145 protein-coding genes (1 of these 145 only partly in view) are annotated in these 174,409 nt (G+C 70.9%); 53 read left to right on the top strand and 92 right to left on the bottom strand.

Annotated elements, in window-relative coordinates; translation table 11 throughout:
• From ACIPK3_RS17515 to ACIPK3_RS17525, 3 genes are all read right to left on the bottom strand, one after another.
• Nucleotides 1-1,183, bottom strand: partial view of an ATP-dependent helicase gene (locus ACIPK3_RS17515; RefSeq protein WP_402570537.1) — the 5' portion only. Its footprint begins 2,465 nt before the window's first position; the window shows 1,183 of its 3,648 coding nt (coding positions 1-1,183); it begins with the start codon at nt 1,181-1,183; its stop codon lies beyond the left edge, outside the window.
• Nucleotides 1,184-1,284: 101 nt separating this feature from the next.
• Entirely contained in the window at nt 1,285-4,638 is a 3,354-nt protein-coding gene (locus ACIPK3_RS17520) for an ATP-dependent helicase (RefSeq protein WP_402570539.1), read from the bottom strand.
• A gap of 257 nt (nt 4,639-4,895) precedes the next feature.
• Entirely contained in the window at nt 4,896-5,294 is a 399-nt protein-coding gene (locus tag ACIPK3_RS17525) for an MGMT family protein (protein ID WP_402570541.1), read from the bottom strand.
• Between the two features lie 204 nt (nt 5,295-5,498).
• On the opposite strand from ACIPK3_RS17525, the gene ACIPK3_RS17530 reads away from it, so the two are divergent.
• The 3 genes from ACIPK3_RS17530 to ACIPK3_RS17540 all read left to right on the top strand — a co-directional run bounded on the left by ACIPK3_RS17530 (nt 5,499) and on the right by ACIPK3_RS17540 (nt 11,619).
• Nucleotides 5,499-8,267 carry a lysylphosphatidylglycerol synthase domain-containing protein gene (locus tag ACIPK3_RS17530; protein ID WP_402570542.1) on the top strand — a complete coding sequence of 923 codons (2,769 nt, stop codon included), beginning with the start codon at nt 5,499-5,501 and terminating at the stop codon, nt 8,265-8,267.
• Between the two features lie 102 nt (nt 8,268-8,369).
• Nucleotides 8,370-9,914, top strand: a complete 1,545-nt coding sequence (locus tag ACIPK3_RS17535) for an alpha/beta hydrolase (RefSeq protein ID WP_402570544.1) — start codon at nt 8,370-8,372, stop codon at nt 9,912-9,914.
• Between the two features lie 157 nt (nt 9,915-10,071).
• A complete protein-coding gene (locus ACIPK3_RS17540) occupies nt 10,072-11,619 on the top strand; it encodes an alpha/beta hydrolase (protein WP_402570546.1) in 1,548 nt (515 codons plus the stop codon).
• Nucleotides 11,620-11,723: 104 nt separating this feature from the next.
• Here the strand turns inward: ACIPK3_RS17540 and moeZ are convergent, their stop codons facing one another.
• The 7 genes from moeZ to ACIPK3_RS17575 all read right to left on the bottom strand — a co-directional run bounded on the left by moeZ (nt 11,724) and on the right by ACIPK3_RS17575 (nt 20,357).
• On the bottom strand, nt 11,724-12,902 hold the full coding sequence (gene moeZ, locus ACIPK3_RS17545) for an adenylyltransferase/sulfurtransferase MoeZ (RefSeq protein ID WP_402570548.1): 1,179 nt from the start codon (nt 12,900-12,902) through the stop codon (nt 11,724-11,726).
• 63 nt (nt 12,903-12,965) lie between these two features.
• The gene (locus ACIPK3_RS17550) at nt 12,966-13,718 is read right to left on the bottom strand and encodes a spherulation-specific family 4 protein (protein ID WP_402570550.1); all 753 of its coding nucleotides are present in this window, start codon (nt 13,716-13,718) and stop codon (nt 12,966-12,968) included.
• Nucleotides 13,706-14,665: an NAD-dependent epimerase/dehydratase family protein gene (locus tag ACIPK3_RS17555; RefSeq protein WP_402570552.1), complete on the bottom strand. Its 960-nt coding sequence runs from the start codon at nt 14,663-14,665 to the stop codon at nt 13,706-13,708. Before ACIPK3_RS17555 ends, ACIPK3_RS17550 begins: the two co-directional genes overlap by 13 nt.
• A gap of 187 nt (nt 14,666-14,852) precedes the next feature.
• Nucleotides 14,853-16,037: a hypothetical protein gene (locus tag ACIPK3_RS17560; protein ID WP_402570553.1), complete on the bottom strand. Its 1,185-nt coding sequence runs from the start codon at nt 16,035-16,037 to the stop codon at nt 14,853-14,855.
• The gene (locus tag ACIPK3_RS17565) at nt 16,034-17,725 is read right to left on the bottom strand and encodes a DUF3492 domain-containing protein (RefSeq protein ID WP_402570554.1); all 1,692 of its coding nucleotides are present in this window, start codon (nt 17,723-17,725) and stop codon (nt 16,034-16,036) included. Before ACIPK3_RS17565 ends, ACIPK3_RS17560 begins: the two co-directional genes overlap by 4 nt.
• A gap of 196 nt (nt 17,726-17,921) precedes the next feature.
• Nucleotides 17,922-19,250, bottom strand: coding sequence for a DUF3152 domain-containing protein (locus ACIPK3_RS17570; protein ID WP_402570555.1), 1,329 nt, complete (start codon nt 19,248-19,250; stop codon nt 17,922-17,924).
• A 99-nt stretch (nt 19,251-19,349) separates the two neighbouring features.
• Nucleotides 19,350-20,357 carry an alpha/beta fold hydrolase gene (locus tag ACIPK3_RS17575; protein ID WP_402570557.1) on the bottom strand — a complete coding sequence of 336 codons (1,008 nt, stop codon included), beginning with the start codon at nt 20,355-20,357 and terminating at the stop codon, nt 19,350-19,352.
• Nucleotides 20,358-20,521: 164 nt separating this feature from the next.
• On the opposite strand from ACIPK3_RS17575, the gene ACIPK3_RS17580 reads away from it, so the two are divergent.
• The 4 genes from ACIPK3_RS17580 to ACIPK3_RS17595 all read left to right on the top strand — a co-directional run bounded on the left by ACIPK3_RS17580 (nt 20,522) and on the right by ACIPK3_RS17595 (nt 22,363).
• Nucleotides 20,522-20,746, top strand: coding sequence for a hypothetical protein (locus ACIPK3_RS17580; protein WP_402570558.1), 225 nt, complete (start codon nt 20,522-20,524; stop codon nt 20,744-20,746).
• 167 nt (nt 20,747-20,913) lie between these two features.
• Nucleotides 20,914-21,558 (top strand): TetR/AcrR family transcriptional regulator, encoded by a 645-nt coding sequence (locus ACIPK3_RS17585; RefSeq protein ID WP_402570560.1) that lies wholly within the window; start codon nt 20,914-20,916, stop codon nt 21,556-21,558.
• 134 nt (nt 21,559-21,692) lie between these two features.
• Nucleotides 21,693-21,920, top strand: coding sequence for a DUF3107 domain-containing protein (locus ACIPK3_RS17590; RefSeq protein WP_402570562.1), 228 nt, complete (start codon nt 21,693-21,695; stop codon nt 21,918-21,920).
• A 173-nt stretch (nt 21,921-22,093) separates the two neighbouring features.
• Nucleotides 22,094-22,363: a hypothetical protein gene (locus ACIPK3_RS17595; protein ID WP_402570563.1), complete on the top strand. Its 270-nt coding sequence runs from the start codon at nt 22,094-22,096 to the stop codon at nt 22,361-22,363.
• Nucleotides 22,364-22,387: 24 nt separating this feature from the next.
• Here the strand turns inward: ACIPK3_RS17595 and ACIPK3_RS17600 are convergent, their stop codons facing one another.
• Nucleotides 22,388-23,137, bottom strand: a complete 750-nt coding sequence (locus ACIPK3_RS17600) for a ferritin-like domain-containing protein (protein ID WP_402570565.1) — start codon at nt 23,135-23,137, stop codon at nt 22,388-22,390.
• A gap of 505 nt (nt 23,138-23,642) precedes the next feature.
• On the opposite strand from ACIPK3_RS17600, the gene ACIPK3_RS17605 reads away from it, so the two are divergent.
• Complete coding sequence (locus tag ACIPK3_RS17605; RefSeq protein WP_402570567.1) at nt 23,643-26,105, top strand: DEAD/DEAH box helicase; 2,463 nt, start codon at nt 23,643-23,645, stop codon at nt 26,103-26,105.
• 135 nt (nt 26,106-26,240) lie between these two features.
• Nucleotides 26,241-27,119 carry an alpha/beta fold hydrolase gene (locus ACIPK3_RS17610; protein ID WP_402570568.1) on the top strand — a complete coding sequence of 293 codons (879 nt, stop codon included), beginning with the start codon at nt 26,241-26,243 and terminating at the stop codon, nt 27,117-27,119.
• A gap of 4 nt (nt 27,120-27,123) precedes the next feature.
• On the opposite strand, the gene ACIPK3_RS17615 is transcribed toward ACIPK3_RS17610, so the two are convergent.
• A complete protein-coding gene (locus ACIPK3_RS17615; RefSeq protein ID WP_402570570.1) occupies nt 27,124-28,017 on the bottom strand; it encodes an NYN domain-containing protein in 894 nt (297 codons plus the stop codon).
• Nucleotides 28,018-28,187: 170 nt separating this feature from the next.
• Here ACIPK3_RS17615 and ACIPK3_RS17620 point away from each other — a divergent pair, with 170 nt between their 5' ends.
• Complete coding sequence (locus tag ACIPK3_RS17620) at nt 28,188-28,340, top strand: hypothetical protein (RefSeq protein ID WP_402570572.1); 153 nt, start codon at nt 28,188-28,190, stop codon at nt 28,338-28,340.
• Between the two features lie 112 nt (nt 28,341-28,452).
• On the opposite strand, the gene ACIPK3_RS17625 is transcribed toward ACIPK3_RS17620, so the two are convergent.
• From ACIPK3_RS17625 to ACIPK3_RS17640, 4 genes are all read right to left on the bottom strand, one after another.
• Nucleotides 28,453-29,058, bottom strand: coding sequence for a MarC family protein (locus ACIPK3_RS17625; RefSeq protein WP_402570574.1), 606 nt, complete (start codon nt 29,056-29,058; stop codon nt 28,453-28,455).
• A 97-nt stretch (nt 29,059-29,155) separates the two neighbouring features.
• Nucleotides 29,156-30,013: a PHP domain-containing protein gene (locus ACIPK3_RS17630; protein ID WP_402570576.1), complete on the bottom strand. Its 858-nt coding sequence runs from the start codon at nt 30,011-30,013 to the stop codon at nt 29,156-29,158.
• Between the two features lie 164 nt (nt 30,014-30,177).
• Nucleotides 30,178-30,819 carry a DUF6758 family protein gene (locus tag ACIPK3_RS17635; protein WP_402570578.1) on the bottom strand — a complete coding sequence of 214 codons (642 nt, stop codon included), beginning with the start codon at nt 30,817-30,819 and terminating at the stop codon, nt 30,178-30,180.
• 111 nt (nt 30,820-30,930) lie between these two features.
• Nucleotides 30,931-31,527 carry a suppressor of fused domain protein gene (locus ACIPK3_RS17640; RefSeq protein WP_402570580.1) on the bottom strand — a complete coding sequence of 199 codons (597 nt, stop codon included), beginning with the start codon at nt 31,525-31,527 and terminating at the stop codon, nt 30,931-30,933.
• Between the two features lie 509 nt (nt 31,528-32,036).
• On the opposite strand from ACIPK3_RS17640, the gene ACIPK3_RS17645 reads away from it, so the two are divergent.
• A complete protein-coding gene (locus ACIPK3_RS17645) occupies nt 32,037-33,170 on the top strand; it encodes a magnesium and cobalt transport protein CorA (protein ID WP_402570582.1) in 1,134 nt (377 codons plus the stop codon).
• A gap of 55 nt (nt 33,171-33,225) precedes the next feature.
• Nucleotides 33,226-33,741: a hypothetical protein gene (locus ACIPK3_RS17650; protein ID WP_402570584.1), complete on the top strand. Its 516-nt coding sequence runs from the start codon at nt 33,226-33,228 to the stop codon at nt 33,739-33,741.
• 16 nt (nt 33,742-33,757) lie between these two features.
• On the opposite strand, the gene ACIPK3_RS17655 is transcribed toward ACIPK3_RS17650, so the two are convergent.
• Nucleotides 33,758-34,504 carry a hypothetical protein gene (locus tag ACIPK3_RS17655; protein ID WP_402570586.1) on the bottom strand — a complete coding sequence of 249 codons (747 nt, stop codon included), beginning with the start codon at nt 34,502-34,504 and terminating at the stop codon, nt 33,758-33,760.
• A gap of 190 nt (nt 34,505-34,694) precedes the next feature.
• Between ACIPK3_RS17655 and ACIPK3_RS17660 the strand changes: the two genes are divergently transcribed.
• Genes ACIPK3_RS17660 through ACIPK3_RS17670 form a run of 3 tightly spaced genes read left to right on the top strand, consistent with a single transcriptional unit; the run spans nt 34,695 to nt 37,774 of the window.
• Nucleotides 34,695-35,993: a magnesium transporter MgtE N-terminal domain-containing protein gene (locus tag ACIPK3_RS17660; RefSeq protein WP_402570587.1), complete on the top strand. Its 1,299-nt coding sequence runs from the start codon at nt 34,695-34,697 to the stop codon at nt 35,991-35,993.
• Nucleotides 35,983-36,597 (top strand): DUF1003 domain-containing protein, encoded by a 615-nt coding sequence (locus ACIPK3_RS17665; RefSeq protein WP_402570588.1) that lies wholly within the window; start codon nt 35,983-35,985, stop codon nt 36,595-36,597. Before ACIPK3_RS17660 ends, ACIPK3_RS17665 begins: the two co-directional genes overlap by 11 nt.
• A 43-nt stretch (nt 36,598-36,640) precedes the next feature.
• The gene (locus tag ACIPK3_RS17670) at nt 36,641-37,774 is read left to right on the top strand and encodes an Mrp/NBP35 family ATP-binding protein (RefSeq protein ID WP_402570590.1); all 1,134 of its coding nucleotides are present in this window, start codon (nt 36,641-36,643) and stop codon (nt 37,772-37,774) included.
• A 96-nt stretch (nt 37,775-37,870) separates the two neighbouring features.
• On the opposite strand, the gene ACIPK3_RS17675 is transcribed toward ACIPK3_RS17670, so the two are convergent.
• The 5 genes from ACIPK3_RS17675 to sigE all read right to left on the bottom strand — a co-directional run bounded on the left by ACIPK3_RS17675 (nt 37,871) and on the right by sigE (nt 42,670).
• Nucleotides 37,871-38,542 (bottom strand): hypothetical protein, encoded by a 672-nt coding sequence (locus ACIPK3_RS17675; protein ID WP_402570592.1) that lies wholly within the window; start codon nt 38,540-38,542, stop codon nt 37,871-37,873.
• A 245-nt stretch (nt 38,543-38,787) separates the two neighbouring features.
• Nucleotides 38,788-39,216, bottom strand: a complete 429-nt coding sequence (locus ACIPK3_RS17680) for a sec-independent translocase (RefSeq protein ID WP_402570594.1) — start codon at nt 39,214-39,216, stop codon at nt 38,788-38,790.
• A gap of 99 nt (nt 39,217-39,315) precedes the next feature.
• Nucleotides 39,316-41,022, bottom strand: coding sequence for a trypsin-like peptidase domain-containing protein (locus tag ACIPK3_RS17685; RefSeq protein WP_402570596.1), 1,707 nt, complete (start codon nt 41,020-41,022; stop codon nt 39,316-39,318).
• Nucleotides 41,023-41,126: 104 nt separating this feature from the next.
• Nucleotides 41,127-41,957 (bottom strand): anti-sigma factor family protein, encoded by an 831-nt coding sequence (locus tag ACIPK3_RS17690; RefSeq protein ID WP_402570597.1) that lies wholly within the window; start codon nt 41,955-41,957, stop codon nt 41,127-41,129.
• Nucleotides 41,954-42,670: an RNA polymerase sigma factor SigE gene (sigE, locus tag ACIPK3_RS17695; protein WP_402570598.1), complete on the bottom strand. Its 717-nt coding sequence runs from the start codon at nt 42,668-42,670 to the stop codon at nt 41,954-41,956. Before sigE ends, ACIPK3_RS17690 begins: the two co-directional genes overlap by 4 nt.
• A gap of 240 nt (nt 42,671-42,910) precedes the next feature.
• On the opposite strand from sigE, the gene ACIPK3_RS17700 reads away from it, so the two are divergent.
• Entirely contained in the window at nt 42,911-43,609 is a 699-nt protein-coding gene (locus ACIPK3_RS17700; RefSeq protein ID WP_402570802.1) for an O-methyltransferase, read from the top strand.
• Nucleotides 43,610-43,757: 148 nt separating this feature from the next.
• On the opposite strand, the gene ACIPK3_RS17705 is transcribed toward ACIPK3_RS17700, so the two are convergent.
• On the bottom strand, nt 43,758-43,925 hold the full coding sequence (locus ACIPK3_RS17705; RefSeq protein ID WP_107121748.1) for a DUF3117 domain-containing protein: 168 nt from the start codon (nt 43,923-43,925) through the stop codon (nt 43,758-43,760).
• A gap of 322 nt (nt 43,926-44,247) precedes the next feature.
• Between ACIPK3_RS17705 and ACIPK3_RS17710 the strand changes: the two genes are divergently transcribed.
• A complete protein-coding gene (locus ACIPK3_RS17710) occupies nt 44,248-45,051 on the top strand; it encodes an enoyl-CoA hydratase/isomerase family protein (RefSeq protein WP_402570600.1) in 804 nt (267 codons plus the stop codon).
• Between the two features lie 22 nt (nt 45,052-45,073).
• Here ACIPK3_RS17710 and ACIPK3_RS17715 read toward each other — a convergent pair whose 3' ends face one another.
• Both ACIPK3_RS17715 and ACIPK3_RS17720 read right to left on the bottom strand, forming a co-directional pair.
• Complete coding sequence (locus tag ACIPK3_RS17715; protein ID WP_402570602.1) at nt 45,074-45,673, bottom strand: DNA-3-methyladenine glycosylase I; 600 nt, start codon at nt 45,671-45,673, stop codon at nt 45,074-45,076.
• Entirely contained in the window at nt 45,670-46,026 is a 357-nt protein-coding gene (locus ACIPK3_RS17720) for a DivIVA domain-containing protein (protein ID WP_402570604.1), read from the bottom strand. The genes ACIPK3_RS17715 and ACIPK3_RS17720 overlap by 4 nt, the downstream gene beginning before the upstream one ends.
• 142 nt (nt 46,027-46,168) lie before the next feature.
• On the opposite strand from ACIPK3_RS17720, the gene folP reads away from it, so the two are divergent.
• Nucleotides 46,169-47,029, top strand: a complete 861-nt coding sequence (folP, locus tag ACIPK3_RS17725) for a dihydropteroate synthase (protein ID WP_402570606.1) — start codon at nt 46,169-46,171, stop codon at nt 47,027-47,029.
• Between the two features lie 210 nt (nt 47,030-47,239).
• On the opposite strand, the gene ACIPK3_RS17730 is transcribed toward folP, so the two are convergent.
• Together ACIPK3_RS17730 and dapE are read right to left on the bottom strand one after the other, a co-directional pair.
• Nucleotides 47,240-47,998: a TIGR00730 family Rossman fold protein gene (locus ACIPK3_RS17730; protein WP_402570607.1), complete on the bottom strand. Its 759-nt coding sequence runs from the start codon at nt 47,996-47,998 to the stop codon at nt 47,240-47,242.
• An 82-nt stretch (nt 47,999-48,080) separates the two neighbouring features.
• Nucleotides 48,081-49,184, bottom strand: a complete 1,104-nt coding sequence (dapE, locus tag ACIPK3_RS17735) for a succinyl-diaminopimelate desuccinylase (protein ID WP_402570609.1) — start codon at nt 49,182-49,184, stop codon at nt 48,081-48,083.
• Nucleotides 49,185-49,300: 116 nt separating this feature from the next.
• Here dapE and ACIPK3_RS17740 point away from each other — a divergent pair, with 116 nt between their 5' ends.
• Both ACIPK3_RS17740 and ACIPK3_RS17745 read left to right on the top strand, forming a co-directional pair.
• Nucleotides 49,301-50,305, top strand: coding sequence for a heavy metal transporter (locus tag ACIPK3_RS17740; RefSeq protein ID WP_402570611.1), 1,005 nt, complete (start codon nt 49,301-49,303; stop codon nt 50,303-50,305).
• A 304-nt stretch (nt 50,306-50,609) separates the two neighbouring features.
• Complete coding sequence (locus tag ACIPK3_RS17745) at nt 50,610-51,098, top strand: ATP-binding protein (RefSeq protein ID WP_402570613.1); 489 nt, start codon at nt 50,610-50,612, stop codon at nt 51,096-51,098.
• A 65-nt stretch (nt 51,099-51,163) separates the two neighbouring features.
• On the opposite strand, the gene ACIPK3_RS17750 is transcribed toward ACIPK3_RS17745, so the two are convergent.
• Both ACIPK3_RS17750 and fdxA read right to left on the bottom strand, forming a co-directional pair.
• Nucleotides 51,164-52,267 carry a bifunctional succinyldiaminopimelate transaminase/glutamate-prephenate aminotransferase gene (locus ACIPK3_RS17750; protein ID WP_402570615.1) on the bottom strand — a complete coding sequence of 368 codons (1,104 nt, stop codon included), beginning with the start codon at nt 52,265-52,267 and terminating at the stop codon, nt 51,164-51,166.
• A 166-nt stretch (nt 52,268-52,433) separates the two neighbouring features.
• Complete coding sequence (gene fdxA, locus ACIPK3_RS17755; RefSeq protein ID WP_194041143.1) at nt 52,434-52,754, bottom strand: ferredoxin; 321 nt, start codon at nt 52,752-52,754, stop codon at nt 52,434-52,436.
• Nucleotides 52,755-52,864: 110 nt separating this feature from the next.
• Between fdxA and ACIPK3_RS17760 the strand changes: the two genes are divergently transcribed.
• A complete protein-coding gene (locus ACIPK3_RS17760) occupies nt 52,865-53,917 on the top strand; it encodes a GNAT family N-acetyltransferase (protein WP_402570617.1) in 1,053 nt (350 codons plus the stop codon).
• 30 nt (nt 53,918-53,947) lie between these two features.
• Nucleotides 53,948-54,799 carry a tetratricopeptide repeat protein gene (locus ACIPK3_RS17765; RefSeq protein WP_402570619.1) on the top strand — a complete coding sequence of 284 codons (852 nt, stop codon included), beginning with the start codon at nt 53,948-53,950 and terminating at the stop codon, nt 54,797-54,799.
• A gap of 23 nt (nt 54,800-54,822) precedes the next feature.
• Here the strand turns inward: ACIPK3_RS17765 and ACIPK3_RS17770 are convergent, their stop codons facing one another.
• The 9 genes from ACIPK3_RS17770 to ACIPK3_RS17810 form a co-directional block, all read right to left on the bottom strand.
• A complete protein-coding gene (locus tag ACIPK3_RS17770; protein ID WP_402570621.1) occupies nt 54,823-55,437 on the bottom strand; it encodes a response regulator in 615 nt (204 codons plus the stop codon).
• Nucleotides 55,438-55,446: 9 nt separating this feature from the next.
• On the bottom strand, nt 55,447-56,634 hold the full coding sequence (locus ACIPK3_RS17775; protein ID WP_402570623.1) for a sensor histidine kinase: 1,188 nt from the start codon (nt 56,632-56,634) through the stop codon (nt 55,447-55,449).
• A gap of 5 nt (nt 56,635-56,639) precedes the next feature.
• Entirely contained in the window at nt 56,640-57,380 is a 741-nt protein-coding gene (locus tag ACIPK3_RS17780; protein ID WP_402570625.1) for an ABC transporter permease, read from the bottom strand.
• Entirely contained in the window at nt 57,377-58,315 is a 939-nt protein-coding gene (locus ACIPK3_RS17785; RefSeq protein WP_402570627.1) for an ABC transporter ATP-binding protein, read from the bottom strand. Before ACIPK3_RS17785 ends, ACIPK3_RS17780 begins: the two co-directional genes overlap by 4 nt.
• Nucleotides 58,316-58,426: 111 nt before the next feature.
• Nucleotides 58,427-60,643: a hypothetical protein gene (locus ACIPK3_RS17790; RefSeq protein WP_402570628.1), complete on the bottom strand. Its 2,217-nt coding sequence runs from the start codon at nt 60,641-60,643 to the stop codon at nt 58,427-58,429.
• A gap of 159 nt (nt 60,644-60,802) precedes the next feature.
• Nucleotides 60,803-61,225 carry a DUF6113 family protein gene (locus ACIPK3_RS17795; protein ID WP_402570630.1) on the bottom strand — a complete coding sequence of 141 codons (423 nt, stop codon included), beginning with the start codon at nt 61,223-61,225 and terminating at the stop codon, nt 60,803-60,805.
• Complete coding sequence (mshB, locus tag ACIPK3_RS17800; protein ID WP_402570632.1) at nt 61,222-62,097, bottom strand: N-acetyl-1-D-myo-inositol-2-amino-2-deoxy-alpha-D-glucopyranoside deacetylase; 876 nt, start codon at nt 62,095-62,097, stop codon at nt 61,222-61,224. Before mshB ends, ACIPK3_RS17795 begins: the two co-directional genes overlap by 4 nt.
• The gene (locus tag ACIPK3_RS17805) at nt 62,094-62,939 is read right to left on the bottom strand and encodes a helix-turn-helix domain-containing protein (protein ID WP_402570634.1); all 846 of its coding nucleotides are present in this window, start codon (nt 62,937-62,939) and stop codon (nt 62,094-62,096) included. Before ACIPK3_RS17805 ends, mshB begins: the two co-directional genes overlap by 4 nt.
• Before the next feature lie 196 nt (nt 62,940-63,135).
• Complete coding sequence (locus ACIPK3_RS17810; RefSeq protein WP_402570636.1) at nt 63,136-63,441, bottom strand: ATP-binding protein; 306 nt, start codon at nt 63,439-63,441, stop codon at nt 63,136-63,138.
• Between the two features lie 9 nt (nt 63,442-63,450).
• On the opposite strand from ACIPK3_RS17810, the gene ACIPK3_RS17815 reads away from it, so the two are divergent.
• Complete coding sequence (locus ACIPK3_RS17815) at nt 63,451-63,600, top strand: DUF397 domain-containing protein (protein ID WP_402570804.1); 150 nt, start codon at nt 63,451-63,453, stop codon at nt 63,598-63,600.
• Between the two features lie 38 nt (nt 63,601-63,638).
• On the opposite strand, the gene ACIPK3_RS17820 is transcribed toward ACIPK3_RS17815, so the two are convergent.
• The 3 genes from ACIPK3_RS17820 to ACIPK3_RS17830 form a co-directional block, all read right to left on the bottom strand.
• Nucleotides 63,639-64,067, bottom strand: coding sequence for a cytidine deaminase (locus ACIPK3_RS17820; protein ID WP_402570638.1), 429 nt, complete (start codon nt 64,065-64,067; stop codon nt 63,639-63,641).
• A complete protein-coding gene (locus ACIPK3_RS17825; protein WP_402570640.1) occupies nt 64,064-64,438 on the bottom strand; it encodes a VOC family protein in 375 nt (124 codons plus the stop codon). The genes ACIPK3_RS17820 and ACIPK3_RS17825 overlap by 4 nt, the downstream gene beginning before the upstream one ends.
• Nucleotides 64,439-64,522: 84 nt before the next feature.
• Nucleotides 64,523-64,717 (bottom strand): hypothetical protein, encoded by a 195-nt coding sequence (locus tag ACIPK3_RS17830; protein WP_030346161.1) that lies wholly within the window; start codon nt 64,715-64,717, stop codon nt 64,523-64,525.
• A 191-nt stretch (nt 64,718-64,908) separates the two neighbouring features.
• Here ACIPK3_RS17830 and ACIPK3_RS17835 point away from each other — a divergent pair, with 191 nt between their 5' ends.
• Complete coding sequence (locus ACIPK3_RS17835; RefSeq protein WP_402570642.1) at nt 64,909-67,041, top strand: prolyl oligopeptidase family serine peptidase; 2,133 nt, start codon at nt 64,909-64,911, stop codon at nt 67,039-67,041.
• 163 nt (nt 67,042-67,204) lie between these two features.
• Here the strand turns inward: ACIPK3_RS17835 and ACIPK3_RS17840 are convergent, their stop codons facing one another.
• The 12 genes from ACIPK3_RS17840 to ACIPK3_RS17895 all read right to left on the bottom strand — a co-directional run bounded on the left by ACIPK3_RS17840 (nt 67,205) and on the right by ACIPK3_RS17895 (nt 83,557).
• Nucleotides 67,205-68,248 (bottom strand): ABC transporter ATP-binding protein, encoded by a 1,044-nt coding sequence (locus ACIPK3_RS17840; RefSeq protein WP_402570644.1) that lies wholly within the window; start codon nt 68,246-68,248, stop codon nt 67,205-67,207.
• Nucleotides 68,241-69,215, bottom strand: coding sequence for an ABC transporter ATP-binding protein (locus ACIPK3_RS17845; RefSeq protein ID WP_402570646.1), 975 nt, complete (start codon nt 69,213-69,215; stop codon nt 68,241-68,243). The genes ACIPK3_RS17840 and ACIPK3_RS17845 overlap by 8 nt, the downstream gene beginning before the upstream one ends.
• 6 nt (nt 69,216-69,221) lie before the next feature.
• Nucleotides 69,222-70,232, bottom strand: a complete 1,011-nt coding sequence (locus ACIPK3_RS17850) for an ABC transporter permease (protein WP_402570648.1) — start codon at nt 70,230-70,232, stop codon at nt 69,222-69,224.
• Nucleotides 70,225-71,148, bottom strand: coding sequence for an ABC transporter permease (locus ACIPK3_RS17855; RefSeq protein WP_402570650.1), 924 nt, complete (start codon nt 71,146-71,148; stop codon nt 70,225-70,227). Before ACIPK3_RS17855 ends, ACIPK3_RS17850 begins: the two co-directional genes overlap by 8 nt.
• A gap of 6 nt (nt 71,149-71,154) precedes the next feature.
• Nucleotides 71,155-72,774, bottom strand: coding sequence for an ABC transporter substrate-binding protein (locus ACIPK3_RS17860; protein ID WP_402570651.1), 1,620 nt, complete (start codon nt 72,772-72,774; stop codon nt 71,155-71,157).
• 193 nt (nt 72,775-72,967) lie between these two features.
• On the bottom strand, nt 72,968-74,116 hold the full coding sequence (locus ACIPK3_RS17865; RefSeq protein WP_402570653.1) for a dipeptide ABC transporter ATP-binding protein: 1,149 nt from the start codon (nt 74,114-74,116) through the stop codon (nt 72,968-72,970).
• Nucleotides 74,109-75,161, bottom strand: coding sequence for an ABC transporter ATP-binding protein (locus tag ACIPK3_RS17870; RefSeq protein ID WP_402570655.1), 1,053 nt, complete (start codon nt 75,159-75,161; stop codon nt 74,109-74,111). Before ACIPK3_RS17870 ends, ACIPK3_RS17865 begins: the two co-directional genes overlap by 8 nt.
• Nucleotides 75,162-75,172: 11 nt before the next feature.
• Nucleotides 75,173-76,111 carry an ABC transporter permease gene (locus ACIPK3_RS17875; RefSeq protein ID WP_402570657.1) on the bottom strand — a complete coding sequence of 313 codons (939 nt, stop codon included), beginning with the start codon at nt 76,109-76,111 and terminating at the stop codon, nt 75,173-75,175.
• Entirely contained in the window at nt 76,104-77,033 is a 930-nt protein-coding gene (locus tag ACIPK3_RS17880) for an ABC transporter permease (protein ID WP_402570659.1), read from the bottom strand. Before ACIPK3_RS17880 ends, ACIPK3_RS17875 begins: the two co-directional genes overlap by 8 nt.
• A 134-nt stretch (nt 77,034-77,167) precedes the next feature.
• Nucleotides 77,168-78,796 (bottom strand): ABC transporter substrate-binding protein, encoded by a 1,629-nt coding sequence (locus ACIPK3_RS17885; protein WP_402570661.1) that lies wholly within the window; start codon nt 78,794-78,796, stop codon nt 77,168-77,170.
• A gap of 580 nt (nt 78,797-79,376) precedes the next feature.
• Entirely contained in the window at nt 79,377-81,284 is a 1,908-nt protein-coding gene (typA, locus tag ACIPK3_RS17890) for a translational GTPase TypA (RefSeq protein ID WP_402570663.1), read from the bottom strand.
• A gap of 140 nt (nt 81,285-81,424) precedes the next feature.
• A complete protein-coding gene (locus ACIPK3_RS17895) occupies nt 81,425-83,557 on the bottom strand; it encodes an ABC transporter family substrate-binding protein (RefSeq protein WP_402570664.1) in 2,133 nt (710 codons plus the stop codon).
• 307 nt (nt 83,558-83,864) lie between these two features.
• On the opposite strand from ACIPK3_RS17895, the gene ACIPK3_RS17900 reads away from it, so the two are divergent.
• The 5 genes from ACIPK3_RS17900 (at nt 83,865) to ACIPK3_RS17920 (ending at nt 88,117) form a co-directional block, all read left to right on the top strand.
• Nucleotides 83,865-84,155, top strand: a complete 291-nt coding sequence (locus ACIPK3_RS17900; RefSeq protein WP_402570666.1) for a hypothetical protein — start codon at nt 83,865-83,867, stop codon at nt 84,153-84,155.
• A gap of 50 nt (nt 84,156-84,205) precedes the next feature.
• A complete protein-coding gene (locus ACIPK3_RS17905; RefSeq protein WP_402570668.1) occupies nt 84,206-85,027 on the top strand; it encodes a hypothetical protein in 822 nt (273 codons plus the stop codon).
• Entirely contained in the window at nt 85,027-87,003 is a 1,977-nt protein-coding gene (locus tag ACIPK3_RS17910; protein ID WP_402570670.1) for a fumarate reductase/succinate dehydrogenase flavoprotein subunit, read from the top strand. The genes ACIPK3_RS17905 and ACIPK3_RS17910 overlap by 1 nt, the downstream gene beginning before the upstream one ends.
• Nucleotides 87,000-87,767 (top strand): succinate dehydrogenase/fumarate reductase iron-sulfur subunit, encoded by a 768-nt coding sequence (locus tag ACIPK3_RS17915; protein ID WP_402570672.1) that lies wholly within the window; start codon nt 87,000-87,002, stop codon nt 87,765-87,767. Before ACIPK3_RS17910 ends, ACIPK3_RS17915 begins: the two co-directional genes overlap by 4 nt.
• Nucleotides 87,768-87,871: 104 nt before the next feature.
• Complete coding sequence (locus tag ACIPK3_RS17920) at nt 87,872-88,117, top strand: hypothetical protein (RefSeq protein ID WP_402570673.1); 246 nt, start codon at nt 87,872-87,874, stop codon at nt 88,115-88,117.
• A 42-nt stretch (nt 88,118-88,159) separates the two neighbouring features.
• Here the strand turns inward: ACIPK3_RS17920 and ACIPK3_RS17925 are convergent, their stop codons facing one another.
• Complete coding sequence (locus ACIPK3_RS17925; RefSeq protein WP_402570674.1) at nt 88,160-89,278, bottom strand: hypothetical protein; 1,119 nt, start codon at nt 89,276-89,278, stop codon at nt 88,160-88,162.
• A gap of 79 nt (nt 89,279-89,357) precedes the next feature.
• Between ACIPK3_RS17925 and ACIPK3_RS17930 the strand changes: the two genes are divergently transcribed.
• The gene (locus tag ACIPK3_RS17930; protein WP_402570676.1) at nt 89,358-90,938 is read left to right on the top strand and encodes a hypothetical protein; all 1,581 of its coding nucleotides are present in this window, start codon (nt 89,358-89,360) and stop codon (nt 90,936-90,938) included.
• 19 nt (nt 90,939-90,957) lie between these two features.
• Here the strand turns inward: ACIPK3_RS17930 and ACIPK3_RS17935 are convergent, their stop codons facing one another.
• From ACIPK3_RS17935 to ACIPK3_RS17995, 13 genes are all read right to left on the bottom strand, one after another.
• Nucleotides 90,958-93,558, bottom strand: a complete 2,601-nt coding sequence (locus tag ACIPK3_RS17935; RefSeq protein ID WP_402570677.1) for a SpoIIE family protein phosphatase — start codon at nt 93,556-93,558, stop codon at nt 90,958-90,960.
• Between the two features lie 259 nt (nt 93,559-93,817).
• Nucleotides 93,818-94,216 (bottom strand): ATP-binding protein, encoded by a 399-nt coding sequence (locus ACIPK3_RS17940; RefSeq protein ID WP_402570679.1) that lies wholly within the window; start codon nt 94,214-94,216, stop codon nt 93,818-93,820.
• A 195-nt stretch (nt 94,217-94,411) separates the two neighbouring features.
• Nucleotides 94,412-94,819, bottom strand: a complete 408-nt coding sequence (locus ACIPK3_RS17945) for a (deoxy)nucleoside triphosphate pyrophosphohydrolase (protein ID WP_402570681.1) — start codon at nt 94,817-94,819, stop codon at nt 94,412-94,414.
• Nucleotides 94,820-94,849: 30 nt separating this feature from the next.
• Nucleotides 94,850-95,041: an SPOR domain-containing protein gene (locus ACIPK3_RS17950; RefSeq protein ID WP_402570683.1), complete on the bottom strand. Its 192-nt coding sequence runs from the start codon at nt 95,039-95,041 to the stop codon at nt 94,850-94,852.
• A 266-nt stretch (nt 95,042-95,307) separates the two neighbouring features.
• The gene (locus tag ACIPK3_RS17955; RefSeq protein WP_402570685.1) at nt 95,308-96,060 is read right to left on the bottom strand and encodes a GntR family transcriptional regulator; all 753 of its coding nucleotides are present in this window, start codon (nt 96,058-96,060) and stop codon (nt 95,308-95,310) included.
• Between the two features lie 146 nt (nt 96,061-96,206).
• Nucleotides 96,207-97,430: a DUF4190 domain-containing protein gene (locus ACIPK3_RS17960; RefSeq protein ID WP_402570686.1), complete on the bottom strand. Its 1,224-nt coding sequence runs from the start codon at nt 97,428-97,430 to the stop codon at nt 96,207-96,209.
• 136 nt (nt 97,431-97,566) lie between these two features.
• A complete protein-coding gene (locus tag ACIPK3_RS17965) occupies nt 97,567-98,400 on the bottom strand; it encodes a PIG-L deacetylase family protein (RefSeq protein ID WP_402570688.1) in 834 nt (277 codons plus the stop codon).
• Between the two features lie 76 nt (nt 98,401-98,476).
• Nucleotides 98,477-98,938 carry a VOC family protein gene (locus tag ACIPK3_RS17970; RefSeq protein ID WP_402570690.1) on the bottom strand — a complete coding sequence of 154 codons (462 nt, stop codon included), beginning with the start codon at nt 98,936-98,938 and terminating at the stop codon, nt 98,477-98,479.
• A gap of 50 nt (nt 98,939-98,988) precedes the next feature.
• Nucleotides 98,989-100,236, bottom strand: a complete 1,248-nt coding sequence (locus ACIPK3_RS17975; RefSeq protein WP_402570692.1) for a pyridoxal phosphate-dependent aminotransferase — start codon at nt 100,234-100,236, stop codon at nt 98,989-98,991.
• An 82-nt stretch (nt 100,237-100,318) separates the two neighbouring features.
• Nucleotides 100,319-101,074, bottom strand: a complete 756-nt coding sequence (locus ACIPK3_RS17980; RefSeq protein ID WP_402570693.1) for an SDR family NAD(P)-dependent oxidoreductase — start codon at nt 101,072-101,074, stop codon at nt 100,319-100,321.
• A gap of 109 nt (nt 101,075-101,183) precedes the next feature.
• Entirely contained in the window at nt 101,184-101,930 is a 747-nt protein-coding gene (locus tag ACIPK3_RS17985; protein WP_402570694.1) for a thioesterase II family protein, read from the bottom strand.
• 69 nt (nt 101,931-101,999) lie between these two features.
• Nucleotides 102,000-102,695: a tryptophan 2,3-dioxygenase family protein gene (locus tag ACIPK3_RS17990; protein WP_402570695.1), complete on the bottom strand. Its 696-nt coding sequence runs from the start codon at nt 102,693-102,695 to the stop codon at nt 102,000-102,002.
• A gap of 67 nt (nt 102,696-102,762) precedes the next feature.
• Nucleotides 102,763-104,553, bottom strand: a complete 1,791-nt coding sequence (locus tag ACIPK3_RS17995; protein ID WP_402570697.1) for an amino acid adenylation domain-containing protein — start codon at nt 104,551-104,553, stop codon at nt 102,763-102,765.
• Nucleotides 104,554-104,798: 245 nt separating this feature from the next.
• Between ACIPK3_RS17995 and ACIPK3_RS18000 the strand changes: the two genes are divergently transcribed.
• Nucleotides 104,799-106,385: a (2,3-dihydroxybenzoyl)adenylate synthase gene (locus ACIPK3_RS18000; RefSeq protein ID WP_402570698.1), complete on the top strand. Its 1,587-nt coding sequence runs from the start codon at nt 104,799-104,801 to the stop codon at nt 106,383-106,385.
• An 83-nt stretch (nt 106,386-106,468) separates the two neighbouring features.
• Here the strand turns inward: ACIPK3_RS18000 and ACIPK3_RS18005 are convergent, their stop codons facing one another.
• Nucleotides 106,469-107,683: a cytochrome P450 gene (locus ACIPK3_RS18005; protein ID WP_402570700.1), complete on the bottom strand. Its 1,215-nt coding sequence runs from the start codon at nt 107,681-107,683 to the stop codon at nt 106,469-106,471.
• Between the two features lie 237 nt (nt 107,684-107,920).
• Nucleotides 107,921-108,328: a winged helix-turn-helix domain-containing protein gene (locus ACIPK3_RS18010; protein WP_402570702.1), complete on the bottom strand. Its 408-nt coding sequence runs from the start codon at nt 108,326-108,328 to the stop codon at nt 107,921-107,923.
• Nucleotides 108,329-109,243: 915 nt separating this feature from the next.
• On the opposite strand from ACIPK3_RS18010, the gene ACIPK3_RS18015 reads away from it, so the two are divergent.
• Nucleotides 109,244-110,152 (top strand): NAD(P)/FAD-dependent oxidoreductase, encoded by a 909-nt coding sequence (locus ACIPK3_RS18015; protein WP_402570703.1) that lies wholly within the window; start codon nt 109,244-109,246, stop codon nt 110,150-110,152.
• A 159-nt stretch (nt 110,153-110,311) separates the two neighbouring features.
• Here the strand turns inward: ACIPK3_RS18015 and ACIPK3_RS18020 are convergent, their stop codons facing one another.
• The 3 genes from ACIPK3_RS18020 to ACIPK3_RS18030 all read right to left on the bottom strand — a co-directional run bounded on the left by ACIPK3_RS18020 (nt 110,312) and on the right by ACIPK3_RS18030 (nt 114,598).
• Nucleotides 110,312-112,702: an excinuclease ABC subunit UvrA gene (locus tag ACIPK3_RS18020; protein ID WP_402570705.1), complete on the bottom strand. Its 2,391-nt coding sequence runs from the start codon at nt 112,700-112,702 to the stop codon at nt 110,312-110,314.
• Nucleotides 112,703-112,778: 76 nt separating this feature from the next.
• Nucleotides 112,779-113,600: an ABC transporter permease gene (locus ACIPK3_RS18025; protein ID WP_402570707.1), complete on the bottom strand. Its 822-nt coding sequence runs from the start codon at nt 113,598-113,600 to the stop codon at nt 112,779-112,781.
• Nucleotides 113,600-114,598, bottom strand: coding sequence for an ATP-binding cassette domain-containing protein (locus ACIPK3_RS18030; protein ID WP_402570709.1), 999 nt, complete (start codon nt 114,596-114,598; stop codon nt 113,600-113,602). The genes ACIPK3_RS18025 and ACIPK3_RS18030 overlap by 1 nt, the downstream gene beginning before the upstream one ends.
• Nucleotides 114,599-114,734: 136 nt before the next feature.
• Here ACIPK3_RS18030 and ACIPK3_RS18035 point away from each other — a divergent pair, with 136 nt between their 5' ends.
• Nucleotides 114,735-115,496, top strand: coding sequence for a MerR family transcriptional regulator (locus ACIPK3_RS18035; protein ID WP_402570710.1), 762 nt, complete (start codon nt 114,735-114,737; stop codon nt 115,494-115,496).
• A gap of 35 nt (nt 115,497-115,531) precedes the next feature.
• Here the strand turns inward: ACIPK3_RS18035 and ACIPK3_RS18040 are convergent, their stop codons facing one another.
• From ACIPK3_RS18040 to ACIPK3_RS18065, 6 genes are all read right to left on the bottom strand, one after another.
• Nucleotides 115,532-115,741, bottom strand: a complete 210-nt coding sequence (locus tag ACIPK3_RS18040; protein ID WP_402570712.1) for an MbtH family protein — start codon at nt 115,739-115,741, stop codon at nt 115,532-115,534.
• Between the two features lie 49 nt (nt 115,742-115,790).
• Complete coding sequence (locus tag ACIPK3_RS18045) at nt 115,791-125,216, bottom strand: amino acid adenylation domain-containing protein (protein WP_402570714.1); 9,426 nt, start codon at nt 125,214-125,216, stop codon at nt 115,791-115,793.
• Between the two features lie 7 nt (nt 125,217-125,223).
• Complete coding sequence (locus tag ACIPK3_RS18050; RefSeq protein WP_402570716.1) at nt 125,224-132,999, bottom strand: amino acid adenylation domain-containing protein; 7,776 nt, start codon at nt 132,997-132,999, stop codon at nt 125,224-125,226.
• A 332-nt stretch (nt 133,000-133,331) separates the two neighbouring features.
• A complete protein-coding gene (locus tag ACIPK3_RS18055) occupies nt 133,332-134,534 on the bottom strand; it encodes an erythromycin esterase family protein (protein WP_402570718.1) in 1,203 nt (400 codons plus the stop codon).
• A gap of 136 nt (nt 134,535-134,670) precedes the next feature.
• Nucleotides 134,671-135,828, bottom strand: coding sequence for an FAD-dependent oxidoreductase (locus tag ACIPK3_RS18060; protein WP_402570720.1), 1,158 nt, complete (start codon nt 135,826-135,828; stop codon nt 134,671-134,673).
• A 201-nt stretch (nt 135,829-136,029) separates the two neighbouring features.
• Complete coding sequence (locus ACIPK3_RS18065; RefSeq protein ID WP_402570721.1) at nt 136,030-136,791, bottom strand: thioesterase II family protein; 762 nt, start codon at nt 136,789-136,791, stop codon at nt 136,030-136,032.
• Nucleotides 136,792-137,301: 510 nt separating this feature from the next.
• On the opposite strand from ACIPK3_RS18065, the gene ACIPK3_RS18070 reads away from it, so the two are divergent.
• The 7 genes from ACIPK3_RS18070 (at nt 137,302) to ACIPK3_RS18100 (ending at nt 142,900) form a co-directional block, all read left to right on the top strand.
• Nucleotides 137,302-137,610 (top strand): phosphopantetheine-binding protein, encoded by a 309-nt coding sequence (locus tag ACIPK3_RS18070; RefSeq protein WP_402570723.1) that lies wholly within the window; start codon nt 137,302-137,304, stop codon nt 137,608-137,610.
• 5 nt (nt 137,611-137,615) lie between these two features.
• Nucleotides 137,616-139,943 carry an amino acid adenylation domain-containing protein gene (locus ACIPK3_RS18075; RefSeq protein ID WP_402570725.1) on the top strand — a complete coding sequence of 776 codons (2,328 nt, stop codon included), beginning with the start codon at nt 137,616-137,618 and terminating at the stop codon, nt 139,941-139,943.
• A gap of 63 nt (nt 139,944-140,006) precedes the next feature.
• Nucleotides 140,007-141,269 carry a hypothetical protein gene (locus ACIPK3_RS18080; protein ID WP_402570726.1) on the top strand — a complete coding sequence of 421 codons (1,263 nt, stop codon included), beginning with the start codon at nt 140,007-140,009 and terminating at the stop codon, nt 141,267-141,269.
• Between the two features lie 190 nt (nt 141,270-141,459).
• Nucleotides 141,460-141,735 (top strand): hypothetical protein, encoded by a 276-nt coding sequence (locus ACIPK3_RS18085; RefSeq protein WP_402570727.1) that lies wholly within the window; start codon nt 141,460-141,462, stop codon nt 141,733-141,735.
• A complete protein-coding gene (locus ACIPK3_RS18090) occupies nt 141,732-142,139 on the top strand; it encodes a PIN domain-containing protein (RefSeq protein WP_402570728.1) in 408 nt (135 codons plus the stop codon). The genes ACIPK3_RS18085 and ACIPK3_RS18090 overlap by 4 nt, the downstream gene beginning before the upstream one ends.
• Nucleotides 142,140-142,365: 226 nt before the next feature.
• Entirely contained in the window at nt 142,366-142,635 is a 270-nt protein-coding gene (locus ACIPK3_RS18095) for a type II toxin-antitoxin system Phd/YefM family antitoxin (RefSeq protein WP_402570730.1), read from the top strand.
• On the top strand, nt 142,628-142,900 hold the full coding sequence (locus ACIPK3_RS18100; RefSeq protein WP_402570731.1) for a type II toxin-antitoxin system RelE/ParE family toxin: 273 nt from the start codon (nt 142,628-142,630) through the stop codon (nt 142,898-142,900). The genes ACIPK3_RS18095 and ACIPK3_RS18100 overlap by 8 nt, the downstream gene beginning before the upstream one ends.
• Before the next feature lie 603 nt (nt 142,901-143,503).
• Here ACIPK3_RS18100 and ACIPK3_RS18105 read toward each other — a convergent pair.
• From ACIPK3_RS18105 to ACIPK3_RS18115, 3 genes are all read right to left on the bottom strand, one after another.
• Nucleotides 143,504-143,917, bottom strand: coding sequence for a DNA-binding protein (locus tag ACIPK3_RS18105; protein WP_402570732.1), 414 nt, complete (start codon nt 143,915-143,917; stop codon nt 143,504-143,506).
• Nucleotides 143,899-144,183 carry a hypothetical protein gene (locus tag ACIPK3_RS18110; protein ID WP_006138089.1) on the bottom strand — a complete coding sequence of 95 codons (285 nt, stop codon included), beginning with the start codon at nt 144,181-144,183 and terminating at the stop codon, nt 143,899-143,901. The genes ACIPK3_RS18105 and ACIPK3_RS18110 overlap by 19 nt, the downstream gene beginning before the upstream one ends.
• Nucleotides 144,184-144,597: 414 nt before the next feature.
• Complete coding sequence (locus ACIPK3_RS18115) at nt 144,598-145,596, bottom strand: tyrosine-type recombinase/integrase (protein ID WP_402570734.1); 999 nt, start codon at nt 145,594-145,596, stop codon at nt 144,598-144,600.
• 391 nt (nt 145,597-145,987) lie between these two features.
• On the opposite strand from ACIPK3_RS18115, the gene ACIPK3_RS18120 reads away from it, so the two are divergent.
• Nucleotides 145,988-146,254 (top strand): hypothetical protein, encoded by a 267-nt coding sequence (locus ACIPK3_RS18120; protein ID WP_356785688.1) that lies wholly within the window; start codon nt 145,988-145,990, stop codon nt 146,252-146,254.
• Complete coding sequence (locus ACIPK3_RS18125) at nt 146,251-146,643, top strand: PIN domain-containing protein (protein WP_402570737.1); 393 nt, start codon at nt 146,251-146,253, stop codon at nt 146,641-146,643. The genes ACIPK3_RS18120 and ACIPK3_RS18125 overlap by 4 nt, the downstream gene beginning before the upstream one ends.
• A 167-nt stretch (nt 146,644-146,810) precedes the next feature.
• On the opposite strand, the gene ACIPK3_RS18130 is transcribed toward ACIPK3_RS18125, so the two are convergent.
• The 5 genes from ACIPK3_RS18130 to ychF form a co-directional block, all read right to left on the bottom strand.
• The gene (locus ACIPK3_RS18130; protein WP_402570738.1) at nt 146,811-147,557 is read right to left on the bottom strand and encodes a hypothetical protein; all 747 of its coding nucleotides are present in this window, start codon (nt 147,555-147,557) and stop codon (nt 146,811-146,813) included.
• Between the two features lie 278 nt (nt 147,558-147,835).
• Nucleotides 147,836-149,473, bottom strand: coding sequence for an N-6 DNA methylase (locus ACIPK3_RS18135; protein WP_402570740.1), 1,638 nt, complete (start codon nt 149,471-149,473; stop codon nt 147,836-147,838).
• Nucleotides 149,470-150,699, bottom strand: coding sequence for a restriction endonuclease subunit S (locus tag ACIPK3_RS18140; protein ID WP_402570742.1), 1,230 nt, complete (start codon nt 150,697-150,699; stop codon nt 149,470-149,472). Before ACIPK3_RS18140 ends, ACIPK3_RS18135 begins: the two co-directional genes overlap by 4 nt.
• A 329-nt stretch (nt 150,700-151,028) precedes the next feature.
• Nucleotides 151,029-154,631, bottom strand: coding sequence for a DEAD/DEAH box helicase family protein (locus tag ACIPK3_RS18145; RefSeq protein ID WP_402570743.1), 3,603 nt, complete (start codon nt 154,629-154,631; stop codon nt 151,029-151,031).
• A gap of 247 nt (nt 154,632-154,878) precedes the next feature.
• A complete protein-coding gene (gene ychF / locus ACIPK3_RS18150) occupies nt 154,879-155,967 on the bottom strand; it encodes a redox-regulated ATPase YchF (RefSeq protein ID WP_402570745.1) in 1,089 nt (362 codons plus the stop codon).
• Nucleotides 155,968-156,138: 171 nt separating this feature from the next.
• On the opposite strand from ychF, the gene ACIPK3_RS18155 reads away from it, so the two are divergent.
• On the top strand, nt 156,139-156,663 hold the full coding sequence (locus ACIPK3_RS18155) for a DUF6542 domain-containing protein (protein WP_402570747.1): 525 nt from the start codon (nt 156,139-156,141) through the stop codon (nt 156,661-156,663).
• 8 nt (nt 156,664-156,671) lie between these two features.
• Here ACIPK3_RS18155 and ppgK read toward each other — a convergent pair whose 3' ends face one another.
• Nucleotides 156,672-157,418, bottom strand: coding sequence for a polyphosphate--glucose phosphotransferase (gene ppgK, locus ACIPK3_RS18160; protein ID WP_402570749.1), 747 nt, complete (start codon nt 157,416-157,418; stop codon nt 156,672-156,674).
• Between the two features lie 52 nt (nt 157,419-157,470).
• Nucleotides 157,471-158,487 carry a 4-hydroxy-3-methylbut-2-enyl diphosphate reductase gene (locus ACIPK3_RS18165; protein WP_402570750.1) on the bottom strand — a complete coding sequence of 339 codons (1,017 nt, stop codon included), beginning with the start codon at nt 158,485-158,487 and terminating at the stop codon, nt 157,471-157,473.
• A 105-nt stretch (nt 158,488-158,592) separates the two neighbouring features.
• Here ACIPK3_RS18165 and xseA point away from each other — a divergent pair, with 105 nt between their 5' ends.
• From xseA to ACIPK3_RS18180, 3 genes are all read left to right on the top strand, one after another.
• Nucleotides 158,593-159,840, top strand: a complete 1,248-nt coding sequence (gene xseA / locus ACIPK3_RS18170; protein WP_402570752.1) for an exodeoxyribonuclease VII large subunit — start codon at nt 158,593-158,595, stop codon at nt 159,838-159,840.
• Entirely contained in the window at nt 159,837-160,088 is a 252-nt protein-coding gene (locus ACIPK3_RS18175; protein ID WP_402570754.1) for an exodeoxyribonuclease VII small subunit, read from the top strand. The genes xseA and ACIPK3_RS18175 overlap by 4 nt, the downstream gene beginning before the upstream one ends.
• 116 nt (nt 160,089-160,204) lie before the next feature.
• Nucleotides 160,205-160,795, top strand: a complete 591-nt coding sequence (locus ACIPK3_RS18180) for a malonic semialdehyde reductase (RefSeq protein WP_402570756.1) — start codon at nt 160,205-160,207, stop codon at nt 160,793-160,795.
• 98 nt (nt 160,796-160,893) lie between these two features.
• Here the strand turns inward: ACIPK3_RS18180 and ACIPK3_RS18185 are convergent, their stop codons facing one another.
• Nucleotides 160,894-161,418, bottom strand: coding sequence for a DUF4245 domain-containing protein (locus ACIPK3_RS18185; protein WP_402570758.1), 525 nt, complete (start codon nt 161,416-161,418; stop codon nt 160,894-160,896).
• Between the two features lie 126 nt (nt 161,419-161,544).
• Between ACIPK3_RS18185 and glpX the strand changes: the two genes are divergently transcribed.
• Complete coding sequence (glpX, locus tag ACIPK3_RS18190; RefSeq protein WP_402570760.1) at nt 161,545-162,579, top strand: class II fructose-bisphosphatase; 1,035 nt, start codon at nt 161,545-161,547, stop codon at nt 162,577-162,579.
• 123 nt (nt 162,580-162,702) lie between these two features.
• Here glpX and ACIPK3_RS18195 read toward each other — a convergent pair whose 3' ends face one another.
• Together ACIPK3_RS18195 and ACIPK3_RS18200 are read right to left on the bottom strand one after the other, a co-directional pair.
• Entirely contained in the window at nt 162,703-163,077 is a 375-nt protein-coding gene (locus ACIPK3_RS18195; protein WP_402570762.1) for a WhiB family transcriptional regulator, read from the bottom strand.
• A gap of 196 nt (nt 163,078-163,273) precedes the next feature.
• A complete protein-coding gene (locus ACIPK3_RS18200; protein WP_402570763.1) occupies nt 163,274-163,963 on the bottom strand; it encodes a DUF1707 domain-containing protein in 690 nt (229 codons plus the stop codon).
• 195 nt (nt 163,964-164,158) lie between these two features.
• On the opposite strand from ACIPK3_RS18200, the gene ACIPK3_RS18205 reads away from it, so the two are divergent.
• From ACIPK3_RS18205 to ACIPK3_RS18220, 4 genes are all read left to right on the top strand, one after another.
• Nucleotides 164,159-165,829 carry a fumarate hydratase gene (locus ACIPK3_RS18205; protein ID WP_402570765.1) on the top strand — a complete coding sequence of 557 codons (1,671 nt, stop codon included), beginning with the start codon at nt 164,159-164,161 and terminating at the stop codon, nt 165,827-165,829.
• A 96-nt stretch (nt 165,830-165,925) separates the two neighbouring features.
• A complete protein-coding gene (locus ACIPK3_RS18210) occupies nt 165,926-167,311 on the top strand; it encodes a class II fumarate hydratase (protein WP_402570766.1) in 1,386 nt (461 codons plus the stop codon).
• Between the two features lie 59 nt (nt 167,312-167,370).
• Nucleotides 167,371-168,057 carry a DUF402 domain-containing protein gene (locus ACIPK3_RS18215; RefSeq protein WP_402570768.1) on the top strand — a complete coding sequence of 229 codons (687 nt, stop codon included), beginning with the start codon at nt 167,371-167,373 and terminating at the stop codon, nt 168,055-168,057.
• Nucleotides 168,058-168,306: 249 nt separating this feature from the next.
• Entirely contained in the window at nt 168,307-170,406 is a 2,100-nt protein-coding gene (locus ACIPK3_RS18220) for a SpoIIE family protein phosphatase (RefSeq protein ID WP_402570770.1), read from the top strand.
• 83 nt (nt 170,407-170,489) lie between these two features.
• On the opposite strand, the gene ACIPK3_RS18225 is transcribed toward ACIPK3_RS18220, so the two are convergent.
• Nucleotides 170,490-172,871 (bottom strand): transglycosylase domain-containing protein, encoded by a 2,382-nt coding sequence (locus ACIPK3_RS18225; protein ID WP_402570772.1) that lies wholly within the window; start codon nt 172,869-172,871, stop codon nt 170,490-170,492.
• A 242-nt stretch (nt 172,872-173,113) separates the two neighbouring features.
• Between ACIPK3_RS18225 and ACIPK3_RS18230 the strand changes: the two genes are divergently transcribed.
• The gene (locus ACIPK3_RS18230) at nt 173,114-174,058 is read left to right on the top strand and encodes an SPFH domain-containing protein (RefSeq protein ID WP_402570774.1); all 945 of its coding nucleotides are present in this window, start codon (nt 173,114-173,116) and stop codon (nt 174,056-174,058) included.
• Nucleotides 174,055-174,312 carry a hypothetical protein gene (locus ACIPK3_RS18235; RefSeq protein WP_402570775.1) on the top strand — a complete coding sequence of 86 codons (258 nt, stop codon included), beginning with the start codon at nt 174,055-174,057 and terminating at the stop codon, nt 174,310-174,312. Before ACIPK3_RS18230 ends, ACIPK3_RS18235 begins: the two co-directional genes overlap by 4 nt.
• Nucleotides 174,313-174,409 lie beyond the last annotated feature (97 nt).

Genomic DNA, 174,409 nt, shown 5'->3' on the forward strand with positions numbered 1-174,409 from the left:
CGATCCAGTCGATCTCCTCCGCGTGGGTGCGCAGCAGGGCGCAGCGGACCGTGCCGTCACGTTCGGCGCCGGGGGCCGGGCGGAGGGCCTCCACGCCCGCGTGCATGACGCGCAGGGGCTCGGCGAGGCCGTTGGCGAGGTCCAGGAGGCGGCCGCCGCTTCGGCGGTTCTCGCTGAGCGCCTGGCGGGTGGCGGGTCGGCCGTCGGCGTGGGCGAAGTGCTCGGGGAAGTCGTCGAGGTTGGCCACGGAGGCGCCGCGCCAGCCGTAGATCGCCTGGCAGGGGTCGCCGACGGCGGTCACCGGGTGGCCCGTGCCCCGGCCGAAGAGACCGGCGAGGAGGACGCGCTGGGCGACCGAGGTGTCCTGGTACTCGTCGAGCAGCACCACGCGGAACTCGTCGCGCAGCAGGCGACCCACTTCGGGGATGCCGGCGAGCCTCGCCGAGAGGGCGATCTGATCGCCGAAGTCGAGGAGGTCGCGCTCGCGTTTGGCGGCCCGGTAGCGCAGGACCAGGCCGGTCAGTTCACGGCGGGCGGCGGCGGTCTCGGGGATCTTGCGGAGGTCGGCGTTGGTGAGCTTGACGCTGTCCAGGGTGTGCAGCAGGCCGGTGTCGCTCGTGCGCAGGTCCTCGGGGTCCACGAGGTGTTCGGCGAGTTCGGAGTCGAGGGCGAGCAGATCGCTGACCAGGTCGGCGAAGGAGCGGGTGAGCGCCGGGTAGAGCCCGGGGGCCTCGCGCAGCACCCGCGCGGCGAGCTGGTAGCGGGTGGCGTCGGCGAGCAGCCGGGAGGTCGGTTCCAGGCCGAGGCGCAGCCCGTGGTCGGTCAGGAGGCGGCCGGCGAAGGCGTGGTAGGTGGAGATCACCGGTTCGCCGGGCGGGTTGTCCGGGTCGATCACGTCGGGGTCGGTGACGCCTGCCCTGACCAGCGCCTTTCGGACGCGTTCGGTGAGTTCGCCGGCCGCCTTGTTGGTGAAGGTCAGGCCGAGGACCTGTTCGGGGGTGACCTGTCCGGTGCCGACCAGCCACACCACGCGCGCGGCCATCACCGTGGTCTTGCCGGAGCCGGCCCCGGCCACGATCACCTGCGGGGCGGGCGGCGCGGTGATGCAGGCCGTCTGCTCCGGGGTGAACGGGATGCCAAGGAGCTCCTTGAGCTGCTCGGGGTCGGTGATGCGGGCTGGCATGTCGCTGAGAGTAGCGGCGGGCACTGACAGCCGACGCGGGTTCGGCCGACGGGCAGGGAAGAAGGCCAGGTCGGGGCGGGTGGTGCGATGCGTCACGCGGGCTACTCGACCACGTGCCGGCCCTCCGGCCGGGCGCTGCAGGAGGCCCGGAACGCGCAGTGGGCACAGTGCTGGCCGGTGCTCGGCGTGAACCGTTCGTCGAGGACTTTTCCGGCGGCGGTGGCCAGCAGCTCGCCGACCCATTCCCCTTCCAGCGGCTCCTGGGCCTGCACCTTGGGCAGGGTCTCGCCGCCGTCGCGTCCGGCCGCGCCCTGGCGCAGGTGCACGAGTTCGGCGCCTCCGGCCTCGGGGCGTACTCCGTCGAAGGCGTCGTCCACGGCGCCCGCGCCGACGGCGAGCTGGTAGACGGCGAGCTGGGGATGGCGGGCCACTTCGGCGGCGCTGACCGGCTGTTTTCCGGTCTTGAAGTCGACGACGTAGGCGCGCCCCTGGTTGTCAGTCTCGACGCGGTCCATCTGGCCGCGGATGCGCACCTCGTAGTCGCCCGCCTCGAGGGTGACGTCGAAGTCGTGCTCGCTGGCCACCGGGGTGCGCCCGGTGCGGTCCAGTACGTGCCATTTCAGGAAGCGTTCGAGCGCCACGCGCGCGTGCTCGTACTCCTGCGCGGACTTCCAGGGCGCGTCGAAGGCGAGCGCGTTCCACACCGAGTCCAGCCGCTCCATGAGGACGTCGAGGTCAGCGGGGGTGCGGCCGGAGGCGACCTCGTCGGCGAGGACGTGCACGACGTTGCCGAGGCCCTGGGCAGTGGTGGCGGGCGCGTCGGCCTTGACCTCGCGTCCCAGGAACCACTGGAGGGCACAGGTGCCCGCGAGCTGGCCGAGGGCGCTGCCGGACAGCACTACGGGCTGGTCGCGGTCGCGCAGCGGGACCTTGCTGACGGTCGGTTCGAACATGCCCCACCAGCGATAGGGGTGCGCCGACGGTACGAGGGGGCGGCCGTCCTCGTCGGACAGCGCGGCAAGCCGGGCCAGCCGACGGGCGGCGGCCTCGCGGAGGGCGTCGGACGCGCGCGGGTCCACCGTCGTGGCGCGCAGTTCGGCGACGAGCGCGACGACGGACAGCGGGCGGCGCGGACGTCCGGTGACGTCCTGCGGCTCGACGCCCAGTTCGGTGAGGAACCGGGAGGGCTGGTCGCCGTCGTCGGCGGGCGCCTTCACGGCGGTGACGACGAGGCGTTCACGCGCGCGCGTGGCGGCGACGTAGAAGAGGCGGCGCTCCTCGGCGAGCAGTGCGCCCGGGGTGAGGGGTTCGGCGAGTCCGTCACGGCCGATGCGGTCGGCCTCCAGGAGGGAGCCGCGGCGGCGCAGGTCCGGCCAGAGTCCCTCCTGGACCCCGGCGACGACGACGAGCCGCCACTGAAGGCCTTTGGACCGGTGGGCGGTCATCAGGCGGACCGCGTCGGGCCGTACGGCGCGCCGGGCGAGGGTGTCGGCGGCGATGTCCTGGGCGTCGACCTCCTCCAGGAAGTTCAGGGCGCCTCGGCCACCGGTGCGCTCCTCCGCGCGCGCGGAGGTGGCGAACAGGGCGCATACGGCGTCCAGGTCGCGATCGGCGTTGCGGCCGGCCGCGCCGCCGCGTCGGGCCGCCCATGCCAGCCGGCCGGGCCACGGGGTGCCCGCCCACAGCTCCCAGAGCGCCTCCTCGGCCGTGCCGCCGTCCGCGAGCCGCTGTCGGGCCTTGCTGAGCAGTGCGCCAAGCCGTTGGGCGCCCCGGGCGTAGGCCGGGTCGTGGGCGACGAGACGCTCGGGTTCGGCGAGCGCCTGCGCGAGCAGCACGTCCGAGGGAGGAGGCAGCGGGTTCCCGGCCGCCCGCTCCTCCTCGCGCAGGGCCCGGCCCAGGCGGCGCAGGTCGGCGGTGTCCATACCGGCGAGCGGGGAGGTCAGCAGGGTGAGGGCGGTCTCGGTGTCGAGCCAGGAGGATTCCACGTTCCTGGCCGTGCCCTCGTGCGCCGTGCCCTCGCGCGCCATGTCCTCGTGGTCCTCGTGTCCGGCTCCTCGTGAGGCCTCGGCCGTCGCCGCCGCTCGGAGCGCCGTCAGGAGCGGTGCGACCGCCGGTTCGTGGCGCAGCGGCAGGTCGTCGCCGTCGATGTCCAGGGGGACACCGGCGGCCGTGAGGGCCCGGCGGACGGCTGGGATGGTGCGTGATCCGGCGCGTACCAGGACGGCCATCTCGCTCCAGCGGACGCCGTCCTCCAGATGGGCCCTGCGGAGGATGTCGGCGATGTTGTCCAGCTCCGTGCCGGGCGTGGGGTAGGTGTAGACCTCGACGCGGCCGCCGCCCTGGGCCGGGGTGAGTTCCCGGTGGGCGCGCACCTTGTCGGCCGGGAGGCGGGTCAGCGGCATGCGCTGGGTGAGCAGACGGGTGGCGGTGAGCAGGGCCGCGCCGGCGCGGCGGGAGGTCCGCAGGACCTCGACGGGGGCCGGACCGCCGTCCGTGCGCGGGAACTGCGCGGGGAAATCCAGGATGCCGTTCACATCCGCGCCACGGAACGCGTAGATCGACTGGTCCGGGTCGCCGAACGCGACCAGGGTGCGTCCGCCGCCGGCCAAGGCGTGCAGCAGGCGTACCTGGGCGGGGTCGGTGTCCTGGTACTCGTCGACGTACACGGCGTCGTACTGGGCGGCGAGCCGGCCGGCGACCTCGGGGCGGTGTGCGAGCAGCACCGCGCGGTGGACGAGTTCCGCGTAGTCGAGGACGCCCTGCATGTCGAGCACGTCCAGGTACTCGGCGAGGAACGCGGCGGCGGCACGCCAGTCGGGGCGGCCCGTGCGGCGGGCGAAGGCGTCCAGGGCTTCGGGGCCGAGGCCCAGTTCCCGGCTGCGTGCGAGCACGGCGCGGACCTCGTCCGCGAAGCCGCGGGTGGTAAGGCAGGCACGGAGTTCGTCCGGCCAGCGCACGTGCGTGAGACCGAGCCGTTCCAGGTCCAGCTGGCCGTCGAGCAGTTCGCGGACGGTGACGTCCTGCTCGGGGCCGGAGAGCAGTCGCAGCGGCTCCGCGAACAGGTCGCTGTCCTGGTGGGCGCGGACCAGGGCGTAGCAGTACGAGTGGAAGGTGGTGGCCTGGGGCGCCCGGGCCGTCCCCATGCGCCGTGCCATGCGGTCGCGCAGTTCGACGGCCGCCTTGCGACTGAACGTGAGTACGAGGATCCGCGCGGGGTCGGCTCCGCGGGCGACGCGTGCCGCGACGGACTCGACGAGCATGGTGGTCTTGCCGGTGCCGGGCCCCGCGAGGACGAGCATCGGACCGGCGCGGTGGTCAACCACCGCGCGCTGGGCGGCGTCAGGACGAGGGGGGTCGGGCTCGGCGGGTGGCGTACGCACCAGTCGGTAAGCGCCACGGCTCCCCTGCCGCGTCGGAAGATGCGGCAGGTGCTTGGTGGAGGAAGAGGAGCTCACGTGGTTCGCCGGTCCTGGTGGTCGTACTGGTGGTCGGGGCGCCGCGCGCGGAGCGCGGTGACCGCGGGGTGAGGGGGACGCGTTCCGTCGACGCTACGCCGCCGGGCGGGGCGGAAGCAGGGCTTCCGCTTCTTCCCTCGGGGTGCACACGTCCCGTGGGGCCCGTACCTCACGAACGTACGTCATGCCCCGGACATCCCCGGTGTCCCTCGTACGGGCCACAGGTTCCCCCTGAAGGCGCCCGATGGCGGAAGCTGTCAGGTGTGACCTTCCGCGCCCTCTTCGCCGTCCCATCGCGCGCGTCTCATGTCGAGCCGCGGCAGATGGCCCTCGGCGGCCCTGCTCGCCTCCTTGAGCGGGGTGCCCTCCGCACGGTAGTGGTCGAGGGCCCGGAGTTCGTGGCCCGGGAGCAGTCCGCCGTCCGCGCGCACCACACGCCACCACGGGACGGCTCCGCCGTAGAGCGCCATCACCCGGCCGACCTGCCGCGGGCCGCCCTCCTCCAGCCACTCGGCGACGTCCCCGTACGTCATGACCCGTGCCGGCGGAATGCGTTCCGCGACGTCCAGGACCCGCTCGGCGTACTCCGGCAGCGCGCCCGTGCGGCCGTCGGCGCCGCCCGCGCGGGTGACCTCCGGAAGGTTCTCCTCGCTCATTCCCCCCATCCTGCCCCACCCCGCCGACAGGCTGAGGCGTTGGGCGCCCGGCGCATCCCTCGCCCCGGAGCGGCGCGTCCGGCAGACTGTGCGCCCCCGCATTTGCACCCTGATGCCCCCGTGTGTCGGCGGAGCATGCCACCATCTTGCGGGCGGTGACTGGTGATACGAGATCAAGAAGAGATACGAGATCAAGAAGAGACGATGAAGCAGCAGGGCGTGCACCCCGAAGGCGCGGAGAGCACCTCCGGCGATCCTGCGCACCCGTCCGGCGGCCCTTCGCGGGCCTCCGGCGGTCCTTCGCGTCCGGACACCGCCAAGGAGCACACCGGCGACGGTCACACGGATGACGGTCACCCCGACGACGGTCGCACCGATGAGGTGGAGGGCGACGAACCGCTGCTCCCCGCGCGCGTGCACCGGCCGTCCGACCTCATGCGGCTGCTGGTGGGCGTGCTCGCGATCGCCGTCCTGCTCGCCATCGCCGCGTTCGCGCACGGAACCACTTCCGGGCTCGAACAGGACATCAACAAGGGCACCGGCCAGGCACCCGACCTGCTGATCAAGATCGCGGGGCTGGTGTCCAGCATCGCGATCCTCCTGGTGCCGGTCGCCTTCGCGATCGAGCGCCTGATCAAACGGGACGGGCTGCGCATCGCCGACGGTGTGCTCGCGGCGGTCCTCGCCCATGGTGTGACACTCGCCACCGACCTCTGGGTGGCCAGGGCGGCCCCCGGCTCGATCCAGGAGGCGCTGACCCAGCCCTCCCCCGGCGACATCCACGCGCTGACCGACCCGGTGCACGGCTATCTGGCCCCCGTCATCGCGTACATGACGGCCGTCGGGATGTCCCGAAGGCCCCGCTGGCGGTCCGTGCTGTGGGTCGTGCTGCTGCTGGACGCCTTCTCGATGCTGGTCACCGGCTACACGACACCGTTCTCGATCATCCTCACGGTGCTGATCGGCTGGTCCGTGGCGTACGGCACGCTGTACGCGGTCGGCTCGCCGAATGTCCGCCCCACAGGGCAGACCCTGATGGCCGGACTGCGGCACGTCGGTTTCCACCCCGTCAGCGCGGCGCGCGAGGAAGCCTCGGACACGGAGAACGGCGACCGTGGCCGACGCTACTTCGTCACCCTGGAGGACGGCCCGCCGCTGGACGTCACCGTGGTCGACCGGGAGCAGCAGGCGCAGGGCTTCTTCTACCGCGCGTGGCGCAATCTGACCCTGCGCGGCTTCGCCACCCGCAGCAGCCTCCAGTCGCTGCGCCAGGCGCTGGAGCAGGAGGCCCTGCTCGCGTACGCGGCCATCGCGGCCGGCGCCAACGCCCCGAAGCTGATCGCGACCTCCGAACTGGGGCCGGACGCGGTCATCCTCGTCTACGAGCACACCGGCGGGCGGACGCTGGACGCGCTGGCCGACGAGGAGATCACCGACGAACTGCTGCGCAACACGTGGCACCAGGTGCGTGCGCTGCAGTCCCGGCGCATCGCGCACCGCAGGCTGGCGGGTGACGCGATCCTGGTGGATCGTTCCGGCACGGTGATCCTCACCGATCTGCGCGGTGGCGAGATCGCGGCCGGTGACCTGCTGCTGCGCATGGACGTCGCCCAGATGGTGACCACGCTCGGCCTGCGGGTGGGCGCGGAGCGGGCGGTGGCCTCCGCGGTCCGCGTCCTCGGACCGGACGCCGTGGCCGACTGTCTGCCGATGCTCCAGCCGATCGCCCTGACCCGTTCCACGCGCGCGACGCTGCGAAGACTGGCCCGCGAGCGGGCTCAGCGGGAGCGCGAGGCGGTCCTTGAGGCCTCGCGGCAGGCGAAGCAGGCCCGTCTGGAGGAGACCTCCGAAGGCACCGGGTCCGCGCCCGAAGGTCCCGACAAGAAGACCGAGAAGAAAGCGGTGCGCGCCGAGCAGCGGGCCGAGAAGCGGGCCATCGACGAAGCCCTGGAGGAGGCCCGCGAAGAGGACCTGCTCACCCAGATCCGGCACCAGGTGCTGCGGATCAGGCCGCAGGCCCCCGTGGAACCTGCCCGCCTCGAACGGATCAGGCCACGCACGCTGATCAGTTTCATCGCGGGCGCCATCGGCGCCTACTACCTGCTGACGCAGCTCACCCACATCGAGTTCGGCACGCTCTTCGCCCAGGCCCAGTGGGGTTGGGTGATCGCGGCGGTGCTGTTCTCGGCGCTCAGCTACGTCGCCGCGGCCATGGCACTGCTCGGGTTCGTGCCCGAGCGGGTGCCGTTCGTACGGACCGTGGCGGCACAGGTCGCCGGGTCGTTCGTGAAGATCGTGGCCCCGGCCGCGGTCGGCGGCATCGCCCTCAACACACGCTTCCTCCAGCGCTCGGGGGTCAGGCCGGGCCTGGCGGTGGCCAGCGTGGGCGCCTCGCAGCTGTTCGGGCTCGGCTGTCACATCCTCATGCTGCTGTCCTTCGGCTATCTGACCGGCACCGAGAAGACCCCGTCCCTGTCGCCCTCCCGCACGGTCATCGCCGGCCTGCTCACGGTGGCGGTGCTGGTGCTCGTGGTGACCTCGGTGCCGTTCCTGCGGAAGTTCGTCGCCACGCGCGTACGGTCGCTGTTCGCGGGTGTCGTGCCGCGCATGCTCGACGTGCTGCAGCGGCCGCAGAAGCTGGTGACCGGGATCGGCGGCATGCTCCTGCTCACCGCCTGCTTCGTGATGTGCCTGGACGCGTCGATCCGGGCCTTCGGGGACGGCACGGTCTCACTCAGCATCGCCAGCGTGGCGGTCGTCTTCCTCGCCGGAAACGCCCTCGGCTCGGCGGCGCCGACCCCGGGCGGCGTGGGCGCGGTGGAGGCGACCCTGACGGTCGGTCTGATCGCCTTCGGCCTGCCCAAGGAGGTGGCCGCGCCGGCGGTGCTGCTGTTCCGCCTGCTGACGCTTTGGCTTCCGGTGCTGCCCGGCTGGCTCGCCTTCAACCACCTCTCACGCAAGGGCTCCCTGTAGGCGCGGGACGGCGATGCCCCGTACGGCAGCACGGAGCACGGCGAGTACCTCGTACGGCCCGCGCCCCGAGCGTCCCACGGTGCGCCGCCCCAGGATGGGAACATGCCGAACCCCTCCCGGATCCGCGCCGCCGTGACCGCCGCCGCCCTGCTGTCCTCCCTGGTGGCGGGCTGTGCCACCGACTCCGGGAGTGGGAGCGGCGACCTGACCAAGCAGGAACTGGACTGGAAGGACTGCCCGGCGCCCTCCCCCGCCGAGGGCGGCGGAGGCGCTCCGTCGCCGCTGCCGAACGGCGGCACCTGGCAGTGCGCCACCCTGCGCGCCCCCCGGGACTGGAACGACCCCAAGGGCGACACCATCGGCATCGCGCTGATCCGGGCGAAGGCGAGCGGCGACCCGGGCAAGCGGATCGGCTCACTGATCTTCAACTTCGGCGGCCCCGGCGGTTCCGGCGTCACCACACTGCCCGCCTTCGGCGAGGACTACACGAAACTGCGCACCCGCTACGACCTGGTCAGCTTCGACCCGCGCGGGGTCGGCCGCAGCGACCCGGTGGAGTGCGAGAGCGACGCGCAGCTCGACGATTACTTCCAGCAGGACGCGACGCCCGACGACAAGGCCGAGCGCGCCCAGCTCCTGGAACGCACCAAGAAGTTCAACGGGGCCTGCGAGAAGAACTCCAAGACGATCCTGCCGCACGTGCGCACCACGGACGCCGCCCGCGACATGGACCTGATGCGCCAGGTTCTCGGCGACAAGCAACTCCACTACTTCGGGATCTCGTACGGCACCGAACTCGGCGGCGTCTACGCCCACCTGTTCCCGAAGCACGTCGGCCGGGCGGTCTTCGACGGCGTCGTGGATCCCACGCAGAACCCCGAGGAGAGCTCGCTCGGGCAGGCCCGGGGCTTCCAGCTCGCGCTGGACAACTTCGCCGAGGACTGCACGTCCAAGATCGAGGAGTGCCCGATCGGCGACACACCGCAGGACGTCAAGGACCGCATCGCCAAGCTGCTCGCGAGCCTGGAGAAGAAGCCGATCCCGGGCGTCTTCCCGCGTGAGCTGACCCAGACCGCCGCCACCAACGGCATCGCGCAGTCCCTTTACTCCAAGGACTTCTGGGAGTACCTCACCGAGGGCCTGGAGCAGGCATACGACGGTGACGGCAGGATCCTGATGCTGCTGTCCGACTCCATGAACGGCCGCAGCGAGAACGGCGAGTACAGCAACATCACCGCCGCCAACGTCGCCGTCAACTGCGCCGACGACAAGCCTCGGTACACCGCCGACTACGTGCAGCAGAAGGTGCCGGAGTTCCGCTCGGCCTCCCCCCTGTTCGGGGACTACCTGGCCTGGGGCCTGGTCAGCTGCACCAACTGGGCGGTACCGGGCGCCGCCGACCATCCCGATGTGAGCGCGCCGGGGTCGGCACCGATCCTCGTCGTGGGCAACACCGGCGACCCGGCGACCCCCTACGAGGGCGCGCGCAGGATGGTGGACGCGCTCGGCAAGGGCGTGGGCGTCGAGCTGACGTACAAGGGGCAGGGGCACGGCGCGTACGACAGCAAGAACAAGTGCGTGCAGGACGCGGTGAACGGATACCTGCTCGACGGGAAGGTGCCGTCGGCCGACACGGTCTGCTCCTGACCAGACCGACCCGACCGGACTGCCCTGACCGCCTTCCCTCGACAAAGCAGCAGCTCAAAGGGTTATCCACAGGCCAAAACGGGATCGGTTCGATCGGCCTACGATGTCCTCACTGCTCCTCGCGGCACAGCGCGGAGAGCTCGTGACGGGGGGACGTATGTCGCGTTTCGTACGGTGGACGGCCGTGGCCGCCACCGCGGTGCTGGTCGCGGGATGCAGCAGTGGATCGTCCGGGTCGGGCGGGGACGAGGGGAAGGGCGGGCCGACGTCACCCAAGGCGTCACCGGCCGACCCGAGGACGGCCGCCCTGCCCGCCTCACTGACGACCCAGAAGCCCGGCTGGCACCGCTGCGAGGGGACGGGCAACGCACCGGCGCCGAGCGGAGACTGGCGGTGCGCCACGCTCAAGGTGCCGCTGGACTGGGCGAAGCCGGGCGGTGAGACGATCGGCCTGTCCCTGATCCGGGCCAGGGCGACCGGCGACGACCGCATCGGCTCGCTGCTGTTCAACTTCGGCGGACCGGGAGGCTCGGGAGTGTCCTCGATGCCCTACTACGGGAGCACGGTCGCCAAGCTGCGCGAGCGGTACGACCTGGTGAGCTGGGATCCGCGCGGGGTCGGGGCCAGCGAGGGCATCCGCTGCCGCGGCGACCGGGAGATCCGCACCGCCGAGACGGTGGACGCCACCCCGGACACCCCGGCCGAGGAGCGGGCCTACTTCCAGGACGCCACCGACTTCGGCAAGGGCTGTGTCCGGGCCGCCGGCAAGCTGATGACCCATGTGTCGACGACCGACACGGCACGCGACATGGACCTGATGCGCCAGGTCCTCGGCGACAGCCAAACTCATTACTTCGGCATCTCCTACGGCACCGAACTCGGCGGCGTCTACGCCCACCTGTTTCCGAAGCACGTGGGCCGCATGGTCCTGGACGCGGTGGTCGACCCGAGCGCGGACACCGTGGGCCACGCCGAGAACCAGGCCCGGGGCTTCCAGCGGGCCCTCGACGACTACCTGAGGTCGACGGGCCAGGACCCGAAGCAGGGAACACGGAAGATCGCCGACCTGCTGGCGGAGATCGACGCCGGTCCGCTGCCCGCCTCGTCCGGCCGAAAGCTGACCGAGACGCTCGCGATCACCGGCATCGTCGTGACGCTGTACAGCAAGAGCGCCTGGCCGATGCTCACCAGCGCCCTGAAGGCTGCCGAAGGGGGCGACGGTTCAAAACTGCTGGCCCTCGCCGACGAGTACAACGACCGCGACTCCACGGGACACTACGGCACGGCGACCCACGCCCAACGGGTCATATCGTGCCTGGACGAGCGGCAGCGGCCCACGCTCGCCCGGACGAAGAAGCTGCTGCCGGAGTTCGAGCGGATCTCGCCGGTGTTCGGCGCCCTTCTCGGCTGGGACACGGCCGGGTGGTGCCACGACTGGCCGGTGGCCGGACAGTACGACACCCCGGAGGTCGCCGCGTGGGGTGCGGCGCCGGTCCTGGTGGTCGGCAACACCGGCGACCCGGCGACGCCCTACGAAGGCGCCCGCCGGATGGCGGACGAACTGGGCAAGGGCGTCGGCGTGGAGCTGACCTGGAAGGGCGAGGGCCACGGGGCGTACGGCAACGGGAGCGACTGCGTCGACTCCACGGTCAACGCCTACCTGCTGAACGGCACGGTCCCGCGGGACGGCAAGGTCTGCGCCTAGGGCAGGCCGTCAGGTTTCCCGGGGCAACGGAGAAAGCCCGGAGAGGCCCGGCACTCATGGTGCCGGGCCTCTCCGGGACCTGGATGGCTGTGCCGCCGACCGGTCTAGTAGACCGGCTTGTCCGGTTCGATCTGGTTGACCCAGCCGATCACGCCGCCACCGACATGCACGGCGTCCGCGAAGCCCGCGGACTTCAGCACGGCAAGGACCTCGGCGCTGCGGACACCCGTCTTGCAGTGCAGGACGATCTTCTTGTCCTGCGGAAGGGTCTGCAGCGCGGCGCCCAGGAGGAACTCGTTCTTCGGGATCAGCTTGGCGCCCGGGATGGAGACGATCTCGTACTCGTTCGGCTCACGGACATCGATGATCTCGATGTTCTCTCCGTCGTCGATCCACTCCTTGAGCTGCTTGGGAGTGATCGTCGAACCGGCGGCCGCCTCCTGGGCCTCCTCGGAGACCACGCCGCAGAAGGCCTCGTAGTCGATGAGCTCGGTGACGGTCGGGTTCTCGCCGCAGAGCGCGCAGTTCGGGTCCTTGCGGACCTTGACCTGGCGGTACTGCATCTCCAGGGCGTCGTAGATCATGAGCCGGCCGACCAGCGGTTCACCGGTGCCGGTGAGAACCTTGATCGCCTCGGTGACCTGGATGGAGCCGATGGACGCGCACAGCACGCCGAGGACGCCGCCCTCGGCGCAGGAGGGAACCATGCCGGGCGGCGGGGGCTCCGGGTACAGACAGCGGTAGCAGGGCCCGTGCTCGGACCAGAAGACGGAGGCCTGACCGTCGAAACGGTAGATCGAACCCCACACGTACGGCTTGTTCAGCAGCACACACGCGTCGTTGACCAGGTACCGGGTCGCGAAGTTGTCCGTGCCGTCGACGATCAGGTCGTACTGGCTGAAGATGTCCATCACGTTGTCGGCCTCGAGCCGCTGCTCGTGAAGGATCACGTCCACGTAGGGATTGATGCCTTTGACGGTGTCCCGCGCGGACTCGGCCTTGGAGCGGCCGATGTCGGCCTGGCTGTGGATGATCTGACGCTGGAGGTTCGACTCGTCGACCTCGTCGAACTCCACGATGCCGAGCGTGCCCACGCCCGCCGCGGCCAGGTACATCAGCGCGGGCGAACCGAGGCCGCCGGCGCCCACACACAGCACCTTGGCGTTCTTCAGCCGCTTCTGCCCGTCCATCCCGACGTCGGGGATGATCAGGTGGCGGGAGTACCGGCGGACCTCGTCTACGGTGAGCTCGGCGGCCGGCTCGACCAGGGGTGGCAACGACACGGGGACTCCGTTGGTCGGTCAATCACTACGTCTGTTCTCCCCGTAACACTGCCATGGCCTTTTTCATTCCGAGACACCCGTTCCGATCCGCGAGACGATGTCGTCCCAGTAACCGGGCATGGTCTCCCACGGGTCGACGCTGCCCCCGCGATCGGTGCGGTCGGTGAAGTAGATCGTGGCCGCGCCCTGCCAGCGGGCGATGCGCAGCGCTTCGTCGAGGTGTCCGCGGGGCACGCTGTGCACGAAGTGACAGAAGCGGTCGGGCGGGTAGTCGGCGGTCCACTCGGCCGCCTGGGACCAGCGGTAGTCGGCCCACGAGCCGCGGTAGGTCACCAGTTGGTCCGCGTTCTCGGCGTAACCCGGGTAGGGATGGGTGCCCTGGCCGAGGACGACATGAGCACCGTCACGGATCCCGCGGAGCGCGGTGACGACGCGGCGGACCTCGGGGAGGTCGCCTCGGTCCGCGGGGCAGCGGTCGACAAGGAAGCCGTCGACCCGGTACCAGTCGGCGTAGAGGTGGGCGTCGGCGAAGAGGTCCCCCGGGGCGCGGGTGCCATGGGCGCTGTCCAGATGGCCGAGGACCCGGACGCCGGCGTTGCGCAGCCGTCCGGCCGCTTCCAGGCAGTGCGGATCGGGGCGGCTGCCGGGACCCCTGCCGGAGACGTTGAGCACCACCCAGTGCAGGGGCGTGCCGGGGCGGGTGAGTTCGGCCCACTCGGTCGGGGCGACCAGAGGGTGCGCATAGCCGGGGATGCCGAAGCCGCTGCGCACACCGGTTCCCGCGGTGCCCGCCGTGGTACTGGTCAGATGCGGCATGCCGCCTCCATCCAGATGTCGGCGAGGGACTCCTCGAGGTTGATCCGGGGCCGCCAGCCGAGCCGGTCGCGGGCGGTGCGTACATCCGCCTGCTGCCAGCTGCCGCAGCCGTCCGGGTACGGGTACACGACCGGGGCCGCGTGGTCGGACTCCGCGCGGGGGTGGCCGATGGGCGCCCTGAGCGTGCCCGGCGGCCCGTCGAGTTCGTGCAGGGCCCCGCCGAATCCGGCGACGCGGGCGAGGACGGCGGCTGCGTCGCGGAGGCGGACGGCGCGCCCTGAGCCGATGTTGATGACGCCCTGCGCGGCGGAGAGCGACGCCGCGTGCACGGCGCGCGCCACGTCGCGGACGTCCACGAAGTCACGCTGGACGCCCAGGCCGCCGAGTTTGAGCTCGCCGTCGCCGGACTGCATGGCACGGCGCATCGCTTCGGCGAGCCGGCCGAGGGGGGAGCCCGCGGGAGTGCCGGGTCCGGCCGGGGAGAACACGCGCAGAACCACGGCATCCAGGCCCGAGCCCAGCACCAGTTCGGTGGCGGCGAGCTTGCTGACGCCGTACGGGCCGCCGGGGCGGGGCACGGCGTCCTCGGCCGTGGAGGATCCGGGCTGGCTCGGACCGTACTCGGCGCTGCAGCCGATCTGCACGAGCCGGGCGCCGCAGCCGCTCCGGCGCAGCGCCTCGCAGACGGTGGCGACGGCCACGGTGTTGTGCCGGGCCAGATCGCGGGCGCCGCCCCGGGTGGCTCCGGCGCAGTTGACGACGACTCCGGGATGGACCGCGTCGAGGAAGCGGGTGAGCGCTCCGGGGCTGCCGGTCGCGAGGTCGAAGCGCACGTCGGCGTCGTCCCCGCGGCCGAGTGCGGTGAGTTGCACGGCCGGGTCGGCGAGCAGGCGGTCGGCGACGAAGCGGCCGAGGTAGCCGTTGGCTCCGATCAGCAGGACCCTCATCGTTCGGCTCCCGGGGTGTGCGTTCCGGCTGCTCCGGGGGCTCCGGGCGCTCCGGGTCGGGAGGTGGTCATCTGGCTTTCTCCTTCTGAGGGTTGGTGCGGTGGCCGACGGCGGCAGGGCCGGTCGCCGACGGCGTGGAGAGGACGGGGGTGGGCGTGGCGGTCCGGCCGCGTGAGCGGGGGGCCGGTCACCGGTGCTCCCCCGTCGGCGCATGGGCGGCCGCGCGGGTCAGGGTGCGGGCCGCGTGGAACAGCAGGGCCAGGGCGGCCGCCCCGCAGGCGAGCGCGGGAACGCTGCCGGTTCCCCAGGTGTCGGCGAGGGTCTCGACGGGGGTCGCCAGGAACGCGCACCCGGGGAGACGGCCGCCGAGGACCAGGGCGAGGGCGAGGGCCTCGGTGGCGGCCGCGGTGGCAAGGGCGTGGACCGGGGCGTGCGGGAGCCGGTGCACGGCGAGGAGGCGGGCGAGCAGGAGGAGGACACCGAGGGTGAGGACCTGAGGCTGGGCGGCGGGTTCCCGCAGGGCCGCGCCGGTCAGGGCGGCCAGGGCCGTCAGCGCGCCCAGATACAGGGCGGCGGCGCCGAGCAGCAGTGGCCGCGCGGCGGCGGTGAACTCCTTCAGGCCGCGGCTGGCGGCGAGCCTGCGACGGGCGCGCGCGGCGAAGAGGTGGGCGGTCCAGGCGGCCGGGGCGCAGGCCAGGGCGAGGGCCAGGGCGGGCGCGGTGGTCAGCGGCCAGGCGCTGTCCGGTGCGGCGCCGGGCGGGCCGTCGGGGCCGCCGGTCAGCACGGCCTGCAGCAGTCCGTCGCCGAGGAGGGCGTAGCCGAGCAGCCAGTAGGTGGCGGCGCGGGTGCGGGCCGCCGTGCGCCACCCGTGGGTGTTCGGTGGTGTGCCGAGCGGGCCGCGGCGGAGTGCCAGGCGCGCACCGAGGGCCACGGCGAGCAGGCCTGCCGTGGCCGTGAGGAGACGGGTGCGGCCGTGGGTGAGGTGTGTGGCGGTCACGACCGCCGTGCCGAACGCTCCGGGAAGGAGGGTGAGCAGGATCCAGCCGAGGCGCGCTCGGGGCACGGGCGTGGGCCCGGGAGGGGTGGGCGGGGTGTCCTCGCGGGGCACGCGGGCGTACATCTCCTCGGCGAGCGAGAAGACGTCGCGGTGACGCAGGCGCGCGGCGGTCCGGTCGGTGACGCCGTGCGCCTCCAGCCCGGCCGCGATCTCCAGCGGGTCCACAGCCCGCTCGCACAGCTCGCGATGACGGTGCATCAGCGTCTTCACGGGGTCCCCGGCGCCCCGGCGGACGGTGGTGGCGCGGTCTCGTCCGGCGCTTGTGCCGGGGCCGTCCGGGGTGGCGGGACGGTCGAGTTCACCGAGGCCGCTCATCGGGCTTCCTCCGTGGCGGGGACGGCGGCCGGGGCCGGGACGGGGGTGGCGCGTACGGGTGGGCCTGAGGCCCAGGAGGGGACGCCGCGGGCGACGACCCGGGACAGGGGGCGGGTCCAGCGGCCGGGGAGGTGGGCCTCGGCCGGAACGGCGAACGGGAGAGGCTCTCCGGTGTCGTCCAGGACGACTCTGTGCACCGGGCTGTGCGCCACGATCTCCAGGTAAATGCCGTGAAATGCCGTGATGTTCTGCTCGACGGTGAACAGTTCGAGCGCGCGGGCGCGGGCGGCCGCGCCGAGCCGCTCGCGGCGCTCGGGGTCGCGCAGCAGCGCCACGCACGCCTCCGCGAGCGCCCGCGGGTTGCGTGGCGGTACGACGAGTCCGGTGCCGCCGATGACCTCGACCACCGCGCCGACGTCCGTGGACACCGTCGCGCGGCCGCAGAACATGGCCTCGACGAGGCTGACCGGAAAGCCTTCGACGACGCTGGAGAGGACGGTCACGGCGGCGGAGGCGTACACCTCGGCGAGGGCGGGGGCCTGCGGGCTGCCGATCTCCTCGAAGGACACCGGGTTGTCGCCGACGGCGTGCACGCCGTCGGCCTCGTCGGGGAAGAGCTGCGCGGCCAGCGCCCGGCACTGGGCGAGGTACGCCTCGCCCTCGGCGCCGCCCGGCGCACCGACGATGCGCAGCCGCGCCCCGGGTTCCTCCCTGCGGACCTCGGCGAAGGCGTGCAGCAGGGAGACCAGGTCCCGGGCGGGTTCGACCCGGCCGACCCAGACCAGTGTGCCGGGGTCGGCCTGGTCCGGGGCGTCGCCCACCTCGGCGAACCGGGCGGCCTCCATCCCCGGGTGGACGGTGCGGATCCGGGCACGGTCGGCACCGCAGCGCTCCTGCCAGCGGCGGGCGTGCGCGTTGCCGGGGGTGAGCAGCGCGGCCCTGCGGTAGACCTCGGCGGCGAGCCTGCCGTGGAAGGAGGCCAGCAGCGTGCGCACGGCGGGAGTGGCGTCGGCGGAGGCGAGGTAGTGCGAGCGCAGGCGCACGCCGTACTCGGTCACCAGCAGCGGTACGTCGCAGAAGTGGCTGGCGAGGAGTCCCGGCAGGGCCGCGGGGCCCCCGGCCGTGGCGTGGCACAGGTCGGCCGAGCCGAGGCCGTCGTCGTCGTACCAGTCGAGGGAGAGGGGGCGCAGAGCGCGTTCGAAGTGCGCGGCGACGGCGAGCAGGTCGGGTACGCGGGCCTCGCGGGCCGCGCGCGGTGCGCTGGGCGTGCGGCAGGCGTGCTCCAGCGCGCGTACGGCGGTTTCGGAGCGGAGGGCGCCGGCGAGTCCGCCCTCGTCGCGCGCCAGTTCGGCGAGTCCGTACAGCGCGCTGGTGAAACGGTCCGCCTGATCGTCCGAGACGGCGCCGACCGAGCCGACGAGTTCCGCGTAGCAGTCGGCGAAGCGCCGGCGCGCGCGCCTGCCCCACGGCACCTTGACGTCCTCGGCGGTCCACAACGGGGCCGTCCGAACCCGGCCGACATGCGGTGGGAGCGGGACCCAGCCCTCGTCCTCCTGCTGTCGGCTGCGGCTGAGCGCGTAGACGTCGAACTCGTGCCGCCCGAGCCCACGCACGAGCCGGTCGCACCAGAGCCCGGCCTCACCGTTCAGATACGGATAGCCACCCTCGGTAACCATTCCGATGCGCACGAGTGCACCCCCGATCTCCCGCGTTGGGGAGCCGCCGTCCCTCTGGCGGCTCGCAGCGGGACGAACGTAAGCGCACATGGCGGTGGCGCGACGGACGGTTGTCCGTCGCGCCACCAAAAGGGGTGAACGGTCGTAACTTTCCTGTGCGAACGCCGTTCGGTCGCGCTAAGAGACCGCGTGGACGCGGAGTGTCACGTCAACTCTTGGGGTAGGGCCAAGGGTTGGGCAGACAGTGGATTCCGTCGTGGTTGAGGAATTTGGTCTGCTGCTGCATGACCGGGGCGAGTTGGCCGTCCCTGTCGCAGGTGACGTGGTCGTGACCCAGCCGGTGGCCGACCTCGTGGTTGATGAGCATCTGGCGGTACGCGTAGATCGCGTCACCGTATGTCTCGCTGCCCTGCGCCCACCGATAGGCGTTGATCATCACGCGATTGGTCTTGTACGAGTTGCACGACACGTTCTCCTCCGCCGTGTCGAGGTCGGACCTGGCGCACCAGTCGGCGGTGGTTCCGGGGCTGGCGAGCGTGACCACGAAGTCGGGCTTGCCGGAGTCGACGCGCTCGAAGGCACGGGCGCCCCGGTGGGCCCAGCTGCGGTCGTCGTTGAGCGTGATCTGCACGGCCCGGGCGAAGAGCTCGGCGTCCAGGTCGAGCCCCTGCTCCACGTCGACGCGGTAGGTGAACGTCTCCTTGCCCGCGTGCGGCGCCTTGGCGGTACCGGGCACGACCTCGAACTTCCCCGAGCCCTTGAGCTGGGCGGCGAGCGGGTACTTCTTGCCCATCCTCTGCGCGTACGTCAGCGGCGCCACGCCCGGGACGACCGACGGGGTCGCACGGCCGTTGCCGCGCGAGGCGATGTCACGGTCGGCCCGGTCGGCGGCCGACTGCGACCGCGCGCCGGAGCCGCCGTGATCGTCGGTGACCTGACCGGCAACGATCACCGCGAGCACGGTGGTGACGGCGGCGGCCGCGATACCGGTGAACGCGCGCCCCTTGCCGCCCTTGGACTGCGCGGGCGGGCCCGTGGGCGGCGCGTCGCCGGGCGGGGCGACCGAGGCGGTGGCCTGGGTGGCCTGCTGCGGGCGGCGGTCCCCGGCGCCGGTTCCGGCCCGGGGCGTGAACACGTCGTCGTCGTCCGCGGCGTCCGCGTCGTCCGGGCCGCGCGCGCCGAAGGCGTCGACGTAGTCCTGACGGGGGCCGCTCGGAGCCGCGTGCCGCTGACGCGGCACGAACACCCCGGCCGCTCCCGGCGCCCCGGCCCCGGCGGTCCGACCACCGTCGGTCCGGCCGCCCATCTCACCCCAACCGCCACCGGGTTCGCGCTGCTCCGGATGCCCTCCACGGGCCTGGGGAGCGCCGTGGGCGGGCGTACCGCCCCCGAACCTCGGCACGCCGTGCACGGGGGTTCCCTCGGCCGCGCGCGGTACCCCACGCCCGCGCCGCCCCCCACGTGAGGCGTCGGGGGCGGTGATGTCCGGTGACGGCACCGCGCCCGCGGGTCGCCTCGCCCCCGGCGTCCTGTTCATGTCCGCGCTGTTTATGCCCGCGCTGTTTATGCCTGCGCTCTTTATGTCCGCGATCTCACCCTTGGCGGGCCCGCGGCGACTGTGGCGTCCCATCGGTCCTCAGCTCCCCGCGCTCACGCTGTCGGCCGTCGGCGCGGATTCCGCCACGGTGCTCGCGGAATGTCCCGCGAGGAGTTCCCGGAACGCTTCGGCCACCGTGTCGGGGTATTCCATCATCGCGACGTGCCCGGCGTCGGGCAGGGACAGCAGACGGGAGTCACGGAAGGAGCGTGCCGCCTTCTGGGCCATGCGGTAGCCGACGAGCCGGTCGCGGCCGCCGTAGATCAGCAGGGTCGGGGCCAGCACCCGCTCGGCCTGACGCCAGAGGTTGTGCTGGCCGCCGAGGGTGTAAGCGTTCACCAGCCCGCGCGAGGAGCGCGTCATCGCGTCCCAGAAGTACGGCAACCGCAGCCGCCGCTCCAGTTCCTCCACGGCGTGTCCGAGGGCCTCGGGCGACACGGACGTGGGGTCGCCGTAACACAGCCCCACGACCCCGCGGACCCGTTGCTCCGGCGTCCACTCCCTGGTCACCCGGGTGAACAGCCCGGCCACACCGGGCACCCCCAGCAGTGCCGTGGGGACGGCGGTGCGCTGTACGCGCAGCTCGGGGAGCGCGGGCGAGACAAGGGTGAGTGTCCGAACGAGATCGGGACGTACGGCGGAGACCCGCGTGGCGACCGCGCCGCCCAGCGAATTGCCGAAGAGATGGACCGGGCCGCGCCCCGAGGTCTCGAGGTAGCGGATCACCGCGCGCGCGTGTCCGGTGACGGAGTAGTCGCCGTCGTCCGGGGGCGGCGAGTCGCCGAAGCCCGGCAGGTCGACCGCCTCGCCGTCGACGACACCGTCGAGCCGCTCCATGAGCGCCGACCAGTTCTGCGAGGAGCCCCCGAGCCCGTGGACGTACAGCGCGGGCGACAGCCCCTCGCGCGCGGGCGGCCTCGACCGGACCGACAGCGTGACCCCGGGAAGCCTGACCGAACGCAGCCGCTCGCCCTCCGCGACCCTGACAGGTGCCACCCTGGGGAGCACGCTGGTGGCCGGCACGGCCGGCAGCTCGGTCGAAGACATGCGGCAATGTTACGAGACGATCACGCGGCAGATCGTGTGTTAGCCGTCACAGAAGAGGCGCGGATCGCATAGCGTCCGAATCGGGTGTCTCCTAGGCTCATACAGGGGCACCCGTATGCAGTCCCCAGTCTGTTCCAGGGACGCCCGACGGAAGGGAGCCCGCCATGGCCCTTGATCCCACTGATCCCGATGTCGTCGTGGAACTCGCGTCCGACGAGTTGCCGCAGATCGACGTCGAGGCTCCCGAGAACGACACGGCGGAGCAGCACGCGGAGCTCACCGAGGACCGCGACGACCCCTTGGAGGACGTCGATCCGGCCCGCGCGAACGAGGCCGACCTCGTCGAACAGGCCCGTGTCGTCGGCCTCGACGAGGACGACTACCGCTGACACCCGGCGGGACACGGGGAGTGACCCGCCCCGTTCAACGCCCTACGAGGGGGTTTGTCCGCTGTCCGGTACGTGAAATTCTGCGCTCGCAGCGCGCACATCCCGGTTACCGAAAAGTACGATAGCCGCGCGGCGCACACCGCAAGTGGACAACTTTGGGAGGCGGCGTGACAGCCATCGAGCAGACAGAGGCGGCACGCCCGAAGGGCACTCGCCTGCCGCGCCGTGCCCGTCGGAACCAGCTGCTGGGCGCCGCCCAGGAGGTGTTCGTGGCGCAGGGCTACCACGCTGCGGCCATGGACGACATCGCCGAGCGCGCCGGCGTCAGCAAGCCGGTGCTCTACCAGCACTTCCCGGGCAAGCTCGACCTCTACCTGGCGCTGCTGGACCAGCACTGCGACGCCCTGATCCAGGCCGTCCGCGCCGCCCTGGGGTCGACCAGCGACAACAAGCAGCGCGTGCGGGCGACGATGGACGCCTACTTCGCCTACGTCGAGGACGACGGTGGCGCGTTCCGTCTGGTCTTCGAGTCCGACCTGACGAACGAGCCCGCGGTCCGCGAGCGCGTCGACAAGGTCACCAACGAGTGCGCCGAGGCGATCTGCGAGGTCATCGCGGAGGACACGGGTCTGTCGCGCGCCGAGTCGATGCTGCTGGCCTCCGGGCTCGGCGGTCTCGCCCAGGTGGTCGCCCGATCCTGGCTGCACAGCGACCGCAGCGTTCCGCGGGACCAGGCGGTGCAGTTGCTGGCGTCCCTGGCCTGGCGGGGCATCGCCGGTTTCCCGCTGCACGGGACCGATCAGAACCACTGACCGCCCGACGGTCCGAAGACTGTTCGCTCCTGGCGTTCCCGCCCGAAGCGTGTACGTCCCCTCACCGGGCTAATGTGTGCTGGGTACGGCGCGGAAAGATCGCGCACTTCACTGAGCGTCGGAGGGACATAGCCGTGGAGGTCAAGATCGGCGTGCAGCACTCGCCCCGCGAGATCGTTCTGGAGAGCGGTCTGAGCGCGGAGGAGATCGAGCGCGTGGTGTCCGAGGCGCTGACCGGAAAGTCGCAGCTGCTGAGCCTCGCGGACGAGAAGGGCCGCAAGGTGCTGGTCCCTGCCGACCGCCTGGCGTATGTCGAGCTGGGCGAGCCGACCGCCCGCAAGGTGGGATTCAGCACGCTGTAGTGACGTCTGTGTCGGAAGGGGTCCGGTGGCCGCGGCCATCGGACCCCTTCCGCGTGAACGGCATTCACAGGTGGAGCACAAGACACCCACAGGGGAGGATTGTGTTGCGCAGGTCACGGGTAGGACCGGCTAGGACCGCGAAGCGCAGGCAGGCCGTGTGGGAGGGACCCGTCATGATCCTGGAAGCTTTCGGCTCCGTGCTGCTCGGAGCCGTGCTGGCCTGGGCCGCGGTGCACCGTTTCCCCCGACGCCTGCCCGCCCGCCCGCTGGTGTTCTCCACCGGCGTCGCCGGCGCCGTCTTCGGTGACTTCGTCACCCACAGCTCGCTGGGCGCCGGCACCCTCCTGCCGAGTCTCCTCGGCGGGATGGTGGTCTCCGCGGCCGCGCTGTCACTGCTGCTCCGCCCGGCCGGGAGACTCCGCCGACGCTCCGTCCCCGCGTAGGGGCCGGGGCTGAAGGGGCCGGGGCTAAGCCGCCAGCCCCAGCGCCGCCATCCGCTTCGTGTGCGCCTCGGTGATGCGGGTGAACATCCGGCCGACCTCGGCCAGGTCGAAGCCGTCCGCGAGGCCGCCGACGAGCATCGTGGACAGCGCGTCCCGCTCGGCGACGACACGCTGGGACTGGGAGAGCGCCTCGCCCATCAGCCGCCGCGCCCACAGAGCGAGCCGACCGCCCACGCGTGGGTCCGCGTCGATCGCGGCCCGCACCTTCTCCACGGCGAAACCGGCGTGCCCCGTGTCGTCCAGGACGGCCAGCACGAGTTCGCGGGTGTCGGAGTCGAGGCGGGCCGCTACCTCCCGGTAGAAGTCGCTGGCGATGGAGTCGCCGACGTAGGCCTTGACCAGGCCCTCCAGCCAGTCCGAGGGGGCCGTCTGCCGGTGGAAGCCGTCGAGGGCCGCGACAAAGGGCTGCATGGCCTCGGTCGGCTCCTCGCCGATCCCGGTGAGCCGGTCACGCAGCTGCTCGAAGTGGTGGAACTCGGCCGAGGCCATCTTGGCCAGCTCCGCCTTGTCCGCCAGCGTGGGCGCCAGCTTGGCGTCCTCCGCGAGTCGCTCGAACGCCGCCAGCTCGCCGTACGCGAGCGCGCCGAGCAGATCCACGACGGCGGCGCGGTACTGCGGGTCGGCGGCGGCCTTCGCCCAGTCCTGGGCGGCGACTCCGGTGGCCTCGGGCGAGGCTTCCTCGAGGGCGTTGTCAGGCTTGTCAGAGCTCGTCATGAAGCGCACAATAGCCCGCCCGCCGCCACTGGGAAGCCCCTGGTCAACCAGTGCGACAACGAGTACGTGACCAATTCGGCCATCGCATGTGCGCGAATCCGGGGTATGGTGGTAATGCGCCTGCTGGTACGTGGTCGAAGTCGACGTCGTATCTCGACAGGCCGCACGTATGAGGATGCCCGGTCGGTGGCCCGATCGGCTCCGACCCGACAGCTCTCCTGGCCGTACGGCACTGTGCGTACGACAACCGGAGGGACACCCTCAGCGGTACGAGCGCTAGAGCGTCGTCAGAGGTCCCGTGCCACACGGCTTGCACCGAGTGGTTCGCCCGTAAGGCAGCCGACGTCCCCGGCACGGTCCGTCAAGACCCCCGCGCTCGCCTCGCGCCGCGACTCACAGAAGAGGCAGCACCCTGACTACGACGTTCCGAGACCTCGGAATCCTCCCCGAGACCGCTGAAGCCCTCGAAGCGGTCGGCATCATCAACCCCTTCCCCATCCAGGAGATGACGCTCCCGGTCGCCCTCTCGGGCAGCGACGTCATCGGCCAGGCCAAGACCGGCACCGGCAAGACGCTGGGCTTCGGCCTCCCGATCCTCGAGCGCGTCGTCGTCCCCGCCGACGTCGAAGCCGGCCGCGCGCGCCCCGAAGCGGTCACCGACACCCCGCAGGCGCTCGTCGTCGTCCCCACGCGCGAGCTGTGCACGCAGGTCACCAACGACCTGCTGACCGCGGGCAAGGTGCGCAACGTGCGCGTCACCGCCATCTACGGCGGCCGGGCGTACGAGCCCCAGGTCGAAGCCCTCAAGAAGGGCGTCGACGTGATCGTCGGCACCCCCGGCCGGCTGCTGGACCTCGCGGGCCAGAAGAAGCTCGACCTCCGGCACGTCAAGTGCCTGGTCCTCGACGAGGCCGACGAGATGCTCGACCTGGGCTTCCTGCCCGACGTCGAGAAGATCATCAACATGCTTCCGGCGAAGCGCCAGACGATGCTGTTCTCGGCGACCATGCCGGGCGCGGTCATCGGTCTCGCCCGCCGGTACATGAGCCAGCCCACCCACATCCGCGCGACCGCGCCGGACGACGAGGGTGCGACCGTCGCGAACATCAAGCAGTTCGTCTACCGCGCGCACTCCATGGACAAGCCGGAGATGATCGCCCGCATACTGCAGGCCGACGGCCGCGGACTGGCGATGATCTTCTGCCGTACGAAGCGCACGGCCGCAGACATCGCCGAGCAGCTCCAGCGCCGCGGCTTCGCCTCCGGCGCGGTCCACGGCGACCTGGGCCAGGGCGCCCGCGAGCAGGCGCTGCGCGCCTTCCGCAACGGCAAGGTGGACGTCCTCGTCTGCACCGACGTCGCCGCCCGCGGCATCGACGTCGAGGGCGTGACCCACGTCATCAACTACCAGTCCCCCGAGGACGAGAAGACGTACCTGCACCGTGTCGGCCGTACGGGCCGCGCGGGCGCGAAGGGTACGGCGATCACCTTCGTCGACTGGGACGACATCCCGCGCTGGCAGCTCATCAACAAGGCGCTGGAGCTGGGCTTCAGTGACCCGGTGGAGACGTACTCCACCTCGCCGCACTTCTTCGAGGACCTGAGCATCCCCGCGGGCACCAAGGGTGTCCTGCCGCGCTCCGAGCGCACCCGCGCCGGGCTCGCCGCGGAGGAGCTGGAGGACCTGGGCGAGACCGGTGGCCGTGGCGCGCGTGGCCGTGGTGGCCGTGGCGGCAGCGGTGACTCCAGGCCCGCCGAGAGCGAGCGTGCGGAGCGAACGGCGCGTGCGCCGCGCAATCGCCGTCGTACGCGCGGCGGGACGCCGTTGGAGGACGCCGCCGCCGGGACCGCCGCGACGGAGGAGCCGACGTCTGCGCGCACCCCGCGCCGTCGCCGCCGCACCCGTGGCAGGTCGTCGGACGGCCAGGCGGTGGCCACCGTCGAGGCCGTGGCGACCGAGGCAACGGTGACGGAGGCCGCGCAGGCCGCCGTCACGGCGGTGGAGGGCCCGGCCGTGCTCGACGCCCCCGAGGCCGTCGACACGCCGGAGAAGCCGCGTCGCCGCCGCACCCGCAAGACCGCGGAGCGGGCGGAGACCCCGGCCAAGGGCACCGAGAGCACGCCCGAGGCCGTGGCCCCGGCAGTCGAGGCTCCCCCGGTGGTCGAGGCTGCCCCGGTCGTCGTGGAGACGCCGGACGTCGTCGAGGAGACCAAGCCGCGCCGCCGTACCCGCAAGGCCGCCACCGCCGCGGAGACTGTCGCCGACACCGCCGAGGGCACCGAGGCCAAGCCGGCCGCGCGCCGCACGCGGAAGACCGCCGTCACCGCCCCCGAGGCCGTGGCCGAGGCCGAGGCCGCCCCGGCCAAGCCGCGCCGTACCCGCAAGACGGCCGCGGCCGCCCCCGAGGCGACGGCGGAGGTCAGCGAGGCCGCCGAGGCCGCGCCGCGCCGCCGTACCCGCAAGGCGGCCACCGCGTCGGAAGCGGTCGTCGACACGGCGGAGGCCACGGAGGCCAAGCCCGCCACGCGCCGCACGCGGAAGACCGCCGTCACCGCCCCCGAGGCCGAGGTCGCAGCCGTGGCCGAGGCCGCCCCCGCCAAGCCGCGCCGTACCCGCAAGACGGCCGCCGCCGCAGCGGAAGCGGCCGTCGACACGGCGGAGGCCACGGAGGCCAAGCCCGCCACGCGCCGCACGCGGAAGACCGCCGTCGCCGCCCCCGAGGCCGAGGTCGCAGCCGTGGCCGAGGCCGCCCCCGCCAAGCCGCGTCGCACCCGTAAGACGGCCGCCACGGCAACCGTCGCCGAAATCCCGGCGCAGGCTGCCGAGGAGCCGGAGGCCACACCGCGTCGGCGTACGCGCAAGGCCGCGACCGCGACCGCCGAGGTGGCCGGAGAAACGGCCGAGGCGAAGCCCAAGGCGCGCCGGACCCGCAAGGCGACGGCAGCCGTGGAGGCTCCGGAGGCCTGATCAGCCTGATCCGGTACGACCCCGGGTCATGAGCCCGGTACGGCCCGGTCCCACCTCGTGTGGGACCGGGCCGTCGGCATTGCGGCAGCGGCCCCCGCGCCGCCGCGTCGAGCGGGCGCCCGATAATCTCTGCGCATGAGCAGGCCAGCGACCTTCGTCCCGCCCCCGGGCGCCCGCGCGTACGCACTGCGCACCGCACGCGGTGAGTTCGCCGTAGTCGACGCTCCCGCGGCCGAGGGTGTCGAGCCGAGGGGTGTCGCGCTGCTGCTGCCCGGGTTCACCGGCAGCAAGGAGGACTTCAACCCGCTGCACGTGCCGCTCGCGGAGCGTGGGTACCGGACCGTCGCGGTGGACGGGCGGGGGCAGTACGAGTCCGACGGCCCGTCGGACGACGAGTCCGCCTACGCCCAGGAGGAGTTGGCACGGGACGTGCTGGCTCAGGCGGAGGCGCTCGGCACACCGGTGCAGTTGCTGGGGCACTCCCTCGGCGGCCAGATCGCCCGGGCGGCCGTACTGACCGACCACTCCCCCTTTCTGTCCCTCACCCTGATGGCCTCGGGGCCGGCGCAGATCGCCGACGAGCAGCGGGAGCGGGTGAAACTGCTGCGTGACGCCCTCGCCGTGCTGTCGATGGCCGAGGTGTGGGACGCGATGCGGGCCATGGACGCGCAGGCGACGGTCGAGGGCGGTGCGCTGGACGGCGGACTGGACGACCGGGAGGACCTGCGGCACCGCTGGCTGAGCACCAAGCCCGCCCAGCTCATCGCCACGGGGCGGCAGTTGTGCGTCGAGCCGGACCGGGTCGCCGAACTGGCCACGGTGCCCCTGCCGTTCCACGTGGTGTCGGGTGCACTCGACGACACCTGGCCGGTGACGCTGCTCGACGAGATGGCCGCACGGCTGGGGGCCCGGAGGACGATCATCGAGGGTGCCGAGCACTCGCCGAACACCGACCAGCCGCTCGCGACCGCCCGCGCCGTCGCCGACTTCTGGGACGGCGCCGGCCCTCCCTGAGGACCTAGTACTGCGTCTGAAGGTGCTCCCAGAAGCCGTCCCGCAGCGCGCGCCGGAGGTCGGCCTGGCCCCGCAGGGAGTACTGGAGCAGTCCCTCGGCCTCCACGAGCAGGTCCTGATCGACGGAGCCGGGCAGGTAGGGGTGGCCCGGGAGGAGCTCGACCAGGGCTTCGCGGCCGCGTGCGGACAGCCACTTCGCGGCGATCTGGGCACCGACGAAGCGGACGTCGTCGCGGCTGGGCCGACTGGCCGTGGGCTCGTAGGCGGGGGCGGTGCGCCGGGAGACGTACGGCTTGAAGAAGTCGAGGTCGAAGGTGCGCTGACTGTCGACCTCCCAGAGCAGCGGCTCCGCCTGGTTGCGTCCCTCGGGTGCCTCGATGCCCCAGAGATGGACGCGGGCGCCGTATCCCTGGGCGGCCTCGACCGCCGAGACCAGGTCCTCGTCACCGCCGATCAGGGCCGCGTCACTGATGGCGCGGTGCCGGGCGAGTGACTCCAGGTCCGACCGGATCAGGGAGTCGACGCCCTTCTGCTGGTTGTTCGCGTTGAGGTTGCCGAGCCGCACCTTGACGTCCGGGAGTTCCGCGATGGACTGCTGCTCGGCGGTGTGGATGCGGCGCCGGGCACCGTCGTACCAGTAGACGCGCAGCAGCCTGCTGTCCGCGAAGATCGTGCGGGCGCGGTCGATGAGCGCCTCGATCAGTCCCTCGGCGTCGAGGTCGAAGGCCCGGCGGTCCTCGGTCCCGGTCACCAGGCGGCCCGCGGCCGCGTACAGATAGCCCGCGTCGACGAAGATCGCGTGTGTCGAGGGCGTCTTCGCGACTTCGGCGAGCATGCGTTGCAGCAGCTCGTTGGTGCGGTCGATGCGGGCTTGCAGTGCCGCCAGGTCGTCGTTCATCGGCTCCATTGTCCCGGCGGTCACGCTGCGAACACAACCGGTCCCGGAGAGTCTCCCCGACGGCCCCCCTACCGGTCGGTAATTAGCCGTTCGAAAAATTTCTTTAGCGTAGGGAATGTTTGTAACACGCAACTCGTTGACTCAGGTGTAACAACGACGAAGGGAGAGGCATGCGCTTCGAAATCATGCGACTCGACGAGGTCGACGGCACGACCGTGGACAGCACTGTCGTGGACGCCGCCTCCGTCAACCGGATCGTGCAGCAGGCCGCCGCCATCGGACAGCGGCTGTGGATCCGGCCGGCCGAGACCCCGGCCGCGTAACAGCAGAAGCGGATCAGACGCGGATCACCGCAGATTCTTCAGAGCCCCCGTACGGCACTACGCCGTACGGGGGCTCTGCGTATGACTCGGGGTATCGCTCGGGGCAGGCGGCTCAGGAGCCCTTGATCACCAACATGATCCCGTTGATGATCTGCTGCACGGCGATGGCGGAGAGCATCATGCCCGCCAGACGCGTCACCAGGACCACACCACCGTCCTTGATCACCCGGATGATCAGCAGCGAGTAGCGCATCACCAGCCACAGCACGACATGGATCGCGAGGATCGCCGACCACACCGAGACCTGCGCGGCCACGCTCCCGGCCTTCTGCACCGCCAGGATGACGGACACGATGGCGCCCGGCCCGGCCAGCAGCGGCATGCCGAGCGGCACCAGGGCGACGTTGACGTCCTTGGTCTGCTTCGGTTCGTCGGTCTTGCCGGTGAGCAGGTCGAGCGCGACGAGCAGAAGCAGCAGACCGCCCGAGATCATCAGCGCCGGCACCGAGACATGCAGGTAGTTCAGGATCTGGTGGCCGAGCAGTCCGAAGACGGTGATCACACCGCCGGCCACGCAGACGGCCTGGAACGCCATCCGCTTCTGCACCTTGGCGGGGCGTCCGGCGGTGAGCGCGAGGAAGATCGGGGTGATCCCGGGGGGATCCATGATGACGAACAGGGTGAGGAAGAGGGAGCCGAACACGGCGACGTCGAACATAGGTGCACTGGCCTTGCGGGAAGAAGCGGCGGCTGAGGAAGCCGAGGGAAGCGGACGGAAGCCGAAGGAATCCGAGAGGAAGGGACGGAAGTGAGCCTCAGGCTCCGCCGGCCCCCGGTACCGGGAACGCCCCCGTGGCCCGCCGCGTGATCTCTCCGTACACCTCGGGGTCCGTCGTGTACTCGCCCAGCGCCACGGTCTTGCGGCTGCCGTGGTAGTCCGAGGATCCCGTGACCAGGAGCCCCAGGTCGGCGGCGAGTCCGCGCAGGCGGGCGCGGGTGTCGGCGTCGTGGTCCATGTGGTCGACCTCGATGGCGTCCAGACCGGCCGCGGCCATCTCCGCGATCGCGGACTCGGGGACCGTACGGCCCCGCTTGGCGGCCGCCGGATGCGCGAAGACGGTGACACCGCCCGCGCCCTTGACCAGCCGGATGGCCTCGAACGGGTCGGTCTCGTGCTTCTCCACGAAGGCCCGGCCGCGGTCGGCCAGCCACTCGGAGGTGAACGCGTCGCTCACCGTCGGCACGACACCGAGCTCGACCAGCGCGGACGCGATGTGCGGACGCCCGACCGAACCGTCACCGGCGATGCGCGCGACCTGCTCCCAGGTGACCGGCACGCCCAGCTCGTTCAGCTTGACGATCATGGCCTGGGCTCGCGGCACCCGGTCGTCCCGGACCAGCTCGCGCTCGGCGAGCAGGGCGGGCTCCTCGGGGTCGAAGAGGTAGGCGAGCATGTGCATGGAGATGCCGTCGAAACGGCAGGACAGCTCGGCGCCGGTGACCAGGGTGAGCCCCGCCGGCAGCGCGGCGACGGCCTCGGCGTGCCCTCGGGTGGTGTCGTGGTCGGTCAGTGCCACGACGTCGAGACCGGCCGCGGCGGCGTTCCGCACCAGCTCGGCCGGGGTGTCCGTACCGTCGGAGGCCGTGGAGTGGCAGTGCAGATCGATGCGCACGACGCGGACTCCAGGCATTGACGGGCGGCAGAGCACACCCGGGGGCGGAAGCGGACACCCAAGGATAGCCGGGCCACAGGGTGCCCTGTCACACCCGCAACCCGCACTCGCCCCCTACACACCCGTCCTCGTACCGTCCTCGTACCTGCCATCGGGACCCGCGCTCAGGGCTTCAGCAGTCTGGGGGACAGCGCCCCGCACGGCACCAGGTCCACCTCGGCCCCGGCATCACGCAGATCCGTCAGCACCAGTTCGTCGTACATCAGCAGCCCGGTCTGCTCGGGCCACACCACCGCCCACAGCCACATCCCGCGCGCCTCGCCCGCGAAGACGGCACGGTCGTCCGGCGCGCCGGTGACATGCCACAGCGGGGTCGGCCGTCCGGCGGCCAGCACCTTCGCCTGGGGCGGCTTCTCGACGTTCATGTACGGCCCGGGATCCGGGCCGTCGATGCCGGCATACCGGGCGCCGAGGCCGACCCCCAGCTCCTCGGCGACCAGGATCATCTCGCCCATGCCGCCGAGCGGGCCGGGTCCCGAGCAGGCAACGGCCGTCGCGCGCCCGCCGCTGCGGTCGTCGCCGGCACAGGCCACGCCCGTGAACAACCAGCCCACCGGCAACGGCCACGGCATCCAGACCGGCACCTGAGTGCGATGCACCACGACACCGAGGGCCTCGACGCTGGGCGGGATCACGGGCTGGACCGGGTGTACGGTCCCGTGCACATCGCACTGCCACGCATCGGCGAAGAGTCCGGGAGCCCTGACCCGGCCACCGCACTTCGGGCAACTGGGTTCGCCCCTCATAGGGCCCCACGGTCCTACCCCCGCTCCCCCACGTCAAGGACGATCACCCGTCCGGAGGGAACCGGTCACCACCCGTCGGTGACATCAGTCACCCTCACGGCGGGGCCGCGGTCAGTCGAGCGGAACGGAACCGCGCCCCGGATCCCGCAGGTCCGTCCCGTGCGCGAGCCAGCGCTCCTGGAGGGCCTGGGCGCCGTGGACCCGCTTCCAGGCGGCCTCGTTCGGAGTCATCGGCAGCAGCGGCAGGAACCGTACGGGGTCCATCGGCGCGTCGAGCTCCAGATCCGCCACCAGCCCGCCGGGCTCACCGACCAGGACCGAGGTGAACGGCGCGCCGGGCCACAGCGGATCGCCCACGTCGAGGGAGGCACCCGGCGCCACGACCACACCCTCCACCTGCGGCGACGCGCCGAGCACGGCGAGCGCGCGGAGCACCTTGTCGGTGTCGGCGTGACCCGCGCGTACGGAGAGGACCAGTTCCGCGCGCGGCCCCTCGACCGGGTCGGCGAGCATCACCGTGGGGTCGGCCATGGGCAGCGCGGACATGCCGAGGGTGGCGTAGCGGACCACGGCACCCTCCTGGTCGCTGTCCCGGAAGCGGAGCACCTCGATACGGTCCGTGCCGAGGAAGGTGACCGCGGCACGCGCGTCGGGTTCTCCCAGAGCCGTACTCAACCGGGCCTCGACGAGAGGCAGAACATCAACCATGCGCTGAGCATAGATCTCGTCAGTACCGGGCAAAGCGGCGCCTTGACACTGCGGGCTGCTGATACTCTGAGCCGGTGTTCGGGACAGCACGCAGAAGCGTCGCGATCGAGTCCCGACGCCGATGAGACTCCCTTACGAGGGACCGGCCGGAGGAGGTGGGGCTGCGATGGATCGAAGTCGATCCTGCAGTATCACCCGCTCTTCCCGCCGCTGATCCAGCTGCTTCGACCCGTCTGTCCGGCCTTCGCCTCCCGCGTTCGCGCGCGTCTGTGCGCTTTGGTTCGCCATGGGTTCGCCGCAGGGAAGAGCACTTCGTTTCGTTTTGCCTGATCTGCCTATCCGCATCAGTAGCCGAATCAGCAGCGAAGCCCCACCACCGCAACGGTGCGGTGCTCCCCGCTTTGTGGACGTGCCAAACATCCCACAGCACGGACGTCCCCATTCCGGGCAGTTCCACCCGTCACAGCGGTCTGCGCGTGCCTCGCCGCTCGTCACGAAGGAGCCCTGCCATGTCGATGATCCGCGACCTGCGCGCCGTGGTCCGCCCGTCCCGTCCCTCGCTGGGCAAGAACGTCCTGCGGGTGGACTCGGGGGCCTACGACACCACGCGCGACCCCTCGACGCCGTCCGCCGTGGTCGACTGCGCGGTGTACCGCGACGGCACGAGGGTGGACACCGCGGTACCGCTGACCCCGCACGAGGCCATGCGGCTGGTGCGCCGCGACGGCGGATTCGTGTGGATCGGCCTGCACGAGCCGACCGAGGCGGAATTCTCGGGTATCGCCGGTGAGTTCGGGCTGCACCCGCTGGCCGTGGAGGACGCGGTGCAGGCGCACCAGCGGCCGAAGCTGGAGCGCTACGACGACTCCCTCTTCACCGTCTTCAAGACCATCCACTACGTCGAGCACGACCGGCTCACCGCCACCAGCGAGGTCGTGGAGACCGGTGAGGTCATGTGCTTCACCGGCCGGGACTTCTTCATCACCGTCCGGCACGGCGGGCAGGGCTCGCTGCGGGCGCTGCGCCACCGCCTCCAGGACGAGCCCGAGTTGCTCGCCAAGGGTCCCTCGGCCGTGCTGCACGCGATCGCCGACCATGTGGTGGACGGCTACATCGCGGTCGCGGACGCGGTGCAGGACGACATCGACGTGGTGGAGACCGAGGTCTTCTCGCCGGGTCGCAAGGGCGGGGTGTCGCGTGGTGTGGACTCGGCGAGGATCTATCAGCTCAAGCGTGAGGTACTGGAGTTCAAGCGGGCGGTGTCGCCGCTGCTGCGGCCCATGCAGCTGCTGAGCGAGCGGCCGATGCGACTGATCGACCCGGACATCCAGAAGTACTTCCGGGACGTCGCCGACCACCTGGTCCGCGTCCAGGAGCAGGTGCTGGGCTTCGACGAACTGCTCAACTCCATCCTCCAGGCCAATCTGGCGCAGGCGTCGGTCGCGCAGAACGAGGACATGCGCAAGATCACGGCCTGGGCGGCCATCATCGCCGTGCCGACGATGGTGTGCGGGGTGTACGGCATGAACTTCGAGCACATGCCCGAGCTGCACTGGAAGTACGGCTACCCGGTGATCATGGGCGTCACGGTCGCCCTCTGTCTGGGCATCCACCGCACCCTGAAGCGCAACGGCTGGCTGTGAGCGGGGCCCTGCGGGCCCGGGTCGGGTCCGACGGGCAGGGCCTAGGCTGAGTCGCATGACTAGTGAGCTGCTCGGCCAGGCCCTCGTCGAGGAGGCCACGAAGAAGTCCGGCCTGATCTGGGTCAGGGGCGACGGGGCCCCGGCCGCGCGGGCGGTGTGGCACGTGTGGCACGACGGCGCGGTGTGCCTGCTGGGCGACGGTCCCGGGGAGCAGCCGCTGCCCGGGCTGGCCGACGGAGGCCGGGCCGAGGTGACGGTGCGCGGCAAGGACAAGGGCGGCAGGCTTGTGACCTGGACGGCGGCCGTGACCGAGCTGACGGCCGGCTCCGCCGAGTGGGACGCCACGGTGGCCGAGCTCAAGGGCAAGCGGCTGAACGCGCCGGACGGGGAGGCGATGACCGGACGCTGGGCCCGCGAGTGCCGGGTGCTGCGCCTGACCCCGACGGGCGATACGGCCCCGCTGCCCGACGGCGACCTGGCCGCGTCCCCCCTGCCGTCCCCGGCGACCACCCGCCGGCCGATCCCGGCGGCCCTGCCCCGGCTGCTGTTGCGGCGACGCGGGCGGAAGTAGCCGGCGGTCCCTGCGGCTACGACGCGGGGAGCTGTCTGCCGTAGTCCACGGTGTCGTTCTTCGCGGGCTGCGACACGGTGAAGTCCTTGCCCCAGTCGGAGAAGCTGAGCGTTCCCGCGCCGCCGCCACGGACCAGGCGGAGGGGGTACGGCTTGCCCTCCAGGGAGACGTCCAGGGTGCCGCCGGTGCCGTTGTCGCCGGTGATGCGGATGACCCGGGTGCCGGACTGCTCGTGGTGACCGTCCACGGCCAGCTTCCCGTGCAGGCTGAGCAGGCTGTCGAGGAGCACGGACTTGTCCGTGAAGCCGCTGAACTTCCGGTAGGCGGGGTCGCCCTGCGGCACCTTCACATACTTGCCGTCGAGCTTGTCGGCGGCCGCCCTGTCACCGTCCTTGCCGTCCGCCTGGCTCCAGAACTCGGCGTCGGCCTTCAGATACAGCTGCTCGCCGATCCGCAGCACATGGAAGGTCGCGCCCTGCGAGGTGACCGAGCCGGTGCCGCCGTCCGGCTTCAGCCGCATGTCGAGCCGGTAGCTGTGCCCGCTGGCGACGACGGTCCCGGACAGCCGTACCGCGTCGACGGAACCCGCGGCCGTCTTCGTGCGGCTCTGGATCGTGCCCGCGGCCAGCTTGCCCACTCCGTTGGTACCGGCGTCCGGATCCTCCGCGCACCCCGCGAGTGCCGCCGTTCCCGTCACCACCAGCGCGCATGACGCACCGAGCAGCGCGGCACGGCGGATACGGCTCTGGGGAATCGCTGTCACGGACGCGGCTGCCTTTCTGACGGCTCCTGATCGGCTACGGCAGCGTACCCGGGCCGCGCCCGGCAGACGGAGTCAGTCCGTCCGGACCGCTCACCAGGGCGTACCTGATCGGTACGGGCTAGCCTGAAGCACACCGAGCGAGCAGAACCGTACGGATAAGTACACACCCGTATGCAAAGGAAGCACCGCCATGGCAGCCGGCGTCCCCCGGGTCTTCGTCTCGCACCTCGCCGCTGTCCCCGTCTTCGACCCGAACGGCGACCAGGTGGGCCGCGTACGCGACCTGGTGGTGATACTCCGGGTCGCCCGCCGGCCCCCGCGCCTGCTCGGACTGGTCGTCGAACTGTCCACGCGGCGCCGTATCTTCCTGCCCATGACCCGGGTGACGAGCATCGAATCCGGCCAGGTCATCGCGACCGGGGTGCTCAACGTCCGCCGCTTCGAGCAGCGGCCCACCGAGCGCCTCGTCTTCGGGGAGCTGTTCGACCGGCGCGTGACCCTCGTGGAGACCGGCGAGGAGGTCACCGTCCTGGACGTGTCCGCGCAGCAGCTGCCGGCCCGCCGGGACTGGGAGGTCGACCGGGTCTACGTCCGCAAGGGCCGCAGGGGCGGCGCGTTCCGGCGCGCCAAGGGCGAGGCCCTCACTGTTGAGTGGTCCGCCGTCACCGGGTTCTCGCTGGAGGAGCACGGGCAGGGCGCCGAGAACCTGCTCGCCACCTTCGAGCAGCTCCGGCCCGCCGACCTCGCCAACGTGCTGCACCACCTCTCCCCCAAACGGCGCGCCGAGGTCGCGGCCGCCCTCGACGACGACCGGCTCGCCGACGTGCTGGAACAGCTCCCCGAGGACGACCAGATCGAGATCCTCGGCAAGCTGAAGGAGGAGCGCGCGGCGGACGTCCTGGAGGCCATGGACCCGGACGACGCGGCCGACCTGCTCGGGGAACTGCCCGAGACGGACAAGGAGCGGCTGCTGAGCCTGATGAAGCCCGCCGACGCGGCCGAGATGCGTCGCCTGATGTCGTACGAGGAGCACACCGCGGGCGGTCTCATGACCACCGAGCCCATCGTGCTGCGGCCCGACGCCACCGTCGCCGACGCCCTCGCCAGGGTCCGCAACCCCGACCTGCCGCCGGCCCTCGCCGCCCAGGTCTATGTCTGCCGCCCGCCCGACGAGACCCCGACCGGCAAGTACCTCGGCACGGTCCACTTCCAGCGCCTGTTGCGCGACCCGCCGTACACCCTGGTCAGTTCGCTGGTGGACGACGACCTCCAGCCGCTCGACCCCGACGCCACCCTGCCGCTCATCGCCGGGTTCTTCGCCACGTACGACATGGTGGCGGCGCCCGTCGTCGACGAGTCCGGGTCACTGCTCGGCGCGGTGACCGTGGACGACGTACTGGACCACATGCTCCCCGACGACTGGCGGGAGACGGAGTTCCACCTGGACGAGGAGACGGACGGCGAGGGGGCGGGCACGCATGGCTCCTGAGCGCGAGACCGGCGCACGCGAGCGCACCCCGGCCGGCGCCACCGCCGCCTCCCGGCCGCGCACCCCGCGGCTCGACCAGCCACGGCCGCCCCGGCACCGGTTCCTGCCCGAGTGGGACCCGGAGGCCTTCGGGCGGCTGTCGGAGAAGATCGCGCGGTTCCTCGGCACGGGACGCTTCATCGTCTGGATGACCGTCGTCATCATCCTGTGGGTGGTGTGGAACATCGCCGCGCCGGCCTTCCTGCGCTTCGACAACTACCCGTTCATCTTCCTGACGCTGATGCTCTCGCTCCAGGCCTCCTACGCGGCCCCGCTGATCCTGCTCGCACAGAACCGCCAGGACGACCGCGACCGGGTCAACCTCGAACAGGACCGCAAGCAGAACGAGCGGTCCATCGCGGACACCGAGTACCTCACCCGTGAGATCGCCGCCCTGCGCCTGGGCCTCGGCGAGGTGGCCACGCGCGACTGGATCCGCTCCGAACTCCAGGACTTCATCAGGGAGGCGAAGGAGGTGGAGGAACGGCGGCATCGCGGCGGACACATCGTATTCCCGGCGAAGCGGGCAGACCGGTCCCCGGGTAGTGACGCAGACGACCGCTGAACCGCTACCCGCAGGCCCCTCCGTGCGCCGTACCATCGTCCTTATGGCTACGGAAGACGCGGTGCGCGAGGCACTGGCGACGGTGAACGACCCCGAGATCAACCGACCCATCACCGAACTCGGCATGGTCAAATCGGTGGAGATCGGCGCGGACGGAGCGGTCGCGGTCACCGTGTACCTGACGGTCTCCGGCTGCCCCATGCGCGACACGATCACGCAGCGCGTGACCGACGCGGTCTCCCGGGTCGACGGCGTCACCCGCGTCGACGTCACGCTGGACGTCATGAGCGACGAGCAGCGCAAGGAACTCGCGAACGCGCTGCGCGGCGGCCAGACCGAGCGCGAGGTCCCCTTCGCCAAGCCCGGCAGCCTGACCAGGGTCTACGCGGTCGCCTCCGGCAAGGGCGGCGTCGGCAAGTCCTCCGTGACCGTCAACCTGGCGGCGGCCATGGCGGCCGACGGCCTGAAGGTGGGCGTGGTCGACGCCGACATCTACGGCCACAGCGTGCCGCGCATGCTGGGCGCGGACGGCCGTCCGACCCAGGTCGAGAACATGATCATGCCGCCGTCGGCGCACGGCGTGAAGGTCATCTCCATCGGCATGTTCACCCCGGGCAACGCGCCGGTCGTCTGGCGCGGCCCGATGCTCCACCGCGCGCTCCAGCAGTTCCTCGCGGACGTGTACTGGGGCGACCTGGACGTCCTGCTCCTCGACCTGCCCCCGGGCACCGGTGACATCGCCATCTCGGTCGCCCAGCTGGTCCCGAACGCCGAGATCCTGGTCGTGACCACGCCGCAGCAGGCGGCCGCCGAGGTCGCCGAGCGGGCGGGTGCGATCGCGGTCCAGACCCACCAGAAGATCGTCGGCGTGGTCGAGAACATGTCCGGCCTGCCCTGCCCGCACTGCGGCGAGATGGTCGACGTCTTCGGCACGGGCGGCGGTCAGACCGTCGCGGACGGCCTGACCCGCACGACGGGCGCGACCGTCCCGGTGCTCGGCAGCATCCCGATCGACGTCCGCCTGCGCGAGGGCGGCGACGAGGGCAAGCCCGTCGTCCTCAGCGACCCCGGCTCACCGGCGGGCTCCGCGCTGCTGGCCATCGCGGGCAAGCTCGGCGGCCGCCAGCGGGGCCTTTCCGGGCTGTCGCTGGGGATCACGCCGAAGAACAAGTTCTAGGCCGACAGGGCCCGGGCCCTCAGGCCTCCCGGGCAGGCTCGGGGCGCCGTCCACTGATGGACGGCGCCTCTTTCCGTCGGAGCCGGGTGCGGCCGGTCAGGCGTACGCCGTGATGTCCTTGATCTTGGCGAAGCCGAGCCCGTACGCGCTCATCCCTCTCCCGTACGCCCCCACGTGCACCCCTTCCTGGGTCGAGCCGGCAAGCACCCAGCCGAACTCGGACTCCCGGTAGTGGAAGGGCGTCGGCACGCCGTCGACCGGCAGGGACAGGGTCGACCAGTCGGATCCCGCGAGGTCGTCCGCGAGCACCCAGGCCGTCTCCGTCTGCTGCTCCAGCCAGTCGTCGCGCAGGCTGTGGTCCATCTGGCCGGGCCAGGTGAACATCAGCAGCCCCACACCGGCCAGCCAGGCCGCGGAGGAGACCGAGGTGGCCTCCAGGAAGCCCGTGCCGTCGGCGCTGCGCCGGGACGGGTTGGCGGCGACCGTGACCACGACCGCGAACTTCTCCTTCGGCTCGGTACCCGTGCCGACGGCGAACTCGTTCTTGACGGACGGTTCGTCGCCGTGTCCGATCGAACCGTGTTCGACGGTGCCGTCGGCCGCCGTACCGACCTGCATCAGCCAGCGCGGCCCCGTGAAGGCCTCGTCGAGGCCGTACCAGGGGAAGGGCGCCAGCAGGTAGCCGTCGACCGTGCGCCGGGCGAAGGGGACCTGTCTGCCACCCTCCGCGTCCGGCGCCTGTGCGACTGCCCGACTTGTCGTCTCCATCTGCCCGGACGCCTCCTCGCTCTCGTCGGACCGGGGCGGGGGCCCGCCCCCCTTCGGGCGTACTCGTCCGGTCCGCACAACAACTCGGCAGCATATCGACACCGCTTCGAGCAGCGGCGAATCCTTCCGTTGCGTGGGTCGCACGCGCGGCTGGTTCGCGCCGTGCGAGCCGCCCACACGGTATGAAACACGTCACGTCCCGGCGCGTGGCGCGCCGGGACGTGACATTGACTCGTTTACGCCGGTCAGGTGGCGTCCGCGTCGAAGGGCGGCCGCCCGTCCCCGGCAGGGGGCTCGGGCTTCTTGGCCATGTCGACGCGACGACCGGTGGAGGAGTCACCGGAGTCGCTCTCGCGGCTGTGCACCGCGTCCGTGACCTCGGCCATCTCCTTCTTCAGGTCGAAGCCGTTGCGGATCTCCTTCAGCCCCAGGTCGTCGTTGTCCAGCTGCTTGCGGAGGAACGTCTTGGGGTTGAGGTCCTCGAACTCGAAGTCCTTGAAATCCGGACCCAGCTCGGCGCGGATGTCGTGCTTGGCACTGTCCGAGAATTCCCGGATCTTTCGGATCGTCCGCGTGACGTCCTGAATGAACTTCGGGAGCTTGTCCGGACCGAAGATGAGCACGGCAATCACGATGATCGTGACCAGCTCAAGCGGTCCTATGTCATTGAACACCTGAAGCTCCTTGTGATGTCCCCGGGCCGGGTCTACGGTACCCGGCGTACCGGTCCGACCGGAACTGCCCCAATGGTCGCCGGATCAGATGTCGTCGGATCAGATGTCGTCCGATGAGCCGAGCACCAGGGAGACCGACGTCCGACTGCCGTCGCGCTCCACGGTCAGGCGCAGCCGGTCGCCCGGCCGGTGGGCCCGGGTCCGGACGATCAGTTCCTCCCCGGAGTGCACGCGCTGCCCGTCGACCCCGGTGACGACGTCGCCCGGCTTCAGGCCGGCGCGGGCTCCGGGACCACCCCTGACGACCGCGGGCGTGCCCTTGGGTCCGGTGGTGTCGATACGGGCGCCGTCGCCGGTGTAGTCCATGTCCAGGTTGACGCCGATCACCGGGTGGACCGCCCGGCCGTTGTTGATCAGTTCCTCGGCGACGCGCTTGGCCTGGTTGACCGGGATGGCGAAACCGAGGCCGATGGAGCCGGCCTGACCCTTGTCCGGGTCCTGCTGGTCGGAGCCGCCTGTGGCGGACCGGATGGCGGAGTTGATGCCGACGACCCGGGCCTGGGAGTCGAGGAGCGGGCCGCCGGAGTTGCCGGGGTTGATGGGCGCGTCCGTCTGGAGGGCGTCGACGTAGGACACGTCGCTCCCGCGCTCGCCGCCCGCCGTGATCGGCCGCTCCTTGGCGCTGACGATGCCGGAGGTGACGGTGTTGGAGAGGTCGAAGGGCGCGCCGATGGCGACGACGGGGTCGCCGACCTGGACGTTGTCGGAGTTGCCGAGCGGCAGGGGCTTGAGGCCGTGGACACCGGTGACCTGGACGACGGCGAGGTCGTAGCCGCTGTCCCGGCCGACGATCCTGGCCTTGGCGGTGTCGCCGCTGCTGAACGTCACGGATATCTCGCCGCCGGACGCGGCGAACTCGACGACGTGGTTGTTGGTGAGGATGTGTCCCCGGGTGTCCAGGACGAAGCCGGTGCCGGTGCCCGCCTCGCTGCGGCCGGTCACATGCAGGGTGACCACGCTGGGCAGCGCGCGGGCGGCTATTCCGGCCACGCTGTCCGGGGCGCGCCCGGCCGGTACCGCGCCCGCCTGTGGCAGGTGTACGTCGCCCAGGCCGCCGTTGCGCTCCAGGTACGACCCGATCGCGCCGCCGACGCCTCCGGAGACGAGCGCCAGCGCCACCGCCCCGCCGACGAGCGCCCGCCTGCGCCGCCCACGCCGATGCCGCTCGGAGCCCGCAGCGACAACGGTCTGCTGAAGGGCCCCGTGACCGGCCCAGGGGTCGTAGCGCCGCCAGAGGTCGGGATGCGTGCCGTGGGCGGGGGTGGGGGTGGGGGCGGCTGCGGGGGCAGTGGCCGGAGCAGGCGCAGGAACAGGCGCAGGAACAGGCGCAGGAACAGGCGCGGGGTGCTGCACCGGCGGAGCGGGCGCCCAGGGGCCGGGTTCGCCGTACGGAGGCGTGCCGTACGGGTCGGGATCGTGCAGCGGCCTGACCCGATCGCCCTCGGCCGGGGGCGGCGCCTCGACGGCCTCGGCCACGGCGCTGTCGTCGTCCTCGGCCGCAGACGCATCGCTCCCGGTTTCGGGCCCCCCGGCCGCACCGGAAGACATCGCGGCCTCGTCCGGCACGGACGGCACGGACTCACCGGCCCCCGACGCGGACGCCTCGCCCCCGGAGCCGCCGTCCTGCGGCACGGCACCCCGGGTGGGTGCCGCCAGTTCGAAGTCTCCGTCGGCGGACTGGGCCGGGGGCCGGGGGCGGCTCCACCACTTGGTCCTGGCCGGCTTTGTCGGATTCCCCTCGTTCATGCTCTCCCCACAGCTGGGCCGCCGAACTCGACTCCGCGCCGGGAACTCCACCGCGGGCACGGCCCTCGCAGGATTCAACCAGGTCGGCGAGAGGAGTGGGCGGGTCAGGGGGCCCGGTGCGGGGAGGTGGCGTTGGTGGGGGCGGGGCCGGCCGTGGGCCAGGACAGCGGGCGTATGAGCGGCGGTGTGTCGGCCGTGGCCAGCTCGCGTGCCGGCGCCGGCAGTCCGGGCTGCAGGGGCGCGAACACCGAGGTCGGCGCCACGGATGTCTCGCCGAGCCGGCTGGCCTGGACGAGCAGCGGTCCCGTGGTGCGGCGGCGCTGGGAGTCGGGCGCCGATGTCCCGCCGCCGGTCCCACCGCCACCCTGGGTGCGGGCCGGGGTCACATTGGTGCCGGGGCCGCCCCGCGCGTCGGGGGTCAGGTCGCCCGGGATGCCCGTGCTCACCCCGCCCAGCGCGACTGCGGCCAGCGAGACCGCCCCGGCGGCTGCCGCGGCGAACCGCAGCCCACGCGAGCTGGGGCGCTCGCCGACGGGGTGGATACGAAAGCCACGGTCGGCGACGGAGGCCGCGGCGGGGTGGGGACGGACCGGCACGTAGCCGAACTTGAACCCCTCGGGCCCGCGCACCCCGAAGACGCCTGCGCCCAGCGGCGAGCCGGTGCCCTCGTCCGCGTCACCGCCGCCCGCGGGAAGGCTCTGGAGACGTGCCAGGAAGCTCTCGGACGGCGGGGGCGGGGCCGCCTGGGCGAAGACGTTCTTCAGGCGTCGCTGGGCGTCCGCCTCCGTCTTGCACCTGACGCAGGTGGCCAGGTGGGCCAGGACGCGCTCACGCGACTCATGATCGAGCTCACCGTCAACGAGGGCGGAAAGCCGATCTCCCAGATGCTGCTCTGCGAGGAGTGCCTCGGCAGGTTTCGGCCGTGATCCACTCACGCGGTCGCGCCCCCTCCTCCCAGAGCGGGAACGCGGGCCATGAAGGAGCGGCGCTCGGCGGCCCGCGTCTGCGGGGCGCGATGCGCGAGGGCCTTGCGCAGCTGGGAGCGGCCGCGGTGGATCCGGGAGCGGACCGTGCCGAGCTTGACGCCGAGGGTCGCGGCGATCTCCTCGTAGGACAGTCCCTCGATGTCGCACAGGACGACCGCGGCCCGGAACTCGGGCGCCAGGGTGTCCAGGGCCTGCTGGACGTCGGCGTCGAAGTGCGCGTCGTTGAACGCCTGCTGGGGCGTGGGCTCACGGCTCGGCAGGCGCTCGGCGGCGTCCTCGCCCAGCGCGTCGAAACGGATGCGCTGCTTGCGGCGCACCATGTCGAGGAAGAGGTTCGTGGTGATGCGGTGCAGCCAGCCCTCGAAGGTGCCGGGTGTGTAGGTCGACAGCGATCTGAAGACGCGGACGAAGACCTCCTGCGTGAGGTCCTCCGCGTCGTGCTGGTTGCCCGTGAGTCGGTACGCCAGGCGGTAGACCCGGCCGCTGTGCGTACTGACGATCTCCTCCCACGTGGGCGGAGTCCACGCCTGGGCGTCCGCGTCGGTGGAGAACGTCGCGGTCTGGGCTTCGCCTGCGGCGAATCCGGCGGCGCGGCCGGCGTCAGCAGCGGTGTCGTTCACGGATTTCGGCCTGCCCGCCGATCCGAGAAAGCGCCGCAGCACTCCTCCGCGATCCGCATGCGCGGCCGCACCTCCCCTGTCAGCTCTGGTGGTGTCCAGTGGAGCCCCTACCATAGCCACCTCGCCCGTTAGCTCCGGATAAGCGGTTTTACGAGAATTTGAGCTGGGTCGACGCGCCTCACGGCCCGCCTCCGTCCGTACCCCTGTCCGTACCGCTGTCCGCACCTGTGGCCCCCCGTCGGTCCCCGTGCCGCTCACTCACCCCTGTAAACGCCCGGTCCCATCTGCGGGTTCCCGGGGCCAACGGATACAGTCACGCCCAGGCAACCTTGGGGACAGGAGAGGGTCATTACCGGCAACCGGCAGACGAGCTGGGCGTTCGCCGACGCCTTTGTCGCCGAGGACGACGCGCTGCGCTGGGCCCGCGACCGGGCCCGGGATGCGGGGCTGCGCTCGGTGTCGCCCGGCGCGGGCGCCGCGCTGCGGCTGCTGGCCGCCGCCGTGGACGCCAAGGCGGTCGCGGAGATCGGCACCGGCTGCGGGGTGTCCGGGATCCATCTGCTGCACGGCATGCGGCCGGACGGGGTACTGACCACCGTGGATCCCGAGCCGGAGCACCAGCAGTTCGCCCGGCAGGCCTTCCGCGCCAGCGGTTTCGCCAGCAACCGGGCCCGTTTCATCCCCGGCCGCGCCCTGGACGTGCTGCCCCGGCTCGCGGACGCCGGCTACGACCTGGTCTTCTGCGACGGCGACCGGCTGGAGTACCTGGATTACCTCGCTGAATCGTTGCGCCTGCTGCGGACGGGCGGGGTGGTGGTCTTCGAGGGTGTCTTCGGCAACGGCCGCACGGTGGACTCGGGTCCCCAGCCGACCGAGGTGCTGCGGCTGCGGGAGCTTCTGCGGGCGGTGCGGGAGAGCCAGGAACTGGTGCCTTCGCTGCTGCCGGTGGGCGACGGGCTGCTCTGCGCCGTCAAAAGGTGAACGCCGCCAAACGTCATCGAATCGTGAACGTCGCCGGACACCGAACGCCACCGGGAACCACCCGGAACCGTCTGGAACCACCCGGAACGCAGTTGTCCCGGTATCGCATGCGATACCGGGACAACTGAAAGGGATGGTCGCCGGCGCGTCAGGCAACGACCTTCTTGAGGGCGTCGCCGAGCGCCTCGGCCTCGTCAGGAGTCAGCTCGACGACGAGCCGACCGCCGCCTTCGAGCGGAACGCGCATGACGATGCCCCGCCCCTCCTTGGTCACCTCGAGCGGGCCATCGCCCGTCCGCGGCTTCATGGCCGCCATGCTCGTTCCCCTTCCTGAAACCAGCTCATAGTCTGCCGACGGCCCTGGAGGGCACGCGGAATCCGGGTGGGACACGCGTCACCGGCATCGAACACATTGCTTCCAAGCCATTATCCCGCATCTCAGGACCCGATGACCAACATCAGTAGGCATCGCTTGGGCAACGCGCGCGAGCAAAACCACTCAATTCGGCGATGTGACTGCGATACTGCGCCATCGCGCCGACCGTGGATGCCGTCCCCGCGGTGATCTCCGCCATGCTGTCCTGTGACACGGGCGTACGCGGTACGCCCCGGGCAGACACTGCAAGAGGGGATGCGTCATGGCCGACACCGTGCTCTACGAGGTGACCGACGGACTCGCAACGATCACGCTGAACCGCCCCGAGGCGATGAACGCTCTGAACATCGAGACCAAGGCCGCCTTCCGGGACGCGGCGCGGCAGGCGGCGGAGGACGCGTCCGTACGGGCGATCCTGCTCACCGCCGCCGGGGACCGGGCGTTCTGCGTGGGCCAGGACCTCAAGGAGCACATGGGACTGCTGGCGTCCGACCGCGAGACCGGGGCGGGAGAGACGATGAGGACGGTGCGGGAGCACTACAACCCGATCGTGCGGGCCCTCACCGGGGCTCCGAAGCCGGTGGTCGCGGCGGTCAACGGCGTCGCGGCCGGCGCGGGCCTCGGTTTCGCGCTGGCGGCGGACTTCCGTCTGGTGTCGGACACGGCGTCCTTCAACACCTCGTTCGCCGGGGTGGCGCTGACCGCCGACTCCGGCGTCTCCTGGACGCTGCCCCGGGTCGTCGGCCCCGGCCGCGCCGCCGACCTGCTGCTCTTCCCGCGGACCATCAGCGCGCAGGAATCGTACGAGCTGGGCATCGCGAACCGGCTCGTGCCGTCCGGCGAGCTGCGGGCCGAGGCCGAGAAGGTCGCCCGGAAGCTCGCCGCGGGTCCGACCCTGGCCTACTCGGCGATCAAGGAGGCGGTCGCCTTCGGCATGACGCACTCCCTGGACGAGACGCTGGACAAGGAGGACGAGCTCCAGTCGCGCGCGGGGCGGTCCGAGGACCACACGATCGCGGTGCAGGCGTTCGTGAACAAGGAGAAGCCGAAGTACCTGGGCCGCTGAGCCCCGGACAGGCCCCGGGCACTCATGCGCCGGGCGGTGGGCTGGTGCGGCTCACGCACCCCTCCAGGTGGTCGTCGACCAGCCCGCACGCCTGCATCAGCGCGTATGCCGTCGTGGGGCCGACGAAGCGCAGGCCCTGCTTCTTGAGCGCCTTCGACAGGGCCGTCGACTCCGGGGTGACCGGGAGGACGTCCGCGAGGGTCTTCGGGACGGGGCGGCCGGCCGGGTCCGGGGCGTGGGACCAGATCAGGCTGTCCAGCTCGCCGGGTGACCAGTCGGCGAGCACACGCGCGTTGGCGAGCGTCGCGTCGATCTTGGCGCGGTTGCGGATGATGCCGGCGTCTCCGAGGAGGCGCTCGCGGTCGTCGTCGGTGAAGTCCGCGACGGCGGCGATCTTGAAGTCGGAGAAGGCGGCGCGGAATCCGGTACGGCGGCGCAGGATGGTGATCCACGACAGACCCGACTGGAAGGCTTCCAGACTGAGGCGCTCGAAGAGGGCGTCGTCGCCGTGCACCGGGCGGCCCCACTCCTCGTCGTGGTAGCTCACATAGTCCTCGGTGGACAGGGCCCAGGGGCAGCGCGGCAGGCCGTCCGGGCCGACCAGGGCGGAGCCGTCACTCACCGCTCGTCCTCTCGCGCGGGCTTGTCCAGCCGGACGTGCGCCGCGGCCTGGGCACCGGCCAGCGCGGACTCCAGGTCGGCGATACGGGCGTCGCGCTCGGCGAGTTCGGCGGCGATGCGGCCGAGGGCATCGTCCACGTCGGCCATGCGGTAGCCGCGCGCGGTGAGCGGGAAGCGGAGGTGCTCCACGTCCGCGCGGCCGATCGGGCGGTCCGGGGGCAGCGGGTCGGTGAGGCGCTCGGGTGACGCCTCGGGCAGGGGGCCGGTGGCGCCCTCGCCGCCGCCCACCACGGCGAGTGTCACCGCGGCGACCACGACGGCGAGCGCGACGACCAGGAACATGAACATAACCATCGCTGCGTCCCCACGCTCTGTGTAACTGGCTTGCGCAGTCTCGCGCACTTCCGGGTGCGATCGTGCCATGCCAGTCTGACAGTCGCGGTCGGCGGCGTCCGACACCGCGGCGTACCGCGACGTACTGGGAGAAGGGCACAGAATGCTCAGATTGGGCGGGCGGGTCTTCGAGCCGCACGAGCCGGTGATCATGGCGATCGTGAACCGGACCCCGGACTCCTTCTACGACCGGGGGGCCACCTTCCGTGACGAGCCTGCGCTCGCGCGCGTGGAGCAGGCGGTGGCCGAGGGGGCCGCGATCATCGACATCGGCGGGGTCAAGGCCGGGCCGGGGGACGAGGTGACCGCAGAGGAGGAGGCGCGGCGGACGGTCGGCTTCGTGGCGGAGGTACGACGGCTGTTCCCCGATGTGATCATCAGCGTGGACACCTGGCGGGCGGAGGTCGGGGAGGCCGTCTGCGAGGCCGGGGCCGATGTGCTCAACGACGCCTGGGGCGGGGTGGACCCGGGGCTCGCGGAGGTCGCCGCACGATACGGGGCGGGACTGGTGTGCACGCACGCGGGCGGCGCCGAGCCGCGTACGCGGCCGCACCGGGTGTCGTACGACGACGTGGTGGCCGACATCCTCCGGGTGACCGTGGGTCTTGCCGAGCGGGCCGTGGCGCTGGGGGTGCCCCGGGAGTCGGTGCTGATCGACCCCGGGCACGACTTCGGCAAGAACACACGGCACAGCCTCGAGGCGACGCGGCGGCTGGACGAGCTGGTGGCCACGGGGTGGCCCGTGCTGGTGTCGCTGTCCAACAAGGACTTCGTCGGGGAGACGCTCGACCGGCCGGTCAAGGAGCGGCTGCTCGGGACGCTGGCGACGACGGCGGTCTCCGCGTGGCTGGGGGCGCGGGTGTACCGGGTGCACGAGGTGGCGGAGACCAGGCAGGTCCTGGACATGGTGGCCTCGATCGCCGGCCACCGCCCCCCGGCGGTCGCCCGCCGGGGGCTGGCCTAGGGCGTGTCTGACAATTCCCGTCGTCCGCCCGGAGGGCGGGCCTCGCGGGGGCTGGTGCGTGCGATCGCAAGGCGCCGGAGCGCCCTCGTGGCGGCGCCACGTGGGCGTTTCGGCAACGCTGCGAGCGTGCGTGCCAGCCCCCGCGAGGCAGGCGGGAATTGTCAGACACGCCCTAGGACGAAACACGCCCCTGGGGAAGTCCCCTGGGATCTACCGCCCGGCCTCCTTGGACACCAGGGCGACCGCCTCGTCCACGTCGTCCGTGACGTGGAAGAGGAGGAGGTCCTTCTCGGAGGCCTTGCCCTGGGCGATCACCGCGCTCCGGAGCCAGGAGACCAGGCCGCCCCAGTACGCGCTGCCGAAGAGCACGATCGGGAAGCGGGTGACCTTCTGGGTCTGGACGAGGGTGAGGGCCTCGAAGAGTTCGTCCAGGGTGCCGAGGCCGCCGGGGAGGACCACGAAACCCTGGGCGTACTTGACGAACATCATCTTGCGGACGAAGAAGTACCGGAAGTTGAGGCCGATGTCGACGTAGGGGTTGAGCCCCTGCTCGAAGGGCAGCTCGATGCCGAGGCCGACCGAGGTGCCACCTGCCTCGCAGGCACCCTTGTTGGCGGCCTCCATCGCGCCGGGCCCACCGCCGGTGATCACCGCCCAGCCCGCCTCCACGAGGCCGCGGCCCAGACGCACGCCCGCGTCGTACTCCGCCGAGTCCGTCGGGGTGCGGGCGGATCCGAACACGCTGATCGCGGGCGGGAGTTCGGCCAGGGTGCCGAATCCCTCGATGAACTCCGACTGGATGCGCAGGACACGCCACGGGTCCGTGTGGACCCAGTCCGACGGGCCGCCCGCGTCCAGCAGTCGCTGGTCCGTGGTGCTCGACGTCACCTGCCCCCGGCGGCGGAGGACCGGTCCCAGGCGCTGCTCCTCCGGTGGCTGCTTCTTGCCCTCGGGGTTGCCAGTAGCCATGTGCGCTCCCTCCACGTACAGGTGTTTCCGCCTCAGCGTAGATCGGCGGGGGTTACGCGCGGGGGACGTCAGCGTGTCCGGCTCAACTCGTCAGCCAGGCCCGCAGGCGTTCTTCGGCCGCGAGGATCTTCGCCGTCTCGACCCGTTCGTCCCGCTTGTGTGCGAGATGCGGGTTGCCCGGCCCGTAGTTGACGGCCGGGACGCCCAGGGCGGAGAAACGGGAGACGTCGGTCCAGCCGTACTTCGGCTGCGGGGTGCCGCCGACCGCCTCGGTGAAGGCCGCCGCGGCCGGGTGGGACAGTCCCGGCAGTGCGCCGGGACTGTGGTCGTCCACCACGAACTCCGCCACCCCGCAGTCCGCGAAGACCTCGCGGACGTGCGCGAGCGCCTCCTGCTCGGAGCGGTCGGGCGCGTAGCGGAAGTTCACGGTGACCACGCACTCGTCGGGGATGACGTTGCCCGCCACACCGCCCGAGACACCCACCGCGTTGAGGCCCTCGCGGTACTCCAGGCCGTCGATCAGCGGCCATCGGGGCTGGTAGGCGGCGAGGCGCGCGAGGATCGGCGCGGCGGCGTGGATCGCGTTGGAGCCCATCCACCCGCGTGCCGAGTGGGCCCGCTCCCCCGTCGTCCTCAGCTTGACCCTCAGGGTGCCCTGGCAGCCGCCCTCGACCTGGCCGTCCGACGGCTCCAGGAGCACGGCGAAGTCGCCCTCCAGCCATTCGGGGCGTGCCTCGGCGATGTGCTTGAGGCCGTTGAGGTCGGCGGCGACCTCCTCGTTGTCGTAGAAGACGAAGGTCAGGTCGCGGTTGGGCGCGGGAACGGTGGCCGCGATGCGCAGCTGGACCGCGACGCCGGACTTCATGTCGCAGGTGCCGCAGCCCCACAGGACACCGTCCTCGTCGAGGCGCGAGGGGACGTTGTCCGCGATCGGGACCGTGTCGATGTGCCCGGCCAGGATCACCCGCTCGGACCGGCCCAGGTTCGTGCGGGCGACGACGTTGTTGCCGTACCGGTCGACGGTCAGGTGCGGCAGCGCGCGCAGGGCCGCTTCGACGGCGTCCGCGAGGGGCTTCTCCGTGCCGCTCTCCGACGGGAAGTCGACCAGCCGCGCGGTGAGCGCGGCGGCGTCCAGCGTGAGATCCAGCGCGGTGTCGAACGAAGGGTCGAGCGGGGTGTCGGGCATGGTGACGACCCTAACCCGCCACCCGTTCCGGGGGCCGCGCGCCGATCAGGCGCCGATGCCATTCCGTGCGCCGCTTCCTCCCTTGTCGCCCCGGCGGACTCCAGTACCTTGTACGCGTGCCCGAGCCGTCCCTCGTCCCACCCCAGCGTCCTGCCAAGCGCCGTGGCCGTCTCTTCCGCCTCGGCTCCGCCCTCACGGTCCTCGCGGCCGTCGCGGGTTATCTCGTGGTGCAGTACGTCACGTCGGGCGCCGGGGCCCCGGGCTGCACGGTGGTCTCGGGCCGGGGCGACGGGACGTCCTACAAGTTCACTCCCGAGCAGGCCTCGAACGCGGCGACGATCACCGCCGTCGGCACCGGCCGGGGCATGCCGCAGCGGGCGGTGGCCATCGCGCTGGCCACCGCGCTCCAGGAGTCGGGGCTGCGCAACATCGAGCACGGCGACCGGGACTCCCTCGGCCTGTTCCAGCAGCGTCCCTCGATGGGCTGGGGCACCGAGAAGCAGATCATGGAGCCGACCTACGCGGCGGGCGCCTTCTACAAGCATCTGGCGAAGGTGCCCGGCTACACCGGGCTTCCGCTCACGGTGGCCGCGCAGCGGGTGCAGCGCAGCGGCTACCCGGAGGCGTACGCCAAGCACGAGCCGGACGCCACGCTGCTGGCCGCCGCGCTGACCGGGCAGTCGGCGGCGACGCTGACCTGCCAGGGCAGCCCGGCGTCCGGCACGGCCGAAGCGGCGGTGCGGACGGGCCCGGGCGCGGTGCGGGCGGCGCTCGCACGGGACTTCGGGCGCGACGCGCTCGATCTGGCCGGCACGGAGGTGGGCGCCACGGCGCCGCCGTCCCCGCGCCCGGCCTCCGAGGCGACCGCGCGGATCGTGACCGTGCCGGTGCCGGACGACCCGAAGGCCGACCGGGCGGGCCGCACCGAGCGGCAGCGGGGCTGGCAGCTGGCCCACTGGGCGGTGGCCAACTCCTCGACGCTGCACATCTCGCGGGTGTCGTACGCGGGCCGGGAGTGGACCGCCGGGAGTACGGACAGCCGGTGGCGCACGGTGCGCGGGCTCGGTGCGGCGGGTGCGGAGCGGGCCGCCGGGTCCGTGCGCATCGTCACCGGGCGGTAGCGGCAGGCCGGGCAGGAGTACGGGACTTCACCCGAAGGGGTCATACGGCGCGCTTCGGCCGGGCCGGATGCGCGGGTTTTCGCGCGGTCGCCTTCATAGGCGCCGAAGCCCTGGAAACAGTGCGCCGGAAGGTTTCGGCTGGGCCGCACGCACGGCGCCCTTTGCCCGTTTTTATCCACAACAGATAATGCGACGCGTTATCAATTCTTTACCTTTGGCGTCCGCAACCTTCGTGGGCTTCGAGCGGTAGTCACTGCGTCCGCCACCGGACACCTGAACGTTCTCTACCGTCGAATGGAGCATCATGTCCCTCCCCCTGACCCGCAGGATCGCCCGTGCCGCGCTGCTCGTCGCAGCGGGAGCGGCCGCCGGGGTCGGTGTGGCCGGCTCCGCGAGCGCGGCACCGGAACTGCCGGCCACTCCGAACCTCGGCGGGCTGACCGCACTGGACGGGGCGCACGTCGGCGACACCGTCGACGGTGCCACGCAGCACGTCACCGGGCTGGCGGGCGACGCCGGCGGCAAGGCGGTCAAGCAGGCGGTGCCGGCCGCGGGCAAGACCGGTGGCAAGCTCGTCAAGAAGGCGGCGCCCGCGGCGCAGCGCGCGGCGGGCGACGCGGCCGGCTCCGCCGGGGACGTCCTCGGCGACACGGCCAGGACGGCGACGAAGACCGCGCCGAAGGGCGGCCTGCCCACGGACGCCCTCACCAAGGGCGGACTGCCCGGCGCCTCCCTGCCGGGCGGCGGACTGCCCGGCGGTTCGCTGCCGGTGAGCGGCCTGCCGCTCGGCTAGTCGGCCGGACTCCCCAGCACGACGAAACGGCCCGCCCCGGGGAACCGGGGCGGGCCGTCGCGCTGTCAGGTGGCGTGCCCGAGCCTCTCCACGGCCGCCGCCACCCGCTCGTCCGTCGCCGTCAGGGCCACCCGGACGAACTGCGCGCCCGCCGTGCCGTAGAAGTCGCCGGGCGCCACCAGGATGCCCCGTTCGGCCAGGTGGGCGACGGTGTCCCAGCAGGACTCGCCGCGGGTGGCCCAGAGGTAGAGGCTGGCCTCGCTGTGCTCGATGCGGAAGCCGTGGGACAGCAGGGCCGCGCGCAGCGCGGTGCGCCGGACGGCGTAGCGGTCGCGCTGCTCGCGGACGTGGACGTCGTCGGACAGGGCGGCCACGACCGCGGCCTGGACGGGCGCCGGGGTCATCATGCCGCCGTGCTTGCGGATCTCCAGGAGCGGGCCGAGGACGGCCGGGTCACCGGCGAGGAAGGCCGCGCGGTAGCCCGCCAGGTTGGAGCGCTTGGAGAGGGAGTGGACGGTGACGATCCCGTCGTACGAGCCGCCGTTGACGTCCGGGTGGAGCACGGAGACCGGGTCGGCCTCCCAGCCCAGCTCGACGTAGCACTCGTCGGAGACGAGCAGGACGCCGTGCTCGCGGGCCCAGGCCACGATCCGGGTGAGTTCCTGCCTGCCGAGGACCCGGCCGGTCGGGTTGGAGGGCGAGTTGAGCCAGAGGAGCCTCAGGTTCGCCGGGTCGAGCTCCGTGGGGTCGTCGTAGACCTCGTACTCCGCGCGGGCGAGGCGGGCGCCGACCTCGTAGGTCGGGTAGGCCAGCCGGGGGTACGCGACCCTGTCGCCGGGGCCGAGGCCCAGCTGGGTGGGGAGCCAGGCGACCAGTTCCTTGGAGCCGACGACCGGCAGGACATGGCGGTGGGTGAGCTCCCGGGCGCCCAGCCGGCGCTCCAGCCATCCGGTGATCGCGTCGCGCAGTTCGGGGGTGCCCCAGACGGTCGGGTAGCCCGGCGAGTCGGCCGCGGCGACCAGGGCCTTCTGGATCAGCTCGGGGACCGGGTCGACCGGGGTGCCGACGGACAGGTCGACGATTCCGTCCGGGTGGGCCGCGGCCGTCTTCTTGTACGGCTCCAGCTTGTCCCAGGGGAAGGCGGGCAGGCGATCGGAGACTGCGGACACGATGTACTCGCTCACTTTCTTCGGTACAGCCGGTACAGCCGAAACGGCCGGTACGGCGGCTACGGCCGGTACGGCAAACGCCTCGGTCCCGTACGGCGCCGACCGGGACGGTCGGGTCGTACGGGACCGAGGCGGGACGGATGAACGGCCGCCGGGCCGCCCGCCGTTATCCGGCCTGCGGCGGCAGCGCGGCGATGAAGGGGTGGTCGCGCTCGATCAGTCCCAGCTTGCTGGCACCGCCGGGGGAGCCCAGTTCGTCGAAGAACTCGACGTTCGCCTTGTAGTAGTCCTTCCACTCCTCCGGAGTGTCGTCCTCGTAGAAGATCGCCTCGACCGGGCAGACCGGCTCACAGGCACCACAGTCAACGCATTCGTCCGGGTGGATGTACAAGGACCGGGAGCCCTCGTAGATGCAGTCGACCGGGCACTCCTCGATGCACGCCTTGTCCTTCACGTCGACACAAGGCTGCGCGATGACGTAGGTCACGCTGTCGTTCCTCCTCGATAGGGCGCTGGCGGGCCTCCGTAGGCTCCGCCGCCTGGCGCGCGGGAGCGCGGCGTCGTCGATGCCCGCCCCTAGTATCTCCGTTCTTGGGCATGATCCGAACAGGAGGGGTGAACCGACCTGTGGAAATCTCTGCCGGCGGGCGACTCGAGGTCCGAATCACCGCTGCTGATGTGGGTAAACGAGTCTCCGTACGTCGCTTGAGCGAACCTGGACCCCCGGGGGAGAAGTTCACCGACACGGTGGGTGTTCTCGCATCCTGGGACGACGGTGTGCTGATGATCACGCGCCGGACCGGGGAGACCGTCCGCATTCCGGAGTCCTCGCTGGTCGCGGGAAAGGTCGTGCCGGCCGCTCCGGCGCGTCGGCGGGGTCCCGCCACTTCCTTCGAGGAACTCGCGCGTGTCGCCTCCCGGGCGTGGCGGCCGCTGGAGAGCGAGCGGCTCGGCGAATGGGAGCTGCGGGCCGCGGGCGGATTCACCCGGCGGGCGAACAGCGTGCTGCCGCTCGGCGACCCGGGGCTGCCCCTGGACGCGGCGCTGGAGGCCGTACGGCGCTGGTACGGCGCACGGGGGCTGCCCGCGTACATCCAGACGGCGACGGGCGCCGCAGGCACATCGGAGCCGCTGCCCGCGGAGCTGGAGCGGCGTGGCTGGGTGTGCGAGGTGACCGCCGAGTTGTGGACCGGCGCGCTGGCGCCGCTGGCCGACCGGGCCGAGGGCACCGAAGTGGCGCTCTCCCGGGAGGCGGACGAGGCCTGGCTGGCCCGCTACCGGCGCAGGGGGGTGAGCGAGGTGGCGCTGAAGGTGCTGGGCAGCGGCCCGTCGGTGTGGTTCGCGAGCGTCCCCGACGAGAGCGGGAGCGTCCCTGCGGCGATCGGCCGGCTGGTCGTGGACGGGCGGTGGGCCGGTTTCGCCGCCGTCGAGGTGGCCCCGGAGCGGCGACGGCGGGGGCTGGCCGGCACCGTGATGGCGGCCCTGGCCCGCCAGGCCCTGTCCGAGGGCGCGTCGGCGGCCTGGCTCCAGGTGGAGACGGACAACGAGTCGGCACGCGAGCTGTACACGGGGCTGGGTTTCACGGCGCACCACGCCTACCAGCACTATCGGGAGCCGGTCGTCCCGGCCACCGGACGAACCGAACGGTAGGGAACCGTCCTGAAAGGGCACACACCTCATATGCTTCCGCCTTGTCCCCCTCCCCCGGAGCGCTCCGCCGAGTTGCGGCGGCGGTTCGCCGACGAGGCACGGGGAGAGCGGCCCGATCTGTCGGCGCTGTGTCTGCTGCTGGGGGCCGAGGCCGACGGGTCCCTGGACGAGGCCGGTATCGACGCGGCGCAGATCGAGCTGGACGAGTTGGCGGGGCGGCTGCCCTACCGACCCGGGGGGCCGCGGGCCTGGGCGACCGCGTTGCACGAGTTGCTCGGGGCGCGGCACGGGTTCCACGGCTCGGCCGCCGACTACCGGCGCCTGGAGTCGTCGCTGCTGCACGAGGTGCTGCGACGCCGTCGCGGGCTGCCGATCCTGCTGTCGGTGGTGTGGATGGAGGTGGCCCGCAGAGCGGGCGCCCCGGTGTACGGGGTCGCGCTGCCGGGGCACTTCGTGGTCGGGCTGGGCACGGCCGGGGAGCAGGTGCTGGCCGACCCCTTCGACGGCGGCCGGGTGCTGACCGGGTCGGACGCCGAACTGCTCGTCGCCGGGGCGACCGGGGCTCCACTGGATCCGGACATGCTGGTGCCCGCGGAGCCGCTGGAGGTGGTGATCCGGATCCTGAACAACGTCCGCGCATGGGCCTCGGCCCGGCCCGAGCGCTCGGACGTGGCCCTGTGGGCCGTGGAACTGTCCCTGCTGCTGCCCTCGCACCCGGCGCGGCTGCGCTACGAACGGGCCCAGCTCCTCGTGCAGCGCGGCGAGTACCTCGCCGGGGCGGCGGAGCTGGACGCGTACGCCGACGTGATGGCGGAGGTGGACGAGCCGACCGCGCGCCGGATCCGCGGCCAGGCACACACGGCACGCGCCATGCTCAACTGACGCCTGCCGCTTGGAGCGGGCCCCTACAGCCAGCCCTTCTCCCGAGCCGTCCGTACCGCCTCGGCGCGGTTGCGTACCGCCAGCTTCTGGATGGCAGTGGAGAGGTAGTTGCGTACCGTGCCCTGGGACAGGTGCAGGGCGGCGGCCAGTTCGGCGTTGGTGGAGCCGTCGGCCGCGGCGCGCAGCACCTCGCGTTCTCGGTCGGTGAGCGGGTTGGCGCCGTCGGCGAGGGCGGCCGCGGCGAGGGTGGGGTCGATGACCCGCTCTCCGGCGAGCACCTTGCGTACGGCTTCGGCGAGTTGGGCGGCCGGCGCGTCCTTCACGAGGAAGGCGTCGGCGCCCGCCTCCATGGCGCTGCGCAGATAGCCGGGGCGGCCGAAGGTGGTGAGCACGACCAGTTTCACCGTGGGGAGTTCCTGGTGCAGCCGGGCCGCGGCCTCGATTCCCGTGCAACCCGGCATCTCGATGTCGAGCAGGGCGACGTCCACGTCGTGCTCCCGCGCGGCCGCCAGCACCAGGTCCCCGCGTGAGACCTGGGCGACGACCTCGATGTCGTCCTCCAGGCCGAGCAGGGCGGCGAGCGCCTCGCGGACCATCGACTGGTCCTCGGCGAGAAGGATCTTGATCGGGCTGCTCATGCCCGGATCCTACGTGCCCCCCACAACCACGGGTACGCGGGCCACCAGCCGGAATCCGTGCCTCACGCGGCCCGCCTCCAGGGTGCCCCCGGCCTGTTCCAGACGCTCGGTCAGACCGGTCAGCCCGTTGCCGAATCCGCCGCCCGAGCCGCTCCCGCCGCCGGACCCGTCGTCCTCGACGGAGAGTTCGAGCACGGGCCCGTCGAGGGTCTGCCGCCGCAGCACCTCGATCGTGCACTTCTGGGCGCCGCTGTGCCGTACGACGTTGGTGATCGCCTCGCGCAGCGCCCAGGCGAGGGCGGCCTCGGACTCCTCGGGTACGTCGGTGAGGTCGGGGTCGGCGGGTACCTCGGCGACGACGCCGGCCGCGGTCAGGGCGACCTGGGCGCCCGCGAGTTCGGCGGGCAGGCGGGGGCGCCGGTAGCCGCTGACCGCCTCGCGGACGTCCACCAGGGCCTGTCGGCTGACCTGCTCGATGTCGGCGACCTGCTGGGCCGCCTTGTCGGGGTGGCCGGGCAGCATCCGGCCCGCCAGCTCGCTCTTGAGGGTGATGAGGGAGAGGGAGTGGCCGAGGAGGTCGTGCAGGTCGCGGGCAAGGCGCAGCCGTTCCTCGTTGGCGGCGAGCTGGGCGACGGTGGCGCGGGCCCTGCGCAGTTCGACGGTGGTGCGGACCATCTGGCTCACACCGGTCATGGCGAACCCGATGAGCAGCACCAGGAGGGACAGGTTCTCCGCCGTCTCCAGGTCGACCCGGCTGCCGACCAGCAGCAACAGGCCGGTCGTCGCCGGGATCGCCCCATAGGCGGCCTTCATTGGCAGGACGGATCCACAGGCGACCGAGACGTAGCAGTACAGGCCGAGCCACGCTCCACCGAAGGCGAGGCTCAACACGGAGGCGAGGACGCCGAGGGCCACGACGAGGCCGACGACGAACCCGCCGCTGTAGGTCTTGCCCAGGTTGCGGAAGACCAGTGACAGATAGACCCCGACGAAGCCGATGAGGCCGAGCCAGCCCGCCACGGTGGCGCCGGTGGTGTGGTTCCCGGACAGCAGGTCGTTGACCGGCGAGCTCAGGAACACCAGCCAGACGCCGATCCACAGCACCTTGCGCCGCAGTTCGGGGCGGTTGACGGGCGGCCTGCCGATGCGCAGCAGCCGCTCCGCCCGGCTCTCCCCGGCCCCGGGGTCTTCCGTCATGGCACTCACGCCTTCAGCGTGTCCTTCCGGTACAGCCAAGCCGCGCCGCCCGCGAAGAGGACGAAGTAGACCGCGAGGTTGACGAGGTCGGTGGCGTGCGGCGCCTGGCTCTGTTCGATCGCTCGTCCAAGGGCAGCGTACGCGTGCGTGGGCAGCCATTTGGCAATGTCCTGGAGCCACTGCGGGAAGGTCGTGGTGGGCATCCACAGGCCGCCGAGCATGGACAGGCCGAAGTAGGTGATCATCGTGATGGGCCGGACCGCGTCGCCGGTGGCGAGGTAGCCGATGGCGACGCCGAGCGCGGCGAAGACCAGGCTGCCGGCCCAGATGGAGCCGGTCAGGGCGAGCCACTGCCAGGCGTCCAGGCGTACGTCCTTCACGGCCGCGGCAACGACGAAGACGACGACGATCGAGGGCAGGCTGACCACGGCCGCGCTCGCGGTCTTGGCGAGCACGTATCCGCGCCCCGGCAGCGCGGTCAGCCGCAGCTGCCGTACCCAGCCGCTCTCGCGCTCCTTGGCGATGCGCTCGCTGTTGCCCATCAGTACGGCGGTCAGGGCGCCGAAGGAGGCCATGGAGACCATCATGTAGGTCGGGACGGTCAGCCCGGTGCCGTCGACCTTGGTGTGGGAGTCGGCGCCGCCCGCGATGAGCAGGAACAGGGCCGCGGGGTAGATCACCGAGAAGAACAGGAACTTCTTGTTGCGCAGGGCGCGCGCCAGCTCGAGCTTGATCAGGCTGTTCACGGTGCGGTGACCTCCTTGGCCTCTTCGGCCTCGGTGATGGCGACGAACGCCTGCTCCAGGCCGAGCCCGGCGACTTCGAGATTGCGGGGGTAGACGCCGAGGCCGTACAGCGCGTGGACGGTGGCGTCGGCGTCGGTGGACTGGATGCGGACGGTCTGTCCGGAGACGTCCATCGAGGTCAGGAAGGGCAGGCCGTGCAGGGCGGTCTCGTCGATCGCGCCCTCCAGGTCGAAGGAGACGCGGCGGGCGCCCGCCCTGGCCTTGATCTCGGCGGCGGTGCCGTCGGCGAGCAGCCGGCCGCGGTGCAGCACGAGCACGCGGTCCGCGATGGCGTCGGCCTCTTCGAGGTAGTGGGTGGCGAAGAGGACCGTGCGGCCCTGGTCGGCCTGCTCCCGCATGGTGGCCCAGAACGCCTGGCGGGCGGTGACGTCCATGCCGGTGGTCGGCTCGTCCAGGATGATCAGGTCGCTGTCGCCCGCGGTGGCGAGCGCGAAGCGGACGCGCTGGGCCTGGCCGCCGGAGAGCTTGTTGACCTTGCGGTCGGCGATCTGGGTGATTCCGGCCCGGGCCAGGACATCGGCGGCCTTGTACCGCTTCGGGTGCAGATCGCAGGCGAGCCGGACCAGTTCGGCGACGGTGACATCCTCCATCAGTCCGCCGCTCTGCAGCATGGCGCCGACCCGCCCGGCGGTGATGGCCTCGCGCGGGCCGGTGCCGAACAGGCTGACGGTGCCGGCGTCGGGCTGCTTGAGCCCGAGGAGCAGGTCGAGGGTGGTGGACTTGCCGGCGCCGTTGGGGCCGAGGAGGGCGACGGTCTCCCCCGGGTGGAGCCGCAGCGAGAGGCCGTCGACGGCCCGTACATTGCCGTACGTCTTGGTCACCTGGTCGAACCCGACCACCAGGGTGCTGGTGTCCGGTACCGCTGTCGTTGTCATGGTGTCCATGCTGACGGCGGGGCCGGGGGGCCGGGCAGTGCCGGTGATCCTGACTGCCGCATGACAGATGTCATACCGCAGTCGGCTCGGTGCCGCCGGGCCCCCGCCGGGTCAGTTCGGGTTGGTCTCGATGATCCCGACCCGCTCGGCCTTCGTCCTGCCCCGCAGGGCGGTGCGCAGGGCGTTGACGACGTCCTGCGGGATGACGTCGCGTTTCCCGGTCGCGGACTCGACCTTCACGCCGTCGAAGGTCCTGCCGTACGCCTTCTTGAGCGCTTCGAGGTTGTACGTCTCCACGAGCTTGCCGTCGATCGCCTTGACGCCGAGGATCTTCGGCAGGGAAAGGGGACCGAACTGGATCTTGTGCGCGGCGTCGACGCGCACGGTGGCCAGGCCGGACATCGCCGGTTCGGCGAACTCCTTCATCTTCCGGTCGACCTCGGCCCTGGAGATGGTCGGCTGCTGGCCGGTCGTGGACACGGTGACCGGGGTGGCGGTGCCCGTCTCCACCATCGACCGGTACGCCTGCTCGACCGCCCGGACCGAACCGGCCGCGTCGATGCCCTTGCCCGCCTTGCCGTACACGGCGACGGCCTTGCCCGACTCGAACTTGATCGTGCCCTCGGTGACCGAGCCGGAGCCGCCGCCCGCCGTCTTCAGGGCGGCCTGGAGCTTCTCCTCGTCGACCGGCATGACCGGTTCCACGACCCGCTGCTCCCCGAAGAGGGTGCCGATCACGGAGACGGGGTTGTAGTCGCTGCCGGAGGCCTCGCCGACGGTGGCGGCGATGTCGAACTGGAGACCCGCCCGGCTCGGGACGAGCGAGACGGTCCTGCCGTCGACCGACAGCTTCAGCGGCTGGCTGCCCCGGGCACCGAAGGCGTCGTTCAGCTTCTTGACGGCGTCGTCGCGGGTGCCGCCGCCGATGTCCACGCCGAGCACCGTGGTGCCCTTGGGCACGTCGGAGTGGTTCATCAGCAGTCCGGCGCCGTAGACACCGGCGCCGCCGACGACCAGCAGGACGCCGAGCAGCACCAGTTTGCTGCGGCCCTTCTTCTTCGCGGGCTTCGCGGACTTCTTGCTCTCCGGCACGTTCGGCGAGACCGGCTCGGGGAGCTTCGGCGGGGTGTGCTGCAGCGGCCCGTCGGCACCGGTGCGCGGTCCGAACGGAGAGTTCCCGGCGGGCGGGACGATCGGGATGCCGCTGGTGACGGTCTGCCCGGAGACGTTGTCCGCCGGGGCACGGTAGCCGGGCACGCCCGGCATGCCGGATTCCTGGGCGGGCTTCTGCGGGGTGAGGATGGCGGTGTCGTCGCCGAGGGCACCGGCGGGGCGGGGGCCGCGCGGGCTGCCGGCGGGGGCGTTGCCGGGGGCGGCTCCGGGATCGGTGAAGGACTCGCCGGGCGCCATGCCGGGACCGGGCCGGCCGGTCATGGGCGGGACCAGCGGACTGTCACCGGTGACCGGACCGGCGGTCGGACCGGCGGGGGCCTGCGGGGTGCGCGGCGCGTTCGGCGCGGCGGGGGCGCTGGGGCCGCTCCGGCCGCTTTCCGAGAAGTACGGCAGGTCGTCACGGCGCGGTTCCTCGGCGCCGCCCGTACCGGGGCGGGTGCCGCTCGCCAGTGGACCGGCGGCCAGCGCCTCGGTCACGTCGAAGGAACCGGTGCCGCCACCGTGCCCGGGAGCCACGGGTCCGCCGGTGGCTCCGGTGAGCCCCGCGCCGTTGGTGCCGCCGGGCCGGGTGGCGCCGGGCATGCTCATGGAGCCGACGACACCACCGGGACGGCTGAGACCCGTGCCCTGGCCGGGGGCGGCCGGGGCGGAGGGCGTGGCTGGCGCGGCGGGTCCGGCCTGCGCGGCCGGGGAAGCACCGGGCATCCCGGCCCCGTTGGTACCACCGCCGCCCGGACCGGACTTGCCGGCCGAGCCCTTGCGGGGCGCGAACCAGTCGCTCGTCCGCTCCTCGGCCGGGGCGTCGGCCTCGGCGGGGGCCGGTTCCGTGCGACTGCCCGGCAACGGGGAGGAGGGCAGCTGCTGCTCCGCGGCGGCGCCCTTACCCGTACCGGTGTCGTCGTCGGAGCGCTCGGCGTCCGCGACGGGCGTACGCATGACGACCGGCGGAATCGGCCGCGACCCGGGGATGTTGATCCGGATCCGGGTCGTCAGCGTGGTCTCTGTCTTGCGCTCCTCGGGCTGGGCGGCCGAACGGCCCGCGTCCGTGCCGTTGTCGGAAACCATGGGGGTCCCGTACGGCGGCGTGCCTGAGGGGTATGCGGCTCCGCCGCGCCCGTTGGGCCCGGAGGACGGAGTGTCAGTTTCACGACTCAAAGCAAGTTCTCCCGGTTGGCTCCGCCGCCCGTTACGACCTCTTCCCGCGGGCGGCTCGGCGGCGCGCACCACCATACTGGCCGTCCATGACGTGTATCCCGTGGCCGCTGGGGAATTCCCCACGGGACTCGCACGCGCGTTTCACGGCGAATCGGTACGTCACTTGGCAAGTCGGGCGTCGGCGTCGTCCGGTTGCCTCCGCGGCGCAAGGGTGGCGCAGATCACAGCAAGAGCCATGCCACCCAGCAGGAACAGATAGGGGCCGCCGCCCGCCGCGAACACGAAGTCCCCTTCCGGGCGGCCGAGGGTGAGCGCGATGACGGTGACGAACCATCCCGCCGCCGGGGCCACGGCCCCACCGCGGCTTCGGGTGACGCGCGCACCGCCGAGGAACAGTCCTGCCGCACCCGCCAGCGCGAGCAGCAACCCGCCGGGGAACCAGCCGGCCTGCACCAGCGACCCGGCCACGCCGACCACGGCACCGAGCACGAACAGACCTACGAGGGCGGCGATCCGCGCGGCGGAGGGGAAGCGCAGCGGCTGCGCGAGCATGGACCCGCGCCCGGCCGGTCCGCCGCTCATGACGCCTCCCGCGCGGCGACGGGGCCGAACAGGTCGGTGTACCGGACATCCGGCCGCCCACCGTTGCCGGCCGGGTCCACCAGTTCGTAGTACTCGGTGGCGAAGACCGGCTGGGCCAGCGCGTTGGAGAGCGCGAAGTACGGCTCGGCGACCTCGATCTGGGTGGCATGGGCGCGCATCGCGCCCGCCTTGGCGGCGACGTACGCGCCGCCGTCGATCTCGGCGGTGACGCGCTCGTCGTCGACCACGCCCGGTACGTCGTCCAGGGCCGCGGACTTGGCGAAGGGCAGACCGGGCAGATCCTCCCGGAGGCGGGCGAACGCGGCCTCGGCGACGGAGCGCGGGACGCGGTTCCAGTAGACGGCGGGTACCGTCCAGCCCGCTTCGGCGGCCAGTTCAACGGCCCGCATGGCGACGCGGTGGGCCTGGATGTGGTCCGGGTGTCCGTAACCGCCGTTGTCGTCGTAGGTGATGAGGACCTGGGGGCGGACCTCCAGGATCACCTCCACGAGGTACCCGGCGGCCTTGTCGAGGTCCGCCCGCCAGAAGCACGCGGGGTCGTCGTTGTCGGCCAGTCCCATCATCCCGGAGTCCGCGTACCGCCCGGCCCCGCCGAGCAGCCGGAAGTCCTCGACACCGAGCGCGCCCATCGCCTCCGCGAGCTCCCGCATCCGGTGCTCCCCGAGGGCGGCACCGCTCAGATGCCCCAGCTCGGCCGGAATGACCTCGCCCCGCTCCCCGAGGGTGCAGGTGACCAGCGTCACCCGTGCTCCCTCGGCCGCGTACTTGGCCATGGTCGCGCCGTTGTTGATCGACTCGTCGTCCGGGTGCGCGTGCACGAGCAGCATCCGCCGAGCGGGCAGTTCCGTCATGGGGCCAGCCTACGAGCAGAGCGGCACTCACGGCACAGCCCCGGTTCGGGTGCGCGGAAGGCTCGGTCACAGGACTCGCAGGTCTGGAGTGGGTGCCGGACCTGCGGTGGGAGGGCCGGTGCGCGGAGTGGTGGCAGGGGTGGGAGGTCGGCGCGGAGGCGGTGGGCCATCAGGGCGGCCGGGCGGCGTACGCCCTCGGGCGGGAAGCCCGTCGTCAGGGCGTGCCGTACGGCGGCGGGGCCGGCGTCCCGCTCCAGCCAGGCGGCGACTCCGGGCGCGAGGTGCGCGGTGTCGCAGGCGGAGAGGAGGAGGCGGGGGTCGAGACGGCGCAGGTCCGCGAGCAGGTCGGCGGCCTGCTGGAGAAGCGCGGGGGCGGTGCACACGGGCTGCGGCACGGCGGGCAGCGGCTTGCGGGCCGCCCGCTTCCTCGGCCGTTCGGACCGCTCAGGGGCGGGCGCGTCGGCCGTACGGCGGTGGCGGCCGGGCTGGTTGCAGGAGACCGTCCGGGTGACGATGCGGCCACCGGGCAGCCGCTCCCGTTCGCGCCGCAGGTAGCCGTGCGCCTCCAGCTCGCGCAGCGCGGCGGCGATCCTGGTCGCGCCCTCCGGGAACCGGGTCGTGAGCGTCTTGATGTCCACGCGGGCACCGGCGGGAAGCGACTGGATGTACACGCCGAGCCCGATGGCGAGCCCCGACAGCTCCGGGTGCTGGGCCAGATGGTTGCCGATCACCGTGAAGCGGGCGGTGTGGCGGGCGTTGTCGTGGATCAGCCCTCCGGAGTGATTCCTCCGGGCAACTCGGGACTGGGCGTGCGGGGGCACGCTAGGGTTTTGTGTATCCATCGGGAAGGTTCGGCTTCCTAGTGGTCAGGCCCTCGCACCGGGATTGCACTCCCTGCGGGGGCCGACGTATGTCTGTTGTCGTGTCGCGCTGAGCGTAGGGCAGGCAAGGGGCCACGAAACCAGCCGAATTGGCATATTCACTCGCCCGAGTGAGGCCGTGCCACGGGCGGGAGGGGTGGGGCTTGGCGAGGTCCTTTCACCCTCGTGGTCCTTGAAGAAGACCGCCCCCGACACCGGAGCACGACCCGCCGGGTTCCGGTGCGGCGCGCACCACGACTTCCGCCCGCACCGTCTTGCGCGGCGACCGTCCCGGAGCCACTCCCCAGCGGTCCGCGAGGGCCTCCACGAGGACGAGCCCCCGGCCCGTCTCGGCATCCTCCACGGACTCCTGGAGTTCGGGCAGACGTTCCCCGTAGGTGTCGGTCACCTCGATCCGCAGGGCGTCCCCGACGACGTAGAGCTCCAGCAGGAAGTCACGGCCCGGGACGCGGCCGTGCAGCACGGCGTTGGCATCAAGGTGCTGAAGTTCGCTGACGGCTCGGCAGAGGGGCGTTCGCCCGGCACGGTGCACGTCCGCGACTCCAAGCACACCGAGGGCCCCCGCATCCACTTCGCCCCCGCCACCTGGGCCGACTTCGTCCCGTACGCCTCCCGCGCCTAGAAGCCACCCCGGGGCGGGAGTCAAGCACCACCGGGTTCCTACTCGGCCCCCAGTTGGTGGTCGGCCCAGACGTAGCTCCCGGGTAGCAGGTCCGTGACCGGGACGGCTCGGAGGTGGGCGCCCTCGCTGACGATGACCTCGAGGGCGGGGAAGTAGTCGAGCAGGACCTGCCGGCAGCGGCCGCACGGCGGGACGACTCCCCGGTCGCGGTCGCCCACGGCGACGATCGTGTCCAGCTCGTGGGCGCCCTGGGCGGCGGCCGCGCCGATGAGGACGAGTTCGGCGCAGGGGCCTCCGGTGAAGTGGTAGGCGTTCACGGCGGTGACGATCCGGCCGTCCCGGGCGCGGGCCGCCGCGGCCATGGTGTGGTTGTCACCCCGGCAGCGTGTGCGGGCCACGTGGGCCGCGGCCTGGACGAGCTCGGAGTCGACGTGCTCGGCGTCGGGCTGGCGGGACTGTGCGGTCATGGGGCGAGGCGGGTCCTGAGCAGGCAGAACTCGTTGCCTTCGGGGTCGGCGAGGACGTACCAGGGCACCTCACCGGACTGGCCGATGTCGACACGTACGGCCCCGGCGGCCAGGAGGCGTTCGAGTTCGGCGTCCTGATCGCGGTCGGTGGGGTTGACGTCGATGTGCAGCCGGAGTTTCCCGCTCTTCGGCTCGTCGGTGCGGAGGAGGACCATCGTCGGCTGGGGGCCGCCGAATCCCTCGGGCGGTCCGATCTCGATGCCGCCTTCCTCGCGGTCGAGCACGACGAAGTCCAGGACCTCGCACCAGAACCGCGCCAGCGCCTCGGGGTCCTGGCAGTCGAGCACGAACTCACCGACACGGCACGCCATTGACGGAACCCACCCTCAGCACTCCTCGGCCCTCGCGGTGAGAGCACGCACTCCCGCGACCGTACCGGGCGAGCGGAAGCCGCGTCAGAACTTGATGCTGCCGATCATGCTCGCGACGTTCGTCGTCAGCTCGCTGATCGTCGGCGCGACGGTCGAGGAGGCCAAGTAGAAGCCCAGCAGCATGCAGACGACCGCGTGACCGCCCTTCAGGCCCGACTTCTTGATCAACAAGAAGACGATGATCGCCAGCAGCACCACCGCCGAAATCGAGAGTGCCACGGCGGCTCACCTCCAAAGATCCCAGGTACACGAGGGGGGTCCGACTATGGGGGTTGTAGATCGGTACAGCAAATACATACAGGAGCCAGCAGGTTCATACCCACCCAGCGGTAGCGATCATAACTTTCCGTACTCGCGCATCGCTCGGCGCATGGCCGCACAAGGGGGCGCATGGCCAATATGGTCAAGGCATGACGACCGAGGCAGACTCCTTCCCCCGACGGCACGCCCGCACACAGCGGTTCACGCTCGGCGCGCCACGCGCCTTCACCGTGGCGCCCGACGGCTCCCGTGTCGCTTTCCTGCGCTCGCACTCCGGTACGGACCGGGCCAACTCCCTCTGGATCATGGACATCGAGGACGGCACGGAGCGCGTGGCGGCCGACCCGGGAGCGCTGCTGGGCGGGGCCGCCGAGCACCTCTCGGCCGAGGAGCGGGCACGCCGCGAGCGCAGCCGGGAGGGCGGCGCCGGCATCGTCGGCTACGCCACCGACTCGGCCGTGGAGCTGGCGTCTTTCGCGTTGTCAGGTCGGCTTTTCACGGCCGAGCTGCGGGCCGGTACGGCACGTGAACTCCCTTCTCCGGGGCCGGTGATCGACCCTCGCCCGGCACCCGACGGGCGGCACGTGGCGTACGTCGCCCAGGGGGCGCTGCGGGTCGTGGGGGCGGAGGGAGAGAGCGACCGGGCGCTCGCGGAGCCCGAGTCGGAGAACGTCACGTACGGGCTGGCCGAGTTCATCGCGGCCGAGGAGATGGGGCGTTCACGGGGTTTCTGGTGGGCGCCGGACTCGGAGCGGCTGCTGGTGGCGCGCGCGGACGACACACCGGTGCGGCGCTGGTGGATCGCGGATCCGGCCCGACCGGAGCGTGAGCCACAGCACATCGCGTACCCGGCGGCGGGCACCGCCAACGCCGAGGTGCGTCTGTTCGTGATGGGGCTCGACGGCTCGCGCACCGAGGTTGTCTGGGACTCCGCGCGCTATCCGTATCTCGCCCATGTGCACTGGTCAGACGCCGGGGCGCCGCTGATCCTGGTGCAGGCGCGGGACCAGCGCGGTCAGCTCTTCCTCGCCGTCGACCCGGAGACGGGGGCGACCCGGATGGTGCACGCGGAGGAAGATCCAACATGGCTTGAACTGTTCGCCGGTGTGCCCTGCTGGACCCCGTCGGGACGGCTGGTCCGGATCGCCGACGAGGGTGGTGCCCGGGTCCTCGCGGTGGGCGAACGCCCGCTCACCCGGGCCCAGTTGCACGTCCGCGCGGTGCTCGACGTGTCCGACGACGACGTGCTGGTCTCGGCGTCGGCCGGCGAGGAGGCCGAGGATCCGGAAACCGGCGAGGTGCACGTCTACCGGGTGAACGAGCTCGGTGTGGAGCGTGTTTCGCAGGAGCCCGGCGTGCACTCGGCCGTTCGCGCCGGAGGTGTGACGGTTCTCGTCTCCGCGAACCTCGACCGGCCCGGCACCCGGGTCCAGGTCCTCCGTGACGGAAAACCGGCGGGCACTGTCACGTCCTACGCCGAACATCCCGGTATGTCCCCCCGCGTGACCCTGACCGAAGGGGGCGCACGGCGGATCCCGTGCGCCGTGCTGTTGCCGCAGGACCACCACTCCGACACCCTTCTTCCGGTCCTGCTGGACCCTTACGGCGGTCCGCACGGCCCACGGGTGGTCGCCGCGCACAACGCCCACCTGACCTCGCAGTGGTTCGCCGACCAGGGCTTCGCGGTGATCGTCGCCGACGGCCGGGGCACCCCGGGCCGCTCCCCCGCCTGGGAGAAGGCGGTGCACGGCGACTTCACGGTGTCCCTCGACGACCAGGTCGAGGCGCTCCAGGACCTCGCGAAGCGCTACCCGCTCGACCTGTCCCGGGTCGCCATCCGGGGCTGGTCCTACGGCGGCTGGCTCGCGGGCCTCGCCGTGCTGCGCCGCCCGGACGTCTTCCACGCGGGCATCGCGGGTGCCCCGGTGACCGACTGGCGGCTGTACGACACCCACTACACCGAGCGGTATCTGGGCGACCCCGGCGCGGACCCGGCCGCGTACGCCAGGAGTTCCCTGGTCACCGACGGCGGGCTGTCCTCCCCCGCCGAACCGCACCGGCCGCTGATGATCGTGCACGGGCTGGCCGACGACAACGTGGTGGTGGCCCACGCCCTGCGCCTGTCCTCCGCCCTGCTGGCGGCCGGCCGCCCGCACGAGGTGCTGCCGCTGTCCGGCGTCACGCACATGACCCCGCAGGAGCAGGTCGCGGAGAACCTGTTGCTCCTTCAGGTGGACTTCCTCAAAAGGTCCCTTGCCGGCTCGCGGCCGCAACCGGCTTAACGCACAGGCAACTTCACGGAAGCGACGCCGATATACGCGCGGGCGAAGCTGGACGGCGTACGGCCGTGCGGGTGCCGTGGACGGGCCGGGGGGCGTCATGCCACCCGGCCCGTTGCCGTACCGCCCCCTCCCCCGCGCGCCACGCCACCCCTCCGTACCCGTCCTACCGCGACTCGGTGTGCGCCATCGGCGCCGTCTCCGCGAAGTGGCAGGCCGAGTCGTGCGCCGCCGGGCCGCTCGTCCCCCGGAACGCGGCGGGCACCGCGAGCACCGGCTCCTCCACCGTGCAGCGCTCCTGCGCCTTCCAGCAGCGGGTGCGGAAGCGGCACCCGGACGGGACGGCGGCCGGGGACGGGACGTCACCCGTGAGGATGATGCGCGCACGACGGTCCCGGGCCTCGGGGTCGGGGACCGGGACGGCGGAGAGCAGGGCCTGGGTGTAGGGGTGCGTCGGGTGGTCGTAGATCTCGGTGTCGCTGCCGGTCTCCACCACTCGGCCCAGGTACATCACCGCGACCCGGTCCGAGATGTGCCGCACGATCGACAGGTCGTGTGCGATGAACACGTACGACAGGTCGAACTCGTCCTGGAGCCGCTCCATCAGGTTGATCACCTGCGCCTGCACCGAGACGTCCAGCGCGGACACCGGTTCGTCGGCGACGATCACCTCCGGGCGCAGCGCCAAACCCCGTGCGATGCCGATGCGTTGGCGCTGGCCGCCGGAGAACTGGTGCGGATAGCGGTTGAGGTGCTCGGGGTTGAGGCCGACCACCTCCAGCAGTTCCTGGACCCTGCGCCGGCGGTCGCCCCTGGGTGCCGCCTCCGGGTGGATCTCGTACGGCTCTCCGATGATGTCGCCCACCGTCATACGGGGGTTGAGCGAGGTGTACGGGTCCTGGAAGACCATCTGGATGTTGCGCCGCACCGCCTTCAGGGCGCGGCCGGTCAGCGCGGTGATGTCCTCGCCCTTGAACCGGATCGCACCCGCCGTGGGCCGTTCCAGGTGGCACAGCATCCTCGCGACCGTCGACTTGCCGCAGCCCGACTCGCCCACCACGCCCAGGGTTCGGCCCCGGTGCACGGTGAGGTCGACGCCGTCCACCGCGCGCACCTCGCCGATCCGCTTCCTGAGGACGATGCCTCGGGTGAGCGGGTAGTGCTTGACGAGGCCGCTGACCTCCAGGATCGGCTCGGCCGTGTCAGCCATCGAGGCACTCCCTCCAGAAGTGGCAGGCGCTGCCCCGGGTCCCGGACACCTCGTACAGCGGCGGTTCGTCCGTACGGCACACGTCCCGCGCCATCGGGCAGCGCGGGTGGAAGGCGCAGCCGAGCGGGATGGCCGTCAGGCTCGGCGGCAGGCCCTTGATGGCGTACAGCTCGCTGCCCTTGTGGTCCAGACGCGGAATGGAGTCGAGCAGGCCTCGGGTGTAGGGGTGTGCCGGTGCCTTGTAGAGGTCGTGGACGGGGGCCGACTCGACGATCCGTCCCGCGTACATCACGGCGATGCGGTCGGCGACGTCCGCGACCACCCCGAGGTCGTGGGTGATGAGGATGAGGGCCATGTCGTAGGCGTGCCGCAGCTCCGCGAGCAGGTCCATGACCTGGGCCTGGACGGTGACGTCGAGGGCGGTGGTGGGCTCGTCCGCGATGATGAGCGCAGGTTCGAGGGCCAGCGCCATGGCGATCATGACGCGCTGGCGCATACCGCCGGAGAACTGGTGGGGGTAGTCACGCACCCGCTGGGCGGCGGCCGGGATGCGCACCCGGTCCATCAGCTCGACCGCCTTCGCCCGCGCGTCCTTCCTCGACATGCCCCGGTGCACGACGAACATCTCGCCGAGCTGCTCGCCCACGGAGAGCACGGGGTTCAGCGAGGACAGCGCGTCCTGGAAGATCATCGCCATTTCGGCGCCCCGGATCTTCCGTCTCTCCTCCTCCCTGAGCTTCAGCAGGTCCCTGCCCCGGAAGAGGATCTCGCCGCCGGTGACCTTCCCCGGCGGGGTGTCGAGGATGCCCATCACGGCCTGCGCGGTGACCGACTTGCCGGAGCCGGACTCGCCGAGCACCGCGAGGGTCTCCCCCGCGTCCACGCCGTAGTCGACCCCGTTGACGGCCTTGGCGACACCGTCCCGGGTGCGGAACTCCACGTGCAGGTCGCGTACTTCGAGCAGCACGGTGGCTCACCTCAGCTTCGGGTCCAGGGCGTCGCGCACCGCGTCGCCGAGCATGATGAAGGCCAGCACCGTGACGGCCAGCGCTCCGGAGGGCCACAGCAGCGCGTGCGGGGCGTTGCGGATGTAGGGGGAGGCGGCGGAGATGTCGATGCCCCAGGAGACGCTCGGCGGTTTGAGGCCGACACCGAGATACGACAGGGTCGCTTCCAGGGAGATGTAGGTACCGAGGGCGATGGTGGCCACGACGATCACCGGGGCGACGGCGTTGGGCGTGATGTGGCGCAGCAGGATGCGGGAGTTGGAGGCGCCAAGGGCGCGGGCCGCGAGGACGTAGTCGTTCTGCTTGGCGGTGATGACCGAGCCGCGCGCGATACGCGAGATCTGCGGCCAGCCGAGCAGCACCATGAACCCCACCACCGGCCAGACCGTGTTGCTGGTGACGACGGACAGCAGCACCAGGCCGCCGAGGACCACGGGGATCGCGAAGAAGATGTCGGTCAGCCGGGACAGCAGTGAGTCCCAGGTGCCGCCGTAGAACCCGGCGAGCCCGCCGAGGGCGGACCCGAGCAGAGCCACCCCGAGGGTGGCGCAGACGCCGACCGTGACGGATGTGCGGGCACCGTAGACGGTTCTGGTGTACACGTTGCAGCCCTGGCCGTCGTAGCCGAAGGGGGCGCCCGGCTGGGAGCCCTGCTGGGCCTTGGCCAGGTCGCAGTTCAGGGGGCTTCCGGAGGCGATCAGCGACGGCCAGAGGGAGATGACGACCAGGAAGACGATGACGAGCGCGGAGACCACGAAGACCGGGTTGCGGCGCAGGTCCCGCCAGGCGTCGGACCACAGGCTGCGCGGTCTGTCGCCCGGGCCCGTGCCGTCCGGCCCCTGGGGGGTGCGCTCCAGGGTCTCGGCCTCGCTCGCCGCCAGGTCCATCGCGCCGCCCGCTCCGGTCCCCGCGACGGCGCCCCCGGCCTGGTGGGACTCGTAGGGCTCGTACGGTTCTCGGGACAGTCGCTCAGTCATAGCGGATCCTCGGGTCGAGTACGGCGTACAGCAGGTCGACCAGCAGGTTGGCGATCAGGAACACCAGGACGAGGACGGTCACGAAGCCGACGACCGTCTGGGTGTTCTGGCGGAGGATCCCCTGGTAGAGCTGGTAGCCGACGCCGTGGATGTTGAAGATGCGCTCGGTGACGATCGCCCCGCCCATCAGCGCGCCGATGTCCGTGCCGATGAAGGTGACGACGGGGATGAGTGAGTTGCGCAGCAGGTGCCGGGTGATGATCCGGCGCCGGGGCAGGCCCTTCGCGACGGCCGTACGGACGTAGTCGGACCGCTTGTTCTCCGCGATCGAGGTACGGGTCAGCCGGGTGACGTAGGCGAGGGACACGGCGGCCAGCACCAGGCCCGGCACGATCAGCTCGCCGAAGGTCGCCTGCTGGGAGACCGAGGGCTTGATCCAGTGCCACTCGACGCCCAGCAGCAGTTTGAGCAGGACGCCGGTGACGAAGGTGGGTACGGAGATCACGACCAGGGTGGCCAGGAGTACGGCGGTGTCGACGGGCCGTCCGCGACGCAGCCCGGTGAGCACGCCCAGCGTGATGCCGATGACCAGTTCGAAGAGGATCGCCACGATGGTCAGCCGGATCGTGACGGGGAACGCCGCCGCCATCAGCTCGGTGACGGGCTGGCCGTTGAACGCCGTACCGAAGTCACCGGTGAAGACGTTGCCCATGTAGGTGACGTACTGCCGCCACAGCGGCTGGTCGAGGCCGAACTCCCGCTTCAGCTGGGCGGCCGTCGCCGGGTCGCAGGCGCGCTCGCCGCAGAGTCCGGCGACGGGGTCGCCCATCACGTTCACCATCAGGAAGATCAGCAGCGTCGCCCCGACGAACACCGGGATCATCTGGAGCAGGCGGCGGACGACATAGCGGCCCATCGCCGGTCAGCTGACCTTGATCTCGTTGTACACGGGGACACTGAAGGGGTTGAGCGCCACGTTGGAGAGGCGCTCCGAGTAGCCCGCGCTGCCGTTCTGGTACCAGAGCGGGATGGCGGCCATGTTGTCGCGCACGACTTCCTCGGCCTTCTGGAAGAGGGAGACCGCCTTCGCGGTGTCGGTCTCGGCGTTGGCCTGGTCGACGCGCCGGTCGAACTCCTTGTTGGACCACTTGCCGTCGTTGGAGGAGGCGTTGGTGTAGTAGAGCGGCTGGAGGAAGTTCTGGATCAGCGGGTAGTCCATCTGCCAGCCGGCCCGGAAGGGGCCGGGCATCTGCTTCTGGCTGATCTTGCTCCGGTAGTCCGCGAAGGTGCCGATGGGGTTGCCGACGCAGGCCTTGTCGTTGCCCAGGGCCTTGTTGACGGAGTGGCAGACGGCGTCCACCCACAGGCCGTGCGAGCCGCTGTCCGCGTTGTAGGTGATCTTCAGTCGGCCGCCGGGGATGCCGCCGCCCTCCTGGATCAACTGCCTGGCCCGCGCCGGGTCGTAGTCGCAGGCGTCCCCGCACAGGCCGTCCTGGAAGCCGCCGTCCACGCCGAGGACCGGGGAGGTCCAGTCGGTGGCCGGGGTGCGGGTCCGCTGGAAGATGGTGGAGGTGATCTGCTTCCGGTTGATCGCCATGGACAGGCCCGTGCGGACCTTTTCCATGCCGGGCCGGTTCCAGCGCTCGTCGTAGTAGGGGAAGGCGAGGGTCTGGATGATCCCGGCCGGGACGCTGATGTAGCGGTCGCCGAGGTCGCCTCTGACGTTCTTGAGCTCGGAGGCGGGGATGTCGTCCACGAGGTCGAGGTAGCCGGCCAGGAGATCGGTGTAGGCGGTGTCGCTGTCGGTGTACACCTTGAGGGACACGCCCTTGTTCCGCGCCTTGTCCTCACCCGGGTAGGCGGCCCAGCTGACCAGGTCCATCTGGGCGCCCTTGGTGTACGAGGCGATCCTGTACGGCCCGTTGCCGACGGGCTTGCGGACCCAGGCCGCGTGATCGGTGAAGAACGCCCTCGGCAGCGGGGCGAAGGCGACATAGCCGAGGGTGTCGGGGAAGCTGGAGAACTTCTGGTTCAGCCGGACCGTGAAGGTGCGGTCGTCCAGGACCCTGAGGCCGGAGAGCTTCTCCGCGGTCTGCGAGCCGTTCTCCGGGTGGACCTTGTCGTAGCCCTCGATGTAGCCGAAGAAGTACGCGTTCTTCTGGTTGTTCCGCAGGCTCGCACCGTAGTTCCAGGCGTCCACGAAGGACCTGGCGGTGACCTTCTCGCCGTTGCTGAACGTCCAGCCGTCCTTCACCGTGATCGTGAAGTTCCGCGAGTCCGGGGTGTCGATCCGCTCCGCCAGCATGTCCTGCGCGGCGCCGGTCCTCGGGTCGTACCTCTTGAGGCCCCGGAAGATCATGTCCAGGACCTTGCCGCCCTGCACCTCGTTGGTGTTCGTCGGCTCCAGCGGGTTCTGCGGGTCCCCCCAGGACGAACTCACCACCCCGTCGACCGCGCCGCCGGCCCCACCCCCGCACGCCACCGCGACGAACGCGACCGCCGCCGCGGCCGCCGCCCGCTTGGCGTGCCTGGCTCCACGCATGAGGTGCCTCCCTGGTGCGATGCGTTACCGGCCAATATCGCCGCAAATCACTTGCAGCGCATCGCACATCACCCGTACGGCGGAGGCGCCCACCCGGATGCCGGTCGGCGCCGAGGGGCCGGGGCGCCGCGCCGGACATGCCGATGCCCGGCACCTCCGTGAGGTGCCGGGCATCGGGTGGGTCGCGCGGGGGTCAGGCCGCGTGGACCACGTCCTTCTCCTCCGCGAAGTGGCAGGCCGACTCGTGGGCCGCCGGGGTGTCCGCGGTGCGGAAGCGCTCGGGGACGGCCAGGAGCGGGATCTCCTCGGCGCACTTGTCCTGGGCCTTCCAGCACCGGGTGCGGAAGCGGCAGCCGGACGGCGGGTTGGCCGGGGACGGCACGTCGCCGGTGAGGATGATCCGCTCGCGGCCCTCGCGGGCCTCGGGATCCGGCACCGGGACCGCCGACAGCAGCGCCTGGGTGTAGGGGTGCGTCGGGTGGTCGTAGATCTGCTCGTCGGTGCCGATCTCGGCCATCTTGCCGAGGTACATCACACCCACGCGGTCCGAGATGTGCCGGACGATCGACAGGTCGTGCGCGATGAAGATGTAGGAGAGGTTGAACTCTCCCTGGAGCCGCTCCATCAGGTTGATGACCTGAGCCTGCACGGACACGTCGAGCGCGGAGACCGGCTCGTCGCAGATGATGATCTCGGGGTTGAGCGCGAGGCCGCGGGCGATGCCGATGCGCTGGCGCTGACCGCCCGAGAACTGGTGCGGATAGCGGTGGATGTACTCGGGGTTGAGCCCGACGACGTCCAGGAGTTCCTGTACCCGCTTCCTGCGGTCGCCCTTCGGCGCCACCTCGGGGTGGATGTCGAACGGCTCACCGATGATGTCACCCACCGTCATACGGGGGTTGAGCGAGGTGTAGGGGTCCTGGAAGATCATCTGGATGTTCCGGCGGACCGCCTTGAGCGCCCGACCGGACAGCTTGGTGATGTCCTGGCCCTTGTAGAACACCTCGCCGGCCGTCGCCCGCTCCAGGTTCATCAGGAGCTTGGCGACGGTCGACTTGCCGCAGCCCGACTCGCCCACGATGCCCAGCGTCTCGCCCTGGTAGAGGTCGAACGAGATGCCGTCGACGGCCTTCACCGCGCCGATCTGGCGCTTGAAGAGGATGCCCTGGGTCAGCGGGAAGTGCTTGACCAGGTTGCGCACCTGGAGGATCGGCTCGCCCCGCTCGACGGGCGCGTCGAGGGCGGCGACCGCCTCCGCCTCGGTGCCGGCGTTCACGACGTCGATCTCGGAGACGTTGGGCGTGGCGTCGACCGCGGATTCCTTCTCGATCGGCTCAGCCATGGATCGTCTCCTTCCAGAAGTGGCACGCCGAGCCGCGGCCGAGCAGCTCGGTACCGTCGGATTCGGCCACCGGGAGCAGGGCCGGGATCTCCGTACGGCAGATGTCATCGGCCTTGGGGCAGCGCGGGTTGAAGGCGCAGCCGGTGGGGATGCTCATCAGGTTGGGCGGCAGGCCCTTGATCGCGTAGAGCTCCTGGCCCTTCTGGTCCAGGCGCGGGATCGAGTCCAGCAGGCCCCGCGTGTACGGGTGGGCCGGACGCTTGTACAGCTCGTGGACCGGTGCGGTCTCCACGATCCGTCCCGCGTACATCACCGCGATCTTGTCGGCGACGTCCGCCACCACACCGAGGTCGTGGGTGATCAGGATCAGACCCATGTTGTACTCGCGCTGCAGGTCGGCGAGCAGGTCCATCACCTGGGCCTGGACCGTCACGTCGAGGGCCGTGGTCGGCTCGTCGGCGATGATCAGGTCGGGCTCGAGGGCCAGCGCCATGGCGATCATGATGCGCTGACGCATACCGCCCGAGAACTGGTGCGGGTAGTCGTTCACACGCGCGGCGGCGGCCGGGATCTTCACCCGGTCCATCAGCTCGATCGCCTTGGCCTTGGCGTCCTTCTTGGACATGCCCAGGTGGACGCGGAACATCTCGCCGAGCTGGTAGCCGACGGTCAGTACCGGGTTCAGGGAGCTGAGCGCGTCCTGGAAGATCATCGCGATCCTGCGACCACGGATCTTGCGACGCTCCTCGCCGGACATCCGGAGCATGTCCTGGCCGCGGAAGAGGATCTGGCCCTGCGGGATCTTCGCCGGCGGCATGTCGAGGATGCCCATGATGGCCTGGGCCGTCACGGACTTGCCGGACCCGGACTCGCCGAGCACGGCGAGGGTCTCGCCCGCGCTCACGCTGTAGTTGACGCCGTTGACGGCCTTGGCCACGCCGTCCCGGGTGTGGAACTCGACGTGCAGGTCACGCACCTCGAGCAGGGGGCCCTCATGGCTCTCGTCGGGGACGAGGGCTGGGGCGGTGTCTTCGATGGTCTTCACGTACGCCTCCCTCAGCGCAGCTTCGGGTCGAGGGCGTCGCGGACCGCGTCGCCGAGCATGATGAACGCGAGCACGGTGATGCTCAGCAGGGCGCTGGGGAAGAACAGCACGTGCGGCGCGGTACGGATGACCGTCTGCGCGGACGAGATGTCATTGCCCCAGGAGACCACGCTGTCCGGAAGGCCGATGCCCAGGAAGGAGAGCGTCGCCTCGAGCGAGATGTAGCCGCCGAGTGCGATGGTGGAAACGACGATCACGGGGGCGACCGCGTTCGGAAGGATGTGCCGGAGCAGGATCCGGCCGGTGCCGGCGCCCAGCGCCCGCGCGGCCTGCACGAAGTCCTGCTGCTTGACGGTGATCACGGAACCGCGCATGACGCGGGTGATCTGGGTCCAGCCGAGGAACACCATCGCGAGGACCACGGTCCACACGGTGCGGTTGGTGAACGCGTTCAGGACGACGATGGCGCCGAGAAGCAGCGGGATGCCGAAGAACACGTCGGTGACGCGGGACAGGAGCGAGTCGAGCCAGCCCCCGTAGTAACCCGCGAACATGCCCACCAGGGTGCCGAGGAACGCGACACCGATGGTGGTGACGGTTCCGGCGATGATCGAGGCGCGGGCGCCGTACATCGTCCGGGAGTACACGCTGCGGCCCTGACCGTCGTAGCCGAACCAGTCGGCCTGGCCGACGTGGCTCCAGTTGGGGCCGGTCAGGTAGTGGTGCACGAGGTCGGCGTGCTTCGGGTCGGTGGAGGTGAACAGCCCCGGGAAGGCCGCGATCGTGAGCAGCAGCACGATCAGAGCGGCCGAGATGACGAAGAACGGGTTGCGGCGCAGATCCCGCCACGCGTCGGACCACAGGCTTCGCGGCTTGTCCTGGGAAGACTTGGGGGAAGAGTTGGTGACAGCGTCTTCCAGGGCCGTTTCGGTCGTGAGTGCCTCAGACATAGCGGATCCTCGGGTCCAGGACGGCGTAGAGCAGGTCCACGACGAGGCTGGAGAACAGGTAGACGATGACCAGGACGGTCACGATGCCGACGACGGTGGTGTTGTCGGATTGGTTGATCGACCGGTACAGGGTGTTGCCGATGCCGTGGACGTTGAAGATGCCCTCGGTGACGATGGCGCCGCCCATCAGGGCGCCCAGGTCGGTGCCGAGGAACGTGACCACGGGGATCAGCGAGTTGCGCATCAGGTGGACGCCGATGACGCGGCGACGCGGCAGGCCCTTGGCCACGGCCGTGCGCACATAGTCGGCACGAAGGTTCTCTGCGATGGAGGTTCTGCTGAGCCGCGCGACGTAGGCGAAGGACAGCGAGCCGAGGATGATGCCGGGCAGCAGCAGCTGGCCGAGGTCCTTGTCGTTCTGCACGGTCGCCGTGGTCCAGCCCAGGTCGGTCGCGAAGACCGTCTGCGCGACGAAGCCGAGGACGAAGATCGGCACGGAGACCAGCAGCAGCGTGATCACCAGCACGAGCTTGTCGTAGATCTTGCCTCGGTTGAGGCCCGACATCAGGCCCAGTCCCAGGCCGACCACGATCTCGATGGCGAACGCGACGAGGGCGAGCCGGATCGTGACGGGGAACGACTCGGACATCACGTCGCTGACCTTGCGCTGGGTCACGAAGCTGGTGCCGAAGTCGCCCTTGAACACGTTGCTGATGTAGTGCCAGTACTGCTCGAAGACCGGCCGGTCGAGCCAGTACTGGTGCTTCAGCTGTGCCATCGCCTGCGGGTCGGCAGGTCTGTCGCCCCACAGCGCCCTGACAGGGTCGCCGGGCAGGGAGTACACCATCAAAAAGATGAGCAGAGTGGTCCCGAAGAAGACCGGGATCATCTGGAGCAGTCGCCGCGCGACGTAGCGCCCCATCGAGCCTCCAAAGTGAGCCGTTCAGGCGGTCGCCCCGATGTGTCTAAGCGGGGGTGTCGGGGCGACCGTCAGCAGCGAACGGTGGGGCGCCCGCGGCATGCGCGGGCGCCTGGGTGAATCGACCGTTACGGCCCTTACTTGGCGAAGACCTCGACCTCGGCGTAGTCCGGCTTGCCGAAGGTGTCGTACACGACGCCCTTCACGTTCTTGGAGTAGCCGGCGTTGGTCTTGTAGTACCAGAGCGGGATGGACGGCATGTCCTTGTACAGAGCCGTCTCGGCCTCCTGGTACAGCTTCACCGACTCCTCCAGCGAGGAAGCCTTGTCAGCCTTGGCCGCGAGCCCGTCGAACTCCTTGTTGGAGTAGCCACCCTCGTTACCCGCGGCGGTGGTGCCGTACAGGTCCTTCAGGAAGTTGGCGTTCAGCGGGTAGTCCTGCACCCAGCCGGAGCGGTAGAAGCTCTGGACCTTCTTCTTGGTGCGGACGTCGAGCGCCGTCTTGAAGTCGGCCTTCGCGTCGCCCTCGCACTTGACGCCGGTGTTCTGCGTGATGTTCGCGCAGACCGCGGTGACCCATTCCTTGTGGCCGCCGTCGGCGTTGTACAGCACGGAAACCGTGGCGTTGGCGCCGCCGGCCTCCTGGATCAGCTGCTTGGCCTTCTCCGGGTTGTACTTGCAGAACTCACCGCAGGCGTCGGCCTTGTAGCCCTCGACGGCCGGCGGCACGTAGCCGGTGGCGGGGGTACGCGAACCGGCCAGCACCGTCTTGGTGATGGTGTCCCGGTCGATGGCCATGGAGATGCCCTGCATGAACTTGCCGCGGTCCTTCAGACCCTTGATCGACGGCGCGTACTCGGCGACGGCGATGGTCTGGATGGCGTTCTGCGGGGAGTCGACGGCGCGGTCGCCCAGGTCCTGGTGGTAGCTGGCCATGGCGCTCGGCGCCACCTGGTCCAGCACGTCCAGGTTGTCGGACGTGGCGTCCTTGTACGCGGCCTCGGAGGTCGTGTAGAACTTGAAGTTTATGCCACCGTTCTTGACCTTCGGGCCGGCGTACTTGTCGTAGCGCTTGACCTCGAAGTTCTGGTTGTGGTTCCACTTCACGAAGCTGTAGGCGCCGTTGCCGACGGGCTCCTGGCCGTACTTCTTCGGGTTGGTGAAGAAGACCTTGGGCAGCGGGTAGAAGGCGCTGTAGCCCAGCTTGTAGGTCCAGTACGGGACCGGGGTGGCCAGCTCGACCTTGATGGTGTAGTCGTCCGGAGCGGACAGACCGGACATCTTGGTGGTCTTGCCGGCGCCCTTCTCCGGGTGGACCTCGTCGTAGCCCTTGATGTCCGCGAACCAGGACGAGTTCTGCTGGGCGTTCTTCGGGTCGGCGCCCCAGTTCCAGGCGTCGATGAAGGAGTGCGCGGTGACCGGCTCGCCGTTGTGGAAGGTCCAGCCCTTCTTCACCTTGATGGTGTAGTGGCTGGCGTCGGTCTGCTTGATGTCCTCGGCGACGAGGTTCTCGAGCTTGCCCGTCTTGGGGTTGTAGTCGGCGAGGCCGCTGAAGAGGGCGTCGGTGATGTGGCCACCGCCGGTCTCCATGACGTTGGCCGGCTGGATCGGGTGCTGCGGCTCGCTGCTCTGGTAGCTGAACACGCCGTCCGGGTTGACCTTGCGCGAGCTGTCGCCCGAGTCACTGCTTCCACCACCGCAGGCGGTAGCTCCCAGCGCCACAACCGCAGCTATCGCCACCCACTTGGCACTCTTGGCACCGCGCATGGGTTCCTCCTCATGAGTCCTTTTGTTCACCGCAAGAGTGGGCACACGACACCGGGCCGTATCCGCTGCCGGAAAAGATCGGGTGCCCCCGCATGCTCGTGCGCCGTCGCCCACCCCAGAGGGTGACTCGCTCGACCGAGCTCTACGCGCCTAACTATCTGCCATGGCCGACTGGCCCGACCACACCCATTTGGTCTCGGTTCGATCACACCTGTCGCGTACTTCTTCCAAAATCCGGACAAACGGTTTGGCGAAAGATCGATGCGAAACGGACTTGTTACACAACTATCGACACTTCCTGTCCGCATACCGGACAGGAGGGCGTAAAAGTCAGTTGCGCAGAGACGCTCTGGCGTGCTTCGAGATCGTCCGTACCAACACGGATAGTGATCCGAGCAGACCGTCAGAGTAGTGCGAATCGGATGCCGGATGGCTCGATCTCGACCAAGTCAAGGGTTATCCCTATGTGTGGGCATGACCGAGAGCGACATGGGCCCCCTGAGGGCCCCCGGTCACACATGCCGGTGCCGGGCACCCCCCACGCTGGGGGATGCCCGGCACCGGCACGTCAGGGCAGGCGTCAGCCGTGCTTGGCCCGGCTCGCGGCGCGGGCGCGCTCGCGGGCGTCCAGGTTCACCTTGCGGATGCGGACCGCCTCCGGGGTGACCTCGACGCACTCGTCGTCGCGGCAGAACTCCAGCGACTGCTCCAGGGAGAGCTTGCGCGGCGGGACGATCGCCTCGAACGAGTCGGCCGACGAGGACCGCATGTTCGTGAGCTTCTTCTCCTTGGTGATGTTCACGTCCATGTCGTCGGAGCGTGAGTTCTCACCGACGATCATGCCCTCGTACACCTCGGTGCCCGGGTCCGTGAACAGCACGCCGCGCTCCTGGAGGTTGGTCATCGCGAACGCGGTGACCGCACCGGAGCGGTCGGCGACCAGGGAGCCGTTGTTACGGGTCTGGAGCGTGCCGAACCAGGGCTCGAAGCCCTCGTGGATGGAGTGGCCGATGCCGGTGCCGCGGGTCTGGGTCAGGAACTCGGTACGGAAGCCGATCAGACCGCGGGAGGGCACCACGAACTCCATGCGGACCCAGCCGGAGCCGTGGTTCGACATGTTGTCCATACGGCCCTTGCGGACACCCATGAGCTGCGTGACCGCGCCCATGTGCTCCTCGGGCACGTCGATCGTCATGCGCTCGACGGGCTCGTACGTCTTGCCGTCGACGTCCTTGGTGACCACCTGGGGCTTGCCGATGGTCAGCTCGAAGCCCTCACGGCGCATCTGCTCGACCAGGATGGCGAGCGCCAGCTCACCACGGCCCTGCACCTCCCAGGCGTCGGGGCGCTCGGTGTCCAGGACCCGGAGGCTGACGTTACCGATCAGCTCGCGCTCGAGGCGGTCCTTGACCTGGCGGGCCGTGACCTTGCGGTCCTTCACGGCCGCCTTCGCGTCGGCGCCCTTGCCGGTGCCACCACGGCCGACCAGCGGCGAGGTGTTGGTACCGATGGTCATGGAGATCGCGGGCTCGTCCACCGTGATCAGCGGCAGCGGGATCGGGTTCTCGGTGTCGGCGAGGGTCTCGCCGATCATGATGTCCGCGATACCGGCGACGGCGCAGATGTCACCCGGGCCGGCCTTCTCGGCCGGCTTGCGGGTGAGCGCCTCGGTCATCATCAGCTCGGTGATGCGGACGTTGCTGATGGACCCGTCGCGCTTGATCCAGGAGACCGTCTGGCCCTTGCGCAGCTCGCCCTGCTCGACGCGGAGCAGTGCGATACGGCCGAGGAAGTTGTCCGCGTCCAGGTTGGTGACGTGCGCCTGGAGCGGGGCCTCCTCGTCGTAGGTCGGGGCCGGGATGTGCTCCAGGATCGTGGAGAAGAACGGCTCCAGGCTGGTGGAGTCGGCCGGGACCGTGCCGTTCTCCGGCTTGGTCAGCGACGCGACGCCGTCACGGCCGCACGCGTAGACGATCGGGAACTCGATCTGCTCCTCGTCCGCGTCCAGGTCGAGGAAGAGGTCGTAGGTCTCGTTGACGACCTCGTCGATGCGGGAGTCCGGGCGGTCCGTCTTGTTGATGCACAGGATGACGGGCAGCCGCTGCTGGAGGGCCTTGCGCAGCACGAAGCGGGTCTGCGGGAGCGGACCCTCGGAGGCGTCCACGAGCAGGACCACACCGTCGACCATCGACAGACCGCGCTCGACCTCGCCGCCGAAGTCGGCGTGGCCGGGGGTGTCGATGATGTTGATGGTGATCGGGTCCCCGCCGTCCTTGGGGTGATACTTCACCGCCGTGTTCTTGGCGAGGATCGTGATGCCCTTCTCACGCTCCAGGTCGTTCGAGTCCATCATTCGGTCGTCGACGGAGTCGAGCTGGTGGGCGGCGAAGGCACCGGCCTGCTTCAGCATGCCGTCGACGATGGTCGTCTTGCCGTGGTCGACGTGGGCGACGATGGCGACGTTGCGGATGTCGTGGCGCGTGGCCATATTGCGACGTACTCCCGGGGTGTGAGGAAGGCCCTCTAGGTACGTCCGTGTGACGCGGGCCCTGCCGGGCTTGACATGCCACGGCCTCACCCCATGTTACGTGGCCCCGCGGGGGTCAGCCTCCGCAGGGCCGCCGGGGCTCACTGCGCGGACGGGCTGCCGGAGATCTTCGCGCCCTTCTTCAGGAATCCCATGTCCTCGTAGACGGGGGTCTGGAATCCGAAGGCACCCACGTTGACCAGGTCCTTGCGCACTCCGGTGAGCTGCGGGCGCTGGTAGAGGGGGAGCGAGCCGGCCGCGGCCCAGATACGGGAGTCGGCCTTGCGGATCAGTTCGCGGGACTCGCCCTCGTCCAGGGTGGCGGCGGCCTGGTCGAAGAGCTGGTCGACCTGGTCGGTGCCGACCCGGGTGTAGTTCTGTTCGATGTTCACCGAGCCGTCGGCCGCCGGGACCGGCTTGGCGTAAATGGGCCGGGCGTCGGTGGCCGGGTAGGGGGAGGACGGCCAGGAGTACAGGGCGAGGTCGAACTGGCCGTTCGCGATGTGGTCCCGGAAGTAGCTGTCGTCCGGGACCGAGGTGATCTCCGTACGGATGCCGATCTTCTCCAGCATCAGCGAGATCCGGTCGGCGACGGTGCGCAGGGTGTCCGAGCCGGGTCCCGAGGGGAGCACGAAGCGGAGCGAGAGCGTCTGGCCGTCCTTGGCGAGCGGCTCGGAGACGACGCCCGCCGGGGCCGCGGTGCCCTTGGGGGCGTACGCGCCCGGCGCGCCGCCCTGCTGCGGGTGACCGCCCGAGTACTGACGGCCGTCCTGCGCGAGGTGCCGGCCGCCCGAGTCGCCGGTCGACTCGCGCTGCTTGTTGTTCTTGTGGTCCTTGGGGTCCTTGTCGTCCTCGCCGACGATGTACGCGCCGTCGGTGCCGCCGTCCGACGGATCGGCCTTTCCAGCTCCGCCGGCCTCCGGGCCGGCCGCCTTGCCGGGCTTCTTCTGCGCCTTGACCGGACCGCCCCGCACCCATCCGGCGTCCGCGAGCAGCGCCTGCGCCTCCGCCGTGTCCTGGCCGCCCAGGGCGCCGCTCTCGTCCGCGTAGTCGGCCTGGCCGGACAGGGCCAGATGGCTGCCGACCGCCACGGCGGGCAGGCCGAGCGGGGTCAGCACCAGCTTGGCCAGTTCCGTACGGTCGAGGGCTCGGGCGACGGCGCGGCGCACCCGCTCGTCGGCGAGGGGGCCGCCGGAGCCGTTGAGGGCGAGCTGGGTGTAGGACGGTTCCAGGGACTTGCGGACCTCGAAGGCGCGCAGCGCGTCCTGCCGCAGCAGATACGTCGTGATCGCCTTGCGCAGCTTCTTGGCCGAGGTGCGCCCGGCCCCCTGGAGGGCGCCGTTGGTGCCCTGCTCACGGCCGGCGAGGGTGATGCGCTGGGCCTCGGAGACGTCGATGTCGGCCAGGTCCACCGTGCCGTCGGCCAGCGCGACCGCCCGCTTGTCCCGGGCCACGGCGTGCAGCACGATCTCGTTCAGCTTGGTGGGGTTGCCCCACCAGCGGGGGTTGCGGACGAGGACGACGTCCTTCTTCGCGGTGTCGACCTTGTCCAGCTTGAAGGGTCCGGCGGTGACCGCGAGCTTGCGGCGCGCCCCGTCGTTGAAGGCGTCCGGGGTGCCCATGACGTCCTTCGGGTACAGCGGGGAGAACAGCGACCGCCAGTCGGCGTAGGGGCGGCTGAAGGTGACCCGGACCTCCAGGTCGTTGGCGCCGCGCTCGATCTTGGCGATGCGATCGTAGCCGGCGTTGCGAGCGGTCCAGTAGGCGGCGTCCGCGCCGGACAGGGCACGCCACTGGGCGGCGAAGTCGGCGGCGCCGATCTCCCGGCCGTCGCTCCAGACGGCCTGCTGGTTGAGTTTGTAGAGGACGACCTGGCGTGGTTCGGTCTCGACGACCTTGGCGGACTCCAGGTAGTCGGGGTTGCGGACCGGGCGGCCGCTCTTGTCGAGCCGGAACATCGACGGCAGGACGGCCTGGGCGACTCGGGTGGTGCCGGTGTCGGCGTCGGCCTGGAAGGTGTTGAGGGTCTCGGGCACGGCGTCGACGGCCCAGCGCAGCGTGCCGCCGTCCGCGACCAGGTTCCGGGCGGAGGCAGCGATGTCCTGCCCGGCCAGCGGCTGCGTCTCCTTGTCGTCGGAGCCGCAGCCGACGAGTACGGACATCGCGAGCGCGCCGGCGGTCAGGAAGGCGGCCGAGCGCATGACCGCGCGCGGTCCGACGCCGTCGTAGGACATCTCTGCTACCTCCGGGGGGCCCGCGGTATTTTTGGTGGTGATCAGATCTATGGACCTCTACGGGACCCACTGAAGAGGAAAGGGTTCCGCTGCCGGGGGCGACACGGCGGCGGGGACCGCCAAGCCCACCCGTGCGGCGCAACACGCGCACCCGGCGCACTCAGGGCGCGGGCGGGCGTGCGCGCAGGGCGCGCAATCCGCCAATCGCTGCACACGCCTTCACATCCGTGGGAGTCACGCGCAACACTCGCAGGCGCATGAACGTCCCCGCCTTGGGCCACCGGGTCCGCGGAAGTGAGGTCACGTCATGTCCGTGCACGACGAACTGACGTCGGTACAGCGCTGCCTGGAGGACCTCGTCCGGTCCGTGGGCCGCCTGGAGCAGCAGCTCGGGAGCGGCGGCCTGGAAATGCGCCGCGTCCGCGCCGACGCCGATCACCTGCGCGAAAGCCTGGCGCTGCTGCGCGAGGCCGCCCCCGGCCCCGGCGGGCCGCGGCGCCCCGAACTCGTCACCATCTCCGACACGCCGTACGACATCAGCCTGTGGACGGACTCGGACGACGAGGGACTCGGCGCCCGCGACCGGCACGCCCCCTAGCAGTCCTCAGGCGCCGCTCCCATCCCCCGATCCCCGACCGGAGTCATCCGTTGGCCACTGGTACGGAACCCCAACAGAACAGCCGCGGCGTGCACACCGCCACGCGCGCCGCGATCTCCGCCCCGCATCTGCGCACCGACCGCTGGTGGCTGGCGCCCGCCGTCACCGCGGCCGGACTGCTCGCCTTCGTCGTCTACTCGACCTGGCGGGCCTTCGCCGACGCGGACTACTACGCGGCGCCGTACGTCTCGCCCTTCTACTCGCCCTGTCTCGCCGAGCACTGCCGGACGATGCGCGCGGGTCCCAACGCCGACCTGTTCGGGAGCTGGTGGGGCATATCCCCCGCCGTCATCATCCTGATCTTTCCGCTCGGCTTCCGGCTGACCTGCTACTACTACCGCAAGGCCTACTACCGCGGCTTCTGGGCCTCCCCGCCCGCCTGCGCGGTGGCCGAGCCGCACGCCAAGTACACCGGCGAGACCCGCTTCCCGCTGATCCTCCAGAACCTCCACCGGTACTTCTTCTACGCCGCCCTGCTGGTCGCCGGGGTGCTCACCTACGACACGGCGCTGTCCTTCCGCGACGAGCACTACCGCTGGGGTCACATGGGCCTCGGCACCCTGGTCTTCCTGCTCAACATCGCGCTGATCTGGGCGTACACCCTGTCCTGCCACTCCTGCCGGCACATCGTCGGCGGCAAGCTCAGGCACTTCTCCAAGCATCCCGTGCGCTACCGGGCCTGGCAGTTCGTCGGGAAGCTCAACGCCCGCCACATGCTGCTGGCCTGGGCGTCGCTGGTGAGCGTGGCGCTCGCCGACTTCTACGTCTATCTGGTCGCGTCCGGTGTCTTCGACGATCCGAGGTTCTTCTGATGCCCGTGGTGGACCGGCAGGAATGGGACGTCGTCGTGGTCGGGGCCGGCGGCGCGGGACTGCGGGCCGCGATCGAGGCGCGCGAGCGGGGCGCCCGTACGGCGGTGATCTGCAAGTCGCTGTTCGGCAAGGCGCACACCGTGATGGCCGAGGGCGGCATCGCGGCCGCGATGGCCAACGTCAACGAGCACGACAACTGGCAGGTGCACTTCCGCGACACCATGCGGGGCGGCAAGTTCCTCAACCAGTGGCGGATGGCCGAACTGCACGCCCGTGAGGCCCCGGACCGGGTGTGGGAACTGGAGACCTGGGGCGCACTGTTCGACCGTACGAAGGACGGGAGGATCTCCCAGCGCAACTTCGGCGGCCACGAGTACCCGCGCCTCGCCCACGTCGGCGACCGCACCGGCCTGGAGCTGATCCGCACCCTCCAGCAGAAGATCGTCGCCCTCCAGCAGGAGGACCACCGCGAGACCGGCGACTACGAGTCGCGGCTGAAGGTGTTCCAGGAGTGCACGGTCACCCGGGTGCTCAAGAACGGCAACCGGGTGTCGGGGGTCTTCGCGTACGAGCGCGAGTCAGGCCGCTTCTTCGTCCTGGAGGCCCCGGCCGTGGTGATCGCGACCGGCGGCATCGGCAAGTCCTTCAAGGTCACGTCGAACTCGTGGGAGTACACCGGCGACGGGCACGCCCTCGCCCTGCTCGCGGGCGCGCCCCTGCTGAACATGGAGTTCGTGCAGTTCCATCCGACGGGCATGGTCTGGCCGCCGTCGGTCAAGGGCATCCTGGTCACCGAGTCGGTGCGCGGCGACGGCGGGGTGCTCAGGAACTCCGACGGCAGGCGCTTCATGTTCGACTACGTGCCCGACGTCTTCAAGGAGAAGTACGCCGAGTCCGAGGAGGAGGGCGACCGCTGGTACGAGGACCCGGACCACAACCGGCGCCCTCCCGAGCTGCTCCCCCGCGACGAGGTGGCCCGAGCCATCAACGCCGAGGTGAAGGCGGGCCGGGGCTCACCGCACGGCGGGGTCTTCCTGGACGTGTCGACACGTATGCCCGCCGAGGTGATCCGGCGTCGGCTGCCGTCGATGTACCACCAGTTCAAGGAGCTGGCGGACGTCGACATCACGGCGGAGGCGATGGAGGTCGGGCCGACCTGTCACTACGTGATGGGCGGCATCGCGGTCGACTCCGACACGGCCGCGGCGCGCGGGGTACCGGGGCTGTTCGCGGCCGGTGAGGTGGCGGGCGGTATGCACGGCTCCAACCGGCTCGGCGGCAACTCGCTGTCCGACCTGCTGGTCTTCGGACGCCGGGCGGGCCGGCACGCCGCCGAGCACACCGCACGGCTCGCGGGCACACGGCCCCCGGTGGACGACGTCCAGATCGACGCGGCGGCGGCGGAGGCGCTGCGGCCGTTCTCGGCGGAGGGCCTGTCCACGGAGGCGCTCCCGGCGGGGGCCGGGGAGTCCGTGCGCGGCGGACGCCCGCCGGAGAACCCGTACACCCTCCACCAGGAACTCCAGCAGACCATGAACGACCTGGTCGGCATCATCCGCCGGGAGGGCGAGATGGCCGAGGCGCTGGAGAGACTCGCCGCCCTGCGGGTACGGGCCGGGCGGGCCGGGGTGGAGGGCCACCGCCAGTTCAACCCCGGCTGGCACCTCGCCCTCGACCTGCGGAACATGCTGCTGGTCAGCGAGTGCGTGGCACGGGCCGCGCTGGAGCGCACCGAGTCGCGCGGCGGCCACACCCGCGAGGACCACCCCGCGATGGACCGCGCGTGGCGCCGGCTGAACCTGTTGTGCGCGCTCGCCGAGCCCACCGGCCCCGCCGACCCGGCGACGGCCGACCCCGCCCGGGACCAGATCACCCTCACCCGCGAGACCACCGACCCCATCCGCCCGGACCTGCTCGCCCTCTTCGACAAGGAGGAGCTGGTCAAGTACCTCGCCGAAGAGGAGCTCTACGAGTGAGCAGCTACGAGGCCCGCTTCAAGGTGTGGCGCGGTGACGTCGGGGGCGGTGGCCTGGAGGACTTCGCGGTCGAGGTCAACGAGGGCGAGGTGGTGCTCGACATCATCCACCGGCTCCAGTCCACGCAGGCGCCCGACCTCGCCGTCCGCTGGAACTGCAAGGCGGGCAAGTGCGGTTCGTGCTCGGCGGAGATCAACGGGCGGCCGCGGCTGATGTGCATGACCCGCATGTCGGTCTTCACCCGGGAGGAGACGATCACCGTCACTCCGCTGCGTGCCTTCCCGGTCGTCCGTGACCTGGTCACGGACGTCGGCTTCAACTACCAGAAGGCCCGGGAGGTTCCGGCGTTCGTACCGCCCTCCGGCGTCGGGCCCGGCGAGTACCGGATGGCGCAGGAGGACGTGGACCGCCCGCAGGAGTTCCGCAAGTGCATCGAGTGCTTCCTGTGCCAGGACACCTGTCACGTGGTCCGCGACCACGAGGAGAACAAAACGGCGTTCGCCGGCCCGCGCTTCCTGATGCGGGTCGCGGAGCTGGACATGCATCCCCTGGACGCGGCCCAGGAGTCCGGCCTGGACCGCAAGGCCACCGCCCAGGACGAACACGGCCTCGGCTACTGCAACATCACCAAGTGCTGCACGGAGGTGTGCCCCGAGAACATCAAGATCACGGACAACGCCCTGATCCCCCTCAAGGAGCGCGCGGTGGACCGCAAGTACGACCCGCTGGTGTGGCTGGGGGCGAAGATCAGGAGGAGGGGGTAGGGCACCCGTCAGGTGGGCCGTCACCCGAAAGTGCGCTTGCCGCCCCCCGGCGAGGCCGAACTGGAAGGCTGGGCGGATCGGGGGCGGATCGAAGGTGGTGACAGGTGACAGTTGACCAGACGGTTTGCGCCGGCCCTCATCTCGCGTGCCGGGGCTGTTCCGGCAACGGGAAGGTGCCGGGCACGACGCTGTACGTGGGGCGGGGCAGCAGAGGCTCGGACCTGCTCGCCGAACACGTGTGCCAGGCGTGCCAGGGCAAGGGCTTCTTCTGCCAGGCGTCCCCGGTGTGCGTGGGGGATCACGAGGAGACGACCCCCGTGATCAACCCGGGGAAGCTCCCCCCGGTCTAGGGTCCGCCGTCCCGTCGCTGTCCAGGAGCATGTGCAGGCAGGTCATGGCCGCACCCACCCCTCCCGGTACGCCGACCAGTCCTCCTCCTTCGCCGCGAAGTCCACGTACAGCGCCACACCGAAGCGGTCGCGGTGGGCGTCCGTGCGGGACAGGCCGAGGCGTACGCCCCGGACGGCGGCGGGGACCGTCTCGGCGTGCGCCCAGTGGCCGAACCGGTTCTCGTGGTAGAAGGGCAGGCCCATCAGGAGGTCGGTGGAGGCGGGGGTGACCTCCATGGCGAGGCTGGTCTGCTGGGCGACATAGCCGCCGTAGAGGGTGTCCAGCGGCTGCATGGTGTCGTACGACATGACGGCGATCTGGTCGACGCGGCGGGCCACCTGCCCGAAGTACGCCTGTGACCACCACTTGGGGTGACCGGTGGTCCTGCCCCAGAAGGAGTGGAAGGCGGGCAGCGGGTCGATCTGGTGGGCGGCGACGGACAGCAGGGCCTGGTGGGCGCGGGTGACGCGGCGCAGTTCGTCGAGGAGGTTCAGGTAGTCGCGGTCACCGGAGTGGAGGGGTTCCAGGTCGAAGTGCACGCCCCCGAAGCCGGCGGCGAGGATCTCGCGGGTGGAGCGGACCACGGCGGCGCGGGTCGCGGCGCGGTCGAGGCGGAGGCCGTCCGGGGACTCACTGGCCAGCTTGTCGCCGAGCCACGCCTGGACGCGCACGCCGGGCAGCCTCTGGTGCACGGCCGCGATCAGCCAACGGGCCTTCGGGTAGTCCGACTCGGGGAGCGTGCCGTCGTGCTCCAGGGGACCGGAGTGGACGTACAGGTCGCGGATGCCGGTGTCGCGCAGCCGGTCGGCGAGGGCCTGGACGTCGGCGTCGTCCTTGCGGCCGTCGACCCAGGCATGGCCCAGCCAGATCGCGTCCCGGTTCCTCGTGGAGGTGCCGTCCGCCGGGTCGCCGGTGTAGTTCACGCGCAGCGCGGTCTCGGCGGCGAGAAGCGGCAGCAGGACGGTGAGGGCCAGCACGAGGGGTACTCGTCTCACCCAGATGAGCCAGGTCGGCCGGGCGACCCGGGCCTCGGGCGACTCCTCGGGCGACTCCTCGCGTGTTTCCGCCGGCTCCGCGTTCCCCGCGTCGTCGTCCGTCGTGGGTATTCGCTCCGTGCCCATTCCGTACCCCCTGTCCCTCGGTCCCCCGCTCGCGTCGGCCCGCTCGCGAAGGCGTCTACCAGCCCATACGCTCCGAAATGTGACGCGATCCTCCCTTCGCGGCCGGCGCAGGCACGCCAAGTCGCACATAGCCGTGCGGGTGGCGCACGCCCTGCTCGGCTGTGCGGCGGGCGGGCTGTGGCTGGTGTTGCCGGGGACGACGATCAAGGACGGCGATCCGGTTCCCGTGACCGGGGCCGCCGCGGCGCCGGAACAGGGCGGAGCGTCCGCCGCCGACCTCGTGCTGCCGGTCGCCGTCGTCGTGCTGGCGCTGGTGCTGGCCGGGTACGGCTATGTACGGCGCACCCGGCGGGCGCGTGGCCGCACCACGCCGGGCGGAGTGTCCGCACCGGCCCCGGGCCCCCTCGCGCACGACTTCGAGCGGCGGGCGCGGGACTCGCTCGTCGCGGCGGACGACAGCGTGCGCACCAGCCGGGAGGAACTCGGTTTCACGCAGGCACGGTTCGGGGCGGCGGCCGTGGAACCGTTCGCGCGGGCCCTGCGGGAAGCGCGGTCCGAGCTGACGGCCGCGTTCGCGATACGGCGGCGCTACGAGCAGGGGGTGCCGGAGGACGAGGCGGCCCGGCGGCAGGCGCTGGCCGGGATCGTGGGGCGGTGCGTGGAGGCCGGGGAGCGGCTGGACGCCGCGGCGCCGGAGTTCGACCGGCTGCGGGCGCTGGAGACGGGGGCGGGCGAAGCCCTGGAGATCGCGGAGGGGCGGTTCCGGGAGCTGGCCGGGCGGACCGCGGACATCGGGGCGCTGCCGGGGGAACTGGGTGAACGGTACGCGCCGTCCGCCGCCGCCCCGGTCACGGGATACGTCGAGCAGGCCAAGGACCGGCTGGTGTTCGCGACGACTCATCTCAACTTCGCGCGTCAGGCCGCCGACGCGGGCGACGGCGGGCGTACGGCCCGGGAACTGCGGGCGGCCGAGGGGGCCGTGGCGCAGGCCGAGGTCCTGGTGTCCGGGGTGGAACGACTGGCCGGGGAGCTGAGGGAGGCGGCGGGGCTGGTGCCGACGGTGCTGACGGGTGGGGAGGCGGAGATCGCCGAGGCGCGCAAGCAGCTGGGCAACCGCGCGGGGCCGGTGCCCGAGGGGGAGCTGAGGGCCCGTGCCGTCCGCGCCGACGCCGCCCTGGCCGCCGTACGGGTGGAGGTGACCCGTGGGCCGTACGACCCGCTGGACGCACTGCGGCGGATCACGCGGACCGTCGGACCGCTGGGGACGGGGCGTGCCGGTGCGGTGTCCCTGGCCGCCCGGCTCACCGCACGTTCCGCGGTGGCCGCCGCCGAGGACTACGTCACCACGCACCGCGCGGCGGTGGGCGCCGAGGCCCGCACCCGGCTGGCGGAGGCGGAACGGCTGCTGGCCGAGCGGGGCGGCGGCCGGGAGGAGGTGACGCGGCTGGTGACCGCCGACGCGCTCGCCCACGAGGCCCGGTCGCTCGCCGAACGGGACGTGCGGGCGTACGGGAACCCGTACGGCGGCGCCGACGAGCACGCGAGCGGCCTGTCCGGTGCCGTCCTCGGCGGTGTCCTCCTGAACGAGGAGCCCGACGCGGGTCCCCCGGCGAGCTTCGGCGGCCCCGGGACGCGGGGGCGCCGGTTCCTGCCGGGGTGAGCGGCGCCCGGGCCACGGCTCAGAACAGGCTCAGCAGCGCCTCCGCCGGGTCCACCAGGCCGGTCTCGCCGTCCGGCAGCGGAAGTTCGAACCAGACCGTCTTGCCGCGCGGGGTGCGCCGGGAGCCCCAGGCCGCGCTGAGCAGACCGACGAGCTGGAGGCCGCGGCCGCCCTCGTCGGTGTCCCGCGCGCGGCGGCGGCGCGGCTGGACCAGGCCGGCGTCCCAGACCTCGCACACCAGGGTGCGGTCCAGCAGCAGCCGGAGCCTGATCTCGCCCTCCCCGTACCGCAGGGCGTTGGTCACCAGCTCGCTGACCAGGAGTTCGGTGGTGTCGATCAACGGCTCCAGGCCCCAGTCGGCCAGTTGCCGACGGGCGTGCTCACGGGCGCGGCCCACGCTGCGCGGCTCGCGCGGCAGCGCCCAGTCGCCGACGGAGTCGGCCGGCAGGCCCTGGACGCGGGCCATGAGCAGCGCGATGTCGTCCTCGCCGTGATGGGTGTCGAGGGTGTTGAGGATGTGGTCGCAGACGTCCTCCAGGGGGCGCGCCGGGTCGGTGAGCGCGCCGACGAACGCCTGGAGGCCTTCGTCCAGGGGGTGGTCCCGGGACTCGACCAGGCCGTCGGTGTAGAGGGCGAGGAGGGCGCCCTCGGGGAGTTCGACCTCGACCTCCTCGAAGGGCTCGCCGCCGACGCCGAGCGGCATGCCCGGGGGCACGTCGAGCATCAGCGCGTCCTCGCCGGGCTCCACCAGCACCGGTGGCAGATGGCCCGCGTTGGCGAACGTGCAGCGTCGGGTGACCGAGTCGTACACGGCGTACACGCAGGTCGCCAGGTAGACCTCGGAGAGGTCCGCGTCCCGGGGCTGACGGGCCGTGCGGGTGGCCTGCTGGACTCCGCCGGGGGTGCCGAGGCCGCGGGCGATCTCGTCCAGCGCGGAGAGCACCTCGGCCGGTTCCAGGTCGAGCAGCGCCAGTGTGCGTACGGCGGTGCGCAGTTCGCCCATCGCGACCGCGGCGCGCAGGCCGCGGCCCATGACGTCGCCGACCACCAGCGCGGTGCGGTGACCGGGCAGTTCGATCACGTCGAACCAGTCGCCGCCGACCTCCGTCGCCGCGTTGCCTGGCAGATAGCGGCAGGCGATGTCCAGGCCGGAGGCCTCCGGGTCGCCGGGCGGCAGCAGGGACCGTTGCAGTATCAGCGCGCGCTCGTGCTCCCTGCGGTACAGGCGGGCGTTGTCGATGCAGACGGCGGCGCGCGCGGCCAGTTCCACGGCCACGTCCCGGTCGCGGTCGCCGAACGGCTCGCTGCCCTTGGTGCGGGCGAACTGGGCGAGTCCCACGACCGTGTCGTGGGCGACCATCGGGACGGCCAGCGTGGACTGGACGATGCCGCCCTCCTCGCCGGCGACGTGCTGCGGGCGGGCGGTGCGCAGGGCGTCCGCGCAGGGGGAGTTGAACGGGTAGTGGTGGACCGCGCCGACCGCGACGGGCGCGCCGCCGCCGGTGAACGGCGCGTCGGAGACCGCGCTGGCGAAGGCGACACGGCGGAGTTCGGCGCTGCCGTCGGACATTCCGGGCGGGGCCTCGTCGCCGGCCAGCAGTCCCTGGTACAGGTCGACGGTGGCGAGGTCGCAGAAGCCGGGGACGACGACGTCGAGGAGTTCGCGGGCGGTCGTCTCCAGGTCCAGGGAGTTGCCTATACGGGCGCCCGCCTCGTTGAGAAGGGCGAGATTGCGCCGTGCGGCCGCGGCCTCCCGGGCGGCGGCGCGGCGGGCCGTGATGTCGGTGCCCAGCCAGGCGATGCCGATGGGCCGGCCGCTTCCGCTGTTGACCCGGTAGAGGTTGACGGACCAGTGGCGGCGCTCGTCGGACCCCGGTACGAAGCCCGTGACGTGCATGTCCGTGATGGAGTTGCCGGACTCCAGGACCCGGCGAAGGGTCGCCGAGACCCGGTCGGCCTCGGCCCGCGGCAGATAGTCGTGGACCTCCTTGCCCCGGTGGTCGTCCGGTGTGCCGCCGAAGACGGACGCGAACCGCTCGTTGGCGCGGCGCACCCGCAGCTCGGTGTCGATCAGCAGGAAGCCGAACGGAGATTGGCCGAAAATCGCCTGCGAGGCGGCGAGGTCGGTCTCGATCCTGCGCAGGGTGCGCACATCGACCACGATGCAGACGGCCGCCTTCTCGCCCTCCGTGGTGCGCGTCGGCATGACGTACACCTCGGCGAGCCCTTCCTCGCCGCGCTCGCCGTCGGCCGTGTCGGGCAGCCGGAAGGGGACCACGCCGGTCCACTCCCGCCCGTCCAGCACCTCGGCCATCTTGCGCTGGCCGCGTTCCCTCAGGTCGGGGTCTATGAATGCCTCGATGGGGTCCAGGCCGACCGCGCGCGCGGCGGGCACCCCGAAGAGTTGCTCGGCGCGCAGGCTCCACTGGTCGACGAGCCCGCCCGCGCTGATGGAGAAGGACGCGACTTTTATGTAGTCGTACATGGAACCGGGCGGACTGGTCTGCCACATCGCGCCGCCTGGAGCCGCACCGGACTCCGTGCCGGACTCCGTGCTCTCCTCCTTCGCGCCGTCCGACGGGTCCTCGGACTCCGTGGCCTTCGCTGGTATCTCGCTCACGCGAACCGTCCCCTCCAGCTCACCGCGCCCGGTACCGGTCACCGGGGGCGGCTGCCCGCAGTATCCAGCACTACGCAGCCGCACGACACGGTGTTCACGATCACAGCTCGGTCCATGCGGTTTTCGGACCGGGCCGCGACAACACTGCCAGTCTTCTAACCAGCGAACACGCCCTCGAATCACGCACTCCGGCAATGGGTTTCGGCCCCGGCCCGCGGATGGACGGCGAACGGGGCGCTGTACACCGCCGGCGGCGGCCTCAGCCCGGTACGCCGAGTTCGAACCAGACGGTCTTTCCGGTGTTCCCGGGGCGGGTCCCCCAGCGGCGTGAACTGCTGGCGACCAGTTGGAGGCCGCGGCCGCTCTCGTCCTCCAGACGGGCGACACGTTCGTGCGGTGGGTCCGGGAGCGGGTCGGAGACCTCGACCAGCAGGGTGTCCCCCAGGCCGGAGGGGCGGACCAGGCGGACGCCGATGGGGCCGGTGGCGTGCCGCAGGGAGTTGGTCACGAGTTCGCTGACCAGCAGGGCCGCCATGTCGGCGAGGGTGTCGAGGCCCCAGGTGCGAAGGGTGTCACGAACGGCGGTGCGGGCGGTGCGCACGGCACCGGGGTCCGCGGGAAAGGTCCACTCGGCACAGTCGCCTTCGGTGTCGATCACACCTGATCACTTCCCAGGCAAGTAAGCCCACCCATATCCGGTTTCGCGCCATCAATGTTCGCGCCGTCCATAGGGACATACCCGATTAATAGGGGCAGTACCGCCCTCGGGGGCGCACTGTGGCACGAACGGCGTACCGAATCCCGGTGCGCTCGCGCCGGATCCCGGCACGCCTCGGCCGCACCTCAGTACGCCTCAGTACACCGGCGTGGGCCGCGTGGCGATCCGCCGTACGGCCTCCACGTCCTGGTCGAGCCAGTCCACGTCCCACAGCTCGCCGGGCGTCAGCCAGCGCAGCTCGTCGTGGTCCTGGAGGGGCTCGGGCCGGGCCGAGCCGGGGCGCAGCCGGGCGGTCCAGACGTGCAGTACGTACGGCGCTCTCAGCGGCCACTCGCCCGGTACGCGCTCGACGGCCTCGGCGTCGACGCCGAGCTCCTCGCGCAGCTCGCGCACCAGGGCGGCCTCGGGGCTCTCGCCGGGTTCGGTCTTGCCGCCGGGCAGCTCCCAGCGCCCGGACAGCTCGGGGGGCGCGCTCCGGCGCGCGGCGAGCAGCAGCCCGCCGTCGAAGAGAGCGGCTCCCACCACCACGATCCGTTGCGTCATGCCGGGGAGCCTACGGGAGCGCTGGGGCGGTCAGTTGCGCGTGCCGCCCTCGGCCTGGGCGACGCGTTCGACCCAGTAGAGCTGCTTGTGGCCGCGTCCGTCGAGGCTGTCGGCGATCTTCTGGGCCTCGGCCCGGGTCGCGTACCTGCCCACGCGGTAGCGATTGCCGTTGTCGTCCTGCCGTATCACGAGCCAGGGAAGAGAGATCGTCTCCTCACTCATGGCGCCCCACCCCTCCGATCCCCGAGGACCCGCCCTGCGAGGAAACCCCAGTCCGCATATGCCCGAGCGTACGCCCTACCTTCACTCAGCGAACACGACTTTTCACGAAGAGGCACGCAACCGGCCAGAACGCCGGGGGCGCACGGCAACGAACGCGCCACCCGCGGCCTCCGGGGCGTCCGTCCGGCGGCGCACCGGGAACCTCGGGAGTCACCTGCGAGAAAGGCCGGATTCCAGCGGCCCGCGGCCCCTGCGCGGCGGGCGGGCTATCGCACCGGCAGGTGGTACGCGGCCTGGTAGCGGTCGGCCGGGATCACCACGTCGGCGGTCTCGACCGCGCGGCCGGAGGCGTAGTAGGTGCGCTGGATGACGAGGACGACATGCCCGGGGACACCGCCCAGGACGAGCAGTTCCTCGGCGAGGCCGGGGCGGGCGCCGACCTCCTCGGTGACGTTGTCCACGACGACGTCGATGGCGCGCATGCGCTCGACGACGCCCATGCCGGCGAGCGGCCCCTCCTCGGGCAGCATCACGGGGGTGCGGCCGGTGACGGCGAGGGGCTCCCAGGAGGTGGAGAGCATCATCGGCTCACCGGCGTCACGGAAGACATACCTGGTGCACATCACCCGGTCGCCGGGCGGGATGCCCAGCCGCTCGGCGACGGCACCGCCCGCCTCGGTCTGCGCGCTGCTCGACTCCCAGGTGCCGCGCGCGGCGGCATCGGCCTGCTCCTGACGGAACGGGGTGGCGCCGCTGACCGGGCGGAAGCCGGAGCGGGCCACCCGCCGGGGCACGGGCCGCTCGCGCACATAGGTCCCCGAGCCGGACCGCCCCTCCACGAGCCCCTCGGCCATCAGCACCTTGCGGGCTTCGAGCGCGACGGTGTCGGAGACGCCGTACTCCTCGCGGATCCGGGCCTGGGAGGGAAGCCGGGTGTGCGGCGGCAGCGAGCCGTCGGCGATCTTCTTGCGGAGATCACCCGCGACACGCAGATACGCCGGCTGCTCACCGAAAGTCACTGGCCGCTCCCATCAGCTTGTACAGACAGCAACAGCGTGGCAACCGTACGTTGTCCCGTGCAAGCAAAGGCCAAAGAATCACTCGATGTGATTACACCTTCCGGGAAGGGCTGTACGCAGGCACTTTCTCCCCGCTACGAGCGCCGTCACACCTCCATTCCGCCACCGTCTCCCGAGCTGCCGGAACGGCCGTCGGAGTCGCTCTCGTCGTAGGGCGGCGGGGTCGTGGCCAGACCCAGCGCCTTGCGCGCGGCGGCCGGCCTGTCCCGGTCGAGAAGCTTGAGGCCCTTGTCGTAGTGCGTGTAGTAGGCGTCGGCGTCGGCAGCCACGGCTGCCCTGGCCCACTCGGCCCGGGACCCGCCGATCCCCGCGACCAGCGCGGCGACCGGCTGCTTCGCGGCGGCCGGCCAGGTGTGGCCGCGCAGCATCGCGGACTGCCCGGCGAGCGCCTTGTCGACCCGGCCCGCCCACGACTTGTATCCGGGCAGGTCGTCCTCGACGTACTCCTCGTCGGGCACGGTCTCCAGGGCGGCGTTGAGCACATGAGCGGCCTTCAGATAGGCCACCTGGTCCGCGTCGAGCACCGTCTCGTCGTTGCGCAGCGAACCCGAAAGCTTCTCGCCGTCCTCCGTGTTGCCGAACATGCAGGTGACCTCGCGGTCGCCGGTGCTCCAGCTGTCCTCGGACGGCGTGAGGTAGTAGACGTCGACGTTCTCGGGCAGCGCCCAGGTGTCCATCGCATAGCTGTCCGAGAGCCCGTAGCAGCGCTCGTCCGCGGTGTCGGTGATCGAGTCGTCGCCCGGGAAGGAGCCGCCGGGCAGCCGGAAGGAGGCGAACACCTCTCCGTCGTGCTCGCTGTCGCAGGGGACGGTGTCGAGGTCGTACGCCGCACCGGTCATCGAGCCACCCGGCACGTCGATGCACTCGCCCTTGGCCGGGGTGAGGCTCGAACCGCCCCGTGCGCCCTCCTTGAACCCGTCCCAGAAGTCGGCGGCCCCGCCGGTGGCGATCACCAGCGCCCACAGCCCGATCCCGATCCCGGACAGCACGGACCCGGCGATCGCCATGCCCCTGCCGCGCTCGCCCCGCTTCCTGATCTGGCTCAGCGCGACGAGCCCGAGCACCAGCCCCACGCCCGGCAGGAAGCACAGGAGGCCGAGCACCAGGGCCCCGATGGCCAGCCCGTTGACGGGCGCCGGATGGTTGAACGGGCTGTAGCCCTGCCCCCAGGGCTGGTACGGCAGCTGCCCGTACGGAGCCGGGCCCTGGGCCTGCGGATACGACGAATATTCCGGATACCCCGGGTGGGACGGGTACTGCTGATACGGATCCCCGGGCTGCTGAGGGCCGGGAGGCGGGGGTATGGACACGGGTACCGTGCTCCTGCGTTGGGCGGCGGCGACGCCTGAACTGATGTGCGACAGCGCATCGTAAGCGTGCCGGGGCCGAGTGCGGAACACGGATCACGTCCACCCGTCCCGACCGGAGCTCCCGCCGGGAAGATCATCAGTACACGTTGGCCGGACTGCTCTCGTGTGCGGTGCGGCCGAAACGGTGTGCGCGCCACTCCCCTTCTTCCCTCGGCCGGACGGCCGAGGGAGCGAGCAGCGCCTCCAGTGCTCCGGGTCCGCCCTCGCGAACGAACCACTCGCGGCCGTAGGCCGCGCCGAAGTGCGCCGGGTCGAGTTCCGTCGTCCCGATCTGACTGGCGTGCGTGGCCATCGCGGCCATCTTCGCCAGCAGGCCGGGGCCGTCCGCGTCGACGGTGACCGAGATGCGGGCCGCGGGTACCCCGAAGTCCGGCCGGCCGTGGGCGGCGCGTTGCAGCACATGACGGGGGCCGGCGCGCAGTGCCGCCGCGTCCACCGTGGCCTGGTAGCCCCTCAGTCCCAGGCTTCGGGTGACCATGGCGCCGACTCGGTGCACCTGGACGTGGTCGATGTGTCCGTAGATGCCGCCGGGGTCGTAGTGCACCAGCGTCGAGGCGCCCTCGCGCCTCGCTATCCGCGCCACCTGCCGCGCCACCTTCGTGACGGACGCCGCACCGAGGGTCCCCGCCGGGTACGGCCCGTCGTGCGCACCGGAGTCGGCGTAGTCGAGCACCTCCAGCTTGGCCACCCCCAGCAGCTCACAGGCCCGTTCCAGTTCGGTCAGACGGCGGCTGCGCAGGGTCTCCCCCAGTGACAGGGGGACGCGCGGAACACCGGCCGCTCCGTCGGTGGCCATGACGAGGACCACGCGGGCGCCCGCGTCGGCCAGACGGCGCATGGTCAGGCCGGTGAAGATGGCCTCGTCGTCCGGATGGGCGTGCAGGACGACGACCCTGTGCGAGGTAATCACGATGCGCTCCGAGGTGGTCGCGACGGCTGGGTGGGCGAACCCCCCGGGGAGCCGCCGGTGCTGGACGTCTGTGCCTTCAGCTCTGCCGGGTGGCGTGCCGCGTTTCTTCGGGCAGGGCCACCGCTCCCCACTCCGGCGGCGGTACGTCGCGCAGGTGCTGGGTGAACTCCCAGAGGTGGCCCTCGACGTCCCGCACGAGGTACTGGCGCAGCCCCCACGGCTTGTCGGTCGGCGCGTGCACCGTGGGAACACCTGCCGCCGTGGTGTGCGCGAAGTGCGCGTCCACGTCCGGGACCCAGACGATGACCTGCTTGCACGGGTGGTCGGCGCAGTGGCCGGCGAACCCTTCGCCGGCCCTCCTGACCATGACGACTCCCCCGCCGGTGTCGAGGTCGGCGTGCCCGAGGGGCCCCTGTCCCGGCTGCCTGAGAAGCAGCCGGAACCCGAAGACCCGCACGAGCCAGTCGACGGCGCGATCGGGGTCGGCGTAGGCGAGTTCGACGACCACCCGAGGGAAGCCGCTGTCCGGGTCGTACACGGAGTCTCCTTTCGACGGGTGCCCTCGTCACCGGGCCGGGTCCGGCACCGCTACCGGGCCGAGACGAAATCGACCATGGCCCGTACGCCCTCGCGCAGCAGGTCGGGGTCTCCGCAGAACGCCACCCGCACCAGGTGCCGGGAGATCGGGTTGGAACGCACCTCGACCACCCTTCCGGCGTCGTCGACGACGGGCAGCAGGGCGAAGCCCTTGGCCGGTGCCACCGCGACATCCGTCGCGGCGAGCAGCTCGTCGGCGAACCTGCTCGCCTCCAGCCCGGTCCGCCGGACATCGAGCAGGGCGTACCAGCCGCCGGCCGGCAGCCTGTCGAGCAGCCCCACGTCGACCAGCATCGGCAACGTCTCGTCCCGCGCCGCCCGGATCATGGCGCGGTTGCGTGCCACGTCCTCGTGCGCCTGGAGCGCGGCGAGACCGGCGTACTGGACCGGGGTCGCCGGTGCGATGATGCTCGCCTCCTGCACGATCCGGAACGCGTCGGCGGTGGCCTTGTTGGGTGCCACGACATAGCCGAGACGACAGCCGGTCATGCCGTAGCTCTTGGAGAAGCTGTACGTGCTGAACACCCGCCGCTGGTCCGCCGGCAGGTCCTTCTCCAGCGCGGACAGCGACACGTGCTCACCGTCGTAGAGAAAGTGCTCGTAGGCCTCGTCGCTGATGACGTGCCAGCCGCGTTCCCGCGCGAGGGCGAGCAACCGGCCCAGTTCGTCCTCGCCGAGCACCGCCCCGGTGGGGTTGGAGGGGGTGTTCACCAGAATCGCGCGCGTACGGGGCCCGGCGGCCTCGGCGATCCGCTCGACGTCGACACCGAGGTCGTCGCGGACCGGGTAGAACACCGGCCGGAAACCGGCCAGCAGCGCCTGTTGCAGATGGATCGGCCAGTGCAGCTCGGGCAGCAGCAGCTCGGCGCCGGGCGTCGCGATGGACATCAGCAGCGCGGAGAGCCCCTGGCACGACCCCGGGGTCACAAAGACGTGCTCGGGGTTGGTCCGGTGGCCGTTCTCGGTCTCCAGCTTGGCGGTGAGCGCCTCCCGCAACGACAGCATGCCCTCGGCCGACGTGTAGGAGGTGGCGCCGTCCGCGACCGCCTTCGTCAGCGCCTCGGCCGCCACCGTCGGCATCCGGTACGAGGGCTCGCCCACGTGCAGGCGGTTCACCGGCCTGCCGGTCTTCTGCTCCCAGACCTCGGCGGCGCGGAACACCTCGTGCAGGCACGAGGGCGGGATCCCGGCCGCCGAGGGGATGTCCTCCGATGCCGTCGCCGGCGCCGTCACTGCCATCGCGTTCTCCCTTGGCTGCTTCGTGTCGTGCGTTCGCCTGCTTGTGTCACGGCTGCTCGTGGTCACGGCCGTGCGCGTGACGTCAACTGGTCCGGCCGCCGTCCACCGGGACGAGGGCGCCGGTGATCCACCCGGACTCGTCCTCGTCGAGGAGGAGGGTGATCCACCGGGCGACCTCGGCGGGCCGGCCGAACCTGCCCAGCGGGGTCGAGGCGATGAGGTTCGCGCGGAGGGTCTCGGTCTGCGCGCCGGTGAGCCCCAGGTCGGCGTACATCGACGTGTCGACCGGGCCGGGCAGGATCGCGTTCACCCGGATACGGGGCGCCAGTTCCTGCGCCCAGGAGCGGGTGAGGCTGTTGACGGCGGCCTTCGTGGCTCCGTAGAGGGACCGGTCCGGCATCGCCAGCGCGCCGCCGACCGAGGACACGTTCACCACCGCGCCGCCGTGCTCCCGCAAGGAGGGCAGGCAGGCCCGCAGCACGTTCACGGGCCCCCGCACATGCACCGCGAACATCGCGTCCAGGTCGGAGAGCGACGCGGAGGAGAGCGGTGCGAAGCGTGCCAGCCCGGCGTTGTTGACGATGCCGGTCACCGGGCCGCTCCGCTCGGTGAGTGCCCGCACCGCCTCCTCGACCTCGGCCGCCGAGCCTACGTCGGCGGGCAGCGCCATCACGTCGCCCGGTTCGTGACGCAGTTCCTCGCACAGCGCGGCCAGCGGTTCCTTGCGTCGGCCGACGGCGCCCACCCGTGCCCCGGCGCGGCTCAGAGCCACACACGTCGCACGGCCGATTCCCGAACCGGCCCCGGTCACCACGACAGTTCGGTCGGACAGGCTCATCCGCGCGCCCCCTCGTCTGCGGTCTCCCCGCGAGGAGAAGCTACGCATGCCGCGCGGGCCGGTGCCTCGGCGCCGACGTATCTGTGAAAGAGCCAGTGCCCGCGGACGCTCATACCGGTGCGGGTCCCAGCACGTCCGACACGAGTCCGGCGACGTCGCCGGTCACGTGGAAGTGCCCGCCCGGTCTTACACGCAGTGCGAAGTCACCCGTGGTGACCCCGGCCCACCGTGCCAGGGTGCCCTCGTCCGCCAACGGGTCTCCGCTGCCGTGGTAACAGGTCACGGGGCACAGCAACGGTTTGGTCCCGCAGGCGGGCTGGTACGTCGCGTGCGCCCGCAGGTCCGAGCGCAGTGCCGGCAGCAGCAGTTCACGCAGCTCCGCGCTCTCGGCGATCTCCGGGGCGATCCCTCCCAGCCCGACCAGGGCCTCCCAGAACATGTCGTCGGGCAGCGAGTGGATGTCCCGTTTCCTCATGTGGCCCGGCGGGAGGCAGGCGGAGACACACAGCTTCCCGGGTTCCTCGGCCATGTCCCGGAGCAGCAGGGCGGCCTCGTAGGCGACCACCGCGCCCAGGCTGTGGCCGAACAGCACATAGCGGCTCCTGGGCAGCCTGAGCAGTTCCGCGACGGTGTGGCCGGCCATCTCGGCGACGTCGTCGACGGTGTCCTCGACGAAGCGGTCGCCCCGCCCGGGGTACTGCACGCCCACGAGGTCCACCCCGGGTGGTGTCGCGGCGGCCCAGTCGCTGAAGGCGGTCGCCGACCCCCCCGAGTGGGGGAAGCACAGCAGGCGGACGGCAGGCGCCTCGACTCCGGTCAGTGAGCGCAGCCAGCCCTTTTCCCGCAGCTGACTCATCAATATGCCTCTTTCGGTGGGTGGTCGGCCGGGTGGTCCGGAAAGAACGGCCCGCGTCGCGGACGCGGCCTAGGATTCGTGCAGCCGTCCCCGTATCCGGCGCAGCTCGGGGAAGGGCCGGGTGATCCGCAGGGCCAGGTAGTCGGCACCGCTCGAACCGCCGGTGCCCTCCTGATTGCCCACCATCTTCGACATGAGCGCCAGGTGGGTCACCTTCCAGCGCCAGTAGCCGTTCCCGATCTCCAGCAGGGCTTCCGCTATCCGGTGCAGAACACCGGCACGGGCACCCAGCCGGCACACGTCGGGAACCGACAGACCGCGGTACTCGACCGCCGCCACGAACGCCTGGTACAGGCTGCCGGCGTACTCGTCGCGGCCGAGCAGCCGCGCCAGCTGCCGGAACTGGGCGGACTGGGCACCACTCGCCGTCCCCAGGTACGGCCGGAACGCGGCGAAGTACCCGACCGGCAGCTTCTCCAGAGCGAGCAGCTGGTCGTGCAGCACACGGAGGAGTTCCGACGTGCGCGTCAGGAACTCGACGCTCAGCTCGAGGTCGTGATCGTCGCACGGCGGCATGAGTTCGTCGGCCGCCGCGCTCAGGTCCGCCCCGACCTGCTTCAGCCAGAGTTCGCAGGACTGATGGGTGATGATGAAGAACTGCTCGGCGAGGACCACCGCCCGGTCGGCGGTCTCCGGAATCCGCGGTTCCTGCAAGGAGAGCAGGGTCTCCATCCGCAGGTAGTCCGCATACGTCAGAGTGCTCAAGACACCGCTCCCTTGCTCGGCACGTGATTCGTCGCGCTTGCGACCAGTGATTCGGCCCGGATCCGCGTCAGGGGTGTCCGGTGCCGGCGGACCCGCGTGCCGCCCGGACGGCGGAGGCCAGCTCGGCGAGGGTGTCGGCTTCGAACACCGCACGCATCGGCACGCTGACTCCCCACTCGTCGCGTAGGCGTCCGGCGAGCCGGGTCGCCAGCATCGAGTGGCCGCCGAGTTTGAAGAAGTTGTCGCTCGGCCTGACGTCCGGCACCGCCAGGATCTCCCTGACCATCAGGCACAGCCGGCTCTCCGACGAGGCGCTGTCGTCGCCGTCGCCGTCCCCGGCGGGTTCCTCGTGCCGGTCTGCCGCCGACTCGACCAGGCTCCGCAGCATCGCCCGGTCGATCTTGCCGTTGGCGTTGACCGGGAGCCGGTCCAGCACATGGACCGAGGAGGGCACCATGTGCTCGGGCAGCGTCTCCGCCGCGTGCGCACGCAGTTCGGCCGCGGACACCTCGTGACCGTCCACCGTGCTCACACAGGCCGCGAGCCGGGCTCCCGCCAGATCGCCGACCACCACCACCCTGGCGAGGTCCACCGCCGGGTGGGCCGCCAGCCGCGCCTCGATCTCGCCGAGTTCCACCCGGAAGCCCCGGATCTTCACCTGGTCGTCGCCGCGGCCGGAGAACACCAACTGCCCGTCCTCGCGGCGGTGTCCCCGGTCGCCCGAGCAGTACATGCGGCTGCCCGGCGGGCCGTACGGGTTGGGCACGAACCTCACGGCCGTCAGCCCGGGACGGTTGAGGTAGCCGCGGGCCAGCCCGTTGCCGGCCAGGTACAGAGCGGCGTCGTCTCCGTCCGGGACCTCGCGCAGGCAGTCGTCGAGGACGTACACGCTGTTGCCCGACCACGGGGTGCCTATGGTGACCTCGTCCGCGGCGCCGACGGGGCCGGCGATCGTGGACCCCACGGTCGTCTCGGTCGGCCCGTAGCCGTTGAACATACGGCGCCCCGGCGACCACTTCGCCACCAGCGCGCGGGAGCAGGCGTCGCCGGTGGACATCACCGTGCCGCCGAGGAGCACGTCATCGGGGTCGGTGACGCTCAGCGCGACCGGGGGCAGCACGGCGTGGGTGACGGCGTGGCGGCGCAGCGTGTCGTGCAGCGGCCGGCCGGGCAGCAGTTCCTCGGCCGGGGCCACGACCAGCGTGGCACCTGACAGCAACGCCGCCGACCAGTCCCAGAACGCCGCGTCGAAGCTGATGGACGCCCACTGGAGCACCCGGTCGCCCGGTCCCGGCGCGATGGACGCGGCCTGCGCGGCCACGATGTCGGCGACCCCGAGGTGGCTGACGGCGACGCCCTTGGGTGTCCCGGTCGAGCCCGAGGTGTAGATGACGTACATCAGGTGGCGCGGGTCGAGTGGAGCGTTCCGGCAGGCGTCGCTCAGGTCGTGGCCGGGCCGCGACGCCGTCTCGCGCACAACGTCGGGGTGGTCCACCACCAACTCGGTCACAGGCACGTCGAGTCGGGGCGAGGTCCGCGCCGTCCGGACCAGCAGTACCGGCCGGGCGTCCTCGATCATGTGCGCCAGCCTCCTGGCCGGGTACTGCGGATCCAGCGGGAGGTAGGCGCCGCCCGCCTTGAGCACCGCCAGCAGGACGACCACCAGCTCGTCGCACTTCGGCATCGCCACGGCGACCGTGGTGTCGGGGCCGACCCCGCGTTCGACCAGGGTCCGCGCCAGGCGGTTGGCCCGGGCGTTGAGCACGGCGTAGGTCATGACGCGGTCGCCGAACAGCACCGCCGGGGCGTCTCCCGCACGGGCCACGATGGACTCGAACAACTCCGGAACGGTGGGCACCTGCTGACTCCGTCCTTGCGGTACCGGGATGTGCGGCGCTGCGGCCGCTTCGAAACGTAGCCGTTCGCGGACGGGCGGAGCCGTGCGGCGAAAGGAGTGCGACAGGGCGGCCCGGTGTGCCGTCCCAGTGCTTTCGCGTGTCTGTCGGAGGTCCGTCGCGCCCGCGCGGCATGGGCAACCCTGCATCACACATGGCGTCGCATCGCCGTGCCGTTCGGCTCACCGACTTGGTTGGGGTGGAACTCATGCTCGAAGGTTGTGTGCCGTGGCCCGAGGAGCTGGCGGCGCTCTACCGCCGCGAGGGGTACTGGCAGGGACGGCCGTTGGGAGAGCTGCTGGACGCGGCCTGCGCGCGGCACGGCGACAGGACCGCGCTCGTGTGCGGCGAGCGGCGGATGACCTACGCCCAGCTCTCGGAGGAGTCAGCGGCACTCGCGGGAGGCCTGCTGAACCGTGGCATAGAGCCGCTGGACCGCGTCGTGGTCCAGCTGCCCAACGTGCCCGAGTTCGTCACGGTGGTCTTCGCGCTGCTGCGGATCGGCGCCATACCCGTCATGGCGCTGCCGGGGCACCGCAGGGTCGAGCTCGTCCATCTCTGCGGACACGCTCGGGCGGTCGCGCTGATCGTCCCCGACCAGGTCATGGGCTTCGACCACCGCTCACTGGCCCGCGAGGTGCTCGCCGAGGTGCCCGCGCTGAAGGACGTCGTGGTCGTGGGTGAGGCGCAGGAGTTCACCCCGCTCACCGACCTGTATCTGCCGGGGTGCGACCTGCCCGCGGTCGATCCCGCCGAGCCCGCGCTGTTCCTGCTGTCCGGCGGCACGACCGGCCTGCCCAAGCTCATCCCGCGCACGCACGACGACTACGCCTACAACATGCGTGCCACCGCTCAGGCGTTGCGGGTGGACGAGCGCAGTGTGTACCTGGCCGTCAACCCGGTCGGCCACAACTCCGCGCTCGGCTGCCCCGGTGTCCTGGGCACGCTGCTGGCCGGCGGCACGGCGGTGCTCACCTCCACCGTCCGGCCGAACGACGTGTTCGCCCTGATGGAGCGGGAGGGGGTGACGCTGACGACGCTGGTGCCGCCCGTGGTCCGGCTGTGGATCGACGCCGCCCGCAAGTCGGGGGCGCGGTTCCCGGACCTGTTGCTCCAGGTGGGCAGCGCCAAGTTCGACCCGATGCGGGCGGCCGAGGTCCGCACCTCTCTCGGTGCCGGGCTCACCCAGTGGTTCGGGGTGGGGGAAGGACTGCTGACGTACACCGGTCTGGACGACCCGGAGGAGATCGTCCTCGGCACCGAAGGGCGTCCGCTGGCCGAGCACGACGAGATCCTCGTCGTGGACGCCGACGGCCGTCCGGTGCCCGCGGACGCCGAGGGGGAGCTGCTGGTGCGCGGCCCCTACACGATCCGCGGCTACTACCGGGCCGAGGAGCAGAATCGGAGCGCCTTCACCGCGGACGGCTACTTCAGGACCGGCGACCTGGTGCGTCACGGCCCCGACGGCAGCATCGTCGTCGTGGGGCGCATCAAGGACGTCATCAACCGGGGTGGGGAGAAGGTGCCGGCCGAGGAGATCGAGGAGCACCTGCTCACCCACGAGGCGATCCGTGACGCGGCGGTGGTCGGCGTGGACGACCCGGTGCTGGGCGAGAAGAGCGTCGCCTTCGTGATCTTCCGGGACGGGGAACTCAGGCCGGCGCAGGTGAAGTCCTTCCTGCGCGAGCGTGGTCTGGCCACCTACAAGATCCCGGACAGGGTGGTGGCCGTCGGGGAGTTCCCGCGCACCGCGGTCGGCAAGGTGGACAAGGTGGCGCTGCGCGCCTCGGCGTGACGGAAGCGGTGGGCCCGCGGCCTTCGGGAGTCCGGCACGAGGTCCGGACTCCCCCGCCGCGCGCCGGGGGAGTCCCCGCCCCGTCAGCGGGCCGAGAAGGCGACGGGCAGGGTGCTGTGGCCGTTGAGGAAGTTCGAGTAGACACGCGTCGGTGAGCCGGCCAGCTCGATGCGGGAGACCGTCGCGACGAGCGCGGTGAGCAGCGCCCTCAGCTCGGCCCGCCCCAGATAGGCGCCGAGGCAGAAGTGGGGTCCCCGGCCGAACGACACGTGCTTGTTCGGGGTGCGCGCCACCCGGAACGAGCGGGGTGTGTCGAACTCCCGGTCGTCGAAGTTCGCCGAGATGTTCCACAGGGTGACGATGTCTCCCGCCCGTACCCGCTGACCGCCCAGCTCCAGTTCGGTGGTGGCGGTACGGGCGAAGTGCAGGGCCGGCGTGGCCCACCGCAGCACCTCCTCGACGGCGCTGTCCACCGCGACCTCCCCGTCACGCACCGCGCGCCACTGGTCGGGGAAGTCGGCGAACGCCTTGACCGCGCAGATCGCCGTGACCCGTGAGGACTCGTCGCCACCGAGGACCAGGCTGTAGCAGTTGAGCGCGACGTCGTCGAGGGACAGCGGCTCGCCGTCGACGGTGGCCGTGGCGATCATGCTGATGACGTCGTCGCCGGGCTCGGCGCGGCGCCGTGCGGCCAGGTCGCTGAAGTAGAGCAGGATCTCGTTGCGGGCCTCCAGCGCGGCGTACGGGTCGGCGTCGGCCTCCTCGGAGGACAGGGCGCTCTTGTTCCACCGCAACAGGTCCGGCCGGTCGGCCGGGGGGATCGACAGCAGGTCGCAGATCGTGCCCATCGGGATGTGCTCGGCGACCTCGGTGGCGAAGTCGAATTCCCCGGCCAGGGTGACCCGCCGGATCAGCTCGTCCGCCCGGCGGTTGACCCGTTCGGCGACCTCGCCGAGCACGCGCGGGGAGAAGGCCCGCTGCATGAGGTTGCGCAGGTCGCGGTGGCGCGGCCGGTCGGTGACCGCGAGCATCCGGCCGCCGGCGGAGTCGTCGCCGCGGAGCAGCACGTCCAGCACGGTCCCGCGCGCCGAACTCAGCCCCGCCGCGTCGGTGTAGGCGTTCACCACGTCCGCGTGCCGGGAGACCACCCAGAAGCCGGGCCGGCCCTCGCGGGCCTCGTGCCAGAAGACGGGACGACGGTCGCGTACCTCCGCCCAGAACGCGTGCGGGTCGTTGCGCACGAACGTCGTCGGGTCGGTGAGGTCGAGCGCGCTGGTACCGGCGGCGGACGAACTCATCAACAGCGCCTTTCCGTACGGGATTCCTCGGCCCGGCAGACCGGGAGGTCGTACCGGGGCTCGCATCGTCACAGTCGGCCGTGACGGCCGGGACGCATCTGGCGCGGTTCTTTCGGAGGCGGAGGTGAAGGCGGAGGCGGAGGCCGGTCGGCGGACGGGGCGGCCGGCCCGTAGGTGCGTGGAGATGTCGCCGACCGTGCCATGAGCGTCAACGGCGCGGTCGGCGGGAGGGGTTGCTCAGACTTCCACGGGCTCGAGCATGTAGCCTCGGCCCCATACCGTCCGGATGGACAGGTCGATCGGTACCAGCCTGCGGCGCAGCCGCATGAAGTGCAGGTCGAGGGAGTTCCTGGTCAGGTCCGGCATGTGCTTGGCGAGTCGCTGCACGAACTCGTCCCGGTACACCACCTCGCCGTAACGTTCGATCAGTAACTCCATGAGTTCCGTCTGCGTGGTGGAAATGACGATGGAGTGACGTCCGAAGGTCAGAGTGCCGGCCGAATCGAGGTTCGGTAGCCTACGGTTGTTGAAGCGATTCTGGAGGGCCCTGACCCGTGCCTCCAGGTCGTCCTGGGAGATCGGCGGCCGGACCCAGTCCTCGACCGGATCGATGCTGACCGGTGGCTGTGCTCCTCCCTCGACCACCAGGAGGCGAGGTATCCCCTCCTTCCTGCATCGACTTCTCAGACCCTTTTGGACCGGCCATCGAACGAAAATAACGTCGCTTTTCCGACCACCCATAGGTAGCTACCCCCGGTTGACGTCTACGCTGATTCCCTGACCTTCAGTGATGGACCCGGTTAACCGATTTGTCATGATGCCGTGGTCATTGTTCCCCGTCGGCCTGCACGCCGGACGTCCGACTCCTCCAGCCTCCCGCAGGCAGTTGAGGGCGCACAGCGATCCCGTTCGCCGGGCCGTATATCAGGATACATGTTGTTGATCGGCAAATCACGGGCAAAATGAGGCTTCCTCAATGACCGCGCGGCCAATTTCTGACGCGTTCGTCGGCCAATACCCGTACAGATATATCCGCGTTCTGATTACCGCTTATCCGGCCGTCGGTGCGCACCACCGCGTCACCGCCCGTGTCCCCGCCGGGTCGCCGCTCGTCCCGTGTCCCGGGATCAGGAGGGGCGTGACAGAACCTCATGTCTGCCAGGATCACAACGGCACGAACTGTGCCCCTCGGAGCGGCGGCATCTCACGCCGGTGCGAGGGGGGTTTCACGCGGCCGGGGCCCGGGTGTCCGGCCGCGGACCGTCGGCACCTCGCCAAAAGCGCGCCCCCGAAGTCCCGTCCGGCCGCCCGGCTGTTGGGCCCACCCGCGTCGGTCACCCGCGCCGCCCGTGTGACCGGAAGATCGGTAGCCGCCATCACCACCTCCCTTACAGGCCTGCATCCCCTGCCGACACTGTGTCCACTGCCAGCGTCCATCCTCGGCTCAGCCCCAACGGCATGCCACAAGGCTGAAAGATCTTCGCCAGAAACAGACAGCCACGGCGACAGATCTCCGCAATACCGCTTGCTCCGGGTCCCCCTCGATGCCACGGTCGCCGCATGGCATATGACGTGGTTGTCGTCGGCGGTGGGCCCGCCGGACTGGCGGGCGCCGTGGTGTTGGGCCGCGCCCTGCGGTCAGTGCTCGTCATCGACGCGAACGAGCCCCGCAACGCCCGAGCGGCGGAAGTGCACAACTACCTGACCCGGGAGGCGCTCTCCCCGGACGGGTTGCTGGCCGCGGGGCGCGCGGACGCCGAGCGGTACGGCGTCTCGTTCCGTACCGGCACGGTCCGCTCCGTCACCGAGGCGGCGGGCGGCTTCCGGGTGGAGACGGCCGACGGCGAGGCGGTCGAGGGCCGTCGGCTCCTGGTCGCCACCGGCCTGTCCGACGTGTTGCCCGACATTCCCGGCCTCGCGGAGCGCTGGGGCAGGACCGTGCTGCACTGCGGCCACTGTCACGGGTACGAGGCGCGTGGCTCCGCCATCGGCGTGCTCGGCGACTCGCTCGCCGTGGTGATGAACACCCTGCTCTGGCGTCAGTGGACCGAGGATCTGGTGCTGTTCCTCAACGACGCGGTGGAGCTCGACCCGGCGCAGCGGCAGCAGCTCGACGCCCGGGGTGTCCGAGTGGTGGCCGGCCGGGTCTCGGCGTTCACCGACGAAGGCGTCCGACTCGCCGACGGCACCGTCGTGCCCCGTGACCACCTGGCCGTGCACACCCGGGTCGAGGCGCGCGCCGGTTTCCTCGCGCCGCTCGGCCTCAAGACCGCCGAACTGCCCCTGGGGCTCGGCACCTACCTGCCCGTCGAGGACCCCACCGGGCGGACATCCGTGCCCGGCGTGTGGGTGGCGGGCAACGCGAGCGACGCGAGGGCCCAGCTCCTGTCCTCGGCGGCGGCCGGGGTGACCGCGGGCGAGGCCCTCGTCATGGACCTCGTCATGACCGACGCCGCCCAGGCCCGGTGAGCCACCCCCGGGCCGTGTGAACCACCCGAAGAAGCCGACCGCGCGGTACCTCCGCGTGGTCGGCTTCTCGCTGGGTCGGCTGTTCTTCGGCCGTCCGCCTCCCGGTGCGCGTACCGCCGGGCCCGTCCGGCTTCACTGGACGGGCCCGGCGGTGCCGTGTCACGCGCCGACGTATGTCGCGAGGTGCTCCCCGGTGAGGGTGGACCGGCCGGCCACGAGGTCGGCGGGGGTGCCCTGGAAGACCACACGACCACCGTCGTGACCCGCGCCGGGACCGAGGTCGATGATCCAGTCGGCGTGGGCCATGACCGCCTGGTGGTGCTCGATGACCACCACCGACCTGCCGGAGTCGACGAGCCGGTCGAGCATGCCGAGCAGGTGCTCGACATCGGCGAGGTGCAGGCCGGTGGTCGGCTCGTCGAGCACGTAGATGCCGCCCTTTTCGGCCATGTGCGTGACCAGCTTCAGCCGCTGCCGCTCCCCGCCGGAGAGGGTGGGCAGGGGCTGGCCCAGCGAGATGTAGCCGAGGCCGACGTCGGCGAGCCGGTCGAGGACGGCGAGGGCGGCGGGCGTGCGTGCCGCGCCCTCGGCGAAGAACGCCCGCGCCTCGGTCACCGGCATGGCCAGCACTTCGCTGATGTCGCGGCCGGCGAGCCGGTACTGGAGCACGGAGGGCTGGAACCGCTTGCCCTCACAGTCCTCGCAGGTGGTCGCGACGCCCGCCATGATCGCCAGGTCGGTGTAGATGACGCCGGCCCCCTTGCACACGGGGCAGGCGCCTTCGGAGTTCGAGCTGAACAGTGAGGGCTTCACACCGTTGCTCTTGGCGAAGGCCTTGCGGATCGGGTCGAGCAGACCGGTGTAAGTGGCGGGATTGCTCCGCCGGGAGCCCCTGATCGGTCCCTGGTCGATCGCGATCACGTCGTCGCGCCCCGACACCGAGCCTTCGATGAGCGAGCTCTTGCCCGAGCCCGCCACACCGGTCACGGCGACGAGCACACCGAGCGGGATGTCGACGTCCACGTCGCGCAGGTTGTGCTTGTGCGCGCCCCGTACCTCGAGCGCTCCCGACGGCGTCCGGACCTTCTCCTTGAGCGACGCCCTGTCGTCCAGGTGGCGGCCGGTCAGCGTGCCACTGGCCCTCAGTCCCTCGACGGTGCCCTCGAAGCAGACGGTGCCGCCGTTGGTACCGGCTCCGGGACCGAGGTCGACGACATGGTCGGCGATGGCGATGGTCTCGGGCTTGTGCTCCACGACGAGCACGGTGTTGCCCTTGTCGCGCAGCTGCAACAGGAGCTTGTTCATCCGCTGGATGTCGTGCGGGTGCAGGCCCACCGTCGGCTCGTCGAAGACATAGGTGACGTCGGTGAGCGGGGACCCCAGGTGACGGATCATCTTGACGCGCTGTGCCTCACCGCCCGAGAGCGTCCCGGAGGCCCGGTCGAGGGAGAGGTAGCCCAGCCCGATGCTCACGAACGAGTCGAGCGCGTGCGTGAGCGAGGCCAGCAGCGGTGCGACCGACGGCTCGTCCAGGCCACCGACCCATGCGGCGAGGTCGCTGATCTGCATGGCCGAGGCCTCGGCGATGTTGACGCCGTGGATCCTGGACGCGCGGGCCGCCTCGTTGAGCCGGGTGCCGCCGCACTCGGGGCACGCGGTGAAGGTGACCGCCCGCTCCACGAAGGAGCGCACATGCGGCTGGAGCGTCTCGATGTCCTTGGTGAGCAGCGACTTCTGGACCCGGGTGACGAGCCCTTCGTAGTTCGTGTTGAAGTCGCCGATCTTCAGACGGACCGGCTTGTGGTAGAGGAAGTCGTCCAGCTCCCTCGGGGTGTACTCCTCGATCGGTTTGCCCGGGTCGAGCAGCCCGGAGGCGGCGTAGAGCCGGTAGTTGTAGCTGCCGACGTGGTAGCCGGGGACGGTGAGGGCACCCTCGTCGAGCGACTTCCCGGCGTCGAAGAGCTGCGCGAGATCGACGTCGTTGACCGATCCGAGGCCCTCGCAGCGCGGGCACATGCCGCCGGTGACGTCGAAGGTGCGCGTCTCCTCGACCGTCCTGCCGCCCTGTTCGACGGTGACCGCGCTGGCGACGTTGAGCGAGGGGATGTTGAACGCGTACGCCCGCGCCGAGTTGAGACGGGGCTCGCCGAGCCGGCTGAACAGGATGCGCAGCATGGCGTTGGCGTCGGTGACGGTGCCGACGGTGGAGCGCGGGTTGTTGCCGATGCGCTCCTGGCTGACGATGATCGCCGTGGTGAGACCTTCGAGCACGTCCACGTCGGGGCGCGACAGGGTCGGCATGAAGCCCTGCACGAAGGCGCTGTACGTCTCGTCGATCAGGCGCCGTGACTCCGCGGCGATCGTGTCGAAGACCAGCGAGCTCTTGCCCGAGCCGGACACGCCGGTGAACACGGTCAACTGGCGTTTGGGGATCTCCACGTGGATGTCGCGGAGGTTGTTCTCCCGTGCTCCGAACACCCGGATGAGGTCGTGGGTGCCCCCGGCGGGCAGCGGGTGGTCCTGGCTCTCTCGCGTGGTCGCAAGGGTCATGGCGTCTCCAGAAGTGGTGCGAGGACGTCTTGGGTCGGCGCGCTGCGGCGATGTCCCCGGTGGGGTGGCACGGTCCTCAGCGTGACTGCGACCGGTACTTCCTGACGGCGAGCGTCGCGAAGACGACGATGATGCCGACCGACCAGGCGAGCGTCGTGACGACGTCACCGGCGACCGGGTCGCCGTTGAACAGCCCGCGCAGCGAGTTGACCATCGTGGTCATCGGACTGTGGTCGGCGTAGACCTGGAGCCATCCCGGCATCGAGCCGGTGGGCACGAACGCCGAGGAGACGAAGCTGAACGGGAACATCCAGATGAGGCCGGACGACTGTGCGGCCTCCGGGCTGCTCGCCGACATGCCGACGAAGGCGCCGAGCCAGGACAGGGCATAACCGAAGAAGAGCAGCAGCGCCAGGCCGCCGAGGGCGGGCAGCAGGCCGTCCTTGAACCGGAACCCGATGAGCAGGCCGACGACCACCATCACGGCGAGGGACACGACATTGCGGAGCACCTCCGAGGCGGTGCGTCCGACGAGCACGGCGGAGCGGCTGATCGGCATGGAGCGCAGACGGTCCATGATGCCGCTGCTCATGTCCGTGGCCACCCCGATGGTGGTCCCCGCGACGGAGCCGAAGAGCACCATCTGAACGAAGACGCCCGGCACCAGGAACTGCTTGTAGCTGCCGCCCGGGACGTCCATGGCGCCGCCGAAGACGAAGGTGAACAGCAGGACGAACATCACGGGCTGCATGAGCCCGTACATGACCAGCTCGGGGCTGCGGAGGATGTGCCGCAGGTTCCGCCGTGACAGCTCGGCCGCGCCGTTGAGCCACCACCCGGGTCCCCGGCGGGGCGCCACCTCGGCATCGGCCTGGAGTGCAGCGGTCGTCGCGACCATTACCGCCTACCTTTCTTCGAGCCCTTCTCACCTGCAGGACTGTTCTGGTTGTCGGTTTTCGCCTCGACGGGACGGCCGGTGACCGCGAGGAAGACGTCGTCGAGGGTGGGGCGCCGCAGGGCCACGTTGCCGACCACGATGCCGGCGTCCCGCAACAGGTAGACGAGGTCGGCGAGCGTGCGACCGTCGGAGACGGGGGCGTTGAGCCGCATCGTCTCCAGGTCGACGACGGGCTCGACGCCGAGCTTGTCGCGCAGTATGCCCTTGGCCACGTCGACCGCCGCGTTGTCCACGAGTGCCACGTCGACCCAGTCCGGGCCCACGTCCGCCTTCAGCTCGTCGGGCGTGCCGTGCGCGATGACCTTGCCGCGGTCGATCACCGAGAGCGAGTCGGCGAGCTGCTCGGCCTCCTCCAGCTGCTGGGTCGTGAGCAGCACGCTGGTGCCTTCGTCGCGCAGCTCCTTGACCAGGCGCCAGACCTGGATGCGGCCGCGCGGGTCGAGACCGGTCGTGGGCTCGTCCAGGAAGAGCAGCTTCGGGCGGGCCACGACGCTCGCGGCGAGGTCGAGTCTGCGCCGCATGCCGCCGGAGTACGTCTGCGTCCGGCGGTCGGCCGCTTCGACGAGGCCGAAGCGTTCCAGCAGTTCACTCGCCCGCGCCGTGGAGTCGGGGCCGGACAGCCCGAACAGCTTGCCGCACATGTGCAGGTTCTCGCGTCCGGTCAGCATCCCGTCGACCGCGGCGGCCTGGCCGGTCAGACCGATGGCGGCGCGGACGCGCCACGCGTCCTTCACCACGTCGAGGCCGAACACCTCCGCCCTGCCCTCGTCAGGGGTGAGCAGCGTGCTGAGGATGCGTACGAGGGTCGTCTTGCCGGCGCCGTTGGGGCCGAGCACCCCGTGGATGGCGCCGTCGGGCACGGTCAGTTCGAGGTTGTCGAGCGCGGTGACGGCACCGAAGCGTTTGGACACGCCGGTCACTTGGATCGCCGCGGGCATGGCACCCCCCCTTTCGTCGATGTGCGCGAGGCCGCACCTCCGCGTCCCCACTGACACACCCTCAAGCATACGCCTGCAAAGACGGTTTAAACCTTGGTTGGAATCATCTGGGCTGTGGGCGCTAAAGTCTCAAACCATGAAGAAGCTGCGCCCTGCCGATCTGGCCCGTGAGCACCACATCTCCGCCCAGGCGGTCCGCAACTACGAACAGGAGGGGCTCCTCCCCGCCGCGGAGCGCACCCCGGTCGGCTACCGCGTCTACACCGAGGTGCACGCCGCGGCCCTGCGGGCCCTCCTGGCGCTGATCCCCGCGCACGGTTACACGACCGCGCGGGAGATCATGCGCGCGCTCAACACGGGAGACCTCGACGCCGCGCTGACGGCGATCGACCGCAGCCACGCCCAGCTCCTCCGCGACCGCGAGACCCTGCGCGCGGTGGCGGAGGCGGTCCCGCACCTGACGGCGGCACGGGACGCGGAGTCCGCCGCCCGCGAGCGCCAGCCGCCCCTGAGCATCGGGAAACTGGCGGACCGTCTCGACGTGACCGCCGCGACGCTGCGCAACTGGGAGGACGCGGGCGTCCTGGCCCCCCGGCGCTCGGCCACCGGCCACCGCACCTACACCGCGGACGACGTCCGGGACGCCGAGCTCGCACACCTCCTGCGCCGCGGCGGCTACCTGCTCGAACAGATCTCCACCGTGGTCCAGCAGATCCGTACGGCGGGTGGGACGCGGGCGCTCGCGGCGGCGCTGGAGGACTGGCAGCAACGGCTCACGGCACGTGGCCTCGCGAAGCTGGACGCCGCCGAGAAGCTCGCCTCCTATCTGACGAGTCTCGGCGTCGTCCGCCCGGAACGGCCGGTGCGCCCCGTGCGGCCCGCGCCGGAGGAGTCGTGAGCCGCGGGCGCGCGAGGGCGCCCGCGGCCGGCCGATCATGACGCCCGCGTCGCCTCACGCAGGCTCCTGGGCCGCATGTCGGTCCAGTTCTCCTCCACGTACGCGATGCCCTCCGCTCGCCCGGCGGGGCCGAACACGGTGCGCCATCCACTGGGCACCTCGGCGAACGTGGGCCACAGCGAGTGCTGTTCCTCCTCGTTGACCACCACGAGGAATTCGCCGTTTTCGTCATCGAACGGGTTCACGCTGGTTCCTCCTCCATAGCTGTCGCACCCGGTCCCCCGCGGGGACCGGTCATCGCGCCGACCTCGTGACCTCGTTGACGATGCGGCCGATCTCGGCCGCGTTCTCGGGCCACATCATTTCGTTGTGGGCGCAGTCGATCTCGAAGCGCCGCACCGTGCCGGTGACGTAGTCCCGCCACTGCACGTCCAGTTCCACGTCGAGCTCCCGCCGTTCGCGGGTTCCCTGGTCGATGAGCGCGGCGAAGAAGACCATGTCCCCGCGGAACCGCGGCGACGTGAAACGGGTCATCAGCTCCGTGTGCTCGATGAAGAGGGCGGTGGACGTCCGCACGAGCGACTCGAACTCGTCCATCCCCGCCAACTGGCCCATGTAGTGGGCGAGATAGCGGCGCACCATCTTCTCGTCGGGGGTCTGGAAGTCGGCGAAGTAGCTGGAGGGCCCCGAGTCGAGCACACCCAGGAAGTCCACCTGGTGTCCCCGGCTCTGCAACTCCGCGGCCACCGCCTGGGCGATCGGGCCGCCCAGTGACCAGCCCAGGACGTTGTAGGGCCCCTCCGGCTGGACGCGCAGCATCTGCTCGACGTAGTCGTCCACCATGCTCTCGATGGAGGTCGCGTGCGCGTCCCCGACGAAGCCGCGCGCCTGGAGGCCGTAGATCGGCCGCGACCGGTCCAGGTACTGGGCGAACCCGAGGTAGGCCCAGGCGAGTCCACCACCCGGCGGCACCCACCACATCGGCGCCCGGTCGCCGCCGGTCCGGATCGGCAGCACCGCGGAGAACGGGTCGTCGAACTCGACCTCCTCCCGGTCGGCCGACAGGTACTCCGCGATCTCCGCCACGGTCGGATGCTGGAAGACGGTCCGGACGGGAACCTCGAAACCCAGCTCCGCGCGGATCCGCCAGATGAGCCGGATGACCTGAAGTGAGCTGCCGCCGCAGTCGAAGAAGTCGTCGTCGGTCCCGACCCGGTCCACGCCCAGCACCTCGGCGAACAGGACGGCCAGTTCACCCTCCAGCGGCGTGCGCGGCGTGTCGTGTTCGGTGTCGTCCGGCTCCGTCCGGGGCAGCGCGGCGCGGTCGATCTTCCCGTTGACGGTCAACGGCATGCGTTCGACGACGACGATGTCGCCCGGCACCATGTGGTCCGGCAGCTCGGCCGCCAGTTCCTCCCGCAGGAGGGCCGGCAGGCCGGCCACCCGGCGAGCCACCGCCGGCGCGTTCACCAGGGGGCGTGTCCGGGTGTCCATCGGCCGGTACACACCGTCGCAGAGGTGGGCACCGCCTTCGGGGACGATCACCGCCTCGAACCAGCCGGGCGCCTCGGCCGACCAGGTGCAGAGCACCGTGTGGCCCCGTTCCTCGCCCCAGTTCTGCAGCTCGTGCGGGTCGAGGGCCGTCCCGTCGGCCTCGGTGGGAACGCCGCACTCGACCGCCTCGTCCACCAGCCTGGCGTTCGGAACGCGGGTCAGCCGCAGGCGCCCGCCGTGCTCGGTGAGCGCGCTCTCCACGTCGGACAGGCTGTGCGCGTCCACGCCCCATGCCACGGTGCGGACGTCCGCGAAACGTGACACCCGGCTCGGCTGCTTGTGCAGGACGACCTCGTAGCGGTGACGGGTGAGTTCGTTCCGGCACGCGCCCGGCCTCAGCCGGATGTCCACCGCCCCGACGTCGGGCCGGTCCTTCGCCCACTCGGTGAAGAAGCCCGGGTCCACGACGAGTTCCTTCTCGTTCAGCACGGCGCGTTCGACCGCGGCGGCCACGGCCGACGGGCCGTCTTCCGGGTGCTGCGCGTGGTGAACGGCCGTGAGGAACGTGCGCAGGGTGCCGTGGTTGCGGACGTCACCGACGAGGATCCGCCCACCCGGCGCGAGCCGGTCGAGGGCGACGTCCAGCACCCGGGAGAGGTAGGAGGCGTCCGGGAAGTACTGCACCACGGAGTTGAGGACGACGGTGTCGAAGAACTCCGTCGGCAGCCCGTCGGCGTCGTCGGCCGGCTGGCACCGCAGCGACACCTTCTCCTTCAGGGCCGGGTCGGTGCCGATCCGGTCGCAGAGGCGCTCGATCACCGGAAGCGAGAAGTCGGTGCCCCAGTAGGCCTCGGCCTCCGGTGCCAGGGGCCCCAGCAGCAGGCCCGAGCCGACTCCGATCTCCAGCACCCGGCTCGCCCTCAGTCCGCGCACCCGTTCCACCGTGGCCGCACGCCAGTGGTGCATCTCCGGAAGCGGGATGGGCTCGCGCGAGTAGGAGCTGTTCCACCCGGTGAAGTCGTCGCCCGAGCCGGTGGTCTCCGCCACGGTCTCGCCGTACATCGAGTCGTACACCGCACGCCACTTCTCGACGTGTTCGGTCACCTCCGCGTCCGAGCCCCGCGGCGTGCGGGGGACGACGTACGCCAGCAGGCGCCGCGTCCCGAGCCGGTCCTCACCGGCGACCGCGACCGCCTGCGCCACACCCTCCCGCCTGCGCAGGGCCGCCTCGACCTCGCCGAGCTCGACACGCAGGCCGCGGATCTTCACCTGGTCGTCCGTACGGCCGAGGAATTCGAGCCGCCCGTGGTGGTTCCACCGGACGAGGTCGCCGGTGCGGTACATCCGGTCGCCCGGCCGCCCGAACGGACCGGCGACGAACCGCCCACCGGTCAGCCCCGGACGGCCCGCGTAGCCCCGTGCCACTCCGTCGCCGCCGATGTACAGCTCCCCCACCACGCCCTGCGGCACCTGCCTCAGGCGGTCGTCGAGGACGTACAGGCGGCTGCTCTCCATCGGCTCGCCGATCGGCAGCGGGTCCTTGCACTCGTCCGCCGACGACATCCGGTACCGGGCCGCGAAGACGGTGGCCTCCGTGGGGCCGTACCCGTTCACCACCGTGGGCGCACCGTCCTCGCCGTCCCACAGCCGTCGCACGGCGGCCGGGGACAGCACGTCGCCGCCGGCCCACACCTCACGGACGCCGGCGAAGCAGGCGAGGTGATGGCGGGTGAGCAGGTCGAACTGACCCGAGCCGAGCCACAGCGCGGTGACGTCCCGCTCGGCCACGAGCGTCGCCAGCCGTGCGGTGTCCAGCCTCCCCGGCGGGGCGACCACGACGGTGCCGCCGTGCAGCAGCGGCACCCACCACTCGTACACCGAGGCGTCGAAGGTCTGCGGGGAGTGCGCCAGCACCCGTCGGTGAGCGCCGTCGTCCCAGCAGGGGTCGAGCGCGAGGGCGAGCACGTTCCGGTGGCTCACCTCCACGCCGTTCGGCGTCCCGGTCGAGCCGGAGGTGTACATCACGTAGGCGAGATGATCCTCGCCGAGGCCGCCGGTGTCCGGCGCCGACGCCGGGTAGCCGTCCAGGTCCTCCCCGGCCAGCCGCTCGTCGACCACGAGGACCGGGTCGAGGCCGGCGAGCAGGGAGTCGATGCGCCCGCGCGGGTCGGCGGGGTCCACCGGTGCGCAGCAGGCGCCCGCCTTCAGCGTTCCCAGGAGCGCGGCGGCCATCAGCGGGGACCGGTCCATGACCAGCGCCACCCGTCGGTCCGGGCCGGCGCCCCGGGCGCGGAGGTGGTGGGCGATGCGGTTGGCCCACCGGTCGAGTTCGGCGTACGTCCAGCTCTCGGCGCCGTCGGCCGACACCAGCGCGACGGCGTCCGGACGCTCGGCGGCCACGGCGGCGAACCGGGCGGGGACCGTCCCGGTGACGTGGGCGTCGCCGCGGCCGCGGCCGGTCCACCGCTCCAGGGCCGCCATGTCGTCCCGGTTCAGGATGTCCACCGCGCCGACGGAGGTGTCCGGTGCGGCGACCCACTGCCGCAGCATGTGCTGCCAGCGGTCCAGGAGCCCCGCGACCGTGTCCCGGTCGAACAGCTCCGTCGCGTACTCCGCGACCCCGACGATCCGGCCCGCGTCCTCGCCGCTCGTGCTCTCGGTGAGGTTGAGGAACAGGTCGAAGCGGGAGACGCCCATGTCGACCGGTTCGTGCGACACCGTGAGTCCCGGCAGGTCGAAGGCCGGCTGCACGTTGTTCTGCAGGGCCAGGCACACCTGGAACAGCGGGTGGTGGGACGTCGAGCGCACCGGGTTGAGCATCTCGACCAGGTGCTCGAAGGGCACGTCCTGGTGGTCGTACGCGGCGAGGCCGACTTCCCGCACCCGGTCCACCAGCTCGACCAGGCTGGGGTTCTCCGCGGTGTCGACGCGCGCCACCCAGGTGTTGACGAAGAAGCCGACCAGCCGGTTGAGGGCTTCGTCGGTCCGTCCGGCGATCGGCGCCCCGATCGGGATGTCGTCCCCGGCGCCGAGCCGGCTGAGCAGCCCCGCGAGGACCGCCTGGAGCACCATCGACATGGTGGCGCCGGTGCGGAGGGCGAGCTGCCGGATGTTCTCGGTGAGCGTCTCGTCGAGTTCGACGGGCAGTACGTCACCGTCGAACGAGGCGACGGCCGGGCGGGCCCGGTCCGTGGGCAGCTCCAGCGACTCCGGCAGACCGGTGAGTTGCTCCGTCCAGTAGTCCAGCTGCCGCCGGTACAGGCTGTGGGGCTCGTCGCCGCCGAGCAGCTCGCGCTGCCACAGGGTGTAGTCGGCGTACTGGACCGGCAGCGGGGTCCAGTGCGGGCGCCGCCCGTCGCACCTGGCGGTGTACGCCGCGGTGAGGTCCTCGGCCAGGGGGCCGAGTGACCAGCCGTCCGCCGCGATGTGGTGCAACGGCAGGAGCAGCACCGCGTCGTGCTCGCCGACGCGGAACAGGGCGGCGCGCACCGGTATCCCGGTCGCCAGGTCGAACGGCCGGCGTGCCTCGGTGCGCAGCGCGTCCCGCAGCCCGTCCTCGGTGACCTCGTGCTCCTGCCACGGGATCTCCAGCTCGTCCGGTTCGAGGACCCGCTGGTGGGGCGTTCCGTTGGTCTCGTCGAAGACGGTGCGCAGCGACTCGTGCCGCACCACGACGTCGCGCACCGCCAGGCGCAGGGCCTGGGCGTCCAGCTTTCCGCGCAACCGCATGGAGAGCGGGATGATGTAGGTCGGCGACGGTCCTTCGAAACGGTGGATGAACCACAGTCGTTGCTGGGCGAAGGAGACGGGGAGCCGGTCGGGCCGCTCACGCGGCCGCAGCGGCGGCCTGACCTGCCTGCGGTCCGTCAGCCGGGTCACCAGTTCGCCGACGGTCGGGGCCTCGAAGATCACCCGGATGGGTATCTCGACGTCGTGCGCGGCACGGATGCGGCTCACCACGCGGGTGGCCAGCAGGGAGTGGCCGCCGATGGCGAAGAAGTTGTCGTCCACGCCGACGCGGTCGAGCCCGAGGACGCCTGCGAAGATCTCGCACAGCGACTCCTCCTCCGGTGTGGAGGGGAGCCGGCCGCGTACTCCGGCCGCGTGCTCCGGCACCGGCAGGGCCGCTCGGTCGAGCTTGCCGTTCGCGGTCAGCGGCACGCTGCCGATCGGCACGATCGTCGACGGCACCATGTACTCGGGCAGGGTCTTCGCGAGGTGTTCGCGCAGGATCGCGGGCAGGGCGGTGATGCCCGCGGCGGCGGCCGGGTCGTTGATCCATGTGCCGACGGCCGCCACGGGGACGTACGTGCCCGACAGGACGCGGTGTCCGGTCGTGGTGTCGGTGAACAGGACGGCCTCGAACCGGTCGACGGCGGCGCCCGACCAGGTCAGCGCGGCCTGCCAGCCCTGCCGCTCGGCCCAGGCCGCCATCTCGTGGGGGTCGAGCGACACCGAGTCCGGCGACTCGGACTCCTCCATGCGCAGTTCGCGGGCGGCCGCCACCTCCTGGGTGACGCGCGCGTTGGGGATGCCGGTGATCCGGACGGCCTGCCCGCCCAGTCCGCGGACGCGGCCGGCCAGTGCGTCCAGGTCGCCGTCCCACTCCAGGGCCGGGACGGCGTCCACCGCGTGGGGACGGTCCGCGGCCGTACCGCCCGGCTTGTGCAGGACGACCTCGTAGCGGTGGCGGGTCAGTTCGTTCCGGTAGTCGCCGTCCTTCAGGCGTACGTCGAGGCCCGCCGCCCCCACGCGCTCGGCCCAGCGGTGGAACCACTCCGGGTCGACGACCAGTTCCTTCTCCAGAAGCAGGGCCTGTTCCACCGCGCTGCGCAGCTGGGCCGGGGGAACGTTGCCGTGCCTGGCCCGCTGGACGGCCACCTGGAAGGCGCGCAGCGAGCGGGCGCGGCGGATGTCGCCGAGCACGAGCCGGCCGCCCGGCTCCAGCATCTCCCAGGCCGCGTCAAGCACTTGTTCCAGGTAGCTCTCGTTGGGGAAGTACTGGGCGACGGAGTTGAGCACCACGGTGTCGAAGATCCGCGGGACTCCGTCCAGGTCGTCCGCGCGGCGGCACAGCAGCCGCACCCGCTCGGCCAGGCCCGCCTCGGCCACCTGCCGGCCGAGCCGTTCGATGACCGGCTCCGAGAAGTCGGTCGCCCAGTACGTCTCCACGCTGCCCGCGATCCGGGCGAGCAGGAGGCCGCTTCCGGCGCCCAGTTCCAGCACCCGCGTCGGTCCGAAGCCGAGGATGCGCTCCACCGCGGCGTCCTGCCAGGCCTGCATCTGCCCGACCGGGATGGGCTCACCGGTGTAGCTGGACACCCACAGGTTGAAGTCCTCGCCGAAGTCCTGGTCGGTGACCTCCAGATAGCCCTGGTCGTAGATCTCCTGCCACTCCCGGATCTGTTCGTCGGCGGCGACGACGCTCTCCACCGTGTTCAGGTCGGGCAGGACGTAGGAGACCAGCCGCAGGTCGCCGGAGGAGTCCCGGCGGGTGAGCGCGATCGCCTGGCGCACCGCGGGGTGACGGCTCAGCGCGTACTCGGTCTCGCCCAGTTCGATGCGGAATCCGCGCACCTTCACCTGACCGTCGTCCCGGCCGAGGAAGCAGATGTTGCCGTCGGGGAAGAAGCTCGCGCGGTCGCCCGTGCGGTAGATCCGCTGACCGGGGACCCGGCCGCAGGGGTCCGCGACGAAGCGCTCCGCGGTGAGGTCGGGGCGGTTGACGTATCCGACCGCGGTGACCGGCCCTCCGATGTACAGGTCGCCCTCGACACCGACCGGGCACGGCTCCAGGTTCTCGTCGAGCACGTAGTAGCGCGCGTTGTCGATGGGCCGCCCGTAGGGGATGCTGCGCCACTGGGGGTCGATCTCGCCGACCCGGAAGAAGTTCGACCAGACCGTCGCCTCGGTCGCGCCGCCGAGGCTCACCACCTCGGCGTGCGGGAAGGCCGCGCGGACCTGGTCCGGCAGGGTCAGCGGGGTGAAGTCGCCGGACAGGAAGACCACACGCAGGTCCTCCGTCCCCGGGCCGCCCGCGGCCTGCGGCAGCAGCGGGGCGAGCTGGTTGAGCGTGCCCGGCACCGAGTTCCAGAAGGTGATGGGCTGGGACAGCAGGACGTCGAGGAGCAGCTCGGGGTCCCGCTGCTCGGTGGTGTCCGCGATGTAGACCCCGCCGCCCGCCCCCAGCAGGCCGAAGACGTCGAAGACCGACAGGTCGAAGTCCAGGGACGTGACGCACAGGCTCACGTCCTCGGGCCCGAACCCGAACGTCCGGTAGCTCCAGTTCAGCAGGTTGTGCACGGGCCGGTGCGCGACGGTCACGCCCTTGGGCTTTCCGGTGCTGCCCGAGGTGAAGATGATGTAGGCCGTGTCGTCGGCGCTCGCCACGGGTTCGGGGTTGATCTCGCCGTCCAGGGACAGGGTCATGCCGGCACTGCCGATGTCGAGGAGCTCGACACCGTCCGGGGCCGTCCACTTGTTGGTGTCCTCGGTGGTCAGCACCAGCGTCGAGGAGGCGTCGGCCAGCATCCCGGCGACCCGGTCGGACGGCAGGGACGAGCCGATGGGCAGATAGGCCCCTCCGGCCTTGAGTACACCGAGGACGGCGGCGACCATGTGCGGGCCGCGCCGGACGGCCACGCCCACCACGGTTCCCGGCCGCACGCCGCGACGCTTGAGGGTCCAGGCGATCCGGTTGGCCTGCCGGTTCAGCTCCCGGTAGGTCGTCGTACCGCCCGCCCAGCGCACGGCGACGGCGTCGGGGCGCTCCGCGGCCTGGCGCTCGAACGGCAGGTGGATCGGTCCCGGACACGGGAACTCCCGGTCCGTGTCGTTCCACGTGTGGAGGAGCTTCTCGCGCTCCGCGGAGTCGGTCCCCCGCTCGCCCGCGGCGGCCGGCATCGGGGGGACGTCCAGGTCGGCGACGCCTCGACCGGGGTCCTCGACCACCTGCTCCAGCACGCCCAGGTAGCGTGCCGCGATCTCCGCCACGGCCGGGGCGTCGAACAGGTCGGTGGCGTATTCGAGATCGACGGTCACCGACTTGCGCGAGGGGTGGGGCATCAGGTTGAAGAACAGGTCGAACTTCGCCGTGCCGGTGGGGACCGGCTCCATCGAGGCGGTGACACCGGGCAGGTCGAGTTCCTGCCGGACGCTGTTCTGCCAGGCGAGGGTGACCTGGAACAGGGGGTGGTGCGCGACGGAACGCTCGGGGCGCAGCAGTTCCACCAGCCGCTCGAAGGGCAGGTCCTGGTGGTCGTAGGCGCTGAGCGCCTTCCAGCGCACCGCGTCGAGCACCTGCGCGAACGAGTCACCGGGGTTCAGGCCCACCCGCAGCACCCAGGTGTTGACGAAGAACCCGACGAGGCTCTCCAGGGCCTCGTCGGTGCGGCCCGCGATCGGGGAACCGAGCGTGATGTCACGGTCGCCGCCGAGCCGGTGCAGCAGGACGACCAGCGCCGCCTGGAACACCATCGGCACGGTCACGTTGCGGGAGTGCGCGAGGCGTTCCGCCTTCTCCAGCAGCGCCTCGGGGATCTCGAAGCCGTGGTTGTCCCCGCGGTAGCTCGCCCGGTCGGGACGCGGCCGGTCGAAGGGGAGCGCGAGGGGCCGGGACACTCCGTCGAGTTCCGTGCGCCAGTAGCGCAGCTGGGTCGAGAAGATGCTGTCCGGGTCGGACTCGTCGCCGAGCAGTTCACGCTGCCACAGCGCGTAGTCGGGGTACTGGACCGGCAGTTCGTCCCAGGTCGGCGCCGTCCCGCCCGCGCGGGACCGGTAGGCGACCGAGAGGTCCCGGGTGAACGGGCCGAGCGAGCCGCCGTCACCGGCGATGTGGTGGAGCACCACCGCCAGCAGGGCGACGTCCGGCTCGGGGCGCAGCAGGTACGCCCGGATCGGCAGGTCGGCCGACAGGTCGAAGCCCTCCCGGACCGACGCTGCGACGACCCGGTCCACCTGGTCCGGGGGCACCCAGCCCCAGTCGGTCCACGGCAGGGTCAGTTCGTCGGCCCCGACCACTCGTTGCAGCGGCTGCCCGTCCAGTTCGTCGTAGCGGGTGCGCAGGATCTCGTGGCGGGACAGGACGTCCAGGAAGGCGGCGCGCAGCGCTTCCTGGTCGATCCGTCCGTGCATCCGGACCAGGATCGGGATGTTGTAGGTCGCGGTCCGGCCCTCGAACCGGTTGATGAACCACATGCGCTGTTGCGCATACGAGAGGGGCGCCATGCTCCTGTTACCTTTCGGTCATCCTGCGCAGAGGCTTGCGGACGGAGGTCGACAGGCCGCTCCAGCGCCCGGCGAGTTCGGCGACGGTCGGTGCGGCGAAGACGGTGCGGATCGGGATTTCGACGCCCATGTCGGAGCGCACCCGCGCCACGAGCCGGGTCGCCAGCAGTGAGTGGCCGCCGAGGGCGAAGAAGTCGTCGTCGACGCCGACCCGTTCCACGTCGAGGATCTCGGCGAAGAGCGCGCACAGCGCGACCTCGCGGGGCGACTCGGGCGCACGGTAGGGCGCACTGCTCGCCTCCGGGCGGGGCAGGCGCGAGCGGTCCAGCTTCCCGTTGGCCGTCAAGGGGAGGGCGGGCAGTACGACCACGGCCGACGGGACCATGTAGTCGGGCAGCCGCTCCCGTGCGAAGCGCTGCAACTCCCCGGCCGGCGGCAGGTCGGCGTCCTCGGCGGCGACGACGTATCCGACGAGGCGCTTGTCGCCGGGCCGGTCCTCGCGCACCGTCACGACTGCTTCGCCGACGGCCGGATGCCCGGCCAGGGTGTGCTCGACCTCGCCCGGTTCGATCCGGAAGCCCCGCAGCTTGATCTGGAAGTCCGTCCGGCCGATGAACTCGATCTCCCCGGTGGGCGACCAGCGTGCCAGGTCTCCGGTGCGGTACATCCGCGCGCCGGGCGGCCCGTAGGGGTCGGCCACGAACCGGGTCGCGGTCAGCGCCGGCCGGCGGTGGTATCCGCGGGCCAGTCCGTCCCCCGCGATCCACAGGTCGCCGGCGATGCCCGGCGGGACGGGGCGGAGCGCCGCGTCCAGGATCAGGGTCCGGGTGTTGGCGATCGGTGTTCCGATGGACGGCGGTGCGCTGGTCGCGACGTCGGCGAGGGTCGACCAGATGGTCGTCTCGGTGGGCCCGTAGAGGTTGACCACCTGGGCGGCGTGGGCGCTGAGCTTCTCGGCGAGCGGCCGGGGCAGGGCTTCGCCCCCGGTCAGGACGCGCAGGCCCGCGAGGCGTTCCGCGTCGTGCGTGGTGAGCATCTGCCACAGCGCCGGGGTCGCCTGCATGACGGTGACTCCGGCCCGTGCGACGAGGTCGAGCAGGGCCTGCGGGTCGGCGACGTGGTCACGGGTGGCCAGCACCACGCGGGCTCCGGTGGTGAGCGGCAGGAACAGCTCCAGCGCCGCGATGTCGAAGGCGATCGTGGTGACGGCGGCGAGGCGGTCGGCCGCCGAGAACCCGAGGCTTCGCCGCATGCCGGCGACGAAGTTGGTCAGGGCGCCGTGGCTGACCACCACGCCCTTGGGCCTGCCGGTCGAGCCGGAGGTGTAGATGGTGTAGGCGGCCTGGCCTGGGGTGATCGCGGTCCCGGGGTCGTGCGCCGGATGGCGCGACAGGTCGGTCCGGTCGAGCAGGGCCTGGTCCAGCACCAGGGTGGCGGCGCAGTCGTCGATCACGGACAGCACCCGGGCGGCGGGGTGGTCCGGGTCCACCGGCACGTAGCAGCCGCCCGCCTTCCCCACCGCGAGCAGCGCGGTCACCAGGTCCGCGGTGCGGGGCAGCAGGACGACGACCCGGCTCTCGGTGCCGATGCCTTCCGAGACGAGCCAGTGCGCCATGCGGTTGGCGCGCTCGTCGAGCTCGGCGTACGTGAGGCGTATCTCCCCCGCTTCGAGGGCCGTCGCGTCGGGGGTCGCCGCCGCCTGCCGGGCGAACCGTTCGGGCACGCTCAGGGGCGTCACCTCGAGCGCGGTGTCGTTCCAGTCGTGGACCACCCGTTGCCGCTCGGCCTCGGACAGCACGTCGATCGCGGCGGTGCGGATCCCCGGATCGGCGGCGAACTGCCGCAGCACGCGGGCGAAGCGGTCCGCGATCTCCTCCGCGGTGCCCGGGGCGAGTGCGTCCGGGTGGTACTGGAGGGTCAGGCTCAGCAGCGGATCGGCGGCGGCGAGCACGGTCAGCGGGTAGTGCGTCGGCGCGAACGGGCGGATGCCGGTGACCGTCAGGTCCGCCGAGGCGCCGGCCTTCGAGAGCGCCGCCCGGTCCACCGGGAACGACTCGAAGATCACGATGGTGTCGAAGAGCGCGCCGTGCCCCGTCGTGCGCTGGATGTCGCCGAGCCCGACGTGGTGGTGGTCCAGTGTTCTGGCCTGGGCCTCCTGCACCGCCCGGAGCAGGTCTTCGAGGCTCTGGGCGGGTTCGCACCGCACCCGCACCGGCACCGTGTTGGTGTACATGCCGACGGCGTTGTGCACGTCCGTCAGTTCGGGCGGCCGTACGGTGACCGAGCTGCCGAAGACGACGTCGGAGTTCCCGGTGAGCTGGGCGAGCACCACCGCCCAGAGACCCTGCACGAGCACGTTGGGTGTGATGCCGCGCGCCGCGGCCTGCCGCACCACGAGGGCGGCGTCCCCGCGCGTGAGCCGGACGTCCACCTGGCCGACCTCGGTGGCCGTCTCCTCCTCCTCGGGCCGGGTGGATCCGGCGGCCAGCAGGGTGGGCTCCGTCAGACCGGAGAGTTCCTCGGTCCACGCCGCGAGCGCGCCGTCCGTGTCCTGCCGCGACTGCCAGCGAAGGAACTCGCGGTATCCGTGCTCGACGGGTTCCGGGGCGTCGCCGTGGCTCGCGTAGAGGTGCATCAGCTCCTGCTGGATGAGCGGCAGCGACCAGCCGTCGAAGAGCGCGTGATGCGCGGTCAGCGCGAGTTCGGCCCGGGTCGGGGTGAGGGTGACGAGGCTGAACCGGAGCAGCGGCGCGGTGTCCGGCCGGAACCGGGCTTCCCGTTCCTCGGCCAGGATGCGGGCCAGCCGTTCCCCGGCCCCGGTCTCGCCGGTGAGGTCGATGTGCCGCAGGGGCACCGCGACGCCGTCCACGACGACCTGGACCGGATCGCCGGTGGACTTCGTCACGAAGGCGACGCGCAGGTTGGGGTGCCGGTCCAGCAGGGTCTGGGCCGCGGTCCGCAGCCGCGCCGCTTCCACGGACCCGTTGATACGGAACACGAACTGGGTCTGGTACGACGCGGAGGCGCTGCCCCCGAGCATGCTGTGGTAAAGCAGCCCGTGCTGAAGGGGCGTCAGGGGCCATACGTCGGCGACCCGGCCGAAGCGGCTCTGCCAACCGTCCAGGTCCTCCTGACGCACCCGCACCAGCGGCACGTCGGAGGGGGTCAGCCCGCTCGCGCCCGTGGCCGCCTGCGCGTGGATGCCGCGCAGCGCCGTCTGCCAGGCGTCCGCGAGGTCACGCACCTCGGCGGCGGAGAGCACACCGGGGGCGAAGGTGAACATCGCCTGGAGCCGTTCGCCGTCCCCGCTGTCGGCGACGAGGGAGTTGAGTTCCAGAGCGCAGTTCAGTGGCGTGTCCGGGGCGGGTGCGGCGACGAGTGCGGGGACCTCCGGTGCGTTCGTCCACGCCGCCCCGCCGTCCTGCCGGGACGGTGCGAAGGAGAAGCGGCCGAGGTAGTTGAAGCCCACCTCGTCGGCCGGGTGGTTCCGCAGGACCGCCGCGGTTTCCTCGTTGAGGTACCGCAGCAGCGTGTAGCCGATGCCCTGGTCGGGCAGGACGCGCCGGCTCTCCTTGATCCGCCGGAGGGCGTCCGCGGCGGCGGGGCCACCGTCCAGCGCCTCGGCGATGTCGATGCCGGAGAGGTCGAGGCGGACCGGGTGGACCGTGGTGAACCAGCCGACCGTCCGGGTCAGGTCGGCGCCGGGCACGAGTTCCTCCTGACGGCCGTGCCCTTCCAGCCGTACGACCGGCCCGACGGCGGGCGTGCCGGGCCGCCGGGCGGCCAGTGCGAGGGCCAGGGCGGTGAGCAGTACGTCGTCGACGCCGCAGCGCAGTGCTGTCGGCACCGTCGCCAGCAGCGCCCTGCTGAGTTCCGCGGGGAGCTCGATGTGCAGTGTCCGCGCCGTCGAGACGAGGTCGGTCGCGGGGTCGAGCGGCCGGGCTGCCGGTGTGTCGCCGGGCGTGGCGAGCATCCCGCGCCAGAGGTCCAGCTCGGCCACGCGTTCCGGCCGGACCGCTTCGGTGGCGAGGGCGTCCAGCCATCCCCGGAGCGACGTTCCCACCGGTGCGGGGGCGGCGGGCCGGCCGGACCGTATCCGGTCAGAGGCCTCGGCGAGGTCGGGGACGAGCACCCGCCACGACATGCCGTCCACGACGAGGTGGTGGGCCGCGACGAGCAGCCTCCCGGTTCCGCCGTCCGGCGGGGCGAACCAGACCAGGCGGAGCATGTGCCCGGCTGAGGCGCTGATCTGCTCGACCGCCTTCGCGGCCTCCTTCTCCAGCAGCGCCCGCACCGAGGGCGCGCTCCGCTCCTCGGGGTACGGCACCTGTCGGACCAGGCCTTCCGCCGCCACCGAGCCCGGCGGCCGGATCAGCAGTTCGCCGTCCACCAGCCGGGAGCGCAGCACGTCGTGCCGGTCCAGGACCGCCTGCACGGCCGCGGTGAGGCGGTCGGAGGTCATGTCCGCCGGGAGGGTGAGCACGAGCCACTGGGCCAGCCGGTCCAGGCCGGGTCCCCGCTCGGCGAAGAACCGCGCCATGGGCGGCAGCGGGACGGGGCCGACGTGGTCGTCCTCGGCAGGGGCGGTCACGGCGGGGGCGTCGGTGCGGGTGGCCACGGCCGCCAACGCGGCGACGGTACGGCGTTCGAAGACGGTGCGCGCGGTGAGCGCGAGGCCGCCTGCCCGGGCGAGCGCCACCACCCGCATCGCCGAGATGCTGTCACCGCCCAGGGTGAAGAAGTCGTCGTCCACGCCGACCCGGCCGCTGCCCAGCACCTCGGCGAAGGCGTCCGCCAGGATCCGTTCCTCGGCCGTCCGCGCCGCCCGCCGCGTTCCCCGCGCGACCTGCGGCTCGGGCAGCGCGGCGTGGTCCCGCTTGCCGTGCGCGGTCAGCGGCAGGCTGTCGAGCACCATGAAGGTGGCGGGCACGAGGTGTTCGGGCAGCCGGGCCGCGACGAAGGGCCGCAGCTCGGCCACGTCCAGTCCGGCCTCGAAGTCCACGTCCTCGCCCGCGGCGCCGAGGCGCCCCGCGGCCGCGGGGACCACATAGGCGATCACCTGGGCGGGGTGGTCGGGGCCGTCGGGGCGGACGACCACGGCGGCCTGCGCCACTCCCTCGTGGGCGGTGAGGGCGGACTCGATCTCGTGGGGCTCGGCCCGCAGGCCGCGCACCCGCCGGCCGGCGCGGCCCGCGTACTCCAGTTCTCCGTCGGCGTTCCAGCGGGCCAGGTCGCCCGTGCGGTACATCCGTGAGCCGGGCGGGCCGAACGGGCACGCGACGAAGCGTTCCGCGGTCGGAGCCGGCCGGCCCCAGTAGCCCCGGGCCAGCCCCTCGCCCGCGACGTACACCTCCCCGACGGCTCCCGCCGGTGTCATGCGGAGCCGGCTGTCGAGCACGTGGACCGCGGTGTTCCAGACCGGCCGTCCGAGCGGCACGGTGGGCGATCCCGGCCGGGGTTCCCACGCGGTGACGTCCAGGGCCGCCCCGGCAGGTCCGTAGAGGTTGTGGACCGGCACGTCGCAGATCTCGCGGAAGCGTGCCACCAGGCCGGCGGGGAGCACCTCGCCGCCGCACAGGACGCGTCGCAGGCTCTTGCAGTCGGTCGCGGCGGATTCCTCGCGGACGAGGTCGGCGAGCACGGAGGGAACGATGTGCAGGGTGGTGGCGCCGGTGCGCCGGACCGCCGCGGCGAGCGAGGCCGCGTCCCGGTGGGCGTCCTGTGCCCAGATGACGAGCGTGGCACCGCAGACGAGGGGCAGGAAGACCTCCCACAGGGAGGCACGGTGGGAGGCCGGGGCCTTGTGCAGCACCCGGTCCGTGGCGTCCAGCCGGTACCGCTGCCGCATCCACAGCAGCCCGTTGGCCAGTGCGGTGTGCGTGACGACGACGCCGGCCGTCTCCCCGGCCGCGCCCGAGCCGTAGCGCAGGTACGCGACGTCCTCGCCGGAGCAGCCGCCGGCAGGCGGGAGGCCGGCGTCCTCCGGCACGGTCGTACGCGCGATGACGCTCGCTTCCCAGAGCGGCTTCGCGCCGTCGAGCGGGGTGATGGCCAGTGCGTCCCCGGCGACCGTGAGGAGCAGCGCCGGCCGCGCGTCGCCCAGCATCGTCTCCACCCGGTCCGCCGGGCAGTCCGCGTCGACGGGGAGGCAGGCGGCACCGGTCCTGAGGACCGCGCTCAGCGCGACCACCAGTTCCACCGAACGCGGGACGGCCACCGCCACGACACGGCCCGGCCCCGCGCCTGCGGCGACGAGCGCGCGGGCGACGGTGGCGGCGCGGGCGGCCAGCTCCCCGTAGGTCAGGACGGCCTCCTCGTGAACGACGGCGACCGCGTCCGGAGCGGACGCCGCCCGCTCGTCGAGCAGGGCGGGCACCGTCACGCCGTTCAGCGCGACGACGGGACCGGCGCCGTGTTCGAGCAGCCTGGCGCACTCCTCCTCCCGGACGGCGCTGACGTCCTGGACCCGCGCGCGGGGCTCGGCCAGGGCCGCGCGGACGAAGGTCACGAAGCTCTCGGTGAGCCCGGCGATGTCCTCCGGGGTGTACAGACTCCCGGGCGCGTCGAAGCGGACGTGCAGGTCGCTGTCCGCCCCTCCATCGGTGTACGTGGAGATCCTGACCTCGTCGGGCAGGCCGAACGTCCCGCCGGTGAACCTTCCGACGGCGCCCGCGAGGTCGAGTTCCCTCAGGAAGGGGATGACGTTGACGACGGGGCCGAAGGGGCTGCGGGCGTCGCCGGCGCGTCCGGCCGCGCGCTTGATCAGGGACACGTTGTACTCGGCATGCCGCAGGACCCGCAGACGTTCCTGCCGCAACGCCCCTGCAAGCTCGACGAAGTCGGCCGACGCCGGCACGTCCACCGTCAGGGGCAGGGCGTTGGAGTACAGGCCCAGGGCGTTCCTGATGGTGCCGCTGCGGTAGTTGACGGTGAAGGACAGCAGTGGCGCGGGCGTGTCGCACAGACGGCTCAGGAACGCCGTCGCGGCCGCGGTGAGCAGGTCCGCGACGCTCGTACCGGTCGCCTCGGCGGTCGTCTGCCACCGGGCGGCCTCGCTCGCCGGCACGCGGGCGGTGTGGCTGGACACGCCCAGCGGGGCGGTCAGGCCGTCCCAGAAGCCGCCGTCCGTACCCGTCGTGGCCTGCGCGCGTAACCCCGTCGGCAGCCGGGCGGCGGTCCCGTCGCCCTCGACATACGTCCGCCAGAAGCGTTCCGCCGCCTCGAACCGCGCGGACGAGCGGTACGCCCGCTCCCGCTCGTCGGCGATCCCGGACGGGGTGTCCGGCAGGTCCGGTGCCTCGACACCGTCGCGCAGGGCGCGGTAGATCTCCGCGACGCGCTGGGAGAGCAGAGCGAAGACGCCGTAGGCGTCGGTCAGGATGTGGTGGAAGACCAGGCACACGAGGTGGTGCGCTTCGCCCAGCCGGACGGTACCGATCCGGAACAGCGCGTCCGCGGCGAGGTCGAACGGACGGCACACCTGCTGGGTGAGGTGGTCGCGAGCCGCGCGGGCGGGGTCGGCGTCGGCGCTGACATCGACGCGGAAGGGCTCCCAGGTGTCCGGCTTGCGGGGGACGAGCCGCAGCGTGTCGCCGTCCCGCCGGAAGTTCACCAGGAGCGCGCTCGCCTCGCCCATCGCCCTCTTCAGCGCGTCGTCGAGGTCCCGCAGATCCAGCTCGCCCCGGACGTCCCAGAGAGTCGTGGTGCTGTTCGGCACCTCAGGGGCGAGATTCTGTTCCAGCCACATTGCCTCCTGCGCCGAAGAAACACCGCTAGAGCTCATGCAGACTCCCCGAAGAAGTAACTCTCGGTCGTCACCAACTCCCGGCGGAGCGCGGTTCGGTCACCCCGTTGCACAGCCCCCGCCCCATGGCCGGCGAAAGCCGCCGGCCGTTGGTGAGCCTCACACTAGGAACGGATGTCTGCGCCACCAAACCACCTGAAAGATGTCGGCCAGAACCGACAGAGAAGAGCCGAACACGCCCGGGAAAACAGGCGAGTCGACCTTGCCGGGCACGCTTCTTCGGCCCGTGACCGGCGGTTTCGCCGCCCCGCGGCGGCGCGCGCCGGACGCGGCGCGCCCGGGGGCCGCCGCGTCGCGCGTGATCTTCGGCGTCAGCTCGCCGGGACCTCCCTGACGAACAGGATCGCGTCGCTGCTCGCCAGATGGGTCGGGTCCTGCGGGGAGTAGCCGTACCAGGGGGACTCCCGGTGGACGAGCGGCACGTCGGCGACCATGTCGGCCAGTTGGCCGGCGTCGATGACGTACCGGTCCTGGGCGAGGCCGTACAGCACCCCTTCGATGGTGTCCGGGGGCGGGGCGTCGACGCCGCGCCGGGGGATCGAGCCGAGAAGCGTGCTCGTCAGCGCGTACCGCTCCCCCAGCCGGGCGCTCACGAGGGTTCCGGCGCTCGACCACTCCAGCAGCTGGTCGCCCATCCGCATCGAGCTCTTGTCCCGCTGGAGATGGCCGTTGTGGCCGTGCGCCAGCACCGGTCCGCGCTCGGCGAGGGCGAGCAGGTTGTCGGCCATCATCGACTCCCGCAGGCCCAGCAGTCGCGGCATGCGGCTGGGTGACGAGTCGGCCATCCAGAAGTGGTACTGGAGCAGCCCGGTTGCGGTGTGCCCGTACATCCGTGCCCGGTCCCAGTCGTCCAGCGAGGAGGCCTCGACCAGTTGGGACGACCGCGCGTCGAGCAGGGCCACCAGTTCGTCGGCGAGCAGCCGCAGTTGTCCGGCCTCCGGGGTCTGGCCCACCGACCGGCCGGGGTCCATCATCGCGGCGGGGCTGGTCCACCGCTCGTCGTCGCCGAGCAGCCGGTCGAGGGTGTCCGCGTCGCACGGGACCAGGGCGGCCTCGAGTCCCTGGCGGAGGTAGGAGTGGAGTGCGGTGAGGGCCTCCCGGGGGCTCGCGGCGCCGTTGTACTCCACCGGGCCGTCGTAACCGGCGAAGTGCAGCCACTCCGCCGCGGGCCGGCCCTCGTTGTACGCGCGCATCCAGCGGACCAGCTCGCGGTTGCCCGCGAACTCGCCGAACCCGTGGCTGAACCCGTGCTCCATGACCTCGTCGAGGGTGCCCCTGCCCGACGTGACGTACTCGTCCACGAGCACGCCGCTCATGCAGTCGCTCTCGAGCGCGATCGTCCGGTACTGACCCTGTTCGACGAGTTGCCGGAAGACGTCGTTGCGCAGCTCGAGCAGAACGTCCTCGCCGTGGGCGGGCTCACCCAGGGCGAGCAGCAGCGGCCGGGCCGGCAGCAACCGCGTGAGGGTCGTGGCGTCGACGGCACGGGCGGCGGCTTCGATAGCAGCAGTCATACATCAACAGTACCGTTGAAATATCTGTTGAAACTTGTCGACGCTACCAGCGGGAGAGTGAGGCCAAAACCCTCAAGACGAGGTTTCGTCGGCGAGGGTGTGCCGCGATGCCTCGGGGCACACCCCGCCGCTTGCCTCAGCTGTTCTGTCGTTTGATGCCGCGCTGCACCAGACCGCGGATGCCGGGCAGGGTGACGATCCGGGTCGTGACCCCGTTCATCCACACGTGGAAGCCACTCGGCGGCGCGTAGAAGTAGATGCCGCGGCGCGCGAGGGCCTGCCGCTTGGTGACCTCGGGTCGCAGGCCGGCTTCCCACGCGGCCAGGGCCGCCGGGATGTCGTCGCCGTGCTGCCCCAGGGCGGCACCGAGTTGGTGGGCGCCGGCCAGCGCCAGGGCCGCGCCGTAACCGGCGAAGAGCGTGACGCACCAGGCCGCGTCTCCCAGGAGCACGACCCGGCCGCTGCTCCACCGGGGCATCTCCACCTTGCTCACCCGGTCGAAGTAGGCGACGCCCGGGTCCTTCTCCAGATGGCGGATGGCGTCGGGCACACCCGCGGAGAGATCCCCGAACGCCCCGCGCAGCGCTTCCACCGGCCCGCGCTCCAGCTCACGGGTCGGGTCCTCGCACCGGTAGGTGAAGAACGCCGAGGACCGCCCCGGGCCCAGGTTGACGATCCCCGCCGTGCGCCCCGTGCCGATGAAGGTGGTGGCGGACGAATCGGGCACGCCCTCTATCGGGTGGTCGAGCGGGAACGCCGCCACCGCGTAAGGCAGATCGACCTGGTGATCGGCGCCGAACACCCGCGCACGGGTCGCCGACTGGACGCCGTCGGCGCCGACGAGCAGGTCGGCCTCCTCCACGGAGCCGTCGGTGAGACCGACGCGCACCCGGTCGGCGTCCTGGTCGAGGGAGGAGACGGTCGTACCGAAACGGAACTCCGCCTGCTCGCGCACCGCTTCGTACAGGGCCCCTTCCAGGTCCCCCCGGAACACCGCCATGGCGCGGGCGCCCAGAGCGGCCTCGGCGAAGGACGCGGGCATGGTGACCTTCGGCCGCCCGTCCGCCCGTACCATCACGGTCGCGAACGCTCCCAGCGCCCGGTCCGCCAGCACGGGGACCAGACCGAGCCGCTCGGCGGCGTCGTACCCCACCCCCAGCAGGTTCACCATGTAGCCACCGCTCCGCCGGGCCGGGGCGCGCTCCACCACCAGCGTGCGCCACCCCTCCTGTTGCAGTCGAAGCGCCGTGGCGAGACCGGCTATGCCGGAGCCGACGATTACCGCTCGTTTCATCCGCACTCCCAGGCCAGAACCAGAATGAGCGTGTGCTCAACACCGTGCGTGAGAAGGCGACCTGCGCCTGGATCCCGGCGGCGTCTTCCCGCCGCCGCGCATCGTGTCACCGCCATGAATTGTCGTACCGCGGCGCGGCCGCCCCCTCATGTCTTACCGATCTCTTTCGTCCGCCGCCCGGGCGTACCGCTGTCGCCGGTGTCAGGTGCCGGCCGCCAATACCCGCCGGACGGCCGCCGCCAGCTCCGCCGGCCGGCTGCCCGGCAGGTCGTGGCCGCCCGCCATCGGGACGACCCGGAACGGGCCGGTGGTGAAAGCCGACCAGGCCTCGATGTGCACGGGGTCGAGGGTGTGGTCCTCGCGGCCGAACACGGCCACCGTCGGAGCCGAGACCCGCTCGACGTGCCCCTTCTCGAACAGTTCCAGCTCGTAGGTCTCGACGAGCTCGTAGTCCGCGCGCACGGCGGGCTCGTAGATGCCGAGCAGTTCCTCGTTGCCGAGGATCTCCGACGGAAGGTACCCGTCGATCGCGACCTGCTGGAGGAACTCCTTCCGCGGCAGGGCGAACGTGGGCTCGCGCCGGAGGCTGCCGGGAGCCGGGTGCGAGGAGACGACCAGTCCCCGCAGCTGCGCGGGGTCCAGGCGCCGCGCGACCTCGTAGGCGATCGCCGAGCCCGCGCAGTGGCCGTAGAGCACCACGGGCCGTCCCTGGGCATGGCGGCGCAGTTCGCCGGCGAGTTTGTCGGCGAGCAGGGGCATGACGGTCTCCACCGGATCGTCGAGCCGGGACTCCCGTCCCGGGAGACGCACGCCGAACGCGTCGAAGGAGTCAGCGAGTTCCACGCACAGCGGACGCACCGCGCTCACGCCCGCGCCCGCGTGCGGAAAGGCATACAGCGCGCACTCCCTGGTCTCCTTGCGAGCCGCGCCGACGAACCACCGGTTTTTCGTGTTCGTTCCCATGTACGAGAGGATGGCCAGCCCTCGCGGCCCACGGGCGCCCTGCCTGACTGACCTCTGAAAGATCCGCGCCCGGAGACCGACCGCCGCCGTGAGACTGACACCCGCACCGGACCGCCGCAGCTGCTCGGCGACGGTCCCGGTCATGAGGTGTGCATCACGGACATGAGGTGTGATGAGCCGGTCTCGTGCGGAGGGCCGTGTGGCGGACGTCGCGGTCGCAGACGCTCCTGAACCCGTCCTCGTGGTTCACCCCACCCGACGGTCCCGCCGCCCGCGGCCTGCCCGGCCCGGGCCGGTCCGGCCGGGGAACCCCCGCTCACGGCGGCGAGGCCCCTCTGCCCGTTCACCTGCCCATCCGCCCACCCGTTCATCTGTTCACCTGTTCGGCGAAAGGGGATTCCGGAACCTCCGGCGACGGCCCGCGGGAAGGGTGACCGGGCCAGGCCGGGACCGGGCGGCTGCGACCGCCGTGACGAAGCAGATCACCGTGAGAGGGCGCAGGAGCGAGTGGTGAACGACATCGGATCGGCCGGGGCGGCGAGCCCGGACCACGACGGCCATGACGTCCCGGAGACCGGGCTGCTGCACGCCCGCGTGCGGGCGGCTTGGGCCGAAGCCCTGGGGCACGAACGCTTCGGCGACGACGACGACTTCTTCGGGGTCGGCGGGCACTCCCTGCTGATCGCCGGCATCATGGCCCAACTAGGGGCGCTGGCCGGCAAGCGCCTGTCGCTCCGGCTCTTCTTCGACCACCCGACGGTGAACGAGCTCACCGCCGCGCTGGCGGCCGACGGGTCCTTCGGGTCGTTGACCCGATGAGCCCCGTGCCGCCCCCCACCGCGGGCGCCCCCCGGAGCGGATGGAACAGGACGGCGCGGCCGTTCCGCGACGACGCGACGATCCCCGAACTGCTCGCCGAGGCCGCCCGGCGGTACCCGGACCACCCGGCGATCGTGACGTCCGGCAAGCAGGTCCTGACCCACGGGGAGCTGGACCACGACGCCAACCGGCTGGCCCGGCTGCTGAGCGATCTCGAAGTGGGCCGGGGCGACACCGTCGGCCTCTTCTGCGAGCGGGACACGACGGCCCTGGTCGGCCTGCTGGCCGTACTCAAGTGCGGAGCCGGCTACGTCCCCCTCGATCCGTCGTGGCCCACGGACCGGGTGGTCGGGCTGCTCGACCAACTCGACGTGGCCGCGGTGCTGACCGACCGCGCCCAGCTGCGCTCCGTGCAGGAGCTGCGGTGGCAGGTGCCCTCGCTGCGCCACGTGCTGTGCCCCGACATCCCCGAGGAGTTCTCGTGGTCGGCCACGCTCCGGCCCGAACAGGTCGCGGACTTCTTCGACTTCGTCGCCGGCGCCCCCGACCAGCTGGAGGCCGCGGGCTTCAACATGCGCCGCTCGGAACGGCCCTTCGACGAACAGGACGTGCTGGCCTACCGCGACCATGTGGCCTCCTTCGTACGGGCCGCGACCTCCGCCGAACGACCCGCGATCCTTGAGATCGGCTGCGGGTCCGGCCTGATCGTCGAGGCACTGGCGCCGAGCGCCTCCCGCTATGTCGCCGTCGACCCCTCACCGGTGTCGGTGGAGCGGAGCCGGACGGGCGGCGTCCGCGCCGGAGGCGAGGTCGAGGGCGTGGTGTGCTTCGCCCACGAGGTCGCCGAGCGGGTACGCGGCCCCTTCGACGCCGTCGTACTGGCGAGCACGGTGCAGTTCCTGCCGGACCTCGACTACCTGCTCGGTGTCCTCGACTCGCTCCTCGGGCTGCTCGCCGACGACGGTGTCATCGTGCTCGCCGACCTCGTCGACCCCGCGTCGGGCACCGACGCCGGCGTCCGGGTGCCGCCCCGCCTCATCGAGCGCCTTCCCGAACTCCTGCCCGGCGTGGCCGAGTCCAGTGTCCATCGCCGTCGGGCCGAGGCCTTCGCCGGGGAGCTGGCCCAGCGGTACGACGCCGTGATCCGCGTGGCGGCCCGCGACAGGCGTACGGCGCCGGCGCGCGAGCCGCTGTGGACCGGACACCATGTCGCCCTGCGCCCGGGCGATCCCCTCGCCGCGGGCCCGGCGGCCGAAGACGTCTGCTACACCATCTTCACGTCCGGCTCGACGGGTGCGCCCAAGGGGGTCGTCGTCACCCACCGGTCGGTGGTGAACCTCATCGACTGGATGAACCGCACCCACGAAGTCGGGCCGTCCGACCGGATTCTCCTCGTCACGTCCTTCTGCTTCGACCTCTCGGTCTACGACGTCTTCGGAGTGCTGGCGGCCGGTGCGTCCGTGCGGCTGGCCTCGGAGACGGAGCTGGCGGAACCGGACACACTGGTGGACCTCCTCGAACAGGAGGACATCACCGTCTGGGACTCGGCGCCCGCGGCGCTGGCCATGGTCATGCCCTTCGTCCAGGTCCGCGAGCCGGCCGGACGCGACACACTCCGTCTGGTCCTGCTCAGCGGCGACTGGATACCGGTACCGCTCCCCGACCAGATCCGGACCGCCTTCCCGGGCGCCGAGGTGGTCGCGCTGGGCGGTGCCACCGAGTGCACCGTCTGGTCCAACCACTACCCGGTGGGTGACGTCGATCCCGCGTGGCCGAGCATCCCCTACGGGACGCCGATGCAGAACGCCCGCTACTACGTGCTCGACAGCGGCCTCCGGCCCTGTCCCGTGCACCAGGAGGGCGACCTCTACATCGCCGGGGAGTGCGTGGCCCTGGGCTACGCCGGATCCAGCCGCCTCACCTCCGGCAAGTTCCTGCCCGACCCGTGGCCCGGGCGCCCCGGCGAACGCATGTACCGCACCGGTGACCGTGCCCGCTGGCTGCCGAGCGGCGACCTGGAGTTCCTGGGGCGCCTCGACGACCAGGTCAAGGTGCGCGGCTACCGGATCGAGCTGGGCGAGGTGCAGAGCGCGCTCGCGCAGTGCCCGGGCGTCCGGGCCGCGACCGTGGTGGCGCCCTCGGGCCCGGGCGGACGGACCCTGGCCGCCTTCTACGTCCCGACGGCCGAACCGCTCCCCAAGGCCGAGATCGTCGAGGCCCTGCGGACCACCCTGCCCGCGTACATGGTCCCCGCGCGCATCATCGCCCTCGACGAACTGCCCCTGACCAGCACGGGCAAGGTCGACCGGGCGGCCCTCCTGCGCCGGCTCTGACCACACCCCGGGCCGATCCAGACCCGGCGGCCCCGAACCGAACCCCGACGAAAAGGCAAGGCGATGACGTCAGGACCCACCGGCGCGCCCGTATCTCCCGTCCCTTCTCCTGTCTCTACGGCGCTCTCACGGCGCCGTCTGCTGTTCGCGGCGGCCGGCGCCGCGGGCCTCGCGGCCCTCCCCACGACGGCGTGGGCCGACCCGGCAGGACTGCTCCACGACATCGGGTCGATCGGCGGCCCCGGCACGCCGAGCGAGGCCACGGACATCAACGACCGCGGCGACGTCGTGGGCGTGACCTCGCTCCCGGGCACCTCGGTGAGCCACGCCTTCGTCATGAACCCCCGTGTCAGGGGCGGGCGGCCGATCGACATCACCCCCTCGGAGTCGCGCAGTTCGCGAGCCGAGGCGGTCAACGGGTCGGGCGTCGTGGTGGGCACGCTCGGCATGGGCATAGCGACCGCCATGGCGGGGTTGCGCGCCACGCCCCACACACTCGCGCCGGGCATCGCGGCCAGCGCGCTCGGACGGGCCTCGTCGGCCGGCGGCGGCCCACTGCTGCAGCCCTTCGTCTGGCGACCGCACGGCGGCCTCGACGCCCTGCCGCTGCCGCCCGGCGCCGAGGGCGCACGGGCCGTCGACATCAACGACAGGGGCACCGTGCTGGTCGTCGGCACCAACGCCACGGGGACGGGTCTCCCCGTGGGGTCGTACCTGTGGGACCCGGACTGCCGCACGTACACCCGGATCCCGCCGACCGACTCGTCGCCCACCGGCCCCGTGGCCCTCGCGCACAAGCTCGACGCGCGCGGCGGGGTGATGGGCGGGCTCGTGACAGAGGTCGGCCCGCAGGCCTGGCAGCACACGTCGGCGGTGTGGGAACCGGGCACCCTCACCACACACCGGCTCCCGGCCGGCGGCGCCTCCGACACGTACGCCACCGACCGCAACGAGAAGGGACTGATCGTCGGCTGGCGGATGGACACGTCCGGCGGACTCACCACAGCCGTCTACTGGCCGCACCCGGACGCCGCCCCCGTCGCGCTTCCCGGCCGCGTCGCGTTCAAGGTCAACAACACGGGCCAGATCGTCGGCATCCGCGACTTCCCCGACTCGTCCGTGTTCCCCTTCACCGCGGTCATGTGGGAGCCGGCCCGAGGACGCACGACCGCTCTCGGCGACAAGAACCTGGGTTCGTACGTCCTGGCGATCAACACCACGGGCCAGTCCGCCGGCTACGCCCTCACCCCGGGCGAGACCACCCCGCACAACACCGCCACCTGGTGGGACACCCCTCGACGCAGCGGCGGACGCGGCCACTCCTGACCCGACTCGACAGCGAACGGCCGGCCCCGCCGGCCGCTCGCCCGCACCTCGGATTCCGGTCGGACGACGCGTCACCCACACACGGCCCCTTCGGCGCCTTTGGCCGGAGGCGCGCCCCAAGACCATGCGCCAAGAACGCAGGCCGCACAGGACCTCGGCGCTGTAATAGTCCCTGTACTGAACTGACCCTGTGAAGTCACCCCGCCCCGGTGGGACGGAGAACATCTCCGTCTCGATGCCCTCGGAACTCCTCGGTGCTCTGCGCACGCGTACGGGCAAGCGCGGGGTGTCCGCGTACGTGACGGCGGCGGTCCGGCATCAGCTCGCCATGGACGGCCTCGCCGAGATCGTGGCCGCCCACGAAGCCGAGCACGAGCCGCTCAGCGAGGCCGAAGTGCAGGCCGCGCAGAGCGAATTGTTCGGTGATGCACCGGCACCCTACGCGTCGAACGACAGCGCCGCGTGAAGGAGCCCGCGGCCAGGTCCCTGGTGCTCGACTCCCAGGCGCTGTCGCTGCTGCTGCGCAACGACCGCCAGATGATCACCCGGATCGAGGCCGCTCGGCGCGTAGGCGTGGCCGTCCTCGTGTCGGCCCTGACGGTGGTGGAGGCCGTTCACGGGAAGACGGATACCGCCCGGCTGCGCCGGCTGCTCTCCCGTCTTCAGGTCCAAGACGTCACCCAGGCAGACAGCCTCACCGCGGTCCAGTTGCTGAGCGACGCCGGCGGCCTACACGGCCACAAGCACCCCACCGATGCCCTCGTCGCCGCGCTGGCGCTTCGCTCCCCGGCACCTGTCCTCGTACTGACCTCGGACCGCGACGACTGGTCGAAACTGTGCGGTGATCGCGTACAGATCAAGGACGTCTGACATCTGCCGACATCACGGCGGGACAGCAGTACAGGCGACCCCGAAGAGTCCCAGCACGGTGCAGGTTCATCCAGCACCGCCAGGCCTTTAAGGGAAACCCGAGCCCAGGCCCCGCCCTGCGTTCCGCCGCAGATCGCCGCGACGGCTTCAAGCGAAGGCTCGACGGGCCGCACACTCACCCAATGGAGCGTTGTGTACACATGGCACACTCGGTACCCTTGAGCGCATGACGCAGCCGCTACCCACAGAGTCCATCCGAGACGTGCGCGCACATCTGGCGGAGGTCGTGGAGCGCGCCGACCGCGACGACGTACCCACGGTCATCACGCGACGCGGCAAGGAAGTCGCCGCAGTCGTCTCCATCGAGGTGCTGCGCAAGTACCAGGAGTGGGAAGAGCGCGAGATCAACCGGATCATCGACGAGCGCATGGCCAACCCCGCACCCGGCATCCCGATGGAGGACATCATGAGGGAGACGCTGGCGCGCGGTGAGTGAGTACCGGACCGCCTTCCGCCCGGAGGCGCAGGCCGAGCTTCGGAAGATCCCTCGCGACATGGCGCTGCGCATCCTGGCCAAGCTGACCGAGCTGGAGACCGACCCCCTGGGCTTCAACACCACCGCACTCGCGTCCCGGCCCGAACGACGCCGTTTGCGCGTCGGTGACTATCGCGTCGTCTACACGATCGACAACGGAGAGCTGGTGGTCTGGGTCGTTCACGTGGGACACCGGTCCACTGTTACGAGACCTGATCACCACTGACCCCACGTCAGAACATCCAGCGCCGATCCAGCACGGTGACGACGAAGGGGTCGGATTCAGCTGAACCCGACCCCTTCTGTCATTTCATGCGCTCACACGTTGAAGCGGAACTCCACCACGTCCCGTCTGAACTGCGTAAATACAGGCGCATCCCAGCACCATCCCAGCACGGGATGCGCGACAAAGTACAAGAAGACCGAAGATCGCCAAAGCTACCCGGAAGCGCCCGCACACGCCTGAAGTCTGCGGAACTTCTACGAGCGCCACATCAGGCTGGCGCCACCGCAGCCCACGCCGCCTACGCCCACGCCTACCGCGTCAAACACCTGGGAGAACAGGCAGATACCTGGCACCAGGCCAGCCGACCGACCGAATACATCGCAGCAGTACGCAACCACGTCACATCACTGCCACCCGGGCAGGAGCGAACCGAGATCGAGGCGTGGCTGGCGTTCGCGGACGCGCACCACCAAATCCTCACCGAATCGGTCTCAGCGCCGAAACTGCCCACGCCGCCAAAGCCCAGCGGCGACGACCTCAAGCCTTTCCTCGGCCACTGGAGCCCCTACGGACCCCGCTCCTACTGAGCCGGACCAGGGGAAATCACACCGCCACAAGCCGGACCCGCTCGCCGCACAGCTTGGTCATGTCGTCAATGTCGGAAGTCAGCATGACCACGGGGCGGTGCTGTCGCAGCGCGGCCTCGGCGACGGCCGCATCGATCGCGTACTTGTGTCCGTGCAACCCGGAATTCATCAGCAGCTTCGAGGCCGCCCTTGCCTCTTCGTCACCGACCGGGACGACCCGCAGCCCGGAAAGCACCCAGTTCAGGCGGGACTTGTTCGTACGGGCATGGACGGCCTCGATGATGGTGAGCGCACTGATCACGACCTCCATGCCGCGCGAGCGCGCCTCAGCGATCAGAGCCACCACCTGCTCGTCATCGGCGAGCAGCTTCGAGAGCCCTTCGCTGTCCAGGACGAGCGTCCCCTCGTGACTCAGCCTGCGGCGGGCCACTCGGCCTCCTCGGCGAACACCTCGTCAAAGACCTGCCGCGCCCGCTGACGAGCCGGCTCGGAGACCGGCCCCTTGCGGCTCTCGTAGTCCGCCAGGTACTCGTCCAGGACCTGCCCGCGCAACTCACGCTCGACCGCCTCGGCGATGAACGCGGAGAACTCCCGCTTCCCCACTCGCGCCCGGATCGCCTCCGCCGTCCCCTCCGGCAGCGACAGGCTCACCCGCGTCGCCGGGCCTTCCCCGATGCTGTACGTCGTCTCAGCCATGCCCCCGATTGTGTCAAACGAGTAGGAAAAACGCCACGCCCGCACTACCTTCACAGCTCGGCCTGTGCCCTGCTCGCGCAAACCCCGGCACGGGCACCCCCATCCCATCCCAGCACAATCCCAGCACGGTACGGATGACCAGGGATGACGACAGGTGACGAGGGGTCAGCTATCCCAGCACCATCCCAGCACGGGAAAAACTAAGGGCCCGACCCCGAAGAGCCGGACCCTCTCTGACCTGCATGTTTGCTAGATCAGCGACGCGGTGATACGTCAGCCGCTACACGTTGAAGCGGAATCTGTAGTGCAGAGCTCCCACCTGCAGAAACGAGCGTTTCGTAGAGGGCGTCCCAGCACCATCCCAGCACGGGCGTTCTATCCCAGCACCACGCAGGCCAGCCAGCCCTCGTACGCTTACACAGCCTGGTTGCAGGCGCTCGAGCTCGCCTCCTCTGGCGACAGGGACGTCACGTCCGGTGTCACGGGCCGCATGGAGCGCTGCAAGTGCCGCAGGCTGCGAGGCGTGTACTTGGCCTTGCCGTCCAGATCGACCAGGCCGGCCAGGAGGCATGCTTTCTTGAACTGGTGGCCGTAGGACGCGATGGACGGCATCACCCCGGCGCCAGGCTGACGCGGGGCGAAGAAGGTCTCGAGTCGAATCCGCTTGCCCTTCTGCCCAGTAAAAACCACGGGCACCGGCTTCCACCTGCGGAGATGGGCATCAATTTCCTGCTCGACGAACAGGGCGGTGGGGATGTCTCGGCACTCCTTCTCCAGTCGATGCTTCAGGGGGACGAAGGGTGTCCGGCAGTCCTCGTGGTGCGCCTTGGCACTCACCTGCCATCGGATCCTGACGAAGCCAGACCGCCTGCACTCGGTGGAGAAGGCCAGGGCCTCGCTTGGTCGCTGGCCTGTGCCGGACTGAAGGTAGACGGCGAGGCGAAACTGTGACGTGATGTGCCCAGCAATCAGATCCACCTCGGCTGGTGTCGGCACTGCGTCCTCGTCCACTGCCACAGCATCCCGACGGGATATCCGGATGCCTCGGGCAGGGTTCTCCGTGATGCGGTTGTCGACGACGGCCGCCTCCATGATGGCGGCCACCATGACCATCCGGTCATTGACCGTGGAGACCGCCAACCCCTCACCGGAGGCATGCAGGTCCTTGGCGAACTCCTCGAAGTCGCGTCGCACCAGTCCGGCCAGCGTCTTCCGTCCCAGGCGCGGCCCGAGATGGTTACGGATGAACCCTTCGTAGTTGCGGCGCGTGGACTCACCGACAACCTGTCTCTCCAGCCACTCCTGAGCCCAGACTCGCAACGCCACAAGCCCTCGCGCGGGGTCAAAGCGAATTCTGGCCTTCTTGTCGTTCTCGACCTTGTCGGCGAAAGCGTCCGCACCATCCGCACCCACCCGACGGGAAAACGACCTCTCCCGCTGACGCCCGCGCCTACCGCCCGGCTCCCGGTACCGCACCGTCCACCCATGCCGACACCGCGGACGATCACAGGGAAAGTTCCGGTCCCGGACGTCCTTCTTGCACCTCTGAAAGACGCTCGCCACCTCAAGCCCCCGTGACCCTCTGCCCGACCCGTGCTCGAAACCGTGCACCGCCGCCTCACGGACGGCAAGGGCTTCACCGCCAAACCCCTCTTTCCGGCGAATGAGGACCCAGCCTCCCCACGGTCCTGCGGGCCATCGGATCGGCGAGACCCTCATCGCTGGATGCGCTCACACCCTCCGCGCTTGTCGGCACGTGCTCCGTACACCAGCATCGAAGGCCATACCGCGCTATGGTTTATGTATGGCTACCAAGAAGGTGACTATCACTCTCGACGAATCCCTGGTCGAAGCCCTGGCCGGAGCCGCCGAGGAAGAAGGCATCCCGCTCTCCCGTCTCGTCGCCGGAGCAGCCGAACGCGAGCTGCGCCTGCGGGCCGGCCGGGCCGTCATTCAGGAGTGGCAGGCAGAAAACGGCGCCTTCACCCCCGAAGAGCTCGCCGCCGCCCGCGCGGACCTTGCCGCCGCCGACGCCGAGTACCTCAGCAGTTCGGGAGCCTCGGCCGCATGAACATCCCCTACCTGTACGACGCCGGGGTCCTCATCGCCATCGACAACGACGACCGACACATGTGGGCCCGACACAGCCTCGCCCTCGAAGACGGACGGGACATCCACGTCCCATCCGTCGTCGTCAGCCAGGCATGGCGAGACTCCCGCCGCCAGGTCAGGCTCGGCAAGTTCCTCGCCGGATGCCACGTCGTTCCCGTCGGCCTCGAGACCGCCAAAACCGCAGGCGCCCTCTGCGGCAAGGCTGGCACCTCCGACATCGTCGACGCCACCGTCGTGACCATGGCAGCCAGCCTCGGCGCCATCATCTGGACCTCAGACCCAAACGACATCCACGCCCTCATCGACGCCCAGGACATCAAACCCGCCCCGGTCATCCGCACCGTCTAGCAACCAATGAGCCCCTACAACCAGCCTGCGGGGGGATCCAGAAAGGCAAGGGCTGGATGCCCACCAGGTCGGCGTCGTGCATCAGCTACTCGACCCGTGTGGGCTCCCAGCGCGCACCTTCGCAGCTGAGGCGCCCGAAAACGAATTCGCAGGGATCGAGATCGCGATTATTCGTTCGACGCCTGGTTGATCTCCACCTGCGCTTCCGAATTCTCGGTCTGAGCCGGGGCCGGAATCGAATGTGCTGGGAGCTTGGACGCGTCCCCCTCCAGCGCATATGCGAGCGCGAGCGCAATCCGCTCGATCCAGTTCAGCGCATCCGTGACATCAGGCTCGCCGATCGGACGGCGCTGCTTGAGGTCGCCATCGATCAGATCCGCGTCGTGTGCGATCTGGTTTCTGCGGCGGAGCAGCAGGACGTACTGGCCGCGCAGCCGTTTTTCGTCGTATGAAGTCCGGTACTGGCTCCACCGGTTGACCCACTTCGCCGCCTCCCGCCACACCTTGACATCGGTAACGAGCGCCATCACCTTCGCGATGGCGTCCGGGTTCTGCAGGGTCTGGTGGGCGATGTCCTGGCGCACCCGTTCCGCGACCAACTCGGCTGTGGTCGTCTCGCCCCGCTGCACCTGCTCCACGCAGTGCAGCGGCAACGGGTAATCACGCAGCTTACGCGGCATGTCCGGATCGTCCTTGGCAGCTTCCTCGGCGACCCGGCGCAACACCTCTTCCTGTACCCAGTGTTCGAGGGCGGCGATGGACTGCACCCAGGCGGCGCGGTAGAAATCGGCGGTGTCGATGCCCTTGGGGCTGAGCACCTCCAGCGCCTGCCCGGCTCGCACCATCTTGCGTGCGTACGACAAGTTCGTGACGAACGATTCGAACTGACGGGTCTGGGGGTGCGCGATGGCCATGCATACCTCTGTACGGCGCGTAGGGAGGACGGAGAACTCCTGAACGTGGACTCCTAATGTTCCCTGTACTGCACAGAGGTCGGTCAAGCGGCTTGCGGATCACGGTCGGTTTGTGGCTCGATCTGATCGGTTCAGCTCCGGATCCGGCCCTTCACTTCCTTACAGCAGGTTTTTGGAGCGCCCCGCGATACGTATGGGGTCGCGGGAGAAAGCCCAGGGCCGCAAGGCACTCAGCATTGCGGCCCTCCAGCGCGGTGACGCCAGCCTTCCGGCCATCGTCAGACCTCTTCGGCCTCCGGTACATCAACATCCGCGCCCAAGGACTTCGCGATGGCCGTGAACTCGGCCAGGGCGGACTGAAGATCGCGCACGATCTCCTCAGCGATGACCTCCGGCTCCAGGTCGCTGTCCGCGTCCTCCAGGGCCGGGTCCTTCATCCACGTGATGTCGAGGTTGACCTTGTCGCGCCCGATCAAGTCCTCGTACGTGTACGGCTTCCAGCAGCCGTTTTCGTCCTCGTCCGCGACGCGGGCGGTCAGCGGCTCACCTGCCTTGTACCGGGCGACGAAGTCGTCCAGATGGGCACGGGTCAGCGGGCGCTGCTTCATGGTGAAGTGCTGGCCGGTGCGGAAGTCGTAGACCCAGGTGACGGTGGTGTGCGGTTTGCCGTCGGCGCGCGGGGGCTTCTTGTCGAAGAACAGGACGTTGGCCTTGACACCGCCCGCGTAGAAGATGCCGGTGGGCAGGCGCAGGATCGTGTGCAGGTCGAATTCGTCGAGCAACTTACGGCGGACCTTCTCACCCGCGCCGCCCTCGAAGAGGACGTTGTCCGGGAGAACGACGGCGGCCCGGCCGTTGACTGCCGTCAACGACATGATGTGCTGAAGGAAGTTGAGCTGCTTGTTGGTCGTGGTGGCCGTGAAGTCGTCACGGTCGTACTGCACGTCCTCCTTCTCCACCTCGCCGTCCTGGCCGATCACAGTGATCGCGGACTTCCGTCCGAAGGGCGGGTTAGCGAGGACGAGGGAGGCGTGCCGCCCGCTCGGCTTCTCAGCGAGCGCGTCGCCGACGTCGATCAGGCTCGGGCCGTCACTCTTGCCGATGCCGTGCAGCAACATATTCATGGCGGCAAGGCGGGCCGTGCCGGTGACCAGCTCGTTGCCCCAGATCTTGGACCCGCTGTCGTACGCCTTACGGGCGTCAATGTCCATGTCCCGGACGTGGTGCCGGGTGACGTACGCGTGCGCCGCGATCAGGAAGCCGCCGGTGCCGCAGGCGGGGTCGGTGATGGTGTCCTCCGGACCTGGCCGGGTCACGTCCACCATGGCGTCGATGAGCGCACGCGGGGTGAAGTACTGGCCGGCGCCGGTCTTGGTGTCCGAGGCGCCCTTGGCGAGCAGGCCCTCGTACGCGTCGCCCTTGAGGTCGGTCCCGGTGACCGTCCACTCCTCGCGGCCGATCAGCTCGACGACCAGCTTTTCGAGCAGTGCGGGCTTGGTGATCCGGTTCTGGGCGTCGGCGAAGATCGTGCCGATGGTGGTGTGGGGCTTGCGGCCGAGGTGTTCCAGGATGGCGCGGTAGTGCGCTTCGAGCTCGGGACCGCGCTTGCTGACCAGCGACTTCCAGTTGTAGTCGGCGGGCACAAGGTCGCTGAGGTCGCGGCCACCCCCCCACTCGTCGTTCTCGATCTCGTCGACCATCTTCAGGAAGAGCAGGTACGAGAGCTGCTCGACGTACTCGATGGTGGACATGCCGTTGTCACGGAGAACATTGCAGTAGTTCCAGAGTTTCGCGACCAGCGTGTTGGTCTGCGCGGCGGCCTTCTTGGACTTGGGCGTCTCGGTGAGGGGGACGTTGTCGGACGAGGGCGTAGCAGCGTCGTCCGCGGTGGCGGTATCGGATGCGAGCGCGGTCACTGGTCGAACAACTCCTGCTGAACAGAGGCGGAGGGGGCGGGGGTTGGAGCGGGCGCAGCCTTCGTCGCCGCGGCGGCAGCGGTCGCCTTACGCGGGCGAGCAGCCCGCTTGGCCGCTTTACGGACGGGCGTGGTGGCCTCGCGCTCGGCGGTGATGCGGGCAAGGAGCGTGGCGGCGGGCTCGTCAGAACGGTTTTGTGGAACCAAGTCTCCGTTGAACGCCTTCCGCAGGATCGCTGACTTCAGCCCTTCGGCGCGCTTCACCGCCGCTGCAGCCGCCAATTGCGGGTGGGTCAGTGCCGACTCCCAGTCACGCAGGACCTTCAGCGCCTCCCGCTGCTCGGCTGGCGGTGGGACCGGAATTGGCATCAACGCCATTTTGGCACTGTTGACATTCGCCTGACCGACCTGCTGCGTCACCACCGAAGCAATGTATCGACGACCAAAATTGCTGTTCACCACCGCGTTAACCCAGTCCGGGTCAATACCGTCGGCGAAACGGCATCGAATCAAGTATGAGGCATATACCGCAGGCCCCATCTTCACTCGAAATACAGCCGACTTCCCTACCAGCTCAGCACTGTTGGTCCGATTAAAGAGCAGATCTCCATCTCGAAGGATGCATTTCTCGACGTCCGCGTGATTAACAGGAAGGAACTTGAGATCCTCTAGATCCAGTTCCCCACCCTGAATATTGCCCATCCTGATCACCGGAACATCGTCGGCGTTCACTTTCGGCGACGTCTTCGCCGAGGTTCCGTACTGAATATCCAGGCAAAGCGACCCTAGGGTGCGCCAAGACCATCCCGGAGGGATCCCATATAGCCCGGTTGCTTCAGGATTCCGAACTTGCGCCCAACGCTTCTTTCCTGCCACGCGCGCAACCTGCTTATCTACTTGTGAGAGGAATTGCGTCACGTCATCTTCACTGCCCGCAGTTCGCCTTTGCCCGCCGATGACAGCACTGACCATCCGCTTACGTAGGGCAAATCCCTTCGACCCCACCATGTTCAGTACCGCGCTTGCCGCGTCGAGCCGAGAGAACTTTTCTTCAAGAGCCTCGACGATGCGGAGCTGCTCGGCAATCGGAGGCACTACGATTGAAGTCTCCAGCAGTCTCTTTCGAGAAACACTTGCCTGGTTAACATGATTATTGAGAACAGACCGAAAGTAATTCGTGGACCACAAGAAATGCAGCTGGACCGCAAGGAACTTTCCATCCAACACGCCAGATCCACGAAGGCGCGTCATGTGATTCGAGTACGCAAGAGGCTCAGGCGAGTCGACCCAGGCGGTCTTCCCTACGAGAACGGGACTGTTTGTGTTGTTGAACAGTACGTCCCCTCTTCGCACACGCCGATCCGAATCGTCTATCACATACCTAGCGTCCTCCTTGTCGAGGACTCCCTCGCGTGTGATATTCATCGGCCTGAGATGCATCACCCCATGATTGTCCCTACTGTGCTTGCCGCTAGAAAACCCAGGTTGCGCCTCAACACCCAGCTCTCCAAGCGTTTTGCGCACCCACCCTTCAGGCAATCCGCGCATTCCCTCACTCAAGCCAATTCTCGATTCAGCTCGTCCAACAGTTCCAGTGCCTGGTTCCTGCCACCAAAGGCATTCGCGAAGCCCGGGCCACCACCTTTTTCGGAGAACGGCATGTGGCCGAAGTCCTCGCGTTCCATGCCCAGGTCGACCACGATCGCGTCCTTGATTCGGCGCAGCCACCACAGCTGGTCATCCGTGAATTGCGCACCCGCCTGGGTCTGCCGCAGCAGCCAACCCTCAAAGCGCTCCTCGACCACGGTACGGTACGGGCGAAGCTGGTCGTCCGCGCCGAGCGTGTAGCGGACGAGGTTCATGAGGTCGCCCAGGCCGGCCGTCTTCGACAGTGATTCGGCCGCCTCGCCGACCAGCTCGTAGTGGTCCCAGATGACCTTCGGTGTCCAGGTCCGCTTGGTCGCCTTGATGGCCGCCATCAGTTCCTTCAGGTGGGCCCGCGCCTCTTGCGGCCGGACCCGCGATCCGCTGCCGAGGATCACCTGGAGGGCGATCGCCTCCGCCGCCGCCTCGTCGCGCTTGCGGCTGTCCAGGAGCTGGCGCCATTCCGCCAGTTCCTTCGCCGCCCGCTCCTCCCTCGGGACCTCGTTCATCTTCAGCGTGACCTCGGTCGTCGCGTCGTACGTGAGGTCGTGCTGCTGCTTGATGCCGATGATCAGCTTCCGCAGTTCCGGGTGGGTGGTCAGGGTCTCGACCGAGTCGTGGACCAGCCGCCGCGCGTGGTCCGCGCCGCCCTCCCGGTATGCCCGGTCCTGGGTGTCGACGTCCACCGCGTCGGTGATCTTCCGGACCATGTCCGCGAGTGGCACCCCGCCCGACGCCTGCTCGATCCGCTGCCGATCCTCCTTGGTGAGCTTGCGGTCGAGCCGGGCCAGCCGGCGCCCGAGCGTCTCGGCCTGTTCGGCCGTCAGCGAGCGACTGCCCGCCTTGTCCATCAGCTTGGTCAGGCTGAGGTTGCCGCCGTCCGGCGGCAGCATCGGGCGGGTGTCGACCAGCGGAGAGGCGGTCACGCCCACCGCATCGACCAGGACGAAACGGTCCTTGGCGAGGTCGGCGGCCGGGTCCGGGGTGATCGCCTTCAGGTCGTCGGCGTCGATCGTGCGGGCGCCGCGTCCCTTCATCTGCTCGAAGAGGACGGGGCTGCGAACGGCCCGCAGGAATATCACGCACTCCAGGGCCTTGACGTCCGTGCCTGTGGCGATCATGTCGACCGTGACGGCGACCCGTAGCAGCGGCGAGTTCCGCAGGTCGTTGACGAGCTGCTCGGGGTCGTCGCCCTTGTCCCGGGAGCGATAGGTGATCTTCTTGGCGAAGGCGTCTCCGCGCCCGAAGACCTCCTTGACCTGCCTCAACACCTCGTCCGCGTGGTCGTCGCTCGCCGCGAAGACCAGCGTCTTGGGCAGTTCGGTCCGGCCCGGGAACCAGCGCTGCCAGTTGTTCTTGTACGCGGTGAGGACGGCCCGAATCTCGTCCTCGGCGATCACTGTGCGGCCGATCTGGCCGACTGTATACGTGAAGTCCTCGTCCAGTTCCTCGTAACGCTGGGCGCGGGTCTTACGGTCGCGGATACGGACCGTCGTTCCCTTGTCGATCTTCGCGCCGCCGTCCTCCCGTATCGAGGAGTCCATGGTGACCACGTCGAAGTCGACGTTGACGCCGTCGGCGACGGCCTGTTCGTAGGTGTACTCGGAGACCATGTTGCCGTCGAAGAAGCCCTTGGTCTGGCGGGTCGGGGTGGCGGTGAGGCCGACCAGGTGGGCGTCGAAGTAGTCCAGGACACCGCGCCACAGGCCGTAGATGGAGCGGTGACACTCATCGATGACGATCAAGTCGAAGGACTCGATCGGGACGGCCGGGTTGTACTCGACGGTGACCGGGCGGTCGGTCATGTAGTTCTCGTCGAGGGTGGAGGAGTCCTCGCGGTCCTCTGCCTCGGCGGTGTCCTCCAGCGGCTCCCCCTTGAGGAGCGCGTACATGCGCTGGATGGTGGAGACGACGACGGAGGACGTCTCCTGGAGACCGGACCGGCCGAGCGAGTCGACGTTGTAGAGGTCGGTGAACTTGCGGTTCTCGTCCGGTGTCTTGTAGCGGTCGAACTCGGCCTTGGCCTGGCGGCCGAGGTTGTTGCGGTCGACGAGGAAGAGGATGCGGCGCGCACGCGCGTGCTTGAGCAGCCGGTACGACTCGGTGACTGCGGTGTAGGTTTTGCCCGCGCCGGTGGCCATCTGGATCAGCGCGCGCGGCTTGTCCTGAGCGAGTGAACTCTCCAGGCCGACGACCGCCTCTTCCTGCGCGGTACGCAGGTCGTGCGACTCCAATACCGGCAGCGCGGTGCGCAGGGCGGCCCGGAAGGTGGGGGTGTCCGGGTGCTCGGTGGCGCGCTTCATCCAGGCCGCGAAGGACTCCGGGCGGTGGAAGGCGAAGACCGGGCGGGAGCGGGCGTGCGGGTCGAGGCGGTTGAGGAAGAACGTCTCGGCGCCGGTGGTGGCATAGCGAAAGGCGAAGGGTTCCTGCTCACGCCAGACCGCCATGGAGTGTTCCTTGAGAACGCCGCCCGCATACCGCTCGTTCTGCGCGAGGGCGCCGGCCAGGGCTGTGCCCTCGCGCTTGGCCTCGATGACACCGACGATCATGCCATCGACGTAGAGAACGTAGTCGGCACGGCCGGTGGCCAGGGTGAACTCGCGGACCGCGACGCCCTGCGAGGCGAGCGGGTTGAGGTCGCCGTAGTTCTGGACCGTCCAGCCCGCCTGGGTGAGCATCTCGTCGATGCGGACGCGGGCCTGCACCTCGTTGAGCGGCTCGGGCTTCTGAGCGCGCTCGACGATCGCCTCACGGGCATTGACGGTGACCGGCCGGGGCTTGAGGCGCGCCTGGTCATAACGGTCCTGGTAAGCACGCCGGAGCCGCTCGATTTCGTCCCGGTGTCGGGCTACCTCCGCCTCGGACTCGGCACGGGCCCGCTCGGCCGCCTCGGTCAGCCGCTCGGCCTCCTCCCGGCCACGTCGCTCGGCCTCCAACCGGTCACCGAATTGGCTGAGGCGGGTTTGAGACTCGGCGAGAGTGCGCCGGTAGTGACCGAGCGCCTCGCGGAGCTCGGCCAGCTCGGCGGATCCGCCCGCCACCTCGCTCGGCAGCTGGGGCGGTACGAACGCGGCGATCTCTCGTACGTTGTCGATCGCGCGGGAGAAGAACTGGCCGAGTTGGAAGCAGAGTTCGACGGCCTTGAGGGCCTTGCTGGTGTCGAAGAGATGGTTGTGCGCGGCGTCGTTGCGGCCACGGCGGAGGGTGTCGAAGGCATCTCTGGTGCGGCCGGGGAGCAGGCCGGCGCGCTGGAGCCCAGCCAGTCGGTCGACCTGCCGGGTTCCCTCGATGCGCACCCCGGCCCGCTGCACCAGCTCCGCGGCGAGCAACTCGCCGAACTGGCCGGAGGCGACGTACGAGACGTTGGGGTTGGTGAAGACGGACTGCTCGGCCTGCGCGCCGTAGATCGCCAACAGGGGCTGCATCGCGTAGAGCCGCCCGAAGTTGGGCGATTTGCGAGCCGCTGCTTTCAGCTGCTCCGGGACTTGCTCACGATGTCGTGCCTGCCCGCTCATACCCGCCCTCCTCGACCAGGCCACATCCGGCCCTCACCTGTGACAAGACCTCTCAGCTTATGCCTAACCGTGTGCTCGGCTCTGGCAAATGAACCGATCACGACAAGATCGACGGCCCTCCGGAGCAGCGTCCAGCGCCCATTGCGCCGTCCGACCCTCGCCGGAGCCGCAGAAGGGCCCGTCTTATGTTGACGGGCCCCTCTTGACCTGCACCTCTACAGAGCAGGAATTTTGATTGAAATTTCAATTAAACATTGAAGCGGAACTCCACCACATCCCCGTCCTGCATCACATACTCCTTGCCCTCCATCCGCGCCTTCCCCTTCGCGCGGGCCTCGGCCACCGAGCCGGTTTCCACCAGGTCGGCGAAGGAGATGACCTCGGCCTTGATGAAGCCCTTCTGGAAGTCGGTGTGGATGACACCGGCGGCCTCGGGGGCGGTGGCGCCCTTCTTGATCGTCCAGGCGCGGGATTCCTTCGGGCCGGCCGTGAGGTAGGTCTGGAGGCCGAGGGTGTTGAAGCCGACGTGGGCGAGGGTGGCGAGGCCGGGCTCTTCCTGGCCCACGGACTGGAGGAGTTCCAGGGCCTCGTCCTCGTCGAGCTCGGCGAGGTCCGCCTCGAGCTTGGCGTTCAGGAAGATCGCCTCGGCGGGGGCGACCAGGGCGCGCTGCTCGTTCTTGAAGTCCTCGTCCGTCAGCTCGTCCTCGTCGACGTTGAAGACGTAGAGGAAGGGCTTCGTGGTGAGCAGGTGCAGGTCGTGCAGGAGCTCGGCGCGCTCGCTGCCCTGGACCACTCCGTGCGTGAAGAGCGTGTCGCCCTTCTCCAGGATCTCCTTGGCCTCCTCGACGGCCTTGACCTTGGGCGCGATGTCCTTCTTGATGCGCGACTCCTTCTGGAGACGCGGCAGGACCTTCTCGATCGTCTGGAGGTCCGCGAGGATCAGCTCGGTGTTGATCGTCTCGATGTCGTCCTTCGGCGAGACCTTGCCGTCGACGTGCACGACGTTCTCGTCCTTGAAGGCACGGATGACCTGGCAGATCGCGTCGGACTCGCGGATGTTCGCGAGGAACTTGTTGCCCAGGCCCTCGCCCTCGGAGGCGCCGCGCACGATGCCGGCGATGTCCACGAAGTCGACGGTCGCCGGGAGGACCCGCTGCGAGGAGAAGACCTCGGCCAGCTTGGTCAGACGGGGGTCCGGGACGCCGACCACACCCACGTTGGGCTCGATCGTGGCGAACGGGTAGTTGGCCGCGAGCACGTCGTTCTTGGTCAGGGCGTTGAACAGGGTCGACTTGCCGACATTCGGCAGACCGACGATTCCGATCGTGAGCGACACGTTACGACTTCCCGTAGGTGGAGGGGCCAGGAGGGCCAGGGGACCGGCCGATCCCCCAGTTTACGGCGTGCCGCGCCCGGCCCAGGCGGTCGCGTCGAACGTCCGGGCAAGCTCTGTCCAACGGCGTGTCTCAGGCGCGATTGGGCACATAAACAGACCTAAGTTGGTCCAGTGGAGCAACACAGGACGCGACCCCCGCAGCACGGACCGCGACGCGGCACGCCCAGAGCACCACTGCCGCCGCAGACAAGACGCCGCCCCGAGGGCATGCGCCGGCCCGCCCAGGGGGCGCCCCGCCCGGCGGGTCAGGGGCAGCGCATGCCGCAACCCCGACTCACCGGGCTCGGCGGCGGGCTGTTCTGCGGCGCGGTGATGTTCCTGCTGGGCTGTCTGGACGCGCTGCTGTTCGGTGGATCCCCGGCGGTGTACGGCGTGCTGTTCCTGCCCGTGTGCGCGCTCACCGCGCTGTGGGTGCGCGGGGGCGATCTGATGACCGCGCCCGTGGTGGTCCCGATCGCCTTCGCCGTGGGGCTGCTGCCCGTCGCCGAGGGCGGCGGCGGGACCGCCGGGCAGCTGATGGGCCTGGTGACCTCGCTCGCCACGCAGGCCGGGTGGCTGTACGGCGGGACGCTCGTCGCCGGTGTGATCGTGCTCGTCCGCAGGGTCCGGCTGATCAGACGCCGACGACGGACCTGAGCCGCCGGTCAGTCCTGCTTCGCCGCGTGCATGGCCGCCCCGACGATCCCCGCGTTGTTCTGGAGCTGCGCGGGGATCATCTCCGCCCTGATGCCCTCGATGAGATGCAGGAACTTGTCGGACTTACGGCTCACCCCGCCGCCGATGATGAACAGCTCGGGGGAGAACAGCATCTCGACGTGCGCGAGGTACTTCTGGACCCGGCGGGCCCAGTGCTCCCACGTCAGGTCGTTGTCCTCCTTGGCCTTGCTGGAGGCGCGCTTCTCCGCGTCGTGGCCGTGCAGCTCGAGGTGGCCCAGCTCGGTGTTCGGGACCAGGGTGCCGTCCACGAACAGGGCGCTCCCGATGCCCGTGCCGAAGGTCAGCAGGATGACCGTGCCCTTGCGGTCCCGGCCGGCGCCGAAGTTCATCTCGGCCACGCCGGCCGCGTCCGCGTCGTTGACCACCGTGACGTCGTGACCGCCGAGGCGGCCGCTGAACAACGCGCGCGCGTCCGTGTCGATCCAGCTCTTGTCCACGTTGGCCGCCGTGCGGATCGTGGCACCGCCGGTGACCACGCCCGGGAACGTGAGCCCGACCGGGCCCGTCCAGCCGAAGTGCTCGACGACCTCCTTCACGCCGTCGGCCACCTTGTCGGGCGTCGCCGGGTGCGGAGTGAGCACCTTGAAGCGCTCCTCCGCCAAATCGCCCCGCTCCAGGTCCACAGGAGCGCCCTTGATCCCGGATCCGCCGATGTCCACGCCGAAGATCTGCATGTCTCCACGTTACGACGTGCGACTGACAGTCACGCCCGGAACGTACCGGCGGTCACGCTTCCGCCGTACCCGATCCGCCGCGCCCGGCGACCAGTGCCGCCGCCTCGTCGCGCAGGTCACGGCGCAGTTCCTTGGGCAGGGAGAAGGTGATCGACTCCTCGGCCGCCTTCACGATCTCCACATCGGCGTAGCCGCGCGCGGAGAGCCATTCCAGGACCTGCTCGACGAGGACCTCCGGGACGGAGGCGCCCGAGGTGACGCCGACCGTGGTCACGCCCTCCAGCCAGCTCTCGTCGATCTCGTCGGCGAAGTCCACCAGGTGGGCGTCGCGGGCGCCGGCCAGTTTGGCGACCTCGACCAGCCGCACGGAGTTCGAGGAGTTGCGGGAACCGACGACGATGACGAGCTCGGCCTCGGCGCCCATCTGCTTCACCGCGAGCTGACGGTTCTGCGTGGCGTAGCAGATGTCGTCGCTCGGCGGGCTGATGAGCTGCGGGAACTTCTCCTTGAGGGCGTCCACCGTCTCCATCGTCTCGTCCACGGAGAGCGTGGTCTGCGACAGCCAGACGATCTTGGAGGGGTCGCGGACCTCCACCTTGGCGACGTCCTCGGGGCCGTCGACGAGCTGGATGTGGTCGGGGGCCTCGCCGGAGGTGCCGATGACCTCCTCGTGGCCCTCGTGGCCGATCAGGAGGATGTCGTAGTCCTCGTTGGCGAAGCGGATGGCTTCCTTGTGGACCTTGGTGACCAGCGGGCAGGTCGCGTCGATGGTGGCGAGGCGGCCGCGCTCGGCCTCCTCGTGCACGACGGGGGCGACGCCGTGCGCGGAGAACATGACGATGTTCCCGGGCGGCACCTCCTCCGTGCGCTCCACGAAGATCGCGCCCTTCTTCTCCAGGGTCTGCACGACGTACTTGTTGTGGACGATCTCGTGCCGGACGTAGACCGGCGCCCCGTACTGTTCGAGGGCTTTCTCGACGGCGATCACGGCGCGGTCCACACCCGCGCAGTAGCCACGGGGGGCGGCGAGCAGGACACGGCGGCCAGGCGAAGCAGTCATGCTCCCCATCGTAAGGGCGCGGGTGGAACCCGGGTTCCGGGCGGGCCCGACGACCGCCACGCGCGCCGTCGGGCACGGGCCGCGTTGTCACAACCGGCCGATACGCTCGGGCGCATGGCTGTGAACACGTCCGCGGAGACTCCGCTGCCCGTCGGCGAGGTGTCGCGGCTCATCGGTGGCTGGATCGACCGGCTCGGGGCGGTGTGGGTCGAGGGGCAGATCACGCAGTTGTCGCGGCGGCCGGGCGCCGGGGTGGTGTTTCTGACGTTGCGTGACCCTTCGCACGACATCTCGGTCGGCGTCACCTGCTACCGGCAGGTCTTCGACGCCGTCGCGGACGTCGTGGGCGAGGGCGCCCGGGTCGTCGTCCACGCGAAGCCCGAGTGGTACGCCCCGAGGGGGCAGCTGTCGCTGCGGGCCGCCGAGATACGGCCGGTGGGCGTCGGGGAGCTGCTGGCCCGGCTGGAGCAGCTCAAGAAGTCGCTCGCGGCGGAGGGGCTCTTCGCCGCGGAGCGGAAGAAGCCGCTGCCGTTCCTGCCCCAGCTCGTCGGGCTGGTCTGCGGCCGGGCCTCCGCGGCCGAGCGGGACGTCCTGGAGAACGCCCGCCACCGCTGGCCCGCCGTCCGCTTCGAGGTGCGCAACGTCCCGGTGCAGGGGGTGTACGCGGTCCCGCAGGTCGTGGGCGCGGTGCAGGAGCTCGACGGGATGCCGGACGTCGATGTGATCATCGTCGCGCGCGGCGGCGGCAGTGTGGAGGACCTGCTGCCCTTCTCCGACGAGCAGCTCGTGCGCGCGGTGGCCGCCTGTCGTACGCCGGTGGTGTCCGCCATCGGGCACGAGCCGGACAACCCGCTGCTCGACCATGTCGCCGACCTGAGGGCCTCGACTCCGACGGACGCGGCCAAGAGGGTCGTGCCGGACGTCGGCGAGGAGCTGGAGCGGGTGCGCATGCTGCGCGACCGGGCGCGGCGGTGCGCGCGGGCCCTTGTCGAGCGGGAGGAGCGGGGCCTGGCCCACACGCTCGCCCGGCCCTCGATGGAGGATCCGCACCGCATGATCGAGGTGCGCGAGGAGCAGGTCACGTCGCTGGCCGAGCGCTCCCGGCGCACCCTCGGGCATCTGCTCGACCGCGCGGAGTCGGAGCTTTCGCACACGCACGCGCGCGTGGTGGCCCTCTCCCCCGCGGCGACGCTCAAGCGCGGGTACGCGGTGCTCCAGCGGTCCGACGGCCACGCGGTGCGCGGCCCGGACGAGGTGACGGCGGGCGAGGCGCTGCGGGCCCGGGTCGCCGCGGGCGAGTTCTCCGTACGCGTCGACTCCCCGGACGAAGACGATTCTCAAGGTGAAGAGGTGGATGGATGACCGGCAATACCGGCAACGTCGACGAGGCGCTCGGTTACGAGCAGGCGCGGGACGAGCTGATCGAGGTCGTACGGCGGCTGGAGGCGGGCGGTTCGACACTGGAGGAGTCCCTGGCACTGTGGGAGCGCGGTGAGACGCTGGCCAAGGTGTGCCGGCGCTGGCTCGAGGGGGCGCGGGCCCGGCTGGACGCCGCGCTGGCCGAGGAGGACGCGGCCGAGGAGTCGGACCAGGGCGACGGACGGATGTGAAGCGGGTCACCGCACCCCACCCTTAGTTGAAGGTTGAACTTCATCGGCGTACCTTGAGGCGTGTAAGCCGGGTCCGGCATTCCGGGACCGGACACGCATTCAAGGAAGTTCCCCCCATGTCTCTCGTTCTTGACCCCGCCGCCCAGGACCTGCTGTTCCGCGAGGCCCGCACCGCCAACACGTTCACCGACGAGCCGGTGACCGAGGAGCAGGTCCAGGCGATCTACGACCTCGTCAAGTACGGCCCGACCGCCTTCAACCAGTCCCCGCTGCGCATCACCCTGGTCCGCTCCCCCGAGGCCCGTGAGCGGCTGGTCAAGCACATGTCCGAGGGCAACCAGCCGAAGACGGCCACCGCGCCGCTGGTCGCGATCCTCTCCGCGGACAACGAGTTCCACGAGGAGCTGCCGGCCCTCTTCCCGCACTTCCCGGCCGCCAAGGACGCCTTCTTCTCCGAGCGCCCGGTCCGCGAGGGTTCCGCCGCGATGAACGCCGCCCTCCAGGCCGCGTACTTCATCATCGGCGTCCGCGCGGCCGGCCTGGCCGCCGGCCCGATGACCGGACTCGACTTCGCGGGCGTCCGCAAGGAGTTCCTGGACGGCGACCACACCCCGCTGATGGTCGTCAACATCGGCAAGCCGGGCGAGGCCGCCTGGTTCCCGCGCTCGCCGCGCCTGGCGTACGACGACGTCGTCACCACCGTCTGACACTCCCAGAGACCGAGAAGAGGCCCCCGCCAACGGCGTCGGGGGCCTCTTCTCATGCGGTCTTCGGCTCACGCGGTCCTGCTCACGCGGTCTTCGGCTCACGCCATCTTCAGCGCTTCCGCCATCTTCACCAGCTGCGCGAACGGCGCCGTGCCCGCCACCACCGTCGTGGAGCCGGGCGTGTCCTCAAGCACGAGGGCGTCGTAGCGGCCACCCGTGTAGCGCGTCCAGGTGCGGTCGCCGAGCTTCTCGGTGACCTTGGTCGCCTTCGCGCCCTGGCTGGCCGTGTCGATGAACTCCGCGCGCTTCTGAGTGGACTGCTCGATCTGCACGTACTCACCGTCGGGGTTCTGGAAGCCCAGGTGCCAGCGGTCGGAGTTCGCCCCCTGGAAACGCACGGAGGTCGCCTTCCAGGTGCCCGGCAGGCCCTCGGGCGCGGCCACCGGGTAGTCCGCCGCACGGCGGGCGGTGGACAGCTCCACCTGGTAGTCCACCCGCTGGAGGTCGGGAGCGCGGTCCTCGTGCGGAATGAAGAAGTACACGAAACCCGCCGCGACCCCGATGAGGCCCAGGGAGAGAATCATGTCCCGGACCGTCTTCTGCTTGCCGTTCGAACCTGCCACGCCCCCTATCGTCGCAGGTGCCCGGTGCGCTCATCCGTGGGGGCCCCTGCTCATTTTGTCAGCCTAACGATAGAGTCGTGAGGGAACCCTCATCCGGCCGTCGTCGTATCAGAAAGGTGCGCTCCGATGACCGAGAATCATCACCTGCCGTCCGAGCTCGAAGTACCCTCCGAGGCTCCCGACCGCAACCTCGCCCTGGAACTCGTCCGGGTGACCGAGGCCGCCGCGATGGCTGCCGGCCGCTGGGTCGGGCGCGGCGACAAGAACGGCGCCGACGGCGCCGCGGTGCGCGCCATGCGAACCCTGGTCCACACCGTGTCGATGAACGGCGTCGTCGTCATCGGCGAAGGTGAGAAGGACGAGGCGCCGATGCTCTTCAACGGGGAGCGGGTCGGTGACGGGACCGGGCCCGAGTGCGACATCGCCGTGGACCCGATCGACGGCACCACACTGACCGCCAAGGGCATGCCGAACGCCATCGCGGTCCTGGCCGCGGCCGACCGCGGCTCGATGTTCGACCCGTCCGCCGTCTTCTACATGGACAAACTGGTCACCGGGCCCGAGGCCGCCGACTTCGTCGACATCGACGCCCCCGTGGCCGTCAACATCCGCCGGATCGCCAAGGCCAAGCGGTCGGCGCCCGAGGACGTCACCGTCGTCATCCTCGACCGGCCGCGGCACGAGGGCATCATCAAGGAGGTGCGGGAGGCCGGCGCCCGCATCAAGCTGATCTCCGACGGCGATGTCGCCGGCTCGATCTACGCGCTGCGCGAGGGCACCGGCGTGGACCTGCTGCTCGGCGTCGGCGGTACGCCGGAGGGCATCATCTCGGCCTGCGCCGTGAAGTGCCTCGGCGGCACCATCCAGGGCAAGCTGTGGCCCAAGGACGACGAGGAGCGGCAGCGGGCCATCGACGCCGGGCACGACCTCGACCGGGTCCTCACCACGGACGACCTGGTCTCCGGCGACAACGTCTTCTTCGTCGCCACCGGCATCACCGACGGCGAGCTGCTGCGCGGTGTGCGCTACCGCGGCGACGCGGCGACCACGGACTCGATCGTGATGCGCTCGAAGTCGGGCACGGTCCGCCGGATCGACTCCGAGCACCGGCTGCGCAAGCTGCGCGCCTACAGCGCCGTCGACTTCGACCGCGCGAAGTAGCCCGGTCGGAGTCACAGGGCAACACAAGGGGCGCCCCCGGTGCGGCGGGGGCGCTCTGTCGTGTCCGCCCGCCAGGGATGCCCGGCCAGGGCCGGGGCTGTCCGGCCGGGGCTGTCGGGCCGGCTATCCGGCCGCGGCTATCCGGCCGGCCGTGCTCGTCTTCTGGAGTTCCAGGTCGCGGCGGCGGCGCCGGGCGAGGACCACGCGGCGCTCGGCGGCGGTGAGGCCGCCCCAGACGCCGTACGGCTCGGGCTGGAGCAACGCGTGCTCGCGGCACTCGACCATCACTGGACAACGGGCACAGACCCGCTTGGCCGCCTCCTCGCGGGACAGCCGGGCAGCGGTCGGTTCCTTGGACGGCGCAAAGAACAGGCCCGCCTCGTCACGGCGGCACACCGCCTCGGTGTGCCAGGGCGCGTCCTGGTCCCTGTCCCGCGGCGGCACCCGCTGGGACGGAACGGCTGCTACCTGCAAGGACGAATGCGGCGGATGCGGCACGGGTCTACTCCTGACGACGGATTCGCGAGCGAGAGACGATGCAGCAGCCCTACCCGCTGTGCGCGCGCCTATGCACAGCGTTCCCAACCCCAAGAGCGCGGCGGCTTGTTCACGACCCCGCGCGGCGGCCCGAGCGGACACCGGGAAACTCCGCATCCGGCCCGTTTGCGCCCGCTCACCGACCGTCGCACCACGGTCAGCGGTCGAGGTGCTTGCGCAGCTTTCTGTCGACCTTCCGCTGAACACGGTCGAGGATGTCCGCGACGACCTTTCCGCGCCGCGGCCGGGCCTCCACATTGCCCAGCACGGCCCACCCGTCCACGTAGACCACCGGAGCCTCGGACTCGACCGAATCCAGTGTGTCCACCTCGAAGTTGCCGAGGACACCGCCGCCCGTACCGCGCAGCGACACGTTCTCCGGCACCCGGATCTGAACGTCGCCGAAGACCGAAACCGCCTTGATCACAACCTGCTGGTACTCGAAGATCGCCTCGCTGAGGTCGATCTCCACCGAGCCGAACACGGCATACGCGTGCAGGCGGCGGCCGGCGCGCCAGCGCCCCCGGCGCACGGCGCTGCTGAACACCGCGACCACGCTGGCGTCCGCCTCGGCCGGTATCGCGCCCGGCGCCGGACGCGGCGGCACGGGCGTGTAGGCCGGGGCGTGTGCGCGCTCATGGGCGGCGGGCAGGTCCCGTATGAAGACCTCCAGCTCGCCGACCGTCTTCGCGTTCAGCACCCCCTCCACGCGCTCGGCGTGCTCGTCGGGGGTCAGGCGCCCTTCGGCGAGGGCGTCGCGCAGGATGTCGGCGATACGGTCACGGTCGGCGTCCGAGGCGCGCAGCTCCGCGTGCTCGGCGGGCTCCGCATGCTTCTGTAGGTCCACGAGAGCAGCGTAGCGAAACGCGATAGATCGCGACTAGGGGTGTGGACACCTGCGTGTGTCGTGTGCCGTGTGCACGCGGGCGCCGCGTGAACTGAGCCTTACCTCACAAGCTCGCGTTCCGCGGCAGGTTCTACCCTGGGACGGCTCGTCCGTGCCGACGGGCCGCCGTCTGTCTAGTGAGGAATGTGGGCAACGATGCCTGAGTTCGCGTACACCGACCTGCTCCCCATGGGAGAGGACACCACCCCGTACCGGCTGGTGACCTCCGAGGGTGTCTCCACCTTCGAGGCCGACGGGCGCACGTTCCTCAGGGTGGAGCCGGAGGCGCTGCGCAAGCTGGCCGCCGAGGCCATCCACGACATCCAGCACTATCTGCGCCCGGCCCACCTGGCCCAGCTGCGCCGCATCATCGACGACCCCGAGGCGTCGGGCAACGACAAGTTCGTCGCCCTCGACCTGCTGAAGAACGCGAACATCGCGGCCGCCGGCGTGCTCCCGATGTGCCAGGACACCGGCACGGCGATCGTCATGGGCAAGCGCGGCCAGAACGTCCTCACCGAGGGCCAGGACGAGAAGCACCTGTCGCACGGCATCTACGACGCCTACACCAAGCTCAACCTGCGGTACTCGCAGATGGCTCCGCTCACCATGTGGGAGGAGAAGAACACCGGCTCCAACCTCCCGGCTCAGGTCGAGCTGTACGCCACCGACGGCGGCGCGTACAAGTTCCTGTTCATGGCGAAGGGCGGCGGCTCCGCCAACAAGTCCTTCCTCTACCAGGAGACCAAGGCCGTCCTGAACGAGGCCTCCATGATGAAGTTCCTGGAGGCGAAGATCCGCTCGCTCGGTACGGCGGCCTGTCCGCCGTACCACCTGGCGATCGTCGTCGGCGGCACCTCCGCGGAGTACGCGCTGAAGACCGCGAAGTACGCCTCCGCGCACTACCTGGACGAGGTTCCCGGCGAGGGGTCCGAGCTGGGGCACGGCTTCCGGGACAAGGAGCTCGAGGAGAAGGTCTTCGAGCTCACCCAGAAGATCGGCATCGGCGCGCAGTTCGGCGGCAAGTACTTCTGCCACGACGTCCGGGTGATCCGGCTGCCCCGGCACGGCGCCTCCTGCCCGGTCGCCATCGCGGTGTCCTGCTCCGCCGACCGGCAGGCCGTCGCGAAGATCACCGCCGAGGGTGTCTTCCTGGAGCAGCTGGAGACGGACCCGGCGCGGTTCCTGCCGGAGACCACCGACGAGCAGCTCGACGCGTCCGACGACGACGTCGTCCGGATCGACCTGAACCAGCCGATGGACGACATCCTCGCCGAGCTGACCAAGTACCCGGTCAAGACCCGGCTGTCGCTCACCGGGCCGCTGGTCGTGGCGCGTGACATCGCGCACGCCAAGATCAAGGAGCGGCTGGACGCCGGCGAGGACATGCCGCAGTACCTGAAGGACCACCCGGTGTACTACGCGGGTCCGGCCAAGACGCCCGAGGGTTACGCCTCCGGTTCCTTCGGGCCGACCACGGCCGGGCGCATGGACTCCTACGTGGAGCAGTTCCAGGCGGCGGGCGGCTCCCGGGTGATGCTGGCCAAGGGCAACCGGAGCAAGCAGGTCACCGACGCGTGCGGTACGCACGGCGGCTTCTACCTCGGGTCGATCGGCGGACCGGCCGCTCGGCTCGCGCAGGACTGCATCAAGAAGGTCGAGGTCGTCGAGTACGAGGAGCTCGGCATGGAGGCGGTCTGGAAGATCGAGGTCGAGGACTTCCCGGCGTTCGTCGTCGTGGACGACAAGGGCAACGACTTCTTCCAGGATCCCGCCCCGGCGCCGACGTTCACCTCGATCCCGGTGCGGGGGCCCGGGCTCGCGTAGTGCCTTGCGGGCGGCCGGGGGCGGTCGGGAATGGATCGCACCCCCGCCGCCCCCGGCCCCCGGAACAACTGCCGCGCCCCCGTCGCTGTACCCGGCATGAGCGAATACCGCATCGAGCACGATTCCATGGGCGAGGTCCGTGTCCCCGCGAGCGCCAAGTGGCGGGCGCAGACACAGCGGGCCGTCGAGAACTTCCCGGTGTCCGGGCAGCGGATCGAGCGGGCCCACATCGAGGCACTCGCGCGCATCAAGGGGGCCGCGGCGAAGGTGAACGCCGGGCTCGGGGTGCTCGACCAGGACGTGGCCGGGGCGATTCAGGAGGCCGCGCTGGAGGTGGCCGAGGGGAAGTGGGACGAGCACTTCCCGGTGGACGTGTTCCAGACGGGGTCGGGGACCTCGTCCAACATGAACACCAACGAGGTCGTCGCCACGCTGGCGAGCGAGCGGCTCGGGCGGGACGTGCACCCCAACGATCATGTCAACGCCTCGCAGTCCTCCAACGACGTCTTCCCGTCGTCCATCCACATCGCCGCCACCGCCGCCGTCACCCGTGACCTGGTCCCCGCCCTGGAGCACCTCGCTGGTGCCCTGGAGGGCAAGGGCGGGGAGTTCGCGGACGTCGTGAAGTCGGGGCGGACCCATCTGATGGACGCGACTCCCGTGACCCTGGGGCAGGAGTTCGGCGGATACGCGGCTCAGGTGCGGTACGGCGTGGAGCGGCTGCGGGCCTCCCTGCCGCGGCTGGCCGAGCTGCCGCTGGGCGGTACCGCGGTCGGCACCGGGATCAACACCCCGCCCGGGTTCTCCGCCGCCGTGATCGAGGAGGTGGCACGGGCCACGGGGCTGCCGCTGACCGAGGCGCGCGATCACTTCGAGGCGCAGGGTGCGCGGGACGCGATCGTCGAGACCAGCGGGCAGCTGCGGACCATCGCGGTCGGGCTGACGAAGATCGCCAACGATCTGCGGTGGATGGCGTCGGGTCCGCGGACCGGGCTCGCCGAGATCCGGCTCCCCGACCTCCAGCCCGGCTCCTCGATCATGCCCGGCAAGGTCAACCCGGTCGTCCCGGAGGCCGTCCTGATGGTCTGCGCGCAGGTCATCGGCAACGACGTGACCATCACCACCGCCGGTGCCGCCGGGAACTTCGAGCTGAACGTGATGCTGCCGGTGATCGCGAAGAACGTGCTGGAGTCGGTCCGGCTGCTCGCCAACGTGTCGCGGCTGCTGGCCGACCGGACCGTCGACGGGATCACCGCCGACCGGGAGCGGGCCCGCGAGTACGCCGAGTCGTCACCCTCGGTGGTGACCCCGCTCAACAAGTACATCGGGTACGAGGAGGCCGCGAAGGTGGCCAAGAAGGCGCTCGCGGAACGCAAGACGATCCGTCAGGTCGTGCTGGAGAACGGGTATGTGGAGCGTGGCCTGCTGACCGCGGAGCAGCTCGACGCGGCGCTGGACGTGCTGCGCATGACTCGCCCCTGACACCGCAGAACCGTGACGCGCATCGCGGCGTCGTATGCCTGTGACTCTAATATCTGTGCATGGCAGACGGTGAAGCGGTGAGAGGCGTGTCACAAGAGGCAGGTTTCTGGGAAGCCGGCGGCCACATCCTGTGGCGCTACCGGGAGAACGCCGGCGAGCGCTTGCACATCGCGCGCCCCGTCACGGTCGTACGGGACGACGAGGAGGTGCTCGCCGTGTGGCTGGCGCCGGGAACCGAGTGCGTGAAGCCGGTGCTCGCCGACGGCACCCCGGTGCATGTGGAGCCTCTGGAGTCCCGCTACACCAAGCCGCGCACCGTGCAGCGGGACCGCTGGTTCGGCACCGGCGTGCTCAAGCTGGCCCGGCCCGGCGAGCCCTGGTCGGTGTGGCTGTTCTGGGATCCGGGCTGGCGGTTCAAGAACTGGTACGTCAATCTTGAGCAGCCGCTGTCACGTTGGGACGGCGGGGTGGACTCCGAGGACTGGTTTCTGGACATCTCCGTCCACCCGGACCGCAGTTGGCACTGGCGGGACGAGGACGAGTTCGCGCAGGCCCAGCGCGACGGGCTGATGGACGCCGAGCTCGCCGAACAGGTACGTGCGGCGGGCCGGGCCGCGGTGGAGGTGATCGGCGCCTGGGGGCCTCCGTTCAGCGAAGGCTGGCAGCACTGGCGCCCGGATCCGTCCTGGGCTGTACCTTCACTCCCGGAGGACTGGGACCGCACGCGCGCGCACGTGTCCCCATGAGACCCTTGCCGCGCCCCCGGGCTGCAACCGTAGGATCGTCCTCCGCAAGGACGCGCAGTACAACTCCCAGGACATGAGCCAGGCTTGACCGAACGTCACCGAGGGGCGGCAGGACGTGAGCGAGGGGCACGAGGGCAACACCACAGGAACAACCTCTGATCACGCGGGGATTCCGTTCCCGGGGCACGTATTGCGGGTATCGGGATTTCGGCGGGACCGACTGCGCGCGCGGTGCGCGGCCCCGGACGGATGGATTCGACGCACGTGACGGAGCACCCCACGTCCTATGAGCGCCCCAAGCCGGGCGCGGACCCCGCGGAGCACCGCGGGGCGCTCCTGCGTTCCCCGAACCCGCTCGGCACCAGCGCCTTACCCGCACAGGCGCGGGCCGGCGAGACGCCCCCCTCGCCGGGTACGGCCGTGCCCTGCGGCAAGGAGCCGACGGCACGGGGGCCCGAGCACGCCCAGCCGGCCGCCGCCGAGCCCGACCCGCACCGCCCGAGGCCCACACCCCCGCCGGACGGCATCCCGGTGCAGCCCGGCGCCGAGCAGGACCGCGGCGTCGGCCCCCAGGACCGCCGTACCGGCCGCGGGCTGCCACCGGGCCGGCCGACGCCGATGCGGCGGGACGGGGACCGGCTGCGGTTCGTGGGCGCGGCCACCCGGCGGATCGCGCGCGGGATCGACCTGGACGAGATCGTGATGGGCCTGTGCCGGGCGACCGTGCCGACCTTCTCGGACGCGATCCTGGTCTATCTGCGCGACCCGCTGCCGGTCGGCGACGAGCGGCCCACCGGGCCCGTGGTGCTGCGGCTGCGCCGTACGGACCGGATCCCGGAGGAGCGCGACAGCGAGAGCGGCTTCCCGCCGTTGCAGCTCCCGGAGACGGACCCGGCGGAGTCGGCCGGCCTTTCGGAGCTGTCCTCGCTGACCGCCGAACTGTGCGAGGTGCGGCCCGGCGGCGCGCTGAACGAGGTGCTGCGCGGGGTGCGACCGGTGTTCGCCGACGCGCCCGCCGCGCGTGCCGCGCTGCCCGAACTCCTCGGCGAGGGCGGCGAGTCCGTGGTCCCGGCCGGACAGCGCGCGATCCTCGCCCCGCTGCGCGGCCGCCGCCGGGTCATCGGTGCCGCGCTGTTCCTGCGTCGACCCGAGCGGCCCGCCTTCGAGGCGGACGACCTGCTGGTCGCCGCCCAGCTGGCCACGCACAGCGCGCTGGGAATCGACAAGGCGGTGCTGTACGGCCGGGAGGCGTACATCGCCGACGAGCTCCAGCGCACCATGCTCCCGGAGACCCTGCCCCGCCCGACGGGCGTACGCCTGGCCTCCCGCTATCTGCCCGCGGCCGAGACCGCCCGGGTGGGCGGCGACTGGTACGACGCCATTCCGCTGCCCGGCAGCCGGGTCGCGCTGGTCGTCGGCGACGTCATGGGCCACTCCATGACGTCCGCCGCGATCATGGGGCAGCTGCGCACCACCGCGCAGACCCTGGCCGGGCTCGACCTGCCGCCGCAGGAGGTGCTGCACCACCTGGACGAGCAGGCCCAGCGGCTGGGCACCGACCGGATGGCGACCTGTCTGTACGCGGTCTACGACCCGGTCTCGCACCGCATCACCATAGCCAACGCCGGCCACCCGCCGCCCGTCCTGCTGCACCTGGGCGGACGGGCCGAGGTGCTGCGGGTGCCGCCGGGCGCGCCCATCGGTGTCGGAGGCGTCGACTTCGAGGCCGTGGAGCTGGACGCGCCCGCCGGGGCCACGCTGCTCCTCTACACCGACGGCCTGGTGGAGTCCCGGCTGCGGGACGTGTGGACCGGCATAGAGCAGCTGCGCGAGAAGCTCGCCGCGACCGCGCGGCTGACCGGTCCCGATCACCCGCCGCCGCTCGAGGCGCTGTGCGACGAGGTACTGGACATGCTCGGTCCCGGCGACCGGGACGACGACATCGCGCTGCTCGCCGCCCGTTTCGACGGGATCGCGCCGAGCGATGTGGCGTACTGGTTCCTGGAGCCGGAGGACGCGGCTCCGGGCCGGGCCCGCAAGCTGGCCCGGCGCGCGCTCGCCCGCTGGGGTCTGGAGGAGCTCAGTGACTCCGTCGAGCTCCTGGTCAGCGAGGTCGTGACGAACGCCGTGCGGTACGCGTCCCGTCCGGTCACGCTCCGGCTGCTGCGCACCGACGTGCTGCGCTGCGAGGTCGGTGACGATGTGCCGCAGCTGCCGCGGCTGAGGCAGGCGCGGGCCACCGACGAGGGCGGGCGCGGGCTGTACCTGGTGAACAAGATGGCCAGGCGGTGGGGCGCGACCCGGCTGAGCACCGGCAAGGTGGTCTGGTTCGAGCTGAACCGGAACTGACGCGGCAGCGGGGCGGCAGGGCACGGCACGGCACGGCAGAGGAAGCGCGAAGGGCGCCCGGGGGATCCGGGCGCCCTTCTCTGTCACTGCTCGGTGTTCGGGTCCACCGGGTCGTCGGGGATGCCGGGCGGCGTGCTGACCGGCGGGCTCGACGACGGCCTGCCGCTCGGGCTCTGGGACGGAGGCGGGCTCGACGGACTCTGGGACGGCGACTTGGACGGCGACTTGGACGGTGACTTGGACGGCTCGGTGCTCGCGCTGTGGGACGGGCTCGTGGACGGCGAGGCGGGCGCGCTCGGGGTGTCCGACGGTTCGACGGCCGCGCCCTCGGTGGCGTCGAGGTCGAACTCCGTCTTGTCCGTGACCCCGAAGGTGTAGTCGGCCCAGATCTTGGCCGGGTAGCCGCCGCCGTTGACGCGGTGCGGGTACGGGATCAGCCCGGTGGCGCCCTTGAGCGTGACGTGCTTGCCGGAGGGCATGCTCTCGCCGAACAGGCCGACCGAGGTGACCAGGCCGGGGGTGTAGCCGGTGAACCAGGCCGACTTGTTCTCGTCGGAGGTACCGGTCTTGCCGGCCACCTGCTGGCCGTCCCGCTCCGAGTTGCGCGCGACCGAGTCCTTGGCCGTACCGTCGTCGACCACTCCGGTCAGTACGGAGGTCACCGTGTCGGCGGCGGTGCGGCTGAGCACCGAGGCGCCGATCGGCTTCGGCAGGTCGACGCTGCTGGTGCCCTGCTCCGCCGACTTGATGATCGAAGGGGTCACCTTCTGACCGTGGTTGGCGAAGGTGGCGTAGATGCCGGCCATCTCCAGCGGGCTGGCGCCCATGGAGCCCAGGGTCTGCGCGGGCACCGCCTGCATGCCCTTGGTGTCCATGCCCAGCTTGTCGGCGGTGGCCATCACGTTCTTCATGCCGACGTCGGTGCCCATCTGCGCGAACACCGAGTTGACGGACTTGTTCATCGCCTTCTGAACCGTGATGGGGCCGTAGCTCGCCTCGTCCTCGTTGGGCGGGGCGAAGCCGACCTTGGAACCGTTGTCCACGACCTGGTGGCGGTTCTTCCCGTCGTAGATCGTGTTCGCGCCGATCTGCTTGCCGTCCTGCGTCTTGGCGCCCTCGTCCAGGGCCGCGGCGAGGATCACCGGCTTGAAGGTGGAGGCGGGCTGGTAGTCGCGGCGGGTCGCGTTGCTGATGTAGTGCTCGTAGTAGTTCTCGCCGCCGTACATCGCGACGATCTTGCCCGTCTTGGGGTCGACGGACACGGCGCCGGCCTGGACCTGGCCGTCGACCTTGCGCTTCTTCACGTTGAGTTTGCTGGTGAGTTCCGTCTTGACGGCCTTCTCCAGCGCGGCCTGCTTCTTCGGGTCGATGTTGAGGGTGATGGTCCAGCCCTGCTGGAGGACCTTGCTCTCCGCCTCGGACTGGGTCAGCCCCTTGGTGTCCATCAGGTGCTTTTCCAGCTGGTGGTTGGCCAGTTCGACCAGATAGCCCTTCTGTCCCTCCAGGCCGGGGGCGCGCTTGGGGGCCTTGGGCACCGGGAACTTCATGGCGTCGCGCTTGTCCTTGGGCAGCCAGTCCTCTTCGACCATGTTGTTCAGGACGTAGTTCCAGCGGGCCGTCACCAGCCGCTTGCCGGTGTCGGACGCGATCGCCCAGTCGTACTGGCTCGGCGCCTGGAGCAGGGAGGCGAGGTACGCGCCCTGTTCGACCGTCAGGTCCTCGGCGTCGACCCGGTAGTAGGCCTGCGCGGCGGCCTGGATGCCGTAGGCGTTGCGGCCGTAGTAGCTGGTGTTGATGTAGCCCGCGAGGATCTCGTCCTTGGACTTCTCGCGTTCCACCTTCAGCGAGATGACCAGTTCCTTCAGCTTGCGCGAGACGGTCTGGTCCTGGTTGAGGTAGTAGTTCTTGACGTACTGCTGGGTGATCGTCGAGCCACCCTGCTTGCCCCTGCCGCGAAGCGTGTTGAGCAGGCCTCGGGCGGTGCCCTTCACGTTGATGGCGGGGTCGCTGTAGAAGGTCTTGTTCTCGGCCGCGACAAACGTGAGCTGTACCTTCTTCGGCACCTTGGCGAGGCTGACGATCTCGCGGTTGACCTTGCCGTCACGGGCCAGGATCGTGCCGTCGCTGTACTTGTAGACGTTGCTCTGGCGCTGCGCGGCCGGGTTGCCCTCGGGCACGTCGACCATGTTGTAGAGCACCAGGAAGCCGCCGATGGCCAGCACGCAGAGGCTCAGGAACGTGCCCAGCATCTTCTTCCAGGTGAACAGCCTGCGTATCCGGCCCTTGGGGGGCTTCTCGGGCTTGGCCGCCCGTCTGCTCCGCCGGCCCGCCGCCGCGGGCTGCTGACTCTCCTGGGCCGGTGCGGCCTGCGAGGCCTGGTCGGCCACCGCGGCCGACGAGCGGCGCCTGGGCGCAGCGCGGCGGCCACCGCGCTGTCGCGCTCGTCGTTCTTCCGCTCGTCCCATGAGTACGTCTGCTCCGCTCGGTCTCGTCGGTCTCGGCTGTCACACAGATGCCTGGCTCAGGTCAGCTCAGAAAACTAACACCGCTCTATATGACAAAGGGCGTACGATCCGCACTTTTGCGGACGTGACAATCAGCACCCCACCCAAAGGAACCGACGTGCGAACGGGGTTCATGGTTGCCACGGCGGGGTAAAGTGATATCACTTAGCTAATCTGATGCTAGTCAAACGGGGGGTCCACCCATGTCCGCTCACGAGAGCAACCACACGCCCGAGGCACTCGACGTGCCCGAGATGCCCGCACCGCGCGTGCGGGAGTTCCCCGCCCACAGCATCGGCGGCGGACTCACGCTGCTGCTCGGGTTGCTCGGACTCGCCGCCGCGGCCGGACTGTTCGCCGGAGCCGCGGCAGTCTCCGCCCCCGGCGCCAAGGCCGGGCTGATCGTCGGCGGCATCCTCGTCTTCCTCGCCGCCGTGATCGCCATGCGCGGTCTGAACACCGTCGCCCCGGGCGAGGCACGGGTCGTCCAGCTCTTCGGGCGCTACCGGGGGACGATCCGGCAGGACGGCCTGCGCTGGGTGAACCCCTTCACCTCACGGACCCGCATCTCCACCCGGGTGCGCAACCACGAGACGGCGGTCCTCAAGGTCAACGACGCCTACGGCAACCCGATCGAACTGGCCGCGGTCGTCGTGTGGAAGGTCCAGGACACCGCGCAGGCCGTCTTCGAGGTGGACGACTACACCGAGTTCGTCGCCACCCAGACCGAGACGGCGGTCCGACACATCGCCATCGAATACCCCTACGACGCCCACGACGTGAACGGCCTCTCGCTGCGCGGCAACGCCGAGGAGATCACCGAGAAGCTCGCGGCCGAACTCCAGGCACGGGTGGAGACGGCCGGTGTGCGGATCGTCGAGTCCCGCTTCACGCACCTCGCGTACGCCCCCGAGATCGCCTCGGCGATGCTCCAGCGGCAGCAGGCCGGGGCGGTCGTCGCGGCCCGGCGTGAGATCGTCGACGGAGCCGTCGGCATGGTGGAGGCGGCTCTCGCGCGGATCGCGGAGCAGGGCATCGTGGAGCTGGACGAGGAGCGGAAGGCGGCGATGGTGTCGAACCTGATGGTCGTACTGTGCGGCGACCGGGCGCCGCAGCCCGTGCTGAACACGGGGACCCTGTACCAGTGACGGACCCCGGGGACGGCGGCACGCCGGAGCGCCGGTCGCGGCAGCGCAAGCAGGTGCTGCTGCGGCTGGACCCGGCCGTGTACGAGGCGCTCGCCCGCTGGGCCGGTGACGAGCTGCGCTCGACCAACGCGCAGATCGAGTTCCTGCTGCGCAAGGCCCTGGCGGAGACCGGCCGCCTGCCCCGCGACACCGGGCCGCTGCCCCGGCGCGGGCGCCCGCCCGCGCCGCCCGTCCCGCCTGTTTCAGAACCGTGACAAACGGCTGATCAGCCGCCCCACCTGCATGGTGGTACGCCCCGCCATGGCCTGCACACACGGCGTATACATGGGGCGTATACACGGTGTGTAGAGT

The sequence above is a fragment of the Streptomyces sp. NPDC086787 genome (assembly GCF_044745865.1).
Classification (GTDB): domain Bacteria; phylum Actinomycetota; class Actinomycetes; order Streptomycetales; family Streptomycetaceae; genus Streptomyces.

Coding starts and splice junctions, on each gene's coding strand:
- ACIPK3_RS17855 (WP_402570650.1), bottom strand. CDS start 71,148: ATGGGCCGCTATGTCGTCCGCCGCCTGCTCCAGATGATCCCGGTGTTC.
- ACIPK3_RS17765 (WP_402570619.1), top strand. CDS start 53,948: ATGCTTCCGCCTTGTCCCCCTCCCCCGGAGCGCTCCGCCGAGTTGCGG.
- ACIPK3_RS17840 (WP_402570644.1), bottom strand. CDS start 68,248: ATGGCTGACACGGCCGAGCCGATCCTGGAGGTCAGCGGCCTCGTCAAG.
- ppgK (WP_402570749.1), bottom strand. CDS start 157,418: ATGCAGATCTTCGGCGTGGACATCGGCGGATCCGGGATCAAGGGCGCT.
- ACIPK3_RS18000 (WP_402570698.1), top strand. CDS start 104,799: ATGCTCGAAGGTTGTGTGCCGTGGCCCGAGGAGCTGGCGGCGCTCTAC.
- ACIPK3_RS17560 (WP_402570553.1), bottom strand. CDS start 16,037: ATGAGCGGCCTCGGTGAACTCGACCGTCCCGCCACCCCGGACGGCCCC.
- ACIPK3_RS17645 (WP_402570582.1), top strand. CDS start 32,037: ATGTCGATGATCCGCGACCTGCGCGCCGTGGTCCGCCCGTCCCGTCCC.
- ACIPK3_RS17525 (WP_402570541.1), bottom strand. CDS start 5,294: ATGAGCGAGGAGAACCTTCCGGAGGTCACCCGCGCGGGCGGCGCCGAC.
- ACIPK3_RS18210 (WP_402570766.1), top strand. CDS start 165,926: ATGAGCGAATACCGCATCGAGCACGATTCCATGGGCGAGGTCCGTGTC.
- ACIPK3_RS18060 (WP_402570720.1), bottom strand. CDS start 135,828: ATGAAACGAGCGGTAATCGTCGGCTCCGGCATAGCCGGTCTCGCCACG.
- ACIPK3_RS17595 (WP_402570563.1), top strand. CDS start 22,094: ATGATCCTGGAAGCTTTCGGCTCCGTGCTGCTCGGAGCCGTGCTGGCC.
- ACIPK3_RS17620 (WP_402570572.1), top strand. CDS start 28,188: ATGCGCTTCGAAATCATGCGACTCGACGAGGTCGACGGCACGACCGTG.
- ACIPK3_RS17895 (WP_402570664.1), bottom strand. CDS start 83,557: ATGTCCTACGACGGCGTCGGACCGCGCGCGGTCATGCGCTCGGCCGCC.
- ACIPK3_RS17530 (WP_402570542.1), top strand. CDS start 5,499: ATGAAGCAGCAGGGCGTGCACCCCGAAGGCGCGGAGAGCACCTCCGGC.
- ACIPK3_RS18020 (WP_402570705.1), bottom strand. CDS start 112,702: ATGACCCTTGCGACCACGCGAGAGAGCCAGGACCACCCGCTGCCCGCC.
- ACIPK3_RS17820 (WP_402570638.1), bottom strand. CDS start 64,067: ATGACCGCACAGTCCCGCCAGCCCGACGCCGAGCACGTCGACTCCGAG.
- ACIPK3_RS18175 (WP_402570754.1), top strand. CDS start 159,837: ATGACCGGCAATACCGGCAACGTCGACGAGGCGCTCGGTTACGAGCAG.
- ACIPK3_RS17805 (WP_402570634.1), bottom strand. CDS start 62,939: ATGGATACACAAAACCCTAGCGTGCCCCCGCACGCCCAGTCCCGAGTT.
- ACIPK3_RS17660 (WP_402570587.1), top strand. CDS start 34,695: ATGGCAGCCGGCGTCCCCCGGGTCTTCGTCTCGCACCTCGCCGCTGTC.
- ACIPK3_RS18095 (WP_402570730.1), top strand. CDS start 142,366: ATGACGCAGCCGCTACCCACAGAGTCCATCCGAGACGTGCGCGCACAT.
- ACIPK3_RS17945 (WP_402570681.1), bottom strand. CDS start 94,819: ATGACGCAACGGATCGTGGTGGTGGGAGCCGCTCTCTTCGACGGCGGG.
- xseA (WP_402570752.1), top strand. CDS start 158,593: ATGGCTGTGAACACGTCCGCGGAGACTCCGCTGCCCGTCGGCGAGGTG.
- ACIPK3_RS17745 (WP_402570613.1), top strand. CDS start 50,610: ATGTCCCTCCCCCTGACCCGCAGGATCGCCCGTGCCGCGCTGCTCGTC.
- ACIPK3_RS18225 (WP_402570772.1), bottom strand. CDS start 172,871: ATGGGACGAGCGGAAGAACGACGAGCGCGACAGCGCGGTGGCCGCCGC.
- ACIPK3_RS17860 (WP_402570651.1), bottom strand. CDS start 72,774: ATGCGTGGAGCCAGGCACGCCAAGCGGGCGGCGGCCGCGGCGGCGGTC.
- ACIPK3_RS17570 (WP_402570555.1), bottom strand. CDS start 19,250: ATGAACAGGACGCCGGGGGCGAGGCGACCCGCGGGCGCGGTGCCGTCA.
- ACIPK3_RS17850 (WP_402570648.1), bottom strand. CDS start 70,232: ATGACTGAGCGACTGTCCCGAGAACCGTACGAGCCCTACGAGTCCCAC.
- ACIPK3_RS18230 (WP_402570774.1), top strand. CDS start 173,114: ATGTCCGCTCACGAGAGCAACCACACGCCCGAGGCACTCGACGTGCCC.
- ACIPK3_RS17775 (WP_402570623.1), bottom strand. CDS start 56,634: ATGACGGAAGACCCCGGGGCCGGGGAGAGCCGGGCGGAGCGGCTGCTG.
- ACIPK3_RS17710 (WP_402570600.1), top strand. CDS start 44,248: ATGGCCGACACCGTGCTCTACGAGGTGACCGACGGACTCGCAACGATC.
- ACIPK3_RS17635 (WP_402570578.1), bottom strand. CDS start 30,819: ATGAGGGGCGAACCCAGTTGCCCGAAGTGCGGTGGCCGGGTCAGGGCT.
- ACIPK3_RS18120 (WP_356785688.1), top strand. CDS start 145,988: ATGGCTACCAAGAAGGTGACTATCACTCTCGACGAATCCCTGGTCGAA.
- ACIPK3_RS17670 (WP_402570590.1), top strand. CDS start 36,641: ATGGCTACGGAAGACGCGGTGCGCGAGGCACTGGCGACGGTGAACGAC.
- ACIPK3_RS18025 (WP_402570707.1), bottom strand. CDS start 113,600: ATGGTCGCGACGACCGCTGCACTCCAGGCCGATGCCGAGGTGGCGCCC.
- ACIPK3_RS18080 (WP_402570726.1), top strand. CDS start 140,007: ATGACGTCAGGACCCACCGGCGCGCCCGTATCTCCCGTCCCTTCTCCT.
- ACIPK3_RS17610 (WP_402570568.1), top strand. CDS start 26,241: ATGAGCAGGCCAGCGACCTTCGTCCCGCCCCCGGGCGCCCGCGCGTAC.
- ACIPK3_RS17535 (WP_402570544.1), top strand. CDS start 8,370: ATGCCGAACCCCTCCCGGATCCGCGCCGCCGTGACCGCCGCCGCCCTG.
- ACIPK3_RS17625 (WP_402570574.1), bottom strand. CDS start 29,058: ATGTTCGACGTCGCCGTGTTCGGCTCCCTCTTCCTCACCCTGTTCGTC.
- ACIPK3_RS17665 (WP_402570588.1), top strand. CDS start 35,983: ATGGCTCCTGAGCGCGAGACCGGCGCACGCGAGCGCACCCCGGCCGGC.
- ACIPK3_RS17825 (WP_402570640.1), bottom strand. CDS start 64,438: ATGGCGTGCCGTGTCGGTGAGTTCGTGCTCGACTGCCAGGACCCCGAG.
- ACIPK3_RS17720 (WP_402570604.1), bottom strand. CDS start 46,026: ATGGTTATGTTCATGTTCCTGGTCGTCGCGCTCGCCGTCGTGGTCGCC.
- ACIPK3_RS17685 (WP_402570596.1), bottom strand. CDS start 41,022: ATGAACGAGGGGAATCCGACAAAGCCGGCCAGGACCAAGTGGTGGAGC.
- ACIPK3_RS18165 (WP_402570750.1), bottom strand. CDS start 158,487: ATGGGGAGCATGACTGCTTCGCCTGGCCGCCGTGTCCTGCTCGCCGCC.
- ACIPK3_RS17550 (WP_402570550.1), bottom strand. CDS start 13,718: ATGCCGCATCTGACCAGTACCACGGCGGGCACCGCGGGAACCGGTGTG.
- ACIPK3_RS17975 (WP_402570692.1), bottom strand. CDS start 100,236: ATGGCAGTGACGGCGCCGGCGACGGCATCGGAGGACATCCCCTCGGCG.
- ACIPK3_RS17575 (WP_402570557.1), bottom strand. CDS start 20,357: ATGTCTTCGACCGAGCTGCCGGCCGTGCCGGCCACCAGCGTGCTCCCC.
- ACIPK3_RS17705 (WP_107121748.1), bottom strand. CDS start 43,925: ATGGCGGCCATGAAGCCGCGGACGGGCGATGGCCCGCTCGAGGTGACC.
- ACIPK3_RS18130 (WP_402570738.1), bottom strand. CDS start 147,557: ATGGCCATCGCGCACCCCCAGACCCGTCAGTTCGAATCGTTCGTCACG.
- ACIPK3_RS18145 (WP_402570743.1), bottom strand. CDS start 154,631: ATGAGCGGGCAGGCACGACATCGTGAGCAAGTCCCGGAGCAGCTGAAA.
- ACIPK3_RS17580 (WP_402570558.1), top strand. CDS start 20,522: ATGGCCCTTGATCCCACTGATCCCGATGTCGTCGTGGAACTCGCGTCC.
- ACIPK3_RS18015 (WP_402570703.1), top strand. CDS start 109,244: ATGGCATATGACGTGGTTGTCGTCGGCGGTGGGCCCGCCGGACTGGCG.
- ACIPK3_RS18005 (WP_402570700.1), bottom strand. CDS start 107,683: ATGAGTTCGTCCGCCGCCGGTACCAGCGCGCTCGACCTCACCGACCCG.
- ACIPK3_RS18180 (WP_402570756.1), top strand. CDS start 160,205: ATGTCTCTCGTTCTTGACCCCGCCGCCCAGGACCTGCTGTTCCGCGAG.
- ACIPK3_RS17795 (WP_402570630.1), bottom strand. CDS start 61,225: ATGAGCGGCGGACCGGCCGGGCGCGGGTCCATGCTCGCGCAGCCGCTG.
- ACIPK3_RS17730 (WP_402570607.1), bottom strand. CDS start 47,998: ATGGCTACTGGCAACCCCGAGGGCAAGAAGCAGCCACCGGAGGAGCAG.
- ACIPK3_RS17875 (WP_402570657.1), bottom strand. CDS start 76,111: ATGTCTGAGGCACTCACGACCGAAACGGCCCTGGAAGACGCTGTCACC.
- ACIPK3_RS18030 (WP_402570709.1), bottom strand. CDS start 114,598: ATGCCCGCGGCGATCCAAGTGACCGGCGTGTCCAAACGCTTCGGTGCC.
- glpX (WP_402570760.1), top strand. CDS start 161,545: ATGACCGAGAATCATCACCTGCCGTCCGAGCTCGAAGTACCCTCCGAG.
- ACIPK3_RS17640 (WP_402570580.1), bottom strand. CDS start 31,527: ATGGTTGATGTTCTGCCTCTCGTCGAGGCCCGGTTGAGTACGGCTCTG.
- ACIPK3_RS17910 (WP_402570670.1), top strand. CDS start 85,027: ATGCCCGTGGTGGACCGGCAGGAATGGGACGTCGTCGTGGTCGGGGCC.
- ACIPK3_RS17950 (WP_402570683.1), bottom strand. CDS start 95,041: ATGAGTGAGGAGACGATCTCTCTTCCCTGGCTCGTGATACGGCAGGAC.
- ACIPK3_RS17540 (WP_402570546.1), top strand. CDS start 10,072: ATGTCGCGTTTCGTACGGTGGACGGCCGTGGCCGCCACCGCGGTGCTG.
- ACIPK3_RS17555 (WP_402570552.1), bottom strand. CDS start 14,665: ATGAGGGTCCTGCTGATCGGAGCCAACGGCTACCTCGGCCGCTTCGTC.
- ACIPK3_RS18215 (WP_402570768.1), top strand. CDS start 167,371: ATGGCAGACGGTGAAGCGGTGAGAGGCGTGTCACAAGAGGCAGGTTTC.
- ACIPK3_RS17600 (WP_402570565.1), bottom strand. CDS start 23,137: ATGACGAGCTCTGACAAGCCTGACAACGCCCTCGAGGAAGCCTCGCCC.
- ACIPK3_RS17605 (WP_402570567.1), top strand. CDS start 23,643: ATGACGCTCCCGGTCGCCCTCTCGGGCAGCGACGTCATCGGCCAGGCC.
- ACIPK3_RS18220 (WP_402570770.1), top strand. CDS start 168,307: ATGGATTCGACGCACGTGACGGAGCACCCCACGTCCTATGAGCGCCCC.
- folP (WP_402570606.1), top strand. CDS start 46,169: ATGCTCAGATTGGGCGGGCGGGTCTTCGAGCCGCACGAGCCGGTGATC.
- mshB (WP_402570632.1), bottom strand. CDS start 62,097: ATGACGGAACTGCCCGCTCGGCGGATGCTGCTCGTGCACGCGCACCCG.
- ACIPK3_RS17615 (WP_402570570.1), bottom strand. CDS start 28,017: ATGAACGACGACCTGGCGGCACTGCAAGCCCGCATCGACCGCACCAAC.
- ACIPK3_RS17900 (WP_402570666.1), top strand. CDS start 83,865: ATGTCCGTGCACGACGAACTGACGTCGGTACAGCGCTGCCTGGAGGAC.
- ACIPK3_RS17985 (WP_402570694.1), bottom strand. CDS start 101,930: ATGAGTCAGCTGCGGGAAAAGGGCTGGCTGCGCTCACTGACCGGAGTC.
- ACIPK3_RS17770 (WP_402570621.1), bottom strand. CDS start 55,437: ATGAGCAGCCCGATCAAGATCCTTCTCGCCGAGGACCAGTCGATGGTC.
- ACIPK3_RS18050 (WP_402570716.1), bottom strand. CDS start 132,999: ATGAGCTCTAGCGGTGTTTCTTCGGCGCAGGAGGCAATGTGGCTGGAA.
- ACIPK3_RS17835 (WP_402570642.1), top strand. CDS start 64,909: ATGACGACCGAGGCAGACTCCTTCCCCCGACGGCACGCCCGCACACAG.
- ACIPK3_RS18065 (WP_402570721.1), bottom strand. CDS start 136,791: ATGGGAACGAACACGAAAAACCGGTGGTTCGTCGGCGCGGCTCGCAAG.
- ACIPK3_RS17865 (WP_402570653.1), bottom strand. CDS start 74,116: ATGGCTGAGCCGATCGAGAAGGAATCCGCGGTCGACGCCACGCCCAAC.
- ACIPK3_RS17880 (WP_402570659.1), bottom strand. CDS start 77,033: ATGGGGCGCTACGTCGCGCGGCGACTGCTCCAGATGATCCCGGTCTTC.
- ACIPK3_RS18055 (WP_402570718.1), bottom strand. CDS start 134,534: ATGACTGCTGCTATCGAAGCCGCCGCCCGTGCCGTCGACGCCACGACC.
- ACIPK3_RS17980 (WP_402570693.1), bottom strand. CDS start 101,074: ATGAGCCTGTCCGACCGAACTGTCGTGGTGACCGGGGCCGGTTCGGGA.
- ACIPK3_RS18205 (WP_402570765.1), top strand. CDS start 164,159: ATGCCTGAGTTCGCGTACACCGACCTGCTCCCCATGGGAGAGGACACC.
- dapE (WP_402570609.1), bottom strand. CDS start 49,184: ATGCCCGACACCCCGCTCGACCCTTCGTTCGACACCGCGCTGGATCTC.
- typA (WP_402570663.1), bottom strand. CDS start 81,284: ATGGCCACGCGCCACGACATCCGCAACGTCGCCATCGTCGCCCACGTC.
- ACIPK3_RS17785 (WP_402570627.1), bottom strand. CDS start 58,315: ATGACAACGACAGCGGTACCGGACACCAGCACCCTGGTGGTCGGGTTC.
- ACIPK3_RS17760 (WP_402570617.1), top strand. CDS start 52,865: ATGATCCGAACAGGAGGGGTGAACCGACCTGTGGAAATCTCTGCCGGC.
- ACIPK3_RS18045 (WP_402570714.1), bottom strand. CDS start 125,216: ATGGCGCCCCTCTCGTATGCGCAACAGCGCATGTGGTTCATCAACCGG.
- ACIPK3_RS18035 (WP_402570710.1), top strand. CDS start 114,735: ATGAAGAAGCTGCGCCCTGCCGATCTGGCCCGTGAGCACCACATCTCC.
- ACIPK3_RS18125 (WP_402570737.1), top strand. CDS start 146,251: ATGAACATCCCCTACCTGTACGACGCCGGGGTCCTCATCGCCATCGAC.
- ACIPK3_RS17885 (WP_402570661.1), bottom strand. CDS start 78,796: ATGCGCGGTGCCAAGAGTGCCAAGTGGGTGGCGATAGCTGCGGTTGTG.
- ACIPK3_RS17925 (WP_402570674.1), bottom strand. CDS start 89,278: ATGGGCACGGAGCGAATACCCACGACGGACGACGACGCGGGGAACGCG.
- ACIPK3_RS17675 (WP_402570592.1), bottom strand. CDS start 38,542: ATGGAGACGACAAGTCGGGCAGTCGCACAGGCGCCGGACGCGGAGGGT.
- ACIPK3_RS18110 (WP_006138089.1), bottom strand. CDS start 144,183: ATGGCTGAGACGACGTACAGCATCGGGGAAGGCCCGGCGACGCGGGTG.
- ACIPK3_RS17650 (WP_402570584.1), top strand. CDS start 33,226: ATGACTAGTGAGCTGCTCGGCCAGGCCCTCGTCGAGGAGGCCACGAAG.